Source organism: Streptomyces ovatisporus (genome assembly GCF_042653885.1).
Lineage (GTDB): Bacteria > Actinomycetota > Actinomycetes > Streptomycetales > Streptomycetaceae > Streptomyces > Streptomyces ovatisporus.
Genome location: NZ_JBHSFH010000002.1, coordinates 111,124 through 336,059, shown reverse-complemented (window position 1 = coordinate 336,059; position 224,936 = coordinate 111,124). Strand labels below are relative to the sequence as shown.

The following is a 224,936-nucleotide window of genomic DNA, read 5'->3' as shown; positions in this document are numbered from 1 at the left end:
CAGCGGAGGTCTTCGCCATGATCAAGACCCATGAGTGTCAACAACGCTCGTGATCAATACATCTAGGTCTAAAACTGCCGGACGCCGGGCTCGCGGGCGGCCGGATTTGCTGAGCGGCCCGCTCGCCGTGCAGGCTTCCCGGAGAACCGACAGAAGGAGGCAAGCCATGCTGATGGCCCACTCCGCCGTACTGGACAAGACGCTCCAGCAGTACGAGATTCTCCGCGAGCTCCACGCGGAGGAGGGCACGCCCGAAGCCCGCCGTCGCCTCGACGACGTGGCGTACAGCCTGTGCATCGCCACCGGCACCAACGACATCGACGCGGCCCTCGTCGCCGCACGGCACCGTCTGCCCGGAGCGCGTCCGCACGACGACTCCCTCCTCGCCGCCCGGAACGCGCGCTGAGCACCGTCGATCCGCCCATCCGTCAGTCCGCCCGTCCGTAACCCTGGCCGGGGTTCAGACCTGCAGGTGCCCGTCCCACGGGGCGTCGCGATCGGACCAGGCGGCCCCGGACCACTCCAGGCACAGCACCGTCGCGTCGTCACGCGGGTCGTGGCCGGTGGCGTGGAGGACGGACCTGGTGAAGGCGCGTACCGCGTCCCGGGGATGCTGCGTGGCGGTCTCTTCGATCAGGCGGCTCAGGGAACGCGGGTCGCCACCGGGCTCCAGCATCCCGTCGGTGATCAGCACCAGCCGGTCGCCCTTGCGCAGGTCGAGCGTCTGGAGCCGGTACTCGTGCTTGGGGTCGACGCCGAAGGGCAGGTCGACGAGCGGGGTGATCTCCCGGACGCGGCCCCCGCGCAGCAGCAGAGGCCACACGTGTCCGGCGTTGACGTACGTGGCCGCGCCCGTCTCGAAGGACACCCACATCAGTTGTCCCGTGGCCATGGCCTGCGCGCCGTGCCGGGCGAGAGCGTTCTGCACCTTCGCGGACTCCGTGACGACGGCACGGTGTTCCTGGACGGCGTGCTCGGCGACGGCGACGTTGGCGGCGGACGCCTGCGCCACGAGGTCGAGCCCCGCCCTGCGTGCGTTGCGCAGGGCGCTCACCACCACCGTGGCCAGCTGCGCGGCCCGTACGTCGTGGCCCATGGCGTCGGTGAGGGACAAGTGGAGACCTGAACGGTTGAGGGCGTAGTCGAAGGTGTCTCCCCCGATCTCGGCGGCCGGTTCCAGCGATCCGGCGACGATGAACGGGCCCGCGTCGCAGGTGAAGGACTCGGGCAGCAGACGGTGCTGGATCTCGGAGGCGAGGGACATCCGGGTGCTCCGCCTCCCCCACTCGAAGAGGTCGGTGAAACGCCTGTTGACGATCACGACGTAGGCGAGCGCGTGAGCCGCTTCCGCGATGCGCTGGAGCATCTCGCGGCCGGGAGCGCCGGGGAGCGTCAGTTCGAGGAGGCCGATCGCGTCGCCCCGGTCGGAGACGGGTGCGACGACGTGGGAGGTGCGTTGCATCGCGGAGCCGGAGTCCCCGCCGCGCTCCTCCGGTCCTCGGTCGCCGTCACCGGCGCGGCGGTCCTCGTCGTCACCGGCGAGACGGTCCTCGCCGTCACCGGCGAGACGGTCCTCGTGGGCGTCGGCGCGGCTGCCGTCGTCGACCCAGAGCTGCTGGGAGCGGATCACGCGCTCGTAGAGCGTTCCCGCGAGGGCGAACCGCTCGGGCTCGCCCTCGCCGATCTCGTCCTGGAAGCCCGTCAGACGCACCACGGCGTTGCCGCCGAGGTCGGTGATCATGAAGGAGACGTCCAGGGCGGAGAACTTCTCCTTGAGGATCCGCTCCATCACCTCGACCGACTTCACCGGTGGCGCCGCCTGAACCGACGCCAGCAGGTCGCTCATCCACCCTCGGCCGTGGGTCACGGTCCGCGCCCTTCCGTTGCCGCCGGAACCGCCTGCCCGTACGGCCGGACGCCGCGCGCCGCGTGACGGCCGGCGACGCATGTCCGAGAACGAGCAGGGCGGTTCTCCTCCCCGCAGTATCGGCAGCGGCGGGACGCAGCCGCCACGCGCGGTGGCCTGATCGGATGACGGTGAGGCAGGGCGGGGAGAGAGGTCCGGCCCGCAGGTGCGCCATGCTGCCGTCCGGCTCACATCCGGTGAGCGGTCCCGGGCGACGGGCAGGGTGCGCCGGCCCCGGCGCGCGACCCCGGGATGCCCGGGCGGCTCGCACATGTCCGTCCCGGGCAGCTAGTCCTCGCGGCGCGGACGGCCCCGCGGAGGATGGGGGCGGGCGTGCCCCGGCAGTCGCCGAGCGTCGGCGAGTGCCTTGCGCAGCAGGTAGTCGATCTGGGCGTTGGTGGAACGCAGCTCCTCGGCCGCCCAGCGCGCGATCGCGTCGTAGATGGCCGGGTCGAGCCGCAACAGCACTTGCTTGCGCTGCCGTTGGGGCCGACGGGCGGGTCTCTGGCGCGGTGCGTCCGCGGCGCCGGAGCCGTCAGCCGTGCCGGCGGAGTCCGCCTCGGGCGCCTCTCCGCGGGAGGAGCCCTCCGGCGAGGGCCCCTCCTGCGACGGCACAGCCGGCTCCGGTTCCGCGGCTTCCGCACGTTCCGGAGGGTCGGTCACTGGTAGAGCGTTCCCGTGTTCATCACCGGCTGGGGCGAGCGGTCACCGCAGAGCACGACCAGCAGGTTGCTGACCATCGAGGCCCTGCGTTCCTCGTCCAGCTCGACGAAGTCCTGGGCGGCGATGCGCGTGATGGCGTCCTCGACCATGCCGCACGCCCCTTCCACGATCGTCTTGCGGGCGGCGACCACGGCACCCGCCTGCTGCCGCTGGAGCATGGCGGAGGCGATCTCCGGCGCGTAGGCGAGGTGCGTGAAGCGGGACTCGATGATCTTCACGCCCGCGGCGCTGACGCGTGCCGTCAGTTCGACGGCGAGCTTCTCGGTGATCTCCTCGGCGTTGCCGCGCAGCGACAGCCCGTCCTCGTCGTGCGAGTCGTAGGGGTACTCGATCGCGATGTGACGTACGGCTGCCTCGGTCTGGGTGGACACGAACTCGACGTAGTCGTCCACGGAGAACGTCGCCTGTGCCGTGTCCGCGACCTGCCACACGACCACTGCGGCGAGCTCGATCGGGTTTCCGTAGGCGTCGTTGACCTTGAGGACGGCCGTCTCGTGGTTCCGCACCCGCGTGGAGATCTTCGCCCGGCTCGTGAGCGGATTGACCCAGCGCAGGCCGTCCGTACGGATCGTCCCCGTGTAGCGCCCGAAGAGCTGGACGACGCGGGCCTCTCCCGGCGCGACCATGTTCAGGCCGCACATCGCGAAGATCGAGCCGATCAGGACGACGACGCCCACGACGATCAGCACCGCGCCGAGTCCGGTGTCGCCGTCGGCGGCGAACCCGCCGCCGAGGACTATGCCGCCCACGCCGAGCAGGAAGCCGATGAGGCCGAGGAGCAGCGCCAGTCCGCCGGGGATGCTGTGCGCGGTGACCTCGCGGACCTCGGGGTCGGGCATGTCGGGCAGGTCCTGCGGGTCGGCCGCCTTCGCGGGGTCGGGTGTGGCGGGTGTGGGTTCTTGAGCGGACATCAGGGTTCCCCCGTTTCGCTTGTGTGTCGCGGACGCGGATGTGACACGGGCTCCGCATCCGGCGCTCTGCTTCTTCCTCGGCCGGACTGCGTGGACCGTACCCGACCGTCTAGCAAAGTGATATCACTTTAACGCAGAAGCGCGGTTCCGGCCAGCATGGGGGCCTGGCCGGAACCGCCGACTGGACGACCTGTGCACGGTCACGGCGGTGGTGGCCGCGTATCCGTCCAGGTCACTCGGTACGCAGCCCGTCCGGGCGCATCATCCGCCACAGGAACGGCAGGCTCACGAGCGTCACCAGTCCGATCACTCCCGCACCCGCACCGGCCACCGGCAGGAAGACCAGCCAGTCCGTGGTGGGCGCGTCCAGCAGGCGCAGCAGCCCCCAGCCGAGCCCCAGCCCGAAGACCACGGCCAGACCGATTCCCAGCACGACCGGCAGCGCCGTCTGCCACAGCACGGACGCGCCGAGCGTGGCCCGCCTGGTGCCGAACGCCACCAGGACCGACAACTGACGCTTGCGCTCCCGCAGTTGCTCCAGCATCGAGACGACCATGCTGGCCCCGATCAGCAGCAGCACCGCCACGGCCGCCGCGAGCACCGCGCGCCGGATGGTGGTGAACTCCGCCGTCACCGCCTCGTCGGAGGTCTCGAAGACGGAGTAGGAAGGGTCCGCCTGGAAGACGGCCGTGCGCAGGTTCTCCAGCGCCGCTCCGGTCGGGTCGGCGACGACCCACCCGCGGTACGACGGCTCGTTCAGCAGCTCGGCGGGCAGTGCCGACGGAGTGGCCAACAGGCCCTCCACGGTCCCGCCTTCGGGCCCCTCGATGCCCCGGACCGTACGGGCACGGGGAACCCGCCAGGTCGTCCTGGCGTCGCCCTTCCCGAGCACGAAGGCCGTACCGGTCGGCGGGGCACCGGTCTCGTCCCTCTCCGGAGGGACCTTGTAGACCTCGCCCTCCTTGCAGTCGTCGATGTGGGCCAGCTTGCGCAACGTCGCGCAGCGGCCGACGGCGATGCCGGCCATCTCCTCCCGCTTGACGGGCTCGTAAGCCTGCAGGAAGCCCGTCACTTCGCGTACGCCGCCGGCCCGTTCGAGCTTCGCTGTCAGGGCTTCCGCGCGACCGGGTGTGGTGTGGGGTCCGTAGATGTTGGCCAGGGTCCTCTTCTCCGGACCGTCGTCGCCCTTCAGCGTCTGATCGGTCTCCACCGCGGCGAAGAGCATCTGCAGTGCGATGGCTCCGGCCACCGCGATCGTGATGCCGCTGACGGCGCGTGAGGCGTTGCCGCTGCTGAACTGGAGCCGCCGGGTGGCGAGCTGCCAGGACACCGGCCCGCCGCGCAGCCGCCCTACGATCCGCTCGACCAGCCACGGGAGCAGCAGCGCCACCCCGCCGAGCAGGAGTACGACAGCCGCAGTGACCTGCACCCCGCTCACGGAGGCGTCGTCGCCCGTCACCGATCCCGCGAGCGGCAGCAGCAGCGCGGCACCCGCCACGGGCGGAAGCAGCCGCCACCACACGCGTCTGGCCCGCTGCTCCGACTTGCGTACGAGGCCGAGGGGTTCGATGGCGACACCGCGCAGGGCGACGATGGTGACGGCGACAGCCGTCACGGGCACACCGAGAACGATCAGAATCCCGAGTCCGGTGGCGGGAGCGACGTCAGCGGGGTGGACGCTGAAGCCGAAGAGTTCGATCTTGCCGATGAAGACACGCCCCAGCAGGAAGAACCAGCCTCCCAGCAGCACACCCAGCACCGCGCCGACCAGCGATTCCCCTGCAGCCATCCGCCGGGTCGTGGCCGCGTCGGCACCCACGAGACGGAGGGCCGCGAGTCTGGTGTCGCGCTGTTCGCCGCCGAAACGCACCGCTGTGGCGATGAAGACGGCGACCGGCATCACCAGCACCGCGCACGCCACCACGATCAGCAGAACCAGCACCGGATCGAGGGGAGCCTCGTCGGGCTGCGCAGCGCTGAAGTCGTCGACGCGGCTGGCGCCTTGGGCGACCGAGAGGTCGTCCGCCCCTTTGTAGAAGGCGAGTTCACCGGGGCCCAGCAGTCCGTCCTCACCGATGACGCCGGTGACACGGCCGTCGAGCCGCTCTGCGAGGTGTTCGCCTTCCGGGGATGCCAGCAGTCTCTTCAGCGCGGGCGAGACCACCAGTTCGCCGGCTGCGGGAATGTCACGGAGGCCGGGCGGCTTCGCGGGACTCCCCCCGTCCGCCTGCATGAGCCGCCCGTAGAGATCGTCGCCGCGGTAGTGGGTGTTGGCGTCCTTCGTGAGAACGGTGTATTCGGTCGGCTCGGCGTCCTCACGGGCTGCGAGGAACGCGCCGGAGCGGGCCTGCTCACGGGCGTCGAAGCCGGCGGCGATCTCCGGAACCGCCGCGGCGAGCAGCAGTACGGCCACACCGAGCGCGACGCCGACGGCCGTCAGCAGCGTCCGCAACCACCCCTGCCGGCCGCCGCTCGTGGCGAAGCGTGCGCCCATGGCCAGGTCGCGGGCCCAGTCCGCCGGGCGCGCCCGGCCTTCGGGCGGGGCGCCGGGACCGCCGCCCTCGTCCCCGGCCCGCGCATCTGCGCCCTCCCGGGTCGCCGTACCGGCGCTCACAGGGCACCGGCCATGCTTCGGGCGCGTCCGTCCCGTACGACGACCTCGCGGTCCGAGTAGGCGGCGACCCGCGATTCGTGGGTGACGAGGACGACCGCCGCGTTGGTCTCGCGGGCCGCCTCGGTCAGGAGCTGCATCACGCGCTCGCCGTTGAGCGAGTCGAGCGCGCCGGTCGGCTCGTCCGCGAAGAGCACGCTCGGGCCGACGGCCAACGCGCGGGCGACAGCGACGCGTTGGCCCTGACCGCCGGACACCTGACCGGGACGCTGGCTGCGTACGTCGTCCACTTCGAGCCGCTCCAGCCACGAGGAGGCACGCGACTCGGCCTCCCTGCGGCTGAGACCGGCGAGCCGCAGCGGCAGCGCCGCGTTCTCCAGGCAGCTCAACTCGGGGACGAGCTGGCCGAACTGGAAGACGAAACCGAAGTCGCGCCTGCGCAGCGCGCTGCGCCGGGCGTCGGACATCTGCGAGAGCACCCGGCCGCGGTACGTCACCGTGCCCGAGTCGGGCGGGACGATCCCGGCGAGGCAGTGGAGCAGCGTCGACTTGCCGGAGCCGGAGGGCCCCATGACGGCGACGATCTCACCGGCGTGGATCTCGAAGTCGGCGCCGTCGAGCGCGGCCGTCGAGCCGTAGGCCTTGTGCAACTGCGCTGCCGAGAGCAGGATTCCGGCCCCTTCGGAGGCGCCGGCGTCGTCCCCGGGGAGCGAGGCAGTCGGTGCGGGGGGTGTCATGGCCGTACCTCCGAGGCGAGCTTGTCGAGTCGCGCCGCCGTCAGTTCCAGCCACCGCAGGTCGGCTTCGAGGTGGAACAGGGCGTGGTCGCAGATGAGCTGGTCCGCCAGGTCCCCGCCCTGTTTGCGCCTGGTCAGCTCCCGCATGAGGCGGAGGTGTTCGGCACGCTGACTGTCGAGCAGCTCGCCTGCGTCGCGTCCGGTCAGCAGGGCGAGCACCACCTTCGTGTACAGGGTGCTCTGCAGGTACGGCTCCGGCTTCTCGGGGCGGGAGAGCCACTCGGCGACGTCGGTGACGCCGGCGTCGGTGATGGCGTACCGCTTCCGGTCGGGCCCGCCGCCCGCCTCGATGCCGTCGACCTCCACGAGGCCGTTCTTCAGCAGGCGCGACATCGTGGAGTAGACCTGCCCGTAGTGCAGCGGGCGGTCGTGGCCGAAGCGTTCGTCGAAGGCCCGCTTGAGGTCGTAACCGTGGCGGGGGCCGGACTCCAGGAGACCGAGCAGGGTGTGACTGATGGACATGGCGGAGACTATACACAGCATGTATACGCCTGGTGTATAGAACTCGGGAAGACTGCCCCGACCTGCGCGGCAGCCTGCAATCCCGTTGCCCGGCGGCGAATTCGGCCGCGGTGTCCGCCGCGGCGCCCCCGGGCCCCGCCCCGACGACCCGGCCTGCGTCGCCCCCGCTCCTCGCCGCCCACGCGGGCAACCCGCGCCCCCGGTCCTGCGTCAGCGATACCGGCACCCGTTCGCGGTGCCGCGCCGTGGTCGAGGACCGGGGGGTGCGATCAATGGCACGCACTGCGGAAGAGTGCGCTCCCGTCTCCGGGACGTACCCGTACGAACAGCCCGGTGCGCCCGGCCTCCCCGGAGCGCCCCTGAACTACCGCCCCGGCGCGGAGCCGTCGGCACCCGCAGACGGCCGCTCCCCCGGCCCCGCACTCCCGAGCCGCCTCGGCACGGCAGTCGCCCGGCACACCCGCCGCCTGCTCGGCGTCGCCCGGCGCCCGTACTGGCAGCGCCCCCACCCCTCCTGGCTGGTGCGCCGCTGGCCGGACCTGACCGCGGCGTGCGCCGCCACCGTCTTCTTCTGGCTCTCCCTCACCCCCTCCCTGGTGCCGCGGCCCTGGCTCCTCCAGGGCGTCATCGGCGGCATCACAGCCGCGATCGGCTATGCCGTGGGTTCGCTGCTGGGCTGGCTGGTGCGCGGATCACTCGCGCGGGCACGCGGCCGGCTGCCCTTCCCCCTCCGGCTGCCGGGCGAACGGGCGCGGGCGCACGCCTGGCAGGCGTACTGCGTGCTCGCACCGGGGCTCACCGTGCTGGCCCTCTCCGAGAGCGCCCGCATGCAGCGCGAGTTGCGCGTACTGCAGGAGCTGCCGGAGACCCTGACCTGGCACTCGATGATGATCGCGCTGTTGGCGCTGGGCCTGTGCGGCGTGCTGCTGCTCCTCGCCCGTACGGTCCGGCTGTGCACCCGGGAGCTGATCCGCGGGCTGTGCCGGTTCGTGCCGCGGCCCGTGGCCGTGGTGGCGGGTGTGCTGATCAGCGCGTCGGTGGTGGTCGTCGGCACCCGCGACGTCGTCTTCGACCGCGGCGTCATCGACATCGTGTCCCGGATCGCGGCGGCCACCAACGACGGCACCAGGGCCGGCATGGTCCAGTCGGGCTCCCCGTACGTCTCCGGCAGCCCCGGCTCCCTGGTCAAGTGGGACGAACTGGGTTACGAGGGCCGCAACTTCACCGCCTCGACACTCACTGCCCGGGAGATCCGCAAGATCACGCGGCGTCCCGCGAAAGAACCCGTACGCGTCTACGTCGGCAAACAGAGCATCGAGTCCCAGACGGCCGACGGCGACGAGGCCGCGACGTACGAGGCCGGCGCCGAGATCGCCGTAGCCGAACTGGAACGCACGGGCGCCTTCAGCCGCGAGGTGCTGGCCGTCGCCGGCACGACCGGCATGGGCTGGGTCAACTCCACCGACGCCGAGCCTCTCGAGTACATGCACGGCGGCGACACGGCGATCGTGGCGATGCAGTACTCGTACCTGCCCAGCTGGGTCTCCTTCGTCGTCGACAAGGAGCAGGCGGGCCGGGCCAACCGCGCGCTGGTCAAGGCGGTGCGGGCACGCTGGCTGCAGGAGCCGCCGCAGAACCGTCCGCGGCTGGTCGTCTTCGGCGAGAGCCTCGGCGCGTACGGCATCGAGGCGGCCTTCGACGGGCCGCGCGACCTGCTGTCGAAGGTGGACGGGGCGGTGCTCGCCGGTTCGCCGAACTTCTCCCCCATCCGACGGGAACTCACCGCCCACCGCGACGCCGGCAGCCCCGTGTGGCGTCCGCAGTACGACGAAGGCCGCCACTTCCGGTTCGCGCAGTGGCCGCAGAAGGACCTCGCCCGTCCTCCGGGCCCCTGGCACGGTCCGCGGGTGGTCTATCTGCAGAACGCCTCGGACGCGATCGTGTGGTGGTCGTGGGACCTGGCGCTGGAACGGCCGCGGTGGCTGAGCGAACCGCTGGGCCCGGACATCACGGAGGAGGTCGGCTGGTTCCCGTTCGTGACCTTCTGGCAGACCACGGTCGACCTCGCCGTCTCCTACGAGGTGGACGCGCCGCACGGTCACCGCTACGGCACGGGCTCGGTGGAGGCGTGGGGCGCCGTGGCGCCCCCCGACGGCTGGAGCGCCACCGATCAGCGGCGGCTGAAGCAGCACATGGACGCCCGCAAGGCCCCGTACTGATCCCGTACGGTCCGTTGCCGCCCGTTGCCGCCCCGTACCGGAGGAACTCCTACCGGCGTTCGCCCCCCGGCTTCCCGGAGGACGGCCCGTCCCCGGGACGGGCCGGCGGGGCTCCGTCCGCCGACTCCGTCGGAGACGCGCCCGGCTCCGCCTGAACAGCTCCGCCCCTCGGCACTCCGGGGCTCTTCGCGATTCCGGCGCCCTTGCCCGTCGCCCCCTCCGCCGCAGTCACCTGCGTGGCTCCCGCGACAGCGAGCACACCCGGGCCGCCCGGCTGACTGCCCTCCGAGAACGCGCGCAGATAGCCGACGGCCGTGTTGAGCACGGCCACCAGCGGCACCGCGACGACAGCGCCCGGGATGCCCGCGATGAGGCTTCCGCCGGTGACGGCGAGCACCACCGCCAGCGGATGCACCCGCACGAGACGTCCGAGGATGAACGGCTGGAGGACGTGGCTCTCGATCTGCTGGACGAGCAGCACGACACCGAGCGCCAGCAGCCCCGTGACGGGCCCGTTGGTGACGAAGGCGACGACCACGGCCAGCGCCCCCGAGACGACGGCACCGACGATCGGCACGAACGCGAAGATGAAGATCAGCACGGCGAGCGGCACCGCCAGCGGGACGTCCAGGACGTAGATGCCGACACCGATGAAGATCGCGTCGATCATGGCCACTATCACGGTCCCGCGCACGTATCCCGTGAGCGTGATCCAGGCACGCGGCCCGGCCCCGGCGACGCCCTCACGCGCCGCGGCGGGGACCAGCTTCAGCACCCAGTTCCAGATGCGGTCGCCGTCGTAGAGCAGGAAGAGGGTGATGAACATCGCCAGCAACGCCCCGGAGAGGAACTCCAGCAGCACGGTGACGCCTTCGAGTCCGGCGGAGGTGACCTCCTTGCTGTTGTCGCCCAGCCACTGGCTCAGGTTCTTGGCGACGTCGTTGACCTGCTCCTCGGAGACGTGGAACGGGCCCTGCACCGCCCAGCGCTGACCCTCGTCGATGGCTTCCTGCACCCGTTCGGTGAGGGTGGGCAGGTTCTCGGTCACCTGCCAGACCACGAACCAGCCGACCAGGCCCATCACCACGAAGCCGGTGATGAAGGTGATGGCGGTGGCCAGCCCGCGGCTCACGCGGTGCCGCTTGAGCCGGGCGACGGTGGGCTGCAGCAGCGCCGTCACCAACAGGCCCGCGGAGAACGCGAGTACGAGCAGGCTGATCGAGCTGATCACCTGTATCAGCACCCACACGAGTCCCGCGAGCACCAGCAGCCGCCACGCGGACTCGGCAGCGACCCGTACGCCCCACGGCACCACCGAGGCGGGCGCCGGCCGGCCGCCTCCCGTGGCCGGCGAGTGGTGCGGCGCCGAAGAGGGCGGAGCACCGGGCGCCCGCGGCGCGTCGGCCTGCTCGTCCGCCCCGGGGTACGGCCCGGCACCGACTCCGGTGATCGCCTCCTGCTTGGCGAGCTGCTCGGCACGCCTGGCCGCGATACGGGCCCCCAGTCGCGCCACGCCGTCGCGCAGCCTGTCCACCCTGCTCGTCATCCCGCGTCCTCCGCCCCCTGCTGTGCTGTTCCGGGCCGCCTGCGGGCCGGGGAGGCACCTCCCAAGCCCGGCCGTCTCCGCTGCCGTTGGATGACGACGTTACCGGCGCGAGGGTTGCTTCCGTCATGGACGCGCGATGACGTTCACCACCCGGGCACGGCGCACGCTCACCCCCGGCCCGTGAACCCGGGCCGGGGGTGAGTCGCTGAAGCTTGTGAAGATGTGCGGCTCAGCGCGGGGCGCTGTCGCTCAGTACCAGTTGTTGGCCTGCCAGAAGTCCCAGGCACCGCAGGGGCTGCCGTACCGGTCGTTCATGTAGTTCAGGCCCCACTTGATCTGGGTGGCCGGGTTCGTTCGCCAGTCCGCGCCCGCAGAAGCCATCTTGGAGCCGGGCAGAGCCTGCATGAGGCCGTACGCGCCGGAGGACGGGTTGCTGGCCTGGTAGTTCCAGCCCGACTCCCGCTCGACGATCTGCGAGAAGCACTGGAACTGGCCGCCGCCGACGATCTGCTTGGCCATCGACTGGACTTCGGAAGTCGAGTAGGAGGCCTTCTGCGCGAAATCCCCCGCGTCTGCACGCGCGGAACGGCTCGCCGCCTCTTTCGCCTCACGCGCCTCAGCCGCCTTCTCCGCCGCAGCCTTCTTGGCTGCTGCGTCCTCGGCTGCCTGCTTACGCGCGGCTTCCTCGGCCGACTTCTTCGCCTCCGCGTGGGCAGCGGAGGACGCGGAGTCCGCCTGCTGCGTCAGGGAAGCGGTCTGCACCTGGGCCTGCTGACCCGCCGGTATGTCTGCGAGGAGCGTCGCGTCAGCAGCGGTGGCCTCGACATCGTTCGTCGTCTGACCCTGCTGGCTACCGGAGGCCACACCGACGACGGCGCCGACGGTGGTGACCGCGGTGGCGGACGCCACGGCGAATCCCCGGACGGAGATCCGAGTCACACGTTTTCCTTCCAACGTGCCCGCTTGAGTGACCGCGCGGGCGCAATCGTGCCCCTGGCACTGACCCCCTCGGAACTTGGTCACCGGAGGTACGGGCCCGGTTGGGCCTCCCCATGGGCAGGGAGAACCCGCGTGGTGCTCGGGCGGCATACGGCGTGACTGCTGTTCAGTTCTGTACTGCCTTGCAATGCCACACCATTGGGGGTGTTGCTGTGCCGTATGCGGGGCCTGACAGGACCCACACCCTGCCGGACGCGAGCAGTCCGAGGCAATTCCACACCGAGTGGGATAGGTCACAGGGAGTTTGGCTGTCACATTCCCCGGAAACACGGGCGCGCCACCGGCGACCGGGCTAGGCTGCTGGACCCACTCGCCACGGCTCCACCACTGGTACGACCACCCGCCAACTCCCTTACTGAAGCCGCAGGTCGGAGCCCCGCAGAGCATGGCCGGGCAGGTACCGCGCACGGACCGCGGACATCACCCGCACGAGGTATGAGGTCTTCCCTCGCCCCCACGGCGTCCCCGGCACAGCGAAGACGCCGGCCGCCCCGCGGGGACGACCGGCGCCAATCGCCTCAACTGCCCTCAGGCATTCACTTCTTCGAGCATTTCGGTCACAAGCGCCGCGATCGGCGACCTTTCGGACCGGCTGAGCGTGATGTGCGCGAAGAGCGGATGCCCCTTCAGCTTCTCCACGACGGCGACCACTCCGTCGTAGCGTCCGACGCGCAGATTGTCCCGTTGCGCGACGTCATGGGTGAGAACGACCCGTGAACCGGAACCGATTCGGGAGAGGACCGTCAGCAGGACGTTCCGCTCGAGCGACTGTGCCTCGTCCACGATCACGAAGGCGTCGTGCAGCGAACGCCCCCGGATGTGCGTCAGCGGCAGCACCTCCAGCATTCCGCGCTCCACGACCTCCTCGATCACTTCACGGCTGGTGACCGCGGAGAGCGTGTCGAAGACCGCCTGCGCCCACGGGTTCATCTTCTCGGCCTCGGTGCCCGGCAGATAACCCAGATCCTGGCCGCCGACCGCGTAGAGCGGCCGGAAGACCATGACCTTCTGGTGCTGACGACGCTCCAGCACCGCCTCCAGGCCGGCGCACAGAGCGAGCGCGCTCTTGCCCGTACCGGCACGCCCGCCCATGGACAGGATGCCGACCTCCGGGTCGAGCAGCAGATCGAGAGCGATGCGCTGCTCCGCGCTGCGCCCCTTGATGCCGAACGCTTCGCGGTCGCCGCGTACGAGTTTCACTCTCCCCTGCGGTGTGACCCGCCCGAGGGCCTTGCCCTTCTCCGACTGGAGGACCAGACCGGTGTGGACGGGCATCTCGGCCGCTTCGGGTACGAAGACGCTGTCCGCCGCGAAGAGTTCGTCGATGTCCTCACCGGCGAGGGTCAGCTCGGACATGCCGGTCCAGCCCGATTCGGTGATGGCGAGCTCCGCGCGGTACTCCTCGGCGAGGAGTCCGACAGACGACGCCTTGATCCGCAGCGGCAGGTCCTTGGAGACGACCGTGACGTCGTACCCCTCGGCCTGCAGATTGCGGGCGACGGCGAGAATCCGCGAGTCGTTGTCCTCCAGCCGGAAACCGGCCGGCAGGACGCCGGTGTCGGAGTGGTTCAGCTCCACACGGAGCGAGCCGCCCACCTCCCCGATCGGAATGGGAGCGTCGAGCCGGCCGTACCGGACGCGGTACTCGTCCAGCCTCCGCAGCGCCTGACGTGCGAAGTAGCCGAGCTCCGGGTGATGCCGCTTTGCCTCCAACTCGGTCACGACGACAACGGGGAGCACCACTTCGTGCTCCTCGAAACGGTCCATCGCCGTCGGGTCTGCGAGCAGCACGCTTGTGTCGATCACATACGTGCGCCGGTCGGAATCGTTGCGCTTCTTGCTTGTCACCACGGGTGGACGAACCCCCTCGGAAGAGGTCGGGGTGCGACGGCGTCGCAAGGGAAGAGACCGGTCCGGACCCGCGCGGAGCGGGCCGTGCACCGGCCCTCCGCGACATCCGCGTCGCCGCAATGCCTCTGCGGTCGTCCGTGGTCTGCAATCGGGCCTCCCGGCGCCGGGGCCTGTGGAGGGCACCCAGCCATGAGGTGATATTCCCCCGGGCGGCGACAAGCATGCAATGGCATATGCGGAGGTCCACGGGCGGGTGACTACGAGGACCCGATACGGGGATTTCCGTGCAGCTCCCGGCCCTGACCACTTTCCTCGGGCTCCGGACGCCCTTACGCGCTCGTCCTGAGCGCCGTGCGCGCCCGGCGGGTGTCAGTTCCCGTAGCGCCGGTGCCGCGCCGCGTAATCGCGGAGGGCACGGAGAAAATCGACCTTGCGGAAGGCCGGCCAGAACACTTCGCAGAAGTAGTACTCCGAGTGGGCGCTCTGCCAGAGCATGAAGCCCGACAGGCGCTGCTCCCCGCTGGTGCGGATGACCAGGTCCGGGTCGGGCTGCCCGCGCGTGTACAGGTGCTCCGAGATGTCCTCGACGGTCAGGCTCTCCGCCAGCGCGTCCAGGCTCATGCCGCGCGCGGCACGGTCCGCCAGCAGCGAGCGGACGGCGTCGGTGATCTCCTGCCGGCCGCCGTAACCGACGGCCACGTTCACCAGTATTCCGTCGATCTCCCCGGCCTTCTGCTCCGCCTTCTTGAGCACCTGCTGCGTACGGTCCGGGAGGAGGTCCAGCTGGCCGACGTGGTGGACGCGCCAGCGGCCGTCCGCCGCCAGGTCGCGCACCGTGTCCTCGATGATGCCCAGCAGCGGGAGCAGCTCCTCCTCGGGCCGGTGGAGGTTGTCCGTCGAGAGCAGCCACAGCGTGACGACCTCGACGTCCGTCTCGGCGCACCAGGTCAGCAGTTCCTGGATCTTCTCCGCGCCCGCCTGGTGACCCTGCTCCGTGGTACCGCCCGAGGCCCGCGCCCAGCGCCTGTTGCCGTCCAGGATGACGCCGATGTGCTTGGGCACCTGGTCGGTGTCGAGTCGGTCCTCCACCCGGCGCGCATACAGCCTGTACACCAGGTCACGAAGCTTCATGGGAATGGCCAGCCCCTCCTTGGCGAGTCCGGGATCCTTGAACCTTACTGCCGGTGAAGACCCCGTACGAAGCCGGGCGGCTCGCGGGGCCCGGCCGTAGGAAACTGATAGTAAAGGCCCATGACGCACGACTCCTCCCTCCCCTCACACTCCTCTCTTTTTCCCTACAGCGCCCACGAAGGGCGCTACGACTCCATGGCGTACCGCCGCACCGGACGCTCCGGGCTGAAGCTGCCCGCCGTCTCGCTGGGGCTGTGGCACAACTTCGGCGACGACCGTCCGCTGGAGACACAACGGGCCATCCTGCGCCGGGCGTTCGACCTGGGCGTCACGCACTTCGACCTGGCCAACAACTACGGACCGCCGCCCGGGTCCGCCGAGCTGAACTTCGGCAAGCTGATGGCGCAGGATTTCCGGCCGTACCGCGACGAGATGGTCATATCGACCAAGGCGGGGTACCTCATGCACCCCGGCCCGTACGGCGAGTGGGGCTCCCGCAAGTACCTGCTGTCGTCACTGGACGCCTCGCTGCGGCGCATGGGGCTCGACTACGTCGACATCTTCTACTCCCACCGCTTCGACCCGCAGACCCCGCTGGAGGAGACGATGGGGGCGCTCGCCTCCGCCGTGCAGCAGGGCAAGGCCCTGTACGCGGGCGTCTCCTCCTACAACGCCCGGCGCACGCGCGAGGCTGCGCGCCTGCTGCGGGAGATGGGCGTACCGGCGCTCATCCACCAGCCGTCCTACTCGATGCTGAACCGCTGGACCGAGGAGGACGGGCTGCTGGACACCCTGGAGCGGGAGGGCATGGGCTGCATCTCCTTCGCCCCGCTCGCGCAGGGCCTGCTCACGGACAAGTACCTGCAGGGCGTCCCGGAGGGTTCGCGGGCAGCGCAGGGCAAGTCGCTGGACCCGGGACTGCTGACCGAGGACGTCGTGGGCCGGCTGCGCGGGCTCGACGGCATCGCCCGGCGGCGCGGCCAGACGCTCGCCCAGCTCGCGCTGCGCTGGGTGCTGCGGGACGCGCGGATGACCTCGGCGCTCATCGGCGCCAGCAGCGTGCGCCAGCTGGAGACGAACGTCGCGGCGCTGGAAGGGCCGGAGCTGACCGAGGAGGAACTGCGGGAGATCGACTCCTACGCCGTCTCCGAACCGGGGACCAACATCTGGTCGCAGAGCAGCGAGAGTTGAGCCGGAGCTGAGGGACTCTCGAGTGGGCCGGAAGCAGGACCGGGCCCCGGAGAGTTCACGAGGGACGCTCGGCCCGTCAGCGCGGCACAGGAACGGAAAACGGGCCGGTCCGTGGGGGGATACGGACCGGCCCGAGGGGGGGTTTCCACCTTAGCCCCTCGCGCAAGGCCGTCCGGACAGCAACTACCCCTTCGCCGTGTCGCCGCAAGGGACGGGCACGGACGGACACGGCCGCATCCGGTGCCCCGCTGGAGCGTCCCGTGCTCCCTCCGGACGTGGCCGCTCAGGCTCCGGGACCGGCAGCGAACATCCCCAGCAGGGCGCCCATCAGCAGGAAGGGCCCGAAGGGCAGAGCTGTCTTACGGCCCGCGCGCCCGGCCACGATCAGCGCGACGCCGAACGAGGCATGCAGGAGGAACGCGAGGAAGGCGCCCGCAAGCAGGGCCTCCCAGCCGTACCACCCAAGAGCGACGCCCGGAGTGAGCGCCAACTTGACGTCGCCGAAGCCCAGTCCGCGCGGATGCACCAGGAACAGCACGAAGAAGCCGCCTGCCAGCACCGCGCCGCCGAGCAGCGCCCGCACCCAACTTCCCTGCGCGCCAGGCGAGATGGAGGCCAGGCCGAGAAGGACGACGGTGAGCGCGGCCAGCGGCAGGGTGAGCACGTCGGGCAGGCGCCTCACCCGTACGTCCACCGCCGCGAGCAGCAGGCCGAACGGCGCCGCGAGCAGCCAGACCGCCAACTCGGGGCGTGGGCCCGCGATCAGGACGAGTGCGGCGCAGACGAGAGCCCCCACGAGGACGAGCGAGCCGGAGCGCGGCCCGTACGCCGGATCGGGGGTTCCGGGGCGGGGGCGGCGCTCCGCGGAGTCGGGTTCGGAGTCGGGTTCGGAGGCCGGGTCCGGGGCGGGAGCCGGGTCCGGGGAGGGGGCCGAGTCCGGGGCGGGAGCCGGGTCCGGGGCGGTCACCGCGGTGCTCTCCGGTGCGCTCTCCGGTGCGCTTTCCGGGGTGCGGTTCGGGGCAGGGGGCGCCCCCGCCGCTGCCGCGTCCCGCTTCTCGGCGGTTGCTCCTTGCGTGTCCTCCGTGGCGGGTCCGTCCGGAACGCAGTCAGGACATCGCGCCGGGCCCACCCAGCCGCGCCACGAGCCCGGCAGCGAGTGGCCTCCCGGGCAGTCCCGGGGCAGGGGCCGCTCACGGGGGACCGCGAACCGGTAGACGGCGCGCGGCAGAAGCGCTCCGGCCGCAGCTCCGTAGCCGGCCGCGGAGAGGACGAGCGTCGACGTCAGCAGCACACTGCGAGCCTAATTGCGAAAAGGCGCTGGTGAGGGGCCGAGTGAACATCACGAAAGCGTTCCGGCGGCCGGGTTTACAGAAGTTGAGCCGACGTCACGTGACCTAAATCGCCCATTATTTGGACGTGGATGTCAGTGGGAGGCTTTAATCTTGAGTCATGTCCTCGTCTTCGACTTCCCAGCCCTCTGATCGCGGCGAACGAGCCGCCGCGGAGGCGAACGAAGCGATCCGTCGCTACGTCGCGGGTCGTACGATCTGGTCGCAAGCGGACCTCGCCGAACTGGACAGGTTGCGCACCGACTGGCGGCGTGCCCTTCAGGCCGACGTCACCTCTGCGGCCTGACCCCGTTGCCCACCTCCGGTGGCCGAAAGCGGCAATACCGCAGAGGCGAGCAACAGCCTCATCGATGAACGAATGACGGTCCCCGCAGATCAACTGATCGCGGGGACCGTCTCGTTATGCGTCCGGCCTGCGTTTCAGGCGCTCAGGCGCCCGTTCTTCACAGCGGACACGAATGACGACCAGCCGCCCGAGGGGAATGCGAGCACCGGGCCGCGCGGGTTCTTGCTGTCACGTACGGGAACGACGGTGGCGAAGTCGTCGGAGATCTCGACGCACTCACCGCCGTCCGGATTGCTGTAGCTGCTCTTACGCCAGGTCGCGGCGCTCAATTCGAGGGATCGCACGGCACTTCCTCCAGGAGGCGTAGGACGAACTTCCGCGACTCGGACGGGGAGAGGGCAAGGTCGCGCACCACATCGTAGTTCCGCTGCAAACGCTCGATGTGGGCGTGTTCTTCGATGAGTTCGCCCCAGTACGTGTTCTCGGTGTACGCCACAGGACGACCGTCCGGGAGTCGGAGGAACATCACCGCGCTACCCACCAAGCCGTGCAGTCCCGCGCTCTGCGGCAGGACGTGGACCGTCACGCCCGGCCTCTCCGCGACCTCGCTCACGTACTCCAGCTGGGCACGCCACTCGTCCGTGTCCCGCAGAGGTGTCCGCAGTACGGCCTCCGACAGGATCGTCCTGAAGGGCGGCGCGTCCTCACCGTCGAGCAGGACGCGCCGACCCATGCGGGCCTCGACCTGCTGCGCCAGTTCCTCCCCCTTGAGGCCGCCCGCGGCGAGAACTTCTCGCGCGTACCCCGGAGTCTGAAGCAGGCCCGGCAGCACGCTCACCGCGAAGTGCCACAGGCTGGTGGCCTCCGCCTCCAGCGCCATGTAGCGCCGGTACCGCTCCTTGAACTGGGTCTGGTCGCTCACCGCCAGCTCCCACAGCGCCAGCAGCAGCCCGGGCGTCCCGTAGTGCTGGTCCAGCGCCTCGACGACCTCCGGGCCGCCCAACGTCTCCCCGTTCTCCATCTTCCCGAACAACGACCAGTCCCAGCCCAGCCGTTCGCCCAGTTGCCGCAAGCTGTGACCGTGTCCGGCACGCAGCGCCCGCAGCTCCTCCGCGAACCGCGCCCGTGGTTCACGACTGCGGCCGGTGACCGTTCGCCTCGTCGGCATGAGCCCTCCGTGGAAGGTGTGGAACTTGGACTGCTCCGCGGGGAACCAGGCCAGGTCCGCGGCGTGGCCGTGCCGTTCCGGCCGCATGCTCGTAATTCCCTCATCACGCACGGTAGTTCAGCACGCGTGACGAATGCATGGAAACCGGATGAAGAACGGCCGACGGAGCATCTCCATGAGCACTCAGCGACACATCAGCCACGACGACGGCCCGGCCGGGACGACCGTCCCGCCGCGCGCACACGAGCGCGGCGCTCATGCCGGGACGGCGAAGATCAAGGAGGCGGTCCAGGCCCGTGACGCGCTCGCCGACGCGCTCCTGCGCGCCGGAGTCCAGCTCCCCGCCATGGACGTACGGACGCCCTGGCAGGACGTGGTCGACGGCGACAGCGCCGAAGACGTGGACTGCGGGCGGGCCGCTCGTTACGCGCTCGTCCACCTCGGCGTCTGTTCCGCGCCCGTCGCCTTCGCGCTGGCCGCCGTGATCAACAAGGGAGCCGGCCGGTGACCACCGGCGCGCAGCCGTGCCCCCTGCCCCCGCCGCCGGAACCTGCTGTCGGGACCGCTGTCCGCGACACCCGGCGCGGGCGCGTCGGCATCGTCATGGCGTACGACGGCCCCTACGTCCAGCTCCGCCCGCTCAACGGCGGACGCGAATGGGACGCCGATCCAGGCCTCGTCCAACTGCTCAGCGCTGCCGAGCTGTTGAGCGCCCGCCTCGCCGAGGTGAACGAGCGCAGCAGGAGGCGGGACCGGTGACGGGCGGCTCACTCCTGGCGGGGGAAGGAGACCTCGACGCGACGGTTCTTCTTGCGGCCCTCTTCGGTCCTGTTGTCCGCGATCGGGTAGTCCTCGCTGTAGCCGCGCACGTTGAAGGTCACCGTCGAGCCGAGCTTCTCCGCGAGCGCCTTCTGCACGGCGTTCGCGCGCTCCTTCGAGAGCTTCTTTCCGTGGCCGTACGAGCCGAGGTCGTCGGTGAAGCCGAACACGTTGATCTCGTTCGCCTTCTGCTTCTCGATCTCCGCGGAGAGCTCGTCGATGCGCGACTGTGCCCCGCTGTCGAGCTTCGGGCTGTCCTTGGGGAAGAGCACCTCGGCCTGGAGCGTGAACTTCGTCTTCAGCGTGCTGTCTTCGCGTCGCTCCTCACCGCCGAGGTCCTCGGTGACGAACTTGATGTCGAGCACCTTGGACGGGGCGAGCGCCGCCCCGTCCGCGAGTCTGAGCCCCGCCGCCTGAGGGTCGAGGTCGACCGGCGGCTTGGAGCCGCCCGCGATGTTGTCCGGCGGCTCGCTGTACTTGGGCGCGGGAGCGCCGCCCTCTCCGGGGAGGGAGGGGGCCTCGGTGGGGATGGTTGTCGGGTCGTCGGCTCCGGGGAGGGACGTGGGGCCGCTCGGAACGGTGATCGACGGCTTCGGCGCGGGATCGTCCGCGCGCGCCCCGGTCGCGGTGAAGGACGTGAGCAGTACGGCGGAGGCGGAGGTGCACACGACGGTACGGAGCGCGTGAGCGCGGATGGCATTCACCTTGTCATTCCCCCGACAGTTCGACAGTCGCGCTGGGCATGTCCGCCACCTGGAAGTCGACCGAGGTGGTCGAGGCGGGCGGCGCGGGGAACTGGGCGAACCATTCCGTCGTCTCGCCCTGCTGGAAGCCTCCGGAGAACCTCGTGCACAGGCAGCGTCCGTTGGTGTCCCGCAAGATGAAGTAGCGCTTCTTGTCCTTCTTGTCGACCATGGTCGCGCCCGCCATGGAAAGGCCGTTGTCCTTCAGCTCTTTCTCTTCACTCGCCCACCCGGGCAACACCACCACGGTGGGGCCGTCGTTCTTCAACGTCCCTTTGATCGTGGTGAATCCGGAGGAGTCGCGCTCCGCCGAGGTGACGGTGAGGGTGAGATCGCCGCCCTTTCCGCCCTTCACCTGCGCCAGCACCTTCTCCTCGCCGCCGGAACCACCACCGGCTCCACCCTTCTCACCCTGCTGGGATGAGCCGTCGGGCTTGTCACCGCCGCCGTCATCGCTGCTGCAACCGGTCACCACGAGCACCAGGCCGGTCAAGAGCGCGGCCGCGGCCATTCGCGTGCGTGTCTTCCTGGTGCGCTTCAGGGTCATCGATCGCTCGTCCTTAATTCGTCGTACGTTCATCAACCGACAAGCACCACCGAGAAGAGATCCGACGGTTTCAGATCGAGGTCGATGTCGTCCGGGTCGATGGTGAAGTCCTCACCGTCACAGGTGATTTCGATCAGTTCGGCGTCGTCCTCGAACTCGCAGCGCGGTTTGATGACGGCGGTGGCGCTCGCCTGGGCCTTCTTGTTGTCCGCGCCGGGGACGATGGAATCGCCCGTGTCGAAACGGGTCCGGACCTTCACCGTGTAGCCGTCGTCGCCGTCCTTCGTCACGGCGTCGCAGGCGAGCACGTCGGAGCGGTTCCGGCCGGCGAAGTACTCCGCCTCGCCGCATCCGTCGCCGGTGAGCGAGGCGAGCCCGTCGAGCCAGTCCTGCCAGTCGTCCCCGTTGCCGAGATCGTCCAGGAATCCCTCGTAGAGTTCGTCCCTGTCGTCCTGCGCGGCGGCGAGCGCGGCAGCGTCCGCAGCCGACTGCCCCCCGTTGCGCACCGAGCCCGCCTGGGCCACCGCGAAGAACGCGAAGGCGAGGAACAGCAGGCCCGCAATGACGGCGCCGTAAAGGATCAAGGTTTGACCCTCGTCACCGCAGGGGTGCCGCTGCTTTATCCACCGCCGCCGAGGATGTTGTTCACGGCGGTCGCGATTCCCGCGGAGATGGCGGTGTCCAGCCCCAGGCCGCGAATCGCCAGAATGATCCCCGCGACGATGATCACGATGCCCGCGTATTCGATGGCTCCGGCGCCGCTCTCCGACTCGCGGCCCTGCATCCTTTCCGCGACGCGCTGGCGCCAGCGGCGCATGGCCTTCGACATCACGATCTCCTTCATTGATGGCCGAGTTGTGCCCCGTGGGCGGATGTCCCCCCGCGCCCCCGGCCCGGTTGGTGTAGTTCTTGACACTCTCGCCGTCCGTGAAACAGGCGGCTGTTCCCCGGCAGTTGAGCAGGCGGGTCGGGAAGAGACGACCTGTCATTCCGGTCTCCCTCTCCTTCCGTGGCCCACCGTCGTTGTCCGAATGCAGACTGTGCCACATCGGTCGGCGCCGACGAAGGGGGCGACTGGCCGCCCCTCGAGTTTGGCGGAAACGGCCGCCGCGCGCCGGGTGTTGGTCTCGTACGTCATGCCCTCATCCGTTCAGGACGGAACCGAAGTCCGTGTCGGAGCCGAGAACGAAAGTGGCCACGATCAACAGCAGCGTTCCCGGCAGCAGAAAGGCGATCGTCGTCATCGTCGCCTTGGGCACGGTCTTCGCCGCCTGGCGGCGGGCGTTCTGCGCGTCGGTGCGGCGCATGTCCGTGGCGATCTGGATGAGGGTGTCCGCGATGGGCGCGCCCAGTTCCTCGCCCTGCTGGAGGGCGGTGACGAACTGGTCCACCTGGTCGCTGGAGTTGCGCTTGCGCAATTCGTCGAAGGCCTGGCGGCGGCCGACTCCGAGGTCCATCTGACGCAGGGTGATGCGCAGTTCGTCGGCCCAGGGGCCTTCGTAGTGCTCGGCGACGCGTTCGAGCGCCTGACGGAAACTCAGGCCGGCCGAGACGACGACGGCGAGGACGTCGAGGAAGTCGGGCAGGGTGCGTTCGATGACGCGCTTCCGGTCCCGGATGGCCTGGAGGATCGCCAGATCGGCGGCGGTGAACCCGAAGACCAGCACCAGCACCGCGAACAGCACGCTGTCCGCCGAGAGCCCGATGAGGGCCATGAGGACGCCGAAGAGGCCGTAGGCAGCCCGGCGGGCGGCGTAACGCTGGACGGTGAGACCGCCGGGGTTCCCGGCCTGGTCGATCTTCCGGCGCTTCCTGTCGACGCGTTGCCGGCCCATCAGGCGCAGCACGAGCGGCGCGAGCGGCATTCCCAGCCTGTCGACCGCCGCCTCCCGCGCGGTGGTCCGCGTGGCGCCGACCTCCAGAGCGACGGCGAGGTCGCTGGGCAGCCGGGTCTCGGCCCGGTACATCCGTATGCCCGCGACGGCTCCGTACACGGCGAGTCCGACTGCGGCGGCGAGGAGAAGGGGCAGCATGAGGTTCGGATCTCCCTTCTCAGATCTCGATCTTGCCGAGACGGCGGATGACGAAGAAGCCGGTGGCGAAGAGCGCCACGGCTGCGAGGATCGCGATCTGGCCCAGCGGGGAGCCGGTGACCCGTGCGAGGGCGCCGGGCATCATCGAGTTCATCATCAGCATCGCGCCGAGGCCCAGTACGGGAACGGTGAAGGCCGTCGCGTTGACCTCGGCGAGCATGGTGCGCACTTCACGACGGGTCTCCTTGCGCTCCTCCAGCGTGTTGGTCAGGTTGCGCAGGGACGCGACGAGCGTGCCGCCTGCGCGGTTGGCGAGGACCAACGTCGTGACGAGGACGACGAGTTCGCGGGACGGCAGCCGTTCGGCGAGTTCACCTAGGGCGTCGTCGATGGACCGGCCCACGGCCAACTGGTTCGTCACGAGCGTGAGTTCGTCGCCCGCGGGGGCATCGAGCTCTTCGGCGGCCATGCCGAGCGCCGTACGCAGCGCCAGCCCCGCAGAGGTGGCGTTGGCGAGGATGCGCGACAGCTCGGGCAGCTGGTTGATGAACTGCTCTGTGCGACGCCTGCGTTGGTGGCTCAGGAAGGCGTTCGCGGAGATCGCTCCGAGAATCCCCGCGATCGGCCCGAAGAAGGGAGCGAGGAGGGAAGCGGCCGCCGTCCAGAGCCCTGCGACCACGGCGATGACGTAGACGGCGAACTCACCGGGTGTGATGTCCAGGCCGGTCGCCGCCAGTTTGAGCTGCACCCGGCGTCCCAGCCGGGTCCTCCTCAGCTGACGGTCCACCCCGGTGAACCGGCGACGGCGGCCCGAGGGCAGCTCGCGGACGGCTCCGTCGCCGGAGAGGCGTTCGATCACCGTCTGCCGCTGTGCCCGTCCGGCCGCGTAGGTGAGGACCCCCACGACGGCGAGGGTGCTCGCCAGCAAGAAGGCGCCTAGCGCGAGTTGTGCGGTGGTGTCCATGGCTGGGTCCTGGGGGTCCTGTGGGTCCTGTGTCCTGCGTGTCCTGCGTCCTGTGTCCTGCGTGTCCTGCGTCCTGCGTGTCCTGCGTGTCCTCGGCTGCGGGCCCCGGGGGCCCGGGTTCCCGGGTTCCTGGTCCGAAGGCCGCGATCCGCGTCCGCGGTGCCTGCGTGCCGCTGGGTTCAGCTGGGTGCCGTTCCGTGCCGTACCGGGCGGCGGTCACACCGCCTCTCTCGTCGTCAGCCGTTCGGCGTCGTCGGCCACGCCGAACACGGGCGGCACCGTCTCGCCCGCCATCTGGAGCCTGACGGCCGCACGACGCGGTACGGGCAGGTGCTCGAAGTTCCCGTGCACCTTGCCGTCCGCGGACATGGGACGGGAGTCGAACCGGGAGACGGAGGCGATCCGGAAGGTCTCCCTGCCGTGTGAGGCGAGCAGGACGATCTCCACGATCTTCCTCGATCCGTCCGCGAGACGCGCGAGCTGGATGATGACGTCCACGGCCGAATTGATCTGGTCCTGAAGTGCCGCATAGGGGATCTCGACCTCCGACATGGAGGCGAGGGTCTGCAGCCGCATCAGCGCGTCCTCCGCGCTGTTGGCGTGCACCGTGGCCAGCGATCCGTCGTGTCCGGTCGACATCGCCTGGAGCATGTCCAGCGTCTCGCCGCCGCGCACCTCGCCGACGATGATGCGGTCGGGCCGCATGCGCAGCGAGTTGCGTACGAGGTCGCGGACCGTGATCTGGCCCTTGCCCTCCACGTTGGGCGGGCGGGTCTCCAGCCGGATGACGTGCTGCTGCTGGAGCTGGAGTTCGGCGGCGTCCTCGACGGTGATGATGCGTTCGTGCTCGGGGATGAGTCCGGAGAGCGCGTTGAGGAGCGTGGTCTTGCCGCTGCCCGTGCCGCCGGAGACGATCACGTTGAACCGGGCCCGGATGAAGGCCGAGAGCAGCGAGAGGATGTGCTCGTCGAGCGTGCCGAGCGCTATCAGTTCGTGGAGGGCGTACGCCCGGGGGAAGCGCCGGATGGTGAGCGTGGGGCCCGTCAGGGACAGCGGCGGGACGATGACGTTCACGCGCTCTCCGGAGGGGAGCCGGGCGTCGACCATCGGATTGGACTCGTCCACACGGCGGTTGACCGTGGAGACGATGCGCTCGATGGTCTGCATCAGCTGTTCCTCGGAGGCGAAGCGGACCGGCACCTGCTCGACGCGGCCCGCACGCTCGACGAAGACCTGCTCGGGCCCGTTGACCATGATCTCGGTGACGGTGGCGTCCTCCAGCAGCGGTTCGAGGACTCCGAGCCCGAGCGCCTCGTCGACGACGCGCCGGATGAGCAACTCCCGGTCGTCCGTGGCCAGTACGGGCCCCTCACGGCTGATGAGGTGCCCGAGTACGCGCTCCAGGCGGGCCCTGCGCTCCTGCGGCGCGAGTGCGGACATCTCGGCCAGGTCGATCTCTTCGAGGAGTTTCGCCCGGTAGACCGGCACGAGGTGGCTGGTCCCGTCGGCCGCTGCGGCCCCGTTCCGTGCCCGGGACTCTGGGGTGGTGATGCGGGCCCGCAGGCTCATCTCCGGCCTCCTCTCTGTGCGTTCGGCTCTGCGGTTGCGGTCTGTGTGCTCGGACGCCTGTCAGTCGCGGGGCATGGTGGCCGAGCGCGAGGCGTCGCCGAAGTCGTCGACTCCGGGTATGACGGAGGGAATCGTGACGGTGGCCGTGACCTCGACCTCGTCCTCGCCGCCGCCGAGGTCGAAGCTGCTCCGGGAGGCCGTCCACCCCGACATGGCCGCCTTCCCGGTGGCGGCGTAGTCGTCGGCGAGATCCTCCTGGCCGGCCGTACGGGCGGCGGCGCGGGCACCGGTACCGGCCTGCTGGACGGCGTAGCCCGCGATGCCGAGCTGGATCGCGGCCACCGCGACGAGCAGAAGCAGCGGCATCATGCCCGCCAACTCCAGGCTCGACGCGCCCCGTTGCAGATCTTCGCCGCGTACGGCACGCGGCAGCAGAGCACGTGCGCCGCGCTCGGCCCGTGGACGTCCCATCCCCCTCACCCCTCCTCCGCGGCACCGGCCGTGCCGCTGACGCTGAAGGGAAGCTTGCCCGCGCCGGGGAAGAGGACCGGCGCGCTCAGGTCGACCTCGGCCTTCCAGAGGTGCCCGGAGAGGCTGCAGTTCACCGTCGAGGTCTCGCGCCACTTCGCGGGGAGATGCTCGGTGGCCGCGTCCTGGCAGGCACCCTGCGCGTCCCCGCCCGAGGCGGCCGCGGTGGCGGCCCGTGCCGCTTCGTCGGCCGCGTTGCCCGCGAGCGAGAAGGTGTATCCGATGAGCACGCACTGCCACAGCACCGCCAGGACGACCAGCACGATGGGGGCGATGCCCGCGAACTCCACGGTCAGGGCGCCGCGGTCTCCCCACACGCTGGGTTCGCCGTCGTCGTCGTCCTCGGCCCCGTGCGCGCCGCCGGAGTGGCTCCCGGCGTGGCCGCCGGCCGCGCCTCCGCGGACCCCGCCGGGTGGTGGCCCGAAGACGGAGTCCGTCCCGTCGGGTCCGATCCGGGGCGTGCGGTCGGGCCGGGGCGCGGCGCCGGCAGCCGTATCGGTGCGGCCGTAACCCGCCTTTCCGAACGTGTCGTTGAAGGAGGTGCCCAGCGTCCGGCTCGACGCTCCGGCGGGAGACGGCCCGGGTGGCAGCGCCTGCCGGTCGCCGCCCGCACCGACCTGGGCGCCACCGTACGCACCGCCCTGCGTGCCGCCGCCGAACGTACCGCCCTGTCCGGTGCCGGGAGCGGTCCCTCCCGTGCCACCGGCCATGCCCGTGCCCGGCATGCCCTGTCCCCCGGCGGCGCTGCTCGCGCCGCCTCCTGCGGGCAGCGCCCGGCTGCCCGGGGCCGGAGCCCCGCCGCCCTGCGCGGAGCCCGGGCCCTGTACCTGCTTCTGCTGCCTGCCGAGCGCCTTGGCGCTCCGGGCGCTCTTGCTCTGTCTGCCGCCCGGTCTGCCGCCTGCCGACGCCTCCGCGCCGGTCACGAGGCCCAGTTCACCGGCGAACCCCCAGAGCGCCTGCCGCACCGACCCCTTGGGGTCCAGGTCCTGCATGCGCCCGGCGTCGACGGCGCTCTGCAGCTCCTTGAAGTTGGCGGGAACGGCCGAACGGGCCACAGGCGTGCCGACGATGCGGGACACCAGCGAGGGCTGGATCTCGCTCATCCGCGAGGTCCGGTTGACGAGGGTGACGGTCTCCTCGGCCTTGCGGATCTGGAGCCGGTCCCACATCCGGACCATGCGCTTGGCCGCCCGTACGGCCACGACGTCCGGCGTGGTCAGCAGCACCGCGAGGTCGGCCGTCTCGATCGCTGCGGCGTTGGCGGCGTTGAGCTGGGTGCCGCAGTCGACGACGACGACGTCGTAACGCGCCCTGAGTGCCGCGACGATCTGCCGGGACGCCCTGTCGTCGACGTCCTCGCCGCGCTCGCCCTCACCCGGCGCGAGCAGCAGCCCGAGCCCCGACTCGTGGGTGTAGACGGCGTCCTGGAGTACGCGCGCGGAGATGTCGTCGATGCCCGCCAGGTCGGCGGCCGAACGGCGGAACTGGACGTCGAGGTACGAGGCGACGTCGCCCGACTGCAGGTCCATGTCGACGAGTGCGCTGCCACGGCCCGACGTCTGTGCCGCGAGGGCCAGTTGTACGGCGGTCAGGGTCGTGCCGACGCCGCCCTTGGCGCCCGTGACCGCCACGACCGTGCCGCCCGGCCCCGCGGGTTCCTCTCCTCCCCCGCCCAGGTGACGCCGTACACCCGTCGCCCACGACGCCGCCGCGCCGACCCGCGCCGCCAACTCGTCGTAGCTCAGCGGCAGTCCGAGGACGCCGCGGGCGCCCGCGTCCATGGCCGCCGAGTACAGCGGCGGGCTCGTGTCGCGGGTGATGAGGACGACGCCCACCGCGGGGAAGCGCAGGGCGACCTCACGAATCAGCTCCAACGCGGGCTGCGGGCCGATGAGTTCGTGCACGAGCACGACCTCCGGCAGATCGGCCCCGGTTCCCCCTCCCGCGTGTCCGAGCGAGTCGAGGAGCTGGGTGGAGTCGACCGCGGGCGGCAGTGGTTCGCTGTCCGGAAGCTGGCGGAGCAGGCCGACGAGGGACCTGGCTGCGTCCGGGTCGCTGACTGCTGGCTGAATGCGGGTGACCATCGGCTGATTCCTGCCTCACTTGTCCCCGGTGAGCGTGTACGTACGGTCGCTGTCGGGTATCTCGGTCGCGTCGCCGGGGGCCACCAGGGCGAGCCGGACGTGCTCCGCGAACGACTCCGCGTAGGCGACGCGTTGGGCGTCCGCCGCGGACAGCGCGAAGGTGATCGGCACACCGTCCTGCTCGCGCTGCCGGGTGCGTTCGTCGTCGTCGCCCTCCTTGAAGGGGGTGAGCTTCCCGACGTCGATGACCTTGGCGTCGCTCACGATGACCTTCGACTGGTTGGGCCCGCGGCCCTTGCCGCCGCTCTGCTGCTCGCCTTCGAAGGTGGCGAAGATGTTGACCCTGCTGCCCGGATCGATCTTGCCCGCGACACCCGTCTCCGCGTCGATCATGATGGCGATCTCCTGCTCGCCCGGCCGGAGTTCGGGGCGCTCGGACATCATGTCCGTCTGCAGCAGCGACCCCTTGCGCAGCTTGCCGGTGGCGACCTTGCCGCGTACGTCGTCGAGGTCGGTGACCGCCGTCTTGGGCAGCCACCGCTCGGGCATGGCGACCTTGTCGAACTCGGCGCTGCTCAGGGAGGTGTACGCGGGGACGTCCGACTTGAGCTTGTAGGCGGTCGTCTCGGGACCGACCTTCGATTCCACGTCACGTATGAACGCCAGCACGCCGGCGAACGCCGCAAGCGCGCACAGGACGGAGACGATCAGCAGGATGACGCCACGGCGCTGGCGTGAATTCATGGACTAGAGACCTCGGGGATCGGCGACGACGGCGTGACGGGGGTGCGGGGAGGAGGGACGGGCGGCGGGTGCGCGACGGTAACCGCCGAGACCGGTGCCTCCACGGCCCGCGGTGGTGGTGCGGGTGGCGGCCTCCGTGCGGGGAGCCACCAGGGGTCCCGGCGCCCGGCGCAGTGCGGGAGCGGGCCCGTACGAGGCGGGTGCGGCGCAGAACGCGCAGCGGTCCCCGATGAGTTCGAGACCGCACCAGTGGCATTCGTCGCGCCGCACGGAGGAGACCAGCTGGTAGAGGACGGAGACGTCCGGGATGGCGGCGGCGAACTCGATGAGCTTTCCGGTGCCCCACCAACGGGCCGACTCCTCGGGCAGATGCGCCTCCTGCACTCCGCGGACGTTCCACTGGCCGGCCAGCGTGCCGCTCACCCACTCGGAGCTGAGGTTGCCGCGGGCGACCGTGAGATGCGTGGGGAACTGCGGGCCTGCCAGGCTCGCTTCACTTCCGCCGCCGGTGCCGGACCCCGTCCCGCCGTTCGCGTCGAGCCGCACCAGTTGCGCTGTGGGGGCGGCGAGAACGGCGAACTGGGCCTTGGACATCCAGGACTTGGCGTGGGCCGTGAGCGGAACGGGTACGTGGTCGAGCTTGGCGACGGAGTTGAGCAGTGCACCCGCGTAGACATAGTGAGCGAGCAGCCGCGCGGCCGCACCCAGCACGCCCGGGCTGAACTCGCACAGCGACAGCTGCCTCAACTGCCGTACGAGCACGCCCGTTCCGAGCGGCGGCAGCCGCGTCGGAAGCAGGGCGATCCGGTCGGACTCCAGTACCGAGCGGATGGTGTGCAACCGGTGCAGGAACGGCCTGTCCAGCGTCGCCGGATGCACCACGACGATGTGGCCGTGCTGCTCGATCAGGCTCTGCGTCTCGGCGAGCGCCTGCTCCAGCGGCTGGTCTCCCGGCGGGCGGAAGACGTGCGCCCGGGGTGTGTGCCGGTCGGGCGGAGGCAGCATGTGATCGTGGCTGGTGACTGCCAGCGCAGTTGGCATCCCGCCCTCCCGCCCCCGGATTCCGTGCCGGGCCGACGACACCCGGGTAATCGACCGTCATGCTGATCTGACGACATCACACCTTACGGCGGAGCTCCGGCGGCCGACACCTCGTCACGGCATCCCGGCCGGTCCCGCTCCCCCTGCCATACCCCGGCCCGGGAGCGCGTCAATCAGGATCGGACGTCCCGCCTCCCGCGACGGCCGCGGCAGAACGCACCGGCCCCGGACGCCAGGACGCCCCCGCCCCGGTGGGGCGAGGGCGTCGCCGGAGGGTCCGCCCGGCTGGTGAGCGGGGTGAGTTGCGGCTCACCAGGGAAGCTCACGCACCTGCTGCACGCACAGCACGATGAAGAGCATCCCCGAGAGGAAGAGCATCACGTTGCTCAGGATGCCGTTCCGCCATTCCTGAGGCGTACGGCTGGAGTTGAGCAGCCAGATGAGCGTCAGCGCGAGGAACGGCATGAAGAACGCGCCGAGCACCCCGTAGGCGACGACCAGCCCGAAGGGCTGCTCCAGCCACAGCAGCGTCATCGGCGGGAACGTCAGCCAGAGCAGGTAGGCGCGGAAGGGCACGGAGCGCTCCCGGCTGCCGCGGGCCACGGCCACCACCGCCTCGTCGTCGCCCCCGCTGCCCTTCCGGGCCGCCCGGAGACGTTCGACGAAGTCGGCGAACATCAGGCTCACGCCGTGCCACACGCCGATCAGCGAGGTGAAGGAGGTGGCGAAGAAGCCGATGAGGAAGAGCTTCGCGGTGAAGCCGCCGAACCGGTCCTCCAGGACCTTGCCCAGGTCGGCGAGGCCCTTGTCGCCCTCGGCGATGGCCACCTGCGAGGCGTGCAGCAGCTCGGCTCCGACGATCAGCATCGCGACGACGAAGATGCCCGTGGTGACGTACGCGACCCGGTTGTCGAGCCGCATCATCTTCATCCAGCTGCTGTCGCTCCACCCCTTCGCGTTCACCCAGTACCCGTACGCGGCCATGGTGATCGTGCCGCCGACGCCGCCGATCAGGCCGAGGGTGTAGAGCAGGGACCCGTCGGGGAGCACGGGGAGCAGTCCGGCGAAACTGGCGCCGACGTCCGGCGATACGCGGACGGCGACGTACACGACGACCACGAACATGACGCCGATGAGCACCGTCATGACCTTCTCGAAGACGGCGTACCGGTTGAACCAGACGAAGACGAGCCCGACGAGCCCGGTGATGATCGCCCATGCCTTGAGGTCGAGCACGCCGGGGAAGAGGGCGTCCAGCGGGAGTCCGGAGGAGGACATGGCCGTGCCGCCGTACACGAACCCCCAGACGACGACGTAGATCGCGAAGTAGACCGTGGTCCAGGAGCCGAGCGAGCGCCACCCGTCGAAGATCGTCCGGCCGGTCGCCAGGTGCCATCGGCCCGTCGCCTCCGCCAGAGCGATCTTGACGACGCAGCCGATGACGGCGGCCCACATCAGCGTGTAGCCGAACTTGCTTCCGGCGATGAGCGTGGCGACCAGGTCGCCCGCGCCGACACCGGTCGCCGCGACGACGATGCCCGGCCCCACCAGCTTCCAGCTGGCCTTCCGTACGGGAGGTGCGGCCGGGGTGGCCGCCCCGCTGTGCGTGCTGTCTTCCGTTGCCATCCCCTACCGCCTCTGCACTCGTCCCCTGTCAGGTGCTGCCCGGCGAATCCAATCCCCCGATGGACGATCAGCACAAGGGCTCGTACGGCTGCCGGAAGCCTTGACAACCGCATTGGTCTGGACCATGTTGTCTGCGACGCGACGGGCCCGGCGCGCCATGCTCCGCACCGCTTCTCCCATCTCCCCCCACCACGGAGGCAGTTGTGGCACGCGCAAAGACCCGATCCCCCTTCCGCAGCAGCTCGCGCACGCTCGGCACCGTCACAGCAACGGCACTGACAATCTGCGGACTGCTCACAGGCACCGCGGCCGCCGCCGAGGCACCCGCCGCGGCCGGCACCGCGACAACCGCTTCGGCGGAGCCGGCGGTAGGCGCCTCGGCCGTACCGGCACACGCGGTGACCGGCTACTGGCAGAACTTCGACAACGGGGCGGCGAAACAGAAGCTCTCGGACGTACCGGACGACTACGACATCATCGCCGTCTCCTTCGCGGACGCCACCGGCACTCCCGGCCAGGTCGACTTCACCCTCGATCCGGCCACCGGCTACGGCTCCGAGGACGAGTTCAAGGCGGACATCGAGGCGAAGCACGCCGCGGGCAAGTCCGTGATCGTCTCGGTCGGGGGCGAGAAGGGCGCCGTCAGCGTCGCGGACGACGCCTCGGCCACCGCCTTCGCGGACAGCGTCGTCGGCCTCATGGACGAGTACGGCTTCGACGGTGTCGACATCGACCTGGAGAACGGCCTCAACTCCACGTACATGACGAAGGCGCTGGACAGTATCCACAGCCGGAAGAACGACGTCGTGGTGACGATGGCGCCGCAGACCATCGACATGCAGTCCACGTCGACCGAGTACTTCAAGACGGCGCTCAACATCAAGGACTACCTGACCGTCGTCAACATGCAGTACTACAACAGCGGTTCGATGAACGGCTGCGACGGAAAGGTCTACTCCCAGGGCTCCGTCGACTTCCTCACCGCACTCGCGTGCATCCAACTGGAGGGCGGACTCGACGCCTCCCAGGTCGGCCTCGGCACCCCGGCGTCCCCCAGCGCGGCGGGGTCCGGCTACGTGGAGCCCGGCGTCGTGACGGCGGCCGTCGACTGCCTGACCAAGGGCAGCAACTGCGGCAGCTTCAAGCCCGCCGAGACCTACCCCGGACTGCGGGGCGCGATGACCTGGTCCACCAACTGGGACGCGTCCAACGGCAACAGCTGGTCGGGCACGGTGGGCCCGCACGTCGACGCCCTGGGGTGAGGACGGCACCACGCCACCCGCTGCGGGGCGCCCCCACCGTCCCGTACGCACACGAAGCCCCCGGACAGCGCGTCCGGGGGCTTCGTACGTCACGGCGCCGCCGCGGGCCGGCCATCCGGCTCCGCGGAGCCGAACCCGGTGTCGTGGCACCGCCGCGCCACGACACCGGCCCGCCCAAGCAGGGAGCTCTGCTTACGGCTTGGGCAGCTTGCAGTCGGGCAGGCTCAGGTCGACCTTGTTGCCCGCGGCGATGCAGCTGGTCAGGGTGTGGGTCTGCTGACCGTACGCAGTGCCCTCGTTGACGGTCACCTTGCCGTTCTCGTCAACCTCGCAGGGGTTGTTGAGCGTGCACTCCTGACCGTTCTCGTTACGGGTGTTGTTCACACCGACGATCTTCCCGGAGGCGTCGTCGACGACCGGCGACCCGGACGTACCGCCCTTGGTGTCGCACTCGTCCGTGTAGCGGAGGGAGTCCTTCATCGTCCAGCCGTCCTCGCGCAGCTCGTGCACGAAGCCGTCGAGGGAGCAGCTGTAGGTCTCCTTCCAGTAACCGGAGACGACCGTGATGGCGGTGCCGGCCTCGGGGTGCTCGGCCTGGACCTCCAGCGCGTCGATGCCGGTCTCGTTCTTGATCTCCTCGTACGTGGCGTCGAGTTCGTAGAGCGAGACGTCGGTGTCGGTCATCGTCGCGTAGCTGATCTTGGTGGCGGTCAGCTGGCCCGCTTCGCCGCCGGAGGCGTCGAGGAGGGAGAAGCCGCGCTGCGACGGCTGGTCGACGACGACCTTGCCCGGCTCCGGCATGCCCTCTTCGAGGCAGTGCCCGTTGGAGAGCACGAGGCCGGGGTCCGTGGCCTTGGACTCGGGCATCTTCACGAGCGAGCCCGAGCAGTTGCTGAGCGCGACGGTCCCCGCGAAGTCGGGGGCCGCGGCGGCGGATCCGGAGGACCGGGGGGACTGCTGCTCGGCGGCGGCTGCCGGCGTCGCAGCCGCTCCGGTGACTGCGACGGCCGCGAAGAGCGCCGCGGCCAACGAGCCGACGAGAGGTCGTTTCATGGTGGGGGGTTCCTCTCCTTCACCGAATATCGAAGCGAATATTCGTTGGGGGATGACGCCGTGCATTCTTGGCGCAGGAGAGGTGCCTCCACAAGACCCCACAGGGACCCCAACGGCGCCCCCAGAACCGGAAGATGGGGTTCCGTCCGCTAGACGACCAGACTCACCAGGGCCGCGACCGCGAAGCCCGCAACCGACAGGACGGACTCCAGAACCGTCCAGGACTTCAGGGTGTCCCGTTCCGAGATCCCGAAGTACTGGGAGACGATCCAGAAACCGCCGTCGTTGACGTGCGACGCGAAGATCGAACCCGCCGAGATCGCCATGATGACGAGCGCGGCGTGCGGCTGGGAGAAGTCCCCGGCCGCCAGCAGCGGGGCGACGATGCCCGCGGTGGTGACGATGGCCACCGTCGCCGAGCCCTGCGCGACCCGCAGCACGAGCGAGAGCAGATAGGCCAGCACGATGACCGGCAGCCCCGCGTCGCTGAAGGTGTCGGCCAACGCCTGTGCGACGCCGCTGCCTTCGAGCACCGCGCCGAAGACCCCGCCCGCGCCGACCACCAGCAGGATGTTGCCGATGGGCTTCAGGGAAGCGGTGGAGACGGTCTCCAGGGACTGACGGGACCACCCGTGCTTGAGCCCCAGCTGCCAGTACGCCAGCAGCAGCGCGAGCGTCAGCGCCACGAAGGGGTGGCCGAAGAACTCCAGGACGGAGCGGAGCGTCGAGGGGTCGAGCGCGATGGAGGAGAACGTCGCCATCAGGATGAGCAGCAGGGGCGTACCGATGATGGCGAGTACCACGCTGAGCGAGACGGGCTTCTCCGCTGTCACCCCTGCGGCCTTCTTCTCCGCCTCGACGGCCGCCTTGGACTCCTCGGCGGCCTCGACCATGTCCTGCGGGACCTCGACGAAGAGCCGGTTGCCGATCCACGTCGAGTACGCCCAGGCGGCGACGACGGCCGGGATGCCGGTGACGACGCCCATCATGATGACCCAGCCCAGATCGACCTCGAGCAGCCCGGCGGCCGCCACCGGGCCCGGGTGCGGCGGCAGGAAGGCGTGCGTCATGGACAGGCCGGCCAGCAGCGGCATGGCGTACAGGATGATCGACTTCCCGGACCGCTTCGCCGCCGCGTACACGATCGGGGCGAGGACGAAGATGCCGACGTCGAAGAAGACGGGGATGCCGAAGACGAGGCCCGTCAGGCCCATGGCCAGCGGCGCGCGCTTCTCTCCGAAGAGGGACAGGAGCCGCCGTGAGAGCGCCTCGGCGCCGCCGCTGACCTCGAGTATCGCGCCGAGCATGGTGCCGAGGCCGATGATGATGGCGACGTGGCCGAGGATTCCGCCCATCCCCTCCTCGATGAGGGAGACGGCGTCCGACTTCTGCACGGTGCCGAAGAGTTCGGTGACCGAGAGGCCCGATGCGAGGCCCACGGCGATGGAGACGCCCAGCAGCGCCACGAAGGGCTGCAGCCGGACCTTGATGATGAGGAAGAGCAGCAGCAGGATGCCCAGCGCGGCGACGGTCAGCAGACCGCCCGTGCCGCCTATCAGTGCAAGCAGACCGCCTGTGTGCGGGGGCGCCTCATCCGGCGCGGGAGCGGCGAGCAGCATGGTGGACCTCGTGGTTCTCGTGTCGAGTGCGGTAGCCCGCAAGGGCGTTCGGGCATGCGGGGGGTGTGCGCGGCGCCCTGCGGAACGCCGCGGCACGGGGAAAGCGGGAGGCGTAAGGGGGACGGCGGCGCGTCAGCCCAGGACGGCAAGGGCGTCGGCCTCGACGAGCAGTCCCGCGGGCAGGCCCACGTAGACGGTGGTGCGCGCGGCGGGGACCTCGGTGAGGTCCGCGAAGTACTCGTCGTAGACCGCGTTGAACTCGGCGAAGTGCGCGGTGTCGGTGAGATAGACGCGGATCATCACCACGTCCTCCCAGCTCGCGCCGCCCTCCCTGAGGACGGACTCGACGTTGGCGAAGGTCTGCAGGGTCTGCTCGCGCAGTCCCGGACCGACGGGTGCGGGCGCCTGCCCGGGCTCGGCGGGACCGAACCCGACCTGTCCTGCGACCTGCAGGAGGGCGCCCTTGCGCACGCCGTGCGAGAACTTCGCGGGCGGGGTGGTGTGAGTGGCCGGGGTGAGAGCCGTCTTGGCCTGCTTCTCGCTCATGAGTGGGATTCCTTGGGAGGGGTCTTTCCGGAGTACTCGGCGCTGATGGCGTCGGCGGTGCGGCGCACCAGCGGGAGCAGTTCGAGGAGTTCGTCGGCGCTGACGACCACGTTCGGCGCGGAGACCGACATGGCCGCCACAGCACGGCCGTCGGGGCCTCGAACGGGCGCCCCGACGCAGTTGATGGACTCCTCGTGGCCACCGAGGTCGGTGGCCCAGCCCTGTTCCCGCACCCTGGCCAGCTCGTCGAGGAAGGCGGAGGCGTTGGTGAGGGAACGGGCCGTGTAGCGGGGGTAGTCGAGTCTCTCGGCGAGCAGGCGCCGCTCGGGCTCGGGCAGATCGGCGAGGAGCAGCTTGGCGACCGCGGCCACGGTGATCGCCACGGGCTTCCCGATGCGTGAGTACATCCGTACCGGGTAGCGGCTCTCGACCTTGTCGATGTAGAGGACCTCGTCCTCCTCGTGCACCGCGAGGTGGACGGTGTGTCCCGTCCGCGCGTTGAGCTCCACGAGGTGGGGGTGGGCGATCTCCCGTACGTCCAGGTTCTCCACGGCCTGCTGCGCGAGGGCGAAGAGGCGCGCGCCCAGCCGGTAGCGCTGGTCGGGCTGGCGGTGGACCATGCCGTGCTCGTGGAGCGTGCGGAGGAGTCGCAGAGCCGTGGACTTGTGGACGCCGAGCCGCGTCGCGACCTGCTCCAGGTTCGCCGGGCCTTCGGCCAGGAGGGGCAGGATCGTCAGTGCGCGGTCAACGGTCTGGCTCATGATTCGTTCGCCTTCTGTGCGTTCGCGGTGTTCCACCCGGGGCCGAGGCGCAGTCTTCCCCACTCCTCGTCGTCCAGGGCGGCCAGCCGGTCCGCGAGCGGGCGGGCCGGCGGCTCGGCGAGATCGCCCGGCACCGTGAGCGCGGCTGCCGCAGTGAGGTGCCCGTGCCTGAGGCGCTCCCGGACCGGCAGCCCACGCAGCGTCGCGGAGATCACACCGGCGGCGAAGCCGTCCCCCGCGCCGACGGCACCGACGACGTCGACGCGCAGAGCGGGCACGGAGACGACGACGTCCGTCCCCTCCCCGTCCCGTCGCACGAACGCGGTCGCGCCCTTCTCCCCCTGCTTGACGATCAGCACGCCGGGCTCGGGCGACGCCGCCCTGACCGCCGCGGGACCGCCCGTGACGCCCCATGCCGCCGCCGCCTCGTCCTCGCCGACGAAGACGAGGTCGCAGCCGCGGGCGAGGCCGAGCAGCAGGGCGGGGTCGCGTCCCGCCCGCTCCCACAGGCCGACGCGGTAGTTGACGTCGAACGAGACGAGAGGACGTCCCGCGCGGGGCGCCGTCAGCACGCGCATCAGTTCCAGACAGTCCCCGGAGAGCGCGGCCGTGATGCCGCTGAGGTGCAGCACGCGGGTGTCGTCGAGCGCCCCGACGTCCACGGTGCGGGGCGACATGGCGGAGGCCGCGGAGCCGGAGCGGTAGTACACGACCTCGGCGACGCCGCCCTGCGGAGCGTCCATGGTCGTGGGCCGCTCGCCTTCCGTGCGGAAGTAGATACCGGTGGGACGCACTTGGTCCCGTCCGACGAGTCCGACATCGACACCATGGGCCGCGATCGTCTCCACCAGGTGGTCGCCGAAGCCGTCCGCGCCGACCCGGCTCACCCACCTCACCGTGCACCCCGAACCGGCCAGCGCACAGGCCACGTTGGACTCCGCGCCGCCGATGGCACGGTCGAAGGACGGCACGTCGGCCAGCCTTCCGGGCTGCGACGGCAGGAACGTGACCATGGATTCGCCGAGGCACACGGCATCGGTGCTCGCCACTGTGGGCACCACTTCTCATCGATTGACGGGCATTCGCCGGGATGCTAGACAGCCTTCAGCGAAATACGCAATGCGTATTGCATTCCTTGCAATGAATCGGAGTCGCCATGTCCAGCGCGGACCCGCACGCCGCTCTCGCCGCCCTCGACGAAGAACGCGTCGACCACCGCTTCAAGGGACTGCCGCCCGACGCGTCCGGCACCACCGTCGGAGCTCTCGCCGCGGAAGGCCGCAACCTGTTCACGGGCGGCTTCACCACTCCGGTACTGGCACTCTCCGCGGAGCGTCTGGAACACAACCTCACGCTGATGAAGAGCTACACCGAGCGCCACGGCCTCGCGTTCGCCCCGCACGGCAAGACCTCCATGGCCCCGCAGCTCTTCGCGCGCCAAGTCGCCCACGGCGCCTGGGGGATCACCCTGGCCGTGCCCCATCAGGTCCGTGTGGCGCGGGCGTTCGGTATCCGGCGCATCTTCCTCGGCAACGAAGTCGTCGACCCGGCGGCCCTCGGCTGGCTGTCCCGGGAGCTCGACGCCGACCCGGACTTCCGCTTCATCTGCTACGTCGACTCCACCGAGGGCGTCGCCCAGATGGACAGGGCGCTGCGCGGCGCGGACCGTCCTCTCGACGTCGTCGTCGAACTCGCGGCGGGAGCGGAAGCGCGCACCGGCGTCCGTACGGAGGCCGAGTGCGAGGCGGTCGCCGACGCCGTCGCCGCGACGTCCGCCCTCCGCCTCGTCGGAGTGGCGGGCTACGAGGGCGAAGTACCCGGCGCGAACCCGGCGGCCGTCACCGCGTGGCTCCGCCGGCTCACCGCCCTCGCCGCGGACTTCGACGCCGCGGGCCGCTTCGGGGAGCTGTCCGAGATCGTCGTCAGTGCGGGCGGCAGCGCCTGGTTCGACGCGGTCGCCGAGGTCTTCGAGGACATCCCGCCCCTCTCGAAGCCCGTGCTGAAGCTCCTGCGCTCGGGGGCGTACGTCTCCCACGACGACGGCCAGTACCGCGACAGGACGCCCTTCAACCGGGTCCCCGAAGAGGGCGCCCTGCAGGCGGCGTTCACGCTCTGGACGCAGGTCGTCTCCCGTCCGACCCCCCACCAGGCGTTCCTCAACGCCGGCAAACGCGACGCGGCCTTCGACCTGCACCTTCCCCAGCCCCACACGGTCCGCGGCCCGGACGGAACGACGCGCCCGGCCACCGGCATCACCGTCACGTCTCTCTCCGACCAGCACGCCTGGGTGAGCACGGAGACCGCCACCGGCCTCGCCGTCGGCGACTGGGTGGGCCTGGGGCTCTCCCACCCCTGCACGATCTTCGACAAGTGGCAGCTCATCCCGCAGACGACTGCCGACGGCACGGTCACGGAGTACATCCGCACGTTCTTCTGACCTGACGCCGGAAGGGAAGCCATGAACAGCCTGCTCATCCGCGACGCCACCGTCGTCGACGGCTCCGGCGGACCCGCCCGCCGCGCGGACGTCGCCGTCGAGGAGGGGCGCATCACGTCCGTCGTCCCCGAGGGAAGCGGCCCCCGCCCGGGCGGCGCAGGCCGGACGCTCGACGCCGCGGGCCTCACCCTCGCCCCCGGCTTCATCGACATGCACGCCCACTCCGACCTCGCCCTCCTCCGCGACCCCGACCACTCCGCCAAGGCCGCGCAGGGCGTCACACTCGAAGTCGTCGGCCAGGACGGGCTCTCCTACGCCCCCGTCGACGACCGCACCCTCGCCGAGGTCCGAAGCGCGATCGCCGGGTGGAACGGCCCCGGGGACGACATCGACTTCGACTGGCGCACCGTCGGCGGGTACCTGGACCGGATCGACCGCCAGGGCACAGCCGTCAACGCGGCGTACCTCGTACCGCAGGGCAGCGTCCGCATGCTCGCCGTCGGCTGGGACGACCGTCCGGCGTCCCCGGAGGAGACCGCCACGATGCGGCGCCTCGTCGCCGAGGGCCTCGAACAGGGCGCTGTCGGCATGTCCTCGGGCCTGACCTACACGCCAGGCATGTACGCCTCCGACGCCGAACTGACCGAACTGTGCCGCACAGTGGCGTCGTACGGTGGCTACTACTGCCCGCACCACCGCTCCTACGGCAGGAACGCCCTCCAGGCGTACGGGGAGATGGTCGCTCTCTCCCGGGAGGCGGGCTGCGCTCTCCATCTCGCCCACGCCACGATGAACTTCGGCGTCAACGCGGGCAGGGGACCCGAGCTGACGGCCCTCCTCGACCGGGCACTCGAAGCGGGCGCGGACATCACCCTCGACAGCTATCCGTACACCCCGGGGTGCACGACTCTCGTGGCGATGCTGCCCAGTTGGGCGAGCGTGGGCGGCCCCGAGGCGGTCCTGACGCGCCTGTCCGACGACGGGACCTGCGCACGCATCCGTCACGTCATGGAGGTCGAGGGCGCCGACGGATGCCACGGCGTCCCGATGGACTGGTCGACGATCGAGATCTCCGGCGTCTCCGACCCCGCCCTCTCCGGCTACGTGGGGAGGACCGTGGCCGAGTCGGCGGAGCGGCGCGGCGAGGACGCCTTCACCACCGCGCGCCGCCTGCTGGTCGAGGACCGCCTCGGCACCACGATCCTCCAGCACGTCGGCCACGAGGAGAACGTCCGGCACATCATGCAGCACCGCGTGCACACGGCAGGCAGCGACGGCATCCTGCAGGGCGGCAAACCGCATCCACGGGCGTACGGCACCTTCCCGCAGTATCTCGGGCGGTACGTACGGGAGTTGGGCGTCCTCTCACTGGAGGAGTGCGTCGCCCACCTCACCTCGCGGCCCGCCGCCCGGCTGCGCCTGCCGGACCGCGGCCTCGTCCGCGAGGGCTACCGCGCGGATCTCGTCCTCTTCGACCGGGAGACGGTCGCGCCGGGCTCGACGTACGACAACCCCCGTGTCCTGCCGACCGGGATCCCGTACGTCCTGATCGACGGCCGCTTCGTGATCGAGGACGGCCGGCGCACGGACGTCCTCGCGGGACGGTCCGTCCGGCGGGCACCCTGACCCGGGCCGCCGGCCTTCCGTGCGTCGCTGCTGTTCGGGCAGCGGCCGAAGCGCGGGTGCCGTGCGGGTCCGCGGACGGGAACCGCACGGCCGCGGCCGCCGCCCGCCGGGGGCTACGCGTGCTGGTACGCGACCAGCGAGATCCCCACGTAGTGCACGACGAACGCCGCCAGCGTGAACGAGTGGAAGACCTCGTGGAACCCGAACCAACGCGGTGACGGATTCGGCCGCTTGATGCCGTACACGACTCCCCCGGCGCTGTAGAGCAGCCCGCCGACGACGACGCAGACGAGCACGGCGATGCCCCCTTCCCGCAGGAAGTCGGGCAGGTAGAAGACGGCTGCCCAGCCCATCGCGATGTAGCAGGGCGTGTAGAGCCACCGGGGGGCGCCGACCCAGAAGACGCGGAAGGCGATGCCGAGGACGGCCGCGACCCACACGCCCCACAGCAGCGGAGCACCGCGGCTGCCGGGCAGCAGCAGGATCGTCAGCGGCGTGTAGGTGCCGGCGATGATCAGGAAGATGTTGGCGTGGTCGAGACGCCGCAGCACGGCGTAGGCGCGCGGGCCCCAATTGCCCCGGTGGTAGAGGGCACTTACACCGAAGAGCAGGCAGGCCGTGAGCGTGTAGACCGCGCACGCGACGCGGCCGCGAGTGCTGTCGGCCAGCGCGGTCAGGAAGACGCCCGCTGCGAGCACGGCGGGGAACATGCCGGCGTGGAGCCAGCCGCGCAGCCGCGGCTTGATGTATGCGGGAAGCGCCGCGGCCGCCGAAGTGACGGACGACGCAGCCGATTCGAGAGTGGCAGCGGCGGAACCGCCGGAGTGGTCCGGCTGGTCGCTTCCGTCCGCGCCTGCCGCGAGATCTGCGGAGCTCACAGGTTTCTTCGGCCGGGACGCGTCAGTCATACGGCCCATCGTAGCTACGGGGGCGTAACCGCCAAGACGTCGGCCGAGCGCTTATGCCGGTGGATCGAGTGGCGATGGACACATCCTTTCCATCTGGACATGCAGCCGATACGCTCGCATGCTCAGAGGAGCAAGGGTGACACCGGATGAGCGAGCCGCACGCACGCACCAGCACAGCAGCACCCGCCACGAACGCATCCGGGTCGCGGCCCCCAAGGGGCAGAAGAGACGAGTCAGACCACAAGCGGATCCATGTGCACGGTCCGCACGAACCCTCAAAGTCTGGAGAGATCGTGGCGCGCAGTTCTGCGGCTCCCGTCATCAACACCGTTCCGACCCGGCACCAGGAGCTGGTCTCCTGGGTCGAGGAGATCGCCGCCCTGACCGAACCCGACCGGATCGTCTGGTGCAACGGCTCCGAATCCGAGTACGAGCGTCTGTGCGAAGAGCTCGTGGAGAAGGGCACGTTCACCAAGCTCGATCCGGTGAAACGGCCGCACTCGTACCACGCCGCCTCCGACCCGAGCGACGTCGCCCGCGTGGAGGACCGCACGTTCATCTGCTCCGAGAAGGAGGAGGACGCCGGGCCGACCAACCACTGGAAGGCCCCCGCCGAGATGCGGACCGTCTTCCAGGGCGAGAACGGGGAGGGGGGACTCTTCCGGGGCTGCATGCGCGGCCGCACGATGTACGTCGTCCCCTTCTGCATGGGCCCGCTCGGTTCCCCGCTCTCCGCGCTGGGCGTCGAGATCACCGACTCCGCATACGTCGCCGTCGCCATGCGCACCATGACCCGCATGGGACAGCCCGTCCTCGACGAACTCGGCGAGGACGGCTTCTTCGTCAAGGCCGTGCACAGCGTCGGCGCCCCGCTGGCGCCCGGCGAGCAGGACGTGCCCTGGCCCTGCAACACCACCAAGTACATCTCCCACTTCCCCGAGACCCGCGAGATCTGGTCCTACGGCTCGGGCTACGGCGGCAACGCCCTGCTGGGCAAGAAGTGCTACGCCCTGCGCATCGCCTCCGTCATGGCACGCGACGAGGGCTGGCTCGCCGAGCACATGCTCGTACTGAAGCTGACGCCGCCGCGCGGTGAGGCCAAGTACGTCGCCGCCGCCTTCCCTTCGGCCTGCGGCAAGACGAACCTCGCCATGCTGGAGCCGACCATCAAGGGCTGGACGGTCGAGACGATCGGCGACGACATCGCCTGGATGCGCTTCGGCGAGGACGGGCGCCTCTACGCCATCAACCCCGAGGCGGGCTTCTTCGGCGTCGCCCCCGGCACCGGCGAACACACCAACGCCAACGCGATGAAGACCCTCTGGGGCAACTCGGTCTTCACGAACGTCGCCCTCACCGACGACGGCGACGTGTGGTGGGAGGGCATGACCGAGGAGACGCCCGCCCACCTGACGGACTGGAAGGGCAACGACTGGACGCCCGAGTCCGGGACCCCGGCGGCACACCCCAACGCCCGCTTCACCGTCCCCGCCGGCCAGTGCCCGATCATCGCGCCGGAGTGGGAGGACCCGCGGGGTGTGCCCATCTCGGCGATCCTCTTCGGCGGACGGCGCGCGTCGGCCGTCCCGCTCGTGACGGAGTCCTTCAGCTGGCAGCACGGCGTCTTCCTGGGCGCGAACGTGGCCAGCGAGAAGACGGCCGCCGCCGAGGGCAAGGTCGGCGAGCTCCGCCGCGACCCCTTCGCGATGCTGCCCTTCTGCGGCTACAACATGGGCGACTACTTCGCCCACTGGGTGAAGGTCGGGGAGAACGCCGACCAGGCCAAGCTGCCGAAGATCTACTACGTCAACTGGTTCAAGAAGGACGAGGACGGCAAGTTCGTCTGGCCGGGCTTCGGCGAGAACAGCCGCGTCCTGAAGTGGATCGTGCAGCGGCTCAACGGCGAGGCGGAGGGCGTCGAGACGCCCATCGGCGTGCTGCCGACGAAGGAGTCCCTGGACAGGGAGGGTCTCGAACTCTCCGACGAGGAACTGGACTTCGTCCTGAAGGTGGACAGGGACGTGTGGCGCGAGGAGGCGGCGCTCGTCCCCGAGCACCTCAACACCTTCGGTGACCACACCCCGAAGGAGCTGTGGGACGAGTACCGCGCTCTGGTCGAACGTCTCGGCTGACGCCCGGACTTGTCGCCCTCACCGGGCCCGCGTCGCACGCGGGCCCGGTGAGGGCTTTCCGCTGCGCGGGGTACGGGATCGGGTCGCGGCCGGCCGGGCGCGACCGGCCCGGATTCACGGACCCGGCGGGTCAGGCAGCCGTGAGCCCGAGCGCCGAGGCGTGCCTGTCCCGGCACTCGGTGGCCAGCCGGACGGCCTCGTCGTCGTCCCGGTACGTGGCGATGACGACCGCGTGGCCCGCCAGCGTGTGAGCGCGGTGGTGGAGCGAGTCGATGTGTTCGGGGTCGGCCACGCGCACGGACGGGGCCGCGCGGAGCGGGGCGGCGCCGTCACGGAGGCGGGTGACCTGTTCGGCCAGCTCGGCCCCCGCCTCGTCCAGTTCCGGGCTCGGAGTGAGGGCGCGCAGCTCGTCCGTCACCGTGAGCAGGGCCGTGAGGTGACCGGCCAGCCGGATCTGCAATTCCTCGGCCCGCGTGCGGTGCGGGAAATCCGCGTCGGCAGTCATGGAGTGCACCGACTTGGCGCGGATCGGTTCGTACATGATCGGCCTCCTGGGTGACGTGGCCAGAAAGCTATCCTAACTTGGACCAGGTCTAAAGTTGAGCCATGTACATAAATGCCTGCCGCCCTCCCGGTGGGAAGCCCTCCGTCCAGGGGGAAGCAGCAGGCGGCAGGCGTCGGCGCCGCTGCGAGGAATTCTGCGGGTCGCCGCCGGCCACGGCTCGCCGGGTGACCGCTCGCGAAGACGTCCGCGCCCGGTCCGATCGGTCGCGGTCGCCGGAATCGCCCGTTCACCTGGACGGTTCGCCCGCCGAGATGGCCGAAGGTCCCCTTGTCGAAAGTCCGCTCCGTGGGCCGCGGCCGGCCGTCAGCCGCAGACACGGTTGCACGCCGCGCGGGCGTGACGGCCGACGTGACGGCCGGAGAGTTCCCGGAGGTTACGGCTGGCCGTAACCGTCCAGGAACGCGCCGATGCGGGTGACCGCGTGCGCCAGCTCATCGACGGGGGGCAGGTTGACGATGCGGAAGTGGTCCGGTTCCGGCCAGTTGAAGCCCGTACCGTGGACGATCATGATCTGTTCGGCCCGCAGCAGGTCGAGCACCATCTCCCGGTCGTCCTTGATCTTGTAGACCTTCGGGTCGAGCCGCGGGAAGGCGTAGATCGCACCCTTCGGCTTCACGCACGTCACGCCGGGGATCTGCGTCAGCAGTTCATGGACGGTGTCGCGCTGTTCCAGAAGCCGCCCGCCCGGCAGGACGAGGTCCTGGATGGACTGGCGTCCGCCGAGCGCGGCAGCCACGGCGTGCTGCGCGGGCATGTTCGCGCACAGCCGCATGTTGGCGAGGATCGTGAGGCCTTCGATGTAGCTCTGGGCGTGGTGCTTCGGGCCGCACACGGCCATCCAGCCGCTGCGGTAACCGGCCACGCGGTACGCCTTCGACAGACCGTTGAAGGTGACGGTGAGCAGGTCGGGGGCGACGACCGTGGTCGGCGTGTGCGTCGCACCGTCGTAGAGGATCTTGTCGTAGATCTCGTCGGAGTAGACGATCAGGTCGTGCCGGCGCGCGATGTCCGTGAGACCGCGCAGCATCTCCTCGTCGTAGACGGCACCCGTGGGGTTGTTCGGGTTGATGACGACGAGCGCCTTCGTACGGTCGGTGACCTTCCGCTCGACGTCGGCGAGGTCCGGCATCCAGTCGGACTGTTCGTCGCAGCGGTAGTGCACGGCCGTGCCGCCGGACAGTGAGACGGATGCCGTCCACAGCGGATAGTCCGGGGCGGGCACGAGCACCTCGTCACCGTCGTCGAGCAGGGCCTGCATCGACATCTGGATCAGCTCGGAGACGCCGTTGCCGAGGTAGATGTCCTCGACGGAGAGTTCGACCCCCTGCGTCTGGTAGTGCTGCATCACCGCGCGCCGTGCGGAGAGGAGCCCCTTCGCGTCGCCGTAGCCGTGGGCCTCCCCGACGTTGCGGAGCATGTCCTCGAGGATCTCGGGCGGGCACTCGAAGCCGAAGGCCGCGGGGTTGCCGGTGTTGAGCTTGAGGATGCGGTGACCTGCCGCCTCCAGCCGCGTCGCCTCCTCAAGAACCGGACCGCGGATCTCGTAACAGACGTTGGCGAGCTTCGTCGACTGGATCACCTGCATATCGCCACCTTACGGGCGGGTCCCGCGCGACGCCTCGTGTTATTGCTCACCTTGCGCACAGGGACGGGCCGCGCGGGCGGGACGAAGCGGGCAGTGGACCGGTGCGGCCGGAGCCCGGCCGCACCGGGAGCACCGCCTGCGGACCCCGCCTGCGGACCCCGCCTGCGGACCCCGCCTGCACCGGGCCGCGGCGAAGCCGTGGTGACCGCTCCCGTCCGGACCCGCGCAGACCACGGAACCGACGCCTCCTGTCCGCACCGCATCGAGGCCGGGCGTCGCCCCCGTCGCGCGCTTCCGCGGCTTCTCCGCCGGGGAGCGTGCCCACGCGCCCGGCCGCCGGGAACGGGGGCTCAGCTCCGCAGTGCCCGCTCCAGCACCGCGTGGTCGGAAGTCGGGGCGTCACAGGTGAAGTTGCGGCAGACGTACGCCGTCGGCCTGCCCTCCAGCAGCGGACGGTCCCGTAGCAGCGGAACGTCCAGCGCCGCGGACGAGTCGGGCTCGCCGAGCGCGACGACCGCGCCGGGGGCCGTCGCCAGCAGGGCGGTTCGGTGCAGCGTCCCGGTGACGGCGTCCGTACTCGGCCCGACGACCGCCACCTCGCGGGGACCGTCGAGGGCGGCCTCCGCCGCGGCGAGACCCCAGCCGATGAAGCGGGGCGCGCGGTGCGCCAGCGCCCGGACGATGCCCAACGCCCGCTCCGCGGCCTCCCGGTGGCGGCTGCTGCCCGTGAAGGCGGCGTAGGAGAGCAGGGCCTGAGCGGCGGCCGTCCAGCCCGAAGGGGTCGCGCTGTCGGTGGGGTCCTGGGGGCGGCGGATGAGGGCCTCGGCGTCGTCGGCGGTGTCGTAGAGCGTGCCGTCGGGCGCGGTGAAGTGGAGGAGCACGGTCTCCAGCAGAACGCCCGCACGCTCCAGCCAGCCCGCCTCGCCCGTCACGGAGTAGAGGCTCATCAGGCCCTCGGCGACGTCGGCGTAGTCCTCCAGGACTCCTGCGCTGGGGCCGGCGGTGCCGTCGCGCGAGGTGCGGACGAGGCGGCCGCCCCCGTTCATGTGCAGGTCCGTGAGCAGGCGGGCCGCGGTGGTGGCGGCCTCGACGAGGTCGGGGCGGTCGAAGTAGGCGCCGGTCTCCGCGAGGGCGGCGACGGCCAGACCGTTCCAGGCGGCCACGACCTTGTCGTCGCGCTCGGGGCGGGGCCGCTGTTCCCGGGCGCTCAGCAGCCGCTCCCGTACGGAGGCGGCGCGCCCGGCGTCGGCGTCCGTACGGGCTTCGGCGCGGCTGCCGGAATCGCTGCCGGAGTGGCCGTCACCGGCGGGGAGCCGGAGCACCGACGCGCCTTCCTCGAAGGTGCCCTCCTGCGTGACCCCGTACCGTTCCGCGGCCCACTGTGCGTCCTGTTCCCCGAGCACCTCGGTCAACTGGGCGGGCGTCCACACGTAGTAGGCGCCCTCGCGGTGACTGCCGTTCCCGTCGTCGCTGTCGGCGTCCAGGGCGGAGGCGAAACCGCCCTGGGCGGTGCCCAGTTCGCGCACCATGAAATCGGCGGTCCCCAGGGCGACGCGGCGGGTCAGGTCCGAGCCGGTGGCGCGCCAGGCATGGGCGTAGACGCGGCACAGCAGCGCGTTGTCGTAGAGCATCTTCTCGAAGTGCGGCACGACCCAGCCGGCGTCGACGGAGTAGCGGGCGAAACCGCCGGCGAGCTGGTCGTAGATACCGCCGCGCGCCATCGCCTCGCAGGTGGCCTCGACCATCTCCAGCGCGCCGTCCGCGCCGGTACGTGCGTGGTGCCGGAGCAGGAACTCGAGGGCCATGGACGGCGGGAACTTCGGCGCTCCGCCGAAGCCGCCGCGCGAGGAGTCGAAGTCGCGGGCCAACTCCAGCAGGGCGCTCGCCAGTTCCTCCGGCCCGGGAGGCTGCGGCTGGTCGTAGCGGATACCGCGGGCAGCGAGATCCCGCGCGATCCGCCCGGCCACGTCGGCGACTTCCTCACGCCGGTCGGCCCAAGCCGTGGCGACGCCCTCCAGCACCTGGCGGAACGAGGGCATCCCGTGCCGGGGCGCGGGCGGGAAGTAGGTGCCGAAGTAGAAGGGTTCGCCCTCGGGGTTGAGGAAGACGGTCATGGGCCAGCCGCCCTGGCCGGTGGCTGCCTGCACGGCCTCCATGTAGACCGAGTCGACGTCGGGGCGTTCCTCCCTGTCGACCTTGACGGAGACGAAGTGCTCGTTGAGGTACTCGGCGGTCGTCTCGTCCTCGAAGCTCTCGTGCGCCATGACGTGGCACCAGTGACAGCTGGCGTACCCGACGCTCAGCAGCACCGGCACCCCGCGCCTCCGCGCCTCCGCGAACGCCGCCTCGGACCAGGGCCACCAGTCGACGGGGTTGTCGGCGTGCTGGAGCAGGTAGGGGCTGGTCTCGTCCGCGAGTCGGTTCGCCATCCCTCCATCGTGCACGACGCACCTCCGCGGGGGCGCCCCCGCTGGGCCGCGTCCCCCTCTCCCCTCCGGACCCGCACCCGGTCAGAGCTGCGCGTGCGCGCCGCCCGACGCCTCCCAGCCCGCCACGGCCAGCGCGCGGTACGCCGCGTAGTGCTGGGCCGGGTCGCCGGAGTCGGCCCAGGGCATGGCCCCCACATAGCCGTCCACCACGCGCAGCGCCTCCATCGCCTCGCCGTACCGTTCGGCGCGTACGAGAAAGCAGACCAGCATGTGCAGGACGTGCGGCCGTACCGGATGAGCGGCCTCCACCTGGTCGACGGCGTACTCCGCCGCCTCCACGGCCTTCTCGATCTCCTCGCTCTGGTACAGCCCCCGCACCACGTTGACCTCCGGCAGGTGCTCGTACACGGCGAAGAGCGGCAGCGCCGGCAGGAGAGTGCCCTCGGGGGCCTGGGCGGCGGCCGTCTGCGCGAAGGCGTCGGCGTCGGCCCGCGACCCGCACCCCTTCTCCGACCAGTACGGCAGGGCGGCGAGGTGGGCGCCCATGTGGTGCGGCGCCTTCCGCCGCAACGTCGCCCACAGCTCCTCGAAGTCGGCCCGCCGGTAGGAGAGATGGCGGGCGACGAACAGCTCGGTGATGTGCGGCGTGGGGTCGGCGGGAGCGAGCCCGACGGCCTCTCCGCAGACCGTGCGCGCCTCCTCCAGGATGATGCGGTGGTCCGCGGACGAGGGATCGGTCAGCGCCTGCCAGACGAGGAACTGCGCGTACACCTCCGCGCCGCCCGCGTCGTCCGGCTGCTGCGTCCGCCACTCACGGAGCCAGCGCGCGTCCCTCGCTCCGGCCTCCTTGCGGAAGGAGACACCGCCGGTCGCGTCGCCCGCAGGGGCGTCGGGCACGCCCAGTTCCCGGGCCTGGGCCAGCTCCATCGCCGCGGCGCCGGCCATGGACTGCACCCGCTGCCAGCGCAGCTCCCACTCGTCGCCGGTGAGGGCGAGCAGGCGCGCGACCGGCTGCCAGTCCTGGGTGCGCTGGGTCTCCTCCAGCGCCTCGACGAGTTCGTGGTCGGGACCGGGCAGCCGTACGTCGAGGTGCTCCGCGGGCACGAATCCGTAGCCGGCGCCGGGGTCCAGAGCACGGGCGTACCCCTGGGCCCCTTCCATCCGCTGCCGCCGCCGGCGCATCGCCGGAGCGACCAGCACGCCGAAGATGGCGGTCAGTGCAACGAGTACGAGCAGGGCTTCCATGGGTGCGTTTCTCCCCGTGAGTACGCGTGTGCCGCGTTCCCGCGGCATTCGACGGACGCGGTTCGTCGGAGCCGCTCCGCCTCCACCGTACGGCGCATTACTCTCGCCCCATGACCGACCAGCGCCACGACGGGCCGACTCCCCAGAACTTCGAGACCATCGCGATCCACGCGGGGCAGACCGCCGACCCCGCCACCGGGGCGGTGGTACCGCCCATCTACCAGGTGTCCACGTACAAGCAGGACGGTGTCGGAGGGCTCCGCGGCGGCTACGAGTACAGCCGTTCCGCGAACCCCACACGTACCGCCCTCGAGCAGAATCTGGCCGCGCTGGAGGGCGGGCGCAACGGCTTCGCCTTCGCCTCCGGCATGGCCGCCGAGGACTGCCTGCTGCGGACGCTTCTCGTGCCGGGTGATCACGTCGTCATCCCCAACGACGCCTACGGGGGCACCTTCCGCCTCTTCGCGCGGGTCGCCGAGCGGTGGGGCGTGGAGTGGTCGGTCGCCGACTCCTCCGACCCCGCCGCGGTACGCGCCGCGCTGCGCGACCGTACGAAGGCCGTGTGGACCGAGACGCCCTCCAACCCGCTCCTCGGCATCAGCGACATCACGGCCCTCGCCGAGGTCGCGCACGGCGCGGGGGCCCGGCTGGTCGTCGACAACACGTTCGCCAGCCCGTACCTCCAGCAGCCGCTCGCCCTGGGCGCGGACATCGTCGTGCACTCGACGACGAAGTACATGGGCGGCCACTCCGACGTGGTCGGCGGCGCGCTCGTGGTGAACGAAGCGGAACTGGCCGCCGAGATCGCCTTCCACCAGAACGCGATGGGCGCCGTGGCCGGGCCCTTCGACTCCTGGCTGGTGATGCGGGGGACGAAGACACTGGCCGTACGGATGGACCGCCACAGCGCCAACGCGACCCGCGTCGCCGAGATGCTGACCGCGCACCCGAAGGTGACGCAGGTGTACTACCCGGGGCTTCCTTCCCACCCGGGGCACGAGACCGCGGCGAAGCAGATGCGGGCCTTCGGCGGGATGGTCTCCTTCCGGGTGACGGGCGGCGAGGAGGCGGCAGTGCGGGTGTGCGACAGCACCCAGCTGTTCACGCTGGGCGAATCGCTCGGCGGAGTCGAGTCGCTGATCGAGCACCCGGCACGCATGACGCACGCGTCGGCGGCGGGTTCGGCGCTGGAGGTTCCCTCGGACCTGATCCGGCTCTCGGTCGGGATCGAGTCGGCGGAGGACCTGCTGGCGGACCTGCGGCACGCGCTGCAGAAGGCGCTGGACTGAGGCGGTCAGGGGGCCGCCGGCACCTGCGGCCCCCGTCCGTCACCGCGGACCGCCCCCGTCCGTCACCGCGGACCGCCTCCGGCGGGCCCCCCGCGGACGGCGGACGCCGCTACCAGCCGAGCGGCGGTGTCGTCTGCTGCGGCCGCCCCATCCACGGCTCGGCCACCGCGGCCCACACCGCGAAGGCGACGGCAGCCGCGAAGAAGATCCACATGAGCCATTGCACGGTGCGCCGGCGCTGTGCCGTGCGGTGCCCGAGCAGCACGGCGCGCTCGGCCAGGTCGGTCGGTACGGGACCGGGCGTCCCGCTCTCCAGCATGGCCCGTACCTCGGTCTCCTTGCGGTCGGGAAGTCTCATGCGACCCCCTCCGGGTCCCGTCCGGCACGCTCGCGGCCGTCAGCGCCGCCCCGGGGCCACGCCTCCCGGAACACCGTGCCCGCGACGAGGCGCCGGATGCCCTGCTGACCGGCGGCGCCTGCCTCCTCGCTGCTGAGCATCGCCGCCATCCCCCTCGTGCACAGCTCCCGTACCCGTTCGACGGGAAGCCCGAGAGTGGCGGCGACCTGTTCCTCCGCCACGCCCTCGTAGAGCCGCAGCACCAGTATCAGCCGCTCCTGCGGCGGCAGCCGGCCCAGCAGTCCGCCGCGTGGACGGCGGTAGCGCCAGGCGTGGTGTGCGAAGCGCACCATCAGGTCGTGCCGCGTGCGTTCGTACGGATCCTCGCCCCGCAGCCGGTCCCAGTCGGCGTACGTACGGGACAGAGCGCCCACGAGCAGCTGCTGCGCGGCCGGGGCCGCTCCGCCCGGTTCCGCCGTGAGCAGCGTGGCGGCATGCAGCAGCCTGCCTGCCGCGCCCGCGACGAACGCCTCGAACTCCCGGGCCCGGCGGCGTTCCTGTCGTTCCCGCCGCTCTCCCACCTTGTGCGCCTCCCACCCGCCCTGTGGCGCCTATGGCCATAGGACGGCAGGCAGACTGATCAAATCAAGAGGCGGGCGGGCCCGGAACGGTGGACGGCTGTATGCCCTCTATCGCCGCGTTGAAGCGGGTGAGCAGCAGACAGAACGACTCCCGCTCCTCCTCGCTCCACTCCTCGGTCAGCAGCGCCATCAGTTCCCGCCGCGACGAACGCACCTGCTCCAGGCGCGCCGAGCCGTGCGGCGAGAGCTTGAGGACGACGGCCCGGCCGTCCTCCGGGTGCGTGGTACGGGTGACCAGCCCGGCATCGACGAGAGGCGCGACCTGCCGGGTGACCGTCGAGGAGTCGATGCCCATGCCGGAGGCGAGGGCCTTGACCCCCATGGGACCGACCTGGTCGAGCCTGTTGAGCAGCAGGTACGCGGCGCGGTCCATCGAGTTGCGTGCCTGACCGAGGCCGCCGAGCCGGGTCTGTTCCGCGCGGCGTGCGAAGACGGCGACCTGGTGCTGCATGGCGTCGAGGACGGGGCCTGCGGTCTCGTGATCCCCGGAGGCACCGCCAGGGCTGTTGTGTGTCATCGTGTCCGGTTGCGTGGGCATGGCCGAGGTGCTCGCTTCTTCGGAAGGTGCAAAGGCACGTAACGAACTGGGCTGACGAGTTCCTGACCGACTTCGCTGGCGTACTCGGTCTGTGCCGACCAGCCTACGCGGCGGCGACCCGAGTCGTGCCTCCGCTGCGTGAACCCGTGCGGGCAGGTATCCTGCGGGGCTCTTCCGGCCGTGAGCTGCGAGACTGGCCGCATGGTCTCCCTTCCCGATGCACCTGCGCTGTCCGTCGACGACGTACGGGCCGCGCAGAAGACACTCTCCGGCGTCGCCCGGACGACCTCGATGGAAGGCAGCCGCCACCTGACGTCCCTGGTCGGCTCCCCGGTCCATTTCAAGTGCGAGAACCTCCAGCGCACCGGCTCCTTCAAGCTGCGCGGCGCCTACGTGCGCATCGCGGGCCTCACCCATGAGGAGCGGGCCCGCGGCGTCGTCGCCGCCAGCGCCGGCAACCACGCGCAGGGTGTGGCCCTGGCGGCCTCCCTGCTCGGCGTCGCCTCCACCGTGTTCATGCCGGAGGGCGCACCGCTGCCGAAGGTCGCGGCGACCCGCGACTACGGGGCGGAGGTCCGTCTGCACGGCCAGGTCGTGGACGAGACGCTGCACGCGGCACGCGAGTACGCGCAGCAGACGGGCGCGGTCTTCATCCACCCCTTCGACCACCCCGACGTGGTGGCGGGGCAGGGCACGCTCGGTCTCGAGATCCTCGAACAGTGCCCGGAGGTCCGCACGATCGTGGTCGGCGTGGGCGGCGGCGGACTGCTCGCGGGCATCGCGGTGGCAGTCAAGGAGCTCCGCCCGGACGTACGGCTGATCGGTGTGCAGGCGGAGGGCGCCGCCGCCTACCCGCCCTCGCTCTCCGCGGGCCACCCGGTGACCCTGGAGTCGGTCTCGACCATGGCCGACGGGATCAAGGTGGGCCGGCCCGGAAACGTGCCCTTCAAAATCATTGGCGACCTCGTCGACGAGGTCCGTACGGTGTCCGAGGACGCCCTCTCCAGCGGCCTTCTGCTCTGCCTGGAGCGCGCCAAACTCGTCGTGGAGCCTGCCGGCGCGAGTCCGGTGGCGGCGCTGCTCTCCCAGCCGGACGCCTTCGAAGGACCTGTGGTGGCCGTGCTCTCGGGGGGCAACGTCGACCCGCTCCTGATGCAGCGGACCCTGCGGCACGGCATGGCGGCCGCCGGCCGCTACCTGTCGCTGCGGCTGAGGCTGAGGGACCGTCCGGGGGCGCTGGCAGCTCTGCTCCAGGAGTTGTCAGTGGCGGACGCTAACGTCCTGGACGTCAGCCATGTACGGACCGACCCACGGCTCGGGCTCGACGAAGTGGAGGTGGAGCTGCACCTGGAGACGCAGGGTCCGGAGCACTGCACCGACGTCGCAGCCACCCTGCGCGCGGCGGGTTACACGGTGGTCCCGACCCGCTGAAGGCACCCGCCCCCGGTTCCGGAGGAGCGCGCCGGACGGAGGCAGACGCGTCACACTCGCGACTGTCGCGAGCAGTTGACGCGATGTATCGCGTTCGCGGATACTGCTGTCACCACTGCCCTGCGAAGCCCGCAGAAAAGGCAGTTGATCCCGCATGCCGGATATTTCCGGTGTGCACAACCTTCACCACTCACCTCTCCACACCCTGGGAGCCCACCTATGCCAGGCGCCATTTACGCCGAGGGTCTGGTCAAGACCTTCGGCGAGGTAAGGGCACTGGACGGCGTCGATCTCGACGTCCCCGAGGGCACCGTGCTGGGTCTGCTCGGGCCGAACGGCGCCGGGAAGACCACTGCCGTACGGGTGCTCACCACCCTCCTCACACCCGACAGCGGCAGAGCCGTCGTCGCCGGACTCGACGTCCTCAAACAGCCTCACGAGGTACGGCGGTCGATCGGCCTGTCCGGCCAGTTCGCCGCCATCGACGAATACCTGACCGGCAGGGAGAACCTGCAGATGGTCGGCCAGCTCTACCAGCTCTCCGCACGCGACGCGAAGGCACGGGCCGCCGAGCTGCTGGAGCGCTTCAACCTCGCGGACGCCGCCGACCGTACGGCCAAGACGTACTCCGGAGGGATGCGCCGCCGCCTGGACCTCGCCGCCGCCCTGGTCGTCCGTCCTCCGGTGATGTTCATGGACGAGCCCACCACGGGCCTCGATCCCCGCAACCGCCTTCAGCTGTGGGAGGTCATCGAGGAGCTGGTCGCCGGCGGCACGACCCTGCTGCTCACCACCCAGTACCTCGAAGAGGCCGACCGCCTCGCGCACGACATCGCCGTCGTCGACCGCGGCCAGGTCATCGCCCGCGGCACCTCCGACCAGCTCAAGGCCCAGACGGGCGGCGAGCGGATCGAGGTCGTCGTGCACGAGAGGAGCCAGATCGCCACTGCCGAGACGCTGCTGGCCGGGCACAGCCTGCAGGGCGCCGCCCAGAGCGGCGTCACGGTCGAACAGCACACCCGCAGGCTGACCGTCCCCGTCGCCGGCGGGGCCAAGCTGCTGGCCGAGGTGATCCGGGAGCTCGACTCGCGCGGCATCGAGATCGACGACATCGGACTGCGCCGGCCCACCCTCGACGACGTGTTCATCACGCTCACCGGACACAGCGCCGAGGACGACGGGCCCGCCGCGTCCGGGGACGACGGCGACGCGGCCGGCGGCAGGCAGAAGCGGAAGTCCAAGAAGCAGAGGAAGAAGGAGGCCGTCCAGTGACTGCCACCAGCACGGCGCCGACGGCTCCCCGTCCGGCCGCCCCGGCCGGCGGCGGTCTCCGCCAGTCCGTCACCGACTCGCTGACCATGGCGAAGCGCAACCTCATCCGCATGGTGCGCATCCCCGAAGTCGTCGTCTTCGGGCTCTTCCAGCCCATCATGTTCGTGGTGCTCTTCAGCTACGTCTTCGGGGGCTCCATCAACCTCCCCGGTGCCGGCCTCGACCCGGGCCTCTACCGCGAGTTCCTGATGGCCGGCATCTTCGCCCAGACCGTCACCTTCGCCACCGCCGGCGCGGGCGCGGGCATCGCCGAGGACATGCACAAGGGCCTCATCGACCGCTTCCGCTCGCTGCCCATGGCCCGCGGGGCGGTGCTCACCGGCCGTACGATCGCCGACCTCGTCCAGACGGCTCTGACGCTGATAGTGCTGGCGGTCGTCGCGGTCCTCGTCGGCTGGCGCACCCACGAGAACGGGCTGAAGGTGCTCGCCGGATTCGGCCTGCTGCTCCTCCTCGGGTACGCCTTCACCTGGATCGGGGCGCTGATCGGGCTGTCGGTCCGCACCCCGGAGGCGGCGACCTCGGGCGGGCTGATCTGGCTCTTCCCGCTGACGTTCATCTCGAACGCGTTCGTCCCGTCGCAGAACATGCCGACCGTCCTGCGGCACTTCGCCGAGTGGAACCCCTTCAGCGCCACCGTGCAGGCCTGCCGCGAGCTGTTCGGCAACCTCCCGCCGAACTACCCCGTGCCCGACGCCTGGCCGATGCAGCACCCGGTCTGGGCGTCGCTGATCTGGTCGATCCTGATCGTCGCGCTCTTCCGCACCCTCGCGGTGCGCAAGTACAAGTCGGCGACTGCCTGACCTCGCTCCCCGGGCTTCCGGGGCGGCGGAACCGAGCGAGCCCCCGCCGCACACAGAGCAGCGGTGGGCCCCGGCCATCCGGCCGGGGCCCACCGCTGTCCGGCGCTCAGCCCTGGTAGGGCTTGGCCTCCAGGATCTTCACCGAGGCCATCTTGCCGTTCGGGAGTTCGTACTCGGCCTCCGTACCGACCTTCTTGCCGTTCACGCCGCTGCCCAGCGGGGACTGCGGTGAGTACGTCTCGATCTCCGTGCTCGCGTACTCGCGTGAGGCGAGCAGGAAGGTCACCGTGTCGTCCTCGTCACCGTCGAAGGCGATCGTCACGACCATGCCGGGCGCCACCACGCCGGTGTCCTCGGGAGCCTCGCCGACCTTGGCGTTCTCCAGCAGCTGTTCCAGCTGCCGCACGCGCAGCTCCTGCTTGCCCTGCTCCTCCTTGGCCGCGTGGTACCCGCCGTTCTCGCGGAGGTCACCCTCCTCGCGAGCCGCCTCGATCTTCTTGGAGATCTCGATGCGTGCAGGACCCGACAGGTACTCCAGCTCGGCCTTGAGCTGGTCGTACGCCTCCTGGGTGAGCCAGGTGACGTTGTCGCTGGTCTGGGTCACAGGTGCTCCTCGTCGGTACTGGGAATAAAAACATCGCCCTGCCCATGAGGCTGCGCCTTCAGGGTGGGGCGGAAACTACGAGCCTAACAATTCAGGCTCAAAAGGGAAGAAGGACGGACGCTGCGTGCAGCGTCAATGACCTTCGGTTTCCCGGGGTTCGCAGCCCATCAGTTCGGCGCTCGTCGCGCGCGTCGTGGTGCGTACCGAAGCCACGGTGTCCACCCGGTCCTCACCCGCGGCGACGGGGACGTCCTTCCGTCCCACCTCGGCGCCGTCGGCCGACAGCGCACGCAGCGTGCAGACGCCTTCCGCCTCCACGTCCTTGCGGACCTCGACGTGCACTTCCACCGTACGGTCGGAGACCACCTTGAACTTGATCATCTCGCCGCTGACCTTCTGCGAGGAGATGTATCCGGCGCCGATCCAGGCGAGGCCGGCCAGCCCCAGCACGCCCAGCACCGCGCCGAGCACCTTCAGCCTGCGGTCGGTGCGTGCGTCCCGCTGCGCGGCGGTTCCCGTACCGCCGTACCGGCCCGCGGGCGGCACCGTCGATCCGGGGGCGCGCTCTCCGCCCGCCTCCGCTCGCAGGTCAACCATGGCCGGGCCCACTTCCGTCGGTCGGGGGTGGTCAGCAATCGGGAATACATCGGGGTGCCGATTCGGTCACTATAGGAGTCGCCTGCCCTGACGAGTTAACGAGGACCGAGTCTTGACTGACCAGCTGCGACTGATGGCCGTGCACGCGCACCCCGACGACGAGTCGAGCAAGGGCGCCGCCACGATGGCCAAGTACGTGTCCGAGGGGGTGGACGTGCTGGTCGCGACCTGCACAGGGGGCGAGCGGGGCTCCATCCTCAACCCCAAGCTCCAGGGGGACCCGTACATCGAGGAACACATCCACGAGGTGCGCAAGAAGGAGATGGACGAGGCCCGGGAGATCCTGGGCGTGAAGCAGGCCTGGCTCGGCTTCGTCGACTCCGGTCTCCCGGAGGGCGATCCCCTGCCGCCACTGCCGGAGGGCTGCTTCGCCCTCCAGGACGTCGACGTCGCGGCGGGTGCCCTGGTGCGTCTCATCCGCGAGTTCAAGCCGCACGTGGTGACCACGTACGACGAGAACGGCGGCTACCCGCACCCCGACCACATCATGACCCACAAGATCTCGATGGCGGCCTTCGAGGCCGCGGGCGACCCGGACAAGTACCCGGAGGCGGGTCCCGCCTGGCAGCCGCAGAAGATCTACTACAACCAGGGCTTCAACCGTCCCCGCACCCAGGCACTGCACGAGGCGCTGCTCGACCGCGGGCTGGACTCGCCGTACGGGGAGTGGCTGGAGCGCTGGAAGTCGATGGGCCGCGAGCGCGAGATCACCACCTATGTGCCCTGCGGGGACTACTTCGAGATCCGCGACAAGGCCCTGATCGCACACGCCACGCAGATCGACCCCGACGGCGGCTGGTTCCGGGTCCCCATGGACGTGCAGCGGGAGGTCTGGCCGACGGAGGAGTACGAGCTGGCGAAGTCTCTCGTGGAGACCTCGCTACCCGAGGACGACCTCTTCGCGGGCATCCGGGAGAATTGAAGGCATGACCCTGACGAGTCCGACGCACACCGCCGTGACCCAGCTCCTCCCGCTCGCGAAGGACCTGGACGAGAACAAGGTGACCCCGGGCGTCCTCGGCTTCGTCGTCTTCGCCGCGATGGGCCTCGCGGTGTGGATGCTGATGAAGTCGATGCACCGGCACATGAACAAGGTCGACTTCGAGGAGCAGCCCGTGCGGGCGGATGAGGACGGGCGGTCCTCCGCCCCCTCCTCGCCCTCCGCCTCGTCCTCCGCCCGGTCGGCGTCGGCTCCGGCCGCTTCGTCCAGGAGCGGGAAGGACTCGGACCCGGGCCTCTGACCGGCACGAATCGCGTACGTACGACGGGAGTTCCGCCATGTTGTTCGGCAGCCACAAGAATCACCTCCCGACAGCCGAGGAAGCCCTGCCGGGCCGCCCGGAGCGGGAGTTCGCCGTACCCGACCGCCACACGGTCCTCGGCAACCCCCTGCTGGGCCCGTACCCGGAGGGCCTGGAGGTGGCGGACTTCGCCATGGGCTGTTTCTGGGGGGCGGAACGGATCTTCTGGCGGGCGGACGGCGTATGGACGACGCTGGTCGGCTACCAGGGCGGCCACACCCCGAACCCCACGTACGAAGAGGTCTGCTCGGGCATGACGGGGCACACCGAGGGGGTACGTGTGGTCTTCGATCCCGCACGCGTCTCCTACGACAGCCTGCTGAAGCTCTTCTGGGAGGCCCACGACCCGACGCAGGGCTTCCGCCAGGGCAACGACACCGGCACCCAGTACCGCTCCGCGATACACACGCACGGCCCCGCGCAGCAGGCAGCGGCGGAATCCTCGCGTGACGCCTACCAGAAGGTCCTCACCGCCTCCGGGCACAAGGCGATCACCACGGAGATCCTCCCCGCCCTCGACCGGCCCTTCTACCCGGCGGAGGGCTACCACCAGCAGTACCTCGACAAGAACCCGGCGGGCTACTGCGGGATCGGCGGCACGGGGGTCTCCTGCCCGGTGGGGGTCGGACCGGCGCCGGAGAAGTAACCGGACCGGCCTGAGTCGCGCCCAGCCGGCCGTGGCCGCGTCAGGTGATCGACAGGGGTGCCCGACAGACGTGCCGGGCCCGGAAATTCGATTGCCCCTTACGGGTTGATGCACGCTAATACGGCGTATGGCCGATATTCAGGGCTCGTACGACGACCTGTTCACTGCCGTGCCCAGTGCGCTGGCCGGATTGCTGGACGACGGAGACGCGGGCGCTTCGGTTGCTGTCTTCGTGGACGGCGAGCCGGTCGTGGACGTCTGGGGTGGGTTCGCCGACGGGGCCCGCACGATCCCGTGGCAGCGGGACACCATCACCAACGTCTGGTCCGTCACGAAGACGATGACCGCAGTGTGCGCGCTGGTCCTTGCCGACCGTGGCGACCTCGATCCGGCCGCACCGGTCGGCCGGTACTGGCCTGAGTTCGCCTCGGCAGGCAAGGAAAACGTGCTGGTGCGGCACCTGCTCGCGCACACTGCGGGCCTGCCCGACTGGGACGGGCCGATCGAGGATCTCTACGACTGGCCGACCGCCACGGCACATCTGGCCGCTCGGGCTGCGCAATGGGAACCGGGGAGCGCCGCCGGATACCACTCGCTCACCCAGGGGTTTCTCGTGGGTGAGGTCGTACGCCGGATCACCGGCCAGAGCCTGGGAGAGTTCTTCGCAGCCGAGGTGGCCGGGCCGCTGGGTGCCGACTTCCACATCGGACTGCCCGCCGAGCACGATCACCGGGTGGCGCTCACCGTCCCGCCCTCGTCCCGGGACGAGGACTATGCGGCGAGCGCGCCCGGCGGCAGCGCAGCCACCGCCGCAGGCACCGCCGTACGCATCCGTGACGGGAACAGCGTCGCCTGGCGTCGCGCGCAGATCCCCGCAGCGAGCGGCTTCGGCAACGCCCGCTCCGTTGCCCTCGTGCAGTCGGTGATGGCCTGCGGAGGGGCAGTGCGCGGGGTGCGACTGCTGTCGCAGGCGGGCTGTGACCGTGCGCGGGAGGAGCAGTTCAGCGGTGAGGACCGCGTCCTGGGCATGCCGGTCCGTTACGGGCTGGGCTACGGGCTGTTCGGCGACACCTTCGGGTGGGGCGGCTGGGGCGGTTCGATCGTCATGATCGAGCCCGAGGGCCGGATGGTGGTGGCGTACGTGACCAGTCAGATGCGCGAACCCGCAGCCGACAACCGGGGACTGGAGCTCGTGATGGCCGCCTACGACGGGCTCATGGGTCTGCGCGCTTGATCCGACGGGTCCGTGGCAACGGCATCGGTGGCACGGGGGGTCTTCTGCCGACGGGATCACGCCGCGTGAATTCCGGGGCCGCGAGAACCTGCCCTCACCGCGGTGTCTCCTCCCACAGCCGAGGAGGCCCGACAAGTCGCGTCCGCAGAGGACGACGGGCACCCGGGGACTTCGCGGGGTAGTTACTACGGCGGACCCGGCGTCGGGCCACCACGACGCCCGCCCCATGCGACCACGACGGAGATGCCATGCTGAGCGACTTCACCCTCCGCCTCCCCGCCCCCGAGGAGGCTCTGCCCGGGCGCAGCGAGCCGATGTTCTCCGTCCCGGAGAGCCACGCGGTGCTCGGGACCCCCCTGTCCGGCCCCTATCCGGCACACCTCGAGATCGCCGAATTCGCCCTCGGCTGCTTCTGGGGCGCCGAACGCCGCTTCTGGCGGACCCCCGGGGTGTGGACCACGCTGGTCGGCTTCCAGGGCGGCAGCACCCCGCATCCCATCTCCGAAGAGGTCGCCGACGGCCGTACCGGTCACGCCGAGACGGTACGCGCGGTCTTCGACCCGTCGAAGGTCTCCTACGGCACGCTGCTCAAGCTCTTCTGGGAGGCGCACGACCCCACGCAGGGCTTCCGCCAGGGCAACGACGTCGGCACCCACTGCCGGTCGATGATCTTCTGCCACTCCCCGGCCCAGCGGGCGGCGGCGGAGCAGACCCGTGAGGCGTATCAGAAGGCCCTCCGGCGAGCCGGCTACGGCGACATCACCACCGAGATCGTGGCTGCCGAGTCCTTCCCCTTCTACCCCGCCGAGGCCCGGCACCAGCAGTACCTGGAGCGGAACCCGCGCGGCTACTGCGGTCTGGGCGGGACGGGCGTCGAGCTGAGGTGACGAGGGCGGGCGGACACAGGGCGGAACCCTGCCGAACCTGCCCGGGCGGCCGGGGCGGCCCGGCTCGCTGCCGGCCGGGGAGGGGTCAGGCGGCCCGGTCGCACGTCGCGGTGACCGCGACCGTCGTGTAGCGCATCGTGAAGCTGCCGCCCACCACGTCGACGGCCGCCCCGGCACCCTCCAGCACCTCGGCCACCTTGTCCTGCGGGAGCCGGGTGAGGAGGCCGAAGGTCGGCAGCTGGTCGAGGAACGCGTCCCGGGTGCAGAACCACTCCCAGTCGAACCGCCACTGTTCGGGTTCGCTGAACGCGCCTGTCTCCCGGAGTCCGTCGGCCGCCATGGCGAACATGGACCGATACGCGCCCATGGCCTGCTCGGTCGTCGTCGGGAGGTTGAACGGCGAGTGGGGCACGGCGCGCCGGTAGGCCGCGGCGAAGCCCTCCGCGACCTCGGGCGGAAGCTGGAACACGTGCCAGAACGCGGCCACCCGGCCGCCCGGGCGCAGCACGTCCGCCGCCTTGGCCGACCCCGCGACGGGGTCCACCCAGTGCCAGGACTGGCCGGCGACGACCGCGTCGAATCGCCGGCCTCCCGGGTCCCAGCCTTCGAACGTCGCCACCTCGGTCTCGAGTCCGCGCTGCCGCGCCGTCTGGGCCATGCGCGCGTCCGGCTCGACCCCGAGAACCCGGCAGCCTGCTGCCTGGAACTGCCGCGCCGCGATGCCGGTTCCGCAGCCGACGTCGAGGACGTCGGTGCCGGGGCTCTCGGCGACGATGCGGCGCACCATGGCTTCGGGATAGCGGGGGCGGGCACGGTCATAGCGTTCGGTGTCGGTGCCGAACGACTCCGCGACCTGGCGGTGGCGGTGAGGTTCGTTCCCGGGGAGCGAGGGAGTGGGCACGCGCCCACTATGGTGGGCAGGTGCCCACTCGTCAACAGGCGGGCGGCGCTACTGCCCGGCGAAGGAAGAAGGGTGTGCGGTATGCCGACCGGCGTGGCCATGCGCGACGTGCGTCAGCAGCTCTTCGACGCGACCGAGCGCGTCCTCCTCCGGGACGGGCCGAACGCGCTGACCAGCCGGGCGGTCACCACTGAGGCACGGTGCGCCAAGGGCGTCCTGCACCGTCATTTCGCCGACTTCGACGCCTTCCTCGCCGAGCTCGTACAGGACCGCATCGCACGGATGGACCGCCAGGCCGCCGCACTGCACGGCTCCGTGGGGTCCGGCACCGTCGCCGGAAACCTCACGGAAGCGCTGACGACACTGTTCGAGTCGGTCGGCGTCGCGATCGTCGCCCTCATCACTTCCCGGGACGGCCTGCGCGCCAGGCTGCGGGAGACCACACCGACCGGCGTCCCCGTCCTGACGGAGGCCACGGCCATGCTCGCCGCCTACCTCGACGCCGAGCGCGCTCTCGGCCGCGTCGCGGCGGACGCGGACGTCGGCACACTCGCTCCCACGCTGATCGGGGCGGTGCATCTGCTCTTCGCCGACCGGGAAGGCCCCCGGCCGGAGGCCGGAGCCGTGCACAAGGTGGTGACCACAGTCGTCGCGGGTGCCGCGAGAGACCCGCTGCGTTGAGCGTTGCCGGGCGCCGGCCCGGCACCCGCCCGGACCACCGCCCGGAGAGCCCCCGCCCGCGGGCCATCGTTCGCCGCTCTGCTCGGCGGACGCAGCAGCCGTGATCGCCCCGCACCGCGCCGTGTTGACCTTCTCGTTACGTCAAGGTCTTCAATCGAGGCATGCGAATCGCCCAGGGCACGTCGCCCTGTTCGGGATTTTCCGCCTGGTCGTCGCGCGAATGAAGGAGTCCACGTGTTGCTGAGGCTCTCCCGTGCGGTCCTGCTCGCCGTGTTCCCCGCCGAGTTGCTTCTCGCCGTGCTGCTCGTCTCCGGAGTCCGGATGCCGGGCCCGGTGGCCGTACTGGCCGAATCCGCTGTCGCAGCAGTGCTCCTGCTCGAACTGGCCACCGCCTGGCGCCTGTTCACGGCCTCCCGCCGGCTGGGCGCAGACCGCCGCGCGGCGCTGCGGACCTGCGTCCGGCAGCTGGTGCCCGTTCAGGTACGGAGGATCACGTCCTTCGAACTCCGGGGGCTGGGCGCTCTCCTGCTGTGGCCGACCGGGCGCCGCAACGGCGTGCCCCCCGGCGCCACCGACGTGCCGTACGCGAAGGAGCAGTTCTCCACCCTGCTCGCCCTGGCGTCCGTGATGGCGGTGGAGGCGGTCGCCGTCGAGGTCCTGCTCCAGAAACTGGACGCTCCGGCCGGGCTGCGCGCCGTCTTCCTGGTCCTCGACGGATATTCGCTGCTCGCGGTGCTGGCCGTCCTCGCCGCGCGGGTGACCCGGCCGCACGTCGTCTCCGCCGGTGAACTGCGCGTCCGTTCGGGCGCGTTCTTCGACCTGCGCATACCGCGCAGACTGATCGCGTCCGTGCGGACCTCGCGCCACTACGACGAACGCGGCCTGGTCACCGTCGAGGACGGGTGGTGTGCCGTGCCGGTCTCCTCACAGACCAATGTGACGGTGGAACTGACGGAGCCCGTCACAGTCGTACGTCCCCTCGGCAGCCGGACGAAGGCCACCGCTGTCCGTTTCTTCGCCGACGACCCCGGCAGCGCCGTCGAGGCTCTCCGCCGGTCTCCGGACCGCCCGGGCACGTCCGCGCGCAGTGCGTGAGCCCGACGCCGTGTGTTCGAGCCGTGAGTCCGGCGCCGTGTGTTCGAGCCGTGAGTCCGGGGCGGGAAGGCCGGGTACACGCCCGCCCACACCCTCCGGCACGGACAGGACGAGATGACGATGGCACTTCAGCATCCCGCCGAGCGCGGCGGCGACCGGCGGGGCCGCTTCGAGCGCATGGCCGAGTCGGCTTCGAACGTCACCGGCTCGCCGGCGTTCTACTGCTTCTGCGTGCTCCTGATCATCGCTTTCGTCATCGTGCACTTCGTGGAAGTGCCGGTGGCCTGGATGATCTTCGTGGGCGACATGATGGCTGCCGTGAGCCTGCTGCTGCTCGCTCTGCTGAAGAACACCGAGCGGCGGGCCGAGCACGCCCTGCAGCGCAAACTCGACGCGATCGCCGCCGTGCTGCTCGAACAGAACGGGGAAGGGCCGGGGTCGCGGAGGGCCCACGAGAATCTGAGAGCTGCCATCCGCATGGACGAGAACGTCTGAGGGTCCCGGACCGTCGGACGGCACCGGCGAGGTGACACCGGTGCCGTCCGACGGGAAGAGGCGGCGGCCGTCGCACGGCCCGCGCCGAGGACGCCGACAGGACGGCCGGCCCGCCGCACTCCGCGAGGGAGGGGAGCTCGGCCGCCCCGCTCCCGGAGGCTCTCACGCCTCCCCGGCACGGCCGGTCGTCACCGTCCTGCCGGGGGCCCGGCCGGTGAGCGGTCTCCGGCCGGGCCTGAAGTGGTTCCGGGCGTCAGCTGCCCGCGGCCACGGCGATCATCTCGCGGGCCTTGCCCTCGCTCTGGTCGTAGCGCTCGGGGAAGGCGGACCGCTGGACGCTCTGCGCGAGCTCACCGGCGGTGAAGCCGGGGTTGTTGGCGTCGTTCGGGATGGCCTGGTCGAGGAACGCGTTCGTGGCGTACACCGGGTCCAGAATCTGCTCGGGCGTGCCCCAGCCGGCGCTGGGACGCTGCTGGAAGACGCCGAGGGAGTCGCGGTCGCCACAGTTGAGGTTGTGCATGTGGGACTCGACCCAGCCCGCTTCGAAGGCGGCGAGCATGACCTTCTCGGTCACTCCGCGCTGCGTCGCGACGTCGTGCACGGTGTTGATGATCGCCGGGTCGAAGTCCGGCGGAACGGCGCACTTCTCGTCGAGGATCTGCGCGTTGGAGCGGTGCTCCTTCACCGGGGTCTCACCGGCGGAGGCGTTCACTGCCAGTCCGCCTGCGACGAGCACGCCCACTGCCAGAGCGGTGGCGCTCCTGACCATCGTCTTGCGTCTGATCTTCGTGGTGATCGTCATGGGGTTTCTTCCTTCCAGGTGGGGACAGGCACGCGCGTAGATACGCGTCCCTGCTGGCGCGGAACCCTGTAACCCTCGCCACTCCGATGGCCTTGGGGTGACCGGCGAAGCGCGAGCAATCGATTTCGTGCGGGACCGTACAAGCCATGACGCTGACACGTCAATGAACGCTGGTTTTCCTACTCCCGGCACAAAGGCTCAGGTCCGAGAATCCCGCCACTGAAGGGGACAATTACAGCTTTACGCACCGCCCGTCGGAACCGCTCTGGACCACTGAAAACTCAACAACGTGCGCAGTTCTTCACGAAATCGATTTCAGAAACGGCCGTACTTCGCGCACCCTCGACGCCGTCTCACGCCGCCCCTCCGGGGGCGCGCGGACCGTACGGCATCAGGCCGTACGCACGCTCGTCCCGCAGCCGGGCGCAGGAGGGCGACCCCGCCCGGGAGGCCCCACCCCGGTAAGCCAGCGCAGCTCTGCATGAGCCCCGGTGCGGTGGGGACCCGGCACAGGACAGTGAAAGGACCTGTCGCGCCGACACACGTGGAGGGAAGTGGCGAGAGATGCGCATCGCCTTTCTGGTGGCCCCCGAAGGGGTCGAGCAGGTCGAACTGACGGACCCGTGGAAGTACCTCGAGCACGCCGGGCACACCCCTCGGCTGGTCTCCACGACCGCAGGCCGTATCCAGGCCTTCAACCACCTCGACAGCGCGGACACCTTCCAGGTGGACCAGACCGTCGACGAGACGTCGGCCGAGGAGTACGACGCTCTGCTGCTGCCCGGCGGTGTCGCGAACCCGGACGCGCTCCGGATGGACGACGACGCCGTGCGGCTGGTGAAGACGTTCTGCGAATCCGGCAAGCTCGTCGCCGCGATCTGTCACGCCCCGTGGACGCTCATCGAGGCCGACGTGGCGCGCGACCGTACGCTCACGTCGTGGCCCAGCCTGCAGACCGACCTGCGCAACGCCGGCGCACACTGGGTGGACGAGGAGGCCGTCGTCGACGACGCCGGACCGTTCCCGCTGGTCACCAGCCGCAAGCCGGACGACCTCAAGGCGTTCGACGAGACCGTGCTGAGCCAGCTCGGCGGCTGAGCACCGGCGCCGCCCCCGGCTGCGTACCGCCGCGGACCTGCGGTCCTCCCGGCAGCGGGCCCGCGGCCGGCAGATACGGGCGGAGCGGCGTTGAGGTAGAACTGGGCGTCATGGCAGAACAGTTCAGCGTCACAGTCACTGTGCGCGGGTACGAGACCGACGCCCAGGGCCACGTCAACCAGAGCGTGTATCTGCAGTACGCGGAACACTCCCGGTGGATGATCCTCGACGCCGCCGGAATCCGGCAGGCGGACCTCCTGGCCGAGGGCGTGGGCCCGGTCGTCCTGGAGACGACAGTGAAGTACCGGCGGGAGTTGCGCGCGGGCGACGAGGTGCGCATCTCCTGCGAGTTCGACTGGGACGAGGGCAAGACGTTCCGGGTCCGGCACGAGATCCTCGGCCCGGACGGCGAGTGTGCTGCCCGGGTCGACTCCGTGGGCGGGGTGATGGACCTCGAACGGCGCCGCCTCGTGGCGGATCCTCGCCGGCCCTTCCTGAAGCTCGCCGCACGGCCGGAGCTGATGGGGCTGTGACTGCGCTGGGGCTGTGACTGCGGGCTCTGCACGCGCAGTCACAGCCGTGGGCGCCCGGCCCGGCCTGTGACTGACCAAGAAGGCGGGGTACGGGCCGTCGCGCCCGTACCCCGCCCTGTTCGTCTCGTCGGCTGCCGCGCCCACCGGGGCACGGCCCGCTCCGGGCCTCAGACCGCGGAGCCCGCCTTCCACTCGGCCCAGCTCATGTTCCAGCCGTTGAGCCCGTTGTCGGGCTGGACGGTCTTGTCGGGCGAACCCTTGACCTCGACGACGTCGCCGATCATCGAGTTGTCGTAGAACCAGGCGCCGTCGGTGGCCGCGTCGTCCGCGCCGCGCTTGTCCTTCAGGCCGACGCAGCCGTGGCTGGTGTTGCCCGAACCGAAGGGCGCGCCCCAGTAGTTGCCGTGGATGAAGGTGCCGGACGTCGACAGTCGCATGGCGTGCGGGACGTCCTTGATGTCGTACCCCTCGGCGCCCTTGCGGCCGAAGCCGACCGTGTCGCCGTCCATGCGGGTCTCCTTGTGCTTCTCGGAGATCACCATCTTGCCGTTGTACGTGGGGTTCTTCGCGCTGCCCGCGGAGATCGGGATGCTCTTGACCTCCTTGCCGTCCCGCACGACCGACATCTTGTAATTCTCGACGTCGACGGTGCTGACCTGCGAGCGGCCGATGTTGAACGTGACCTTCTTGTCCTGCACGCCGGTGATGTTCTGGGCGCCCTTCACGCCGTCCAGCTTGAGGTCCAGGGTGACCTTGGAGCCGGGCTTCCAGTACTCCTGCGGGCGGAAGTCGAGGCGGGTGTCGTCGAACCAGTGCCCGACGACCTCCTGGCCGCTTGTCGAGCTGACCTTGATGGCGGTCTGGACGGCCTTCTTGTTGCTGATGGCCTTGTCGAAGTTGATCGACACCGGCATGCCGACGCCCACGGTGGCGCCGTCCTCACCGGTGTAGGTGCCTATGAAGCTGTTGTCGGGGGAGACCGTCGTGAAGGTCGAGTTCTCGACGGACTTACGGCCCTCGCCGTCCTTCGCCTTCGCGGTGATCTTGTACTGCGTCGCCCGCTCAAGCTGGTCGTTCGGCTTCCACGACGTGCGGTCGCCGGACATCGTGCCCTCGACGGCCGTGCCCGACTGAACGGCGGTCAACTTCACGTCCGTGAGCTTGCCTTGGCTGACGACCACCCTGCCGCCGGTGTTGATGCTGGCGCCCTCGGAGCCGTCCTTGCCGGCGATCTTTATTCGGGCCACCGAACTCTTCTTGCCGCGCGCCTCGGACTTGGCCTTCTCGGCCCCGTCACCGCTGTCCGACATCCCGCAGCCGCCCAGCGCCATCACCCCGCCGAGCACCGCAGCCGTCACGGATATCGCTTTGCGGTGCGTACCCAGCGTCGTCACAGACTTCTCCATTTGCGTCAGAATCCAAGCTCCCCGAATGACCGCGCACTCCCCCGTGCCGGACCAAGGAGACATGTGCGGACCCAGCTCTACGGAACAGAACGCACTGAGGCTGGTGACCGGTTCCACACGTGATGAAACTGTGGCCCAGCACACGTGGCCTTCTGGAAGAAGCCTGCCACCACTGGGGGCTCAACGACGAAACACCTGGTCAGAGTGGGTCCGGCAGTCGCTCACGGGGCGGGCCGGGCCCCGGTGCGGTCCCTTCAGCCCCGGTATCCACCCGAGGCGTACTCGGCCACGTCCGCGGCTCCCCGGACCTCGTCCGTCTCGTCGTCCAGATCGTCGAACGGGGGAAGCGCGCCGAGACCGCCCTGTCCGACCTCCTCACTCCCCCAACTGGCGTGCGCCAGTTCCACTCCCGGCAGCTCGCGCACAAGGTCGAACGGGTCGACGAGGTAGGCGATGGCCTCGCCCGCATCCCCGGCGACGGTCTCCCTCGCGTGCTCCCGCTCCTCGTCCGGCATCAGCTCGTCGCCCTCCACACGTGCGAGGGCCGACCTGGTCAGCGCCTGTGCGTCGGCGATCTCCACGACCAGGTCCACGCGGAGCCGGATGTGCGGGCCGGAGCCCGAGGGTTCGGTGCGCGGTGTCTCGTCAGCAGCCATGAACGGAGCGTAAGCGCAGTGGAGGCGCGGGTTCCGTACGACCCGCGGCGGTCTATAACATCGGCCTCCGTGCCGCCAGTTCATGGACGGCACACTGCTCGTCGCTCATCGCACCACAGCTTTCGGAAGGGGCTATTCCGTGCCCGCAGCCGGACTCTCCACCGTGTCCGTACACCGCCGGTCCCTGGTGACTGCCACTGCGGCAGGCGCGGTGCTCTGCGCCCTCTGGTTCGTCCCCACGGCCAAGGCCGTCCCGGACGGTACGGGCACAGACGTACGGCACGCCGCACAGTCCGCCGGTACGCAGGACACCACCCGGAACGGCACCCCGCACTCCGGCGCAGCCACCGCGCAGAGCGCCGTCGGCCGTCCGGGGGGCGTCAACTCGTCGGACCCCGGCGCGTTCGGTTCCCCCTACGTGCTGGGCGGTCTCGGACTCGCGGGCGCCGGCGGCGCCTTGATCATCCGCTCACGCCGCCGTACGGCTGCCGTCCGGCCGGCTCAGACGAGTTCGCCCGTCACCGACTGAGCCGCTCCCACCAGGGCGCCCGTCCGCACGAACTCCTCGCACACCGCCAGGTCGGGCGAGAGGTAACGGTCGGGGCCCGGGCCCTCGACGCCCGCCTCGCGCAGCGCCCGCACGATCGCGACCGCTGCGTCGCCCGGAGTCAACCGGCCGCCCTCGGCACGCAGTTCGACCGCACGCGTCGCTGCGTACAGCTCCACGGCGACGACGCGCGTGAGGTTGTCCACAGCTGTGCGCAGCTTGCGCGCCGCGGACCAGCCCATCGAGACGTGGTCCTCCTGCATGGCCGAGGAGGGGATCGAGTCGGCCGACGCCGGAACGGCCAGCCGCTTCATCTCGCTCACCAGCGCCGCCTGCGTGTACTGGGCGATCATCAGCCCCGAGTCGACGCCCGCGTCGTGAGCGAGGAAGGGCGGCAGGCCGTGCGAGCGGTTCTTGTCCAGCAGCCGGTCGGTGCGGCGCTCGGCGATGGAGGCGAGGTCGGCTGCGGCGACGGCGAGGAAGTCCAGCACGTACGCCACGGGAGCGCCGTGGAAGTTGCCGTTGGACTCCACACGCCCGTCGGGCAGCACGACGGGGTTGTCGACGGCGGCGGCCAGCTCGCGCTGCGCGACGGTGAGGGCGTGCGCGAGGGTGTCCCGGCCGGCCCCCGTGACCTGGGGCGCGCACCGCACCGAGTACGCGTCCTGCACACGGGGCGCGTCGTCCTGGTGATGCCCGGTGAGGCCCGAACCTGCGAGCACCTTCAGCATGTTGGCCGCCGAGGCCGCCTGCCCGGGGTGCGGACGTATGGCGTGCAGCTCGGGCGCCAGCACCTTGTCGGTGCCGAGCAGGGCCTCCATGGTGAGGGCCGCGGTGATGTCGGCGGAGGTGAAGAGGCGGGCGAGATCGGCGCCCGCCAGGAGGAGCATGCCCAGCATGCCGTCGGTGCCGTTGAGGAGGGCCAGCCCCTCCTTCTCGCGGAGCTCGACGGGAGCGATGCCGTGCGCTTCGAGAAGTGCGGCGGCCGAGGCCGTCGTGCCGTCGGGCCCCTCGGCGTCGCCCTCACCCATCAGGGCCAGGGCGCAGTGCGAGAGGGGCGCGAGGTCTCCGGAACAGCCGAGGGAGCCGTACTCGTGCACGACGGGGGTGATCCCGGCGTTCAGCAGGTCCGCGATGGCCTGCGCGACCTGGGGCCGGACGCCGGTCCGTCCCGACGCGAGGGTCTTCAGACGCAGGAACATCAGCGCCCGTACGACCTCGCGCTCGACGTGCGGCCCCATGCCGGCCGCGTGCGAGCGGACGATGTTGCGCTGGAGCTGTGCGCGCAGCCCGGGGCTGATGTGGCGGACGGCGAGGGCGCCGAAGCCGGTGGAGACGCCGTAGACGGGCTCGGGTTTCGCGGCGAGGTCCTCGATGTGACGCCGTGCCGCCTCCAGGGCCGCCAGCGCCTGCGGCGACAGCTCCACGCGGGCGCCGTCCCGGGCGACGGCGACGACGTCCTCGGGGGTCGTGCCGGACTCGCCCAGCACCACGGTGTGCATACTCATATTCAGGCACCCTAGAGAGTGAATCGATTCCTGTCACGACCGGGGCCTCGAACTGCTCCTCGGGCCCGTTCCCGGACCGTCCCGCCGGCTGCTGCGGACTGCGCCCCGTTCCGCCCGGTTCAGGGGCGCCTGCCGGCCCGTCCGGGTACGTCCCGCCCGGCGGGGGCGCCGGGCTCGTCATCTGCCCGCGGCCCGTCAGCGGTCTCCGGCGGGTCAGTTGCAGGCGGCTCGCCCGTCTCGTGTCCCCGGAAGTGCCGGCGGTCGCCGGGTGGCGATGCCGCCACCGTCCCGCCCGTCGCCGCCCTCTCCGGCGCCTCGTCCGCCTCGGACGCGTCGGCGAGCCGTACGACCGGGTCCGCGGCGCCGCCGTCCCGTCCGGCGACCACCGGCCGGCGGGCGCGGGCCGCCTTCGCCCGGTACTGCGCGGCGTCGGCGAGCCGGAAGAGACGCGCCGCGGACCGGACCGGCCCGATCGGGTCCCCCGTCGACGCCACTCCGCAAGCCACCCCGTCCCCCGCCTGCAGCCCCACCGCCATGCGGCAGACCTCCTCCGCCGCCCGTACCACCCGGTCCGCGCCGGGCCCCACCGTCAGCAGACAGAACTCGTCCCCGCCCAGCCGTGCCGCGAGAGCACCCGGCAGGGTCGCGCCGCACAGCGACAGCACTATCCCGAAGCGCTCCAGCAGCCGGTCGCCGGCGGCGTGCCCGAGCTCGTCGTTGACGCGTTTGAGGCCGTTCACGTCGCACACGACGAGGCTGACGACCGTTCCGTCCTCACGGTGCCGCTGAAGCCCGTCCTCCAGCTTCCCCTCGACGGCACGGCGGTTGGCCAGTCCGGTCAGCTGATCCGTGAAGGCGAGCCGCCGCACCTCTTCCAGCTGCTCGTTCTGCGCGATCCCGGCGGCGATGATCTCGGCCAGTATCGTCGCGAAGTGGGCGTCCGACTGGTCGAAGACCGGTTCTCCCGCATCGCGGGCCACGTACAGCTCCCCCCAGGCCCTGCCGTGCAGCACGATCGGCGCCACGACGCAGCAGCCACGGCCCCGGCGGCGCAGGGCCGCCACGCGTGGATGGACGGGTATCCCGCGGTCTTCGTGCGGCTGACCGGCCGTCTCCATCCAGGCGTGCGGCTCGTCCTCGCCGTCCACACGCCAGCGTTCGCGCAGCGACTCGGTGATCTCGGGGAAGTCGTGCACGGGATAGGACTCGTCGTACGGGAACTCGCTCTCGCCCGCGGCCAGTTTCCCCACGTTGACCAGGACGTCCAGCCGTCCGCGCGCCCGGTCCCAGGCGGATATCGCGGCGAAGGTACCGTCCATCGCCGCACACGCCCGTACCGCGGCGGCGTGCGCGACCTCTCGGTGCGCGGAGTCGCGGGGATGCGCGTCGCAGAAGCGCTGCGCTGTCGTCATGGCCTGAGCCAGCTCGACGACCGCCCGCAACCGTGGGTCCTCTCCCATGAGAGCCAGGCTAGAAGCGTTCCGCCGACCCCGCCGTCCGGCTTACTCCTGCTCCGCGTCCCGTACGGAGCCGCTCCGCGGCATCCTCCCCAGGGTGCTCACGGGCCGGGGCGGCCGTGCGGCCGCAGAAGTACGGTGAGGGTCTTTCACTCCCCTGGCCACCGCGGCTTCCGCTTCTCGTTGAAGGCCGCCACGCCCTCCGTCCGGTCTCCGGAGAAGGCGACGGTGCGCCAGGCGGCGTCCTCGATCTCCAGGCCGGCCCGCAGGTCCAGGCCCCAGCCCGTACGGAGCGCACGCTTGGCGGCGCGCAGTCCGACCGGGGAGTTCCGGGCGATGCGGGCGCCCAGCGCGAGCGCCTCCTCGCGGTCGCGGCCCTCCTCCACCAGCTCGTCGACGAGGCCGAGACGGTACGCCTCGCCGCCCTCGACCCGGCGCGCGGAGAAGATCAGTTCGGCGGCGCGGGCGACACCGACCCGGCGGGGCAGCAGCTGCGTACCGCCACCACCCGGGATGACGCCGACCGAGACCTCGGGCAGTCCGACGACGGCGGTGGGGTCGGCCACGATCATGTCGCAGGACAGCGCCAGTTCGAAGCCGCCTCCGAGCGCGTAGCCGTGCACTGCCGCGACGGTCGGCATCGGAAGCTCCAGCACACCGGTGTAGGCGGCACGCGCCGTCGGGCGGTGACGTCCGAGCTCGGCGTCGCTGAGGGAGTTGCGCTCCTTGAGGTCGGCGCCGACGCAGAAGGCCCGCTCATGGGTGGAGGTGAGCACGGTGGCGCGTACGTCGCGGTCGGCCGCCAGGTCCGCGCACGCCTCGGCGAGCCGTGCCGCCAGCTCGCTGGAGACGGCGTTCATGGCCGCGGGCCGGTCCAGGACGAGTTCGGCGACGTGTGTCCCGGCGTCCTTGCGGACGGCGATCCACTCCCCGTAACGCTCTTCGCTCACGCTGCTCATCGACCCTCCGGTCAACACTCGCTCACCAGTGTCCGCCGGTCACTGTACGGTCCCCTCGCGGGCCGGAAGCGCCCGCCCTGTCAGACCTGTCTGTGATGCTTCGGGCATGAAACCGACGTTGCAGCTGACGGTCGACTGCGGTGACCCGCGGCGGCTGGTCGACTTCTGGACCGTTGCTCTGGGCTACGTACCCGAGCCTCCCCCGCTGGGCCATGCCACATGGCGTGAGCACTGGGCGGCGATGGGCGTGCCGGAGGAGGAGCTTCCGGAGGGAGTGGGAGAGACGCCGGAGTCCATCGTCGACCCCACCGGGCAGGGGCCGCGGCTGTGGTTCCAGCAGGTCCCGGAGCCCAAGACGGTCAAGAACCGGGTGCATCTCGACGTGAAGGTGGGCGGCGGCCGCGAGACCCCGCTGGCCGTCCGCACCCGGCGGGTCACGGACAAGGTCGAGGAGCTGACAGCGGCGGGCGCCGCGGTCGTGCGGATCATGGACGAGCCGGGCATGGACTACTACTGCGTCGTGCTGCAGGACCCGGAGGGGAACGAGTTCTGCGTCGCATGAGGCGCTCGCGCCACGCGGACGCGCCGCCGGCGGGACTCAGCGGCGCGCGAGCATCCAGGGTTCGACGACGCCCAGACCACGGACGGGCCGCTGATACAGCGGCTGGAGCGCGAAGCGGTAGCCCGAGAGGTCCTCGGTCTCCTTCTCCGACTCGGGGGCGTCGCCCGCAGTGACGAGCTCCGCCCGGAAGTCGCCGTCCACGAGCACCCTGTCCTTGGGAGCTATCGACGTCAGCCTGCTGGCGAGGTTGACCGTGTTGCCGAAGACGTCGCCCATGCGCGTCGTCATCGTGCCGAAGGCGATGCCGACCCGCAGTTCGGGCATCGTCGGGTCGTTGGCCATGGTCTCGATCAGGCGCAGGCCGATCTCCGCCGCTGTGCCCGCGTCCTCCGCGACGTAGAGGATCTCGTCGCCGAGCGCCTTGATCAGACGTCCGCCGTTGGCGGCGACGAGATCGGCCGCCGTGGTCTCGAAGGCCTCGACGAGCTCACCGAGTTCGTCGTCCTCGAGGCGGCGCGTCAGCCGTGTGAAACCGACGAGGTCGGCGAAGGCGATGGCCTGCCGCCGGTCGACGGTCTCCTCGTCGTCGAGAGCCTGGACGACGCGCCCCGTGGCCGCGGCCAGCTGCCGCCGCCACACGTACACCAGGAACTCCTCCAGCTCCGGCAGGAGCAGCTGCACCAGCGGGTAGGTGACCTCGTTGCGGGTCATTCCGGGCTCGGGAGGCTCCGTCAGCCCCATCAGGAACGAGTCGATCTGCCAGTCGGCCAGGCGCGACGTGGTCTGCCCCGTGGAGCGGGCGACCTGCACCGCGGTCGCTTCGCTCAGCAGGCCCGCCTCGACGAGGCCCGCGAGGCGGCGCAGCGCCAGGACGTCGGCCTCCGTCAGCGCACGTGCCTGGCCCACGTCCGCGAAGCCCATGGCCCGCCAGAAACGCGATGCGAGTTCCATGGAGACGCCGGCTGCCCGTGCCGCCTGGAACGGGGTGTACTGGCGCGACGAGCCGAGGATCAGCTCCTCGATGCGCAGGGCGCTGGGGTCGTCGTCGCTCTCGGCGGTGCCGCTCTGGCCTCGGGGCGCGGGCTGCCCGGAAGGCTGCGGAGGTCCGGCGGGGCCGTCGTCGTGTCCCGGCGCGGGTGCCTCGGCCGGCCGGCCGTTCCGAGCAGACGGTGCCGCGTGTGGAACCGGCCGCTCCGGTGCTTGCGCTTCGTCTCCCGGCTCCGCTTCCGAGGCCGACTGTGACTCGGACGTACGTGCGGGGATGTCCGGCTCATCGTCGGCCACTGTCCGCCCCTCGCCAGGCCCGGTCGTCCCTGCGCACTGCCCTTCCGTTCTCTTGCTGAGATCTTCGGGGATCACCGGGACGCGCCGCATCCGCATCCCCTCCGCCGCGTGCCCACAATACGGCAGCAGTGCGCTGAACAGGCCCCTCTACGAACGCACCGACGGACTCGTGCCACCGACTCGGCACGTCGTCCGCCCGCTCGTCACCGACCGCGATCCGGCGCGCACTCCCCGCCGCACCGCGGTATGCCGAACCACCACTCCTGCCGAAATCCACCGGCCGCGATTCCCCCGGCGGCGAATCTCCCGGCGGCTGCCCGGGTCACGGCCCGCCCGCGGTCCCGCCCCCGTGCCCCCGCAGATGCACGATGTCGCCCGCGGCGACGGGACGCTGCACGCCTTCCTCCGTTCCGATGACGAGCCGCCCGTCGCTGTCGACGGCCACCGCCTCGCCGACCAGTTCCTCGCCGCCGGGCAGCTCGGCCCGCACGGTACGGCCGAGCGTCGAGCAGCCCGCGGCGTACGCCTCCAGGAGACCGCTGTCCAGCGCATCGCCGTCGGCGGCGCTCCAGCGCCCGTACCAGTCCTCGACGGAGCGGAGCACGGCGCGCAGCAGAGGGTCGCGGTCGGTGCACTGCGCAGCCGCGAGGACGAGTGATCCCGCAGCGGGGACGGGGAGTTCGGAGCTGCTGAGGGAGACGTTGAGGCCCATGCCGAGGACGACCGCACCGCTGCTGTCCGGCCGCGCACCCTCCGGGCCGCCCTTCTCTCCCCGCGGGGGGAGCGACGTGCTCTCGGCGAGGATGCCGCCGATCTTCCGCTCCACCCCCTCGATCTCGACGAGGAGGTCGTTCGGCCACTTCAGGCCGGTGTCCACTCCGGCGGTCCGGGCGAGGGCGGTGGCGGCGGCCACCCCCGCGAGCAGCGGCAGCCACCCCCAGCGCTCCTGCGGTACGGAAGGTCGCAGCAGCACCGAGACGAACACCCCGGAGCGCGGCGGTGCACTCCAGGTGCGGTCCAGCCGGCCGCGGCCGGCCGTCTGCTCCTCGGCGACGAGTACGGCGCCTTCCTCCGCTCGCCCGCCGCGGGCGCGGTCCACGAGGTCGGAGTTGGTCGAGCCGGTGCTGTCGACCACGTCGAGCGACGTCCACAGGCTGTCGGTCCTGACCAGCGCGCGGCGCAGCGAGGAGGCGTCGAGCGGCGGGCGGTTCAGGTCCGACCAGCGGCTGCCGGAGCTCTCGGGCGAGTTGGGCGTCATGACGTCAGCGTAGATCCGCGGGCGGGGCGCCGCCCGCGGCGCGGGCGCGGTGGACCGGTGGTGTTCCGCGGTGCCGGCGCGGCCTCGTCCCGCCGCGTTCCCTCCGCAGTCCGCACGCCGCCCACGAGCTGCGAGTGTGGCCAACGCCGCACCGACGAACGGCTGCTTCGCGGATAGCCTACGAACCGGTAGCCGCACGCTGACGAGTAGGAGCCGCACGCCGATGTCCGAGCAGCAGGGCCCAGACATCCACACGACCGCGGGCAAGATCGCGGATTTCGAGCGTCGAGCCGCCGAGGCGACGCACGCGGGCTCGCAGCGCGCGGTGGAGAAGCAGCACGCGAAGGGGAAGCTGACCGCCCGGGAGCGGATCGATCTGCTGCTGGACGAGGGGAGCTTCACCGAGCTGGACGAGTTCGCCCGGCACAGGTCGACCAACTTCGGCCTGGAGAAGAACCGTCCGTACGGAGACGGCGTGGTCACCGGCTACGGCACCGTCGACGGCCGCCCCGTGTGCGTGTACTCCCAGGACTTCACCATCTTCGGCGGTTCGCTCGGCGAGGTCTATGGCGAGAAGATCGTCAAGGTCATGGACTTCGCGCTGAAGAACGGCTGTCCGGTGATCGGCATCAACGACGGCGGCGGTGCGCGTATCCAGGAAGGCGTCGTCGCGCTGGGCCTGTTCGCGGAGATCTTCCGCAGGAACGTGCACGCCTCCGGCGTCGTCCCGCAGATCAGCCTCATCGTCGGCCCCTGCGCCGGGGGCGCCGTCTACTCCCCCGCGATCACCGACTTCACGGTGATGGTGGACCAGACCTCGCACATGTTCATCACCGGCCCCGACGTCATCAAGACGGTGACGGGCGAGGACGTCGGCTTCGAGGAGCTGGGGGGTGCCCGCACGCACAACACGACCTCCGGTGTGGCGCACCACATGTCGGGCGACGAGAAGGACGCCGTCGAGTACGTCAAGGCGCTGCTGTCCTACCTGCCCTCCAACAACCTGTCCGAGCCGCCCGTCTTCCCGGAGGAGGCGGACCTGGAGACCTCGGACGACGACCGTGAGCTGGACACGCTGATCCCCGACTCGGCGAACCAGCCCTACGACATGCACTCCGCCATCGAGCACGTACTGGACGACGGTGAATTCCTCGAGACCCAGGCGCTGTTCGCCCCGAACATCATCACCGGCTTCGGCCGGATCGAGGGCCGGTCCGTGGGCGTGGTGGCCAACCAGCCGCTGCAGTTCGCGGGTTGCCTCAACATCGACGCCAGCGAGAAGGCCGCACGTTTCGTGCGCACCTGCGACGCCTACAACGTGCCGGTGATCACCTTCGTCGACGTGCCGGGCTTCCTGCCGGGCACGGACCAGGAGTACGACGGCATCATCCGCCGCGGCGCCAAGCTCATCTACGCGTACGCGGAGGCGACGGTGCCACTCATCACCGTCATCACCCGCAAGGCGTTCGGCGGCGCGTACGACGTCATGGGCTCCAAGCACCTGGGCGCCGACCTCAACTTCGCCTGGCCCACCGCCCAGATCGCCGTCATGGGTGCTCAGGGAGCGGTCAACATCCTGCACCGCCGCCGGCTCGCGGCCGTCGAGTCGGACGACGAACGTGAGGCGCTGCGGGCCGAGTTGACTCAGGAGTACGAGGACGCGCTGCTGAATCCGTATGCCGCGGCCGAACGCGGGTATGTGGATGCTGTGATCATGCCGTCCGAGACGCGCCGGCACATCACTCGTGGTCTGCGTACGCTCCGCTCCAAGCGCGAGCAGCTGCCCCCGAAGAAGCACGGCAACATCCCGCTGTAAGGAGGTCGTTGGCCATGCTCGACTCGACGACGGGGGAGCACCCGCCGTTCCCGCCCATCAAGGTCGTACGGGGCAACCCGACTCCGGAGGAGCTGGCCGCGGCCCTGGCGGTGGTCAGGGCGCGGGCCGCCGCGATGGTGGAGGCGGAGCCCGTCTCCGTACCCGCCGACGAGTGGTCCGACCCCGCGCGTACGGTGCCGCGCAGGCTCCCGCACCCGGGGCCGAAGGCGTGGCGCACGGCGTACTGGCCCGCCTGACCGCCCGCGCCGGACTGCCTGACCACCCGCGCCGGACCGCCGCCGCCGGGCCGCCGCCGTTTCGGAACGCTCTGCGGAAGCGGCTCACCCGCCCTGCCCGAACAGCCATGCCGGGCAGGGCGGTTCTGCGTCCGGGGCTCCGCGTGGCGGGGTCCGCGTGGCGGCGTCCGCGGCCCGATTGAGTACGCGTACTCAGGCATCTCCGGCAGCTCCGCCGCACCATGGAAGTCATGCTGTGGTCCGATCCCCGCGACGAGCCTCCCCAGGAGATGCGCGCAACTCTGGCGATGCTGGGACGCCTGAGCTGGCTTCTGCCGATCGTGGTCGTGATCCTGCTGCTTCTCGTCAGCGTCCGGTGACGGCGGCGGGCGTCCGGGCCGGACGCCTCCGCACCAGGGGGACGGTCTCCCGGGCGGCCCGGACCGGGTCCCTACGATGGCGGCATGACCTCTGAGCCCTCCACTTCCCCACTGCCCCCGGCGTCCCCCGCCTCCGACGGGTCCCCCGGGTCCGGCGCCGGACGGCCCGCGCGCCGGCTCGTGCTCGCCTCCGCCTCGCCCGCGCGGCTGGGGCTGCTGCGACAGGCCGGGCTCGCGCCCGAGGTCATCGTGAGCGGCGTCGACGAGGACCGGCTGGACGCGCCCACCCCCGCGGAACTGGCAAAGGTGCTGGCCGAGGCCAAGGCCTCGGCGGTGGCAGGGCTTTCACAGGCGGCGGACGCGCTCGTCGTGGGCTGCGACTCGGTGCTGGAACTGGACGGCAGGCCGCTGGGCAAGCCCGCGGACGCCGAGGAGGCGACAGCCCGCTGGAAGGCGATGCGGGGACGCTCCGGTGTGCTGCAGACCGGGCACTGCGTCGTCGACAACCGTGCCGGTACGCGTACTTCGGCGACGGCCTCCACGACTGTCCACTTCGGGGAGCCGAGCGACGCGGAGATCGCCGCGTACGTGGAGTCGGGCGAACCGCTCCATGTGGCGGGCGCGTTCACGCTCGACGGCCGCTCCGCGCCGTTCGTCGAGGGCATCGAGGGGGATCACGGGAACGTCATCGGCCTGTCGCTGCCGCTGCTGCGCGGGCTCCTGGCGCGACTGGACGTACAGATCACCGACCTGTGGACGTGAGCCGGTGACGCCGGGACGAGTGAAGTCCGGTACGGGGAAGCCGGGTTACGGGGCGGACGGCTCCGGGCCCGTCCGGCCGGACGGCGACGCGGCCGCTCCTGGCGGCGGGCCCGCCGTCCCGGCCGGCGAGCTCTCCTGCTCGGCGGCCTCCTCGACGCTGTAGGAGACGAGCGACCAGACGATCAGCCCCAGCACGACCATCATGAAGAGGAACGCCGCCCAGCCCACCAGCCCGACCGTCGCCGCGCCGAGCAGGCCGTGCACCACGGCCGCGCTGATGAGGACGATGCGCAGCAGGCCGACAGGGCCCCGGTCACGGACGGCCGTACGCACCAACACCCCGGCGCACAGCAGGAGATAGCCCCCGAAGAGCGCTCCGGCGACCACGGCTGAGAGTGACATCGAGCGGGGTTCGAGTCCGCCCATGGACATCTGCTGATCGTCCACGACCATGCTCAGGAAGATGTTCAGGAGAACGATGCCGACCGCCTCGACAGCCAGTATCAGCGCCGCGGCCCCGGCCACCCATCGTCTGAGTCCCACCCCGCACACCCTCTTCCGGTCCTCGGATGCCCACCGGCACGGCCGATGCTTTTGGTTACCAGGAGTACATCGCCATGGCACCGTGAACGCTACTTACGGGTATCACCGCGGGCAAGAGGGGCGACGCGAAGCAAAGTTTCCCCCCGCCTTTCATAGGAATCCCACAAAGACGCACCGTTCCACCTCGGTTTGCCGAACGGAGACCTTGACCACATCGGCGGATCGCCGAGCTCCGCCGTGAACCCGGCGTACCTTGGGGTGACAAGGCACACCGTGGCCCGTGACGACCGCGCGTAACACTCCGTGTGGGCAAGCTCACGCCCGAGGGCGGCTCGGCCTGCGGTGTCGTCAGTACCTAAACTTTCATCACTCAGCACATCGAATCTTGTTGCGGAGCAGCGCCAAGTAGGGAGACATCGTGCGCAAGGTGCTCATCGCCAACCGCGGCGAAATCGCTGTTCGCGTCGCCCGCGCCTGCAGGGACGCGGGAATCGCCAGCGTCGCCGTCTATGCCGAGCCGGACCGGGACGCGTTGCACGTCCGGGTTGCCGACGAGGCATTCGCCCTGGGCGGTGACACTCCGGCGGCCAGCTACCTGGACATGGACAAGGTGCTGAAGGCCGCGGCCGATTCGGGTGCGGACGCCCTCCACCCCGGCTACGGATTCCTCTCCGAGAACGCCGAGTTCGCGCAGGCCGTCATGGACGCGGGCCTGACCTGGATCGGCCCGCCTCCGGACGCGATCCGCGGCCTGGGCGACAAGGTCGCCGCCCGGCACATCGCGCAGCGCGCCGGTGCACCGCTCGTCGCAGGCACCAAGGACCCCGTCTCCGGTGCCGACGAGGTCGTCGCGTTCGCCGAGGAGCACGGCCTCCCCATCGCCATCAAGGCGGCGTTCGGCGGCGGCGGACGCGGCCTGAAGGTGGCCCGCTCGCTGGACGAGGTCGCGGAGCTGTACGACTCGGCCGTACGCGAGGCCGTCGCGGCGTTCGGCCGCGGCGAGTGTTTCGTGGAGCGCTACCTGGACCGCCCGCGCCACGTGGAGACCCAGTGCCTGGCCGACAAGCACGGCAACGTCGTCGTGGTCTCCACCCGTGACTGCTCGCTGCAGCGCCGTCACCAGAAGCTCGTCGAGGAGGCCCCCGCGCCGTTCCTGTCCGACGAGCAGAACGCGGAGCTGTACCGCGCCTCGAAGGCCATCCTCCGCGAGGCGGGCTATGTGGGCGCCGGCACCTGTGAGTTCCTCGTCGGACAGGACGGCACGATCTCCTTCCTGGAGGTCAACACCCGTCTGCAGGTGGAACATCCCGTGACCGAGGAGGTCACCGGGATCGACCTGGTGCGGGAGATGTTCCGCATCGCCGACGGCGAGGCCCTGGAGTACGAGGACCCGCAACTGCGCGGCCACTCCTTCGAGTTCCGCATCAACGGCGAGGACCCGGGCCGCAACTTCCTGCCCGCGCCCGGCACCGTCACCACTTTCGCGCCGCCCTCCGGTCCGGGCGTACGGCTCGACGCGGGCGTGGAGTCCGGCTCGGTCATCGGCCCCGCCTGGGACTCGCTGCTGGCCAAGCTCATCGTCACCGGCGCGACCCGGCAGCAGGCGCTGCAGCGTGCGGCACGCGCGCTGGACGAGTTCACCGTCGAGGGCATGGCCACCGCGCTGCCCTTCCACCGCGTGGTCGTACGGGACGAGAAGTTCGCTCCCGAGGTCAACGGCCGTCCGGACGCGCCGTTCGACGTCCACACCCGGTGGATCGAGACGGAGTTCGTCAACGAGATCGAGCCCTTCGCGGGCTCGGGCGCCGACACCGACGAGGACGAGACGGCCCGCGAGACCGTCGTCGTCGAGGTGGGCGGCAAGCGCCTGGAGGTCTCCCTCCCCTCCTCGCTGGGCGTGACGGCGGCACCGGCCGCCGGCGGCAGCAAGAAGCCGAAGCGCAAGGCGTCCAAGAAGTCCGGCAGTGCCGCCTCGGGCGACGCCCTCGCCTCTCCGATGCAGGGCACCATCGTCAAGGTGGCGGTCGAGGAGGGCCAGCATGTCGAGGAGGGTGAACTCGTCGTCGTGCTGGAGGCGATGAAGATGGAGCAGCCGCTGAACGCGCACCGCTCCGGCACCGTCAAGGACCTGCACGCGGAGGTCGGCGGCTCGCTCTCGGCGGGCACCGTCATCTGCGAGATCAAGGACTGAGCGGCGGGCGCCGGTACGTACGTGCCCGGCGGCCCGGCGAGCAAGGAGAACGACAACTGCTCGCCGTCCGGTGTCCGTCGAAGCGGACCCGGGCGGCGAGCAGTCTCGCGTGCGCGCGTTCCCGCGCCGGAGCGGCCCTGCGAAGTGGGCGGGAGAGCGTTGCTTCAGCGGCGCCGCGGCGCCAGATCGGCCACACGCCCGCCGCCCTGGGGCTGATCGGGCAGCGACGGGGCACTGCGCAGCTGCGGCGGACCCGGGGCGCCCGAACCGCCGCCGCCCTGTGGATGGTTGCGCCGCTGCCCCGGCATCGGCATCTCCCGGCGGCCCTTGTCACCGCTGCGCCCGGCGGGACCACCCCCACCGCCGCCGTGCCCAGGCGCGGTGCCCTCGGCGGGACCCGCCTGCGCCAGTCCGGTCACGGTGATCTGCACGCCCTGGTCTGCCAGCGCCTGCAGCTCCGTTCCCGCGCGGTCGTTCTGAGGCGGGGGCTTGTCCGTCACGAGTCTCGTCATGACGTCGGTGGGGACGGTCTGGAACATCGTGTCCGTACCCAGCTTCGTGTGGTCGGCCAGCACGACGACCTCGGCGGCAGCCTGCACCAGAGCCCGGTCGACGCTCGCCGAGAGCATGTTGGACGTCGAGAGACCGCGCTCGGCGGTGAGGCCGCTGCCGGAGAGGAACGCGCGGGAGACCCGCAGACCTTGGAGCGACTGCTCCGCACCGCTGCCGACCAGCGCGTAGTTCGAACCGCGCAGGGTGCCGCCGGTCATCACCACTTCGACGCGGTTCGCGTGTGCCAACGCCTGTGCCACGAGAAGGGAGTTGGTCACCACCGTCAGCCCCGGTACCCGCGCGAGTCTCCGCGCCAGCTCCTGCGTCGTCGTGCCCGCACCGACGACGACGGCCTCGCCCTCCGCGACGAGCCCGGCGGCCACGTCGGCGATGGCCGTCTTCTCCGCACTCGCCAGATGGGACTTCTGCGGGAATCCGGACTCCCGGGTGAATCCGCCCGGCAGGACGGCACCGCCGTGCCGGCGGTCGAGCAGCCCTTCTGCCTCCAGCGCCCGTACGTCACGACGCACGGTCACTTCGGAGGTCTGGACGACGCGTGCGAGCTCACGGAGCGAGACCGCCCCGTTCGCGCGCACCATTTCCAGGATCAATTGGCGACGTTCTGCAGCGAACACGAAACTGACAGTAACCCCAACGACCGTCTGGTTTCAGCAGTTTTCGTCGATTTTTGGAAGTTGTCCATAGCTGCACGGGCCGCATGGTATACACACGAAGCGGACGAACCGCCCGGCCGGTTTAGCCGTCCTCGGCGGTCTTCCGGGTGTGCAACTGCCGCGCGACCTCACCGATCGAGCCGGTCAGCGACGGATAGACGGTGAAGGTGTTCGCGATCTGCCCGACCGTCAGGTTGTTGTCGACCGCGACGGAGATCGGGTGGATCAACTCGCTGGCCCGCGGCGCGACGACCACCCCGCCCACCACGATCCCGGTGCCCGGGCGGCAGAACAGCTTCACGAAGCCGTCCCGGATGCCCTGCATCTTCGCCCGCGGATTACGCAGCAGCGGCAGCTTCACGCACCAGGCGTCCATGCGACCGCTCTCCACGTCTGCCTGGCTGTAGCCGACAGTGGCGATCTCCGGGTCGGTGAAGACGTTCGCCGAGACCGCCTTGAGGTTCAGCGGTGTGACCGTCTCCCCCAGCACGTGGTACATCGCGATGCGTCCCTGCATGGCCGCGACCGAGGCGAGCGCGAAGACGCCCGTGCAGTCACCGGCCGCGTAGATGCCGGGAGCAGAGGTGCGCGAGACCTTGTCGGTCCAGATGTGGCCGGACTCCTTCAGCCGGACCCCGGCCTCCTCGAGGCCCATGTCCGCCGTGTTGGGCACCGCGCCGACCGCGACGAGGCAGTGGCTCCCGGTGATCGTGCGGCCGTCCTGCAGCGTCACCTCCACGTGGTCGCCGACGCGCTTGGCCGAAGCCGCACGGGAACGCGACATGACGTTCATGCCGCGGCGCCGGAAGACGTCCTCCAGCACCGCCGCCGCGTCCGGGTCCTCACCCGGCAGCACCCGGTCGCGCGACGAGACGAGCGTGACGTTCGAACCCAACGCCCGGTAGGCGCCCGCGAATTCGGCGCCGGTCACACCGGAACCGACGACGATGAGCTCCTCCGGCAGCTCCTCCAGGTCGTACAGCTGCTTCCAGTTGAGGATGCGCTCGCCGTCCGGCTGGGCGTCCGGGATCTCCCGCGGATGCCCTCCCGTCGCGATCAGCACGGCGTCGGCGGTCAGCCGCTCCTCCGCGGCCGCGGGCTGCGCGGACGTACCACCGGCACTGGAGGAGGAGCCGTCGCCCGTAGGGGTGACGACGACCTCACGGGAGCCTCCCGGGCCCTGCCCGGGCTCTACCCGGCCGCGGCCCCGCAGCACGCGCACGCCCGCCCGCGTCACGGCCGCGGCGATGTCGTGCGACTGTGCCAGCGCGAGACGCTTCACCCGGCGGTTCACCTTGCCGAGGTCCACACCGACGACGCGGGCGGGATCGTCCGGGTCGTGGGTGCTGTCCTCGACGCGGATGCCCAGCTCCTCGTAAGAGGAGTCGAAGTTCGTCATCACTTCGGCAGTGGCGATGAGGGTCTTCGAGGGGACGCAGTCGGTGAGCACCGACGCGCCTCCCAGACCGTCGCAGTCCACGACGGTCACCTCCGCGCCGAGCTGCGCCGCCACGAGGGCGGCTTCGTAGCCGCCCGGTCCGCCACCGATGATCACGATCCGAGTCACATACCCCATTGTCCCGCACGTGCATGCGACCGGTCCCCCGCCCCCCTCCCGGGCCGTCCCCTGCGGGGCCTCCGGCTGCCGTGCGCCGTGGACGGGCCGCCCGTACACCGGGCGTCTCAGCCGCCGCCGGCAACCCTCCACGCCCCCTGCGCCACCACCGGCGCGGCGGTGGACTCCCGTACCCTCGTCGTCATGTCGCTCTACGCCGCTTACGCCGCGAACCTCGACGCGCGGCTGATGTCGCGCCGCGCCCCGCACTCCCCGCTGCGCGGCACGGGATGGGTGACCGACTGGCGGCTGACCTTCGGCGGCGAGCAGATGGGCTGGGAAGGCGCGCTGGCGACAGTCGTGGAGGCGCCTGCTTCGCAGGTCTTCGTCGCGCTGTACGACGTCGCGCCGATGGACGAGGATTCCATGGACCGCTGGGAGGGCGTGGGTCTCGGCATCTACCGCCGTACGCGGCTGCGCGTCCACACGCTGGACGGCGAGGCGACAGCCTGGTGCTACGTACTCAACGGCTACGAAGGCGGGCTGCCCTCCGCCCGCTACCTCGGCGACATCGCGGACGCGGCCGAGTCCGCGGGCGCACCGCACGACTACGTGATGGAGATCCGTAAGCGGCCCTGCTGATGCCTCCGGGTCTCCGCCCCTTCCCCCGAAGCTCCGGTCCGCACGGTCACGCGTGAGTGTCCGCACGCCCACCCCTGCCCGTCCCGCCCCCTCATCCCGCCGCGACCAGTCCAGCCGTCCGGGCACCGGTGCCGGGGGTTCCGGTTCCGGGCGGCGACTGTCCTGTCCCGGCGCGGTGGCACCCCTGTGTGGATCCCGGGTAATTCCCGGGGCCGTCTACGCGCGTAGGGCCATAACCGCTACGCTCAACGCGTGAACGCATCAGCCTCGAACACCGCCGACGATCCGTACCGTTCCGCCGACACCGCCGCCGAGCGGCTACGCGAGTTGACCGGTGCGGACAGCCACGACGTTGTCCTCGTGATGGGCTCCGGCTGGGTGCCCGCCGCCGACGCGCTCGGAGAGCCCGAGCACGAGTTCCCGGTGACGGAGCTGCCCGGTTTCCCGCCGCCCGCAGTGGAAGGGCACGCGGGCACGGTGCGTTCCCACGAGCTGGGTGACAAGCGGGTCCTGGTCTTCCTCGGACGCACCCATTACTACGAGGGCCGCGGCGTCGCCGCCGTCACCCACGGCGTCCGTACGGCCGTGGCAGCCGGGTGCAAGACAGTCGTGCTCACCAACGGCTGCGGCGGTCTGCGCGGCGGCATGGTCCCGGGCCAGCCCGTGCTGATCAAGGACCACATCAATCTGACGGCCACCTCTCCCATCGTCGGCGCCAACTTCGTCGACCTCACCGACCTCTACTCCCCCCGTCTGCGCACCCTCTGCCAGGAGGTCGACTCCTCCCTGCAGGAGGGCGTCTACGTGCAGCTCCCCGGCCCGCACTACGAGACCCCGGCCGAGATCGGAATGGTCCGTGCCATCGGCGGAGACCTCGTCGGCATGTCCACGGTGCTGGAGGCGATCGCCGCCCGCGAGGCCGGCGCCGAGGTGCTGGGCATCTCCCTGGTGACGAATCTCGCCGCCGGCATGACGGGTGAGCCTCTCAACCACGAGGAAGTCCTCCAGGCAGGCCGTGATTCCGCCGCCCGGATGGGCTCGTTGCTGGCGCAGGTGCTGAACCGGATCTGAGGGCGCAGGGTGGGCGGAGACCCGCCCGTCCGCAGGCCGCGGGCCGCAGTAGAAGGAGAGAGGCTGGAGCTGTGCAGGACGTAGTGAGTGAGCTGACCGCCCGCGCCCGGGCCTGGCTGGACGAGGATCCCGACCCGGAGACCCGCGAGGAGCTCGCCAAGCTCATCGAGGCCCAGGACCACGAGGAACTCTCCGCCCGCTTCTCCGGCACGCTCCAGTTCGGTACGGCCGGGCTGCGCGGCGAGCTCGGAGCGGGCCCCATGCGGATGAACCTCGCCGTCGTGATCCGCGCCGCCGCCGGACTCGCGGCGTACCTGCGGGACCAGGAGCGGGGTGACGCGGGTTCCGGACCGGGCCTCGTCGTCGTCGGCTACGACGCCCGCCACAAGAGCCACGACTTCGCCCGCGAGACGGCGTCCGTCATGACGGGGGCGGGCCTGCGCGCGGTGCTGCTGCCCGGGCCGCTGCCCACGCCCGTACTCGCCTTCGCGATCCGCCGGCTGGGCGCCGTCGCGGGGGTGATGGTCACCGCGAGCCACAATCCGCCCCGGGACAACGGCTACAAGGTCTATCTGGGCGGGGGCTCGCAGATCGTTCCGCCCGCCGACGCGGAGATCGCCGCACGGATCGACGCCGTCGGCCCGCTCGCGGACGTGCCGCGCCCCCCTTCCGGCCGGGACGTGCTGGACGAGGAGATCCTCGACCGCTATCTGGCCCGTACGGGAGCGGTGCTGACCGAGGGGTCACCACGCGACGTGCGCATCGTCCACACCGCCTTGCACGGCGTCGGCGCCCGCACGCTGGACGAGGCGTTCCGCCGCGCGGGCTTCCCGGCCCCCGTCCAGGTGCCTCAACAGGCCGAGCCCGACCCGGACTTCCCGACCGTGGCGTTCCCCAACCCGGAGGAGCCCGGCGCGATGGACCTCGCTTTCACCACCGCCCGGGAGGCGGCCGGAGCCGGGCCCGTTGACCTCGTCATCGCCAACGACCCGGACGCGGACCGCTGCGCCGTCGCCGTTCCCGACCAAGAGGCCCGGGACGGCTGGCGGATGCTGCGCGGTGACGACGTGGGCGCGCTGCTCGCCACGCACCTCGTGCACAAGCGGGCGCGCGGCACGTTCGCCTCGACGATCGTGTCCTCGTCGCTGGTGTCGCGGATCGCACAGGCGGCGGACCTCCCGTACGAGGAGACCCTGACGGGCTTCAAGTGGCTGGCTCGCGTGGAGAACCTGCGGTACGGCTTCGAAGAGGCCCTGGGCTACTGCGTCGACCCGGACGGCGTGCGCGACAAGGACGGCATCACGGCGGCGCTGCTCGTCGCCGAACTCGCGGCCGAACTCAAGCAGGCGGACCGGTCGTTGACCGACCTCCTGGACGACCTCGCGGTGGAGCACGGACTGCACGCGACCGACCAGCTGTCGGTACGCGTCGAGGACCTGTCCCTGATCGCCACGGCGATGCGGCGTCTGCGGTCGAACCCGCCGAAGGTGCTCGCGGGGCTGTCCGTCCTCGCCACGGAGGACCTCGCCGAGGGGACCGAGGGCCTGCCGCCCACGGACGGGCTGCGGTACCGGCTCGCGGGCGACCCGGAGGCGGGCGTGGAGAAGGCCCGCGTCGTGGTACGTCCGAGCGGGACGGAGCCGAAGCTCAAGTGCTACCTGGAGGTCGTGCTGCCGGTGCGCGACCAGGCGGCGCTCGCCGTCGTCCGCAGCCGGGCGGCGACCGTGCTCGCCGCGCTGAAGGCGGACCTGGGGGCGGCGGCGGGGGTGTGACGGCTGTCCGGCCGGCCGGACAGCCGGACGGCCGGACACAGCAGGGTGACGCGTCCGGCCGACGGAGCCTCCGGCAGGCGGTGCCCAGGACGAATCAGGTGCCGCTGCGCCGCAGGTCGGCCCGGAGTGCCCCGCCCAGCCAGGCCAGGTCCTCGTGCCGTGGGGGACGCGGGCCGTGTCCCCTGACTTCGGCCATGAGCAGCCGGAACCGCTCGGCTCCCGCGTCGAGACCCGCTTCCAGGCACTCCAGCAGTTCGGCCCGGTCCGCCTCCCCGAACAAGCCGGCCAGCACGGCGGACGCCTCCGGTGACCCGGGGTCGATCCCCTTCTCGCGCGCCTCGGCGACGGTGCCGGCCACCTGACCCGCCCACCAGATGGAGCCGCCCGGCCGTCCCGGCACGGTGAGCTCCAGCATGCGCCGCATCCGGGAGCGGAAGCCGGGGTCCTGGATCAGTTCAGCCAACTGCAGCCAGGCGTCGACCTGTTCGGCTGTGGGGTTCTCGGGCAGCCGCACCGGGGAGCGCCGCAGCCTCTCGTGGATGTCGGGGGCGTCGTCGATGCCGCCGGCCACCTCCTTCATGAAGTCCTCGATGATTGCTGCGCGTTCGTCGACCGAGAGCCGGGCGAGCTTGTTCATGAGTGCTGTCTCCTCTGCGGTGGAACCGCGTTCCGCGACGGTGGACAGGACGGCCCGGTTGAGCTTCAGGGCCCGGATGCGGGCGTCGATCGCGGCCACGTGCGTGGCGGCGGTCTCCGCGAGCGTCGCCTCGCTGCTCAGGACCCGCCCCACCTCTTCGAGACCGAGGCCCAACTCTCGCAGGGTGCACAAGAGTTCGAGGCGTGCGACGGCTTCGGCACCGTACAGCCGGTAGCCGCCCCCGCTCCGTCCTCCGGGCGGGAGCAGACCGATGTCCGACCAGTAGCGGATGGTGCGTACGGCCACGCCCGTACGGCCGGCGAGCTGTCCGATGGTGAGAAGCTCCGGTTCGTCCTTCATGCGGGGAGTCTCGGCCTTCCAGTCACTGGAGACTCAAGCCCCTTTCCGGCGCGGTCAGTTCTTCTTCCGTCCGCTCCCGGACAACCGGCCGCCGACCGCGTCTGCCGCACCTGCCGCACCTGCCGCACCTGCCGACCGTGACGACGAACTCCCCGCCGCTCGTGAGCTGGAGGAACAGCGCTTCACCGGACCGCAGCGAGACCGGCGTGCGCCGGGGCAGCCGGCGGCAGCCCCAGCCCCCGAGCTCCATCGGGCGGGCTCTCCTCCGCCATCACATCCGACGGCTCCCCCGGCGCGCAACAGCGCGGACCGCACGCACGACGCGGCCGGACCCGGGGAGTCCCGGACCCGGCCGCGCAGCAGTCTCCTTTGTTTCCTTCGGCAGAAGTCCCGCCGGGGGTCCGGGAATTCAGCTCCCGAACCCACCACGGTTCAACTGCTCACCGGCTCAGTAGCCGTAGGCGCCGCCGTCCATGGCCTGGCTGCCGGCCGGGCACGTGATGCGGACCCGCTTCGCGCCGGACAGCGGACCGACGATGTACCGGCGGTCGTTCGTGCAGTCGGTGTAGACGTAGTAGCGGGAACCCGAGCACGAGACGGCGAACGAACGGCCCGAGAGAGCAGGGTTCCAGCAGCGCAGGGACGCGGCAGCCGCGGGCGGCATCATCTCCGCGCCGCCGAAGGATCTCCGCGGAATCCCCTGCTCGACGGTGCCGGTGTGGAGGTTGGTCTGCGAGTAGGCGGCGTTGCCGCCCCACCTCGGAACCTCCGCCTGCGCGGCGGGCGCCACCGCCCCGCCGAACCCGAGCGCCAGCGTGGCGCTCGCCCCCAGAACTGCCAGAGACTTTCGAATCTTCACTCTGAGTTCTCGCTTTCTCTGTTCTCGGCCGGCTGGCCGATCACCCGATGACGGACAACGTCAGCAAGATTCGCCAGCTGACGCCACAGGGACAAGAAGATTCGACTCTCATGAAGATATGGATTCCGCTCGGAAAACCGGACGTCGGCAGTGTGGCCCGAAAGAGAATCGATTCGCCAATGATTCCGTTCCGTCCGGAGAATTCACCCGTGTGAGGCAGCGCGCAATCCGGCTCGTTTCTTCCCGCAAGAGCCGCGCGGTCCACGAGCGGGCGGGAATCCGAATTCCAGCCGCCCGCCACCCGCCGCCCGGGAACCGTCCGGATACGCGCGCAGGTATCAGAGCAGGCCGAGCAGGACGGCGAGCGCGACGCCACCTGCCAGCGCCGGGGCTGCGATCTCGTACGCCCAGCGCACGGTCACCTCACCCTGCGCTGTGCTGCTTTCGCCGTTCTCCAGGGCGAGGGCGCGGAGTTCGTCGATCGCCTGGTCGGACGGCGCCCGTTTCCCAGTGGCGTCGTCCTCTCCGCCCGGCACCCCGCCGAGCCCGAGGAATCCGGTGGGCCGGGCCGGGCCCGAGCTTCTGGACGCCGCACGCTCCGCGCGCTCGGTCTGCCGCGCGGCGCGCTTACGGGCGCGCAACGACACGGGAATCGACCACAGTTGGTACTTGGTGCCGTCGGCGACGACCTCGCTCGAGTAACCGGACTGCAAGGACTCCACCGTCCCCCACGGGACGGTGATGGTGCGGAACGGATTGCGTACCCGCATCCGCTGCGGATTCGCGTACACGGCCGGCCGCAGGGTGAAGGCGACGACCAGGGGGACGACGAGGAGCAGCCCGGCGAGGGCGATGAGCCGCGTGCGCGTCACGCCGTGGAGCAGCGCGTCCGTACCGAGCCAGCCGGCCAGGAGGAGCAGCATGACGCCGCCTGCGAGGGCAGCCGGCGAGCGGTAGCAGCGGTCGGCGTACGCGGGCGTCCCGGGCTCGGCCGCAGCGGCGCTTCCGGGCGTGGCCGCGGCGTCCGGTGCCGCTTCGCCGCCGGGTTCCGCTTCGGACGCCGGCGCGGGGCCGGACGCGGACGCGGCGTCCGGCTCGCGCCCCTGCTCGGGTTCGCGTTCAGGTCGGGACTCGCTACTCATGGGGCTCGATTCTGCCGGAGGGTCCGGATGGCGGACATTGCGGCTCGGCATCGATCTGCGGCCGCCGCCGGGACGTACCGCGGGGCGGCGGCCGGCGTACGCACGGCATCACCGTCGCATCCCGGCCGCTCTCTCCCCTACCGACGAAGCTACGCGTGTAGATATGCTCCTCTGGTGACCATGTCTTCTGCCTCCACCGCACCCGCACTTGCGGACGTCACCGCGTCCGACGCCGCGTTGCGCCGCTATCTGCACGGCCTGCCCGGAGTCGACGCGGTCGGACTCGAAGCCCGCGCCGCCACTCTCGGCACACGCTCGATCAAGACCACGGCCAAGGCGTACGCCCTCGACCTGGCCATCTCGATGATCGACCTGACCACCCTCGAAGGGGCCGACACCCCCGGCAAGGTGCGGTCGCTGTGTGCCAAGGGCAGCAACCCCGACCCGACCGACCGCACCGCGCCCCAGGTCGCCGCGATCTGCGTCTATTCCGACATGGCGGCGACGGCGAAGGAGGCGCTGGCCGCGAGCGGCGGCGCCGGGATCAAGGTCGCCTCCGTCGCGACCGCCTTCCCGTCGGGGCGTGCGGCCCTCTCCGTCAAGCTGGCCGACACCCGGGAGGCCGTCGCCGCCGGCGCCGACGAGATCGACATGGTGATCGACCGCGGCGCGTTCCTCGCGGGGCGGTACGGGAAGGTCTTCGAGGAGATCCAGGCGGTGAAGGAGGCGTGCCGACGCCCCGCCGGGAGCACCGCCCCGTCCGGAGGCTCCGGGGGCGGGGAGCCCGCCCATCTGAAGGTGATCTTCGAGAACGGCGAGCTGTCGACGTACGACAACATCCGGCGCGCGTCCTGGCTGGCCATGCTCGCCGGGGCGGACTTCATCAAGACCTCGACGGGCAAGGTGGCCGTGAACGCCACGCTCCCCAACACGCTGCTGATGCTCGAAGCCGTGCGCGACTTCCGGGCCGCCACCGGCACGCAGATCGGCGTGAAGCCCGCGGGCGGCATCCGCAGCGCCAAGGACGCCCTGCGCTACCTGGTGGTCGTCAACGAGACCGCGGGCCCGGACTGGCTGAGCCCCGACTGGTTCCGCTTCGGTGCTTCCAGCCTCCTGAACGACCTGCTCATGCAGCGCCAGAAGCTGAACACCGGCCGCTACTCCGGTCCCGACTACGTGACGGTGGACTGAGGCAGAGATGACAGACCAGATTTTCGTGTACGCGTCCGCTCCCGAGTCCCGCGCGATCGTCGACATCGCCCCGTCCTACGGCCTGTTCGTCGACGGCGAATTCCGCGAGGCGGCGGACGGCAAGGTCTTCAAGACGGTCTCCCCCTCGACCGAGGAGGTCCTCTCCGAGGTCGCACAGGCGGGCACCGCGGACGTCGAGGACGCGGTGCGCGCAGCGCGTGCCGCGTTCACCGGCTGGTCCGCGCTGCCGGGTGCCGAACGTGCGAAGTACATCTTCCGCATCGCCCGCATCCTCCAGGAACGCGCCCGTGAGCTGGCCGTCCTGGAGACGCTGGACAACGGCAAGCCGATCCGCGAGACGCGCGACGCCGACCTGCCGCTGGTCGCGGCGCACTTCTTCTACTACGCGGGCTGGGCGGACAAGCTGGAGCACGCGGGATTCGGCCCCGCCCCGAGGCCGCTGGGCGTCGCAGGGCAGGTCATCCCGTGGAACTTCCCGCTGCTGATGCTGGCGTGGAAGATCGCCCCGGCCCTCGCCACGGGCAACACCGTGGTGCTCAAGCCCGCCGAGACGACACCGCTGTCCGCCCTGTTCTTCGCGGACGTGTGCCGGCAGGCGGGCCTGCCCAGGGGCGTCGTCAACATCCTGACGGGGGACGGTGCGACGGGGGCCGAACTCGTCGCGCACCCCGGCATCGACAAGGTCGCCTTCACCGGCTCCACGGCCGTCGGCAAGGAGATCGCCCGCACGGTCGCCGGTACGCGCAAGAAGGTCACGCTCGAACTGGGCGGCAAGGGCGCCAACATCGTCTTCGACGACGCCCCGATCGACCAGGCCGTCGAGGGCATCGTCAACGGCATCTACTTCAACCAGGGGCAGGTCTGCTGCGCGGGCTCGCGGCTGCTGGTGCAGGAGTCGGTGCAGGACGAGCTGCTGGACGCCCTGAAGCGGCGGCTGAGCACTCTCCGCGTCGGCGACCCGATGGACAAGAACACCGACGTCGGCGCCATCAACTCGGCCGAACAGCTGGCCCGTATCACGGCGCTGGCCGACTCGGGCGAGGCCGAAGGTGCCGAAAGGTGGTCCGCCCCCTGCCGGTTGCCCGAGAACGGCTACTGGTTCGCTCCGACGCTCTTCACCGGCGTCAGCCAGGCACACCGGATCGCGCGTGAGGAGATCTTCGGGCCGGTGCTGTCCGTGCTGACCTTCCGTACGCCCGACGAGGCGGTGGCGAAGGCCAACAACACGCCGTACGGCCTCTCCGCGGGAATCTGGACGGAGAAGGGCTCCCGCATCCTGGCCATGGCCGGCAGGCTCCGGGCGGGCGTCGTCTGGGCCAACACGTTCAACAAGTTCGATCCGACCTCGCCGTTCGGCGGTTACCAGGAGTCGGGTTACGGCCGTGAGGGCGGCCGTCACGGTCTGGAGGCGTACCTCGATGTCTGACGAGTCCGGCAAGACCGCGAAGAAGACCGCGACGGCGCAGAAGGCGGCCGGGTCCGCGAAGGCGGCCGAGCCGGCGAAGAAGCCGGGGGCCCCGCGTGCGCGCAAGCCGTCGGCGCAGGCAGCAGGCGCGTCCCGTGCGCGGGTGCGCGTCGACGTCCTGAAGACCTACAAGCTCTTCATCGGCGGCAAGTTCCCGCGCAGCGAGAGCGGACGGGTGTACGAGGTGACCGACTCCCAGGGCGACTGGCTGGCCAACGCACCGCGGTCCTCCCGAAAGGACGCCCGCGACGCGGTCGTCGCCGCACGCAAGGCGTTCGGCGGATGGTCGGCGGCGACCGCCTACAACCGCGGTCAGATCCTCTACCGGATCGCAGAGATGCTGGAGGGGCGCCGCGCACAGTTCACGGCCGAAGTCGCCGCAGCGGAAGGGCTGTCGGAGGCGGCGGCTGCCGCGCAGGTCGACGCCACCGTGGACCGCTGGGTCTGGTACGCGGGATGGTCCGACAAGGTGGCGCAGGTCGCCGGGGGCGCGAACCCCGTCGCCGGGCCGTTCTTCAACCTCTCCACGCCCGAACCCACCGGTGTCGTGGCGGTGCTGGCACCGCAGGAGTCGTCCTTCCTGGGGCTGGTCTCGGTCCTCGCCCCCGTGATCGTCACGGGCAACACGGCGGTCCTGGTGCCCTCCGAGAGGGCCCCGCTGCCCGCGCTGTCCCTCGGGGAGGTCCTGGCCACGTCCGACCTGCCGGGCGGCGTCGTCAACGTCCTCTCCGGACGTACGGGCGAGGTGGCCGCGACACTCGCCTCGCACCAGGACGTCAACGCGATCGACCTGGCGGGCGCGGCGGGGGACCCGGAGCTGGCGAAGGAGCTGGAGACCTCGGCGGCGGACAACCTGAAGCGGGTGCGGCGCCCCGGTGAGCCCGACGCGGACTGGGCCGCCGACCCGGGGACCTCCCGGCTGCTGTCCTTCCTGGAGACGAAGACCGTCTGGCACCCGATGGGCGTGTGACCGGACGCCGGCTGCCCCGCCGTCGGCGGGGCAGCTCCGGCAGGTCTTCGAGGCCGTCGGCCGCGCCGATCCACATCGGCGGCTACCGCGTCGGCCAGGAGATCTCCGGAGCGACCGTCACCGTCGTGGTCGTCCACCCGGTACGCGCGGGCCGGGCCACCGCCGCCCGCATCACACGCCCCGAGCGGTTACGCAGCCCGCGGGATGACCGACAATGGTGTCTCGTGACCGACCCCCACGACATATCCCGCCCGCCTCGCGTCATCCTGCTCACAGGACCGTCCGGCGCGGGCAAGTCCCGTCTCTCCGCGCGCAGCGGACTGCCCGTGATGCGTCTCGACGACTTCTACAAGGAGGCCGGGGACCCGACCCTCCCCATGCTGCCGCACGGCATCGGCGTGGACTGGGACTCGGCCGGCTCCTGGGACGCCGAGGCAGCCGTCTCCGCGGTGCACGAGCTGTGCGTGAAGGGACGTACGACCGTGCCGCTGTACGACATCTCGCAGAGCGCCCGCGTGGGCACGGAGACGCTCACCCTCGACGGCGCGCGGTTGTTCATCGCCGAGGGGATCTTCGCCGCGGACATAGTGCCCCGCTGCCGCGAGCTCGGCCTGCTCGCCGACGCGATCTGCCTGCGCGGACGTCCCACGACGACGTTCCGGAGGAGGCTGGTGCGGGACCTGCGTGAGGGCCGGAAGTCCGCGCTGTTCCTGCTGCGCCGGGGCTTGCGGCTGCTGCGGGCCGAGGGAGCCATCGTGGCGCGGCACCGCGAGCTCGGCGCGCACCCGTGCGCGCGGGACGAGGCGGCCGAGCGGATCAGGCGGCTGCGTACCGCGGACGACACGCGTACGGCCAGGTGACCCTGGCTCTCGACGGTTCTCGACGGTCTCGACGGCCTCGACGGGTTCCCCCGGGCCCGGGAGAGCGTGGGGACCCGGACGCGGGAGAGCGGGTTCAGGCAGACCCCCCGGTTGCCCGAACCCGCTCTCCCGATCCCGTCCCCCCGGACGGGTCCCCGTTTCCCCGTGATCCCCCGTTTTCCCGTATCCCCCGTACTTCCCCCGTGTTCCCCCGCACCCCGGGACCTGCGTCCCGTTCCTGCGGTCCCCCGTCGAGGGCCCCCAGCCCTCTCCTCAGGCTTGTGAAATCCTCGTCAGGCGACCAACTCGCCGAAGGACTCCTCCTGGTCCCTGCCGAAGCTGAGGACCTCGTCGTCACGCAGCCGTCGCAGCGAGCGCCAGATGCTGCTCTTGACGGTGCCGACGCTGATGTCGAGGATCTCCGCGATCTCAGGGTCGGTACGGCCCTCGTAGTAGCGCAACACCAGCATCGTGCGCTGCAGTTCGGGAAGCCGGGCGAGTGCCTGCCAGAGCACTGTGCGCAGTTCCGTGCCGCGCATCGCGTCCTGGTCGCCGGCGGTCTCCGGCAGCTCCTCCGTCGGGTACTCGTTCAGCTTGCGGCGGCGCCACGCGCTGATGTGAAGGTTCGTCATCGTGCGGCGCAGGTAGCCGCCGACCGCCGCCTTGTCGCTGATCCGGTGCCAGGCGCGGTACGTGGAGAACAGCGCGCTCTGCAGCAGATCCTCGGCTTCGAAGCGGTCGCCTGTGAGGTGGTAGGCGGTGGCGTACAGGGAGGCGCGGCGCTCACGTACGTAGGCGGTGAACTCCGCCTCGGACGTGCCCTCTTGCCGCGCTCCCGGCTCCTCCCTGTACTCACCGTCCCCCGTGCGGGCCTCCCCTCGAAGGCCCTCAACCGCAGCGATGTGCTGCGGACGCACACGCCCGGCGCTTCCCCCTCGGCCTGCGGCGTGGGAAGTGCCCCCTACGCACCCCCGCCCGCCGGCGGCACTTCCCTTGCCTTGGCCCTTGGCGAAGGCACCGGACTTCTCAGCGTGACCGGACGGAACCGCCGGGGTGTGCAGACGCGTGTGAATGACTGCGCTGACGTTGCTGCTGTGCAGTGTGTTCATCTCGCGCCCCCCTCGGGCCGACCTGGTCGCCTGCTGATGACGTACACATTGCACGGCCAGTTTCATCGCCGCGTCCCCCGTCTGTCACAGCGGTGTCACAAGGGTCCTCCAGGGCGTGTCCTCCGCTGTGAGCTGCGGTCGAGCACCTCCGGGAGCACCTCGCGCGGCCCGCCCGCGACACCCCTCCGCAGCCGGCGGTACGCGGCAGGAGCGCAGGGCAGCCGGGCACCGTGACGCACCGCACGGTCGAAGTAGGAGGGGGGCATGGGACAGAATGGCCGGTGTGGCTTTCCTGTTGCTGATCGAGGACGACGACGCAGTACGTACAGCCCTGGAGATGGGTCTCACCCGCCAGGGGCACCGCGTGGTGACCGCTGCGTCCGGCGAGGACGGTCTCAAACTGCTGCGCGAGCAACGGCCGGACCTGATCGTGCTGGACGTGATGCTGCCGGGCATCGACGGCTTCGAGGTGTGCCGCCGCATCCGGCGCACGGACCAGTTGCCGATCATCCTGCTCACCGCGCGCAGCGACGACATCGACGTCGTCGTGGGACTGGAGTCCGGCGCCGACGACTACGTGGTGAAGCCGGTGCAGGGGCGGGTCCTGGACGCCCGGATCCGCGCGGTGATGCGGCGCGGCGAGCGCGAGTCCAACGACGCGGCGACATTCGGCTCTCTCGTCATCGACCGCTCGGCGATGACCGTCACGAAGAACGGTGAGGACCTCCAACTGACGCCCACGGAGCTGCGGTTGCTGCTGGAACTGAGCAGGCGGCCCGGACAGGCCCTCTCCCGGCAGCAGTTGCTGCGGCTCGTGTGGGAACACGACTACCTGGGCGACTCCCGGCTCGTGGACGCCTGCGTCCAGCGCCTGCGCGCGAAGGTCGAGGACGTGCCGTCCTCGCCGACGCTGATCCGCACGGTCCGCGGCGTCGGATACAGGCTGGACGCTCCGCAGTGAACGACCCGGCACAGCCGGGGTCGCGGGAGGGCGGGGGCAGCCGGGAACGCGGAGCGCGGTGGGAGGACCGGCGGCAGCCACGTCAGGCCCGGGACGGCGGCGCCGGGAGCAGGCGCCCCAACCGCGAGGACCGAGTCCGCAGCTGGCTCGCCGGGGTGCTGCCGACGCTCAGGCTGCGCCTGGTGGTCGTCTTCGCGCTGGTGGCGCTGACAGCGGCGGTCTCGGCATCCGGCATCGCGTACTGGCTCAACAGGGACGCCGTGCTCACCCGCACGCAGAACGCCGCGCTGAACGACTTCCGCAAGTCGATGGAGGACAACGCCGGAAGCCTCCCCCGTCGCTACGACTGCCGCCAACTGCGCGACGCGGCCGAGAAGATGGCCAGCACGTCGCAGAACTACGAAGTGATCCTCACCGGTGAGGACGCGCGAGGACTGACCTGCACGGCCGCCTCCGACCAGGACGCCTTCACGACGGCGGACGTGCCGGTCCAGTTGCGCAGGGCCGTCGCCAAGCGGCGTCCCGTGGACACCGGCAACAGCCACCCGTACCACCTGTACTGGCAGCGGACGTCCGAGGAGGGCGGCAGCGAGCCCTTCCTGGTGGGCGGGGCGAAGATGATCGGCGAAGGGCCCACTCCGTCCGGTTTCATGCGCAAGTCCCTGGGGCCGGAGCGGGACGATCTGAACTCCCTGGCCTGGTCGTTGGGCATCGCCACCGGCCTGGCCCTCGTCGGCGCGATGCTCCTGGCACAGGCTGCGGCGACCACGGTGCTGCGCCCCGTCAGGCGGCTCGGGGACGCGGCCCGGCGGCTGGGCGAAGGGAAGCTGAACACCCGGCTGAAGGTGTCTGGCACGGACGAACTGGCCGAACTCTCCCGCACGTTCAACCGGACAGCGGAGTCCCTGGAGAACCGGGTCGCCGACCTGAGCGCCCGGGAGGAATCCTCGCGCCGGTTCGTCGCCGACATGTCGCACGAGCTGCGGACCCCGATGACTGCGATCTCCGCCGTCACCGAAGTGCTGGAGGAGGAGCAGGACAACCTCGATCCGATGATCGCCCCGGCGGTGCAGCTGGTGGTGAGCGAGACCCGCCGGCTGAACGACCTGGTGGAGAACCTGATGGAGGTCACCCGCTTCGACGCCGGTACGGCGAAACTCGTCCTCGACGACGTCGACGTCGCCGACCAGGTCACCGCCTGCATCGACGCGCGGGCCTGGCTGGACGCCGTCGAACTCGACGCGGACCGGGGCCTGATGGTCCGGCTCGACCCCCGCCGGCTCGACGTCATCCTGGCCAACCTGATCGGGAACGCGCTCAAGCACGGGGGCTCGCCCGTCCGCGTCTCGGTGCGTATGGAGGAACCGGCGGACGGCGAGGGCGAGTTGGTCATCGAGGTCTCCGACCGCGGCCCCGGCATCCCGGAGGAGAAGCTGCCGCACGTCTTCGAGCGGTTCTTCAAGGCCAGTGCCTCCCGGCCCAGATCGGAAGGGAGCGGACTGGGGCTGTCCATCGCCCAGGAGAACGCCCACATCCACGGCGGCTCCATCTCGGCCCGTAACGACCCCTCACCGGAGGGCGGCGCCGTCTTCACCCTCCGCCTGCCGCGCGACACCGACGCGCGGCGTCCCGGGGACGAGGACGGGACGGCCGACGGCGCTCCCGGCGGAGAGGGCGACGCCAGAGGCAGGAGAGCCACGGGCAGCGGTAACGGCAAGGCCGGCGGTAACGGCAAAGGCAGCGGAGACGACGGCAGGAAGGACGGGCGGTGAACAGCGCACAGTTCCTCACGGCACGCCGGCGGCTGCGGCTGCGCGCCGCCTCCGGGGCCTTCCTGGGGCTGGCGGTCCTCGGCACCCTCGCCTCCGGCTGCGGAATCCGCTCCACCTCCGTACCCGTGGACGCCGGAGCTGCTCCCTCCCGGGTCGGCTGCGTCCTGCCCGGTGACGGCGAGACGACCGGCCCGGGAGGCAAGGGGAATCTGCCCGTGCGGGTCTATCTCGCGTGCGGTACGCGGGTGTCCCCCGTGGAACGCCATGTGGCGCTGCCCGACGGTGACGACTCGGAGAAGCTGCCCGTCGCCCGCGGGCTGCTCGACGCGCTCCAGGCGGAACCCGACGCCGAAGAGGAATCGGCCGGGTTCAGGACCGCCGTCCCCCGCGACCTGAAGGTCGAAGGCCCGGACGAGGGCGATCCGCCCGGCGCCCTGCGGCTGAGTTCGCCCCTGAAGGATCTGCCGGCGTTCGCACTGGCGCAGATCGTCTGCACGTACGCCGACACCACCGCATCCGGAAGCGACCGCTCAGTGATCCTCGGGGGTCCCGCACGGGGTGCCGGAGCCGAGGAGCCGCTGCGGCGCTACGAGTGCGGGACGGCGCTGCGCACCCGTCCGGAAGCCGCCGCAACGGCGGGAACACCGGCCTGACCGGTGCGCGGCCTGCTATCCGGAACCGCCGCACGGTGCGGTCGCGTCCCAGCTGATGTGCAGCACCATGGCCGTGGCGGCGGAACCGCCGCTCCCGCACCCCGCATCCGCGTCGCAGGAATCGTCCTGCTGACCGCGTATCTGGCGTACGCCGGGTGGGTGGCGCTGCGCCCGCTGTCGGTGCCGTGGGTCGCACCGGCCAATCTGGAGCCCTTCGCGACGATCCGCCCCGCGCTCCACGACGGTTCACAGGACGCCCTCACCGGGCTCGCCGGGGATCTGCTGCTGCTGGCGCCGCTCGGGGTGCTGATGCCGCTGGCGACGGGGCGGCTGCACCGGTCCCTGCCGGGGACCCTCGCCCGCACGGTCCCGGGGGGTGCGCTCATCTCGTCCCTGCTGGCGCTGCTTCAGTCGGGCGCACCGGGTCACATGGTGAATGTCGATTCGGTGCTGCTGAACACCGCCGGGGTCGCGATCACGTCGCTGCTGGTCTTCCCGCCCGTACGTGCCGTACTGCGCAGGCGTTGCGACAGGGCGTTCGCGTCCCGTCCCGGGGAGGTGGCTGCAGGGGGGAGACCGTACGACCCTCTCCCCCGCCGGGAGGACGCGGGTCAGGGTCCGACCCCGAGAGCGGCGGGGGTCGGAATCGCCCCGTAGCCCGATGCCGGGGGTGTGACGGGCCCATACCGTGGAAACCCGACACGGCGTAACGATCCGGAGTGAAGGAGTCGCGTCATGGCTGCACTTGCCCGCCCGCGCCAGGAACGGATGATCGGCGGTGTGTGTGCCGGGCTGGCACGCCGCTTCGGCATGAAGCCCAACACCATGCGGCTGATCTTCGTGCTCTCCTGCCTGCTGCCCGGACCGCAGTTCCTGCTCTACATCGCGTTGTGGATCCTGCTTCCCAACGAGGGTGAGAGGACCGCCTGGTAACGGGGAGTCCTTGGGGGAGACCCGGGAGAGACGACGGCGGGCCGCGCATCGTGTCGATGCGCGGCCCGCCGGTCTTGCGTGCGCGTGTCAGAGACGCAGGCCGGAGGTGAGGGGGGAAGTGACCGGAAGACCCAGCGGGCCCTTCTGGTTCTGCGGGCTCTGCGGGTTCTGCAGGTTCTGCGGGTTCGGCAGGTTCTGCGGGACCAGCTTCGCCCAGTCCTGGCCCTGCGGCTGGGCCGCGCGGCCCTGCGGCTGCGCTGCCCGGCCCTGCGGCTGGGCCGCCTGGCCTTGCGGCTGCGAGCCCTGAACCTGCGGCTGCGGCTGCGCTGCCTGGGCTTGCGGCTGCGAGCCCTGGGCCGGGCTGGTCGAGGGGCTGCCGGAGGTGTCGGCGGAAGCGACGCCCATACCGGCGACGACAGCGGCGGCGCTGATCACAGCGACGCTGAGGAGCTTCCTGGTTACCTGCTGCATGAGATTCCGTCCTCATCGTTGGGGCTTGTTCAGCTCGGCGAACGTAGCGATCAGCACGAAACGTCACAAACACCTGAGGATGTGCGGAAGTCGGGCAGGTGATCCGATGAACTTCTGCCACCGGCGCCTTGCCCCGACCCCCGCAATCAGCGGCCCCCACGGAAGACTTCGCAGGTCATACCCCCTGCTACGTCAGTCCCTGAAGAGCCACTCGGACTTCAGCTCCGCATAGCCGGGCTTGATCACCTCATTGATCATGGGCAGACGTTCATCAAAAGGAATGAACGCAGACTTCATCGCATTGACGGTGAACCACTGCATGTCGTCGAGCGTGTAGCGGAACGTCTCCACGAGGTGCTCGAACTCCTGGCTCATGCTGGTGCCGCTCATGAGCCGGTTGTCGGTGTTGACCGTCGCCCGGAAGTGCAGCCGGCGCAGCAGCCCGATGGGGTGCTCGGCGTACGAAGCGGCCGCGCCCGTCTGAAGGTTGGACGACGGGCACAGTTCGAGCGGGATCCGCTTGTCCCGGACGTACGAGGCGAGACGGCCCAGCTTCACCGACCCGTCGTCCTCGGCCTGGATGTCGTCGATGATGCGCACCCCGTGGCCGAGCCGGTCCGCGCCGCACCACTGGAGGGCCTGCCAGATCGACGGCAGCCCGAAGGCCTCGCCCGCGTGGATCGTGAAGTGGTTGTTCTCCCGCTTGAGGTACTCGAAGGCGTCGAGGTGCCGCGTGGGAGGGTAGCCCGCCTCGGCGCCCGCGATGTCGAAGCCGACGACGCCCACATCGCGGTACCTGTTGGCGAGTTCGGCGATCTCGAGGGCGCGTGCCGCGTGCCGCATCGCGGTGAGCAGCGCGCCGACGCGGATGCGGTGGCCGGCGGCTCGGGCACGCCGCTCGCCCTCGCGGAAGCCCTCGCCGACGGCCTCGACGACCTCTTCGAGCGAGAGGCCCTTCTCCAGGTGCTGTTCGGGTGCGAAGCGGACCTCCGCGTAGACGACTCCGTCCGCTGCCAGGTCCTCGGCGCACTCGGCGGCGACGCGGAAGAGCGCGTCGCGGGTCTGCATGACGCCGACCGTGTGCGAGAACGTCTCCAGGTACCGCTCGAGGGAACCGGAGTCGGCGGAGGCGCGGAACCAGCTCTCCAGCTTGGCCGCGTCGGTCTCGGGAAGGGCTTCGTACCCCGTCTCCCGGGCCAGTTCGACGATGGTCGCGGGCCGCAGACCACCGTCGAGGTGATCGTGCAGCAGCACCTTCGGGGCCCGGCGGATCTGCTCGGGGGTGGGAACGGTGTTGAGGGTCTGGCTCGTCATCTGCGTACTGTAGCTCCTACGCGCGTAGATGGCATCTGTGCCACAACTCCCTTTTCGCCGTTCTGTGTTGCGGACGCAGGAGGTGTTCGATACCCAATGGTGATCCAGTAGCACCGGACGTGCACTCCGGCTTCTGCCATCGTCTTCCTCATGGCTCAGCAAGCTTTGCCCGAGCGGGAGGCCCGACTGGGGCGGGCGATGGGCGCGGACGCGGACGGGACGGCACCGCACGCGGTGGTGCTGCTGCTGCCGGGGGGCGGGCTGCCCCGCAGCACCCGGCGGCCCTCGGCAGTCGCGGCAGCGGCGTTACGGCCTTTCGCGCGGCGGCTGGTGCGGGCCGCGCAGCAAGGCGAACCGGACGTCTCCCTGGTGGCACACACCCTGCACTACCGCTACCGCGGCTGGAACGGGCGAGCGGCACACCCTGCGCAGGACGCGGAATGGGCGGTCGCCGAAGTGGTGCGCCGCTACGGGGACGTTCCCGTGTGCCTGGCAGGCGTGGACGTCGGGGCGCGTGCGGCGCTGCGGGCCGCGGGACACCCGATGGTCGACTCCGTACTGGCGGTCTCTCCCTGGCTGCCCGGAACGGAGGACGACGCGGGGGACGACGCTGGAGACGACGCGAGGGACGACGCTGGAGACGGCGCCCGCCCGGACGCGCACGGCGGCGCGGGGGCAGCTGACGACGGCAGGGGCGGGAAGGCGGAGGGCGCAGGCCGGATGAGCGGAGACGGGACCGGCGGTGCGGCTCCGACAGGGCCGGGGGCGGAGCCGTCCGGTTCCCGGCAGGGCGCCGGACGGAGGGCGAAGCAGGCCGCGTGCGAATCCGAGCCGGTCAGGCAACTGATCGGCAGGCACGTGCTGTTGGTGCACGGTTCGGACGACGAGCACACGGCGCCGGAGCTGTCGTACCGGCTGGCGGAGCGGGCGAAGAAGTCCAACGCGAACGTCTGCCGCTTCGAAGTCCACACGGACGGGCACAGGTTGCGCCATCACCAGGCCGAAGTCGCCGCCCTGGCCGAGAACTTCATTCTCGGAACGCTGTGCGGCCGGGAGCTGGCCCGGCCGCTCACCGATGCTCTGGCCGCACCGCCGCCACTCGGCCTCAGGATGCCGCTCGCGACGGGCTTCGGCCGCAGCCTCCGCCGCTGACGGCCCGGACGGACGAGCCGGACCCGCGGCTCGACCGCCCGCCCGGACGGTTCGCCGTCCACCCGGGCCTCGCGCGTCCGGACCGCGCCCGTCCGGCAGACCGGCGCGACGCGCGGATCAGGACGCGCGGCCCGTGTGGACGGTGGTGGCCGCCAAGTAGAAGACGTCCGGGCGGTGCATGATCCCGGTCGGGGCGTCCTCGTCGAGCAGGGCCTCCAGGGTGCGCTTGTCCTCCGCGTCCAACTGCTCGTCGAACGCCTCGCGTTCGCGGGACAGGTGGGTGCGCAGCTGGCTGCGGACGGCGTGCTCGAGCGGCGCGGGCACGTCGGTGAGGAAGCTGCGGCTGCCGGCCGGCGAGAGGCCCGCGCGGGCCAGCATCGCCGGCCAGTCCTCGACGGTTCGTGTGTGGCCGGGAAGGGCGGCGCGCATGCCACTGAACCAGTCCTGGGTCAGCGCCTCCAGCCGTGCCAGCAGTCCCGGCCGCCCCAGACCGATGTCGCGGGGCAGGTAACGGGGGGACAGTCCGCGCTCGACGACGGCGAGCAGCCCGCCGGGGCGGACGGATGCGGCGAGCGCGTCCAGGGCGGCCTGCTGGTCACCGATGTGGTGCACGACATGGCTGGTCCAGATGACGTCGGCGCTCCCCAAGTGGCCGAATCCCTCCGGGAGCTGCGCTTCGAGCGTCTTCACGCGGCTGCCCACGCCCTCGCGTTCGGCACGGCTGCGCGCCCGCTCCAGCAGCGCGGGCTCGCCGTCCACGGCTACCACCTCGGCCTGCGGGAACTCGCGGGCGAGCAGCGCCGTGTGGACACCGGGACCGCTGCCCACGTCGAGCAGCCGCGCGGCGATCTCCGGGCCGCAGCCGCCCTCCAGCAGCAGGCCCCGCAGCCAGGCCGCCGCCTCCTCCGCGAAGCCGATGCGCAACTCGGCCTCCTGTTCCAGGAATTCGGCCATCGCCTCCCAGTCGACGTCGTCCTCCCCGTGCGCATGCCCGTGCCCGTGTCCGTGCCCGTGTCCGGTGTGTGTGCCAGCTCCCACGTCGTCCTCCTCGTTCCTGCGGCTCCGCTCGACCGCACTGTTGCGGAGCGTGCGGCCAGGCACCCGTTTCCGGCAACTTGTGTTGCTGTTTCCGGGAAATAGAGCGATGAGATGACGGCCGGCCGGGTCGCCGCGCAGGGGCAGGCGCAGTGAGTACAGCGCGCCCCGCCGCCCGTCACCCCGAAAGCAGCCGGCCCCGCCGGTTCAGCAGGAAACTCTTGAACGCCGCGACCGGTGGTGTGTCCGGCCGTCCCGCGGACCAGGCGAGTCCGATCTCCCGGACGGCGCGCGGCGCCGAGACGTTCAGCTCGCGCACTCCGGGACGCGGAACCGCCGGCGGGGGAAGCAGGGCGACTCCCAGGCCCGCCGCGACGAGCCCGCGGATCGTCTCCGCCTCCTCCCCCTCGAAGGCGATCCGGGGCGTGAACCCGGCCTCGGCGCACAGGGCTTCGAGAATGCGCCGCATCCCGTACCCCTTCTCCAGCGTGACGAAGTGCTCGTCGGCTGCCTCGGCGAGGCGGACCCGGCGCCGCGCGGCAAGCGGATGGTCGTCCGGTACGACCAGACGCAGCCGCTGCTCGTCCAGGCGGCGGGCGACGAGGTCGGGGGCGTCCGGCACGGGCGAGGTGAGGCACAGGTCGAGATCGCCGGCGCGCAGCCGGTCCAGCATGGCCTCGCCGTAGTTCTGGACGAGGACGAACCGCACCCGCGGATGGTCGGCCCGGAAGGCGCGGATCAGACCGGGGACGGTCTCCCAGCCGAGGGTGTGCAGGAACCCGAAGGCCACCTTGCCCTTCGACGGGTCGGCGTCGGCCTGCACGGACTCGGCCGCCTGCTCCACCGCTTGGAGCGCCCGTTCCGCGGACGCCAGGAAGGTCCGTCCTGCCGGCGTGAGGGCGAGGGCGCGGCCGCGGCGGGCGAAGAGCGCGACGCCGAGGTCGCTCTCCAGACGGGCGACGGCGCGGCTCAACGTCGACTGCGGGACGCCGAGTTCGGCTGCCGCGCGGGTGACGTGCTCGTGCCGGGCCACGGCCGCGAACTGAGCGAGGCGGGGAGTGAGATGTGCTGCCCAGTCGGATGTGACCGGGATGTCTTTCTCGTTACGTGGTGGTGACATGACCCGCCTCAACTGCTGTGATGCACATGTGGATCGATTATGGTCTCTCTGTGCATTGGACGCATCAACGGGTCCGTACGTAGCGTCGAAGCATGCCCACTGCCGATACCGAGGCGCTCACCGCGGTGGGCGCCTCCGCCGAGACCGCGGCCGGCACCCCTTCCGCGGCCGCCCATGACGCCGAAGCGACCAAGCTGAGCCCCGGCGACCCCGGGCACAGCCGGATGCGCCTCGCGCTCTTCGCCGCCGGACTGGCGACCTTCGCCCTGCTCTACTCCACGCAGGCGCTGCTCCCCGAGATCTCCCGCGATCTGCACGCCGACCCCGGCCTCGCGAGCTGGACCGTCTCCGGCGCGACCATCGGCCTCGCCCTGGCGGTGCTCCCACTGGCCGCGCTCTCCGAGCGCTTCGGACGCCGCCGCCTGCTGACGGTCTCGATGGGCGTGGCCGTCACGCTCGCGCTGGCGGTCCCCTTCGCGCCGGACCTGGGCACGCTGATCGCGCTCCGCACGCTTCAGGGCGCGGCCGTCGCGGGCGTTCCGGCGTCCGCGATGGCCTTCCTCGCGGACGAGGTGCGCGGCAAGTACCTCGTGGGCGCCACCGGGCTCTTCGTGGCGGGCAACAGCGTGGGCGGCATGAGCGGACGCGTCCTCACCGGCTGGGTCACGGAGGCGTGGGGCTGGCGCGTGGGCCTGGCATCGGTGGCACTCGCGTCGTTGCTGTGCGCGGTGGCCTTCCTGCTGCTGGTGCCCCGGGCCCGCCACTTCCGCCCCGCTCCGCTGAACGCGCGTGCTCTCGCCCGTACGGTCTCGGCACATCTGCGCAATCCGCTGCTCGTGCGGCTCTACGCCATCGGCATGCTGTTCATGATCGTCTTCGGCGCGGTCTACACCGTGATCGGCTACCGGCTGGTGGCCGAACCCTTCGGGCTCTCCCAGGGCCTCGTCGGCTCGGTCTTCGTCATCTACCTGGTGGGAACGGCCACTTCGGCCACGGCCGGCAAGCTGAACGCCCGGCTGGGACGGCGCGGCATGCTGTACGTCGGCATCGGCACCGCCTCGACGGGCCTGCTGCTGAGCCTGGCGGACAGCCTGGCGGCGGTCGTCGCCGGGCTCGTGCTGATCACCGCGGGATTCTTCGCCGGGCACGCCGTCGCGTCGGGCTCGGTCAGTCGCACCGCGACCGAGGGGCGTGCCCAGGCTTCGGCGCTGTACCAGATGGCGTACTACACGGGCAGTTCGCTGGGCGGCGCCCTCGGCGCGGTCGCGTTCGCCGCGGGCGGCTGGGCTGCCACCGTCGTACTGACACTGACCGCGATGGTGCTCGCGGGAGCGGTGACGGTCTACGGCAGCCGGGCGGCGGCGGTGCAGCGGCGGCGGCCGATCGAGGCGCGGGCCTGATCGGAGTGCGCGCCTGACGGCCTGCTCCGCCGCCGCGGGACCCTCAGTCCAGGGGGAAGTCCGCTGTCTCCAGGGTGAGTTCGAAGGGTTCCGGCAGCCGGATGTCCTCCCCCGCCTTCACCGCGGTGTGGACCCGGTAGACGTCTCCGGTCGGCTCGCCGTAAAGGGTGACGGTCGGCCCGCCCGGCGCATGGCCGTCCACCAGCAGATAAAGCGGGACGCCCGCCTGGGCGTAGCCCGCGGGCTTGCTGATGCGGTCGTGCCCGGCGTCGGACGGCGAGGTGATCTCGACGATCAGCTCGGCCGCGGCGGCGGGGATGTAGTTGCCGGGCTCGTGCAGAACTGCTCTCGGAGCCACCACCAGGTCCGGGATGTAGAGACCACTGCGCGAGGGGACGGCTGCACCCAGCGTCTGGTAGATCCCCCACTCCTCCGGAATGACTGTGTAGAGGCGGCGCTGGGTCAGGTCGGCGATGCTGTTGTGGTTGTTGGCAGGCGGCGGCGACACGGTGACGATCCCCTCGATGATCTCCACCTTGCTGCCCTCGGGTCCGTCGGTCTGCTCCCAGATGCGGACCAGGTCGTCCCACTCCTGGCCGTCGGCCGGGCCGTGTTCGACGGTGAGTGCGCTCATGGCGGTCTCCTTCATGGGTACGTCACCGGCTCCAGCATGCCGAAAGGCAACGCCGCGGCGCTACGGACGACCGTCACCCGAAAGGGATTCCGAGGTCACACCACGCGTTCCAGCACGATCGGCGTGACCGCGAACTCCGTGCCCTGCGGGGCGATGTCGTACGCCCCTTCCAGCGCCTCCTGGGCGTAGGCGAACTTCTCGGGGGTGTCCGTGTGGAGCGTCATCAGCGGCCGGCCCGCCGTGACCGGGTCGCCCGGCTTGGCGTGCATCTCGATGCCCGCTCCCGCCTGCACCGGGTCCTCCTTGCGTGCCCGGCCGGCGCCGAGCCGCCAGGCGGCCAGGCCCACGGCGTAGGCGTCGAGCCTGGTGAGGATGCCGGAGGCGGGGACCATGATGGTGTGCTGTTCACGGGCGGAAGGCAGCTCCGCGTACGGGTCCCCGCCCTGGGCGATGATCATTCGCCGCCAGTGGTCCATGGCGCGGCCGTCGGCGAGTGCCTTCGAGGGGTCCGCGTCGGGGAAGCCCGCGGCGGTGAGCATCTCCTGGGCCAGGGAGAGCGTGAGTTCGACGACGTCGGCCGGACCTCCGCCCGCCAGCACCTCGACGGACTCGCGCACTTCGAGGGCGTTGCCTGCGGTGCCGCCCAGCGGTGTGGCCATGTCGGTGATCAGGGCCCGGGTCCGCACGCCGTGGTCGTTGCCCAGCCCGACCATGGTGGTGGCCAGCTCGCGGGCGTCGTCCCGCGACTTCATGAAGGCGCCCGAGCCGACCTTCACGTCGAGGACCAGCGAGCCCGTCCCCTCGGCGATCTTCTTGCTCATGATGGAGCTGGCGATGAGCGGGATCGACTCGACCGTTCCGGTGACGTCGCGCAGCGCGTACAGCTTCTTGTCGGCAGGTGCCAGCCCGTCGCCCGCCGCGCAGATGACGGCTCCGGTGTCGCGGAGGACACCGAGCATCTCCTCGTTGCTGAGTGCCGCCCGCCATCCCGGGATCGACTCCAGCTTGTCGAGGGTGCCGCCCGTGTGGCCGAGACCCCGGCCGGAGAGCTGCGGCACGGCCGCGCCGCAGGCGGCGACGAGCGGGGCGAGCGGCAGCGTGATCTTGTCGCCGACGCCGCCCGTCGAGTGCTTGTCGGCCGTGTGCCTCGCGAGCGAGGCGAAGTCCATCCGCTCGCCCGAGGCGATCATGGCCCCGGTCCAGTGTGCGATCTCGTCCCGTGACATGCCGTTGAGCAGGATCGCCATCGCGAGCGCCGACATCTGTTCGTCGGCGACCTCGCCACGCGTATAGGCGTCGATCACCCAGTCGATCTGCTCACGGGTGAGCGTGCCGCGGTCACGCTTCGTACGGATGACAGAGATGACGTCCATGGACATATAGCGGGAGTCTCCTTCACACGGGGGCGGGAAACCGATCGGTGTCGAAAGTCACGGACTGGAGCGGGACGGACATCCTCGTCGAAGGTCCGGTGACGAGCGGGCCGGCCGCCGTGGTGTCGGCGGCCGGCCGTTCCGTGAGCGTCCCGTCAGCGTTTCAGGTCGGACGGGCCGAAGGCGTCGGGCAGCAGATCCGCCAGTGTGCGGATGCCGCCCTCCGTCTCCACGAGGAGCTCGGGGCCGCCGTGCTCCCACAGCAGCTGACGGCAGCGCCCGCACGGCATCAGCACGTCCCCGTGCCGGTCGACGCAGGTGAACGCGGTCAGTCGTCCGCCACCCGAGGCGATCAGCGACGAGATCAGCCCGCACTCCGCGCACAAGGCCACCCCGAAGGCGGCGTTCTCCACGTTGCAGCCGGTGACCGTACGGCCGTCGTCGGCCAGTGCCGCCGCGCCGACCGGGAAGCCGGAGTAGGGGGCGTAGGCCCGGGACATCATCTCCCGGGCCGAGGCGCGCAGGGCGGCCCAGTCGACGTCCGTGCCGTCGGCCGGGTCGCTCGTCATGTGCCCTGTCCCCTGCGGTAGGACCGTCCGATGGCCTTGGGCGGCCTGAGTCGCTGCGCGGCGAGCGAGAGCACCAGCAGCGTGGTGATGTACGGGCTCATCTCGACGAACTCCAAGGGGACGGTGTCCGTCACCAGATACCACACCAGCAGCCCCACGGCCGCCACCCCGGAGAGCGCCGCCTGTATCACTCCGCCCTTGCGCAGCTTCCACAGCGCGAGGGCCGCGAGCAGCACGGCGACGAGCAGCAGCAGCGCGTGTACGGTCGGGCCGCCGCCACGGAGCTGCAGTGCGTCCATGAAGCCGAAGAGGCCCGCACCCATGGCGACACCGCCCGGCCGCCAGTTGCCGAAGATCATGGTGGCCAGGCCGATGTAGCCGCGTCCGCCGGTCTGCTGGTCCTGGTAGATGTGCACGCCGATCGCCAGGAAGGCACCGCCGAGACCGGCGAGGGCGCCGGAGACGACGACGGCGGCGTACTTGTAGCGCAGCACGTTGACACCGAGGGTCTCCGCGGCGATCGGGCTCTCGCCGCAGGAGCGCAGCCGGAGCCCGAAAGAGGAACGCCACAGCGCGAAGAAGCTGCCCACGAAGAGCAGGACGGCCAGCAGCGCGAGCCAGGAGACGTTGCTCACCAGGGCCCCGAGGATGCCCGCCAGGTCGGAGACGAGGAACCAGTGGTGCTTCTCCACGGCCTGCAGTCCGTCGGCCAGCCCCGGCACGCTGAACGTCGGCATGTCCGCCATGGGCGGCGACTGCTTGTCGTTGCCGCCGGCCTGCGCGGCATCGCTGCCCTCCGCGCCGAACCACAGCTTGGCGAGGAACTGCACGACGCCGAGCGCCAGGATGTTCACGGCGACACCGGAGACGATGTGGTCGACGCCGAACGTGACGGTGGCGACGGCGTGGATGAGACCGCCGAGCGCGCCGCCGACGATTCCGGCGAGGGCCGCGACCCACGGGCCGTGCTGCCAGCCCATCCATCCCGCCGCGAACGCGCCGAGCATCATCATGCCTTCGAGGCCGATGTTGATGACGCCCGCGCGTTCCGACCACAGCCCGCCGAGGCCGGCCAGCCCGATGGGGATGGCTGCGCCCAGCGCGGCCGAGTACTGGCCGCTGGAGGTGACCTCGTTCGAGCCCGTGACGATGCGCAGCAGGGAGAGCGTGATCAGGCCGACCGCGATGATCAGCAGCACCACCGGGTACGAGAGCCGGCGCCCTCCCCCGGCGGGCGTGCCCTTGCCGGACCGCGCTCCTTTGCCGCCGCCGTTGCCGGCCTTCGCCGTGCCGCCGGTCTTTTCGTGTGTGCCGGTGCCGTTCCCGCCGGCCGTGGCAGTGATGTTCGTGCTCACGCGGACACCTCCGCCTTCTGGTCGTTCTTGCGGGCCTGCGCGGCCAGCTCCTCGCCGACTTGACGTTGTTGCCTGCGGAGCCCGTAGCGCCGGACGACCTCGTACGCGATGACGACGCAGAGGACGATGACGCCCTGCATCACACCGACGATCTCCTGCGCGTACTCCTCGAACTCCAGCTGTGTGCCCGTACGTTCGAGGAAGCCCCACAGCAGCGCACCGAGCGCCATGCCGACCGGGTGGTTGCGTCCCAGCAGTGCGATGGCGATGCCGGTGAAGCCGATGCCCGCCGGGAAGTCGGTGCCGTAGTTGAACGACTTGTTGAGCAGCGTGGGCATGCCCACCAGGCCCGCGACCAGGCCGGACAGCACCATCGAGGTGACGACCATCCGCTTCACGCTGACGCCGCTCGCGGAGGCCGCGGACTCGGAGCGTCCCACTGCCCGCAGGTCGAAGCCGAAGCGCGTCCGGCCCAGGACGAACCAGTACGCGGCGCCGGTCACGACGGCCAGGATCAGCGTGCCGTCGATCGGGTCCGGCGTGGTCGGGATCGTGAAGAAGTGGCTGGACGCCGGGATGTCCGGGGTGTGGAAGAGGTTGCCGTCCTTGACTGCGAGCCTGCCGTCCTGCAGGAAGTAGCCGATGGTCGAGGCGGCGATGAAGTTCAGCATGATCGTCGTGACGACCTCGCTGACCCCCCGGGTCGTCTTGAGCAGGCCCGCGATTCCCGACCAGACCGCGCCCACCAGCATCGCGACGACGAGGATGAGCGGGATCTGGACGAAGCCCGGCAGCGTCAGGGCACCGCCGACGACGGCGGCGCAGAAGGCGGCGATGCGGTACTGGCCGTCGACGCCGATGTTGAAGAGGTTCATGCGGAAGCCGATGGCCACCGCGACCGCAGCGAGGTAGTAGGGGATCGCCTTGTTGATGATCCATACCTGGCTGTCGCTCTTCGAGCCGAAGTCGATCATCACGTAGAAGGCGTGGAACGGGTCCTTGCCGGTCACGCCGATGACGCCGGAGGTGATGACGAGCGCGGCGACGAGCGCGAGCAGAGGCGCGCCGAGTGCCAGGACCAGCCGGTCCTTGTCGAACTTCTTCACCGTGCGTCGCCCCCTTCCGGTGCGTCCGTGCCCCGGCGGCCTTCGTCCGGGACCGCGTCGCGGGGTCCGTCGGGTATCGCGTCCTGCGGTACGTCCGCCGGCGGGCTCCCGCCGGAGTCCCCGGTGTGTTCGAGATGGCCGCTGGCGGCACCCGTCATGGCGGAACCCAGCTCCTCGGGGGTGACGGTCGCCGGGTCGGCGTCGGCGACGAGGCACCCGCGGTACATCACACGCAGGCTGTCGGAGAGACCGATCAGTTCGTCCAGGTCCGCCGAGATCAGCAGCACCGCCAGGCCCTCACGCCGCGCTTCGCGTATCTGGTCCCAGATCTGCGCCTGCGCGCCGACGTCGACGCCACGGGTGGGGTGTGCGGCGATCAGCAGTTTCGGACGGTGGCTCATCTCACGTCCGACGATCAGCTTCTGCTGGTTGCCGCCGGAGAGCGAGGCGGCGGTCACCTCGATGCCGGGCGTACGGACGTCGTACTCGGCGACGATGCGGCCGGTGTCCGACCGCGCACCGGCGATGTCGAGCAACTGGCCCTTGCTGTTGGGCCGTTCCGTGACGTGGCCGAGGATGCGGTTCTCCCAGAGCGTGCCTTCCAGCAGCAGCCCGTGCCGGTGCCGGTCCTCGGGTATGTAGCCGATCCCGCCTTCGCGGCGGGCACGCGTCGAGTGCGCGGTGATGTCCGCACCGTCGAGCGTGACGGTGCCGGACTCCAGCTCCCGCATCCCCATGACGGCTTCGACGAGTTCGGCCTGTCCGTTGCCCTCGACGCCCGCGACGCCGAGGACCTCGCCCTTGTGGATGGTGAACGTGATGCCGTCGAGTACGGCGCGCACCGCTCCGTCCGTGTCGGTCGCCGAGAGCCGCAGGCCCTCCACGCACAGCATCGGCGTCGTCGTGACGGTGGATTCCCGTGTCTCGGGCGACGGCAGTTCGCTGCCGACCATCAGCTCGGCGAGCTGCTTCGGGGTCGTCTCCTCGGGCTTCACCGAGGCGACGGTCGTACCGCGCCGTACGACTGTGATGTCGTCGGCGACGGAGAGCACCTCGCCCAGCTTGTGCGAGATGAACAGGACCGTCAGGCCCTCGGCCTTCAGCTCCCGCAGGTTCTCGAAGAGCGCGTCGACCTCCTGCGGTACGAGGACCGCGGTGGGCTCGTCCAGGATCAGCGTCCGCGCGCCCCGGTAGAGGACCTTGAGGATCTCCACCCGCTGCCGGTCGGCGACACCCAGCTCCTCGACGAGTACGTCCGGACGGATCCCGAGCCGGTACGCGTCCGAGAGCTCCTTGATCTTCTTGCGGGCACCGCCGCCGATGCCGTGCAGCCCCTCGGCGCCCAGCACCGTGTTCTCCAGCACCGTGAGGTTGTCCGCGAGCATGAAGTGCTGGTGGACCATGCCGATTCCGCGTGCGATGGCGTCACCGGGAGTGGCGAACGAGACCTGCTCGCCGTCGACGGTGATGGTGCCCTCGTCCGGCTTCTGCATGCCGTACAGGATCTTCATCAGGGTCGACTTGCCTGCGCCGTTCTCACCGACGAGGGCGTGCACGGTGCCGCGCCGGACGGCGAAGTCGATGTCGTGGTTCGCCACGACGCCGGGGAACCGCTTGGTGATGCCGTGCAGTTCGACCGCAGGCCCGGAGGCCGTGCTCTTCTCCGGGCCCGCCGCCGCGCCGGCCGCCGGTGGGCTGCTGCTGGACGTTGAAATGACGCACTCTCCTGAAACGCCGCTGCTCGGTGGGGGGTTCGGCTGGTCCTGGGCACCCGGGGCCGGCCTCGGAGTCCGTCCCCTCGTGCCCGGGGCTCAACACCGCAGCCGGGCCGTGGGACGGTATCGGGCGCATCCGCAGGCTGTCGCCTGTGAACGCGCCCGATCACGAACTCCCGGCCGGCCCGCCCGCGGACGGGGGCCGCAGCCGACGGTCGGTCCCCGTCCGTGGACGGGGACCGCCGACGGCCCCGGTCACTTCTTCGGGGAGTCCTCGACCTTGATCTTGCCCTCGACGATTCCCTTCTTGGCCTCGTCGATGTCCTTCTGGATGTCGTCGATGAAGCCGCCGGAGGTCGCGAGCGAGACGCCGTCCTCCTTCAGGTCGAAGGCGGTGGTGCCGTCCATCGGCTTGCCGTCCTTGACGCTCTTCACGAGGTCGTACACGGCGACGTCGACGTTCTTGACGGCCGAAGTGAGGATCGCGTCCTTGTACTTGGCGAGACCGGGCTGCTGGTACTGGTCGGAGTCGACGCCGATCGCCCAGGTGCCCTTCTTCTTGCTGATGACCTCGATGGAGCCCACGCCCGACTGGCCCGCGGCGGAGTAGATCACGTCGTTGTCCGCGTCGAGCATGCCCTTGGCCTTGGCCTTGGCGGCGGCAGGGTCGTTGAAGCCCTTGGTGTTGGTCGGGTACAGGTACTGCGAAGTGACCTTGACCTTCGGGTCGGTGTCCTTCACGCCCTGTGCGAAGCCGGCCTCGAACTTCTGGATGAGGGCGTTGTTGACGCCGCCTATGAAGCCGACCTTCTTGGTCTTCGTCTTCTTCGCCGCCGCGACACCCGCCAGGTAGGACGCCTCGTGCTCGGCGAATACCAGGCCGGCGACGTTCTTCTGCTTCGACGGAGAGTCGACGACACCGAAGGTGGTCTTCGGGAACTTCGCGGCGACCTTGTTGATGGACTTGCCGTAGTCGAACCCGACGCCGATGACGGGGTTGTAGCCCGCCTCGGCCAGCGAGGTCAGCCGCTGCTCGCGGTCCGCCTCGGTCTCGTCGTTCCCGGCGGTCATCTCCTTGGACTTCACACCGAGATCCTTCTCGGCCTTGTCCACACCACGGGCCGCCGCCTCGTTGAAGGAATGGTCGTCACGGCCGCCGACGTCGAACGCCAGGCCGACTCCCTTGTCCTTCTTGCCGGCGGACTCAGTGGAACTCTCACCGCACGCGGTGGCGGTCAGGGCGAGGGCCGCGGTGGTGGTGACCGCGGCAGCAAGCTTGGTTACCCGACGCAAGAGGACGTCCCCTTCGGCTCTTGGAAGCGCCTCTTCCGGCGCTGGTTTCCGGCACAGATTAACGCGCGTAGATTTCACGTAAAGACTTGCCGGAATGCTGTTATCGGATCGGTGCCAAGGGGGCTTCACACTCGCGTCCGGGCGGGCTCCGCGCACCTCACCGTGTGCGTGTGCGCGCCCCGGGTGACTGCCGCGGGGACTCGATGACGTGCTGCGACGCACGAGGCATCGCGGGCGCCGGCGCGCGTGCGGCGTGCGGCGAGGTGTGGGCGCCCGGCTGGGGGACCGGGCGCCGGGTGGGCGGGGGACGGCCGGTCAGCGGCCGGCGCGGTGGGGTTCGGGAGCGTCCAGCAGGGCTGCCGCCGTGAAGAGTTCGACGCCGACCTTGATCGCGCCCTCGTCCGCGTCGAAGTCGCCCTGGTGCAGGTCGCGTGAGTGACGCTCGCCCGGCTTACGTACGCCGAGCCGGGCCATCGCGCCGGGGACGTGCTCCAGGTACCAGCTGAAGTCCTCGCCGCCCAGGCTCTGTTCGGTGTCCTCGACGGTCGGGGTGCCGCAGCGGGCCGTCATGGCCGTACGCAACAGCTCGGTGGAACCCTGCTCGTTGACGACCGGCGGCACGCCCCGCACGTAGGTGATCTCGGACTTCGCCCGGTGGAGCGTCGCCGTCTCGTCGATGGCGGCGTGCACCAGGTCGGGCGCCTCCCGCCAGGCCTCGAGCTCCAGGCAGCGCAGGGTGCCGGAGAGTTCCGCCCGCTGCGGGATGACGTTGCAGGCGTGGCCGGATTCGATGCGTCCCCAGGTCAGGGCGAGCCCGGCGCGGGCGTCGACCCGGCGGGCGAGCAGCGCGGGCACCTCGGTGACGAGTTTCGCCGCAGCGGTGACCAGGTCCGTGGTCAGGTGCGGGCGAGCGGTGTGGCCACCGGAGCCGTTGAGGGTGACCTCGACGCGGTCGCAGGCCGAGGTGATCGGACCGGGTCGCAGTCCGATTCGGCCCGCGTCGACGCGGGGGTCGCAGTGCACGGCCAGGATGCGGCCGACACCGTCGAGGGCGCCGCCGTCGATGGCGTCGGTGGCGCCTCCGGGCAGCACCTCCTCGGCGGGCTGGAACAGGAGTCGCACGGAGCGCGTCAGATGTCCGTCACGTGCGAGGCCGGCGAGCACGAGCCCCGCACCGAGCACGACCGTGGTGTGCACGTCGTGTCCGCAGGCGTGGGCGCGGTCGGGGACGGTCGAGCGGTACGGCACCGTCTTGGTGTCCGGGATGGGCAGGGCGTCGATGTCTGCACGCAGGGCCAGCATGGGACGTACGCCGTCCCAGCGGTCCGCGAGCCCGGGGTGGACGTCGCAGACGAGACCGGTGCCCATGGGCAGGATGCGGGGTTGAAGTCCAGCCTTCTCCAAACGTGACTTGATCGCGGCTGTCGTACGGAATTCCTGGTTGCCCAGTTCCGGGTGCATGTGCAGGTCGCGTCTGAAGGCGACCAGTTCTTCGCGAAGCGCGTCGGGCAGTCTGCCGGGCAGCTCAGGTACCACACCCAGCAGGGCGGCCTCGACTGCTGCTTCGCCGGTCGGGTCCACCTCCGGCTCGGGGGACAGGACTCTGTTCATATGCGCAGGGTAGGCGCATTCAGGCCACCGCAGACACCGGATCCCGCAAAGTTCAGCCCCTCAGGCGACCAGAAATCGTGTGAGGCGGAGATTATGTCCGTTTGCCGGTGGGTATAACTACGCGCTCGCTCGTCCGGCACGCCCGGCACGGGGAGAGACCGGCGGGCGGGAGGAGGTCCCGGGGGCGGTCTCCTCGGACGCGCCCGCTCCGGGGGAAGCGGCTCGCGGCGCGTCCGCGGCAGGCGCTCCGGCAGCGGCCGGGTCCGCCCCAGTGGCGTCCGCAGGGACGACGTCCGCGCCGGCGCCGTCCCTGCCGGCGCCGTCCGTGCCCTGGTCGTCCTGGTGCCCGGCTGCCGAGGCGGCTGCTCCCAGCCGCCGTACGTTCCGCGCGCTGCCCGTCACCCCGGAGAGGAAGCCCTCGGCGCGGGGGGAGGCGCCGGCCGTCAGCCAGCTCCGGTCCACGTCGCACACCGCGACCGTGACCGGCGTGCCCGCCAGCGCGAGCGGCAGCGTGTGCACGACGGTCGAGGGAAAGCTCAGGATCGTACGGCCGATGGGGCCACGGCGGGCGACCAGCTCCAGCGGAAGGTCGGGCCGGACGATCTCCAGGCCCGTCACGCTCGTGACCCGCTGAAGCTTGTCGCTGCTTTCGCGGCGGTGCGCGAAGTAGCGCGTCGCTCCGTGGCGGCGTGCCAGTTCGGCGACGCCTTCGAGGTACCGCTCCAGGTCCACGACGCCGGTCTCCACGAGGGAGGTCCCCACGAGGTCGGTGCCGCGGGTCAGCCGTGGCGGGCCGAAGCGGGCCCGGGTCCAGGCGAAGTCGTTGGCCTGGACGGTCACGCCCAGTTCCCGCAGCCGCTGGGCGGAGGCGTCGACCGGCATCGAGCTGAAGATCTCGACGCGGCGCTGCGCGTCCTGGGTGCGCGCGGAGCTGCGGCCACCGGGCGGCCCGGGCGTGAGACGGGAGCGGGCACGCCGCGCGAAGGGTGCGAAGAGAACGTCCTGTGCCCCGCCCGTCCCCTTGCGGTGCCAGCGCACCAGCCGTTCCCCCTGGGCGAGTTGGGAGACGAACTCCATGGTGGCCGTGCCGTCGTCGACCACCACGACGCTGCGGGCGGCCGTGAGCGTGAGCATCAGCTGTACGTAGCGGGAGAAGGGGTCGCCTATGACGACGCGGCGCGCACGGCGCAGCTCGCCCGCGAGCGAACCGATGGTCTTCAGCGGCGCGGTCGCGCCGCCGCGTGCCTCCTCCCAGCGCACGGCGATGCCCTCGTCGCGGGCCAGTTCCGCCACGCGCCGCAGCTGGCCGCGCGTCATCGGGTCGTGGGGCGAGAGGACGACGATGGTCAGATGCGGCGCGTCCGGGGCGGGGGCGGCCCCCGCCGGGGCCGCCCCCGCAGCCGAAGCCGTGACCGTCGGGGAGCCCGTGTCCTGGTGCGCCCACTCCAGGACGTTGAGCAGCTGGACGGGGCTCTCCACGAAGGCGAGCGTGCCGCCCGGACCTCTCCGGGACAGGCCACGGAGACGGCGGGGCGCAGCGTTCGCCGTCGCAGTCGCCGCCGCCTTCTCCGGGGCCGGTGTGCCGACCACCGGCGGTACGTCCGGGTGCGCGTCCAGGTGCACGTCGTGGTGCGCGTCTTGGTGCACGGACTCGGGCGCCTGCCCGTCGGGTCGGCTCACGGCACAGCTCCGTACTCCTCGGTCAGACCGAGACCGGCTCGCGGTCGGCTGCCCGGTCCTCTGCCTCGGCGACGACGCCCTTGACGCGGCGGAGCTTCTGCATCGGCTTCAGCTCGCTCTCGTACACCTTCTTCACGCCGTCGCCCAGCGACTCCTCGATGGTGCGGATGTCACGCACGAGCCGCTGAAGGCCGCCCGGCTCGACGGACGCGGCCTGGTCGGAGCCCCACATGGCACGGTCGAGGGTGATGTGCCGCTCGACGAAGCAGGCGCCGAGCGCGACTGCGGCGAGGCTGGTCTGCAGGCCGGTCTCGTGGCCGCTGTAGCCGATCGGGACGTTGGGGAACTCGTTCTGCAGCGTGTGGATCATCCGCAGGTTGAGCTCGGCCGCCTTCGCCGGATAGGTCGAAGTGGCGTGGCAGAGAACGATGTTCTCGCTGCCGAGCACCTCGACGGCGTGCCGGATCTGCTTCGGCGTCGACATACCGGTGGAGAGGATCACCGCCCGGCCCGTGGCGCGCATCGCACGCAGCAGTTCGTCGTCGGTGAGCGAGGCGGAGGCCACCTTGTAGCAGGGGACGCCGAACTTCTCGAGGAACGCGACGGACTCCACGTCCCACGGCGAGGCGAACCAGTCGATGCCGCGCTTCCTGCAGTGCTCGTCGATGGCGCGGTAGCCGTCCTCGTCGAACTCGACGCGGTGGCGGTAGTCGATGTAGGTCATCCGCCCCCAGGGGGTGTCCCGTTCGACGTCCCACTGGTCGCGCGGGGTGCAGACCTCGGGGGTGCGCTTCTGGAACTTCACGGCGTCACAGCCGGCCTCGGCCGCCGCGTCGATCAGCGCGAAGGCGTTCTCCAGCTCGCCGTTGTGGTTGATGCCGATCTCGCCGGTGACGTACACGGGGTTGCCGGGACCCACGGTCTTCGTGCCGAGGGTGCGCAGACGGTCGGTGCTCATCTGGTCTGTTCTCTTTCTCGAGGGGTCGCTTGGGGACCGGTTGCAGGGGTCGTCGGATCGCCGTGCGCGGCTCGTGCCGGGCGGCGGAGTGGGTCAGAGGGAAGGCCCGAGCAGCCAGGAGGCGATCTCGCGGACCGCGCCCGCTCCCCCGGGCGTCGAGGTGACGGCGCGCGCCGCCTCGCGTACGACGTCGTGGGCGCCCGCGACCGCGACGGGCCAGCCGACGAGGTTGAAGCAGGGCAGGTCGTTGACGTCGTTGCCGACGTAGAGCACGCGCTCGGGGGCGATGCCCTTCTCCTCGCACCACTGCTTGAGGGCGAGGTCCTTCCGGTCGATGCCGTGCAGCACGGGGATCCTGAGCTTCTGGGCCCGCGCGGCCACGACCGGGTTCACCTCCGTGGAGAGGATCAGCAGTTCCAGCTCGTCGCGGCGGAGCGCGGCGATGCCGAGACCGTCGCCGCGGTGCACGGCGACCAGCTCCCGTCCTTCGGAGTCGATCAGCACCCTGTCGTCGGTCTGGGTGCCGTCGAAGTCGAGTACGACTGCGTCCACGTCCTCGCGGGACGGCAGCGCGTGCGGCTGCGCCACGTCGAGGAGCGGCGCCAGGGCCCGTGCGCGGGCCAGGTCGTGCGGGTCGTCGACCTCCAGGACGCGGGCGGGGTCGGTACGGACGAGTTCCGTACGCCCGAAGAAGCGGTGCCCGCACCTGCGGAAACCCGCGGCGTCCATGGCGTAGGCGGCCCCCGTCTCCAGCAGGTCCTGCGGGCGGTCCTGGCGGCGCGGCCGGAAGGCCTTGTCGTGGTTGACGCCGACTCCGCCCGCGGCGCTGCCGCTCTCCGCGGACCCGGCTGTGTCGTCGGCGGCTCCGGCGGCTGCGGCGGCTCCGGCGGCTCCGGCGGCTGCGGGATCAGCGGCGCCAGTTGCGTCAGCGGCGTCGCGCCAGACGAAGCCGTGGAAGGGGGCGACCGTCAGGGCGCTGTCGGCGCCTCCCTCGACGATCGCGCCCGCCACGCCGTCGACGTCTTCACGCGTGAGGAAGGGACTGGTGCACTGCACGAGCAGGATCACCTCGGCGGGGCGTCCCGAGCGCGCTTCGCAGGTGTCCACGGCGTGCAGTACGGCTGCTTCGCTGGTCGCGGTGTCGCCGGCGATCTCCGCGGGACGCTCGACGACCTGGGCCCCCGCCGCGCGTGCGGCGGCGGCGATGCCGAAATCGTCGGTGGAGACGACGACGTCCGTGACGAGCCGAGCGGCAAGGCACTCGCGTACCGCCCTGGTCACCAGCGGTGCGCCGCCCACGGTGGCGAGGTTCTTCGCGGGGACGCCCTTGGACCCTCCGCGGGCCGGGATGACGGCCACCACGCGGCGGGCCGTTCCGGACCCGCTGCCGGCGCCCGTACCGGTCCCCTGCTCGAACAACTCGGTCATATCTGCTCCTCGGCGGTGATGGGGGAAGCGCCTGCGGCCTCGCGGGCGGCGGCGTGAGGGCGGGTGCTCACAGCTCCCCCATGCGGCGGATCACCGGCGCCACTCGCTGCACGCCGTGCCGGTAGGCGCCCCGCGCCACGTCCCGGACGGCGCCGCGGACGACCGCGCGCAGGCCGGATGCGCCTTCGTCGGCCGCCGCAGCCGCGCCGGGCAGCGGGGTGCCGTCCACGTCGAGGCCGTGGCGGGCGAGGACCCCCGGCAGGTATCCGGGTGCTGTCGTGGGGGTGTAGTACGGGGCGATCCCGGGGAGGCGGTCGCGTGCGGCCAGCTCCGCGACCCGTGCGCGGGCGGTGTCGAAGGCGTGCTCGTACGACCCGTCAGGCAGTACGCCCTGCCGCGCGGTCCACTCCGGAGCCGCCTCCGGCAGGAACCCGGCGTCGAGCTGGTCCCAGGACGCGAGGCATCCCGAGCCCAGGAAGTGGTGGTTGCCCAGCGCCTCCCGCACGCCCAGGTCGGTCAGTACGGCGGTCGGTACGCCCCGGTGCAGGGACTCGAGCGCGGCCGTGGAGCTGACCGTCACCAGCAGGTCCGTACGGTCGAGCACCTCGCCCATGTGCCCGTACACGAGGCGGCAGTTGGCGGGCAGACCGCCGGGGAGCCGCCCGGCGAGCTTCTGATAGGGCTGCTCCTCGATGTGCGTGGTGTGCTCGCCCGGCCGGCTGCGCAGCTTGATGAGGACTTCGCGCCCGGGGTGGGCGCGGGCGTGCTCCACGGCGCGCCGCAGCAGGTACGCGCGGTCCGTGCGGCTCGCCGGTACGGAGGGCTGCGCCGCGAAGACGACGGTGAACGGCCGTCCCGCGTGCGGGCCTTGATCCGGGTGCCCCGGGCCCTTGTACGGTGCGCCGCCCAGGAACGGCAGAGCACCCTCGGTGACGGAGGAGCCGTCGGCCCCGACCCCGGCGTAGACGGCGCGGAAACGCTCGGCGTCGTAGCGGGAGTTGGCGAGGACGACGTCTGCGCCGTGCCTCAACAGCAGCCCGTCGGCGAGCTTTTCGTAGACGACGCCCACGTAGCCGGTGACGATCACGGGGCGGCGTACGAGACGTCCCGCCTCCTTGCCGCCCGGGCCCTCAGCGGCGCCCTCCGGCCGGGCCGCGCGGGCCATGCCGTGCAGCATCGCCTGCACCGCGCCGCCCACACAGGCCAGGACGACCACGTCGTACGCGTCCCTGCCGGAGGCCTCCCGCACGAAGCGCACACCGGTGGTCTCGCGCAGCGAGTCGACGGTGACGCCGACCTCGTCGAGCTGCCGCGGCGTCGGCGTCGCCCGGCCGCGCAGCAGCAGGCCGTCGATACGGGCACCGGGTGTGAGACGGCGGGCCGTGAGCGCGCCCCATTTCCAGCGGGTGTCGGAATCGGCGAGCACGGCTGTCCGCAGGACGGGCGCGGAGCCGGCGGTATCCGGCAGGCCGGTGGAATCCGGGGATTCCCGCGGAAGTGCGGAACGGTTGGGTGATGGCACGTCCAAGACGCTAGAAAGCAATTCCTGAGTACGGCCCAACGCGAATACAACAGACGGTTAACAGCGCACCGCGGAATGGCCAACCCGGCCGCCCGCCAAGCCCGTTCACCACCTCGCCATGCGCCGTTCACCAGGGCGTACACCGCAGGCCACAACGCGGGAGGCGGGCGCATTTAAGGTCGGCCGGGTGGTCAAGCTCTCCGTCATCGCGCCGTTCTACAACGTGCAGTCATACGCCCCGGAAACCCTTCGGAGTCTACGTGCGAATGCACGCGAGGACATCGAATTCATTCTCGTCGACGACTGCTCGACGGACAGCACTCCCGAGATTCTGGCGGGTGCAGAGAAGGATCTCCGCGGCGCCGTCCTCGTCCGGCACGAACGCAACGGCGGCCTCGCCACTGCCCGCAACACCGGGCTCGACGCGGCCCGCGGCGAATACCTGACGTTCCTCGACGGCGACGACTGGCTCGCACCGGGCTACTACGCCGAGTTGCTCGCCGCCGCCGAACGGCTGGGCTGCGACTTCCTGCGCACCGATCACGTCCAGTGCACTGCCCGCGCCCGTACGGTCTCGCGCGTCCCGCACGGCCGCCGCGGCACGGTCATGGATCCGCGGAAGGCGATCCTGCCCGCCGACCGCACGACGTCCGTCGACTACGCGTACGCCTGGGCCGGCATCTACCACCGCCGGCTGCTGGACCAGGGCCTGCTGCACTTCACCCCCGGGCTGCGCACCGCCGAGGACAGGCCGTGGATCTGGCGCCTGCACAGGGAGGCGAAGTCCTTCGCCACCGTGGGTCTGCTGGGCGTCTTCTACCGCCGCGGGGTCGCCTCCTCGCTGACGCAGATCGGGGACGTACGCCAGCTGGACTTCATCCGCGCCTTCGACCAGGTCGTCGAGGAGACCGCCCGCGACCCCGAAGCGGAGAAGCTGCTGCCGAAGGCCGTCCGTACCTACTGCGCGATCATCTCCCACCATCTGACCAGCGGCAGATTCGAACCCCACGTGGCACGCAGGCTGCGCGCGCTGAGCGCCGACGCCCTCAGGCGGCTGCCCTCCGGCGTACTCGCCGACGCCCTGGACTCCATGGACACCGAGCGCGCCTCCCGGCTTCGCCGGCTGCGCCGCCGCCCCGCCGCCATGCGGGCCCGTACCGGTGAGGCCGCGTGAACACGGAACGGCGCACCCCGGAACCGACCACCCTGCAATTCCCGACGACGGGACGAACGACGAACTCGATGCGTACGCAGATCTTCTTCGCCTCGACCCTGTACGGGGCCGCGACACTCGCCGCCGCGCTGGACGCGGGCCGCTTCTCCTCCCCCGGCCGCCCCGGCGGCGAGCCGCACCGCAGGCTGCTGCTCGTCAGCAACAACGCGGCGAATCCCGAGACGACCCCGCCGCTCGACGCCATGCCCGGCTTCGAGCGGCTGCGCGGGCGCTTCGACCGCGTCCTGTCCTGGAACGAGGCCATCCGGCCGTTCCATCCCGGCGGCTGGTCGCCGCGTACGGACGATGTGCCGATGTGGGAGCGGTACCTGCGCCTCCTGTGGGGCCTGGGGGACGACGACGTCGAACTCGTCCTGGAGTCGATCCAGGTCGAACCGGCCCTGGCCGTCGCCCGGTTGTTCCCCGACGCACCGATCGAGGTCTACGCGGACGGGCTGATGAGCTACGGCCCGACCCGCAACAAGCTCGATCCCCTCGTGGGTGCCCGCGTGCGCCGGCTCCACCACCTCGACCTGCTGGCCGGTCTGGAGCCGCTGCTGCTCACCGAGTTCGACGTCGAGGGCCGGGTGGTGCCGACCGCCGCCTTCACCGCCGTACTGGCCGAACTCGCCCGGGACGTACCGCCGTCGGTGACCACCGTGCCCACCGGCTCCGCCCTGCTGCTGGGGCAGTACATGTCGGCCCTGGAGATCCTCACCCCCGGGGAGGAGGAGGATCTGCACGTGAGCATGCTGCGCGGTGCCGCCCGGCTCGGCCACCGCAGCGTCGTGTTCAAACCGCATCCCGTGGCGCCTGCGCGGTTCTCTCACGCGCTGGAGAAGGAGGCGGGTGAACTGGGCGTCGAACTGCACGTGCTGAACACGCCGGTGCTCGCCGAGGTGCTGTACGAGCGGATGCGGCCGGCCCTCGTCGTCGGATGCTTCTCCACGGCGCTGCTGACGGCGGCCTCCCTCTACGGGCTCCGGGTCGCGCGTACCGGGACGGACCTGCTGCTGGAGCGGCTCGCCCCGTACCAGAACAGCAACCGCGTGCCCGTCACGCTCGTCGACGCGGTGCTGCCCCACCTCGACGACCCCGCGGCGGTCGGTGCGTGGCGTGCCCCCGGTGCGGCAGAGGTGGACCGCGAACTGACCGGCCTCGTACGGGCGGTGGGGTTCTGCATGCAGCCGGAGATCTACCCGGGCATGCGCGCCGACGCGGAGCACTACCTCGCGCGCCACTACGGCTCCCGCACGCGGCGCTACTTCAAGCGCCGCCGCCTCACATCACTCGCACTGCCGGGTGCGGTACCGCGCCGGCTCGCGTTCGTCCCGCGCAACCGCACGGTGCGCCGCGTCGCCCGGCGCGTACGGGCCCTGAAGCGGGCCGCACTCGGCTGACGCGCGGGGCGTACCGGGCGTACTTTCCGGGCTCCGCCCGCGGATGACGGCGAGGGCGCGTTCGGTGACCGTGCGGGGGTCCAGCCGTACGGGGACCGCCGCCCCCCTCTCGTCCGCCTGGAGCGGCTCCAGCGTGGCGAACTGCGACTCCAGCAGGCTCGGCGGCATGAAGTGGCCCGGGCGCTGTTCCATGCGCCGTGCGATGAGCGACCGGTCCCCCGTGAGGTGGAGGAAGAACACGTCAGGAGCGGCGGTGCGGAGTCTGTCCCGGTACGCGCGCTTGAGCGCGGAGCAGCTGACCACTCCGCCGAGCCCCCGTCTGGCGGCGGCCCAGCCCCCGATGGCGTCCAGCCAGGGTGCGCGGTCGCCGTCGTCGAGGGGGGTTCCGGCGGTCATCTTGGCGACGTTCGCAGCGGGGTGGAAGGCGTCGGCCTCCGCGTAGGGCACCTCCAGCGCCTCGGCGAGGAGTGCGCCGACTGTGGTCTTGCCGGTGCCTGCGACGCCCATCACGACCACGACGCCGGTTGACGGCGCCCCGGGGGGCGAAGCGTCGCGGATTCCTTCAGCCGTCGCCCTGCCCTCGGCACTCATCGCACACCTCGCTGTCCGTCCTCGTCGACCGGGCGCGGCACACTCAACCTCATTACGTCATACGTATTCAAGTGAGCGGCATCAAAAAGTCATACTTAATTGAGCTGACGGTGCACGTACGCTGAACCCCGGGGCGGCGACGACGTACGGAGACCCATGACCAGCCAGGCGGAGAGCCGGGGACGCCGGGAACAGGGCCTGCACGCGCACCTGCTCGCCGCACTCGGTCCCGCGATCACCGCGGGCGAATTCCCGCCGGGCACCGTCCTGCGCACCGACGAACTCGCCGACCGCTACGAGGTCTCCCGCACAGTCGTACGCGAGGCGGTCCGGGTCCTGGAGTCGATGCATCTGGTCGAGTCACGGCGCCGGGTCGGGGTCACCGTGCTCCCCTCCGAGGAGTGGAACGTCTACGACCCGCAAGTGATCACCTGGCGCCTCGCGGGGGCGGACCGGCCACGGCAGCTGCGCTCGCTGACGATGCTGCGCTCGGCAGTGGAACCCGTGGCCGCCCGCCTCGCCGCCGAGCTGGCCACACCCGAGGAGTGCGCCGAACTGACCGGGCACGCCCTGGGCCTCGTACGCACCTCGCGCGGCGAGCAGCTGCCCGGCTACCTCGTGCACGACATGGCGTTCCACCGGGTGATACTGCGGGCCTCGCGCAACGAGATGTTCGCCAGGCTCGGCGACGTCGTGGCCGCGGTCCTCACCGGACGCACCGAGCACGAGGTGATGTTCCGCGACCCGCGCCGGGCGGCGGTCACGATGCACGTACAGGTCGCCGAGGCAGTGCGCGAGGGCGACGCGGCGACCGCCGAGCGCGTGATGCGGACCATCACGGAGGACGCGATGGCGGAACTGGACGTCCTCGCGCCCTGATCGTCCCGATCACCCTGACACCCGAGCACCGGCCCGCGCCCCGTTCCCGGCTCCCGGCTCCCGGCTCCGGGTTCCCCGGCTCGCTCAGGCCCCGGCCACGCGCCGCACCACCCGCAGCAGGTACTCCTTCCGGTTGAGCGGATCGTGGTCCGTGCGCGACCGCGAGGGGACCAGCGCCCCGGCGACCGGCCGGTAGTGCGAGAAGGCGCACTCGAGGACGCCCTCGCCGCTGGTCAGCGGCGGCAACTGCTGCTCCAGGGCATGGATGTTCGCGGCCGGCATCTCCCCCTCCAGCAGGTACGACGCGCCCTCCGTCGCCGGCGCCCGCGGTACGGCCCGCAGCTGCGACAGGACGGGCAGTACGGTCCCGAACGTCTCGGCGGGGATCTCCAGCCGGAAGTGGTGCACCGGCTCGTGGACGGTCGTACCGGCCCGCTTCAGCGCCTCCATCAGGACCAGCGGGGTCAGCTGCCGGAAGTCCGCGCCGGTGCTCGACATGCTCTTGTCGAAGACGGCGTGGGCGTGGCTCTGCCGCGGCGCGTAACCGGAGTGGGTCATGGTCACCTTGCAGTCGGTGACCTGCCAGCCGTGCAGCCCCTCCCGCAGCGTCTCCCGTACGGTCTCCTCCACCGCCCGCATGAACGCGTAGGGCATGGAGCCCAGTTCGACCTCCAGCCCGTATCCGACGCCACTGCCCGGCGGGGCGGGATCGATGCGCAGGCCGACTGTCGCCAGGAAGGGGTTGGGCTCCTTGTGCATCGTCTCGACGGCCGCTCCGGTGCCTGCGGGACGTTCGATGCAGATCGTCGTGGACTCCCGGAAGGTGACGTCCACTCCGTACTCGTCCGCCAGCGTCGCCTGTACGACCTCCTTCTGCACCTCGCCGTAGAGGGACAGGGAGATCTCCCCGCGGAGTTCGTCCTGGCGCAGGCCGATCAGCGGGTCCGCCTCGGCCACTTCGGTCAGGGCGGCGTGGAGCGTCCCCTTGTCGCCCGGCAGGCAGGGGCTGACGACCGTCTCGAGCGTCGGCGGAGCGAAGTGGTGAACTCCCCTGCTGCTCCCCCGCGCCGGCCCGACGGTGTCGCCGATCCGCACTCCGTCCAGGCCCCTGAACCTGCCGATCTGCCCTGCGGTGGCCGAGGTCCGCCGCACCGCGGAACCCTGCTCGAAGAATTCGATCCCCGTGATCTTCCCCTCGTCGTCCTCGCCGAAGGGAAGCCTGTCGCGGACCCGTACCGTCCCCGAGTACATGCGGACGTACGCGATCTGCCTGCCGCCCGCGGCGCGTTCGACCTTGAAGACCCTGCCGGAGACCGGCCCGTCACCGTCCCCCTCGGTGGACGGCAGCAGCTCCCTGATCCCGGCGGTCAGCGCCCCCACCCCCGCCCCCGTGATCGCGGAACCGAAGAAGAGCGGATGGACCAGCCCCTGCCGGGACTGCACGGCGAGCTGTTCGCGGAGCCGCTCGTGGGAGAGCCCGGCCTCGTCCTCGACGTACGCCGCCAGAAGCTCTTCGTCGTTCTCCGCGAGCAGCTCCGCCAGTCCCCTGCCCGAGCCTGCACCGGCCCCTTCCCGGAGTGCCTCGCCGTACGGGACGAAGCCGGCCTTCCGGGTGCCGAGCGCGCGTGCCGCGCCCATGGGCAGGGCGGCAGGGGTCAGCTTCTCCCGGATGTTCCGCAGCACCCGCCCGTCGTGGGCACCGCGGCGGTCGATCTTGTTGACGAAGATGAGGACCGGGATGCGGAGTCGCTGCAGCGTCCGCATCAGGATGCGTGTCTGGGGCTGCACCCCTTCGACGGCGGAGACGACCAGCACGGCACCGTCGAGTACGTCGAGGACCCGCTCCACCTCGGCGATGAAGTCCGGATGCCCCGGGGTGTCGATCAGGTTGACCGCGACGTCGCCGCCGACCACGAACGACACGACCGCGGACTTGATCGTGATGCCGCGCCGCCGCTCCAGCGACAGGGTGTCGGTCCTGGTACTGCCGTCGTCGACACTGCCGAGCTCGTCGATGACACCCGCGGAATGGAGCAGCCGCTCCGTCAGGCTGGTCTTACCGGCGTCTACATGGGCGAGAATTCCGAGGTTGAGCATTTTCACCGAGCGTCATGTCCTCTGCGTAGCCGAAAGTTCCTTCCTTCTGGGTGGACATGAACGCTCGCCGCATCTTCTTCTCCTCGCTGTCCCGGCCGGTGCTGTGGCCGGGAAGGTTTGCCGGGAAGCTCGCGGCGTCCGGTGCGGTGCATCGCAAGGCGGAGGATCGTCCTCGTACTGGGCGTACTCGGGCGACTCCGACAACACAGCGAGGTGCCGTACCGGGCGACGCGAGCCGGTGAACCTTCCCGGTCGCAGCGCCGGTGCTGTGGCCGGGAGCTCAGCAGAACGCAGCCGCTGACGGCAACCGGATTTCGGTCCCCTCAGCGGCCTGACGTGTCGGTGACGTGCCCGTCGGCGGTTGCCCTACGGGCCTGCCGCGGGCACCGGCGTCTCGGGCGGCCGGTGCTCGAACCACCTCTGGTCCGCCTCCAGTTGGGCGGCGAGCTGGACGAGCAGCGGCTCGCTGTCCGCCGGTCCGAGCAGCTGGGCCCCCAGCGGGAGGCCCGTTCCGGTGAAACCCGCGGGGACGTTGACGCCCGGCCAGCCCAGTACGTTCCAGGGCCACGCGTAAGGGCAGTGCGCGATCATCGTGCGGTCCGTCTGCCACCCCGAGAGCCCGGCGAGGTCGCCGATGCGCGGGGGCGGCGTCGCCGTCGTGGGTGCCAGGACCACGTCGAAACGGCGGAAGATCCTGCCGACCCTGCGCCGCAGCGGGGCCTCCGCGGCGCGCGCGGCGCGCAGCACCTGCCCGCCCAGCAGCCGGCCGGAGCGTGCGGCGCCCCGCGTACGGGCGTCCAGCAGCGCCGCGTCGGGGGCACGGAGGCTCCACTCGCGGATGCCTGCCGTGGCGCGCGGCACGAAGGTCAGCCCGATCGGCCCGTACCCGGGGTCCGCTTCCTCGACCTCGTGCCCGAGGGCCGCCAGGCGCTCCGCGATCCCGGTGACCGCCGTCCGTACGGCCGGATCGAGCGACTTCCGGGTCGCCGTCCACGGCGGACGGAGCGACAGCGCGATGCGCAGCCGCCCCGGGTCCCGGCCGACCGCGGAGCGCACCTCGACCGGCGCCGGCCGGTGGAGGTCGCCGTCGACGTTGCCCGACACGACGTCCAGCAGCAGCGCCGCGTCCTCGACCATGCGTGCGAGCGGCCCGAAGACCGTGATCCCCTTGAACGCCTCCGGTTCCGGCCACGTCGAGATCCGGCCGCGCTGCGGTTTGATGCCGACGAGATGGCTCCAGGCGGCAGGGATACGGATGGAGCCGGCCCCGTCCGAACCCAGCGCCGCCGCGACGAGTCCCGCGGCGACAGCGGCGGCCGAGCCGCCGGACGAACCGCCCGGCGTGTGCTCCAGGCTCCACGGGTTGCGGGTCTCACCGAAGGCGGGCCCCTCCGTGAAGGGCCACTGGCCCAGCTCGGGCGAGTTCGTCTTGCCGACGACGACGGCACCGGCCGCGCGCAGCCGCCGCACGCACTCGCTGTCCGCCTCCTTGGGCGGGAAGTCCCCGGGGCAGCCGAACGCGGTGGGCTCGCCGGTGACGTCCACGTCGTCCTTCACCGCCACCGGCACACCGAGCAGCGGCAGCCGCTCACCACGCGCCAACTGCCGGTCGGCGGCGTCCGCTTCCGCCAGCGCCGCCTCCTCGCGCACCCGCCGGAAGGCGTTCAGCGTCGGCTGGGTCGCGGCGATCCGGGCCAGAGCACGCTCGGTCAGCTCCCGCGCACTCACCTCACCGGCGGCCAGGGCGGCCGCCTGCCCTGCGAGGCCGCGCGACTCCCGGGGCTCCGCCTTCGGAAGGGCGTCCGTGCTCACAGCACTCCATGTCCGGGGCCTCCCGCCGGGAAGCAGCCCCTTACTCGCCGGTAATGTGCCCTCTCATCCTGCGCCCTCCCGGCGCGTAGGGCAACGGCTGGGGTGCGATAGGAAACACGCATGACCACACACGTCGTCTGCGGGCCGGAAGGCCCCCTGCGCGCCCGCCTCTCGCCGCCTCCCGCGCCCGTTCGGGCCGTGCTCTTCGACTTCTCCGGGACGCTCTTCCAGATCGGCAGCTACGCGGACCGGATCCGGGCCGCGCTGCCGCAGCCCCTCGACGACCGGGAGATGGAGACCGTCCTCACGGACCTGGAGGAGGGCCTCGCGGACCCCGCCGTCGTCGCGGCCCAGCGCGGACGTGACGTCTCCTCCGAAGCGCACCGGCACGCCTTCACCACGTGGTACGCCTCGGCCCCCGCCCTGGCCCCGTTCGCGGACGCGTTGTACGAGCAGATGCAGGCGCCCGCGCACTGGCTCCCGTACGCCGACACCGAGGCCACCCTGGCGCGCCTCGCCGAGGGCGGAACAGCGCTCGGCGTGGTCAGCGACGTCGGCTGGGATCTGCGGCCCACGTTCGGCCATCACGGGCTCGCCCACCACTTCTCGGCCTGGGTGCACTCCTACGAGCACGACTCGGAGAAGCCGGACCCGCGCCTCTTCCGGCACGCCTGCGAGGCGCTGGGCGCGGCGCCCGAGGAGACCCTGATGGTCGGCGACCACCCGGCCAAGGACGGCGGCGCCGCCGCGGCCGGTCTGCGCGCGTACGTCCTCCCGGCAGGTGCGTCCCCGGGCTCCGTGCGCGGCCTGGACGCGGTGCTGCGCCTGCTGGACGTGGGCCGGCAGGTCTGACAGCGGGGGGCGCGCACGCCCCGTCGCCCGTCCTGGGAACGGGGAAGCGCGTCGCCGTCCGGCAGTCCGCACATGCCGGCGACGGCCGTCTCAGAGCGTCTCCACGGGCTCGTACGCGCCCCAGATCTCACGCAGCGCGCCGCACACCTCGCCGACCGTCGCGCGAGCGCGCAGCGCCTCCTTCATCGGGGGGAGGACGTTGTCCGTGCCCTCCGCCGCCTTGCGCAGCCGGCCCAACGCGCCTTCCACGGCCCGCCGGTCGCGCTCGTCGCGCAGACGGGCGAGGCGTTCGCGCTGCTGCTGCTCGACGGCGGGATCGACGCGCAACGGCTCGTAGTGCTCGCCGTGCGGCTCGTCCTCGCCGGTCCGGTAGCGGTTGACGCCGACGACGACCCGGTCGCCGCTCTCCGTCTCGCGGGCGACGGCGTATGCGCTGCGCTCGATCTCGCTCTTCTGGAACCCCTGCTCGATCGCGCCGACCGCTCCGCCGCGCTCTTCGACCCGCTCCATCAACGCGACGGCTGCGGCTTCGACTTCGTCCGTCAACGACTCGACCGCGTAGGAGCCCGCGAAGGGGTCGACGGTCGCGGTGACGTCGGACTCGTGGACGAGGATCTGCTGGGTCCGCAGTGCCAGCCGCGCCGCGTGGGCACTCGGCAGTGCGATGGCTTCGTCGTAGGAGTTGGTGTGCAGCGACTGGGTCCCGCCGAGGACCGCGCCCAGCGCCTGGACCGTGACCCGTGCGAGGTTCATCTCGGGCTGCTGGGCCGTCAGCTGGACACCGGCCGTCTGGGCGTGGAAGCGCAGCATCAGCGACCTCGGGTTCCGCGCGCCGAACTCCTCACGCATCACGCGGGCCCAGATCCGCCGCGCCGCACGGAACTTGGCGACCTCCTCCAGCAGCGTCGTACGTGCCACGAAGAAGAACGACAGCCGGGGCGCGAACTCGTCGACGTCCATTCCCGCCGCGCGGGCCGTCCGTACGTACTCGATGCCGTCGGCGAGAGTGAACGCGACCTCCTGGACGGGCGTGGCTCCCGCTTCGGCCATGTGGTAGCCGGAGATCGAGATGGTGTTCCATCCGGGCAGCTCGGCGCGGCAGTAGCGGAAGATGTCGGCGGTCAGCCGCAGGGAGGGCTTGGGCGGGAAGATGTAGGTGCTGCGGGCGATGTACTCCTTGAGCACGTCGTTCTGGACGGTGCCCGTGAGCCGCGCCGCGTCCCCGCCCTGCTCCTCCGCGACCAGCTGGTACAGCAACAGCAGCAGCGCGGCGGGTGCGTTGATCGTCATCGAGGTCGAGACCTCCTGCAGCGGGATGCCGTCGAAGAGCACGCGCATGTCGTCCAGCGAGTCGACGGCGACGCCGGCCTTTCCCACCTCGCCGTGTGCGAGGGGTGCGTCCGAGTCGTGTCCCATCTGCGTCGGCAGGTCGAAGGCGACCGACAGTCCGGTCGTTCCGTGCCGGATCAGCTCCCGGTACCGGGCGTTCGACTCGCTCGCCGTGCCGAAACCGGCGTACTGCCGCACCGTCCACGGCCGGCCCCGGTACATGGACGGGTGGACGCCGCGCGTGAACGGATACGCGCCGGGCTCCCCCAGCTTCCCGCCGGCGTCCCAGCCGCGCAGCGCCTCCGGACCGTAGACGGTTTCGACGGGAAAGCCGCTCTCGGTGAACCGTGTGTTCTCTGAACGGCTTGCCATGCTCGGTGCCTCCGTACGGTCCGGTCCGCTGCGGACGGGCGGCCACGGTCCGTGGCCTCAACTCACAGCATGCCGCGCCACGCGAGGTTCGTTCCCGGGCCACGCTGGGAATGCAAGGGGCGGTCGGTGTCGAGTGTTTCGGGCTGGTGCAGTCCGGAATGTCCGCGAGTGTTCCGGGGGTTCGGATGGCGGGGGTACAGGTCAAGCAGCGCGGCAGCCTGGCGGTCACGGCGGCCGTCCTGGCGGGGACGGGTCTCGTCGTGGGCGTGACGGCGGGCTGCAAGGCGCAGGCGACGGACGGTGCGCCCATCCGTGTGACGAAGACTTCGGTGCCGCCGCAGCCGCCGGCGGAGACCGAACTGCCCGCGCAGAACAACAAGCCCCCGGAGAAGAACGAGGCACCCGCGACCAGGAAGGCACAGCCGGCGGAACGCGCCGCCGTCGCCGACCCGGTGCTGATGAGCACCGGGTCGCAGGGCGACAGGGTCCGTGAACTGCAGGCGCGGCTGCGGAAGTTGGGGCTCTTCGACCGCAACCCGACCGGCTACTACGGGCCGGTGACCACCGCGTCGGTCAGATCCTTCCAGGCACAGCAGGGCATGAGCGCCACAGGCACGTTGACCTCGCGCGCCTGGAGCGCACTGAGGGCCCGCACCTCACCGCCCGTACGCGACGAGCTGTACCCGCCCACCACCCGCCCGCTCGACGACCCGGACCCGCGCTGCCTCACGGGACGCGCCCTGTGCGTCAGCAAGAAGAGCCGCACACTGGCCTGGTACGTGGACGGCAGGCTGCGCTCGGCGATGGACGTGCGCTTCGGCTCGGCCTACACCCCCACGCGGGAGGGGAAGTTCCGCGTCGACTTCAAGAGCCGGGACCACGTCTCGACGATCTACGACACTCCCATGCCGTACGCGCTCTTCTTCAGCGGCGGCCAGGCGATCCACTACTCCTCGGACTTCGCGGCCCGCGGCTACCGGGGCGCGTCGCACGGCTGCGTCAACGTACGGGACAAGAAGAAGATCGCAGCGCTCTTCGCGCAGGTGAAGAAGGGCGACAAGGTCATCGTCTACAAGTGACGGGCAGGCCCGGAGGAGGGGGCGGGGCGATGCGGGGCCGCTCGGCGTGAAGCCGGATGGGGCGCGGGCGGGACCGGGGGAACGTGTCCCGCCCGCGCCATGCGCGCGAGCCCGAAGGTACGGGGGGAACCTCGGACATGTCGCGCAGCCGATGACCAGTCGGCTCACTTCTCACTGCGTCGTGCAGCTTGAAAATGTCACACCGGTTTTCAACTAAATCGCGTGACGTGCGTCACATCCAAGAAATGGCCTGGAAGCAGCACTTACCGACGGTACGGACCGCGCCGGGAACAGCCTCCGGAAGCCTCCCGGCGAAGCCGTTACGGAGGCAGGGAAACGCAGCCGCGCGGAACTCACTTCAGAGCGCGGGGAGTTGGCGCACCCCGCGAAGAACACCCGGGAAGAGCGGTGCCACTCGTCACTGACAGAGGCGCGCCGGCCCCGGCGCAGGAGAGGCCCCGCACCCGGAACGCCGGAACGTCACGAAAGATGTGTCACACCCGGCGGCGGATCAAGCCTGCGAGGAGCCGTCGAGCCGGCTGCCGCTGTCGCTGGGGGCGGACTCGCCGGACTCGCCGGAGTCGCCGGAGTCGCCGGAGTCGCCGGAGTCGAGCGTCGAGTCTCCGCCACCGTCGGCGCCGCCGTTGCTGGGAGTGCCCACGCCGCCCGAACTGTCGCCGCCGGAGTCCCCGCCGTCGGAACCTCCCGCGTCGCCGCCCGCGTCACCGCCGGAATCGCCGCCCGCGTCACCGCCGGAGTCCCCTCCGCCGCCGACGTCACCGTCTCCACCGGAGTCCCCCGGAGTGCCGATGCCCCCCGAGTTCCCGGTCCCCCCGGACTGCGCGTTGCTGCCACCGCCGTGCTTGTCGCAGAACTTGTCCACGCCCGCCGGGCCGCCCGCGACGGCCTCCAGCTTCAGCCGGTCGTCCATGGACAGTTCGTGGTCCTCGTAGGCCGCGCAGAGCGCTCGCGCGATCGCCTTCTTCTCGGCCTCCGACAGCCCCTTGCCGCCGTCCGGCCATTCCTGGCCGTCCGGGCCCTCGGAGCCCTTGCCGTCCTTGCCATGGCCCTTACCCGCGAGGTCCCCGCCGCTGGGCGAGTCCGACGGCCCTGATTTGCCACCCTCGCGGGTGCCGCGTCTTGGACCGTTGTCGTCGTAGGGACTCCCGTCCCCGCCGCCCAGGGCGGCGTCGCGGTCACCCCCGCTCGGACTCGCCAGCGGTGACACGCTCGCCGCGGGCGTACCGCCACCGCCGAACGGCGTCGGCAGGACGCCGGTGGTGGCGGCGACGGCCACTCCGCCGAGTGCGCATCCGGCCATGGCCATCGCGAAGCCCGCACGCAGCGGGCGTCCGCCCAGAGTCACGCGTCCCGTCGCTCCCGGCCTGCGGTCACGGGCGCGGCCACGGCGCTCACGTGCGGCTGCCCGGCGCCCGACCACCGTTCCCGGCTCCGTGGGGCCGGAGCCGATCTCCAGGGTGCCTGCGTGCACGGCTTCGGCATGGACCGCACGGAAAGCTTCGAGCGCCGCCGCCTCGCCGGGCAGCTCGGCGTATCCACCCGTGACGTGTACGCCCTGCTCCGCGGCGGCCCGGTGCCGCGCCGCGGCCGTGTGCGGCATCGCGGTCTGCTCGGCCACAAGATCGCCGAGCATCGACGCGAGCCGATCGGCGGGATGCCGGACCGGCCCGCCCGCCGGCTCCGTCACGCCCGCTCCGCTGAGGGCACGGCCGTCGACAGCCCAGGACGGTGTCGCGGGGCCGGGCCGTCCAGAAGTGCTGGTGGGGGACGCTGCACCGTTGCCGTTGGCCTCGCCGTGGCGCCCGCCGTCCTGCGCGCTACGCGCATTGACCGACGCGCCACGGAGCAAGCGCTCCGCAACTTCGTCGTCCAGCCACCTGTACCGGTCGTCGTCCGCCATCACGTTTCCCTCAGCGTTCGCGAGGCCTTATGCGTCACACCGCGGCCCGTGTCCCACTGGGACGCTCCCCGGCCGTCTGCCGGTTCTGCGGAATCTTCACCAGTTTCGTCGAGCAGTTCCGCAAGCTTGCGGAGACCGCGGTGGGCGGCCGTACGGACGGCTCCCGAACGCTTGCCGAGAACCTGCGCGGCGCTCTTCGCGTCCAGCCCCACGACCACCCGAAGCACCACCGCTTCCGCCTGGTCCTGAGGGAGCCGGGAGATCAGCGCCATCGCGCGTCCGGTACCGAGCGCCTCGATGGCCTCGTCGGCGGTGTCCACGCCGGCCGGCAGCACGGCCAGGTCGCTCTCGTCCCCGCCGATGGCGGGGCGGCGGCCCCGCGTGCGCAGGTGGTCCAGTGCACGGTTGCGGGCTATGCGGGCGGCCCAGCCGCGGAACCGGTCGGCGTCGCCGCTGAACCGCGCGATGTCACGGGCGATCTGCAGCCATGCCTCCGAGGCGACGTCCTCGGCGTCCGGGTCGCTGACGAGGGTGCGGACATAGCCGAGCAGCCGCGGGTGCACAGCCCGGTACACAGTGCGGAAGGCGACTTCGTCCCCGCCCTGTGCCGCGCGTACCGCGGCGGTCAACTCCGCGTCGTCCCCCTGCACGCCCGTCTCTCGCCCCACTCCGCGATGTCCCAACGGATCTGGTCACGCCCCTGGTCGGGCGCCTGTCTGCCGTGTCGCTGATGCCTGCATTCTCTGTACGCACCGACCAGCATCGATGCGAGAGCACGCTAAGGCCAAGTGTGCGTCATCGTCCACGTAAGTTGACCACGTAACAGAATGAGGGCTTCGAACGCTGATAGGAGTACGGGCCTGCCCCTGGCGTGGTGCGCCCGTTCTCGAGGGCGATCGGGGTCTCTCCTGTGGGGGGTGGCGACCCCGGTCGCCTTCGCATTCTCCTAGCTCGCGCGCTCCCCGAGCTTCTTGAAGTCTTCCCAGCTCAGAGCCGGTTCGGCGGGGTCCCACAGCTTCTGCGCCGTGGCGCGCAGGGGCATCCGGACACCTTCGGCCACCTGCTGCGGCGTCTGCGCCTGAGCCCGGTCGCACCAGACCGCGAACCGGCCGCCCGGGATGTGATCCGGGCCGGACAACGATTCAGGCACCGGCCTGGTGCCGCGGAGGACCGCCGGCGTCCATTGTTCGTAGATGCGGCGACCTGTCGGATATGTGAATTCGTTCGGCTGCCCCAGTACGTAGTAGAGGTACTCGTCGTTGAAGTTGATCAACTTCCAGCCCTCCTTCAGGTACTCCACGGGGTCGCGCTCACCCGCCTCCTTGCCGGTCCAGTACGCGATCTCCCGGTCCCGGCGCACCTTCACCTCACCGCCCGCGCGGACGCCGTCGTTCCACACCTGCGGCTTCTTGCCCTCCTCGCGTACGGTCTTCGCCCGGTCGTTGAGCCACTCCGCGGCGAGGTCCTCGACCCCGGCCTTCCGGCCGTGCTTCTCGCGGGCCTTCTCCGCCAGCCGCGGATAGGAAGCCTCCGGGTCCTCCTCGGCCAGGGCCAGGTACTCGTCGCCGCCCAGATGCCAGTACCTGCCGGGAAAGAGACCGGCGTACTCCCGCAGCAGATCGTCGACGATCTTCGCCGCCGCCGGGTCGGAGATGTCGATCGCGCCCTCGGTCGGCTGCCCCGACTCGTCCTTCAGCTGCAGCTCCGGGTGGGCCTCCAGCACGGCACCGAGATGGCCCGGGGAGTCGATCTCCGGGATGACGGTGATGTGCCGCGACTCGGCGAGCTTCACGATCCGCCGCATCTCCGCCTTGGTCAGGCGGGGCGACGAGACGACCTCCGGGTGGGAGGTGCTCTCCACCCGGAACGCCTGGTCGTCGGAGATGTGCAGCTGGAGCTGGTTGAGCTTGAGGTCGCCCAGCTCCCGGATCCGGTCCTCGATCCACTCCGCGCTGAAGTGCTTGCGCGCGATGTCGAGCATGAAGCCGCGCTGAGGACGGTCCGGCTTGTCCCGCACGACACCGTCGGCGACACCGCCCTGGGCACGCACCGACTGCACGAGCGTGCGCGTGCCGTAGAAGACGCCCGCGTGGTCGGATCCTGAGATCTTCACCTGCCCCTTGCGGCTGGTCAGTTCGTAGCCCTCCCGCCCGCCGGGCACGTCGCCGTCCAGGGCCAGCTCGACGTCCGCGGTGCGGGCGGGGCCCTTGGTGAAGGGGACGTTCAACTCCCTTGCCAGCAGCTTCGCCTCGTCGGCCAGGGGGCCCTCGAGGTCGGCGACGACACGGGTGTGGCGTGAGGGGTTCCAGCCCGGCCCACGCACCGGCTCCCAGTCCCGGACGGACGGAACAGCCGCCGGAGCGGGCCCTTTCCGGGACGGGCCCGTGGGAGTGGGCACCGCCGGCGAACTGCTCTCCCCGCCGTCACCGCCTTCGCCGCCCGAGTCGCCGCCGGAACAGGCATCGAGAGTGAGAACCATCACGGCACTCGTCACAAGTGCCGCTGCGGAGATCACTCGATTCTTTGGCCGCTTATGTCCCATGTAGATAGGCTATGACCCCTTTTCAGTCGGCACTTATTCGGTATCCGATGCAGAACATTCCCGTCCGAGTGAATTTCACATGCTCGTCGTATCGCTCACCCTCCCCGTCGTTACGGTGTCCCGCGGGACCGCCTGCACCGCCGGGCCGGGCGTCGCACGGCGATCGCCGGGGGTGCATCCGGCCGCGCCCCGCGGCCACGGCGGACGTCTCGTGGAGTCCGCCGTTCGTCCGTATCACCTACTCCGAGCACTCCGACTCCGTACGTTCATTCGCGCGTCGACCGTCCGAGGAGCCCATGCCCCTGCCCATCCCGCGCAGCGACGAGAAGGCCGCGGCCGCGTCTGCCGAAGGCGTGGGCGCGGTCCCCCTGTTGGCGACGGGCTCGCTGCCCGTCCAGCCCACGACACCGCTGCCGGCGCCGCTGCCACTGCCCCTCGGCCGGTTCAACGCCACGCCTCGCGACGAGACCACCGCTCTGCTGCTGCGCTGCTGCCACAACCGCCGCTGGGCCGCCCGCATCGCGGACTGCCGCCCGTACCCGGACATGGACGCGCTGCTGGCCGCGGTCGACGAGGCCAGCTACGACATGACTCCCGGCGACCTCTCCGAAGCACTGGCCGCGGAGACGCCGCAGCTTCCCGCGCCCGTCCCCTCGCCGGCCGCCTCCGCCGCACGCGGTGCGCCGCTGCGCGAGAGCTCCGCCGATCGGCGCAGCACCCTCGCCGCGCACACCGCTCTGCGTGCCGCGCACTCCGCGTACGAGGCCCGGTTCGGGCAGCCCTTCCTCATCTTCCTGGACGGGCACAGCCCCGGGGAGCGGCTCGGCCAGGCACTCGAAGGTGTGCGCTCCCGGCTCGGCAGCGACCCCGAGGAGGAGCGTGTGGTGGCCGCCGAGGAGTTGCGGCGGCTCGCACGCGGCAGGCTCGTACAGCTGGTCGCGGCACCGCGCCCGGCCTCCGGGGCGGGGCGCGCCGGCGCCGCCGTCCCCGGTGCCTGATTGATCACACCCGCCCCACCCGGGACGGATGTACCGGGAAAGCGTCGCTACGATGGCCCAGGCCGGTGGACCGTACCCGGCCGAGCCCGACCGACACCGCTCCACTTCCGAGTCGAAGATGGCGGCAGGCTCTTACATCCGCTCCCGGAGGGTTTAGTTCCGTGCCGGCTGGAACGCTGTATCGCGGCCGGGAAGGAATGTGGTCCTGGGTGGCTCACCGAGTCACCGGCGTCCTCATCTTCTTCTTCCTGTTCGTCCATGTGCTCGACACCGCGCTCGTCCGCGTCTCCCCCGAGACGTACGACGAGACGGTGGCGATCTACAAGACACCGCTCGTCAACCTCATGGAGTACGGCCTCGTCGCCGCTGTGCTCTTCCACGCGCTGAACGGCCTGCGGGTCGTGGCCGTGGACTTCTGGTCGAAGGGCGCGAGGTACCAGAAGCAGATGCTGTGGACCGTGCTGGCCATCTGGGGCGTGCTGATGGCGGGCGCCTTCTACCCCGTCCTGCAGCACACTCTGCACACGCTGTTCGGGAGCTGATGACGATGTCGACCGAGACCGCCAACGCCGGGACGGGCGCCGCCGCGGACGGTGAGCGCACCTACAGCGTGGACAACCCGGCACCGGTGATCACGCCGCCGCGGGCCCGTACCAGCAGGACGCCGAAGGCGTCGCGCGGCAACTTCGAGATGCACACCTGGCTGTTCATGCGGCTGTCGGGGATCGTGCTCGTCGTGCTCGTCCTCGGGCACCTGCTGATCCAGCTCGTGCTGGACGGCGGCGTGACCAAGATCGGCTTCGCCTTCGTCGCCGGGCGCTGGGCGTCCCCGTTCTGGCAGATCTGGGACCTGCTGATGCTGTGGCTGGCGATGCTGCACGGCGCGAACGGCCTGCGCACGGTCATCAACGACTACGCGGAGCGGGACAACACCCGCTTCTGGCTGAAGATGCTGCTGTACACCGCCACGGTGTTCACGGTCCTGCTGGGCACGCTGGTGATCTTCACCTTCGACCCGAACATTCGCTGACGTACGTACGGGGCTGAGGTAACCCAATGAAGATCCACAAGTACGACACGGTCATCGTCGGCGCCGGCGGCGCCGGCATGCGCGCGGCCATCGAGTCGACCAAGCGCAGCCGCACCGCCGTGCTGACGAAGCTGTATCCGACGCGTTCCCACACCGGCGCCGCCCAGGGCGGCATGGCCGCGGCCCTCGCCAACGTCGAGGAGGACAACTGGGAGTGGCACACCTTCGACACGATCAAGGGCGGCGACTACCTGGTCGACCAGGACGCCGCCGAGATCCTGGCGAAGGAGGCCATCGACTCCGTCCTCGACCTGGAGAAGATGGGCCTGCCGTTCAACCGCACCCCGGACGGCACCATCGACCAGCGCCGCTTCGGCGGGCACAGCCGCAACCACGGCGAGGCGCCGGTGCGCCGTTCCTGCTACGCCGCGGACCGTACCGGCCACATGATCCTTCAGACGCTGTACCAGAACTGCGTGAAGGAGGGCGTGGAGTTCTACAACGAGTTCTACGTCCTGGACCTGCTGCTGAACGAGGTCGACGGCATCCGCAAGACCGCGGGCGTCGTCGCGTACGAACTGGCCACCGGCGAGATCCACGTCTTCCAGGCCAAGTCCGTCGTGTTCGCCTCGGGAGGCAACGGCAAGTTCTACAAGGTCTCCTCCAACGCCCACACGCTCACCGGCGACGGCCAGGCAGCCGCCTTCCGGCGCGGGCTGCCGCTGGAGGACATGGAGTTCTTCCAGTTCCACCCGACCGGCATCTGGAAGATGGGCATCCTGCTGACGGAGGGCGCCCGCGGTGAGGGCGGCATCCTCCGCAACAAGGACGGCGAGCGCTTCATGGAGAAGTACGCGCCGGTGATGAAGGACCTCGCCTCCCGCGACGTCGTCTCGCGCGCCATCTACACCGAGATCCGCGAGGGGCGCGGCTGCGGCGCCGACAAGGACCACGTCTTCCTGGACCTGACGCACCTGCCGCCCGAGCAGCTGGACGCGAAGCTGCCGGACATCACCGAGTTCGCCCGTACGTACCTGGGCATCGAGCCCTACACCGACCCGGTGCCGATCCAGCCGACGGCGCACTACGCGATGGGCGGCATGCCGACCAACGTGCGCGGCCAGGTCCTCGCCGACAACAACACGCCGGTCCCCGGCCTGTACGCGGCGGGCGAGGTCGCCTGCGTCTCCGTGCACGGCGCGAACCGGCTGGGCACCAACTCGCTGCTGGACATCAACGTCTTCGGACGACGGGCCGGCATCGCGGCGGCGGAGTACGCCTCCACGGCCGACTTCGTCGAACTGCCCGAGAATCCGGCCGCGTTCGTCGAGGGCGAGGTCGAGAACCTGCGGGACGCCACGGGCAACGAGCGTGTCGTGGAGATCCGCAGGGCACTCCAGGAGTGCATGGACAAGAACGTCATGGTCTTCCGCACGGAGCAGACGCTGAAGGAAGCCGTCGAGGAGATCGGCGAACTCCGCAAGCGGTACCGGGACATCAGCGTCCAGGACAAGGGCAGGCGCTTCAACACCGACCTGCTGGAGGCCCTGGAGCTGGGGAACCTGCTGGATCTGGCGGAGGTCACCGCGGTCTCTGCGCTGGCCCGCAAGGAGTCGCGCGGCGGTCACTACCGCGAGGACTACCCGAACCGCGACGACGTCAACTTCATGCGTCACACCATGGCGTACCGCGACGTCGGCGACGACGGCACCGAGTCGATCCGGCTGGACTACAAGCCGGTCGTGCAGACCCGCTACCAGCCGATGGAGCGTAAGTACTGATGAGCACCGCAGTCATGGAACAGCCCGGCCAGTCCGGCGCGGCCGAGCCCACCGCTTCCGGCATGATCACCGTGACCTTCCGGATCCGCCGTTTCAACCCGGAGGTCTCGGCGGACGCCTCCTGGGAGGACTTCACCCTCGACATCGACTCCAAGGACCGGGTCCTGGACGCTCTCCACCGCATCAAGTGGGAGCAGGACGGCACGCTGACCTTCCGCCGTTCCTGTGCGCACGGCATCTGCGGCTCGGACGCGATGCGCATCAACGGGCGCAACCGGCTGGCGTGCAAGACGCTGATCAAGGACATAAGCCCGGAGAAGCCGATCACGGTCGAGGCGATAAAGGGCCTCACGGTCCTCAAGGACCTGGTCGTCGACATGGAGCCGTTCTTCCAGGCGTACCGGGACGTCATGCCGTTCCTGGTCACCACCGGAAACGAGCCGACGCGGGAGCGTCTGCAGTCCGACGTGGACCGTCAGCGCTTCGACGACACCACGAAGTGCATCCTGTGCGCGGCCTGCACCAGCTCGTGCCCGATCTACTGGAACGACGGGCAGTACTTCGGCCCGGCCGCGATCGTCAACGCGCACCGCTTCATCTTCGACAGCCGTGACGAGGCGGGCGAGCAGCGTCTGGAGATCCTCAACGACAGGGACGGCGTGTGGCGTTGCCGCACCACGTTCAACTGCACGGACGCCTGTCCTCGTGGCATCGAGGTCACCAAGGCGATCCAGGAGGTCAAGCGCGCGCTGATCACCCGCCGCTTCTGAACTCGGGGCGCGCACGCGCCCTTTCGTGGACGGACACGACTGCGCCCGGAGCTCCCGCTCCGGGCGCTTTCGCGTCTGCGGGCCCGTCTCCCGTTCAGCGAGGGCGATTTCGGGGCACGCTATCGACGCACAACAGCAACAGGCACGTCTACCCGCACCACTCGTCTGCACCACCCCACACAGCAGAAGGAGTACGCGTGAGACGCACAAGACGTATGCGCCGCGGCGCAAGCGCCCTCGCCGCGATAGGCGCACTGCTCGCCCTCACCCTCCAGGCCACGCCGGCGAGCGCCGACTCCGGCGGCAGCGCCCCCAGTCGGGACGTTCCCAGGGCCGCACAGGCGAACGCCGCGGACCACTGGAGCGCCGAACGGATGCGCGCGGCCACACCGGTCGAGGAGCTGCTCGACCTCGGCGCCCGCGCGACGGACCGCGCGGCCCAGGAAGTGCGGCGCGGCGCCGAGTTGAAGGTTCCGCCGCAAGCGCCGGAGAACGGCGCCATGGCCCTGCCCGAGCCGGGCGGTCCCTGGTCCGGCGGCGGTGACGTCGTACAGACCTCGGGACGGGTCTTCTTCAAGTTCAACGGCAAGGACTCGTCCTGCTCCGGCAACTCCGTCACCAGTGACAACGGCAGCACCGTCATCACGGCCGGGCACTGCGTGAAGTACCAGGGCAGCTGGCACACCGACTGGGTCTTCGTCCCCGGCTACCACGACGGCGAAGCGCCGCACGGCAAGTGGACCGCCGCGAAGACGCTGACCACCCCCCAGTGGGAGGCCAGTGAGGACATGAACTTCGACGTCGGCGCCGCGGTGGTGAACCCCCTGGACGGCAAGAAGCTCGCCGACGTCGTCGGAAGCCAGGGCCTGTCCTTCAACGCCGACTACAACACCACCATGTACTCGTTCGGTTTCCCGGCCGCCGACCCCTACGACGGCGAGAAGCTGATCTACTGCAGCGGTACGAGCTTCCAGGACGTGCTGCTCACCAAGGACCACGGCCTCTCGTGCAACATGACGGGCGGCTCCAGCGGCGGCCCGTGGTTCACGGAGTTCGACGAGGCGACGGGCACGGGCCTCCAGTCGTCCGTGAACAGCTTCGGGTACGTCTTCCTGCCCGACACGATGTTCGGCCCGTACTTCGGCGCGGAGGCGCAGGCCCTGTACGAGTCGGCCCAGGCCGGCTGACACCGCCCCGCCACACCGGCGGACGCCGACGCCCGTAGCGCCGGGAGCGCCGGGAGCCCCTATTGCCCGAGGGCTCCCGGCGCTCTGCGTTCCTCGTACTCGCCGCCCGTCCGGCCGTGGTCGGCTCCGGCCACGCGGGCGGGCGGGCCGCGGAAGGTGCGCCGGTAGGCGTTGGGCGTGGTGCCCAGGCGGCGGAGGAAGTGGTGGCGCAGGGCCGCGTCGTTGCCGAACCCGGCTCGCGCCGCGATGGCGTCGACGGTCAGGTCCGTCTCCTCCAGGAGGTGCTGGGCGCGGAGAATACGCTGGCCCAGCACCCACTGGTGCGGCGTCGTGCCCGTCTCCTGCTGGAAACGGCGTGCGTACGTGCGGGGCGCCATGTGGGCCATGCCGGCCAGTTGCTCCACCGTGATCTGTTCGGTCAGGTGCTCTTCCAGCCAGTGCAGCGAGACGCCGATCGCGTCGTCGCCGCGCTCCGGCGGCACCGGATGCTCGATGTACTGGGCCTGCCCCCCTTCGCGATGCGGCGGTACGACCATCCGCCGGGCGATCGCGTTCGCCACGTGGCTGCCCTGCTCCCGGCGGACCAGGTGCAGGCAGGCGTCGATACCGGCGGCGGTGCCCGCCGACGTGATCACGGAGGCGTCCTCCACGTACAGCACGCCGGGCTCGACCCGTGCCCGGGGGAAGCGCCGGGACAGCTGCTCGGTGTCGCGCCAATGGGCCGTACAGCGCCGCCCGTCCAGCAGGCCGGCCGCACCCAGCAGGAACGCGCCGGAGCACACGCTGAGCACCCATGCGCCGCGGTCCACCGCAGCGCGCAGGGCCGCCAGCAGCTCCTCGGGGAAGTCCCGCTCCTGATAGCCCTGCCCCGCCGGCACCACGATCAGGTCGGCGTCGGCAAGCCGGTCGATGCCGTGCAGAGCGTCGATGGTGAACGGGGGATTGGCGCGGATGGGTGGGGGCTCGGCGGCGACCAGGGCGAAGTCGTGGACCGGCAGTCCTTGATCGCTGCGGTCCATTCCGAAGACCTCTGCCGCGACACCGAGTTCGAACGCGTTGACTCCGTGCGTGAGCGCGACCGCGACGTTCTTCAGCACCCCACGAGTATGGCAGTAATTCGATGTCCAGTGACAGCCCTGCCACTGACGTTCTGGGCGTCCGGCGGCCACCGTAGAGACATGGACAACGCACTCCACACCCTCATCGGGATCGCCCTACTAGTCTTCGTCGTCCTGCCCCCGGTCGTCGGAGGTCTCCGCGAACGGGGCATCGACCGCCGGCTCCGCGAAGCCGAGCGGGGCCGGGCGCGGCCCGGCACCGTGAGACGCCGCGCCGTGCCCGGCCCCGCTGCCGTGAAGGACGCCCGGACGGCTCCCGTCTGCCCGCAGTCCACACCGAGGTGCACTGCCGAGGCGTGAGAGCACGCGGCCCGCCGAGCCGTGCCCGAGGGGCGGCCGGCCTCCGTCAGGAACCGGGCCGGTCGTCGCGCAGGCGCACCTCGCACTCCCCGTCGTACGACTGGTACGAGGTGATCGTCTCCGGCACCCGCAGGCCGGGGGTGTCCAGGAACAGGGAGCGGACGCGCTCGAAGTCCGCCTCGACGGTGGCCTCCGCCACCTCGTCCAGCAGGGCCAGTTCGACGTCACCGGGCTCGTCGTCGCCGCGCCGGCCGCCGTCGCCGACACCCCAGGCGTCCCACGGCAGCACCTCGGCCTTGTTGAGCGCGGCGAGGTCCCGTACGACGTTGCCCCGCACCATCCACAGGCCCATGAGGCCGAGCACGCTGACGCCGAACGTCTTGGGGTCCGCCTCCCCGGTCCGGCAGCGGCGCCAGCCCTCCCCCGCGACGAGGAAGCGGTCGCGGGGGACGTCGAGGGGGTCGAAGTCGAGTTCGTAGCCGGACTCGATGCGTGCGTCCGGCACGAACTGCGGGTCGCTGAGGACCCAGCCGCGCTCCGGGTGCAGGTACTCGGTCACCCAGTGGTCGTCGTGGAAGCCGGGCGCGAAGTAGGTGGCGTAGCCGCAGCGGACGCGGGCCGGGGTGCCTGTGTGACGGAGCAGGGCACAGTGCAGGAGCGCGAAGTCGCGGCAGGTGCCCGCGAATCGGTCGAGCGGGCGGCGCGGGGCGGTCAGCGGCGCCTTGTCGAGCTGGGTGACGATGTCGAGGATGTCGTCTATGTAACGGGTTTCGGCCTCGGACCGGTAACGCGATTCGGGCAGTGCGCACCCGAAGCGGCCGGCCTCCTCGCGGTGGATGAGCAAGTGTCGTACGAGCAGGGCGAGTTCGTCGGGGCCGCCGGGCAGCTCGGCGAGCCTGTCCGCCATACCCGGATCGCTGTGGACGCTCTGCGTCGAATAGAAGTCACGCTCTGCTGGCAGCATGCGCGACAGCGTGGCGGATTTCTCATCGGATTTCCAGCTGGGAGGAACGTCCGATTCCGCCGCCGCGGCGCATGGTGCGTATGGTGCCCGGCGTGGCACCTACAGGGAAAGCACGCGCAGTCCTCGGAGTCCTTCTGCTGGCCTTCGCCGCGGCCTGTTCGGACGGAGCGGGCTCCGACGACGCGCGCAAGCCGGACACCGGCCACGCGGCGATCCACGTCGACCGCCCCGAGGCACTGGCCGACGAGCGCATACGGGTCCGGGTCAGCGGCCTCGGCAGGCACGACCGGGTCACCGTCACCGCCGTCGCGAGGGACCAGCGCGGGCAACCCTGGGGCGCGCAGGGCGACTTCAGGGCGGACGGGAGCGGCGAACTGGACCTCGCCGAAGCGGCACCGGCCGGCGGGCGGCCGTACGCGAAACCGGACAGCATGGGCCTGCTGAAGGCGATGCTGCCGCAGCGCGGACCGGGCGTGAAGATGATCGGCAGCGGCGACGCCTTCTCCTACCACCCGCCTTCCCCGGCCGAGCAGCGCTCGTACGACGTACGGCTGACCGTCACGGAGAACGGCAAGCAGCTCGCGGGCCGCACCGTCGAGCGCCGGTGGCTGACGGAGAAGGTCCGGCACCGCAAGCTCACGGTCGCCGAGGACAGGATCGACGGCGAGATGTACACCCCGCCCGCCGGCGAGCGGCGGCGCCCGCCCGTGCTGGTCTTCGGGGGCAGCGAGGGCGGCAACTCCGGCGAGTACGCCGCGGCGCTGCTCGCCGCACACGGCTACCCGGCACTGTCGCTGTGCTACTTCCGCTGCGGGAAGGGGTCGGGACGGCCCGATGCGATCAACATGATCGAACTCGGCTACTTCACTCACGCCGCACGCGTGCTGGGCCGCGAGCCCGGCGCGGACCCCGGGCGGCTCGCCGTGATGGGCAACTCCCGCGGCAGCGAGATCGCCCAGCTCCTCGCCCAGCGCCGTCCGTCCGTCTTCCGCGACGTCATCGCCTACGCCCCGTCCGCCAAGGTCAACGGCCCCTATCTGGCCGGGCCCTCGGGCCGTGCCGCGTGGGCCGACGACGGACGTCCCGTGCCGGCCGGGCCGATCCCGCTGGACCGGGTACGCGGAACGGTGCTGGCCGTCGCAGGCGGCAACGACAAGATGTGGGGCGCCGCGGACGCGGCCCGGAGCATCGCCGCCCGGCGCAACGCCGACGGACGGCGGCACCAGCAGGCCACGTACCCCGACGCCGGGCACCACGTGAACTGGTTCCCCTACGGACAGCCCGGCCAGGAGGGTGGCGCGAACGGCAGTGTCGTGGCCACCTCGGCCGCGGATCAGGTGGCACGGCAGGACAGTTGGGCACAGGTCCTGAAGCTGCTCGGGCACTGAACCGCCCCGCACTCCGCCCGCACTCCGCCCGGACACCTGCACGGACGGCAGCCGAAGGGCCCGGGGTGCGGCACTCGCACCCCGGGCCCCCGGAGTAATCAACAGAGCGGCAAGGCACCTGAGTTCACCTCTGCCGGGCGAACGGCCTTACCCCGCACGGCAGTCGGGCGGCCCGTCCCCGGACGGCCGGGCCGCTCCCGTCGGTTCAGCTGCCGAGCACGGCCCTGAACTGCTCCAGACCCCAGTCGAGGTCCTGCTCCGACACCACGAGGGGCGGCGCGATGCGGATCGTCGAACCGTGGGTGTCCTTCACCAGGACTCCGCGCTGCATCAGCTTCTCGGACAGCTCCCTGCCGGTGCCGTGCGCAGGGTCGACGTCCACACCCGCCCAGAGGCCGCGCCCCCGCACCTCGCGGACCGCGCCGCCTCCCACGAGCGCACCGAGCTCGCGGTGCAGGTGCTCGCCGAGCTCCTTCGCCCGCTGCTGGTACTCGCCTGTGCGCAGCATCGCGACGACCTCCAGCGCCACCGCGCACGCCAGCGGGTTGCCGCCGAAGGTGGAGCCGTGCTCGCCGGGCCGGTAGACGCCCAGCACCTCCCGCGAGGAGACCACCGCGGAGACGGGGACGACGCCGCCGCCCAGCGCCTTGCCCAGCACGTACATGTCGGGCAGCACGCCTTCGTGCTCGCAGGCGAAGGTCGCGCCGGTACGTCCCAGGCCCGACTGGATCTCGTCGGCGATGAACAGCACGTTCCGCTGCCGTGTGAGCTCGCGTACGCCCGCGAGGTAGCCGGACGGCGGCACGAGCACGCCCGCCTCCCCCTGGATGGGCTCCAGCAGCACCGCGACCGTGTTGTCGCCGTGCTCGTCGATCGCGGCCTCCAGCGCGGCGAGATCGCCGTAGGGGACGATCTCGAAACCCGGGGTGTACGGGCCGAAGTCGGCGCGTGCCTCGGCGTCGGTGGAGAAGGAGACGATCGTCGTCGTACGGCCGTGGAAGTTGTTGTCCGCGACGATGATCTTCGCCTGCCCGTCGGGCACGCCCTTGCTGCGGTAACCCCACTTGCGGGCCGTCTTCACGGCCGTCTCGACGGCCTCGGCCCCGGTGTTCATGGGCAACACCATCTCCATGCCGCAGAGTTCGGCGAGCTGCTCGCAGAAGTCGCCGAAGCGGTCGTGGTAGAACGCGCGGGACGTGAGGGTGACGCGGTCGAGCTGCGCCTTGGCTGCGTTGACGAGCCGCTCGTTGCCGTGCCCGAAGTTGAGCGCCGAGTAGCCGGCGAGCATGTCGAGGTAGCGCCGCCCGTCGGCGTCCGTCATCCAGGCGCCTTCGGCTGAGGCGATCACGACAGGCAGAGGGTGGTAGTTGTGGGCGCTGCGCGCTTCGGCGGCGGCGATCAGCCCTTCCGAGGTGGACATCCGGGGTCTCCGTTCGTCTCGTATGGTCCCGCGGCCGCCCGCCGGTGCTCACGTTTTTCGTGCCGGCGGCGGGTGGGCCTCTTTCTATCGTCCACCCGGCGGCTCACGGAGAAACTTCGCACTCTGAGCAGCCGTTCCGCAGGACGGCCGTACGGGCCCGACGACCGTACGGGAAGGCCCCGGGAGCGGGCGACACGGTGCCGGAGGTCACTGCACAACCGTGCACTCCGGGGCCCGGGGACCTGAGACAATGGGCACATGGCCAATGACCGTCCGCGTGTGCTCTCGGGTATCCAGCCCACATCCGGTTCGTTCCACCTCGGCAACTATCTCGGTGCCGTACGCCAGTGGATCGCACTCCAGGAGAGCCACGACGCGTTCTACATGGTCGTCGACCTTCACGCGCTGACCCTCCCGCAGGACCCCCGGGAGCTGAGGGAGAACACCCGCCTCGCGGCCGCGCAGCTGCTGGCTGCCGGCCTCGACCCGGAGCGCTGCACCCTCTTCGTGCAGAGTCACGTCCCCGAGCACACTCAGCTGAGCTGGCTGATGGAGTGCCTGACGGGCTTCGGCGAGGCGTCCCGCATGACGCAGTTCAAGGACAAGTCGGCGAAGCAGGGTACTGACCGCACATCGGTCGGCCTCTTCACGTATCCGATCCTCCAGGTCGCCGACATCCTCATCTACCAGGCCAACCAGGTGCCGGTGGGCGAGGACCAGCGGCAGCACATCGAGCTGACCCGCAACCTCGCCGAGCGGTTCAACGGCCGCTACGGCGCCACCTTCACCGTCCCCGAGCCGTACATCCTGCGTGAGACGGGCAAGATCTACGACCTCCAGGACCCGGCGGTCAAGATGAGCAAGTCGGCGTCGTCCCCGAAGGGCATCGTCAACCTGCTCGACGAGCCGAAGGCCTCGGCGAAGAAGATCAAGAGCGCCGTGACGGACACCGGCACGGAGATCCGCTACGACCAGGAGGAGAAGCCGGGCATCAGCAACCTGCTGACGATACTGGCCACGCTCACCGACACCGGAATCGCAGAACTGGAGCAAAGGTACGCGGGCAAGGGTTACGGTGCGCTGAAGACGGACCTCGCCGAGATCGTCAGCGACTGGGCCGCTCCCTTCCGGACTCGTACACGGGAGTACCTGGACGACCCGGAGACGCTCGACTCGCTGCTGGCGAAAGGTGCGGAGAAGGCACGGGCCGTGGCTGTGGAGACACTCGCCCAGGCCTACGACAAGGTGGGGCTGCTCCCCTCGAAACACTGACGGCGATCACGGCCTCCGCCCCGGCGGAAGCGCCGGCGCACAGCACCGCAAGTCCGGCCCGGACGGACCGGCAGACCGGCCCGCCGGACCGGCACCGAACGGCAGAGAAGCGCAGAAGGGAGCACAAGGTGGGGACCGTCACGCTCGGCGTATCGATCGCCGTCCCCGAACCGCACGGCAGCCTGCTCCAGCAGCGGCGTGCGAGCTTCGGCGACCCGGCGGCCCACGGCATCCCCACCCACATCACCCTGCTGCCGCCCACGGAGGCCGACCCGGCCCACCGGCCGGAGATCGAGGCGCACCTCGCCCGCGTCGCCGCCGCCGGGCGTCCGTTCGAGCTGCGGCTCTCGGGCACGGACACCTTCCGCCCGCTCTCCCCCGTCGTCTTCGTACAGCTGGTGGAGGGCGCGTCGGCATGCTCCTGGCTCCAGGAGCGGGTGCGGGCGCCCGAAGGGCCGGTCGCGCGGGAGCTGGCGTTCCCCTACCACCCGCACGTCACCGTCGCGCACGGCATCTCCGAGGAATCGATGGACCGGGCCCAGGACGAGCTCGCGGAGTTCGAGGCGTCGTGGACCGCCACCGGGTTCGCGCTCTACGAACAGGGTGCCGACCTGGTCTGGCGGCTCCAGCGGAAGTTCACCTTCGGCGACAGTGACGACTCCTCCGCGGCGTTCTCCGCGGTGCCGCGGCAGGTCGCGCAGCCGCTTCCCGCGTGCGACGACGAAGCGGACTCGTTCGCCCCGCTCTCCTGACGGCCTCCCTGTCCCCCGGACTCCTCCGGGGTTTCCCTTGGCTCTCCGGGGCTTTCCCTGGACACAGGCGGTTTCCACGTCCGCCCGTCTCCGGATGAGAGTGCGCGCAGGGGGTAACCGCTGAGCGTGGATTGGCTCAAGAAGCTGCCGCTCATCGGGCCCGTGGCGACGTGGTTCCTCGGGACCCGGCTGTGGCGCGTCTACCGGCACCTCGACGAGCGCAAGTGGGACCGGCTCGCCGCGTCCGTCACCTTCACGAGCTTCATCTCGCTGTTCCCGATGCTCGCCGTGTTCGCCGCCGTCGGAGCCTCGCTGCTGTCGCCGGAGCGTATGCGTGACGTGCAGCACACCATCAGCCGTCAGGTGCCGGGCATCTCCAGGCAGCTGGACCTCCAGTCCCTCGCCGACAACGCGGGCACGATCGGGCTCATCGCGGGTCTGCTGCTGCTCGTCACCGGCGTCAACTGGGTCGGGACGCTGCGCGAGAGCCTGCGCGCGGTGTGGGACCTGGAGGAGGACCCGGGGAACCCCGTCCTGCTGAAGCTGAAGGACCTCGGCGCGCTGCTCGGACTGGGGGTGGTCGGTCTCGTCTCGCTGGGCGGATCCGCGTTCGCCGTGAGCGCGGTCAGCTGGGTCGCCGGTCAGCTCGGCCTCCGCGAGGGCGGCGTCGGCACCGTACTGCTCAGCGCGGCCGGATACGGGGCGGCCGTCGCCGCCGACTTCGCGCTGCTGTGGTACGTGCTGACGGTGCTGCCGGGCGTCCGTCCGCCGCGTCGCGCGACGGTGCTCGCCTGCGCGATGGGCGCCGTGGGCTTCGAACTGCTGAAGCTGCTGCTGGGCGGCTACCTGCAGTCGGTCGCCACCAAGAGCGTCTACGGGGCGTTCGGTACGCCCATCGCGCTGCTGTTGTGGATCAGCTTCATGACCAAGCTCATGCTCTTCTGCGCCTCCTGGACGGCGACGGAACGCACCCTGAAGCCGATCGAGCAGATCGACGCGCTCGGCGACGGAGCCCCCGAACCGGTGGAATCGGAACGTGCCGCTCCCGGACCCGGGAGCGGCACGGACGACGAGGCCGAGGGGCCGGTCAGTCGGACTTCCGAGCGGTCAGACGGTCCTCCTCCGGGTCCTCCCCGCGAGCGGGCTCCGGGTCCCCGGACCCGTCCGCTCCGGGACCGGAGGGGGAAGCGGAAGCGGCGGACGCCTCGGACTCCGTCCCCTGCCCGAACGGAAGACGGCGCAGGCGCGTCAGATCCGGCATCGGCCAACGGCGGTGAACCGCGTAGGCCAGACCCGCCACCAGGACGAGACACGCGCCGGTGACGCCGACGGCGATGCCGACGCCGCCCGAGTCCTCCCCGCCGTTGCTGCCGTCCGAGAGGCCACCGGACTGTGCACCGGACTTGTTCTTGTCCGCGTCGTCGCCCGACTTGCCGGAGGCGCCCGCCGTGGCCGGAGCGACGAGTTCGCCGACGGGCTCCACCTTGTCCGCGGCCTCGAAGCCCCAGTCCAGGAGCTTGGCCGTCTCCTTGTAGACCTCCAGGCCGCCCTGCTCGTCGTCCGGATGCATGCAGGTCACGAGCAGCACGCGGTCGCCGCGCTGGGCGACCCCCGTGAAGGTCGCCCCCGCCTTCGACGTCGAGCCGTTCTTCACACCGGCGATGCCCGGGTACGGGTCGAGCCCGAAGTCACCGGTCAGCAGCCGGTTGGTGTTCTGGATCTCGTACGTCTCACGCTTCTTCCCCTTCTTCTTCTCACCGGGGAACTGGGCGCGGGCCGTGGCCGCGTACTCGCGGAAGTCGGACTTCTGCATGCCGGACCTGGCGAACAGCGTCAGGTCGTACGCCGAGGAGACCTGGCCCTTCTTGTCGTAGCCGTCGGGACTGACGACGTTCGTGTCGCCGGCCCGCAGCTTCTCCGCCTGCCGGTTCATCTCCCGGACGGTCTTGTCCTTGCCGCCGTTCATCGCGGAGAGCACGTGCACCGCGTCGTTCCCGGAGCGCAGGAAGACGCCCCGCCACAGGTCCTCGACGGCGTACGTCTGACCCTCCTTCACACCGACCAGGCTGCTGCCCTCGCCCATGCCCTCCAGGTCGGAGCGTTCGACCTTGTGCTCGGCGCTCTTGGGGAACTTGGGGAGCAGCGTGTCCGCGAAGAGCATCTTCAGAGTGCTGGCCGGAGGGAGCTTCCAGTGCGGATTGCGGGCGGCGAGCACCTTGCCGGACTCGGCGTCGGAGACGATCCAGGACCGCGCGGTGATGCCCCCGGGGAGCTTCGCCGGCTTCTCGCCCCGCTTGGCCCGCATGTGCGTCCCCGGAGATCCGAGCCGTTCGCCGCCCACCTCGGACATCTTTGCGGGCGGCTTGGGGTCCTTGTCCTCGTCCGTGTCCGTACGGGCGCCGAACGGCCCCGCGGCGGGTGATGCGGCATGAGCGGTGCCGGCGAGCAGAGCGGGCACCACAAGCGCGATGGACAAGGCAACGGCGGCGGGCATACGGAAGGCCCGTGGCGAGGAAGTCGGCACAGAGCGAAAGTACATGGCCGTCGCACCCGCGTGGACGCGAGTCCCCGCGAGAGCCGCCGTATGGCCCCTCTCCACCATCTCTTCAGCCCGATAGCCATACTTGACCCCATGCCTCAGTCCTCCGGGACGCGGTCCTCGCGCCCGCTCACCCTCAGCCGTTCCGTGTCCTGGTTCCTGCTCGCCTTCGGAGTCTGGTCCTGGTTCATCTGGATCACCTTCGTGAAGAACCTGTGGAAGGACGGCAGCGGACTCGCGTTCGACGGCGCCGGCGAGCCGACAGGTTACTTCTGGGTTCATCTGCTGCTCGCCGTCGTGTCCTTCGTGCTGGGAACGGCGATCGGCGTCATCGGTCTCCGGGGGCTGCGCGCTCTCCGGCGCTCATCCGGAGAGTAGGGGTTGGTGACCGTGCCTGTTGTCTTCGTACTGGTCCTGCTGACGGTGTTCTGCCTGCTGGGGGTGGCCCACTGGTATCTGTGGCGACGCCTCGTGCGGGACGTCTCGGCGCCCGGCAGCCGCTGGCGGCGCGCGGGCACGGCGCTCGCCTTCGCACTGCCGGCGCTGACCGTCCTCAACTTCACCCTCGGACGGAGCGATGTGCCCTTCGTCCTGCAGCAGGTGCTCGCGTGGCCCGGCTTCATGTGGGTGGCACTGCTGCTGTACCTGCTGCTGGCGCTCCTGGCGGGTGAGTTCGTACGTCCGCTGCTGCGCCGGTTCCTGGAGCGCCGGGCCGACGGGGCGGGCGCGCAGGACGACGCGGTGGCGGCGTCGCAGCCGGCTGCGGAGCGGACGGCTTCCGGCCCCGGGACGGACCCTGACGCCGGGACCGGCGCCCGGACCGGGACCGCGACCGTGGTGGACACGGGCGGCGGCGTCGCCTGTGCCACCGCCACCGGGAAGAAGGCCGCCGGGAGCGGGGACGGGCAGGGCCCCGAGGGCCCCCGGGGAGACAGCCCGCCCGTCGGCGTCGACCGTACGGACCGTGGGGACCCCGCGGCCCTTTCCAGACGCCTCTTCGTCGCCCGTACCGTCGCCGCGGGTGCCACGGTCGCCGCGGCGGGGACCGTCGGAGCGGGCGCGTACAGCCTGTTCAACGGTCCCACCCTCAAGCGGATCACCGTGCCGCTCGCCAAGTTGCCGCGCGCCGCCCACGGTTACCGGATCGCGGTCGTGAGCGACATCCACATCGGTGCGGTGCTGGGGCGCGCCCACACGCAGCGCATCGTGGACACGATCAACAGCGCGCAGCCCGACATGATCGCGATCGTCGGCGACCTGGTGGACGGCGACGTCGAGGACCTCGCGCCCGCCGCGGAGCCGCTGCGACGGCTCCGCGCACGCGACGGCTCGTTCTTCGTCACCGGCAACCACGAGTACTTCGGCGACGCCGGGGAGTGGATCGACCACGTCCGCGAACTGGGCGTCCACCCGCTGGAGAACGCCCGTCGCGAGATGCCCGGCTTCGACCTCGCGGGCGTCAACGACGTACGGGGCGAAGAGTCGGGTGAGGGCCCGGACTTCGACAAGGCGCTCGGCGACCGCGACACCTCCCGCGCCTCGGTGCTCCTCGCCCACCAGCCCGTCCAGGTCCACGACGCCGTCGACCACGGAGTGGACCTCCAGCTGTCCGGGCATTCGCACGGCGGGCAGATGTGGCCGGGGCAGTATCTCGCGGCGCTCGCCAACCCCACCGTCGCCGGACTGGAACGCTACGGCGACACGCAGCTGTACGTCACTCGCGGTGCGGGTGCCTGGGGTCCGCCTGTCCGCGTCGGCGCCGACTCGGACGTGACGATCGTGCAGTTGGCCTCCAGGAAAGCCTGACGCCGGTTCCGTCCGCGCGGCCGCCCCGGCTCCCAGGCGCCCCGGCTCCGCGGCACTGCGTCCACCGGCTGCGTCCGCCGGGGCTGCGCGTCACCGGTCACGGTCGCCGCGGCTGCGGTGCGGACGCTGCACCCGCCGTGCGCCCGTCGTCTCCTCCAGAACCCGGCAGAGGGCGTCCAGGGCCCCGGTATAGGCGTGTTCGGAGGGAGCACCGTAGCCGACGATCACGGCGGGGCGGGCCGGACGCCCCTCCGAACACGCCCCGGGGTGCCGGAAGCGGGAGAGCAGGTCCAGCCCGACCCCGCGACGGGCGGCAGCGGCAAGCACCGTGGACTCCTCCACTCCGTCCGGGAGCCGGAGGACCGCGTGCAGACCCGCCGCGATGCCGGTGAGCCGCACGCCGGGGGCCCGTGCCCCGACCGCGGCCACGAGGCGGTCGCGTCTCAGCCGGTAGCGCTGGCGCATCGCCCGTACGTGCTTGTCGTACGCGCCGCGCTCCAGGAAGTCGGCGAGGGTGAGCTGGTCCGTGATGCCGACGGTCCACTCGGCCGCGGTCGTGGCCGCTGTCACCGCTTCGAGGAGATGACGCGGCAGCACCATCCAGGCGATCCGCAGCGCCGGTGACAGCGACTTGCTGGACGTGCCGAGATACACCACGCGTTCGGGATCGAGGCTCTGCAGCGCGCCGACAGGCCTCCGGTCGTAGCGGAACTCGCCGTCGTAGTCGTCCTCCAGCACGAGCCCGCCCGTGCCCCGCGCCCAGTCGACGACCGCGGCACGGCGGTCCGGATGCAGCGGCACGCCCGTCGGGTACTGGTGGGCGGGAGTGAGCAGCACCGCGCGTACGGACGGAAGCCGGGTCAGCCCGGGTGTGCACGCGCCGTCGGCGTCCACGGGGAGCGGCCGGGTACGCACTCCGCCCGCGGTGAGCAGATCGCGGTGGAGCCAGAGCCCGTACTCCTCGACAGCCGTCTCCCGGGGCAGCACCCGGGCGAGCAGGGCGAGGCCCTGGGCGACACCCCCGCAGACGACGATCCGTTCCGGGTCGGCGCGTACGCCGCGGACGCGGGCCAGGTAACCGGCCAGCGCCCGGCGCAGCTCCGGCCTGCCGCGCGGGTCGCCGAAGCCGAATGCCTCGGCGGGAGCCCCGGCCAGGGCACGACGGGCGGAGGTGAGCCAGGCCTGGCGGGGGAAGGAGGACGCGTCGGGCTTCCCCGTGCCCAGGTCGTGGTCCACGCGGTCCACGGCGCGCGGGCCCCCGGCGCCGCCCGGGGGCGGGACGGTGATCCGCGGACCCGCCCGGACCGGCTCCGAGCGCTGTGCCACGTGAGTGCCGGAGCCCTGGCGGGCGGTGAGCCAGCCCTCGGCCACGAGTTCGGCGTAGCCGGACGCGACGGTGTTGCGTGCGAGGCCGAGGTCGGCGGCGAGAGTACGGGAGGGAGGCAGCCGGGTTCCCGGGGCGAGCCGGCCCGAGCAGATCGCGTCCCGGAGGGCACGGGTGAGGGCGGCACGGCGTGTGCCCGTTCCGGACAGATCGAGGTGGAGGTCGGCACCTGTGCCGGACGTGCCTGCGTCACGGCCGGCTTCGCCGGCGTGCTCCCGTTCCGGATTGGCCCACGGATCTGCCATGGAAATGGACCCTATACCTGGACCAATGGCGTCATAGGCTCGGCGCCATGACGACGACACACACGCATGCGGACGTGGCAGGGCCCCAGCCGCGGATGGAACTCTTCCGGGTCGCGCCCGACGTCTACCAGGGCATGGCCGCGTTCCAGGCAGCGGCGGCGGACGGCCTGGACCCGGTCGTGGCGGAGCTGGTCAAGATCCGCGCCTCGCAGCTCAACAGGTGTGCGTTCTGCCTGGACATGCACCTGACCGAGGCCCGCGGGAAGGGCGAGAAGCAGCTGCGGCTGGATCTCCTCGCCGCCTGGGAGGAGACCCCCGGGCTCTACTCGGAGCGGGAACGGGCCGCGCTCGCGCTGACCGAGGCGATGACCGAGCTGACGGACGGGTTCGTACCCGACGAGGTGTACGCACGCGCAGCACAGCACTTCGGGGAGGCCGAACTGGCCCGTCTCGTCGCACAGATCGTGGCGATCAACGCCTGGAACCGCTTCCAGGTCACCACTCGTGCCGTCCCCGCGGGGCTGGCCGCGGCCGGCGCGGGTGCGCGATGAGCACGGCGGCGGATCCGGGCGACGGCGTGTCGAGACTGCGCGCGCTGCACCGGGGACGCGACGCCGGCGACCCGCTCGTGCTGCCCGGACCGTGGGACGCGGCCAGCGCGCAGATCTTCGCCGAAGCCGGTTTCGAGGCGCTGGCCACACCGAGCCACGGCGTCGCGGCATCCCTCGGCCATGCCGACGGGGAGACACCGGCCGACGAGATGTTCGCCGCGGTGGCCAGGATCGTACGGGCCGTCGAGGTACCGGTGACGGCGGACATCGAGCGCGGCTACGGGCTGCCGCCCGGCCGTATCGTCGAACGGCTCCTGGAGGCCGGGGCCGCCGGCTGCAATCTGGAGGACTCCGAGGGCGGCGAGATGGCCGCCCCGGAGAGGCAGGCGGAATTTCTCTCCGCGGTGGTCACCGCTGCTCGCGGCCGGCTGCTCGTGAACGCCCGCATCGACAGTTACCTGCGGGATGTGCCGGACCCGCTGGCCGATGCGCTCGCGCGGGCCCGGCTGTACGCGGAGGCGGGTGCGGAGTGCGTGTATCCGATCGGCGCGCCCCTGGCCGACATCCGCGTGCTGGCGCGGGAGCTGGAGACGCCCGTCAACGCCCTGGCCACCGTGGACGGGCCCGCGCCCCGCGAACTGGGCGCCGCGGGAGCCCGGCGGATCACCTTCGGCGGCGGGCTCATGGTGCGCGCGAGTGCGGCCGTACGGGACATGGCACGCGAGCTGCGCGGCACCTGAACGCCTGATTCCGCGCGCGGTGCGACTCTCCGCCACGGCTGTGCCGGGGGGCGTTTACGGAGGGGCCCCGGCGGACAAGCGTCCTTGTGGTACTGCGAGTACAGACCCGGCGGGGCCGGGACACCGGATGAGGTGTCCCGGCCCCGTCGGTTCGAAGCGTGGGTTCCGGCAGCACGCCGTGGTTACTTCTTCGGCAGCCACTTCTCCCAGGTGGACTTGTTGGCCTTGATCCACTTCTCGGCCGCGTCCTCCGGCTTCATCTTCTTGCCGGCGATGTCACCCGCGACCTGGTTCTGGTCCTTGGTGGTCCACTTGAAGTTCTTGATGAACTTCGCGGCGTCGCTGTTGCTGTCGGCGAAGTCCTTGTTCAGGAACTTCTCGAGCTGGTTGGTCTCGTAGCCGCACTTCGCCTCGGACTCGGGCGTCTCACAGCCCGGAGTGTGCTTGGGCAGCTTGACCTCGACCATGTCGATCTGGTTGTTCATCCACTGCGGCTCCCACCAGTAGGTGAGGAAGGGCTTCTTCGCCTTGTAGAGCCGCTGGATCTCCTTCAGCTGCGCCGCCTCGGCACCGCTCGGGATGTGCTTGAAGTCGAGGTCGAAGTTCTTGATGAGGCCCTTGTCGTGCTGCGAGTACGACGGTGCCGCACCGATGAAGTGACCCTTGTCGCCGCTCTCGGAGGTCCGGAAGTCCTTGGCGTACTTGTTGAGCTTCTTGTAGTCGGTGACGTCCGGGTGCTTGTCGGCGTAGTACTTCGGCACGAACCAGCCGATGTGGCCGACGACACCGAGGTCGCCGCCGGAGACGACCGTCTTCTTCTCCTCGACGTACTTCTTCTGCTTCTTCGGGACGCCGTGCCAGTCCTCGAGGATGGCGTCGGCCTTGCCGCTGTCGAGCGCGTCGAAGGCGACGGGCTCGTCCATCTGCTTGGCCTCGACCTTGACGTCGAGCTCGTCCTCCATGAGCTTCTTGACGACTGCGGCGTTGGCCTGGGCGCCGACCCACGAAGGTTCAGCCAGGACGACCTTGTCGTCCTTGCCGCCTCCGCTGCTGGTCTCGGCCGCCCCGCACGCGGAGAGGGAGAGTACGCCGAGGACGCCGATACCGGCGATGACGGAGTTGCGTATCTGTTTGCTGTTCATTTCCGGGTCCTGTCTTCTCTTCTCGGGAGGGGAACTCGCTTGGGGGGTGACTGGGGGGGGGTTCTACTCACGGGGACGTGCGCCCGCGGGCTGGGTGAGCCGGTCGAGCATGATGCCGAGGCAGACGATGGCGATGCCGGCGGGCAGCCCCTGGGAGAGGTCGCCCTTGGACAGGCCCTGCACGACGTCGTAGCCCAGCGCGCCGCCGCCGATGAGACCGGCGATGACGACCATCGAGAGCACCAGCACGACGCCCTGGTTGACGCCGACCAGCAGCGACTTGCGCGCCAGCGGCAGCTGGACCTGGAGCAGTTGCTGCTTGCCCGTGGCGCCCAGGGAGAGTGACGCCTCCATCGCCGAGGGGTCGACGTAGCGCAGCCCCTGGGCGGTGATGCGGATGACGGCGGGAGCCGCGTAGATCACGGCGGCGATGATGCCCGCGCTGCGGCTCAGGCCGACGAGCGCGATCACCGGGATCAGGTACACGAACTGCGGCATCGTCTGCATGGTGTCGAGCACGGGACGCAGCATCCGGTCGACGCGTTCGACACGGGCCGCGAGGATGCCGAAGACGAGGCCGACCGTCACGGTGAGCAGCAGGCCGCCGAGCACCTGCGACAGCGTGTCCATCGACACCTCCCACAGACCCATCACACCGACGAGGACGAGGCACACGACCCCCGTCAGCGCTGCCCGCCAGGTACCGACCACCCAGCCGACGACGGCCACCAGCAGCGCCAGCGCCCACCAGGGAGTGGCCAGCAGCCCGGAGCGCAGCGGGTTGAGCATGTACTCCGTGAAGCCCTGCGCCCACGTCACCGTGCCGCCCAGCAGCGGGACGCCGGAACCCAGGTGGTCGGTGAACCAGCCGACGCCGCTGTCCAGTTGCCGCGTGATGTCGACGGTCCACGCCTCCGGCCACTCGCTCTCGCTGATCGCGGAGCCGACGGCCGCGAAGAGGCCGAGCAGGACGAGGACGAGCCCCCACACGGCCGCGCGCACCCGCTTCATCAGCCGGGTGGTGCCCGCTGTGGCGACGGCGTCGAGCCGCTCCCCGGCGGCGGAGGTCGTGCGGTCCAGCAGGACCGCGATCAGTACGACGGCGGTGCCCGCCGTCAGGGCGGTGCCGATGTCGAGGCTGCCGAGCGCCTGGTAGATCTCGTCGCCCAGGCCCTCCGAGCCGATGAGGGAGGCGAGGACCACCATCGACAGACACATCATGATCGCCTGGTTGAGGCCCAGCATCATCTGCCTGCGTGCCAGCGGCACCCGTGCGGTCCGCAGCCGCTGCCAGGGGGTCGACCCCAGCGAGGTGGACGCCTCCAGCGCGGCCGGGTCGGCGCTCCGCAGGCCCAGCGAGGTGAGCCTGGCCATCGGCGGGGCGGCGTAGATGACGGTCGCGATCAGCGCGGACGGCACGCCGATGCCGAACATCAGCAGCAGCGGCAGCAGATAGGCGAACGCCGGCATGACCTGCATGGTGTCGAAGACCGGGCGGAGGATCTTCTCGAAGCGGTCGGAGAGGCCCGCCGCGAGTCCGAGCAGCAGCCCGAGCACCGCCGAGGCGAAGACGGCCGCCGTCATCAGGGCGAGCGTCTCCATGGTGGCTTCCCACATCTCCAGCACACCGCAGACGATGAAGACGCCCAGCGCGGTACCGCCCGTACGCAGCGCGCGCCGGGAGAGGTCGGCGCCGCCGGCGGCCCAGGCGATCAGTGTGCCGATGAGGGTGACGCCGACCCAGCCCATCGATTCGAGCAGGCCGGTGATGGCGTCCACCGAGGACTCGGCGGAGTTGCTGATGTGCAGCAGGAAGTAGAGGAAGACCGGCGACGTCTCGCGGTTGTCGACGAGCCAGTTGTCCAGGTCGTTCAGCGGTGTCCTGACGTCGACCGTCCAGCCGTCCGGCCAGGCGCCGGAACCGGTGACCGCCGCACTGACGACGACGACCAGAACGGTGAACAGCAGCAGCAGCGCCTTGGGGCTGCCGGCCAGACGCTGCAGGAGACCCGGCCCGTCGTGCTGGGCGGCGTCCGGGGCCGTCCGCTGCGGGGCGGCGGCGTCGGGAGCGCGCTGCTCGCCCTTGTCGGGAATCGTGGGCGTGCTCATATCAGCCTCCCCGTCCCGTGGCCGGAGGAGCGGCGCTGCCCGTGGAGGGCGGGCGGCGCGACGAGGTGCGTGTTCATACGGCCGCGACCTCCTTGTCCTTGTCTGCCTCGCCCTCGCCCTCCTGGTCGATACCGGCGACGACCTTGAGCAGGCGGGCGTGGTCGACGACGCCGATGGTGCGTCCGCCCTCCACGACCCGGCAGCTCTCGCCGCTGCGGGCGACGGCCTCGATCGCGTCGGAGACCAGCGTGTCCGGGGCGAGGGCGGGGCCGCTGCCCGCGGCCTCGGCCTTGTCGGCGGGACGCATGGCGCGGCGGACGGAGATGACCTGGTCGCGCGGGACGTCGCGGACGAAGTCGCGGACGTAGTCGTCGGCGGGTTTGGCGACGATCTCCTCGGGGGTGCCGAGCTGCACGATCTCACCGGCCCGCATCAGTGCGATGCGGTCGCCGAGGCGCAGCGCCTCGGACAGGTCGTGCGTGATGAAGATCATCGTCCGGCCCTCGGCGCGGTGCAGGCGGATGACCTCTTCCTGCATGTCGCGCCGGATCAGGGGGTCGAGGGCGCTGAACGGCTCGTCGAAGAGGAGCACTTCGGGGTCGACGGCCAGGGCGCGGGCGAGTCCGACGCGCTGCTGCTGGCCGCCGGAGAGCTGTCCGGGGCGCCGGTCGCCGAGGCCCTGCAACCCGACCTTCTCGACCATCTCGGCGGCCCTGGCGCGGCGTTCACGCTTGCCGATGCCCTGGATCTCCAGGCCGTAGGCGACGTTGTCGGTGACCGAACGGTGCGGCAGCAGGCCGAAGTTCTGGAAGACCATGGCGGCGCGGTGGCGGCGCAGTGCGCGCAGCCGTGTCTTGTCCATGCCGAGGACGTCCTCACCGTCGATCTCCAGTTGCCCGGAGGTCGGTTCGATGAGGCGGGTCAGACACCGTACGAGGGTGGACTTGCCGGAGCCCGACAGGCCCATCACGACGAAGACCTCGCCCTTGCGCACGTCGAAGGAGACGTCGCGGACGGCTGCGGTGCAGCCGGTCCGCTCGGTCAGTTCGGCACCGGAGAGGCCGGTGAGCTCCTTGTTCTCGGGGACGCGGTTCGCCTTGCCCTTGGGGCCGAAGACCTTCCACAGATTGCGTACGGAGAACACCGGGTTGACCGGGGCGGACTCGCGGGTCTCGGACATCACGCAACACCTCCCGGTGCCGTAGTCGTAGGGGACCGATCGTCGGATCGGATGAGGTCGGCCGCCTTCTCACCGGTCATCAGCACGCCGATCATGGGGTTGACGGCGGGCATCGTCGGGAAGACGGAGGCGTCCGCGATCCGGATGCCGTCCAGGCCGCGGATCTTCAACTGGGGGTCGACGACGGCGAGTTCGTCGTCGGGGGCTCCCATCCGGCAGGTGCCCGCCGGGTGGTAGACGGTGTGCGCCACCTTGCGCGCGTACTCGCTGATCTCCTCGTCGGAGGTGACCCCGGGGCCGGGGCAGACCTCCCGCTTGAGCCACTTCGCGAACGGCTCGGCCCGGGCGACCTCACGGGCGGCCTTGATGCCGTCGACGAGTGTGCGGCCGTCGTAGTCGTCCTCGTCGGTGAAGTAGCGGAAGTCCAGGGCCGGTTTGACGTCCGGGTCGGCGGACGTCAGGTAAAGACGGCCGCGGCTGCGGGGCTTGGGGATGTTCGGCGTCAACGACACGCCGTGCGGGGGCCGTTCGTAGCCGAGCCGCTCGGGGTTGTCCGTGAAGGGGATCTGGTAGAAGTGGAACATCAGGTCCGGCCCGCCGGCCTGCGCCTCCCGGCGCAGGAAGAGACCGGCGTCCGAGTCCATGGCGGAGTTGTCGGGGATGGGACCGTCGGTCTCCCACACGATGACCGACTCGGGATGGTCGAGCAGGTTCTCCCCCACACCCGGCAGATCGTGCGTCACCTCGATGCCCAGCGCCTCCAGGTCCGCCCTCGGGCCTATGCCCGAGTGCATGAGCAGCCGCGGCGTGTCGACGGCGCCCGCGCAGAGCAGCACTTCGCGTTCGGCGGATATCAGCCGTTCCGCGCCGTCCTTGCCCCGGACGTGCACGCCGGTGGCCCTGCCGCCCGCCAGCTCCAGCCGGTACGCCCAGGTCTCCAGGAGGATGTGGAGGCCGGGCCGGTCACCGGCCTCCATGTGCGGGTGGAGGTAGGCGACGGAGGCTGACGAGCGCTTGTTCGTCTCCGGATGGTAGGAGAGATCGAAGAAGCCGACGCCCTCGTGGAAGGGCTCCTTGTTGAAACCGTCGATCTCGGGGACGCCCAGAGCGTCCTTCGCCGCGGCGATGAAGTCCCGCGCGATGGCGTTACGGTCCTGCTCGCCGACCGGCACGACGTTGTTCCGGAGCTTCGCGAAGTAGGGGTCCATGGCGGACGCGCCCCACCCCTCGGCTCCGGCCGTCTCCCACTCGTCCCAGTCGGAGGGCAGCGGCTTGAAGGAGATCAGCGTGTTGTGCGACGAGCAGCCGCCGAGCACCTTCGCGCGGCTGTGGCGGATGTGGGAGTTGCCGCGGGGCTGCTCGGTGGTGGGGTAGTCGTAGTCGAGTTCACCGCCGAGCAGTCCCAGCCAGCGGCGCAGGGTGAGCACTTCGGGCCGGTCGATGTCGGACGGTCCGCCCTCGACGAGGGCGACGGTGACGTCCGGGTCCTCGGTGAGCCGTGAGGCGATCACCGACCCGGCCGTACCGCCACCGACGATGACGTAGTCGTAGCTGGTCCTCTCGTGCCTGGACATTGCCGTCTTGTGCTCCTTGGGGTCACGCGTTCGTACGGGGCGGGATGCGGGGTGCTCCGTCAGCCGGAGAACCAGCGGACAGGTGTGGGACGCAGGTTCTCGTACACGTGCTTCGTCTCGCGGTACTCGGCCAGTCCGTGCGGGCCCAGCTCCCGGCCCACGCCGGACTTGCCGAATCCACCCCACTCGGCCTGCGGCAGATAGGGGTGGAAGTCGTTGATCCACACGGTGCCGTGCCTGAGGCGTCCCGCCACGCGGCGGGCCCGTGCGGTGTCCGAGGAGAAGACTCCGCCCGCGAGACCGTATTCGGTGTCGTTGGCCAGAGCCACGGCTTCGTCCTCGGTGCGGAAGGTCTCCACGGTCAGCAGCGGCCCGAAGGTCTCCTCCCGGACCACCTTCATGCCGCGGTGGCAGCCGTCGAGCACCGTCGGGGAGTAGAACCAGCCCCCGGCGGGGCGCACGTCGGACGGTTCGGGGCGCCGGCCGCCGCAGCGCAGCTCGGCCCCCTCCTCCAGGGCGGACGCGACGTACGCCTCGGTCTTCGCGAGCTGCTGCGCGGACACCAGCGGCCCGCACTCGACGCCCTTCTCGGTGCCGCGCCCCAGCCGGATCCGCTCGGCGCGGGCGGCGAGTTCCACGACGAAACGTTCGCGCACCGACTCCTCGATGATGAGCCGGGCACCCGCGGAGCAGACCTGGCCGCTGTGGATGAAGGCGGCGTTCAGGGCCTGGTCGACGGCGGTGTCGAAGCCCTCCTCGGCGGCACAGGCGTCGGCGAAGACGACGTTGGGGTTCTTGCCGCCGAGCTCGAGAGCCACCTTCTTCACGCCGGGCGCCGCGGCCTGTGCGACCTTCGTCCCGGAGGCGAGACCGCCGGTGAAGGAGATCAGATCCACGTCGGGGTGCTCGGCGAGGCGGGCCCCGACGGGATCGCCGGCGCCCGTCACGAGATTCGCCGCACCCGCGGGCAGCCCCGCCTCGACGAGCAGTCTCACCAGATGGACGGTGGTGAGCGGGGTGATCTCACTGGGTTTGATCACGAACGTGTTGCCCGCGGCAAGCGCCGGGGCGATCTTCCAGCTGGCCTGCAGCAGCGGATAGTTCCAGGGCGTGATCATCGCGCAGACCCCGACGGGCTCGTGCACGACGACGCTGTGCACGTCGGGGTCGCCCGCATCCACGACCCGGCCGCCGGACTCGCCCGCGACGAGGTCGGCGAAGTAGCGGAAGGCCGCGGTGACGTCGTCGACGTCGATCCGGCCCTCTTCGAGCGTCTTACCCGCGTCCTGGGACTCGGTCAGGCCGATCTCCTCCCGGTCCCGCTGCAGCAGGTCCGCGACGCGACGCAGCAGGGCCGCCCGCTCGGCGACGGGTGTACGGGGCCACTCACCCTCGTCGAAGGCGGCACGGGCGGCGGCGACCGCCGCGTCGGTGTCCTCCGCTCCGCCCTCGGCCACAACGGCGAGCGTGGTGGCGTCGGCGGGATCCAGGACCTCTCGCGTCCCGCCGCCGGCGGCGGCCCGCCACTCACCGTCGATATGAATGCTCTCGATTTCGGACACCCTCTGAACTGCCTTCCGAGCTTTGACAACGCTGTGTGCCACGAGGAGCGCACCTCGTGATCCCCACGGAACCGCGGCCATGCGCTGGGCACATGGCAAGAGCGAACCCTGCCCCGTCTCCGCGCTTACATGTCCGTGAAGGGATAACAAGTGGGCTTCCTCACTGGCCGAAGTGCGCCGGACACTGATGAAGCGCCTGATCAGATCCCCTTATGGGGGTTTGTACGTATTTTCAGGTCCCGGATTGACCAGTTCTGTTGGCATTACGGCACGGGTGTATCCGGTGACTCTCCGTGAAAGCCCGGACTCGGTCCGGCGAACTGCCGCAAAGCGGATCATCGGCGGCACCGCGGTGCCGTCCCCGGTGCCGGAAGTTGCGGTTGCAGACGCCGTTCCGCCCGGCAGCGGGGAGGAGCGACGGTGACGGCCGTCACGCCGGCCCGCAGGATCGCGCCGGCCGGCCGGGGTCCGAGCCCGGCCGACCCGTCCGGGCACCCGCGGCAGCGGACGCCGCCCTTCCCGGGAGCACCGGCGCGGGCCGGGCCCCGGAGAACGGGGACCTCACCCGGGAGGACTGCGCCCGTGCGGGCCGCCCGCGTCACTCGGTCACGGCGCGTCGGTTTCTCCGTCCCCGCACTGGGCGCCGGAGGGGCAGAAGAAGTCCAGCGCGGTCTCCAGCATCTCCTTCTCGTCGTCCTCGTCGCCGTCCTCTTCCGGACCGTAGGCGACGATCGCGTACAGCTCGCCGTCCTCGGCCTCGAAGCGGTGGTCGATGACGTGCCGGGTGCCGCCGTGCTCTTCCGAGTCGTAGGTGTACTCGAGCCGGGCGGCGGCACCTGCCTCCCCGCCGTCGAGGTGGTCGAGGCCCTTGCGGTCGTAGCCCTCGTTCTTCTCGGCGTTCTTCTCCGCAAGTTCCAGCGAGGCGTCCGGGTCGGCGTCCTCGACCCCGAAGATCTGAAGCTGGCGGGCGCCTCCGAGCGCCTCGTAGAAGACGGTCTCCGAGCCGTCCTCCCTGCTCTCCGTCCGGCGTTCCCAGCCCTCGGGGACGGCGATGGTGAACCCCTCGGAGTCCTCGGTCACCTCGTACCCGGAGGGCGGGGTCGACGACGCGGAAGGGGACGGCTCGTCCTCCGCCTCCGTCGGCACCTGCGCCGGCGGGGACGAGGCAGGCGGCTCCGAGATCACGGGCCCGGGCTGCGCGCCGTCGTAGACCGGGGTCCGCGGCTCGTCCTTCCAGCCCAGCGCCCACGTGCCGAACGCGAGCCCGCAGACGGCCAGCACCGCGAACACACCCTTCAGGGCCTGCCGTTGCTTACGCGCGGACTCGGTCTGCCGCTGCGAGCGCAGCGCGTCCGCCTCATCGTCCACCCACCGCTGGTGCTCCGCGTCGAAGCGGATCATCCCGGCTCACCCCTCACGTTTCTCACCCCAGCACTCCCGCGGCCGCCTGCACGACCGTCACCGCCGAAGCCAGCGCGCCGACCGCGGTCGAGCCGGACTCCAGCCGCTCCCGCAGGCGCGCCAGGCGTCCGCGGTCGGCCCGGCCCGTACGGGTGATCTCCCCCTCGATCTCGTCCAGTTCACCGTCGACTTCACGGGTCTCGTCGGTCGCGGCGAGCACCTCCATGTGCGTACGGAGGGTGCGTACGGCATCCAGCAGGACACGCGTCGCCTCGTCCGTCTGCGGAGGAGGGGCGCTGTAGGTGTACGAAGTCGCCCGGCCGTACCGGCCCGTGGCGATCGCCCCTCCCGACATGCTCCCGATGTGGACGGCCCCGCCGCCGGCTTCCGCGGCCCCGTCCCCGTCGTCCCCGTTCTGCGCGCCGGCGCCGGGTTCCTCCGGACTGCCGGGCTGCGCGCTGCCGGACGTCATGTGAAGCTCCCCTCCACGTGCTCGGCATGGCCGTGCTCGCCGGTGGCGACCGCTCCGCCGCTCATCCCCTGGATGAAGACGCCACCGTCGCGCACGTTCACGATCTGCTGCTCGAAGCGGTCCGTGCGGTAGCCGTGCTGCTCCAGCGCGTCCCGCACCCCGCTGGCGATGCGGTCCTGGACCGTCTTGATGTAGCGGCTCACGTCCATCTCCTGGAAGAGCGACAGCTCGGACGTGCTCGCCAGCTCCCGGATGGAGACGAGCGGCGCGTCGGGAGCGGCGTGCTCCGGCGAGGAGAGCCAGACACGGCAGACCGAGAACAGCGCCCGCAGCGCGGAGATGCCGGCGGCGGCGGTCAAAGCGGGCGCCGTGAGGATCGCGAGGACACCTTCGCGCAGCAGCCCCTCCGCCTGACGCTCGACCACGGCGTCCACCTCACGGAAGCTCTCGGCGACCGGCCCGAGCACGTGCGGAACGACCTCCAGTACGAGCATCCCGCCCTGGGTGTGCACCCGGACGAGCAGCGAGACGACCACCTGCTCCTCCCAGGCACCCACGCGGACGCGGATGAAGTGGCGGCGTGCCTCGCCGCCTTCCTCGACGGCCTCGCCCAGATGCCCTTGCACGCTCTCCGGGCTGTAGACGCCGCTGTCGCGGCGCACGCCGGAGGGCATGTAGACGAACTCCTCGATCTCCAGATCGCGCAGCCGGTCCCTGCTGGTGCGGGCGGCCGCCTCACGGAGCGCGACCAGCCGCGGCATGATCATGCCGAGCACGTGACGGTTGGAGAGGTGCGTCTCGCCCTGGGCCGGCACGCCGTGCTCGAACTCCTTCTTGCGGCGCAGCTCCAGCGCGAACGACCACGGCTTGTACGGCACGCCCGCCCCGACGAAGGGACGGTTCGCGTCGTACAGCGCGGCCTGGGCGTGCTGTTCGCGGTCGATGGCCTCGCCGACCAGGTGATAGCGCTGCGTCAGGGGGAGGTCGGGCTGCACGGCCGTGGGGAACTTCTCGCGGCTGAGCTGCTCACGCAGGACTGTCGTCACTCTGACCCGGTGCCACCACACCACAGCCGCCAGCAGCAGCGGGAAGATCACCGGGTACGGGTTCTCCGCGACGCCCGTCGCGGCGGTGATCCAGTACACGGCGACGAGCAGCCGGGCGGCGAGCGTGACGACGCCGCCCAGCTTCCGCCGCACCCCGGAGCGTGTCCACCAGCGCGGCGCCCGGGACTGCATGTACACCAGCGTCTCGCGCCCGGAGACGGCCCGCCCCGCCCAGAGGGCGAGAACGACCGCGGCGTAGAACAGCACCCATGCCGTGGGCTGTTCGGAGAGGGACGCGCCCGGACCGAGGTCGGTGAACAGCATCAGCGAGAGCAGCTCGCCGAAGGGGAGGTCGGCGTTGCCGCCGAACCTGTCGTCGATGGCGTCCCACGTCATGAGGACGGAGACGAGGAAGTAGGCGAGCCACACTCCCGCCATGGCCAGTGCCGTGCGCACTTCCTGCTGACGGGCTCTCAGGGCATGGGCGAGGACGGGGCGCAGATTCACACCGAGTGACGGCGGCACCGGACGCTCCGCATGACCGACCAGCTCGTCGATGACGCGCTGCCGGAACGCGGAGTTCAACCGCGCGCCCGCACACAGCAGTCGTGTCGCCTCACTGTGAGCGGGTGTGTGCGCTGGGTAACTCAAGACAGTCCCCCGATTTCCCCTAAGGTCTGGTCCAGGGAGGCCACGAAGATACCCGAGGAAGCAGGCCGCGGGCCACGCCGAAAGGTCCTCCTGGGGATAACTCTTAGGGAACGACGGGGACTTGACGGGCGATCAGCGCGGTGGAGCGCACTGCCGCACCCGCGGAGCGGCCCGCACGCGGACTACCCGGAAGAGCGACGGGCCCGCGGGACGGGAGAAGTGTGCTCCCGCCCCACGGGCCCGTGGATCCGCCTGTCCGCGCCGGCGGCGTCAGAGAAGACCGAGACCGCGGACGGCTTCGCGCTCCTCGGAGAGCTCCTGGACAGAGGCGTCGATGCGGGTGCGGGAGAACTCGTTGATCTCCAGGCCCTGGACGATCTCGTACGATCCGCCCGAGCAGGTCACGGGGAAGGACGAGATCAGACCCTCGGGGACACCGTAGGAGCCGTCGGAGGGGATGCCCATCGACGTCCAGTCGCCGGACGGGGTGCCGTTGACCCAGGTGTGCACGTGGTCGACGGCGGCGTTCGCGGCCGAGGCGGCCGAAGAGGCGCCGCGGGCCTCGATGATGGCGGCGCCGCGCTTCGCGACGGTCGGGATGAACTCCTCCGCCAGCCACTTCTCGTCGTTGACGGTCTCGGCCGCGTTCTTGCCGGCGATCTCGGCGTGGAAGATGTCCGGGTACTGCGTCGCCGAGTGGTTGCCCCAGATCGTCAGCTTCTTGATGTCCGTGACCTGGGTGCCGGTCGTCTTCGCGAGCTGGGTGAGCGCGCGGTTGTGGTCGAGGCGCGTCATGGCGGTGAAGCGCTCCGCGGGCACGTCGGGGGCCGCCGCCTGCGCGATGAGGGCGTTCGTGTTGGCGGGGTTGCCGACGACGAGGACCTTCACGTCGTCCGCTGCGTGGTCGTTGATGGCCTTGCCCTGCGGCTTGAAGATGCCGCCGTTGGCCTCCAGCAGGTCGCCGCGCTCCATGCCCTTCGTGCGGGGCCGGGCGCCGACGAGCAGGCCCACGTTGGTGCCGTCGAAGGCGACGTTCGGGTCGTCCGTGATGTCGATGCCGTGCAGGAGCGGGAAAGCGCAGTCGTCGAGCTCCATGGCCGTGCCTTCGGCGGCCTTGAGCGCCGGCGTGATCTCCAGCAGCCGCAGCCTGACGGGCACGTCGGCGCCGAGCAGCTGGCCGGAGGCGATACGGAAGAGCAGCGCGTAGCCGATCTGGCCGGCCGCTCCGGTGACGGTGACATTGACGGGGGTGCGGGTCATGGCGGTCTCCGTAGTACCTGGCGGTGGCAGTTCCGGGGCGGGGTCCTTCCCTGGGGGCACCTCCCTGGGGCCCTCCCAGGGAAGCGTGGGGAGAAGCCGGGGGGAGAAGCCACAGGGAACGCGCCCTGCCCTTTTCGGGAAGTCTCTCTACGTCAAGAGACCCTGCGCCAGGCTATCCGACGTCCGATACGCGCCGGCAGCCGCCCGCGCCAGGAGGGGTATGCGCGGACGGCTGCCGGTCTCCGCCAGCCCGTGGGGGGAGCTGACCGGGCGCCTTCCCGGAATCGCACAAGCCATGCATGCGCATTCATTCGAACTCGGACGGGCTCAGGAGCAGGCGGGCGGCGCCGAGTTGAGAGCCCTGGTCCAGGGTGCGCGAGCGTCGGACGGGCGCCGCGCCGTCCTCCGGGGCAGAGCACCTGGAAGAGCACCTGTGAGGCGCACCGGACACGCGCCCCCTTCATGAGGCATCCGCATGAGGCATCTGCACGGATCACGTGTCATACGCGCTGCGTTCACACCTCACGCCGCGGGCGGCGCCCCTGGGCGCCGCCGTGCCGCCGCTCAGGGACCGGACGGCTCCGCCGCCGGCGCGGAGGGCTCCGCCGCCGGTGCGGACGACTCGGTTCCGCCGGGGTCGGTGCACCCGGTGGTGCCCGCCGCGAGGGTGGCGCAGGCACGCGCCTCGGTCGCGGAGGTGACGGCCACCATCTCGGTGTAGGCGTCGTTCGTCGCGCCGACCTCGTCGCTCTCGGCGTGTCCACCCGCGCTGATCTTCAGTCCGTCCCCCTGTGCGGCACCGGTGATCCGGCCCCAGGCGGCCTTGCAGATCTCGCTGTAGCGCACCTCGACCATGCTCGGACCCACGAAGGCGGAGCTGCTGCTCTTGACGTTCTGCCCGCCGCAGCCCATCTCCTCCGGGTCCTTGCCGATGCAGTCCTTCCCCTGGCACTTCACGCCCGCGGGCAGGTTCGGTGCCGAGGTGGACGGTGAAGGCTTCGGCGAGGCGTTGCTGTTGTCCGTCACACCGGGAAGGCCGAACATCAGGACCCCGACCGCTATGACGGCGAACGCACCGGCGGCACCGGCGAAGAGAGCCGCGTACCTCACCTTGCGCGAAGCACGCTCGGGGTCCTCCGGCGTCCCCTGCGGCTCCGGTCCCCCGGGGCCGCCCGGGTAACCGGGAGGTCCGGGGACCGCTCCGGACGCCGCCGCACCGGGGGTGTCCGCGCCTTCGGCCGCCTTGCCCTTCCGCAGGGAGGCGACGCCGCCCAGCGCGTACGTCCCGGCTGGATCGTCCTGCCCGGCGGGGGAACGCTCCTGCGGAGCGGACCAGGCACCCAGATCGACCCGCTGCCTGTCACCCGCCGCTCCCCTGCGGGGCAGCGGCCGCAGCATCGCCGTCTGATCGTCCGCGGGCGGCTTCAGCAGGTCCGCCTGCCGGGCCCGGTCGGAGCCGTCGGCGGCGGTGCCGCCGGACAGCTGGGAGGCGGAGGGCGGGGCCGCCGAGAACGCGGTGGACGCGGAGGTGTTCAGAGGCTCGCCGTCGTCGCCCGTCCCGGCCGCCTCGCCGTTACGGGAATCGCCCTTGCCCCGTTTGCCGGCCTGGTCCTTCTCGCGTCCCTCGCCCTTGGCCTTCGCCTTGTTGCGGGGACGCTTCTTGCCCTTGGCGGGCTCGTCCCAGAACTCCCCCAGCGCTTCCCGCGCCTGGGCGACGCGGATGGCCTCCATCGTCACGTCGTGCCGCATCTCCGCGCGGCTCCACGCCCGTTCGGCCAGTTCCCACATCGTCTCCAGGTGACGGATGTCGGTGTCGGTGACCTCCGCCAGAGCGTGCGCCGCGCCTCGCGGCGGCAGCAGCCGGCCGCCCAGGTACTTCTCCCAGGACGACTTGCTGTAGCCGGTGCGGTCGGCGACCGTCGCGACGCTCATCCCGCTGCGGTCCACCAGCCGCCTCAACTGGCTTGTGAACTCCCGTATCTGCGGGTCCAGTTCCTCCGGTAGAGGCCTCCACCGAGGCATGTGCCTCCCCCTCGTCCCCCGACTTCGTCGACATTCCCCACGCTTGGTCGTCACCAGTCTGCCACCACGGCCCGCCGGTGCGGCCATGGCGGGGGCCCGCACTTCACAGCGGAAGTACGGGCCGCCCCCTCGCGTCACCCGGCGTGTCGGGCCACATGCCCTGCGCCGTCAACGACGCTCCGGAACGCCGGAGTTGTGAAGCCCTGAGCGGAATGCACCGATACGCCGCCCCTCACCCGCCTCTGATCGTGAAGTGGAGGATGTCCTCCAGGATCGGGATGCTCAGCCACGGACTGGGCTGCGCCATCAGTGCCAGCAGGCAGATGGCGAGACCGAGCAGTCCGTACGTCAGCATGTCCGTGAAGGCGGAACGGACCGCCAGCATCCCCACCGACGGCATGAACCGGCGCAGCACGGCACCGCCGATCAGCGACACCCCGATGATGAGGGTCCCCGCGCGGAACTCCCCGATCGTCACCAGGAGTCCGATCAGCACTCCGCAGCAGACGGCGAGCAGCGGCCACTGCCGGTAGGGCGCCGCATGGCCGGCGCCCATCGCCCGCCGGCCTCCCTCGGGCCGGGCCGTGTCCCGCGTCACCGTGGGGAAGCGTCGTGTGCCGCGTGCGTTGACCTTCATACCCTCACCACTCAAGACCTCGACTCACTGCCACGACCTGACCCGTGCCTCACTGCCGGCCCGCTGCGGGCTCCAGGCCCCGCTCGGCCGCCTCCACGACGTTGACGAGCAGCTGCGCACGGGTCATCGGACCGACGCCGCCGGGATTCGGCGAGATCCATGCCGCGACCTCGGCCACTCCGGGGTGCACGTCGCCGACGATCTTGCCGTGCTCGTCGCGGCTGACGCCCACGTCCAGGACGGCGGCGCCCGGACGCACGTCCTCCGGCTTGATCAGATGGGGCACCCCGGCCGCGGCCACGACCACGTCGGCCTGCCGCAGCAGCCCCGGCAGGTCGCGCGTCCCGGTGTGGCACTGCGTCACCGTGGCGTTCACGCCGCGCCGGGTCAGCAGCAGCGGGATCGAACGTCCGACGGTGATGCCGCGCCCGACGACGACCACGTGCGCACCGTTCAGTTCGACCTCGTGCCGGCGCAGCAGCTGGATGATGCCCTGCGGCGTGCAGGGCAGCGGCCCCGGCTCGTTCAGCACGAGACGGCCGAGGCTCGTGGGGTGCAGTCCGTCGGCGTCCTTCGCCGGGTCCATCAGCTGGAGCACCCGGTTCGTGTCGATGCCCTCGGGGAGCGGCAACTGGACGATGTAGCCGGTGCACTCGGGGTCGTCGTTGAATTCCCCGACGACCGCCTCGATCTCCTCCTGGGTGGCCGTGGCGGGCAGCTCACGCTGGATCGAGTTGACACCGATCTGCCCGCTGTCGCGATGCTTGCCGGCGACGTACTTCTGACTGCCGACGTCGTCACCGACCAGCAGGGTGCCGAGACCGGGCGTGATGCCCCGCGCCCTGAGCGCTGCGACACGCTCCTTCATGTCGGACTTGATCGCTGCCGCCGTGGCCTTGCCATCGAGAATCTGGGCCGTCATGGCTCCCATACTCCCGGATACGGGGCGCCGGGCAGAAATCCGTATCGCTCTTCAGGACGCCGGATGCCGAAAGCGGCAGCCGGGCGGGGTGCGACGGATAACGGGGATCTCGGCATCACATTGCGGATTCGCCACATTCCCGGATCCAGCTGGACAGCGTCGCGTTCCGCCGACCAACATGAAGCGGCGGCGCCACGCCCGGACTTGCAGGGCAGACGGTATGGCGTCGCAGCATCGGGGGAGGCACATCGTGCATACAGCACACCTCACGCAGTCCACGTCCACGTCGGCGTCTGCGGGGGCGGAACTGTCGTTCCCCCGAGATTCTTCGGCCCATTCCGCTCCCAGACGAACGCACGTAGGAAGGCACCCGTGAGCTACCCACCGCCTCCCGGCCAGGACCCGAACAACCCGTACGCGCAGCAGCCGCCCCAGCAGCCCTACGGCTACCCGCAGCAGCCCCAGCAGGGCGGCCAGCCCGCATACGGCTACCCGCAGCAGCAGCCTCAGTACGGCCAGCCCCCGTACGGCCAGCAGCCCCAGGGCGGAATTCCGGGCCAGCCCGGCTACGGCTACCCGCAGCAGCCCGGAACGGTGCAGGCCAACAACGGCTACATAAACATCAACAACCTCGGCCCGGCCCAGCTGGCCACGATGGGGCAGCGGTTCCTCGCCCGTCTCATCGACGGCCTGATCATCAGCACCGTCCTCACCATCGTGATGATCGCCGGCCTGGGCAGCGCCATCGGCGTCGGCTCCTCCATAGACGACTGCGGCACCTACACGACCCCGGGCTACAGCGAATGCGTGCAGGACGCTCAGGAAGCCAGCATGGGCGCACTGGGCGTCATGATGGTCATGATGCTGTGCCTCGCCGTCTTCCTGGCGCTCTACGAGTGGCTGATGATCGCCTTCAAGGGTGCGACGGTCGGCAAGATGGCCCTGGGCCTGCGCGTCGTGAGGGAGGCGGACGGCCAACTGCCGGGCGCCGGCGGCGGCTTCGTCCGCTACATCATCCCGATCGCGGGCGCGCTCGCCTGCTACATCGGCGCGCTGCTCGTCTTCCTCTCGCCGTTCTTCGACAACAGCGGGAAGCTGCAGGGCTGGCACGACCGCGCCGCGGGCACCGTCGTCATCAAGAAGTAGCGGACGGCTGCGCGGGCATCCGCGCGGCACCTCCGTCCGGATCACGGCACCACCACGAAGGCCGCGCCGCATCTCACGAGGGCGCGGCCCTTCGTGCGTCACGGGCGCGAGCCCGCACCTCGCACTCACCTCCCGACCGAAAGGCCACGACCATGAGTTATCCGCCGCCCGGGCCCGGCAACGACCCGTACGCGCAGAACCCGTACGCCCAGCAGCCCGCCCAGCCGCCCACGGCGCCCTACGGCTACCCGCAGCAGCCCCAGCCGGGCGGCCAGCCGGCATACGGCTACCCGCAGGCGCCCCCGCCCGGCCCGGGCATGGTCCCCGGGCCTCCGCCCGGCATGATGCCGAGCAAGGTCAACGGCGTCCGCGTCATGGCTTACATCGCGGGCGGTCTGCAGGCTCTGGTCTCCATCGCCGCGATGATCGGTCTCGGGGTGGCGGCGGAGAACCTGCACGGCATGCCGGGGTACTCGAGTGCGCACACCCCCATCGGCGTCCTGTACATCCTCTTCGGGGTGTGCCTCGTGCACGCCGTCCTCGGACTCGTGCTGGCCTTCTCCCTGCCCAAGGGCGGAAGCGGAACCCGCACCGGAGGCATCGTATGGGCCTCGTTCCTCACCCTCTTCGGGCTTCCGTTCCTTCCCCTCGGACTTGTGTGGATGGCGCTCGGGATCACCTGCATCGTGCTCCTCGCGCAAGAGGGCGCGTGGTTCAACAGGCCGCGCTACTGAGGCGGTCGGCCCCGCCGGCACAGGGCGTCCGAAACTCCGGCGGTACGCACCGGAGCTGCCGGACCACCGGGACTCGCAGCAGCTCACCGGCACGCACCCCGGGCGCTCGATCAGGCGCCCGGGGTGCCGCGTCTCCGCTGCCGCCCGTCAGGCCGGGCCGGATCAGTGGAAGAAGTGCCGGGTTCCGGTGAGGTACATCGTGACGCCCGCGGCCTTCGCCGCCTCGGTCACCGCCTCGTCGCGCACCGAACCGCCGGGCTGCACGACGGCCTCGACCCCGGCACGGGCCAGCACCTCGAGCCCGTCGGGGAAGGGGAAGAACGCGTCGGAGGCGGCGTAGGAGCCGCGTGCCCGCTCCTCCCCCGCGCGCTGAACGGCGAGCTTCGCGGAGTCGACGCGGTTGACCTGGCCCATGCCCACGCCGACCGTCGCACCGTCCTTGGCGAGCAGGATCGCGTTGGACTTCACCGCACGGCAGGACCGCCAGGCGAAGGCCAGATCCTCCAGTTCCGCCCCGGACAGCGGTTCGCCCGTGGCCAGCCGCCAGCCGGCCGGGTCGTCGCCCGCCGCCTGCAGCCGGTCCCGGACCTGGAGCAGCGTGCCGCCCTCGACGGGCCTGAACTCGACGGCGCCGGAGGGCTTTCCGGGGCAGCGCAGCACCCGGATGTTCTTCTTGCGGGACAGCACCTCCACAGCGCCCTCCTCGTACTCCGGCGCCACGACGACCTCCGTGAAGATCTCCGCGACCTGCTCCGCCATGGCGACGGATACCGCACGGTTCACGGCGATCACACCGCCGAACGCGGAGAGCGGGTCACACGCGTGTGCCTTCCGGTGCGCCTCCGCGACGTCCGAACCGACAGCGATACCGCAGGGGTTGGCGTGCTTGATGATCGCCACGCAGGGCCGTGCGTGTTCGTGGGCGGCGCGGCGCGCGGCTTCGGTGTCGACATAGTTGTTGTACGACATCTCCTTGCCGTGCAACTGCTCCGCGTGGGGCAGGCCGGTGCCGCTGCCGTCCGTGTAGAGGGCGGCGGGCTGGTGGGGGTTCTCGCCGTAGCGCAGCACGCTGCGGCGGGTGAAGGCAGCGCCGACGAACTCCGGGAAGACGGTCACCTGTTCGCCCTGCTCCGCCCCGGTCTCCCGCGGCAGCGTCGACACCGTCCCGTCCCCGTCCGCATAGCCGCTCGCGAACCAGTCGGCCACAGCCACGTCGTACGCAGCCGTGTGCTGGAACGCCTCGGCGGCCAGCCGCTTGCGCTCGGCGAAGCCGAAACCACCGCCTTCCGCGGCCTTCAGCACGTCCGCGTAACGCCCGGGGTTCACGACGACGGCGACGGAGTGGTGGTTCTTGGCGGCGGCCCGCACCATCGAGGGACCGCCGATGTCGATCTTCTCCACGCACTCGTCGGGACCGGCGCCCGAGGCGACGGTCTCCCGGAAGGGGTAGAGGTTGACGATCACCAAGTCGAAGGGTTCCACGCCCAGTTCGGTCAGCTGCTCGCGGTGGGAGGCCAGCCGCCGGTCCGCGAGGATTCCGGCGTGCACACGCGGATGCAGCGTCTTGACGCGTCCGTCCAGACACTCCGGGAAGCCCGTCAGCTCCTCGACGGCGGTCACCGGCACGCCCGCCGCCGCGATCTGCTGCGCGGTGGAGCCCGTCGAGACGAGCTGGACACCCGCCGAGTGCAGACCGCGCGCCAGCTCGTCCAGGCCGGTCTTGTCGTAGACGCTGACCAGGGCCCTGCGGACGGGCTGCTTGCCGCCCCCGGCGCTCGTGCCGGCCTCGCTCATGCCGCCTTCACCCATGTTGCAGCCGTACCTTTCGTCCTTCGATGCGGTAGCCGTCGCGGGAGAGACGTCCCACGACATCGACGAGCAGCCGTCGCTCGACTTCCTTGATCCGCTCGTGGAGAGCGGCGCCCCCGTCGGCGTCGTCCTCGTCCAGAACCTCCACCACGCCCTGCGCGATGATCGGCCCCGTGTCGACACCGTCGTCGACGAAGTGGACGGTGCACCCGGTCACCTTCGCCCCGTAGGCGAGGGCGTCGCGCACGCCGTGCGTACCGGGAAAGCTGGGGAGCAGCGCGGGATGCGTGTTGACCACCCGCCCTGCGAAACGGGCGAGGAACTCCTTGCCCACGATCTTCATGAAGCCCGCCGAGACCACGAGGTCCGGCTCGTACGCCGCTGTCGACCGGGTCAGGGCCTGATCCCACTCCTCCCGCGTGGCGTGGTCCCTCAGCCGGCACACGTAGGTGGGGATGCCGGCGCGCCTCGCACGCTCCAGGCCCTCGATCCCGTCCCTGTCCGCGCCGACGGCCACGATCCGTGCGCCGTACGCCTCCTCCCCCTGTTCCGCGACGGCGTCGAGGAGTGCCTGCAGGTTCGTACCGGATCCGGATACGAGAACCACGAGACGGCGGACGGGACGGGAACCGGTGCAGGGGCGGCCCGGGCTCTGGTGCGCAGCCACGACGAGGCTCTCTCTCGGGGGAATCCCCGGCACCGCGGGGCGGTTCGGGGAAGCAGCGGTTTGTGTGGTCGTACGAACTCGTCGGGTACCGGATTCCGGGGAACTCTACGAAGCGTCCGACCGTCGGCAACGATACCGGCACCTGACACGGCCCCCACGGGACGGGGGCGGACACGGCAGGTAGCGTCAGGAGGGACAGACCCGAGCCTGCGCCGACGTACGCACCGGCACACGAGGCCCGACCGGAACCGGCACGACAGGACGCAAGGGGAAGACACACAGCACATGACCGACCGAAGTCGCCGCCGCGCGGCAGCCCCATCCGACAGCACCTCGCGCGAGGACAACCCCTTCGCGGCACCGCCGGAGGGGCAGCCGGACCGGCCATGGCAGCCGCGCCGCGGGACGGACTCCCGGCGCGGAACGGGTGCGGGCGAGTCCGGCGGTTCGGGAGGACATGACGGCTCGGAGCCGGAATCCGACCCGGGTCCGGGACCGGACGGCAGGCCCTCGTCCTGGGGCAGCCAGTGGAGCAGCCGCCAGCCGGGCAGACAGAGCGGCGGCTTCGGGGATTCGGGCGGTCCGGGCGACAACGGTGGGGACGGCGGTGGCTCCGGCCCGGGCGGCGGCGGTTCCGGTCCGGGCGGTGCCAGGGGCGGGATGCGCTGGGACCCGACCGACCCGATGCAGCGCCACGCGCGCTACTCCCTGCACAGCGGCATCTGGGCGCTCTTCTTCGCCCTCTTCAGCCTCCCCGAAGTGGCGCTGCTCCTGGGGGCGCTGTCCCTGTACTGGGGCATCGACGCACTGCGCAACGGGAAGTCCCGGTCGCGCGGCGCGGGTTCGGGCAGGCGCGGCGGCAAGCCGGGTACTGCGGCCCGGGCGGAGGACGTCGCGGGCAGCGACCGCTCGGCGACGGACGAGAGGCCGAAGGCCGCACCCCCGGTCCCGGTGAGCGTCACACCGCAGCAGGCTGCCAAGTCCCGTACGACGGCGGCGATCAGCGGCCTGATCACCGCGTCGCTCGCGCTGGCCGTGGTGGCGGCGACGTTCGCCTTCCAGTCCGTCTACCGCGACTACTACACGTGCACGCAGGACGCGCTCACGCAGTCCTCCCGTGAGGACTGCAAGGACCTCCTGCCGAGCAACCTGCGCCCCCTGCTCGAAGACCGCTGACCCCGGCCGGCCGGGCCGGCCGGCGGGACGCCGGCGGAAGCTCGGATACCGCTCCGGACCGTCCGCGGACCCGCCGGCTCAGTGCCTGCGCGGTTCGAAGTCGGGCATGAGGCCGCCCGACGCGCTCTTCAGTGCCGCCCAGCGTGCCTGCCGTGCAGCCGTCGCGTGCCAGTCGTCGTCAGGTCCGGGGTCCCGCAGGCGCCACGCGCGTACGAGCAGCGCCACCGGCACTCCCACGGCCGTTCCCCACACAGCAGCCGACGACCCCGTCAGCCACCAGCTCGGCCCGAAGAACGCGAGCGCCTGCGTGCCGATCGCCCCTCCCGAGGAGGCGGCGAGCACAGCGAAGCCGCCACCGCAGCAGCACGCGACGAATACGACGACGCAGACCGTGCTCCGCCACCCCGCCGAATCCGCTCGCCGGCCCTGCCCGGGCACCGCCGCACGTCCCACATACCAGCCGGCGGTGGCACCGGCGGCCGCGGGCACGGCACCGGAGAGAAGACAGGCGAGGAGCCCGCCCGTGCCGCCCGCGGGAACCGCGGCGAGCAGGGGGAACGGCGGCAGTCCGGGGTCGCCACCCGCGGCGAAAGGGCCCACCAGGGTCCCCGTCCCCAGTGCGAACCCGGGGCCCAGGCCGTACGACGCCGCCCAGACGGCGGCGTTCGGCAGCAGCGCGACGACGAGAAGGAGCACGGCGAACCGGCCCGGCCAGGCGTTCGCGAGCGCGGGGAAGGACTCCTGCACGGCGTCCAGGTGCCACAGCAGAGCACCGACGGTCAGTACCAGTCCGCCGCCGCACAGAACTGCCGTGGCGATCAGCGCGGTACGCAGCGGGCGGAGGCGTCGCGCGAGAGCGAAGGTCTCCCGCATGTACAGGGGAAGCGGCCGCTCGGCGGTGCCCGCCGCACCACCCTGGCCCGCATCCGCGCCGGACGGTCCGTCCTGATCGGCCCCGTCCCCGGGGACCGCCTCCTCGCACGCCTGCCCCTCGCTCTTCGAGGCACTGCGCACGCCCCCGGCCCACGTGGCCGCTGCCGCCACGCACACCACGAAGAGCGGCAGACGCACGACGGCACTGAGTACGTCGGCGCGGACCGGCGCGGCCGACGTGAACAGCACGGCGAGGGCGGCCGTCAGCAGATATCCGCCCGCCACCCACCCGACGGGTGCCAGGACTCCCGGCTCCTCACGGTCCTGGCCGCTCCGGCCCGCGTCGCGCTCCTCACCCGCCAACAGGGCGCGCACGCAGGCCCGGTGGAGCAGCCAGACGGGAAGCACCACAAGAAGCAGCGGAGTCAGAGCGACGGGCGCGGGCACCCCGGAGAGGGTCTCGGTCCGTACGAGGCCGCTGCCGTGTCCGAGCAGCCAGAGGTCGGCTGCGACCTGCAGTGCGGCATCGGCACCGGTGTCGGGATAGGGAGTGATGATCCACAGGAGCAGAACGAGGACGGTCAGCGAACCGAGGCCCAGCCCGGCGGCGATCACTCCCTCGAAGAGCCACGCGGCCTGTGACGGCTGCTGCCGCGGGGTGCTTCGGCTGTACGGGGACAACGTCGGGCTGCGATGCGTCACTTGGCTCACATCGACATGCTGTCAACAACACCCGTTCTGATCTGGTAACACGCTTTTTGTCGCTGTGTCGCCCATTATGTCCACATGCACCTTGTCACACAAACCGCACGCCGGTGGCGGAGCGTATGAGCCGGGAACGCGAGGGCGCGCCCTGCTCCGGCGGCGACGGGCAAGCACGGAGCGGGCGTTCGGCGACAGCGGAGACCACGGAACCCACGTCCGCACGGCCTGCTCCGGAGACCGCGGCCGAGGCATTCGACCGGCTTCACGAGCAGCACGCCCCGTCGCTCACACGCCAGGTCTTCCTCCTGTGCGGCCGCCCGTCCCTCGCCCGCCGCTCCGTCCGGCACGCCTTCCGGCTCGCCTGGCAGCGCTGGCCCGATGTGGCCGTCGACCCCGACCCGGCAGGCTGGATCCGGGCCGCCGCGTACCGGTACGCCCTCGCCCCTTGGCGCCACTTCCGGCTGCTGAGCCTCCTGCGTCACGCACGGGCGATGCGGAACGTTCCTCCGGGCGACCGCGAGCTGCTGGACGCGTTGCTGCGCCTGCCCTCTGCCTACCGCGCGGCCGTTCTGCTCTGCGACGGGCTCGGGTTGAGCCCGGCGGACACCGCAGCCGAGGTGGAGGCGAGCAGCGCGGCGACCGCGGGCCGGCTCCGCCGCGGACGAGCCGCACTCGCCGAACGCGTCCCCGTACTCCGCGACGCGGCGCCCCGGGAGCTTCCGGCGCTGACCGCGGCGCTGCTGGGGCAGTTGGCCGCACCTCAACCGGTGTCGCTGCCGCCCGCACGGCATGTACGCCGTCTCGGCACTCTCCGTTCGTGGGGCGCGACGGCCGCGGCTCTCGGTCTGACCGCGTCGGTGGCGGTCGCCGGCTTCACGCTCGTCGCGTCCGACGACGAGCGGAACGTCCCGCGGCTTCCCGTTCCCAAGAAGCCGTCGGCGACGCTCGCTCCGGACCGGCAGCCGGGGCGCCTGCTGCCGATGGTCTGAGGGAGCCCTTGGGCATGCGTACGGGCCCGGTCCTCCAGGCTGGAGGACCGGGCCCGTACACAGGTGGAGCGTGTGCCGCCCCGGGTTGCCGACTCCCGTCAGCTGCCGAGCAGTTCGCGCGCCAGACGTGCGGTCTCGGACGGCGTCTTGCCGACCTTCACGCCCGCGGCCTCGAGCGCCTCCTTCTTCGCCTGGGCCGTGCCCGACGAACCGGAGACGATGGCACCCGCGTGACCCATGGTCTTGCCCTCGGGTGCGGTGAATCCGGCGACGTAACCGACGACGGGCTTGGTGACGTTCTCCTTGATGAAGTCCGCCGCCCGCTCCTCCGCGTCACCGCCGATCTCACCGATCATGACGACCAGATCGGTGTCGGGGTCGGCTTCGAACGCCTTGAGCGCGTCGATGTGGGTGGTGCCGATGACAGGGTCACCGCCGATGCCGACCGCGGACGAGAAGCCGATGTCGCGCAGCTCGTACATCATCTGGTAGGTCAGCGTGCCGGACTTCGACACGAGGCCGATGCGTCCGGCCTGCGTGATGTCGCCCGGGATGATGCCGGCGTTGGACTGGCCCGGCGTGATCAGACCGGGGCAGTTCGGGCCCACGATGCGGGTCTTGTTGCCCTTCTGGCAGGCGTAGTCCCAGAAGTACGCGGTGTCGTGGACCGCGATGCCCTCGGTGATGACGACGGCGAGCCCGATCTCCGCGTCCACCGCCTCGATGACGGCGTCCTTCGCGAACTTGGGCGGCACGAAGATGACGGTCGCGTCGGCTCCGGTGGCCTCGATGGCCTCCTTGACGCCGCCGAAGACCGGCACGTCGGTGCCGTCGAAGTCGACGCTCGTGCCCGCCTTGCGCGGGTTGACACCGCCGACGATGTCGGTGCCGGAAGCAAGCATCCGCTTGGTGTGCTTCTGGCCCTCGGAGCCGGTCATCCCCTGGACGATGACCTTGCTCTCCTTGTTGAGGAAGATAGCCATGGTGTGTCGATGTCCTCGTCAGATCTCGGTCTCGTCCGGCTTACTTGGCGGCCAGTTCGGCAGCACGGTCCGCCGCACCGTCCATGGTGTCCACCTGCTGCACCAGCGGGTGGTTCGCGTCGTTGAGGATCTTCCGGCCGAGCTCCGCGTTGTTGCCGTCGAGGCGCACGACCAGTGGCTTGTTCACTTCCTCGCCCTTGCTCTTGAGCAGTTCGAGGGCCTGGACGATGCCGTTCGCGACGGCGTCGCAGGCGGTGATCCCGCCGAAGACGTTCACGAACACCGACTTGACGTCGGGGTCGCCGAGGATGATCTCGAGGCCGTTGGCCATCACCTCGGCGGAGGCACCGCCGCCGATGTCGAGGAAGTTGGCGGGCTTGACGTTCTTGTGCGCCTCACCCGCGTACGCGACGACGTCGAGGGTGGACATGACCAGCCCCGCGCCGTTGCCGATGATGCCGACCTGGCCGTCGAGCTTGACGTAGTTGAGGCCCTTCGCCTTCGCCGCCGCCTCCAGCGGATCGGCTGCGGCCTTGTCCTCCAGGGCGGCGTGGTCGGGCTGCCTGAACTCGGCGTTCTCGTCGAGTGTGACCTTGCCGTCCAGCGCGATGACCTTGCCGTCGCCGGTCTTGACCAGCGGGTTGACCTCGACGAGCGTCGCGTCCTCGCGGACGAAGACGTCCCACAGCTTCTGGAGGACGTTCACCACCTGGTCGGTGAGCTCGGCCGGGAACTTGGCGGCCTCGGCGATCTCGCGCGCCTTGGCGTCGGTCACGCCCTCGATGGCGTCGACGGGGATCTTCGCGAGCGCTTCGGGCTTCGTCGCGGCGACCTCCTCGATCTCGACGCCGCCCTCGACGGAGGCCATCGCCAGGAAGGTGCGGTTGGTGCGGTCCAGCAGGAAGGAGACGTAGTACTCCTCCGCGATGTCCGCGGTCTGGGCCAGCATGACCTTCTGGACCGTGTGGCCCTTGATGTCCATGCCCAGGATGGCCCCGGCCTTCTCGACGGCGTCCGCCGGGTCGGAAGCCAGCTTCACACCGCCGGCTTTGCCCCGACCGCCGGTCTTCACCTGCGCCTTGACGACCGCGCGACCGCCGAGTCGCTCGGTCACCTCGCGCGCCGCCTCGGGCGTGTCGATGACTTCACCGGCCAGCACCGGTACGTCATGCTTGGCGAAGATGTCCCTCGCCTGGTACTCGAACAGGTCCACGCGCGTACGTCCCCTTAATCAGTGGTTCGCGGTTGTCAGCGTGAGTGTGGGCGTGCCGCGTGGCCGCGGCGTGACGGATGGCGCGGCATGTCCGCCTTGCAGGTTAGCTCTGCGGGTGAGTGCTGCATAAATCCGGGCTCACACCAGCGCGGTGACAACGGTCACAGAACCAAGGTCCCGGTGGCGCGCGAGGCGTTTCACGCCCACCGCCCGCTCTGCGCGCCGCATGGAGGCGCTGCTGAGCGGGCGGAGGATCTCCAAGAGGCTTCCGGATGCGTACGGGTGGGTCTCACGACGGACGGCCCGTGGAGCAACGCTGTTGCCGCGGTGCCGAGTTGAGGGCCGGGACCACGACGCACGGCCGCGTCGTCCCGCGTCCGCACCGGTTCCGGATCACGGCGCCCGTTCCGGAGGGTACGGGCGGCGCCTCGTAGTGTCCGCCGGGCGGGACGCCCTCAGAGAGCCGGAATCGTGGGCGTGACGGGAAGTGCGGGAAGCGACATGGGCAGGATGCCGATGCTCGGGACTCCCGGCACCAGTTCCGGAATCTCGATCACCAGGTCCTCCGGCAGCCCCGCCGCGGACGGCGCGGTCGCCGCAGCCGCGATGCCGGGCACAGCGCCCAGGTCCTCACGCGCGGCAGCCGAAGACGCCGTGGACACGGCCTGACCGGCCTCTTCCGTGACATGTGCGGCCGCCTTCCCTGCGCCTTCCGTCATGTCCTCGGTCTGCTCGCCGACCCGGTCGACGTCACCGGTGAGAGTGCCGGTACCGACCGCGCCTCCGGTGGCGTCCTTCCCCAGTGAGCGCTCCACGACCTGTGTCAGCTCCGTGATGTCTCCGGAAGTCCCTCTGCCCGAAGGCGGTTCGTCCGCCTGCACGCCGCCGGTGCCGAGCACCCACAGGCCTGCGGCTGCCGCTACGAGGAGGAACCCACGGGAAGCGTTGTTGCTCCTGTGCATTGCTGTCTCGATTCAGTAGTTCCGAAGTGATGAGCGGTGAACGGTGATGAGTGAGCGGTGCGTGCCGCACCCCGGAGAGCCGGACGACGGTCAGGTCGCGGGGTGGCTCAACCCCCTTGCTGAGCCACCCCGTTCCCTGCTCATCCGCCGTCCGGCAACCGGACGCGCGGAGGGATCAGACCGCGGGGACCGCCGGGACGGTCACCGGCAGCTGGGAGGCGGAGGGCAGGCCCGGGATGTTCGCCGCGTCCGTCAGGTCACGGGTGCTGGGGACCACGTAGATCTGGACGGCGGAGGCGGCGTCGGCCACCGTGGTGTCGACGTTGCGGTGCAGACCGGCCGCCGTCGCGTGCGCGTACGGCACGGCGTCTGCGGCGACACCGTGGCCGAAGTCGTCGGCGGCACCGTGGACTTCGTGGACCAGCGTGTGCGTGCGGCCGACGGTGCTCTCGGCGAAGGGGGCACTGGTCGCGGCGGCGTCGTCGACGGTCACGGCGACGTCGGTGGCGACCTGGTCCACGGCCGGCTGGACGTGCACGATGACGCTGCCGACGTGGGGAGGCAGCACGGACACGACACCGGAGCCGTCCACCACGGGCTGAGCGGTGGAGGCGGCCGTACGGACGGTGCCGAGCGCCTGCTGCGCGTGGTCGCCCTTGAGTACGCCGGTCACCGGCTCGGGACGGAAGTTGGCAGCAGCCAGACCGTTGACGAGGTCACCCGTGGCCGGTGCGGACGGCAGAGCGGGAACACCGGGGACGCCCGGGACCGCCGGAAGCGGCGCGGCGGGGAGGGTGTGGGCGGGCAGCTGCGCCACGACGGCGCCCGGCAGGTTGCCGACGGGTCCGGGGAGCGGGGCGGTCACGGGACGGACGCCCTTCTGGGCCTCCTTGATCGCCTTGGTGGCGCGGCCCGACTCGTCGACGGCCTTGTCGGCGGCACCGCGTGCGCTCTCGACCGCGTCGGAGGCGGCGCCGGCCTGCGGCAGCTTGCCCGTCACGCCGTCCACCCGGCCGCCCGTCACGCTGCCGAGGGTGTCGCTCACGGCCTCGGAGACGCCCGCGGTGGGCAGGGTGTTGCCGGGCAGGCCGTTCTCGGGGATGCCGTGGCTCGGCAGCTTGCCGGTGATGCCGTCGGTGGTCTTCTTCACGGTGTCGGTCGCGCCGTCGAGGGTGCTCGTCAGGCCGCCCTTGCCGGCCTCGTCGACGGCGCCGGTGACGGTGTCGGCGGAGACGGGCAGCTCCGCCGCGTTGGCGCCGGTGGTGCCGAGGGCCCAGATGCCCGAGGCGGCGGCAGCGACCATGAGGGAACGCCGGATGTTCTTGTGCATGAGAGAGGTCCTTCGAATTCAGGAGATCTTGCGGCTTGGGCAGACCTGTCCACCCCCGCGTGGCAGGTCGCGGGTACTGCAGACGGGGTGGAGGTCTGCCCTAGCCGGGGAATTCGAGGACTTCGGAAGCGCGGTCGCGGGTCGGTGCGTCCGCCGCCGCACGTACGGCTCCGGGCTGCGGCAGCCCGAAGAGTTCGACGTCGGTCAGGTAACCGGCGAGCTGCTGCGGACCGCCGCGCGAGCCGTTGCCGTCGCTCGCGAACTGCGAGGCGCCGGCGGAGGGAGCGGCCGGGACGTGCTGGAAGGGGATGTGGCCCGGCAGGCCGTCGCCCTCGCGCGAAGTGCCGTCGTCCGCCTCGGCGTGCCGGACGGCACTGTGCGAGGAGGCCGCGGCGGGCCCGTCCGAACCGCGCTGAACGAGATACCGGCCGGCCGCGGGCGACGCACTGTCGGCGCCGTCGGCGGACGGACCGTCGTCACCCCGGCCCGGCTCGTCTCCGCTGTCGCTCTCCGGGGCGCTGCCGCCCCGGCCGTCGCCGAGCTGGAGACCGAGCCGCTCGGTGATGCCGCTCAGACCCGCTGCGTCACTGACACCCTCGACGGTCTCACCGACGGGACGGGTGATCTCTTCCGCGCCTCCGGCCCCCTCGGCCACCGGGCCGATGACCCGGGACGCCGCCTCGCCGGCGGCCTGTTCCGCCGCCTGGTGCTGCTCGGCCAGCTCGTCCTGGGAGGAGGAGCCGGCCCCGGGGGACTTCTCGGGCTTCAGCAGACCGGCGGCGCTGCCGTCGGTCTTGCCCTTCGGGCCGTCCAGTCCGGTGGCGGCTTGAGCGCTGCCACCGAAGAGGAAGGCGAGGGCCAGGAAACCGCCGAGGAAGAGCAACGTCAGCACGGCCCGCCGGGCGGCGGCCGAGCGCGGCGGGCGCACGGCAGCAGACACGGCGGAGACAGCTGACAAGGCAGAGACCTTCCCGGAGAAGCACGGAGAACGCCGGACGCGAGCGGCTCAGGAGGCCTGACGGCGTCCTGGCCCGGTGGTCCGGACAACGGAGATCTTTGCACGGCGCCGGGCCCCCACCGCAACTGCCGTCACAAAGTGTTCACTTCTCCTTCCGCTCTCTCGCGGGAACGCCCCGGGCCTCACGTTCTTCATCCCCTACGGTGCGTCAACTCCTGGGAAAGGGAACGGAGTTGGCGCGACGCACCCGTCGGGTGGTGCCGTGGCCTGTCGGCCGCGGGCCGTCCGGTCCGCTCGGCGCCGCCCGGACTTCCAGTGCAGGAGGCCCACGTCGTCGTGAGCGCCCGTCCGCCCCACGCCGTGCCGCCCGAGCGCCGTGCCGGTGCCGCCCGTCACGTCGGGGGCGGCACCGGCAGGGGCCGCTTCTCGATCGCCGCAGCCATCACGTCCGGGAAGTGGTCGGGCGTACAGGCGAAGGCCGGAGCTCCCAGCTCTGCCAGCGCGGTCGCGTGGCCGCGGTCGTAGGCGGGTGCGCCCTCGTCGGAGAGCGCGAGCAGGCTGACGAACTGCACGCCGGCGCCCTTCATCTGGGCCACCCGCTTCAGCATCTCGTCGCGTATCCCGCCTTCGTACAGGTCGCTGATGAGCACGACGATCGTCTCGGCCGGGCGTGTGATCTGCGTCTGGCAGTACGCCAGGGCCCGGTTGATGTCGGTACCGCCGCCCAGTTGGGTACCGAACAGGACGTCGACCGGGTCGTCCAGATCGTCCGTGAGGTCGACGACGTTGGTGTCGAAGACCACCAGCCGCGTCCGCAGCGACCGCATCGAGGCGAGCACCGCGCCGAAGACGGAGGCGTAGACGACGGACGCCGCCATCGAGCCCGACTGGTCGATGCAGAGAATGACGTCCTTCTTCACCGCCTGCGAGGCACGGCCGAACCCGATGAGACGCTCGGGGACGACCGTCCGGTACTCCGGCAGGTAGTTCTTGAGGTTGGCGCGGACGGTGCGGTTCCAGTCGATGTCCCGATGGCGCGGCCGTGTGACCTTCGCCGAACGGTCGAGCGCACCGGTGAGGGTGGACCGGGTGCGTGCGGCGAGTCTCTTCTCCAGCTCTGCGACCACCTTGCGGACCACGGCGCGTGCCGTCTCCTTGCTCGTCTCCGGCATGGCCCGGTTCAGGGAGAGCAGCGTGCCGACGAGATGGACGTCCGCCTCGACCGCCTCCAGCATCTCCGGTTCGAGCAGCATGGCCGAGAGGCCGAGCCGTTCGATGGCGTCACGCTGCATGACCTGGACGACGGAGGTGGGGAAGTACGTCCTGATGTCCCCCAGCCAGCGCGCCACTTGCGGCGCCGAACCGCCGAGCCCGCCGGAACGCTCCCCGCGACGCCGGCCACGGCTGCCCGAGGCGCCGTACAGCGCCTGGAGCGTACGGTCCATGGCCGAGTCCGTGCCGTCGAGGGTGCAGCCGGTTCCGTCGGACCCGCCCGCGTCGCCCAGGACGAGGCGCCAGCGGCGCAGCCTCTCCTCCGCGGTGGAATCACGCCCGTCGTGCCCGTCGTGCCCGTCACGCTGGTCGCGCTGGTCGCGCTGGCCGGTCTCGTCGTGCTCTCCGCGTTCTCCGTCCGGGGAGAGTCCGGCTCTGTCTCCGGCTCTGTCTCTTTCTGGGGGTCCGGCTGTGCCGGTCTGCTCCCGGTGCTCTCGGGTACGGCTCATACGGCCGCCTCCTCACGGTCGATGTGCGGCTCGCGGTCCGCCGGTGCGTCATCGGTCCCGGGTGCCCCCGTACCGCCCGTCCCCTGCCGGGAGAGGGCGTCCGGCAGCAGCAGCCGCAGCGTCGGCAGCACGGCGTCCGCGCGGGCCGCGTCCAGGCCCGGCCCGAAACCGGGCGATGCCGCGGCGGCTCCGGGACCGGATTCCTCACCCGTGCCTGTTCCCGGACCGGCCGCGTCCGGCAGGGTGTTGCGGCGGACGAGTTCGCCGACCGTCCGCCGTACGCCCGGCTCGTAGTCGGCGAACGTCCTGCGCAGCAGCGGCAGTACGTCCGTGAACGCTTCACCCGGCACCTGGGACAGCCAGCGGTCGACGAGCGCGAGCAGCCGCTCGTCGTGCACGAGCAGCATGCCCCCGCCCGCGAGGAACCCCTCGATCCAGGCGGCCGCTTCGGCCGGCGCGGTGCCCGGCGAGAGCACCAGGCCCATCAGCCTTGCCGCCTCCTCCTCCGTCAGCCGGCCGTCGTCCAGCAGCAACCGGGCGCAGCGGCCGCGGATCAGACCCGGTATCCGGTCGCGGACGGCGAGCCGGTGAAGTACGGCGCGCCAGCGAGAATGCACCCCCGTCGCACTCTCGCCGCGCGCCTGCCCGAGGAGAGCCATCGACTGGTGCACACCGTCGATATGGCTCCGCATCTGCGACGCGCCGTCCGCGTCCAGCCCTGCGCATGCGGGCGGAAGTCCCACGCATACGCGTTCCGCCAGTCCTTCGGCGACCTCGGCGAGCGCCGCCGAGTCGGTGCCGCGGACGTCGCCGTACCGCACTGAACGCACCAACGCCGGGAGCGCCTGCGCGAGATGGCCCACGTCGGCGTCCAGCGCGGCGCGGTCGGCGAGGACGCGCATGACCACCGGCAGCGCGTCCGGCAGTTCCGCGAGGAGACAGCGCTCGGCGAGCGCGGTGACGTCGGCGAGAGCGGCGGCCTCGGCGGCCTGGGAGACGGCCTTCGCCGTCGCCGCACCCACGACTGTCGTACCCCACACGCCGGCTTCGGCGATCTGCACCGACAACTCCGGTTCCCAGCGCAGCCGCCAGCTTTCGCGGAACGTGCCGGTACTGCCCGTACGGGACGCGGCGGGCACGCCCCAGTCGATGCCGAGGAGACGCAGTCCGTGCAGCAGGCGACTGCGCGCCGCGTCGGTCTCCTTGCGCAGGTCGAGCTCCAACTCCCGCTCTGCGGCCTCCGGTTTGAGCCGCAAGGTGCGCTGCAGGCGTGCGAGGTCCCGCTGGAGCGGCACGGCGGGCGCACCTTCCGGCACCTCTCCCAGGACGTCGCCGATGACCAGGCGGTCCTGGACGAGGGCGAGCGGCACCTCCGATCCCTCGCACATCACCGCCCGTACGGCGTCGAGAGTCTCGCCCAGTCCTGCCAGGGGCCTGCCGCGCATGGCGGCCAGCGACTCCGCGAGGCGGACGGCCTCGATGACGTGGGCCGAGGAGACGCCGTAGTCCTCCTCGCGCAGCAGCCACGCCACCTTCGTCATCCACCGCGCGACGGGACGGTCCGGGGCGGAGAAGAGATGGCCGTACCAGCCCGGGGAGGCGATGCCCGCGCCGTATCCGCTGCGGCGGGCCAGGCGGCGGTGCGTCCAGGGCACCCAGGTGATCTCGGTCTTCACCTTGGGCAGCCCCTTCAGCAGCTGCCTGTCGGCGGCGACCTTCGTCTTCGCGGCGAGCGCGGGGACGTGCCAGGCCCCGCAGACGACGGCGACCGCGCCGGCTCCGAACTCCCGGCATGCCTCCCTCAGTCGCAGCCGCATATGCGCCTCGCGCAGCCGGTCCCGCCAGGTCTCCCCGCTCGCGCCGTCGCCCCCCTCGTCGCTGCCTCCGCCACCGCTGACGCGGGGCTCGCGCAGGGCGGCCATGGCTTCACCGAGGACCGCGAACGGCACTTCCGGACCGTCCGCGGAGGCACCGCCCTCGCGGTGCTCCACGACGTCCTCCCACCAGCGCTCCGCGTCGTCGTACCCCGCTGTCTCGGCGAGCACCGCGAGCGGATCGACACGCAGCGCTTCCCCGGATTCGGGCCCACGCTTCTCGTGCGGCGCAGCATCCGGTGCCGCTTCCGCCGGGACGTCGGTGCCGCTGTCCGGGCCGTTGCCCGGACGGGGGTCGCTGTCCGTGTGGCCGTGCCCGCCGCCGTCCGCGTCCTCGCCGAGCGCCAGCGAATGAGCTGCCGGGAGATCCATGAAGCGCACCGGCACTCCGCGGCCCAGCGCCCAGCGGATCGCCACCCACTCGGGCGAGAACTCGGCCAGCGGCCAGAACCCGGCCCGCCCCGGGTCGTCCAGCACATGCGCGAGGAGGGCGACCGGGGGCCGCATCGCCTCGTCCGCCGCGAGCGCGACGATGCCGTCCGCCTCCGGCGGCCCCTCGACGAGCAGCACCGCGGGCTGCCGCGCCTCCAGCGCCGCCCGCACCGCACGCGCCGATCCCGGCCCGTGGTGCCGGACGCCCAGCAGCAGCGGCCCGGCGCCGCCCTGCCCTGGAACTCCCGTTCCCGCGGCCGTACTTGTACGTCCGTCGGCTGCCGTCACGCGGAGACCTCTCGGCACGCCCGGTAGAAGTCCTTCCAGCCGTCGCGCTCGCGCACCACCGCTTCGAGGTACTCCTGCCAGACGACTCCGTCGGCGGCCGGGTCGCGCACGACCGCGCCCAGCACGCCCGCCGCCACGTCGCCCGCGCGGAGGACCCCGTCCCCGAAGTGGGCGGCGAGCGCCATCCCGCCCGTGACGACGGAGATGGCCTCCGCCGTGGAGAGCGTCCCGGAAGGGGACTTGAGCTTCGTACGGCCGTCCGCGGTCACCCCGTCGCGCAGTTCCCGGAAGACCGTCACCACCCGGCGTATCTCCGCTGCGCCTTCGGGGGCCGGAGGGAGATCGAGGGAGCGGCCGATCTGGTCGACGCGGCGCGCGACGATGTCGACCTCTGCCTCGGCGGTCTCCGGCAGCGGCAGCACCACCGTGTTGAAGCGGCGGCGGAGCGCGCTGGACAGCTCGTTGACGCCGCGGTCGCGGTCGTTGGCCGTCGCGATCAGGTTGAAGCCGCGGACCGCCTGGACCTCCTCGCCCAGCTCCGGTATCGGCAGCGTCTTCTCGGAGAGGATCGTGATGAGACTGTCCTGCACGTCGGCCGGGATGCGGGTCAGCTCCTCGACCCGCGCCGTCATGCCCTCCGACATCGCCCGCATCAGCGGGCTGGGGACCAGCGCCTCGCGGCTGGGGCCGTTGGCCAGCAGTTGGGCGTAGTTCCAGCCGTAGCGCACCGCCTCCTCCGCGGTTCCCGCGGTGCCCTGCACCAGCAGGGTGGAGTCGCCGCTGACGGCTGCCGCGAGATGTTCCGACACCCATGTCTTCGCCGTGCCCGGGACGCCCAGGAGCAGCAGCGCACGGTCCGTCGCCAGCGTGCTGACGGCGACCTCGACGATGCGGCGCGGCCCCACGTACTTCGGCGTGACGACCGTGCCCCCGGGCAGTTCACCGCCGAGGAGATACAGCGAGACCGCCCAGGGCGAGAGCCGCCAGCGCTCGGGGCGCGGCCGGTCGTCCGCCGCCGCAAGGGCCCGGAGCTCTTCCGCGAACGCCTCCTCGGCATGCGGTCGCAGTGCCTGCTTTCCGGCACGGGTCTCGGTCACAAGTCCCCCTTCGCACATGGCGGGTCGATGTGCGTCACAGCCTGCACCCGACCACTGACAATCCCGCCCGCCACCCTCTTGACCTGCGCAGACAGCAAGGATGTGAGGCGCCGCCACGGGATTGTCAGTGGCAGCTCCTACGGTTTCCGCCATGACTGAGGTGGGGGCCCGCTGGACGGCGGAACAGGTGATGACGCTGGCTCCCGACGCGGCGTCGGGCAGGGCAGGCAGCAAGCTCGCCGGACCTGACAGATGGCCGGAGTCGGGCTCGGGGGAAGGCGCCGTATGGGGCCTGTGCAGGGGCAGCGGCAGCAAGCCGTACCAGACGGTCGTGGATCTCGGCGGCGACGGCGAACCGGGCTTCAAGTGCAGTTGCCCGAGCCGGAAGTTCCCCTGCAAGCACGCGCTGGGGCTGCTGCTCCTGTGGACGGGGAACCAGGCCGGAGCGGACGGGCAGGCCCCGCCCGAGTGGGCGGGCAAGTGGCTCGAAGGGCGGCGTGAACGAGCCGCGCGCAAGGCCGCGGGCAGCCATGGCAGGTCGCGGAACGGCGACGGCGCTGCCGCGGACGGAAGCGCGGGTGCCGACACGGCCGGAGTGGGACGCCCGGCCGATCCGGAGGCGGCCCGGCGCCGTGCCGAGCGCCGCATCGGCCGGATCGCCGCCGGCGCCGCGGAGTTGGAGGAGCGCCTCGCGGATCTGCTGCGCGGCGGTCTCGCGGAGGCGGACCGGCACGGCCGCACGGCGTGGGAGGAGACGGCGGCCCGGATGGTGGACGCCCAGGCGCCCGGCCTGGCCGCACGCATACGGGACTTGGGCGCACTCCCCGCGTCCGCCGCGGGTGGCCGCACCGAGGGTCCCGGCGGGGGCTGGCCCGGACGGCTGCTCTCCGAGTGCGCGCTGCTCCACCTTCTGAACAGGGGCTTCCTCGCGCTGGAGAGCCTTCCGGAACCACTCGCGGCGACGGTGCGGACGCGGGTGGGCCTCACCGTCGACTCCTCCGAACTGCTGGCCGACGAGACGGCTCGTGCCCGGGACGAGTGGCTGGTGCTCGCGCAGCGGGACACGGACGAAGGACGGCTGACGGCCCGCCGTACATGGCTGTACGGCCGTGCGACGGAGCGTCCGGCTCTGCTGCTCTCCTTCGCCCCTTCGGGCCGGCGCCACGAAGTCTCGCTGCCCGTCGGCTCGTCGGTCGACGCGGAGCTGGCCTACCACCCGGGCGCCCGCCCGCTGCGCGCGGCTCTCGGCGAGCGGTACGGCAGCGCGTCCCCGGGATGCGCGCCCCCGGGCGGCACGGTGACGGACGCCCTGGCCGGCTACGGCGCGGCGTTGTGCGACGACCCGTGGCTGGAGGCGTGGCCGTCGGTGCTGACGGACGTGGTCCCGATAGCGGAGAAGGACGGCTCGATCGTCCAACTGGCCGACGCCGCAGGGGATTTCGCACTCCCTGTGGCTCCCGGCACCTCCCCGGGGGCGCTGTGGAGGCTGATGGCGGTCTCGGGCGGTCACCCGGTCACGGTCTTCGGGGAGTGCGGTCACCGGGGCTTCGCTCCGTACACCGTCTGGAACAGCGAGGACGGCGGAACCGCCGTCGAGGCGGTGCAACTGTGACGCGCCCCCGGCACAGGAGAGCTTCCGCACGGCCGCGCCCGGCTCCGACGAACACCCCGGCGAAGGGGAGAGCATGACCACCACGACGCAGACCACGCAGCGCGCAGCACGAGCAGTGCGGACGGCACAGGCCCCGCAGACACCGGAGACGGCTGAGACGGCTGAGACGCCGCAGCCCGGAGCCCCTCCGCCCACCCCGGCGGGCCGACGGTCCGGGGCGCTGCCAGGCACGTCCGCGGCAGCTCCGAAGTGCCCCTCCGAGCAGGGCCCTGCCTGGGGTGAACTCGTCACCGCCGCGCTCCTCGGCACGGAACGCCGCACTCCGCCCGGGGGCGGAGGGGCCACGGCCCTGCTGGACGCCGCCGCCGTCGAGACCGTCCGGCGGCGGGCCGGCCTTCAGCCCGCACGCGCAGGTGCCCGCCGCCCGCCCGCGCCACTCGACGCACGGCCGCCTCTCCCCGCCGCCGCGGCGCGACGGCTCGCCACGCTGCTCGCCGCCCGCCCCGAGGGCAACGGTTCCGGCGGCGCCCGTCGCCGTGGGCCGGCTCCCGACCTGGCCGAACTCCTCCCCCAATGGCTGGCCGCCGCCTGCGGTACGGGGTGCCGCGCCCCGGCCGCGCAGCTCCCGGCCCTGCTCGACGCGGCACGCTCCCGCACGGATCTGCGTGCCAGGACGCTGGAGTTCGCCGGGCCCCGCGCCCTCTGGCTGGCCGAGAGCAACCCGGACTGGAAGTTCGCGCTGCGCCACGCCGTGCGGGCCGGTACGGAGGGGGCCGAGGCGGGCGGGGAGGCGGTGGCCGGCCGGGAGGCCGAGGCCGAGGCCGCGCAACAGCTCTGGGAGGAGGGGCTGTTCGCCGAACGCGTCGCGCTGCTCGCCTCGCTGCGCCGCCGTGACCCGGCGTCCGGGCTGGCCCTGCTGACGTCCACGTGGTCGCAGGAGCGCGCCGAGGACAGGTTGATGTTCCTCGACTCCCTGCGCGAGAGCCTGTGCCCGTCGGACGAGGCGTTCCTGGAGCAGGCACTCGGCGATCGCAGCCGCACAGTGCGGGCCACAGCGGCGGAGCTGCTCAGCGGCCTGCCCGACTCGGCCCTGGCTGCCCGCATGGCGGCACGCGCACGTACGTGCGTGACGCTCGACCCGCTGTCCGGCTCGCCCCGCACCGTGGTGGAGGCACCGCACGAGTGCGACGCGGACATGCAGCGGGACGGAGTCGTGCCGAAGCCGCCTTCCGGGCGGGGGGAGCGTGCCTGGTGGCTCGGCCAGCTCGTCGAGTCCGCACCGCTGTCGACGTGGCACGCGCAGTTCGGCGGACGTTCCGCGGCTGAGATCGTCGCGCTGCCCGTCGCCGACGGCTGGAAGCAGGACCTGCACTCCGCCTGGTGCCGCGCGGCTGTGCGTCAGCGGAACGTGGAGTGGGCCAGGGCCCTCACCGGCTCACCGGGCGCCCGGCTCGCGGAGGGCCGCAGCGATCCGGCCGGGCTCCTCCTGGTCCTCCCCGAGGCCGAACGGGCGGAGTGGGCGGCCCGTTTCATCGAGGCCCACGGGCTCGCGGAGGCGTTCCGTGTGCTGGAGGTCTGTGCGGTGCCGTGGACGGAGCCGCTGGGACGTGCAGTCGTCGACGCGCTGGAGATCGCCCGCGACCAGGGCACCTACCCGTGGCGGTTCAGCGGCGCGATGGGGCTGGCGGAGCGCTGTCTTCCCCCGGCCGACGCGGTACGGCTGGAGCCGCTGGCGGCGGTTCCGGACGAGCCGGAAGGCGGTTCACCGGGGGCGGGCGCCTACTGGGCGGAGGCGTTCATGCGGCTGGTCGCGACGCTGCGGTTGCGTGCGGAGATGCTGGCGGAGCTCCGGGGAGAGGTTGCGGCCGGGCAGGGTGAGTGACGTGTCGTCCGGTGGGCGCGGGAAGCGCCCGCCGCGGCGCGTCAGGCAGCGAGACGTCCGACGTTCCCCTCGATCCATTCGACGACCTCACGCGTCGTGGCGCCGGGGGTGAAGATCTCCGCGACGCCGTTCTCCTTCAGCGGCGCGATGTCGTCCTCGGGGATGATGCCGCCGCCGAAGACCTTGATGTCCTCGGCTTCCCGGTCGCGCAGCAGCTCCAGCACCTTGGCGAAGAGGGTGTTGTGCGCTCCGGAGAGGATCGAGAGGCCGATCGCGTCCGCGTCCTCCTGGATCGCGGTGTCCACGATCTGTTCGGGAGTCTGGTGCAGCCCCGTGTAGACGACCTCCATGCCCGCGTCGCGCAGCGCACGCGCGATGACCTTGGCCCCGCGGTCGTGCCCGTCGAGACCAGGCTTGGCGATCACGACACGGATCGGACCTGATACACCCATCACTGCCTCCATCTCGACGGCCTTCCGGCCCTCCGGCACTTCCGCCGCTGCTTCCGCCGACGCTCCTCCGCTTGTGCGAGTGCACCCGCGGCATCGCCGAAGGGCGAGCGTCCCGGTCTGCCGGAGTGAACGAACGTTATCTCCAGCATCTCTCACGGGACTGCTTCCGGAGGGCAAGCGAGGGAGAAATCACACAAGGGCACCGCACCGCCTCAGCGAGTGCACGCCGGGCCGCCCCCGGCCGCGACCCCACGAGGGACACCCCCCACATTCGGCCACCTTGCTTTCGCATCGGGATTCGCGCGGGCTCGCCCTACGGGGGCGAGCCGCTCCAACCGGGCCCCCCTTCCGGCGGTTTGGGATACAGAACTCCCGTTGCTCCCCGCATCACAGGCTCTTGACGCATCCGCCCGCATACGGCCCCAGTTGGAGCCCGCCACGAGCACCCCGATCCGGTGCGGCGAGGACGCCCGGCCGTCTTACCGACGGTACGGAGCTACTCGAACACGCCTCGAACGCAAAACCAAATACCCGTCCGTAGAACGGCGAAAGGCGGCCGAATGCCCGTTTCTCCCGGCCCCGAAACCTGTTGAAGATTGTCGAGCTCGCATACCGCCGGGTACAGTCACCGAGCTGTTCCGCCCTTGTTGTCGAGGCGAAAGTGAAGTTGGTGGTGAACGACCGTCACCCGTCGGGAAGCTCCCTCCCGGCTGATATCTCCTCCGACTTCTCGTACGGGGCCCACGACGGCCTCTACGGGCAGGCGGCCTTCGACATCCACGCGCAGCACGGCACTTCGCAGGGCCACCCCGGCGCGTACGACGGTTACAGCACGGGCGCCTACGACAACTCGGCAGCCTCCTACGGCGACGGCGACCCGCTCTTCGGCGCCATGCCGGGCGCCGACACGGGCGCAGACAACGGCAGTTACGCGACAGGCTCCTACGACGCCTACGCGGGCCAGGACACCGGCGCAGGCGCCTACGACGGCGGCACGTACGACAACGGCACCACATGGGCCGAGTACGGATACACCTCCGGCCAGTGGGACGCCACGCAGTGGAACGCCGGCACCGGTCAGTGGGACGCGAACCAGTGGGATGGCCAGTGGAACCCCCCTGCCGAGGGCGGCAGTTGGGAGGCGGGCCAGCCGGAGGCGCAGGTCGGCGACCAAGGCGGCCAGTTCGCCGGCGCGACCTACGACGGCTACTCGTACGGGTACGACGGCACGGTCCAGGGCCTCGAGCACCAGGACCACCACGATGCCTACGACGGTCTCGATCCCGAGGCCGCCGCGGCCTTCGGCACCTACGAACAGCACCCGTCCCAGGGCGAGTTCTTCGCAGCCGACGGAGAGCCGGACGCCACGGCGGCCTTCCCCGCCTTCGACAGCTTCCACGGCGTCGACGCGGAGCCGGACACTCCCGGCGGCCAGTCGTACGACGACGGCCTCGACACCGGATACGGCCACAACGGTCACGGTCACTACGGCCACGAACCCGACGGTCACGAACACGGTCACGGACACCCCGGCGCGGGCGAGGACTTCGCACCCGAGACGCCCGCCGGGCCCGACGCCGTCACGATCGGCGCCCCACCCCACCTCCGGAGCCGGCGTCGCGCTCCGAGACCCCGGCGTTCCGCGATGCTCACCGTCGCAGTGCCCTCCGTCGCCGTGATGGGCGTGGCCGGGATCGCCGCGGCCTCCGTCGCGGGCAACAGCCCGGACGACACGACGACCACGCAGGCCTCGGCACCCGACTCCGCCGTCCAGCCCGCCAACAGCAAGCTCGACACCCAGCTGGCCGGACTCTCCGCCGACGCCGACGACTTCGCAGACCGCGCCAGCCGCACCCAGGAGCGCATCGACCTCAAGGAGCGGCAGGAGGCCGAGCGGGAGCGCAAGGCCAGGGAGGCCGCGCGCAAGGAGGCGCTGCGCCCGAAGTTCGCCCTTCCCGTCAAGGAACACGGCCTGAGCGCGCAGTACGGGCAGGCGGGCCTCAACTGGATGTCCGTCCACACGGGCATCGACTTCCCCGTCAGCGAAGGCACCCCGGTGATGGCCGCGACCGACGGCACCGTCACCACCAAGTACGACGTGTCCTTCGGCAACATGGCCGTCGTGACCGCCCCCGACGGCACCGAGACGTGGTACTGCCACCTCAGCAGCACCAAGATCCGCTCCGGCGAGGTGAAGGCCGGCGACACCATCGGGTATTCGGGCAGCTCCGGCAACTCCACAGGACCGCACCTGCACTTCGAGGTGCACCCGGGCGGCGGCGAAGCGATAGACCCGCTTCCCTGGCTGCGGTCCAAGGGCCTCGACCCGAGCTGATCCGGACCGAACCCACCGAACGGGCCTCCGCATGACGCGGAACCCACCGAACGGGCCTCCGCATGACGCGGAACCCACCGAACGGGCCTCCGCATGACGCGGAACCCACCGAGCCTGTCCTCCGCATGGCGCGGGCCGATCGGCCGGTGCACCGACTGCACCGGCACGCCTGAGGCGCGTACGTCCCTCCGCTCGCGCTGCCCTCCGCCGCCCCGGCCGTCCCCCGCCCGCTACAGCTTCTGCACCGGCGCGTACCGCAGCAGCAGCCGCTTCGGCTTCTCACCGCCGAAGTCGATCGTCGCCTCGGAGTTGTCGCCGCTGCCCTTGACCGCCACGACCCTGCCCAGCCCGAAGCTGTCGTGCGTCACACGGTCCCCGACCGACAGGCTGACGACCGGACGGTCCGACGTACGCCGCGTGGCGAAGCCGCTCGGCCCGCCTCGTCGCGCCGCCCCCGCGGCCGTCGACGACAGCGACGAGCCGGCCCCGAACCCGGAACCGATCCCGCCGCCACGGCTCGCACCCGATCCGGCGGAGGCACCCGTGCGCTTCCAGTCCAGGTACTGGTCGGGGATCTCCTCGAGGAAGCGGGAGGGCGGGTTGTACGACGGCTGGCCCCACGCGCTGCGCAGCACAGAACGCGTCAGGTAGAGGCGCCGGCGGGCACGCGTGATGCCCACGTACGCGAGTCGCCGCTCCTCCTCCAGCTCCTTCGTCTGTCCCAGCGCCCGCATGTGCGGGAAGACGCCGTCCTCCATGCCCGTGAGGAAGACCACGGGGAACTCGAGCCCCTTGGCGGTGTGCAGCGTCATCAGCGTGATGACGCCGTTCTCCTCTCCGTCCTCCTCGTCCGGGATCTGGTCGGAGTCGGCCACGAGGGCGACCTGCTCCAGGAAGTCGGCGAGCGTGCCGGGCTCGTCCTCACCGCGCTCCTGCTCGAACTCGAGGGCGACGGCGGCCAGTTCCTGGAGGTTCTCGATGCGGGTCTCGTCCTGCGGGTCGTTGGACGCCTGGAGTTCGGCCAGGTAACCGGTCTGTTCCAGCACCGCCTCGAGGACGGTCGCGGGCCCCGCCCCCGACTCGACGATCGTGCGCAGCTCCTCCATCAGCACGTTGAACCTGCGCACGGCGTTCGCGGAGCGCGCGGCCATTCCGTACGCCTCGTCGACGCGTACCAGCGCCTGGGGGAAGGTGATCTTCTCGCGCAGGGCGAGTGCCTCGATCATCGCTTCGGCACGGTCGCCGATGCCGCGCTTGGGCACGTTGAGGATCCGGCGCAGCGGCACCGCGTCCTCGGGGTTGGCCAGCACCCGCAGATACGCCAGTACGTCGCGGACCTCGCGGCGTTCGTAGAAGCGCACCCCGCCGACGACCTTGTAGGGGAGGCCGACGCGGATGAAGACCTCCTCGAAGACACGGGACTGTGCGTTGGTGCGGTAGAAGACCGCGACGTCCCCCGCTTTCGCCTCGCCGGCGTCGGTGAGGCGGTCGATCTCGTCGGCGACGAACTGCGCCTCGTCGTGCTCCGTGTCGGAGACGTAGCCGGTGATGCGGTCGCCGGCACCGGAATCGGTCCACAGGTTCTTCGGGCGGCGGTTCTCGTTCCGTTCGATGACGGCGTTGGCGGCGCTGAGGATCGTCTGCGTGGACCGGTAGTTCTGCTCCAGCAGGATCGTCGTCGCGTCCGGGTAGTCCTCCTCGAACTGGAGGATGTTGCGGATCGTCGCCCCGCGGAAGGCGTAGATGGACTGGTCCGCATCGCCGACGACGCACAGTTCGGCGCGCTCGGGGGCCGGGCCTTCGGCCTCCTGCCCGTCCTCCCCGCCACTCGGGACGCCCTCGGGCCCGCCCGGGCCGACGAGTTCGCGCACCAGCGTGTACTGCGCGTGGTTCGTGTCCTGGTACTCGTCCACCAGCACATGGCGGAAGCGGCGCCGGTAGTGGTCGGCGACGTCGGGGAACGCCTGGAGCAGGTGGACCGTGGTCATGATGATGTCGTCGAAGTCCAGGGCGTTGGCCTCACGCAGCCGCGCCTGGTACATGGTGTACGCCTCGGCGAGCGTCTTCTCGTACGCTCCCTCGGCCTGTGCCGCGAAGTCCTCCTCGTCGATGAGCTCGTTCTTGAGGTTGGAGATCTTGGCGCTGAAGGCCTTCGGCGGATACCGCTTCGGATCGAGGTCCAGGTCCCGGCAGACGAGCGCCATCAGCCGCTTCGAGTCGGCCGCGTCGTAGATCGAGAACGACGAGGTGAAGCCGAGCTTCTTGCTCTCCCGGCGCAGGATGCGTACGCACGCGCTGTGGAAGGTCGAGACCCACATCGACTGGGCCCTGGGACCGACGAGCTCCTCGACGCGCTCCTTCATCTCGCCCGCGGCCTTGTTGGTGAAGGTGATGGCGAGGATCTGCCCGGGGTGGACGCCGCGGGCGGCAAGGAGATACGCGATGCGATGAGTCAGCACGCGGGTCTTGCCCGAGCCCGCTCCGGCGACGATCAGCAGCGGCGAGCCGGTGTGCACCACGGCATCACGCTGCGACGCGTTCATCTCCTCCAGCAGCGCCGCGGCGTCCACGACCGTACGCCGGGAGCCGCCCCGGTGATACGGTCCGCCGCCCGCCCCGTGGCCGCCGCGGCCCTCGAAGGTGCCGGCGAAGAGATGGTGCGGGACCTCGCCCCCGTCGTGGTGCTCGCCCCCGTCGTGGTGCTCCCCGCCGTCGTCGGGGGGTGGCGGCAGGGGCTCCTCGCCCTGCCCGGGAGGGGGCCCGTCCTGTGCGCGCACCGGGGCGAGGCTGTTCAGGAAGCTGTCGTCGAAGAGGCTGCTCATCGTCGGACGAGTCTAGGCCGTCCCACCGACAGGGCAGCCGGGGTCCGCACGGTCCGCGGCACGGTGTCAGCTGCGCGGCGGACGACCGCGCTGCGAACCCGTCCCGACACCCCGTCGGATAACGAACCGATATCGGACGTATCACCTTCGGCCTTCACAGCGGACCCACAACTCCGCTACCGTGCCGTGCCGGACGGCTCGCACCACTCGTCGGCGAAAGCGTCGGCACGGGCCGTTCCCGCCGAGTCCGGCCGGTATGTCCGCCGGAGCCGGGGACCCACCGCGTACGCGCAGGGCCGTGTACGCACCCGGGGTGAATCGGGACGTACGCGCCGCAGGAACAAGGGCGCACGTCCCGTAGGGCAGCCTTCCGAACGCCCGAACCCGTCAGCTAACCCGGTAGGCGGCACACGGAAGGAGTTGCCGGCCTTGGCGTCCCATCGCAAGCCGCGCACCCGGATAATCCAGTCCGCCGCGACGAAACGCGGAGCGCTCGGCGTCACCACCGCCGCGCTCGCCGCCGTCTCGCTCCTCACACAGAGCGCGCAGGCGGCCCCGGACGACGGCAAGCCGTCGCTCTCGGAGGTCAAGAAGAAGGTCGACGAGCTCTACCAGCAGGCGGAGAGCTCGACGCAGAAGTACAACGCCGCCAAGGAGAAGACGGACGCACAGCGGGCCGAGGCGGACAAGTCGCTCGACGAGGCCGCCGAGCGCACCGCGGAACTGAACGAGGCGCGGCGCACGCTCGGCAACTACGCCACCGCGCAGTATCGTTCCGGCGGCATGTCCGAGACCGCGACGCTGCTCCTCACCGAGGACCCGCAGCAGTTCTTCCAGCAGTCGCACGTGCTGGACCGGATGTCGGGCCGTCAGAAGGAAGCCGTCTCCGACTTCGAGAAGCAGCAGAAGGCCGCCGACCGTGAACGCAGGGCGGCCACGAAGGAACTCACCGCGCTCACTTCCGCCCAGAAGGAGCTGAAGAAGAACAAGCAGGAAGTCCAGGGCAAGCTCGCGGAGGCCCGGAAGCTCCTTTCCGAGCTGACCGCCGAGCAGAAGGCGCGTCTCGCGGCGGCGGAGAAGAGGAAGCAGGAGGCGGCCCGCAAGGCGGCCGAACGGGCCGAGGCGGAACGCGAGAAGGACTCAGGCGGCGGCAGCCCGGGTTCGAACGCCTCCCAGGCCGAGAAGGTCATCGGCTTCGCGAAGGAGCAGCTGGGCAAGCCGTATGTCTGGGGCGCCACAGGGCCGAGCTCGTTCGACTGCTCGGGGCTGACCATGGGGGCCTGGAAGGAAGCCGGGGTCTCGCTGCCCCGTACGACCTGGGACCAGGTCGAAGTCGGCACCAAGGTCTCCAAGTCGCAGATGCAGCCCGGGGACCTGATCTTCTTCTACGACGACATCAGCCACGTCGGCATCTATGTGGGCAACGGCCAGATGATCCACGCCCCGAAGCCGGGTGCCGAGGTGCGGTACGAGTCGATCGACACGATGCCGTTCCACTCGGCCAACCGTCCCGGCTGAGCCGGAGGCCGAGCGCGGGCCCTCCTTCGGGCCGGACGTCTCTCATCGCCCTGTCCCCAGCTCGTCCGGACGGGCGGGGCGATGAGCATCCACCTGTCCTGCCGGCTCTGGCCGTGGCGATCGCGAGGGCGCCGCGCGCCCCGGCGATCCGCACCGCCGAACGGCGACCGCTGGCACATCGGGTCCACCGGGTCCACCGGGAACACCGGGGAACACTGCACGGCCGCAGGACCGCCCCGGATCAGGCGAACCTCAGGTCCAGAGCACCGCGATGAAGATGTTCGCCGTCGTCAGAGCACCCACCGTGCCGAACAGTGGAGCCGCGACCTTCTCCTCGTCCCGCTTGACGTAGACCAGCCCGAGGATCACCACGAGCAGCGCGAGCTTCACGCCGATCTTGAAGTTGTCGACCGGCTCGTCGGCGGCCTGGTTGAGCCCGACAAGCACCATGCCCGTCACCAGCATGGTGAACGCGCCGTGCAGCATGCCGGGGACGAAGCGCGCCTCGCCCGTACGCATCGCTTTCATCTGGAAGAAGAAGCCGCCCAGCAGTGCGGCGATGCCGATGATGTGCAGGCCGACGAAGACGTTGATGAGTATGCCCATGCCGGGAGCGTAGCCAAGTGCCCCGGCGGGCCCGGGGAGTGGCCCGGGCTCCCCGTGACACCGGTCGCCGGCCGTGGCGGGCGCCGGAGGCTCACCAGCGCACCGGCAACTCCCGTACACCCCTGATCAGCATGCCCGGCAGCCAGGACAGGCCGGCTTCCTCCGCGTCGGGAGTCAGGCCGGGGAAGCGTTCCAGCAGCGACCGGACCGCGATGCGTCCTTCCAGCCGTGCCAGCGGCGCGCCCAGGCAGTGGTGCAGGCCGTGTCCGAACGCGATGTGCCCGCGTGCGTCACGGCGGATGTCGAACCTGTCCGGTTCCGCGAAGCGCACCGGGTCCCGGTCGGCGTCGGCCATGGCTATCAGGACGGGAGACCCCTCCGGGATGGTCGCACCTCCGATCTCCACGTCCTCGGCGGCGAGGCGTTCCGTGCAGGTCTCCACGGGTCCGTCGTAGCGCAGCATCTCCTCGACCGCTCCGTCGAGGAGTCCGAAGTCGGCGCGCAGCTCGGCCAGTTGGTCGGGATGGGCGAGGAGAGCCCGCACACCGTTGCCGATCAGGTTGACCGTCGTCTCATGGCCGGCGACGAGCAACAGGACGGACATGCCGACGAGTTCCACGGGCGAGAGCCGGTCCCCGCCTTCGTCGACGGTGTGGATCAGGCCGCTGAGCAGATCCGCACCGGGGTTCGCACGCTTCGCCTCGATCAGTCCGGAGAGATAGACCGGCACCTCTTCGTAGGCGCGGGCCTTGGCCTGTGGACTCGTCGGCGCCACCATCTCGTTGGACCAGCCGCGGAAGGTCTCCCGGTCCAGTTCCGGCACGCCGAGGAGTTCGCAGATCACGGTCATCGGCAGCGGGAACGCGAACGAATCGATCAGGTCGGCGCGCCGCTCCTGCTTCGCGAGCATCGCGTCCAGCAGTCCGTCGGTGATCTGCTGGACGCGCGGGGCGAGCGCCTCGATGCGTCGCGGCGTGAACTCGCGCGCCACGAGCCGTCGCAGGCGGGTGTGGTCGGGCGGGTCCGACATCAGCATGTGGGAGAGCGCGGTCCGGTCCGCCCCGTTGTCGATGAGCTGCCCGACGTGCGGCGAGTTGAGCCAGTCCCGGCTCAGCCGCGGGTCGGTGAACGCGGCACGGCACGCCTCGTGGCCGACGACGAGCCACAGCTCCCGGCCGGCCGGGTCGCGGACGTGGTGGACCGGTCCCTCGGCCCGTAGTCTCGCGTAGGCCGGGTAGGGATCGCGTACGAAGTCAGGGCTGAGCTGCGCGAGTTCGATGACGGGTCGACCGGCCATTCCCGTACCCCCTAGGTCAGTGTTCCCCCGCAGCAAGCTAGTTGCGCCGTCGCCGCAGATGCAGGCCGCTTTCGGACAACTCGCCGCACTTGCAGCGAAGTTCTGGAAACGGATACCGAATGGGCGTCCTGTGCCGGGCTCGGGGAGATCACGTGAGGGCTCTTCGGCCGTCGGCGTCCACACCTGCGGTGACCTCACACGGACGGGCGACGAAGCCGCCCCTGCGGCGTCGACAGGGCCTGTCGTAGGGCACAATGCGCCTTTCACGAACGGTGTTTGAGAGGCGGGGTGCACAGTGGCCGTGGACACGGCACGGGACGGCACGACAGGCAGCGGCAGCACGAGCGGCGAGACCGTCTCCATGCGCAAGTCCGCGCCCGCCGAGACCCCCTCCGGTACGCACTCGACGCGCTGCACGTGCGGCGACTGCCCGCACGGTGCGCGTGAGGGCCACCGGAACGCACTCTCGTCCTTCCGGCAGCGGCGCGACGAACTCGCCGCGGGCGAGGGCCTCCCCGCCGCCCTCGCGCACTCCCCCGGCGCCTCACGCCAGTGGGTGTCGGACGAGTTGACGCGTGCCGCACGTACGGTCGCCGAACGCAGCCGCGAGGAGGGTGCGGTACGGCTGGCCGCGCTGTGGCGTCACACCGTCGTCGCCGTGTGGGCGGCCGTGCTGGCGCTGCTGCTGGGGCAGTTGCTCACCGCGGTCTCGGTCGGCTGGTCCGCCGCCCGTACGGCCTCGCTCGTCGCCGCGTGCGTCTGCGCCGTGCTGCTCTCCGGCGCCGCCTACCTGCACCGGGCACGCGGCGGCGCGCTCGCTCCCCTCATCGGCGAGGACAACCGGCTCTCCACCTCTCGGACCGTCGCGGCGACCTGGATCGTCTTCGCCGTGTACGACGTTCTCGTACTCGCGCTCGAACTGGCCGGGCGCTCCGGCCGGGCCGAGCGCCGCGAACTGCTGGAGGGGCTCGAACTCTCGTACGGCGCCGGGCTGTTGACCGTACTCGCGCTCAGCTGTGCCATAGCGGTCTTCGTCCGCAGAACCGTTGCGGTGCGCGTACAGCACCAGCGGCTGCAGAAGGTGCGCGCCGACCGGCCGCGCGCTGCCGACCTGCTCACCGACGACGCCGGCCGCGGCTCCTTCTGCGACGTGCAGTTCGTGCTGGTGAGCACCGTCGCCGTCGTCTTCGCGGCGGTGCGGCTGGCCCGGCAGCCCGACCAGCTGCCCGACCTGCCGTGGAGTCTGGCCGTCCTGGTCCTCGTCTCCGCCGCCACCTACCTCGCGGGCAAGTACGCGGAAGGCGGCCGCCCCGTGGTGCTGTCGGTCGTGCGGGCCCGCGAGATCGGTGACCTGCACGCGCCCATCCGCACCGGCGACGACATCGAGATCCGCGGGGCCGGGTTCGTGCCCCCCGGTTCGGACGAACCCGACCGGCTGGCCCGGATGGTGGTCCGCGTGGGCTCCGTCCACGTTCCCGTGCCGCTCATCCCCGTCGGCGGGGGCTTCGCCAACCCCACCGATTCGACCCTGACCGTTCCCGTCCCGGTGGAGGTCGAGCCGGGGCGGGTCGAGGTCCAGGTCGTCACCGCGGCCGGCGTCGAGACCAACCGCTACCCCATCGACGTCGCCGACTGACGGCACCGTCCCCGGGCCGGGGCGCGCCGGGCCGGGGAGCGGCGGGCCGGTTGGTCCGCTCTGTCGCGAATCACCTGTCCCAGAGCGGCGTGCGGCGCTCAGGTTGTGCTCCTGACCGTGCATAACGGGTGTACAAGCGACCTCGGCCGCGTACCGTGTCCACTCCTGCCCGGCCGAACAGGCATGCGGCAGTGGCAGTGGAGTAGCTGCGACAGCGGCAGCACCTGACGGAGGCGGGGACGCGAGATGGCTCTGACGGACAGCACACCCGGCAGCCACGACGTTGCGGTCAGCGGACCGCCCGGGAGCCTACGGGCCAGAGCGTCCAAGTACGCCCTCCTCCCCCTCCGCCTCTTCCTCGCCGGCACGTTCATCTACGCCGGACTGGACAAGATCCTCGACCCCGCGTTCCTCGCCGCCAGTGGTGCCGGCTCGATGGCGGAGACGCTGGAGTCCTCACGCGGCTCCGCCGCGATCCCCGCGCTGATCGACCTCGCGCAGAACGACCCCCGCGCCTTCGGCATCGCCATGGCCGCCGGGGAACTGGCCGTGGGCCTGGGCACGCTGGTCGGGCTGTGGACCCGGCTCGCCGCCTTCGGCGGGATGCTGATCTCCCTGAGCCTGTGGCTGACGGTCAGCTGGGCGAGCGACCCGTACTACTTCGGCAACGACCTGCCGTACATGATGGCCTGGACCCCGCTCATCTTCGCCGGGGCGCCGCAGTTCTCGCTCGACATGGCGATCTCCCGCAAGCGACGGCGCAGGGGCAGGCACATCTTCGGGTGAGACCGCACGCGGCGGAGCCGGGCCGTCCCACGGAGGCCCGGCGGTCCGGCGGCCCCGGCGGTCCGGGTTCCGCCCGGTTCAGCCGCCTGCCGGCCGGGCCCGCTCAGCCGTTGTCCGGGCCTCCGGCCCCGCCGTCGCTCTCGCCGTCCGCGGACCGCGCGTACCCGGTTCGCAGGTCGTCCACCGGCATCGCTCCCAGCGCCTGCGGTGGCCGTCCGCGCTTCCTCCGCAGGTGACGCCGTACGGCGAACGTCGTCCACGCAGTGAACGCCGCGAGAGTCAACGCGACCGGCATCGCCGCCAGTTGTGCCCATACGGGCACCTTCCACTCGCCGAGCGCGTCCAGCACGTACATCACGGCGCCGCCGATCAGCAGCAGTCCGAGCAGCAGCCGGGCCGGTTCGAAGCGGTGCCGGTTCACGGGACCGGCTCCGGGGCGCGCTCCGGGACCGGCTCCGGGGCCGGCACCGGGGCTCTCCGGCCGGGGCCGGTGAAGGCTTCGCCGTCGGGGCGTTCCCCGGACGGCAGCGCCCGCACGATCTCCAACTGGCCGGCCTCCGTCTCCACCGACAGCTCCACCGTTCCCGCAGGTGCGCCGCCCCCGACCGGCGCGAGCGTCGCCCGCTGCTGCCTGTCGAAGCCGCTGAGCCTGCCGACGACACTCCCGCCGCCGGGGTCGCTCTCGCTGTACTCCCGGACCTCCCCGACGCCGACACGGGCGTCCAGCACGACGGTCACGTCGGACGGCACGATCACCCTCAGCGTACCGACGCCGAGCTCGGCGCTCGTCCGTACGGCCTTCTCCCCCTTGCTGAACTGCACGTTGCGCAGGTCGAGTTCACCCATTCCCGCGTCCAGCCGGTACGTGCTCCGGACGTCGGCTGCGGAGGCCGGCGTCCACACGACGCTGCGCCAGTCCGTACCGATGCTCTTCGGGATCAGCGACGCTCCCGTCAGCATCACGGCGGTGACGACCACCATGAAGACGGTGCCGAACCCGACCCGTCCCGCGAAGGCGCTCACGACGAGCCCCAGCCCGTACACCGCGAGCGCGCAGGCCAGTCCGATCGTCAGGCTGGTGCCGAGCGGACGCGACTCCCATTCCGAGAAGGTTCCGACCACGGCGGCGGCGGAGGCCAGCATCGAGATCAGACCGCCGAGCGGACGCCCACGCCGCTCGCCCCGCCACCGCACCGCTGCTCCCGCGAACCCCCGGGCGGGACTGGACGCTCCCTGGTCGGCCGGCCCCCACAGGTAACCGGAGTCGCCGGAACCGTCCTTCGTCAACGGCTCCCGCCACCACGACGGCATGCCCGGCACGGGCGGAGCCTGCGCCTCCGGCGGAGCGTCGGCGACGGCGTGCGCCGTGGTCGGGTCGACCGGCGCCCCGACCGCCTCGGCGGCCTCCGCCTCGCGGCGGTGCCGGGACCAGTACGCGGCCCCGAAGACCGCACCGGCGATGAGGAGGGAGAAGGGCGTGCTGCTGTTGCCGAGGGAGGCGAGGAAGAGCCCGCAGCCGACGAGCGCGACGAGGATCGCGGAGAGCGTCGTGCCCTCCACGCGCCCCGACAGCAGCCACCGGGCCTCGTTCTGCTGCTCGCCCTCGGCGGGGATGAGCAGCCAGGCGAAGCCGTAGAAGATCAGCCCCAGTCCGCCGACGACGGACAGGACGACGAGCGGGACGCGGAAGACCACCGGATCCAGGTCGAAGTAGCGGCCCAGACCCGCGCACACGCCGCCGGCCACCCTGGGACGCCGGCTCCGGGTGAGCCTGGGCGCGTGCGGGCCCGCCGGATCGGGCCGCTCCGGCTGAGGTCCCGCTCCGGCTGCGGCTTCCGCTCCGGAACCGGACCCGGCCTCGGCGGCGGACCCGGAGCCCGGCCCCCGTCCATGGGCTCGGCCTTCGCCCCCTCGCGGCTCGTCGTGTGCCGCTGCCGCCGCACCACCGTCCCCCGCCCCCTGCGGAGGCGGCGGCTGGGGCGACGCGTGCTCGTCCTCGGTCATGCGCCCCATGGTGACCTCTCCCTCCACCCGGCACATCGGGGCCCGTCCCCCACCGGTCCCTGATTTCGGGCTGTCCCGGGAACGGGGCCGGGGCGAGGGGCGACGACCCCGCCGCGGCCGCAGGAGGCACCACCACCACAGGGACGGATCAGGGAACAACCCTGATGACCCCTGCCTCACACCCGTGTGACGATCGGAGCATGACCCCCGCCTCGTCGACTGCGAGCGCACCCCACGCGCCCGGCGGCAGACCCCCGCCCGCCGACGATCCCCACTCGCCGCCCCCGCTGCGCAAGCTGTACCGCAGCGCCGAGGGCCGCATGCTCGGCGGCGTGGCGCGGGGCCTCGCAGGGCATCTGGGGCTTCCGGTCTCGTGGGTGCGCGTCGTCTTCCTCGCCCTGGCCGTGACGCACGGCCTGGGTGTGCTCCTCTACGCGGGCTTCTGGTTCGTCGTGCCGCTCGGTACGGGCGGGGTCGACGCGGACCGCCGGGCCGCCGCCGACGCCGCCGCCAAGGCGGAACGCGTGCAGAGCCGGCCCCGCCTGCGCGTGCGCAAGCCCGACAAGGGACAGCTCGTGGCCGTGGCGGCGCTGCTGGTGTGCGCGGCGGTGCTGGCGGACAACCTGCAGTTCGGCCGGATCAACACCTACGTGTGGCCGATCCTCCTGATCGGACTCGGCGTCGTCCTCGTCTGGCGTCAGGCGGACGACGCACGCCGCGCCCACTGGGCCGAAGTCAGCCGCCGCCGGGGACTCCTGCCGCTCGCCCGCAGCGCGGCGGGCGTCGTACTGGTGGCCGCGGGGGTCAGCGGCATCGTGCTCGTCCAGGGTTCGGCCCGCCACCTCGGCCCCGTCCTGCAGGCCGCTCTCGCCGTCCTCGTCGGGGTGGCACTGCTCGCCGGGCCCTATCTCGTACGGATGATGCAGGATCTGTCCGAGGAGCGGCTCATGCGCATCCGTGCGCAGGAACGGGCCGAAGTCGCCGCGCACGTCCACGACTCGGTGCTGCACACCCTCACCCTGATCCAGCGCAACGCCGACGACGCCCGCGAAGTCGCCCGCCTCGCCCGCGCCCAGGAGCGCGAACTGCGCAACTGGCTGTACAGACCGCAGGGCGACGGCAAGGACGAGGACGACAGGCCGACGACCCTGGCCGAAGCCGTCAAGGCGGCGGCCGCCGAGGTCGAGGACGACCACGGTGTCCCCATCGAGGTCGTCTGCGTCGGCGACTGCCCCCTCGACGAGAAGCTGGACGCCCAACTGCAGGCCGCACGCGAAGCGATGGTCAACGCCGCCAAGTACGGTGGCGGTGGAGGCACCACCCATGCCCCGGCCCATGGGGGAGGCGCCGTCCAGGTCTTCGCGGAGGTCGAGGGACGTACGGTCTTCGTGTCCGTACGGGATCGCGGCCCCGGCTTCGACCTGGAATCGGTGCCCGCGGACCGCATGGGGGTACGCGAGTCCGTCATCGGCCGCATGCAGCGGCACGGCGGTACGGCCCGGGTCCGCTCGTCGCCGGGCGAGGGGACAGAGGTGGAGCTCGAGATGGAGAGGGCGGCGGAATCGTGACCGACGAGACAGCAGGCACCCAGGACGGCCGGGGCCCCCAGGGTGCACCGGGCGGCGGCCCGGGCCGTGAGGTCCAGGTCGTCCTGGTCGACGACCACCGCATGTTCCGCGCGGGCGTACAGGCCGAGATCGGCCGGACGGAGACCACCGGTGTCGACGTCGTCGGCGAGGCCGGTGACGTGGAGCAGGCCGTCGCCGTCATCACCGCCACCCGTCCCGACGTCGTGCTGCTGGACGTCCACCTTCCGGGCGGGGGCGGCGTGGAGGTGCTGCGGCGCTGTTCCTCGCTGATGACGGGGGGCGAGTCCGCCGTGCGCTTCCTCGCCCTGTCCGTCTCCGACGCCGCGGAGGACGTCATCGGCGTCATCCGCGGCGGCGCCCGGGGCTACGTGACGAAGACGATCACCGGCTCGGACCTGGTCGACGCCGTCTTCCGCGTCTCCGAGGGCGACGCGGTCTTCTCGCCCCGCCTCGCCGGCTTCGTACTGGACGCCTTCGCCTCCACCGACGCCCCGCCCGTCGACGAGGACCTGGACCGGCTCACCCAGCGCGAACGCGAGGTGCTGCGCCTGATCGCCCGCGGCTACGCCTACAAGGAAGTCGCCAAGCAGCTCTACATCTCGGTGAAGACCGTCGAGTCGCACGTCTCCGCGGTCCTGCGGAAGCTCCAGCTCTCCAACCGCCACGAACTCACCCGCTGGGCGGCGGCCCGTCGCCTCGTCTGAGGTCCCCGGCCCCGGCAGGGGACCTCCGAACGCCCGGCCGGAGATCTTTCGTTTCTGTGACGCCCTCGGCCGGCACCCCGCCGCAGCCACTCCGGCACCCCTACCATCACGGGCATGTCCCGACCGCAGTGGAAGCGCCTCACCCGTGACATCGCCCTCGTCGTCGTCGCACCGCTGGTGCTGGCCGCCTTCGGGCTGGGGCATCCGGGCGGGCTGCGACCGCACAACGCCGCGCTCTGGGCCGAGCTGCACATCTGGCTGCTGCCGGTGTGGCCGCTCCTGGCGCTGGGCCTGGTCGTACCGCTGTGGGGGCGGCCGTCACGTGACGCCGCCGGAGTGGCCACGGTGGTCGCGTGGATCGCCGGCTTCGGGTACGCGGTCTTCTACACCGGGCTCGACGCCGTCGCGGGCATCGCGGCGGGCATCGCCGAGGAGCACGGGGGCGCGCATCCGCGCAAGGTCGTCAACCCGCTCTTCCACACCGGTGACGCCCTCGGCCAGGCGGGCGTGTGGTGCCTGGCGGTGGGCGTGATCGCCGCGTCCGCCGCGCTGTTCATGCGGTACGGGCCGCGCGTACTGCCCGGGACGGCGGTGCTGCTCGTGTGCTGCTGGTCGTTCTTCGACAGCCACATCTTCCACCCGCGCGGTGTCGTGACGATGCTGGGCTTCGCGCTGGGCTTCGTCCTCTGGGTCTGGACGGCGACGGCTCGTCCGGCGAGGGACGGCCGTGCGCCGGGGGCCGCTCCCCCGGTGTGAGGACGTGGTGTGAGGACGTGGCGTGAGGACGTGATGAGAGGGCCGGGGTACGGGCAGCGGCAGGGCCGCCGCCCCGATACGCCGGGACGGCGGCCCTCCTCCGGATCAGCAGTCCTCGTCCGGATCAGCAGTCCTCGACGGAGCTCACCTGGCCGGCGATGCCGGCGTCGAGGTCCATCGCGGCACCGTCCGGGATGAGCAGGAGCCGGTTCTCGTACCCGGCGTCCTTGTAGAGGCACCAGTTGTCACCGGAGATGTTCTTCACCGAGAACACGTGGTCGTTCAGGCCGCCTGCCACACCGCCCAGGTCGTAGACGCCGTCGGCGAGAGACAGGTGGCTGCCGCCTCCCTGCACGTCGTGGTAGATGCAGAACTCCGACGGGTCGCACGGCCACGTGGCCGGGTCCGAGGTGGTGCTCGCGCTTGCGGAAGCCGGCACGGCGAAGACCGCGGCGCCGAGAGCCGCCGCAGCGGTCAGGGCGAGGCGGCGCATACGAATGGTCATTCGTGTATTCCCTTCCTGCGAGGGAGATTCCCCGTTTTCGTGTCGGCGCGACGGTTCTCTTCCTCCACCGCGCCGCCTTGAACACTACGACCGTAGCACCGATTCGACGTCTTTCCGCAATTGAATTCCGGAAGCCACCCGGATCGAATTCGGATTCGCACAGCCGCGTCCAGGGTCGTACACGAGGCCCGGCGGGGAGTCCGGCTACTGCACCATCCGCGAGCCCCCGCTCCGCCGCCCGCATGAAGCGACTTCCCTGGCCGGAGCGGCCCACCCGGTACGAGGAGGTTCCGTCCTTGGCGATCGGGGCCCACACCACGTGCTGTTTCGACGGGCGATTTGGATTCCGTTTCGAGGCGTTCCGCATCGAACGTGAGCCCGGTTCACGTCGTCACCGAGCGGGAGTCCGGGAATTCCGCTTCCGGCCACCCGCGAAGGAAATGGAATCGCCGTCCGAATTTCTTCTCACTCGGCACAGCGAGGCAAATTCACCGACGCCGGTACGTATGACATCCAATTGTGGAGGCCCCGTAGAGACTCCGCTGAACCCTTTTCCGTAAATGCACCGGCCCTCGCCCGTCGGCAGACACCGGAAGCCGTCCCCTGGGGGCGGTTCCCACCCCACCCGCGCACCCCGCTGCGTCACCGCATGTGACGGGATTCCTACGCCGTGAACCGATACGGCCGGGCCTCCGAGACAGAGCTACCGTTAAGTGAGGTTCATACCTGTTTGCCCGGACTTTCATGCGGCAGAGCAGTTCAGGGAGGCCGTGATGATCGTGGACGTAGTGGTCGGCGTGATCGTGGCTGTGGTGGTGGTGGGCGCGTTGCTCCTCATGTCCGCGGCCCGCGTGGTCCGCCAGTACGAGCGGGGGCTGGTCTTCCGGCTGGGGCGGTTGCGGCCAGGCATCAAGGAGCCCGGTTTCACTCTGATCGTGCCCGCCGTCGACCGGATGCAGAAGGTCAACTTGCAGGTCGTCACCCTGCCCGTGCCCGCTCAGGAAGGCATCACGAGGGACAACGTGACCGTGCGGGTCGACGCGGTGGTCTACTTCAAGGTCGTGCACCCCGCGGACGCGATCATCCGGGTCGAGGACTACAGGTTCGCCGTCTCGCAGATGGCGCAGACGTCCCTCCGCTCGATCATCGGCAAGAGCGAGCTGGACGATCTCCTCTCCAACCGCGAAAAGCTCAACCAGGGCCTCGAGTTGATGATCGACAGCCCGGCGGTGGAGTGGGGCGTCACGGTGGACCGCGTCGAGATCAAGGACGTGTCGCTGCCCGAGACGATGAAGCGCTCGATGGCGCGCCAGGCGGAGGCGCAGCGCGACCGCCGGGCGCGGGTCATCAACGCGGACGCCGAACTGGAGGCGTCCAAGAAGCTCGCGCAGGCCGCCGAGCAGATGTCGGAGACCCCCTCGGCGTTGCAGCTGCGTCTGCTTCAGACTGTCGCTTCCGTCGCGACGGAGAAGAACTCCACCCTCGTGCTGCCCTTCCCCGTCGAGCTGCTGCGCTTCCTCGAGACCCCTCACGACGGGGCGTCGGCGCACAACAGCGGCAACGGCGGCAACGGCGGCCGTACCAGCACCGCGCAGGACACCCGTGGACGCCCCGCTCCGGAGGTGACCCTGCCGCCGGAAGCCGCCGTACCGGAAGGCCCCGCGCCCGGAGCCATCCTGCCGGAGGACTCCGAAGCGGCCGAGGCCGCGGCGGACGACCTCGCGGCTCCCGCTCCGGAGGAGGAGGCGCCGCCGAGGCACCGTGCCAGGCCGTAGCCCGGATGCGGACGACCTGAACAGGACGGCGGCAGGGATTTCAGGACAGGACGGGGGAAGCCGCCCGTCTCGCCACGGCTCCGTGCGACGCTGACCGCATGACGACGACACCGGACGGCCGTGCCATCCCTCCCGTGCACGCCGGCGAACGCGCCATGCTGGAGAGCTGGCTGGACTTCCACCGCGCCACGCTCGCCCTCAAGTGCGAGGGCCTGGACGACGTCCAGCTCCGTACGGTCTCCGCCGAACCGTCGCCCATGACCCTGCTCGGTCTCGTCCAGCACATGGCGGAGGTCGAACGCAGCTGGTTCCAGCGGGTGTTCGCCGGACTGGACGTTCCGAAGGTCCACGAGGCGTGCGGTGACGACGGGTTCGCACTCTCCCCCGACCGGGGCATCGGCGAAGCGCTCGCCGCCTGGCGTCAGGAGATCGCACGCGGACGGGAGTTCACGGCGCACGCCTCCCTCGACGACGCGGGAGACCTCCCGGACGAGGACGCGGCGTACATGGGCGACAAGAGCGTCTCCCTGCGCTGGATCCTGATCCACCTCATCGAGGAGTACGCCCGCCACAACGGCCACGCGGACCTGCTCCGCGAACGCATCGACGGAGTCACCGGCGCCTGAGGGCGGTACCCGGGGCTCGGCGAGGCGGGCCGTCCATGCGAGACCGCCTACATGTGGTCGATCTCGGTGAGGTCGATGTCCACGTCGAAGGGCACGGACAGCTTCAGGTGATCGTGGTGGATGCCCGTGACCGCGTAGACCATGGTCGTCGGGTCCAGTTCGTAGACGTAGACCACCGGGCGCTCGCCGTCGCCCGACATCTCCACGCGCCAGAAGTGCGGGATACCCGCCCGCGCGTACTTGTGCGGCTTGGTGTCGCGGTCCCGTTCCTCTGAGTCCGGGGAGACGACTTCGACAGCGAGCACGACATCCGCCACGTCGTACCGCGTCTGACGGCGGCTGGTCACGGCCTCGGCCCGCACCACTGAGATGTCGGGCTCGGGCGCTGTCCGCGGGCTCAGCACCACCGTCATCTCACGCTTCACGCGCAACTCATCGGGAACGGTGCGGCGCAGCCCCATTTCCAGCAAGTACATGGTCAGCGAATGAAAATCCCGCTGCGGGCTCACGAAGACCAGACTCCCGTCGATCAACTCGGTGTGCGGCGGGAGGCCGGGCAGAGTGAACAGGTCGTCCACGGTGTAGCCCTGCCGAGGTGGCACAGGCCACGAGGCGGCTGACGCTTGCTCCTCGGAGGCGGGCACGGGCTCGGCGGTCATGATTCCTCCCATGGACGGGATTCTTGAACCAGAACCCACAGTAGCGGGTGGGAACAGCAATGCCGTCGCTCAAACGGATGAGCGACGGCACCGTGGTTGACGCGAGGGTCGACGCGGTCCTACCGCGTCACTCCCACTCGATCGTGCCCGGCGGCTTGCTCGTGATGTCGAGGGCGACGCGGTTGACGCCCGGCACCTCGTTCGTGATCCGGGTCGAGATACGGGCCAGCACGTCGTAGGGCAGCCGGGACCAGTCGGCCGTCATCGCGTCCTCGGAGGACACCGGGCGGAGCACCACCGGATGCCCGTACGTACGTCCGTCCCCCTGGACGCCCACCGAGCGCACGTCGCCGAGCAGCACGACCGGGCACTGCCAGATCTCGCGGTCCAGCCCGGCCGCCGTCAGCTCCTCGCGGGCGATGACGTCGGCCTCCCGCAGCAGGTCGAGGCGCTCGCGCGTGACCTCGCCGATGATGCGGATGCCCAGCCCCGGCCCCGGGAAGGGCTGGCGCTGGACGATCTCCTCCGGCAGGCCCAGCTCCTGGCCCACCATGCGGACCTCGTCCTTGAAGAGCTGCCGCAGCGGCTCGACAAGCTGGAACTCCAGGTCCTCGGGGAGCCCGCCGACGTTGTGGTGCGACTTGATGTTGGCCGCGCCCGTGCCGCCGCCGGACTCGACGACGTCGGGGTAGAGCGTGCCCTGCACGAGGAAGGCCACGTCCTCGCCGGCCGCCCCGGCCTCCGCCACGAGTTCCGCCTGCGCCTGCTCGAAGACCCGGATGAACTCACGCCCGATGATCTTCCGCTTCTGTTCCGGGTCGCTGGCTCCTGCCAGCGCGGACAGGAAGCGCTCGGAGGCGTCGACGACCTTCAGCTGTACGCCTGTCGCCGCCACGAAGTCCTTCTCGACCTGCTCCGTCTCGCCCTTGCGCATCAGCCCGTGGTCCACGTACACGCAGGTCAGCTGGGTGCCGATGGCCTTGTGGACGAGCGCAGCGGCGACAGCGGAGTCCACGCCGCCCGACAGCCCGCAGATGGCGCGCTTGCTGCCGACCTGCCGGCGGACGGCCGCCACCTGCTCGTCGACGATGCTCTCCGTCGTCCAGGTCGGCGACAGCCCCGCACCCCGGTAGAGGAAGTGCTCCAGCACCTGCTGCCCGTGAGTGGTGTGCATGACCTCGGGGTGGTACTGGACGCCGTACAGCCGGCGCTCGTCGTTCTCGAACGCGGCGACCGGCACCATGTCCGTCGACGCGGTGACCGTGAAGCCCTCCGGCGCCTCGGAGCAGGCGTCGCCGTGCGACATCCACACCTGCTGACGGGAGGGCGTGCCCTCGAAGAGGGTGGAACCCGGCCTGGAGACGATCAGGTCCGTACGCCCGTACTCGCGGCTCCCGGTGTTCGCGACGGAACCGCCGAGGCTCTGCGCCATGAGCTGGAATCCGTAGCACAGGCCGAGAACGGCGACGCCCGCCTCGAAGAGCGAACGGTCGAGGGACGGAGCGTCCTCCGCGTACACGGAGGAGGGGCCGCCCGAGAGGATGACCGCCTTCGGCTTCTTCGCGAGGATCTCCGCCACCGGCATCGTGCTGGGCACGACCTCGCTGTAGATACGGGCCTCGCGCACGCGGCGCGCGATCAGCTGCGCGTACTGCGCGCCGAAGTCGACCACGAGAACGGTCTCGGTGGTCCCGGCCCCCACAGCTGTGTCGGGAGCGGTGACGCCTTCCGGGGAGTCGCCTTCCGGCGGGACGGGCGCTGAAGCCACGGAGCAGCTGCCTTTCGGCCTTACGGCGGTGGAGCGGTGCGGTGCGTCGGACGTACGCGATCAGAGCTCGCGTCGCAGGTCGCACTCGGGGTCGTACGACCGATTCTAACGGGACCGGGGGCTGCTCCCGATTGGCCTCCACGGGGCCGCCGGGGCATACTGCCCGCATGTTCGAGCAGACCACGCGCGACCGGATCCGCTTCTGGTTCACCTATGGCATCGGCCCTTCCGGCTGCCGTGGTGAAGCTGCTTGAGCGAACCGACAAGCGACTTACCGGGCGCCCCGGGCCGATCAAGGCCCGGGGCGCCGGTCGTTTCCGCTTCCCGGTCCACGAGCCCCGGACTCCCGGAAGGTACGGCCCGAGAACGGAGAGAGCCATGAGCAGCGGAACGAAGACCGGTCCTGCCGGGGGAACCGGCCCGGCCACGGACACCGGCGGGGACGCGGTCCCGGCGACCGGCGACCGGACCGGTACGGACGTCCCCGGTGGCGTGCGTGAACGCATCGACGAGCTGGACCGGCGGATCATCGCCCTCGTGCAGGAGCGGAGAGCGGCCTCGGCCGACGCTCGGCGGACGCGTGCCGACGCGGGCGCCGGGCACGCAGAGGCCGCTCCCCAGCCCGAGGGCGAGGGCGGACTCGCACGTGAGATGGAGATCCTCAAGCGCTACCGCCGCGAACTCGGCCGCCCCGGCACGCAGCTCGCGATGACGCTGCTGAGCCTCTCGCGCGGCTGACGGGAAGGGATTCAGACGCAGGGCGAAGTCCAGGCCCGTGCACGGGCCTTGAGGGCCCTCCGAGATGAGCCGTCCCGCCGCCGGAGGGCACCGTGCCGGGGCCGGCGCCCTGGCAAGGCGGTGGCGCGGCGGTCACCCGTACGGTGCGTTACCCGGTCTGTGAAGGCTTCGTTGGTCCCGGTGTCCCCGATGTCAGCCGGGCGCCAGGCGGATCGGGGCGGCGCCATCGCAGCGATGAGACGCCCGTTTCTCCCGTGAGGCGGAGGCGGCAGTGTCGTGGGACCTCGTTGCGGCGCGAGTGACCGGTCAGCAGGGGACAGCAGCCCGGTCACGCCCCCTCTCCGCGCAGGCGGGGAGAGAGCGGCCGGTTCGGGGGACGCCCGGAACCGGCCGCTCCGCGGACCTTCGCCCCCGTTCACGCCGAGGTCGGCGCACGGAGGAATTCGGAAGATTTCCCCCCGCCGGTAAAAGTTCCGGCCGGCCGGTACGGATCAAGTGACGGAGTGGCGCGAACTGCTTGCGTACCGCGCGGCACATCGACCACGATGCACGAGCGAACTCCCTTTGACCACATAACTGTTGACGGGCGCGGGCCGCGATCTGCCCTGCTCCGGACAGCAGCCAGGCGGCACTACCCCCCGGTGCCGCTCCTCCAGCGCGGGCGCTGCCCTGACGTCCGAGCTGGCCGAAGGGCCCCGCGGTCGCCGCCCACCACCCACCCGGCCGGCACCACGGGGCCCTTTCGCAGTCCGCTGCACGGAGCCGTACGTGTACGTCGTACGTCGTGCGGAATCGCTCTCGCTACGACGGCGGCACCGTCACTGCTCCGCGGGCCCGGCCGCCCCCTTTGCCGGAGCGTTCACGGACGCTTCAGCAGAATCCGGCACGGCTGCCGTCCCTCCGCCGTCCGCCTTCGCCGCGCTCTTCGGCACCCGCGGCACCGGCAGCATCGTCAGACGGAGCGCCGCGAACGCACTCTCGGGCACGACAGGTTGACGCGGCGGCACCGGTTCCAGACGCACGTACTCGGCTCCCTGTGCCGGACGCCCGTCCTCCTCGCCCTTGTTGGGCCACAGCGACATCGCCCGTTCCGCCTGCGCGGTGATCGTGAGTGCGGGGTTCACGCCCAGGTTCGCCGAGACGGCCGAGCCGTCGACGACGGAGATGCCCGGGTGCCCGTACAGCCGGTGGTAGGGGTCGATGACTCCGCTGCCGGCGTCGGCGCCGATCGGACAGCCGCCGAGGAAGTGGGCCGTGAGCGGAGTGCCCATCACCTCACCGATGTTGGCTCCGGCGAAGCCGTTGATCTCCTCGGCGAGGAGCCGCGCCGCCTCGGAACCCTCGGGGATGTGGGCCGGGTTGGGCGCGCCGTGCCCTTGACGGGCCGTCAACAGGCCCTTCCCCAGGCCCTTCTGCTTGCGGTACGTCGTCAGCGAGTTGTCGTGGGTCTGCATCACCAGGCCGATGATGATCCGCTCGGACCATTTCCGTCCGGACAGGGAGCGTACGAAGAGGTTCGGGTGCCGCAGGCAAGTGAGGATGTGGCCGAGGATCTTGGGCAGCTTGGTGTCGTGGTTGACCTGGAGGGTCGTCAGCGCGCTCATCGCGTTCGAGCCCCTGCCGTAGCGGACGGGCTCGATGTGGGTGTGTTCGTTCGGGTGGATGGAGGAGGTGATGGCGACGCCCCGCGTGAAGTCGAGCGGGCGGCCGTCCTTCCACTTCTTCTTGTAGCGGCGCTCGATGGTCTGCGCCCCCACCAGCGCCTCGGAGTTGGTCCGTGTCAGCTCGCCGAGCCTGGCCGACAGGCGCGGCAGCGTGCCGGCGTCGCGCATGCGGTGCAGCAGGGTCTGCGTCCCGTACGTACCGGCCGCGACCACCACCTTCCCCGCGCGCAGCACCTTCGCGGGGCCCTTGCGCTTGTCGGTGGCGACGCACGTGACGGCGAACCCCGCACCGTCCGGCAGCTCCTCGACCTCGCGGACGGTGGTCATCGGATGCACGACGGCGCCCGCCTTCTCCGCGAGGTAGAGATAGTTCTCGTTGAGCGTGTTCTTCGCGCCGCGGCGGCAGCCCGTCATGCACTCGCCGCACTCCGCGCAGGCCTTGCGCGACGGTCCGGCGCCGCCGAAATAGGGGTCGGGCACCTCGCCTCCGGGCTCCGCGGTGGCCGTGCCGTCGGCGTCCTGGCCGTCCCCGAAGAAGACACCGACGGGCGCCATGTGGAAGGTGTCTCCGACGCCCATCCGCTCGGCGGTCCGCTTCAGGTGCTCGTCGGACGGCGTCATCGTCGGGTTCAGCCGGACACCGAGCATCCGCTGCGCCTGGTCGTAGAAGGGGCGCAACTCCTCCTGCCAGTCGGTGATGTGGCACCACTGGCGGTCCTCGAAGAAGGCGGGCGGCGGGACGTACAGCGTGTTGGCGTAGTTGAGCGAACCACCGCCGACGCCCGCTCCCGCGAGGATCATGACGTTGCTCAGCAGGTGGATGCGCTGGATCCCGTAGAGGCCGAGCGCCGGGGCCCAGAGGTAGTTCTTGGTGTCCCAGGAGTTCTTCGGCAGCGTCTCCCGGGTGAAGCGGCGGCCCGCCTCCAGCACGCCGACGCGGTAACCCTTCTCCGTGAGGCGCAGAGCTGACACGGAACCGCCGAAGCCGGAACCGATGACAATCACGTCGTAGTCGTGCGAATCGCCCTCGTTCTGGGCGGAGTTCTCCTCGGACACGGTGTGCCTCCGGTGCGAGTGGTGCGGCTCGGTCGTCTGTCGTTTCTGGGCGGGCTGCCGAGTGCGCCGCCGGGACGTGCACCGGTCTGCCGGCGCCGCCCCGGGCGGCTCCCGTCAGCGGAAGCGGAGCGCCTTGAGGGCCTTGAGCGAGACGCTCATGAAGGCGGCGTACTTCTCGTCGTTCATGCCGAACGAGGGGGCCATGGGCAGCACTCGCTGGTGGGCCACGGTCTGCGGCTCCGTGTACTTGAGGATGCCCTCCGAGCCGTGCCGCCTCCCGATGCCGGACTCGCCCATGCCGCCCATCGGTGCCTGCACGCTGCCGTACGCGGCGGCGTAGCCCTCGTTGACGTTGACCGTCCCTGCGCGGAGCCGCGCCGCGACCTCGCGGGCAGTACGCCCGTTGCCGCCCCAGACACTCGCGTTCAGGCCGTACGGCGTGGAGTTGGCCAGCTCCACGGCCTCGTCCACGTCCGCGTAGCGGTACACGGAGACGACGGGACCGAAGGTCTCCTCGGAGCACACGGCCATCGGCGACTCGACGCCGTCGAGGATGGTCGGCTCGTGGAAGAGAGGGCCGACGTCCGGGCGGGCACGGCCGCCTGCGAGTACCTTCGCCCCCTTCGCGACGGCCTCTTCCACGTGCCGGGTGACGTTCGCCAGCTGCTTGTCCGAGACCAGGGAGCCCATGTCCGCACCGAAGGCGAGCGACGAGCCGAGTGTCATCTGCTGCGTACGGGCGACGAAGCGCTCCAGGAAGGCGTCCGCCACCGACTCGTGCACGTACAGGCGCTCGATCGATATGCACAGCTGACCGGCGGAGGAGAAGCAGCCGCGCACCGCGCCGGCCGCCGCCTTGTCCAGGTCCGCGTCGGGCAGCACGATCATGGCGTTCTTGCCGCCCAGCTCCAGCGAGCAGCCCACCAGGCGGGCGGCGGCGAGCTGCGCGACGCCGCGGCCCGTCTGCGTGGAACCGGTGAAGGAGACGTAGTCGCCGCGTTCGACGACGGCGGGACCCACCACGGGGCCGTCCCCGATGACGATCTGCCACACCTCCTC

General features: G+C 71.1%; 196 protein-coding genes, 3 pseudogenes and 1 riboswitch (1 of these 200 running past the window's edge). Of the genes and pseudogenes, 81 read left to right on the top strand and 118 right to left on the bottom strand.

Going from position 1 to position 224,936, the window contains the following annotated elements; all coding sequences use genetic code 11:
- Nucleotides 1-166: 166 nt before the first annotated feature.
- The gene (locus ACFPA8_RS01775; protein ID WP_386441137.1) at nucleotides 167-406 is read left to right on the top strand and encodes a DUF5133 domain-containing protein; all 240 of its coding nucleotides are present in this window, start codon (nucleotides 167-169) and stop codon (nucleotides 404-406) included.
- Nucleotides 407-460: 54 nt separating this feature from the next.
- Here the strand turns inward: ACFPA8_RS01775 and ACFPA8_RS01770 are convergent, their stop codons facing one another.
- From ACFPA8_RS01770 to ACFPA8_RS01745, 6 genes are all read right to left on the bottom strand, one after another.
- Nucleotides 461-1,867 (bottom strand): PP2C family protein-serine/threonine phosphatase, encoded by a 1,407-nt coding sequence (locus ACFPA8_RS01770; protein WP_386441134.1) that lies wholly within the window; start codon nucleotides 1,865-1,867, stop codon nucleotides 461-463.
- 327 nt (nucleotides 1,868-2,194) lie between these two features.
- The gene (locus tag ACFPA8_RS01765) at nucleotides 2,195-2,521 is read right to left on the bottom strand and encodes a type II toxin-antitoxin system antitoxin (protein ID WP_386441190.1); all 327 of its coding nucleotides are present in this window, start codon (nucleotides 2,519-2,521) and stop codon (nucleotides 2,195-2,197) included.
- A 44-nt stretch (nucleotides 2,522-2,565) separates the two neighbouring features.
- The gene (locus ACFPA8_RS01760; protein ID WP_386441132.1) at nucleotides 2,566-3,540 is read right to left on the bottom strand and encodes an SPFH domain-containing protein; all 975 of its coding nucleotides are present in this window, start codon (nucleotides 3,538-3,540) and stop codon (nucleotides 2,566-2,568) included.
- A gap of 232 nt (nucleotides 3,541-3,772) precedes the next feature.
- Nucleotides 3,773-6,154, bottom strand: a complete 2,382-nt coding sequence (locus ACFPA8_RS01755) for an ABC transporter permease (protein WP_386441129.1) — start codon at nucleotides 6,152-6,154, stop codon at nucleotides 3,773-3,775.
- Entirely contained in the window at nucleotides 6,151-6,888 is a 738-nt protein-coding gene (locus ACFPA8_RS01750) for an ABC transporter ATP-binding protein (RefSeq protein ID WP_386441126.1), read from the bottom strand. Before ACFPA8_RS01750 ends, ACFPA8_RS01755 begins: the two co-directional genes overlap by 4 nt.
- Nucleotides 6,885-7,409 carry a PadR family transcriptional regulator gene (locus ACFPA8_RS01745; protein WP_386441124.1) on the bottom strand — a complete coding sequence of 175 codons (525 nt, stop codon included), beginning with the start codon at nucleotides 7,407-7,409 and terminating at the stop codon, nucleotides 6,885-6,887. The genes ACFPA8_RS01750 and ACFPA8_RS01745 overlap by 4 nt, the downstream gene beginning before the upstream one ends.
- Before the next feature lie 272 nt (nucleotides 7,410-7,681).
- Between ACFPA8_RS01745 and ACFPA8_RS01740 the strand changes: the two genes are divergently transcribed.
- Nucleotides 7,682-9,628, top strand: a complete 1,947-nt coding sequence (locus ACFPA8_RS01740; RefSeq protein WP_386441121.1) for an alpha/beta hydrolase — start codon at nucleotides 7,682-7,684, stop codon at nucleotides 9,626-9,628.
- 49 nt (nucleotides 9,629-9,677) lie between these two features.
- Here the strand turns inward: ACFPA8_RS01740 and ACFPA8_RS01735 are convergent, their stop codons facing one another.
- The 4 genes from ACFPA8_RS01735 to ACFPA8_RS01720 all read right to left on the bottom strand — a co-directional run bounded on the left by ACFPA8_RS01735 (nucleotide 9,678) and on the right by ACFPA8_RS01720 (nucleotide 15,155).
- The gene (locus tag ACFPA8_RS01735) at nucleotides 9,678-11,174 is read right to left on the bottom strand and encodes an AI-2E family transporter (protein ID WP_386441119.1); all 1,497 of its coding nucleotides are present in this window, start codon (nucleotides 11,172-11,174) and stop codon (nucleotides 9,678-9,680) included.
- A gap of 249 nt (nucleotides 11,175-11,423) precedes the next feature.
- Nucleotides 11,424-12,113 carry an aggregation-promoting factor C-terminal-like domain-containing protein gene (locus ACFPA8_RS01730; RefSeq protein WP_386441116.1) on the bottom strand — a complete coding sequence of 230 codons (690 nt, stop codon included), beginning with the start codon at nucleotides 12,111-12,113 and terminating at the stop codon, nucleotides 11,424-11,426.
- 588 nt (nucleotides 12,114-12,701) lie between these two features.
- Nucleotides 12,702-14,024, bottom strand: a complete 1,323-nt coding sequence (locus tag ACFPA8_RS01725) for a PhoH family protein (RefSeq protein WP_386441113.1) — start codon at nucleotides 14,022-14,024, stop codon at nucleotides 12,702-12,704.
- A gap of 369 nt (nucleotides 14,025-14,393) precedes the next feature.
- Entirely contained in the window at nucleotides 14,394-15,155 is a 762-nt protein-coding gene (locus ACFPA8_RS01720) for an isoprenyl transferase (protein ID WP_386441110.1), read from the bottom strand.
- A gap of 120 nt (nucleotides 15,156-15,275) precedes the next feature.
- On the opposite strand from ACFPA8_RS01720, the gene mgrA reads away from it, so the two are divergent.
- On the top strand, nucleotides 15,276-16,346 hold the full coding sequence (gene mgrA, locus ACFPA8_RS01715; protein WP_386441107.1) for an L-glyceraldehyde 3-phosphate reductase: 1,071 nt from the start codon (nucleotides 15,276-15,278) through the stop codon (nucleotides 16,344-16,346).
- Between the two features lie 283 nt (nucleotides 16,347-16,629).
- Here mgrA and ACFPA8_RS01710 read toward each other — a convergent pair whose 3' ends face one another.
- A complete protein-coding gene (locus tag ACFPA8_RS01710; protein WP_386441104.1) occupies nucleotides 16,630-17,637 on the bottom strand; it encodes a prepilin peptidase in 1,008 nt (335 codons plus the stop codon).
- Between the two features lie 158 nt (nucleotides 17,638-17,795).
- On the opposite strand from ACFPA8_RS01710, the gene ACFPA8_RS01705 reads away from it, so the two are divergent.
- Nucleotides 17,796-17,981, top strand: a complete 186-nt coding sequence (locus ACFPA8_RS01705; RefSeq protein ID WP_386441101.1) for a hypothetical protein — start codon at nucleotides 17,796-17,798, stop codon at nucleotides 17,979-17,981.
- 134 nt (nucleotides 17,982-18,115) lie between these two features.
- Here ACFPA8_RS01705 and ACFPA8_RS01700 read toward each other — a convergent pair whose 3' ends face one another.
- Nucleotides 18,116-18,325 carry a DUF397 domain-containing protein gene (locus tag ACFPA8_RS01700; protein ID WP_386441098.1) on the bottom strand — a complete coding sequence of 70 codons (210 nt, stop codon included), beginning with the start codon at nucleotides 18,323-18,325 and terminating at the stop codon, nucleotides 18,116-18,118.
- Nucleotides 18,307-19,149: a helix-turn-helix domain-containing protein gene (locus tag ACFPA8_RS01695; protein WP_386441187.1), complete on the bottom strand. Its 843-nt coding sequence runs from the start codon at nucleotides 19,147-19,149 to the stop codon at nucleotides 18,307-18,309. The genes ACFPA8_RS01700 and ACFPA8_RS01695 overlap by 19 nt, the downstream gene beginning before the upstream one ends.
- Before the next feature lie 175 nt (nucleotides 19,150-19,324).
- On the opposite strand from ACFPA8_RS01695, the gene ACFPA8_RS01690 reads away from it, so the two are divergent.
- Nucleotides 19,325-19,657 (top strand): hypothetical protein, encoded by a 333-nt coding sequence (locus tag ACFPA8_RS01690; protein ID WP_386441095.1) that lies wholly within the window; start codon nucleotides 19,325-19,327, stop codon nucleotides 19,655-19,657.
- Nucleotides 19,654-19,908, top strand: coding sequence for a hypothetical protein (locus ACFPA8_RS01685; protein ID WP_386441092.1), 255 nt, complete (start codon nucleotides 19,654-19,656; stop codon nucleotides 19,906-19,908). The genes ACFPA8_RS01690 and ACFPA8_RS01685 overlap by 4 nt, the downstream gene beginning before the upstream one ends.
- Nucleotides 19,909-19,916: 8 nt before the next feature.
- On the opposite strand, the gene ACFPA8_RS01680 is transcribed toward ACFPA8_RS01685, so the two are convergent.
- The 12 genes from ACFPA8_RS01680 to ACFPA8_RS01620 all read right to left on the bottom strand — a co-directional run bounded on the left by ACFPA8_RS01680 (nucleotide 19,917) and on the right by ACFPA8_RS01620 (nucleotide 31,847).
- Entirely contained in the window at nucleotides 19,917-20,672 is a 756-nt protein-coding gene (locus ACFPA8_RS01680) for an OmpA family protein (RefSeq protein ID WP_386441089.1), read from the bottom strand.
- Nucleotides 20,673-20,676: 4 nt separating this feature from the next.
- Nucleotides 20,677-21,258, bottom strand: a complete 582-nt coding sequence (locus ACFPA8_RS01675; protein WP_386441086.1) for a hypothetical protein — start codon at nucleotides 21,256-21,258, stop codon at nucleotides 20,677-20,679.
- 32 nt (nucleotides 21,259-21,290) lie between these two features.
- Nucleotides 21,291-21,842, bottom strand: a complete 552-nt coding sequence (locus ACFPA8_RS01670) for a hypothetical protein (protein ID WP_386441083.1) — start codon at nucleotides 21,840-21,842, stop codon at nucleotides 21,291-21,293.
- 35 nt (nucleotides 21,843-21,877) lie between these two features.
- Nucleotides 21,878-22,087 carry a hypothetical protein gene (locus ACFPA8_RS01665; protein ID WP_386441080.1) on the bottom strand — a complete coding sequence of 70 codons (210 nt, stop codon included), beginning with the start codon at nucleotides 22,085-22,087 and terminating at the stop codon, nucleotides 21,878-21,880.
- Nucleotides 22,088-22,400: 313 nt separating this feature from the next.
- On the bottom strand, nucleotides 22,401-23,291 hold the full coding sequence (locus ACFPA8_RS01660; RefSeq protein WP_386441077.1) for a DUF5936 domain-containing protein: 891 nt from the start codon (nucleotides 23,289-23,291) through the stop codon (nucleotides 22,401-22,403).
- 19 nt (nucleotides 23,292-23,310) lie between these two features.
- Nucleotides 23,311-24,255, bottom strand: coding sequence for a type II secretion system F family protein (locus ACFPA8_RS01655; RefSeq protein ID WP_386441074.1), 945 nt, complete (start codon nucleotides 24,253-24,255; stop codon nucleotides 23,311-23,313).
- 216 nt (nucleotides 24,256-24,471) lie between these two features.
- A complete protein-coding gene (locus ACFPA8_RS01650) occupies nucleotides 24,472-25,824 on the bottom strand; it encodes a CpaF family protein (RefSeq protein WP_386441071.1) in 1,353 nt (450 codons plus the stop codon).
- 60 nt (nucleotides 25,825-25,884) lie between these two features.
- A complete protein-coding gene (locus ACFPA8_RS01645; RefSeq protein ID WP_386441068.1) occupies nucleotides 25,885-26,295 on the bottom strand; it encodes a TadE family protein in 411 nt (136 codons plus the stop codon).
- A gap of 5 nt (nucleotides 26,296-26,300) precedes the next feature.
- Nucleotides 26,301-28,436 carry a CpaE/TadZ family protein gene (locus ACFPA8_RS27665; RefSeq protein ID WP_417801315.1) on the bottom strand — a complete coding sequence of 712 codons (2,136 nt, stop codon included), beginning with the start codon at nucleotides 28,434-28,436 and terminating at the stop codon, nucleotides 26,301-26,303.
- Nucleotides 28,437-28,451: 15 nt separating this feature from the next.
- Nucleotides 28,452-29,180, bottom strand: a complete 729-nt coding sequence (cpaB, locus tag ACFPA8_RS01630; protein ID WP_386441066.1) for a Flp pilus assembly protein CpaB — start codon at nucleotides 29,178-29,180, stop codon at nucleotides 28,452-28,454.
- A 3-nt stretch (nucleotides 29,181-29,183) separates the two neighbouring features.
- Nucleotides 29,184-30,221, bottom strand: a complete 1,038-nt coding sequence (locus ACFPA8_RS01625; RefSeq protein ID WP_386441064.1) for a hypothetical protein — start codon at nucleotides 30,219-30,221, stop codon at nucleotides 29,184-29,186.
- Nucleotides 30,222-30,530: 309 nt separating this feature from the next.
- The gene (locus ACFPA8_RS01620) at nucleotides 30,531-31,847 is read right to left on the bottom strand and encodes an Nramp family divalent metal transporter (RefSeq protein WP_386441061.1); all 1,317 of its coding nucleotides are present in this window, start codon (nucleotides 31,845-31,847) and stop codon (nucleotides 30,531-30,533) included.
- 203 nt (nucleotides 31,848-32,050) lie between these two features.
- Between ACFPA8_RS01620 and ACFPA8_RS01615 the strand changes: the two genes are divergently transcribed.
- A complete protein-coding gene (locus ACFPA8_RS01615) occupies nucleotides 32,051-33,109 on the top strand; it encodes a chitinase (protein ID WP_386441058.1) in 1,059 nt (352 codons plus the stop codon).
- A gap of 192 nt (nucleotides 33,110-33,301) precedes the next feature.
- Here ACFPA8_RS01615 and ACFPA8_RS01610 read toward each other — a convergent pair whose 3' ends face one another.
- The 5 genes from ACFPA8_RS01610 to ACFPA8_RS01590 all read right to left on the bottom strand — a co-directional run bounded on the left by ACFPA8_RS01610 (nucleotide 33,302) and on the right by ACFPA8_RS01590 (nucleotide 38,146).
- Entirely contained in the window at nucleotides 33,302-34,162 is an 861-nt protein-coding gene (locus ACFPA8_RS01610) for a trypsin-like peptidase domain-containing protein (RefSeq protein ID WP_386441056.1), read from the bottom strand.
- 149 nt (nucleotides 34,163-34,311) lie between these two features.
- Entirely contained in the window at nucleotides 34,312-35,781 is a 1,470-nt protein-coding gene (locus ACFPA8_RS01605; RefSeq protein ID WP_386441053.1) for a GntP family permease, read from the bottom strand.
- A gap of 132 nt (nucleotides 35,782-35,913) precedes the next feature.
- Nucleotides 35,914-36,327, bottom strand: a complete 414-nt coding sequence (locus ACFPA8_RS01600; protein WP_386441052.1) for a RidA family protein — start codon at nucleotides 36,325-36,327, stop codon at nucleotides 35,914-35,916.
- The gene (locus tag ACFPA8_RS01595; protein WP_386441049.1) at nucleotides 36,324-37,088 is read right to left on the bottom strand and encodes an IclR family transcriptional regulator; all 765 of its coding nucleotides are present in this window, start codon (nucleotides 37,086-37,088) and stop codon (nucleotides 36,324-36,326) included. The genes ACFPA8_RS01600 and ACFPA8_RS01595 overlap by 4 nt, the downstream gene beginning before the upstream one ends.
- Nucleotides 37,085-38,146, bottom strand: coding sequence for a sugar kinase (locus tag ACFPA8_RS01590; RefSeq protein ID WP_386441046.1), 1,062 nt, complete (start codon nucleotides 38,144-38,146; stop codon nucleotides 37,085-37,087). The genes ACFPA8_RS01595 and ACFPA8_RS01590 overlap by 4 nt, the downstream gene beginning before the upstream one ends.
- Before the next feature lie 98 nt (nucleotides 38,147-38,244).
- Between ACFPA8_RS01590 and ACFPA8_RS01585 the strand changes: the two genes are divergently transcribed.
- Nucleotides 38,245-39,525, top strand: coding sequence for an amino acid deaminase (locus tag ACFPA8_RS01585; protein ID WP_386441043.1), 1,281 nt, complete (start codon nucleotides 38,245-38,247; stop codon nucleotides 39,523-39,525).
- A 21-nt stretch (nucleotides 39,526-39,546) separates the two neighbouring features.
- Nucleotides 39,547-41,151 carry an N-acyl-D-amino-acid deacylase family protein gene (locus tag ACFPA8_RS01580; RefSeq protein ID WP_386441041.1) on the top strand — a complete coding sequence of 535 codons (1,605 nt, stop codon included), beginning with the start codon at nucleotides 39,547-39,549 and terminating at the stop codon, nucleotides 41,149-41,151.
- A 113-nt stretch (nucleotides 41,152-41,264) separates the two neighbouring features.
- On the opposite strand, the gene trhA is transcribed toward ACFPA8_RS01580, so the two are convergent.
- Nucleotides 41,265-42,059, bottom strand: coding sequence for a PAQR family membrane homeostasis protein TrhA (gene trhA, locus ACFPA8_RS01575; RefSeq protein ID WP_386441038.1), 795 nt, complete (start codon nucleotides 42,057-42,059; stop codon nucleotides 41,265-41,267).
- Between the two features lie 293 nt (nucleotides 42,060-42,352).
- Here trhA and ACFPA8_RS01570 point away from each other — a divergent pair, with 293 nt between their 5' ends.
- Nucleotides 42,353-44,191, top strand: coding sequence for a phosphoenolpyruvate carboxykinase (GTP) (locus tag ACFPA8_RS01570; protein WP_386441035.1), 1,839 nt, complete (start codon nucleotides 42,353-42,355; stop codon nucleotides 44,189-44,191).
- A gap of 130 nt (nucleotides 44,192-44,321) precedes the next feature.
- Here ACFPA8_RS01570 and ACFPA8_RS01565 read toward each other — a convergent pair whose 3' ends face one another.
- From ACFPA8_RS01565 to ACFPA8_RS01550, 4 genes are all read right to left on the bottom strand, one after another.
- Nucleotides 44,322-44,732, bottom strand: a complete 411-nt coding sequence (locus tag ACFPA8_RS01565; protein WP_386441032.1) for an SCO4983 family protein — start codon at nucleotides 44,730-44,732, stop codon at nucleotides 44,322-44,324.
- A gap of 397 nt (nucleotides 44,733-45,129) precedes the next feature.
- Nucleotides 45,130-46,341: a pyridoxal phosphate-dependent aminotransferase gene (locus tag ACFPA8_RS01560; RefSeq protein ID WP_386441029.1), complete on the bottom strand. Its 1,212-nt coding sequence runs from the start codon at nucleotides 46,339-46,341 to the stop codon at nucleotides 45,130-45,132.
- A gap of 350 nt (nucleotides 46,342-46,691) precedes the next feature.
- Entirely contained in the window at nucleotides 46,692-48,770 is a 2,079-nt protein-coding gene (locus tag ACFPA8_RS01555) for a thioredoxin domain-containing protein (protein WP_386441026.1), read from the bottom strand.
- Nucleotides 48,771-48,851: 81 nt separating this feature from the next.
- The gene (locus ACFPA8_RS01550) at nucleotides 48,852-50,015 is read right to left on the bottom strand and encodes a hypothetical protein (RefSeq protein ID WP_386441023.1); all 1,164 of its coding nucleotides are present in this window, start codon (nucleotides 50,013-50,015) and stop codon (nucleotides 48,852-48,854) included.
- Nucleotides 50,016-50,125: 110 nt separating this feature from the next.
- Between ACFPA8_RS01550 and ACFPA8_RS01545 the strand changes: the two genes are divergently transcribed.
- Nucleotides 50,126-51,304 (top strand): cystathionine gamma-synthase, encoded by a 1,179-nt coding sequence (locus tag ACFPA8_RS01545; RefSeq protein ID WP_386441020.1) that lies wholly within the window; start codon nucleotides 50,126-50,128, stop codon nucleotides 51,302-51,304.
- A gap of 109 nt (nucleotides 51,305-51,413) precedes the next feature.
- On the opposite strand, the gene ACFPA8_RS01540 is transcribed toward ACFPA8_RS01545, so the two are convergent.
- The 3 genes from ACFPA8_RS01540 to ACFPA8_RS01530 all read right to left on the bottom strand — a co-directional run bounded on the left by ACFPA8_RS01540 (nucleotide 51,414) and on the right by ACFPA8_RS01530 (nucleotide 52,820).
- Nucleotides 51,414-51,662, bottom strand: coding sequence for a hypothetical protein (locus ACFPA8_RS01540; RefSeq protein ID WP_386441017.1), 249 nt, complete (start codon nucleotides 51,660-51,662; stop codon nucleotides 51,414-51,416).
- Nucleotides 51,659-52,222, bottom strand: coding sequence for a sigma factor-like helix-turn-helix DNA-binding protein (locus tag ACFPA8_RS01535; RefSeq protein ID WP_386441014.1), 564 nt, complete (start codon nucleotides 52,220-52,222; stop codon nucleotides 51,659-51,661). Before ACFPA8_RS01535 ends, ACFPA8_RS01540 begins: the two co-directional genes overlap by 4 nt.
- A 64-nt stretch (nucleotides 52,223-52,286) precedes the next feature.
- Nucleotides 52,287-52,820: a MarR family winged helix-turn-helix transcriptional regulator gene (locus ACFPA8_RS01530; protein WP_386441011.1), complete on the bottom strand. Its 534-nt coding sequence runs from the start codon at nucleotides 52,818-52,820 to the stop codon at nucleotides 52,287-52,289.
- 201 nt (nucleotides 52,821-53,021) lie between these two features.
- On the opposite strand from ACFPA8_RS01530, the gene ilvA reads away from it, so the two are divergent.
- The 3 genes from ilvA (at nucleotide 53,022) to ACFPA8_RS01515 (ending at nucleotide 56,386) form a co-directional block, all read left to right on the top strand.
- Complete coding sequence (gene ilvA / locus ACFPA8_RS01525) at nucleotides 53,022-54,251, top strand: threonine ammonia-lyase (protein ID WP_386441008.1); 1,230 nt, start codon at nucleotides 53,022-53,024, stop codon at nucleotides 54,249-54,251.
- Between the two features lie 219 nt (nucleotides 54,252-54,470).
- A complete protein-coding gene (locus ACFPA8_RS01520; protein WP_386441005.1) occupies nucleotides 54,471-55,523 on the top strand; it encodes an ATP-binding cassette domain-containing protein in 1,053 nt (350 codons plus the stop codon).
- The gene (locus ACFPA8_RS01515) at nucleotides 55,520-56,386 is read left to right on the top strand and encodes an ABC transporter permease (RefSeq protein WP_465270223.1); all 867 of its coding nucleotides are present in this window, start codon (nucleotides 55,520-55,522) and stop codon (nucleotides 56,384-56,386) included. Before ACFPA8_RS01520 ends, ACFPA8_RS01515 begins: the two co-directional genes overlap by 4 nt.
- Before the next feature lie 106 nt (nucleotides 56,387-56,492).
- Here the strand turns inward: ACFPA8_RS01515 and greA are convergent, their stop codons facing one another.
- Nucleotides 56,493-56,990: a transcription elongation factor GreA gene (gene greA, locus ACFPA8_RS01510; protein ID WP_386441002.1), complete on the bottom strand. Its 498-nt coding sequence runs from the start codon at nucleotides 56,988-56,990 to the stop codon at nucleotides 56,493-56,495.
- 132 nt (nucleotides 56,991-57,122) lie between these two features.
- Nucleotides 57,123-57,587, bottom strand: a complete 465-nt coding sequence (locus ACFPA8_RS01505) for a DUF4307 domain-containing protein (protein ID WP_386440999.1) — start codon at nucleotides 57,585-57,587, stop codon at nucleotides 57,123-57,125.
- Nucleotides 57,588-57,699: 112 nt separating this feature from the next.
- On the opposite strand from ACFPA8_RS01505, the gene mca reads away from it, so the two are divergent.
- The 5 genes from mca to msrA (ACFPA8_RS01480) all read left to right on the top strand — a co-directional run bounded on the left by mca (nucleotide 57,700) and on the right by msrA (ACFPA8_RS01480) (nucleotide 61,715).
- A complete protein-coding gene (gene mca / locus ACFPA8_RS01500; protein WP_386440996.1) occupies nucleotides 57,700-58,569 on the top strand; it encodes a mycothiol conjugate amidase Mca in 870 nt (289 codons plus the stop codon).
- Between the two features lie 4 nt (nucleotides 58,570-58,573).
- Nucleotides 58,574-58,888 (top strand): hypothetical protein, encoded by a 315-nt coding sequence (locus tag ACFPA8_RS01495; protein WP_386440993.1) that lies wholly within the window; start codon nucleotides 58,574-58,576, stop codon nucleotides 58,886-58,888.
- Between the two features lie 37 nt (nucleotides 58,889-58,925).
- The gene (gene msrA, locus ACFPA8_RS01490) at nucleotides 58,926-59,594 is read left to right on the top strand and encodes a peptide-methionine (S)-S-oxide reductase MsrA (RefSeq protein WP_386440990.1); all 669 of its coding nucleotides are present in this window, start codon (nucleotides 58,926-58,928) and stop codon (nucleotides 59,592-59,594) included.
- Between the two features lie 127 nt (nucleotides 59,595-59,721).
- Nucleotides 59,722-60,828 carry a serine hydrolase domain-containing protein gene (locus ACFPA8_RS01485; protein ID WP_386440987.1) on the top strand — a complete coding sequence of 369 codons (1,107 nt, stop codon included), beginning with the start codon at nucleotides 59,722-59,724 and terminating at the stop codon, nucleotides 60,826-60,828.
- Between the two features lie 248 nt (nucleotides 60,829-61,076).
- The gene (msrA, locus tag ACFPA8_RS01480; protein WP_386440984.1) at nucleotides 61,077-61,715 is read left to right on the top strand and encodes a peptide-methionine (S)-S-oxide reductase MsrA; all 639 of its coding nucleotides are present in this window, start codon (nucleotides 61,077-61,079) and stop codon (nucleotides 61,713-61,715) included.
- Nucleotides 61,716-61,800: 85 nt separating this feature from the next.
- On the opposite strand, the gene ACFPA8_RS01475 is transcribed toward msrA (ACFPA8_RS01480), so the two are convergent.
- Complete coding sequence (locus ACFPA8_RS01475; RefSeq protein ID WP_386440981.1) at nucleotides 61,801-62,616, bottom strand: class I SAM-dependent methyltransferase; 816 nt, start codon at nucleotides 62,614-62,616, stop codon at nucleotides 61,801-61,803.
- An 81-nt stretch (nucleotides 62,617-62,697) separates the two neighbouring features.
- Here ACFPA8_RS01475 and ACFPA8_RS01470 point away from each other — a divergent pair, with 81 nt between their 5' ends.
- From ACFPA8_RS01470 to ACFPA8_RS01460, 3 genes are all read left to right on the top strand, one after another.
- The gene (locus ACFPA8_RS01470; protein ID WP_386440978.1) at nucleotides 62,698-63,297 is read left to right on the top strand and encodes a TetR/AcrR family transcriptional regulator; all 600 of its coding nucleotides are present in this window, start codon (nucleotides 62,698-62,700) and stop codon (nucleotides 63,295-63,297) included.
- Between the two features lie 234 nt (nucleotides 63,298-63,531).
- Nucleotides 63,532-64,392, top strand: coding sequence for a hypothetical protein (locus ACFPA8_RS01465; RefSeq protein WP_386440975.1), 861 nt, complete (start codon nucleotides 63,532-63,534; stop codon nucleotides 64,390-64,392).
- 114 nt (nucleotides 64,393-64,506) lie between these two features.
- Entirely contained in the window at nucleotides 64,507-64,887 is a 381-nt protein-coding gene (locus tag ACFPA8_RS01460; protein WP_386440973.1) for a hypothetical protein, read from the top strand.
- Between the two features lie 253 nt (nucleotides 64,888-65,140).
- On the opposite strand, the gene ACFPA8_RS01455 is transcribed toward ACFPA8_RS01460, so the two are convergent.
- Complete coding sequence (locus ACFPA8_RS01455; RefSeq protein WP_386440971.1) at nucleotides 65,141-65,689, bottom strand: hypothetical protein; 549 nt, start codon at nucleotides 65,687-65,689, stop codon at nucleotides 65,141-65,143.
- Nucleotides 65,690-66,253: 564 nt separating this feature from the next.
- Between ACFPA8_RS01455 and ACFPA8_RS01450 the strand changes: the two genes are divergently transcribed.
- On the top strand, nucleotides 66,254-66,787 hold the full coding sequence (locus ACFPA8_RS01450) for a type 1 glutamine amidotransferase domain-containing protein (RefSeq protein ID WP_386440968.1): 534 nt from the start codon (nucleotides 66,254-66,256) through the stop codon (nucleotides 66,785-66,787).
- Between the two features lie 110 nt (nucleotides 66,788-66,897).
- A complete protein-coding gene (locus ACFPA8_RS01445; protein ID WP_386440966.1) occupies nucleotides 66,898-67,320 on the top strand; it encodes an acyl-CoA thioesterase in 423 nt (140 codons plus the stop codon).
- Between the two features lie 167 nt (nucleotides 67,321-67,487).
- Here ACFPA8_RS01445 and ACFPA8_RS01440 read toward each other — a convergent pair whose 3' ends face one another.
- Nucleotides 67,488-68,726, bottom strand: a complete 1,239-nt coding sequence (locus ACFPA8_RS01440; protein WP_386440963.1) for a L,D-transpeptidase — start codon at nucleotides 68,724-68,726, stop codon at nucleotides 67,488-67,490.
- A 254-nt stretch (nucleotides 68,727-68,980) separates the two neighbouring features.
- Nucleotides 68,981-69,382 carry a hypothetical protein gene (locus tag ACFPA8_RS01435; protein ID WP_386440960.1) on the bottom strand — a complete coding sequence of 134 codons (402 nt, stop codon included), beginning with the start codon at nucleotides 69,380-69,382 and terminating at the stop codon, nucleotides 68,981-68,983.
- A gap of 139 nt (nucleotides 69,383-69,521) precedes the next feature.
- On the opposite strand from ACFPA8_RS01435, the gene ACFPA8_RS01430 reads away from it, so the two are divergent.
- The gene (locus tag ACFPA8_RS01430) at nucleotides 69,522-69,911 is read left to right on the top strand and encodes a hypothetical protein (protein ID WP_386440957.1); all 390 of its coding nucleotides are present in this window, start codon (nucleotides 69,522-69,524) and stop codon (nucleotides 69,909-69,911) included.
- On the opposite strand, the gene hutH is transcribed toward ACFPA8_RS01430, so the two are convergent.
- The 3 genes from hutH to ACFPA8_RS01415 form a co-directional block, all read right to left on the bottom strand.
- Nucleotides 69,884-71,437 (bottom strand): histidine ammonia-lyase, encoded by a 1,554-nt coding sequence (gene hutH, locus ACFPA8_RS01425; protein WP_386440954.1) that lies wholly within the window; start codon nucleotides 71,435-71,437, stop codon nucleotides 69,884-69,886. The genes ACFPA8_RS01430 and hutH overlap by 28 nt on opposite strands.
- A gap of 119 nt (nucleotides 71,438-71,556) precedes the next feature.
- Complete coding sequence (locus ACFPA8_RS01420) at nucleotides 71,557-72,897, bottom strand: GGDEF domain-containing protein (RefSeq protein ID WP_386440951.1); 1,341 nt, start codon at nucleotides 72,895-72,897, stop codon at nucleotides 71,557-71,559.
- A 146-nt stretch (nucleotides 72,898-73,043) separates the two neighbouring features.
- Nucleotides 73,044-73,853: an enoyl-CoA hydratase/isomerase family protein gene (locus ACFPA8_RS01415; RefSeq protein WP_386440948.1), complete on the bottom strand. Its 810-nt coding sequence runs from the start codon at nucleotides 73,851-73,853 to the stop codon at nucleotides 73,044-73,046.
- A gap of 106 nt (nucleotides 73,854-73,959) precedes the next feature.
- Here ACFPA8_RS01415 and ACFPA8_RS01410 point away from each other — a divergent pair, with 106 nt between their 5' ends.
- Complete coding sequence (locus ACFPA8_RS01410) at nucleotides 73,960-74,415, top strand: VOC family protein (RefSeq protein WP_386440945.1); 456 nt, start codon at nucleotides 73,960-73,962, stop codon at nucleotides 74,413-74,415.
- Between the two features lie 36 nt (nucleotides 74,416-74,451).
- Here ACFPA8_RS01410 and ACFPA8_RS01405 read toward each other — a convergent pair whose 3' ends face one another.
- Nucleotides 74,452-75,699, bottom strand: coding sequence for an adenylate/guanylate cyclase domain-containing protein (locus ACFPA8_RS01405; protein WP_386440942.1), 1,248 nt, complete (start codon nucleotides 75,697-75,699; stop codon nucleotides 74,452-74,454).
- 322 nt (nucleotides 75,700-76,021) lie between these two features.
- Nucleotides 76,022-76,957 (bottom strand): biotin--[acetyl-CoA-carboxylase] ligase, encoded by a 936-nt coding sequence (locus ACFPA8_RS01400; protein WP_386440939.1) that lies wholly within the window; start codon nucleotides 76,955-76,957, stop codon nucleotides 76,022-76,024.
- Between the two features lie 223 nt (nucleotides 76,958-77,180).
- Between ACFPA8_RS01400 and ACFPA8_RS01395 the strand changes: the two genes are divergently transcribed.
- The 4 genes from ACFPA8_RS01395 to ACFPA8_RS01380 all read left to right on the top strand — a co-directional run bounded on the left by ACFPA8_RS01395 (nucleotide 77,181) and on the right by ACFPA8_RS01380 (nucleotide 80,151).
- Nucleotides 77,181-78,773, top strand: coding sequence for an acyl-CoA carboxylase subunit beta (locus ACFPA8_RS01395; protein ID WP_386440936.1), 1,593 nt, complete (start codon nucleotides 77,181-77,183; stop codon nucleotides 78,771-78,773).
- A 14-nt stretch (nucleotides 78,774-78,787) separates the two neighbouring features.
- Entirely contained in the window at nucleotides 78,788-79,030 is a 243-nt protein-coding gene (locus tag ACFPA8_RS01390; protein WP_386440933.1) for an acyl-CoA carboxylase subunit epsilon, read from the top strand.
- Between the two features lie 230 nt (nucleotides 79,031-79,260).
- Nucleotides 79,261-79,389 carry a morphogenic membrane protein MmpB gene (gene mmpB / locus ACFPA8_RS01385; protein ID WP_386440930.1) on the top strand — a complete coding sequence of 43 codons (129 nt, stop codon included), beginning with the start codon at nucleotides 79,261-79,263 and terminating at the stop codon, nucleotides 79,387-79,389.
- Between the two features lie 84 nt (nucleotides 79,390-79,473).
- On the top strand, nucleotides 79,474-80,151 hold the full coding sequence (locus ACFPA8_RS01380; RefSeq protein WP_386440927.1) for a Maf family protein: 678 nt from the start codon (nucleotides 79,474-79,476) through the stop codon (nucleotides 80,149-80,151).
- A 45-nt stretch (nucleotides 80,152-80,196) separates the two neighbouring features.
- On the opposite strand, the gene ACFPA8_RS01375 is transcribed toward ACFPA8_RS01380, so the two are convergent.
- A complete protein-coding gene (locus tag ACFPA8_RS01375) occupies nucleotides 80,197-80,694 on the bottom strand; it encodes a flagellar basal body-associated FliL family protein (RefSeq protein ID WP_386440925.1) in 498 nt (165 codons plus the stop codon).
- 418 nt (nucleotides 80,695-81,112) lie between these two features.
- Here ACFPA8_RS01375 and ACFPA8_RS01370 point away from each other — a divergent pair, with 418 nt between their 5' ends.
- Nucleotides 81,113-82,885 carry an acetyl/propionyl/methylcrotonyl-CoA carboxylase subunit alpha gene (locus ACFPA8_RS01370; RefSeq protein ID WP_386440923.1) on the top strand — a complete coding sequence of 591 codons (1,773 nt, stop codon included), beginning with the start codon at nucleotides 81,113-81,115 and terminating at the stop codon, nucleotides 82,883-82,885.
- A 164-nt stretch (nucleotides 82,886-83,049) separates the two neighbouring features.
- On the opposite strand, the gene ACFPA8_RS01365 is transcribed toward ACFPA8_RS01370, so the two are convergent.
- Both ACFPA8_RS01365 and ACFPA8_RS01360 read right to left on the bottom strand, forming a co-directional pair.
- On the bottom strand, nucleotides 83,050-84,072 hold the full coding sequence (locus ACFPA8_RS01365) for a DeoR/GlpR family DNA-binding transcription regulator (protein WP_386440920.1): 1,023 nt from the start codon (nucleotides 84,070-84,072) through the stop codon (nucleotides 83,050-83,052).
- Between the two features lie 121 nt (nucleotides 84,073-84,193).
- Nucleotides 84,194-85,687, bottom strand: coding sequence for an NAD(P)H-quinone dehydrogenase (locus ACFPA8_RS01360; protein ID WP_386440914.1), 1,494 nt, complete (start codon nucleotides 85,685-85,687; stop codon nucleotides 84,194-84,196).
- Between the two features lie 183 nt (nucleotides 85,688-85,870).
- Here ACFPA8_RS01360 and ACFPA8_RS01355 point away from each other — a divergent pair, with 183 nt between their 5' ends.
- The 3 genes from ACFPA8_RS01355 to ACFPA8_RS01345 all read left to right on the top strand — a co-directional run bounded on the left by ACFPA8_RS01355 (nucleotide 85,871) and on the right by ACFPA8_RS01345 (nucleotide 89,151).
- Nucleotides 85,871-86,308, top strand: coding sequence for a gamma-glutamylcyclotransferase family protein (locus ACFPA8_RS01355; RefSeq protein WP_386440912.1), 438 nt, complete (start codon nucleotides 85,871-85,873; stop codon nucleotides 86,306-86,308).
- Nucleotides 86,309-86,560: 252 nt separating this feature from the next.
- Nucleotides 86,561-87,379 (top strand): purine-nucleoside phosphorylase, encoded by an 819-nt coding sequence (locus ACFPA8_RS01350; RefSeq protein ID WP_386440910.1) that lies wholly within the window; start codon nucleotides 86,561-86,563, stop codon nucleotides 87,377-87,379.
- A 71-nt stretch (nucleotides 87,380-87,450) separates the two neighbouring features.
- A complete protein-coding gene (locus ACFPA8_RS01345; protein WP_386440907.1) occupies nucleotides 87,451-89,151 on the top strand; it encodes a phospho-sugar mutase in 1,701 nt (566 codons plus the stop codon).
- Between the two features lie 94 nt (nucleotides 89,152-89,245).
- On the opposite strand, the gene ACFPA8_RS01340 is transcribed toward ACFPA8_RS01345, so the two are convergent.
- The 3 genes from ACFPA8_RS01340 to ACFPA8_RS01330 form a co-directional block, all read right to left on the bottom strand.
- Complete coding sequence (locus ACFPA8_RS01340; protein ID WP_386440904.1) at nucleotides 89,246-90,148, bottom strand: helix-turn-helix domain-containing protein; 903 nt, start codon at nucleotides 90,146-90,148, stop codon at nucleotides 89,246-89,248.
- 448 nt (nucleotides 90,149-90,596) lie between these two features.
- Nucleotides 90,597-91,007 (bottom strand): hypothetical protein, encoded by a 411-nt coding sequence (locus ACFPA8_RS01335; RefSeq protein ID WP_386440902.1) that lies wholly within the window; start codon nucleotides 91,005-91,007, stop codon nucleotides 90,597-90,599.
- A 338-nt stretch (nucleotides 91,008-91,345) separates the two neighbouring features.
- Nucleotides 91,346-92,149, bottom strand: a complete 804-nt coding sequence (locus tag ACFPA8_RS01330) for a PH domain-containing protein (protein WP_386440899.1) — start codon at nucleotides 92,147-92,149, stop codon at nucleotides 91,346-91,348.
- 180 nt (nucleotides 92,150-92,329) lie between these two features.
- Between ACFPA8_RS01330 and deoC the strand changes: the two genes are divergently transcribed.
- From deoC to ACFPA8_RS01310, 4 genes are all read left to right on the top strand, one after another.
- The gene (gene deoC, locus ACFPA8_RS01325) at nucleotides 92,330-93,340 is read left to right on the top strand and encodes a deoxyribose-phosphate aldolase (protein ID WP_386441178.1); all 1,011 of its coding nucleotides are present in this window, start codon (nucleotides 92,330-92,332) and stop codon (nucleotides 93,338-93,340) included.
- 7 nt (nucleotides 93,341-93,347) lie between these two features.
- Entirely contained in the window at nucleotides 93,348-94,787 is a 1,440-nt protein-coding gene (locus tag ACFPA8_RS01320) for an aldehyde dehydrogenase family protein (protein ID WP_386440896.1), read from the top strand.
- Nucleotides 94,780-95,796 (top strand): aldehyde dehydrogenase family protein, encoded by a 1,017-nt coding sequence (locus ACFPA8_RS01315; protein WP_386440893.1) that lies wholly within the window; start codon nucleotides 94,780-94,782, stop codon nucleotides 95,794-95,796. Before ACFPA8_RS01320 ends, ACFPA8_RS01315 begins: the two co-directional genes overlap by 8 nt.
- A 224-nt stretch (nucleotides 95,797-96,020) precedes the next feature.
- The gene (locus tag ACFPA8_RS01310; protein WP_386441175.1) at nucleotides 96,021-96,656 is read left to right on the top strand and encodes an ATP-binding protein; all 636 of its coding nucleotides are present in this window, start codon (nucleotides 96,021-96,023) and stop codon (nucleotides 96,654-96,656) included.
- Between the two features lie 293 nt (nucleotides 96,657-96,949).
- On the opposite strand, the gene ACFPA8_RS01305 is transcribed toward ACFPA8_RS01310, so the two are convergent.
- The gene (locus tag ACFPA8_RS01305) at nucleotides 96,950-97,765 is read right to left on the bottom strand and encodes a SigE family RNA polymerase sigma factor (protein ID WP_386440890.1); all 816 of its coding nucleotides are present in this window, start codon (nucleotides 97,763-97,765) and stop codon (nucleotides 96,950-96,952) included.
- Nucleotides 97,766-98,048: 283 nt separating this feature from the next.
- On the opposite strand from ACFPA8_RS01305, the gene afsQ1 reads away from it, so the two are divergent.
- From afsQ1 to ACFPA8_RS01280, 5 genes are all read left to right on the top strand, one after another.
- Nucleotides 98,049-98,726 carry a two-component system response regulator AfsQ1 gene (gene afsQ1 / locus ACFPA8_RS01300; RefSeq protein ID WP_078873923.1) on the top strand — a complete coding sequence of 226 codons (678 nt, stop codon included), beginning with the start codon at nucleotides 98,049-98,051 and terminating at the stop codon, nucleotides 98,724-98,726.
- Entirely contained in the window at nucleotides 98,723-100,498 is a 1,776-nt protein-coding gene (locus tag ACFPA8_RS01295) for a sensor histidine kinase (protein ID WP_386440887.1), read from the top strand. Before afsQ1 ends, ACFPA8_RS01295 begins: the two co-directional genes overlap by 4 nt.
- Nucleotides 100,495-101,151: a hypothetical protein gene (locus tag ACFPA8_RS01290; protein WP_386440884.1), complete on the top strand. Its 657-nt coding sequence runs from the start codon at nucleotides 100,495-100,497 to the stop codon at nucleotides 101,149-101,151. Before ACFPA8_RS01295 ends, ACFPA8_RS01290 begins: the two co-directional genes overlap by 4 nt.
- 57 nt (nucleotides 101,152-101,208) lie before the next feature.
- Nucleotides 101,209-101,808 (top strand): VanZ family protein, encoded by a 600-nt coding sequence (locus ACFPA8_RS01285; RefSeq protein WP_386440882.1) that lies wholly within the window; start codon nucleotides 101,209-101,211, stop codon nucleotides 101,806-101,808.
- A 78-nt stretch (nucleotides 101,809-101,886) separates the two neighbouring features.
- Nucleotides 101,887-102,084: a PspC domain-containing protein gene (locus tag ACFPA8_RS01280; protein WP_386440880.1), complete on the top strand. Its 198-nt coding sequence runs from the start codon at nucleotides 101,887-101,889 to the stop codon at nucleotides 102,082-102,084.
- Between the two features lie 87 nt (nucleotides 102,085-102,171).
- On the opposite strand, the gene ACFPA8_RS01275 is transcribed toward ACFPA8_RS01280, so the two are convergent.
- Entirely contained in the window at nucleotides 102,172-102,555 is a 384-nt protein-coding gene (locus ACFPA8_RS01275) for a hypothetical protein (protein WP_386440877.1), read from the bottom strand.
- Nucleotides 102,556-102,747: 192 nt separating this feature from the next.
- Nucleotides 102,748-103,869, bottom strand: coding sequence for an adenosine deaminase (locus tag ACFPA8_RS01270; protein WP_386440874.1), 1,122 nt, complete (start codon nucleotides 103,867-103,869; stop codon nucleotides 102,748-102,750).
- 330 nt (nucleotides 103,870-104,199) lie between these two features.
- On the opposite strand from ACFPA8_RS01270, the gene ACFPA8_RS01265 reads away from it, so the two are divergent.
- Nucleotides 104,200-105,021: an alpha/beta hydrolase gene (locus tag ACFPA8_RS01265; RefSeq protein WP_386441173.1), complete on the top strand. Its 822-nt coding sequence runs from the start codon at nucleotides 104,200-104,202 to the stop codon at nucleotides 105,019-105,021.
- 117 nt (nucleotides 105,022-105,138) lie between these two features.
- On the opposite strand, the gene ACFPA8_RS01260 is transcribed toward ACFPA8_RS01265, so the two are convergent.
- Nucleotides 105,139-106,059 (bottom strand): class I SAM-dependent methyltransferase, encoded by a 921-nt coding sequence (locus ACFPA8_RS01260; protein ID WP_386440871.1) that lies wholly within the window; start codon nucleotides 106,057-106,059, stop codon nucleotides 105,139-105,141.
- A gap of 175 nt (nucleotides 106,060-106,234) precedes the next feature.
- A complete protein-coding gene (locus tag ACFPA8_RS01255; RefSeq protein WP_386440868.1) occupies nucleotides 106,235-107,176 on the bottom strand; it encodes a LysR family transcriptional regulator in 942 nt (313 codons plus the stop codon).
- Between the two features lie 92 nt (nucleotides 107,177-107,268).
- Here ACFPA8_RS01255 and ACFPA8_RS01250 point away from each other — a divergent pair, with 92 nt between their 5' ends.
- A complete protein-coding gene (locus ACFPA8_RS01250) occupies nucleotides 107,269-108,576 on the top strand; it encodes an MFS transporter (protein ID WP_386440865.1) in 1,308 nt (435 codons plus the stop codon).
- Between the two features lie 43 nt (nucleotides 108,577-108,619).
- Here ACFPA8_RS01250 and ACFPA8_RS01245 read toward each other — a convergent pair whose 3' ends face one another.
- From ACFPA8_RS01245 to ACFPA8_RS01190, 12 genes and pseudogenes are all read right to left on the bottom strand, one after another.
- Entirely contained in the window at nucleotides 108,620-109,210 is a 591-nt protein-coding gene (locus ACFPA8_RS01245) for a Uma2 family endonuclease (RefSeq protein WP_386440862.1), read from the bottom strand.
- 95 nt (nucleotides 109,211-109,305) lie between these two features.
- Entirely contained in the window at nucleotides 109,306-110,583 is a 1,278-nt protein-coding gene (locus ACFPA8_RS01240; protein ID WP_386441170.1) for a thymidine phosphorylase, read from the bottom strand.
- Between the two features lie 155 nt (nucleotides 110,584-110,738).
- The gene (locus ACFPA8_RS01235; RefSeq protein ID WP_386440859.1) at nucleotides 110,739-111,152 is read right to left on the bottom strand and encodes a cytidine deaminase; all 414 of its coding nucleotides are present in this window, start codon (nucleotides 111,150-111,152) and stop codon (nucleotides 110,739-110,741) included.
- Nucleotides 111,149-112,507 carry an ABC transporter permease gene (locus ACFPA8_RS01230; RefSeq protein ID WP_386440857.1) on the bottom strand — a complete coding sequence of 453 codons (1,359 nt, stop codon included), beginning with the start codon at nucleotides 112,505-112,507 and terminating at the stop codon, nucleotides 111,149-111,151. The genes ACFPA8_RS01235 and ACFPA8_RS01230 overlap by 4 nt, the downstream gene beginning before the upstream one ends.
- Nucleotides 112,504-113,613, bottom strand: a complete 1,110-nt coding sequence (locus ACFPA8_RS01225) for an ABC transporter permease (protein WP_386440854.1) — start codon at nucleotides 113,611-113,613, stop codon at nucleotides 112,504-112,506. The genes ACFPA8_RS01230 and ACFPA8_RS01225 overlap by 4 nt, the downstream gene beginning before the upstream one ends.
- Entirely contained in the window at nucleotides 113,610-115,328 is a 1,719-nt protein-coding gene (locus tag ACFPA8_RS01220) for an ABC transporter ATP-binding protein (protein WP_465270224.1), read from the bottom strand. The genes ACFPA8_RS01225 and ACFPA8_RS01220 overlap by 4 nt, the downstream gene beginning before the upstream one ends.
- Nucleotides 115,329-115,583: 255 nt before the next feature.
- Nucleotides 115,584-116,621: a BMP family lipoprotein gene (locus ACFPA8_RS01215; RefSeq protein ID WP_386440848.1), complete on the bottom strand. Its 1,038-nt coding sequence runs from the start codon at nucleotides 116,619-116,621 to the stop codon at nucleotides 115,584-115,586.
- Between the two features lie 315 nt (nucleotides 116,622-116,936).
- Complete coding sequence (locus ACFPA8_RS01210) at nucleotides 116,937-118,232, bottom strand: amidohydrolase (RefSeq protein WP_386440845.1); 1,296 nt, start codon at nucleotides 118,230-118,232, stop codon at nucleotides 116,937-116,939.
- A gap of 363 nt (nucleotides 118,233-118,595) precedes the next feature.
- Nucleotides 118,596-119,747: pseudogene (locus tag ACFPA8_RS01205) on the bottom strand (hypothetical protein); the annotation flags it as partial.
- Nucleotides 119,748-119,934: 187 nt separating this feature from the next.
- Entirely contained in the window at nucleotides 119,935-120,870 is a 936-nt protein-coding gene (locus ACFPA8_RS01200; protein ID WP_386440843.1) for an N-acetylneuraminate synthase family protein, read from the bottom strand.
- Nucleotides 120,871-120,963: 93 nt separating this feature from the next.
- Nucleotides 120,964-122,298, bottom strand: coding sequence for a cytidylyltransferase domain-containing protein (locus tag ACFPA8_RS01195; protein ID WP_386440840.1), 1,335 nt, complete (start codon nucleotides 122,296-122,298; stop codon nucleotides 120,964-120,966).
- 67 nt (nucleotides 122,299-122,365) lie between these two features.
- The gene (locus tag ACFPA8_RS01190; protein WP_386441167.1) at nucleotides 122,366-123,766 is read right to left on the bottom strand and encodes a DUF6716 putative glycosyltransferase; all 1,401 of its coding nucleotides are present in this window, start codon (nucleotides 123,764-123,766) and stop codon (nucleotides 122,366-122,368) included.
- A gap of 241 nt (nucleotides 123,767-124,007) precedes the next feature.
- Between ACFPA8_RS01190 and ACFPA8_RS01185 the strand changes: the two genes are divergently transcribed.
- Nucleotides 124,008-124,994: a glycosyltransferase family 2 protein gene (locus ACFPA8_RS01185; RefSeq protein ID WP_386440837.1), complete on the top strand. Its 987-nt coding sequence runs from the start codon at nucleotides 124,008-124,010 to the stop codon at nucleotides 124,992-124,994.
- A gap of 68 nt (nucleotides 124,995-125,062) precedes the next feature.
- Nucleotides 125,063-126,433: a polysialyltransferase family glycosyltransferase gene (locus ACFPA8_RS01180; protein ID WP_386440835.1), complete on the top strand. Its 1,371-nt coding sequence runs from the start codon at nucleotides 125,063-125,065 to the stop codon at nucleotides 126,431-126,433.
- A gap of 36 nt (nucleotides 126,434-126,469) precedes the next feature.
- Here the strand turns inward: ACFPA8_RS01180 and ACFPA8_RS01175 are convergent.
- Nucleotides 126,470-126,940 (bottom strand): annotated as a pseudogene (locus ACFPA8_RS01175) (gluconokinase); the annotation flags it as partial.
- 240 nt (nucleotides 126,941-127,180) lie between these two features.
- Here ACFPA8_RS01175 and ACFPA8_RS01170 point away from each other — a divergent pair.
- Nucleotides 127,181-127,903, top strand: a complete 723-nt coding sequence (locus tag ACFPA8_RS01170) for a FadR/GntR family transcriptional regulator (protein WP_386440832.1) — start codon at nucleotides 127,181-127,183, stop codon at nucleotides 127,901-127,903.
- An 84-nt stretch (nucleotides 127,904-127,987) separates the two neighbouring features.
- Here ACFPA8_RS01170 and ACFPA8_RS01165 read toward each other — a convergent pair whose 3' ends face one another.
- Nucleotides 127,988-130,006 carry a GTP-binding protein gene (locus ACFPA8_RS01165; protein WP_417801314.1) on the bottom strand — a complete coding sequence of 673 codons (2,019 nt, stop codon included), beginning with the start codon at nucleotides 130,004-130,006 and terminating at the stop codon, nucleotides 127,988-127,990.
- Between the two features lie 360 nt (nucleotides 130,007-130,366).
- Complete coding sequence (locus ACFPA8_RS01160) at nucleotides 130,367-131,812, bottom strand: amidase (protein ID WP_386440826.1); 1,446 nt, start codon at nucleotides 131,810-131,812, stop codon at nucleotides 130,367-130,369.
- Between the two features lie 120 nt (nucleotides 131,813-131,932).
- Here ACFPA8_RS01160 and ACFPA8_RS01155 point away from each other — a divergent pair, with 120 nt between their 5' ends.
- The gene (locus tag ACFPA8_RS01155) at nucleotides 131,933-132,664 is read left to right on the top strand and encodes an HAD family hydrolase (protein WP_386440824.1); all 732 of its coding nucleotides are present in this window, start codon (nucleotides 131,933-131,935) and stop codon (nucleotides 132,662-132,664) included.
- Between the two features lie 90 nt (nucleotides 132,665-132,754).
- On the opposite strand, the gene ACFPA8_RS01150 is transcribed toward ACFPA8_RS01155, so the two are convergent.
- Nucleotides 132,755-134,365 (bottom strand): acyl-CoA mutase large subunit family protein, encoded by a 1,611-nt coding sequence (locus tag ACFPA8_RS01150; RefSeq protein WP_386440821.1) that lies wholly within the window; start codon nucleotides 134,363-134,365, stop codon nucleotides 132,755-132,757.
- Between the two features lie 185 nt (nucleotides 134,366-134,550).
- On the opposite strand from ACFPA8_RS01150, the gene ACFPA8_RS01145 reads away from it, so the two are divergent.
- Entirely contained in the window at nucleotides 134,551-135,444 is an 894-nt protein-coding gene (locus ACFPA8_RS01145) for a L,D-transpeptidase family protein (RefSeq protein WP_386440818.1), read from the top strand.
- 511 nt (nucleotides 135,445-135,955) lie between these two features.
- On the opposite strand, the gene ACFPA8_RS01140 is transcribed toward ACFPA8_RS01145, so the two are convergent.
- From ACFPA8_RS01140 to ACFPA8_RS01130, 3 genes are all read right to left on the bottom strand, one after another.
- Nucleotides 135,956-137,365 (bottom strand): hypothetical protein, encoded by a 1,410-nt coding sequence (locus ACFPA8_RS01140; protein WP_386440815.1) that lies wholly within the window; start codon nucleotides 137,363-137,365, stop codon nucleotides 135,956-135,958.
- Entirely contained in the window at nucleotides 137,365-138,015 is a 651-nt protein-coding gene (locus tag ACFPA8_RS01135) for an RNA polymerase sigma factor (RefSeq protein WP_386441164.1), read from the bottom strand. Before ACFPA8_RS01135 ends, ACFPA8_RS01140 begins: the two co-directional genes overlap by 1 nt.
- A gap of 296 nt (nucleotides 138,016-138,311) precedes the next feature.
- Nucleotides 138,312-139,907: a beta-N-acetylhexosaminidase gene (locus tag ACFPA8_RS01130; protein ID WP_386440812.1), complete on the bottom strand. Its 1,596-nt coding sequence runs from the start codon at nucleotides 139,905-139,907 to the stop codon at nucleotides 138,312-138,314.
- Nucleotides 139,908-140,203: 296 nt separating this feature from the next.
- Between ACFPA8_RS01130 and ACFPA8_RS01125 the strand changes: the two genes are divergently transcribed.
- The 6 genes from ACFPA8_RS01125 to ACFPA8_RS01100 all read left to right on the top strand — a co-directional run bounded on the left by ACFPA8_RS01125 (nucleotide 140,204) and on the right by ACFPA8_RS01100 (nucleotide 145,673).
- Entirely contained in the window at nucleotides 140,204-140,905 is a 702-nt protein-coding gene (locus ACFPA8_RS01125) for a 2-oxo-4-hydroxy-4-carboxy-5-ureidoimidazoline decarboxylase (protein ID WP_386440809.1), read from the top strand.
- A 161-nt stretch (nucleotides 140,906-141,066) separates the two neighbouring features.
- The gene (gene sdhC / locus ACFPA8_RS01120) at nucleotides 141,067-141,447 is read left to right on the top strand and encodes a succinate dehydrogenase, cytochrome b556 subunit (protein ID WP_386440806.1); all 381 of its coding nucleotides are present in this window, start codon (nucleotides 141,067-141,069) and stop codon (nucleotides 141,445-141,447) included.
- Between the two features lie 5 nt (nucleotides 141,448-141,452).
- Complete coding sequence (locus ACFPA8_RS01115; protein WP_386441161.1) at nucleotides 141,453-141,935, top strand: succinate dehydrogenase hydrophobic membrane anchor subunit; 483 nt, start codon at nucleotides 141,453-141,455, stop codon at nucleotides 141,933-141,935.
- Between the two features lie 26 nt (nucleotides 141,936-141,961).
- Nucleotides 141,962-143,716, top strand: a complete 1,755-nt coding sequence (gene sdhA / locus ACFPA8_RS01110) for a succinate dehydrogenase flavoprotein subunit (protein WP_386440803.1) — start codon at nucleotides 141,962-141,964, stop codon at nucleotides 143,714-143,716.
- Complete coding sequence (locus tag ACFPA8_RS01105) at nucleotides 143,716-144,486, top strand: succinate dehydrogenase iron-sulfur subunit (RefSeq protein WP_386440800.1); 771 nt, start codon at nucleotides 143,716-143,718, stop codon at nucleotides 144,484-144,486. The genes sdhA and ACFPA8_RS01105 overlap by 1 nt, the downstream gene beginning before the upstream one ends.
- A gap of 215 nt (nucleotides 144,487-144,701) precedes the next feature.
- The gene (locus tag ACFPA8_RS01100; protein WP_386441158.1) at nucleotides 144,702-145,673 is read left to right on the top strand and encodes a trypsin-like serine peptidase; all 972 of its coding nucleotides are present in this window, start codon (nucleotides 144,702-144,704) and stop codon (nucleotides 145,671-145,673) included.
- A gap of 59 nt (nucleotides 145,674-145,732) precedes the next feature.
- Here the strand turns inward: ACFPA8_RS01100 and ACFPA8_RS01095 are convergent, their stop codons facing one another.
- Nucleotides 145,733-146,770: a GlxA family transcriptional regulator gene (locus ACFPA8_RS01095; RefSeq protein ID WP_386440797.1), complete on the bottom strand. Its 1,038-nt coding sequence runs from the start codon at nucleotides 146,768-146,770 to the stop codon at nucleotides 145,733-145,735.
- Nucleotides 146,771-146,851: 81 nt separating this feature from the next.
- On the opposite strand from ACFPA8_RS01095, the gene ACFPA8_RS01090 reads away from it, so the two are divergent.
- Nucleotides 146,852-147,091 (top strand): hypothetical protein, encoded by a 240-nt coding sequence (locus ACFPA8_RS01090; protein WP_386440794.1) that lies wholly within the window; start codon nucleotides 146,852-146,854, stop codon nucleotides 147,089-147,091.
- Between the two features lie 46 nt (nucleotides 147,092-147,137).
- Here the strand turns inward: ACFPA8_RS01090 and ACFPA8_RS01085 are convergent, their stop codons facing one another.
- Nucleotides 147,138-148,055, bottom strand: a complete 918-nt coding sequence (locus ACFPA8_RS01085; RefSeq protein WP_386440791.1) for a transglutaminase-like domain-containing protein — start codon at nucleotides 148,053-148,055, stop codon at nucleotides 147,138-147,140.
- Between the two features lie 92 nt (nucleotides 148,056-148,147).
- Here ACFPA8_RS01085 and ACFPA8_RS01080 point away from each other — a divergent pair, with 92 nt between their 5' ends.
- Entirely contained in the window at nucleotides 148,148-149,443 is a 1,296-nt protein-coding gene (locus tag ACFPA8_RS01080) for an acyl-CoA thioesterase/BAAT N-terminal domain-containing protein (RefSeq protein WP_386440788.1), read from the top strand.
- 205 nt (nucleotides 149,444-149,648) lie between these two features.
- Here ACFPA8_RS01080 and rocD read toward each other — a convergent pair whose 3' ends face one another.
- Nucleotides 149,649-150,863 (bottom strand): ornithine--oxo-acid transaminase, encoded by a 1,215-nt coding sequence (gene rocD / locus ACFPA8_RS01075; protein WP_386440785.1) that lies wholly within the window; start codon nucleotides 150,861-150,863, stop codon nucleotides 149,649-149,651.
- Nucleotides 150,864-151,121: 258 nt separating this feature from the next.
- On the opposite strand from rocD, the gene trpS reads away from it, so the two are divergent.
- From trpS to ACFPA8_RS01060, 3 genes and pseudogenes are all read left to right on the top strand, one after another.
- The gene (gene trpS, locus ACFPA8_RS01070) at nucleotides 151,122-152,135 is read left to right on the top strand and encodes a tryptophan--tRNA ligase (RefSeq protein ID WP_386440782.1); all 1,014 of its coding nucleotides are present in this window, start codon (nucleotides 151,122-151,124) and stop codon (nucleotides 152,133-152,135) included.
- A 128-nt stretch (nucleotides 152,136-152,263) separates the two neighbouring features.
- Complete coding sequence (locus ACFPA8_RS01065) at nucleotides 152,264-152,887, top strand: 2'-5' RNA ligase family protein (protein WP_386440780.1); 624 nt, start codon at nucleotides 152,264-152,266, stop codon at nucleotides 152,885-152,887.
- 126 nt (nucleotides 152,888-153,013) lie between these two features.
- Nucleotides 153,014-154,012 (top strand): annotated as a pseudogene (locus tag ACFPA8_RS01060) (YihY/virulence factor BrkB family protein); the annotation flags it as partial.
- Here ACFPA8_RS01060 and ACFPA8_RS01055 read toward each other — a convergent pair.
- The gene (locus ACFPA8_RS01055) at nucleotides 153,975-155,381 is read right to left on the bottom strand and encodes a D-alanyl-D-alanine carboxypeptidase family protein (protein WP_386441155.1); all 1,407 of its coding nucleotides are present in this window, start codon (nucleotides 155,379-155,381) and stop codon (nucleotides 153,975-153,977) included. The pseudogene ACFPA8_RS01060 and the gene ACFPA8_RS01055 sit on opposite strands and share 38 nt — an antisense overlap.
- 138 nt (nucleotides 155,382-155,519) lie before the next feature.
- Here ACFPA8_RS01055 and ACFPA8_RS01050 point away from each other — a divergent pair, with 138 nt between their 5' ends.
- Nucleotides 155,520-155,804 carry an SCO4848 family membrane protein gene (locus ACFPA8_RS01050; RefSeq protein ID WP_386440777.1) on the top strand — a complete coding sequence of 95 codons (285 nt, stop codon included), beginning with the start codon at nucleotides 155,520-155,522 and terminating at the stop codon, nucleotides 155,802-155,804.
- A 12-nt stretch (nucleotides 155,805-155,816) separates the two neighbouring features.
- Nucleotides 155,817-157,232 carry a metallophosphoesterase gene (locus tag ACFPA8_RS01045; RefSeq protein ID WP_386441152.1) on the top strand — a complete coding sequence of 472 codons (1,416 nt, stop codon included), beginning with the start codon at nucleotides 155,817-155,819 and terminating at the stop codon, nucleotides 157,230-157,232.
- A gap of 90 nt (nucleotides 157,233-157,322) precedes the next feature.
- Here the strand turns inward: ACFPA8_RS01045 and pdxR are convergent, their stop codons facing one another.
- Complete coding sequence (gene pdxR / locus ACFPA8_RS01040) at nucleotides 157,323-158,861, bottom strand: MocR-like pyridoxine biosynthesis transcription factor PdxR (RefSeq protein ID WP_386440775.1); 1,539 nt, start codon at nucleotides 158,859-158,861, stop codon at nucleotides 157,323-157,325.
- Between the two features lie 47 nt (nucleotides 158,862-158,908).
- Here pdxR and ACFPA8_RS01035 point away from each other — a divergent pair, with 47 nt between their 5' ends.
- Together ACFPA8_RS01035 and ACFPA8_RS01030 are read left to right on the top strand one after the other, a co-directional pair.
- Nucleotides 158,909-159,412, top strand: coding sequence for a carboxymuconolactone decarboxylase family protein (locus ACFPA8_RS01035; protein ID WP_386440772.1), 504 nt, complete (start codon nucleotides 158,909-158,911; stop codon nucleotides 159,410-159,412).
- Nucleotides 159,409-160,152 carry an isocitrate lyase/PEP mutase family protein gene (locus ACFPA8_RS01030; RefSeq protein ID WP_386440769.1) on the top strand — a complete coding sequence of 248 codons (744 nt, stop codon included), beginning with the start codon at nucleotides 159,409-159,411 and terminating at the stop codon, nucleotides 160,150-160,152. The genes ACFPA8_RS01035 and ACFPA8_RS01030 overlap by 4 nt, the downstream gene beginning before the upstream one ends.
- 182 nt (nucleotides 160,153-160,334) lie before the next feature.
- On the opposite strand, the gene ACFPA8_RS01025 is transcribed toward ACFPA8_RS01030, so the two are convergent.
- The 12 genes from ACFPA8_RS01025 to ACFPA8_RS00970 all read right to left on the bottom strand — a co-directional run bounded on the left by ACFPA8_RS01025 (nucleotide 160,335) and on the right by ACFPA8_RS00970 (nucleotide 176,130).
- The gene (locus ACFPA8_RS01025; RefSeq protein WP_386440766.1) at nucleotides 160,335-161,294 is read right to left on the bottom strand and encodes an ABC transporter substrate-binding protein; all 960 of its coding nucleotides are present in this window, start codon (nucleotides 161,292-161,294) and stop codon (nucleotides 160,335-160,337) included.
- A gap of 63 nt (nucleotides 161,295-161,357) precedes the next feature.
- Nucleotides 161,358-163,403, bottom strand: a complete 2,046-nt coding sequence (locus ACFPA8_RS01020; protein ID WP_386440763.1) for an ABC transporter permease — start codon at nucleotides 163,401-163,403, stop codon at nucleotides 161,358-161,360.
- A gap of 73 nt (nucleotides 163,404-163,476) precedes the next feature.
- Nucleotides 163,477-164,583, bottom strand: coding sequence for a quaternary amine ABC transporter ATP-binding protein (locus tag ACFPA8_RS01015; protein ID WP_386440760.1), 1,107 nt, complete (start codon nucleotides 164,581-164,583; stop codon nucleotides 163,477-163,479).
- The gene (locus ACFPA8_RS01010; RefSeq protein ID WP_386440757.1) at nucleotides 164,583-166,157 is read right to left on the bottom strand and encodes a GMC family oxidoreductase; all 1,575 of its coding nucleotides are present in this window, start codon (nucleotides 166,155-166,157) and stop codon (nucleotides 164,583-164,585) included. The genes ACFPA8_RS01015 and ACFPA8_RS01010 overlap by 1 nt, the downstream gene beginning before the upstream one ends.
- A 59-nt stretch (nucleotides 166,158-166,216) precedes the next feature.
- A complete protein-coding gene (locus tag ACFPA8_RS01005; RefSeq protein WP_386440754.1) occupies nucleotides 166,217-167,719 on the bottom strand; it encodes an aldehyde dehydrogenase family protein in 1,503 nt (500 codons plus the stop codon).
- A gap of 606 nt (nucleotides 167,720-168,325) precedes the next feature.
- On the bottom strand, nucleotides 168,326-169,120 hold the full coding sequence (locus tag ACFPA8_RS01000) for a hypothetical protein (protein WP_386440751.1): 795 nt from the start codon (nucleotides 169,118-169,120) through the stop codon (nucleotides 168,326-168,328).
- 22 nt (nucleotides 169,121-169,142) lie between these two features.
- Entirely contained in the window at nucleotides 169,143-169,592 is a 450-nt protein-coding gene (locus tag ACFPA8_RS00995; RefSeq protein ID WP_386440748.1) for a hypothetical protein, read from the bottom strand.
- Entirely contained in the window at nucleotides 169,589-171,223 is a 1,635-nt protein-coding gene (locus ACFPA8_RS00990; protein WP_386440745.1) for a hypothetical protein, read from the bottom strand. The genes ACFPA8_RS00995 and ACFPA8_RS00990 overlap by 4 nt, the downstream gene beginning before the upstream one ends.
- Before the next feature lie 336 nt (nucleotides 171,224-171,559).
- On the bottom strand, nucleotides 171,560-172,549 hold the full coding sequence (locus tag ACFPA8_RS00985) for a malate dehydrogenase (protein ID WP_386440743.1): 990 nt from the start codon (nucleotides 172,547-172,549) through the stop codon (nucleotides 171,560-171,562).
- A 564-nt stretch (nucleotides 172,550-173,113) separates the two neighbouring features.
- On the bottom strand, nucleotides 173,114-174,571 hold the full coding sequence (locus ACFPA8_RS00980) for a DUF2690 domain-containing protein (protein WP_386440740.1): 1,458 nt from the start codon (nucleotides 174,569-174,571) through the stop codon (nucleotides 173,114-173,116).
- A gap of 232 nt (nucleotides 174,572-174,803) precedes the next feature.
- The gene (locus tag ACFPA8_RS00975) at nucleotides 174,804-175,208 is read right to left on the bottom strand and encodes a DUF3017 domain-containing protein (RefSeq protein WP_386440738.1); all 405 of its coding nucleotides are present in this window, start codon (nucleotides 175,206-175,208) and stop codon (nucleotides 174,804-174,806) included.
- A 49-nt stretch (nucleotides 175,209-175,257) separates the two neighbouring features.
- Complete coding sequence (locus ACFPA8_RS00970) at nucleotides 175,258-176,130, bottom strand: bifunctional methylenetetrahydrofolate dehydrogenase/methenyltetrahydrofolate cyclohydrolase (RefSeq protein ID WP_386440736.1); 873 nt, start codon at nucleotides 176,128-176,130, stop codon at nucleotides 175,258-175,260.
- Nucleotides 176,131-176,502: 372 nt separating this feature from the next.
- Between ACFPA8_RS00970 and ACFPA8_RS00965 the strand changes: the two genes are divergently transcribed.
- Together ACFPA8_RS00965 and ACFPA8_RS00960 are read left to right on the top strand one after the other, a co-directional pair.
- Entirely contained in the window at nucleotides 176,503-177,276 is a 774-nt protein-coding gene (locus ACFPA8_RS00965; protein WP_386440734.1) for an RDD family protein, read from the top strand.
- Between the two features lie 152 nt (nucleotides 177,277-177,428).
- Nucleotides 177,429-178,010, top strand: coding sequence for a hypothetical protein (locus ACFPA8_RS00960; protein WP_386440731.1), 582 nt, complete (start codon nucleotides 177,429-177,431; stop codon nucleotides 178,008-178,010).
- Nucleotides 178,011-178,172: 162 nt separating this feature from the next.
- Here the strand turns inward: ACFPA8_RS00960 and purH are convergent, their stop codons facing one another.
- Entirely contained in the window at nucleotides 178,173-179,804 is a 1,632-nt protein-coding gene (gene purH / locus ACFPA8_RS00955; RefSeq protein WP_386440728.1) for a bifunctional phosphoribosylaminoimidazolecarboxamide formyltransferase/IMP cyclohydrolase, read from the bottom strand.
- Between the two features lie 7 nt (nucleotides 179,805-179,811).
- On the bottom strand, nucleotides 179,812-180,486 hold the full coding sequence (gene purN / locus ACFPA8_RS00950) for a phosphoribosylglycinamide formyltransferase (protein ID WP_386440725.1): 675 nt from the start codon (nucleotides 180,484-180,486) through the stop codon (nucleotides 179,812-179,814).
- Nucleotides 180,487-180,771: 285 nt separating this feature from the next.
- Here purN and ACFPA8_RS00945 point away from each other — a divergent pair, with 285 nt between their 5' ends.
- Nucleotides 180,772-181,662, top strand: a complete 891-nt coding sequence (locus tag ACFPA8_RS00945; RefSeq protein ID WP_386440722.1) for a hypothetical protein — start codon at nucleotides 180,772-180,774, stop codon at nucleotides 181,660-181,662.
- 78 nt (nucleotides 181,663-181,740) lie between these two features.
- Here ACFPA8_RS00945 and ACFPA8_RS00940 read toward each other — a convergent pair whose 3' ends face one another.
- Nucleotides 181,741-183,246, bottom strand: coding sequence for a cell division protein PerM (locus ACFPA8_RS00940; RefSeq protein WP_386440719.1), 1,506 nt, complete (start codon nucleotides 183,244-183,246; stop codon nucleotides 181,741-181,743).
- Between the two features lie 116 nt (nucleotides 183,247-183,362).
- Here ACFPA8_RS00940 and ACFPA8_RS00935 point away from each other — a divergent pair, with 116 nt between their 5' ends.
- Nucleotides 183,363-184,229, top strand: a complete 867-nt coding sequence (locus ACFPA8_RS00935) for a sigma factor-like helix-turn-helix DNA-binding protein (RefSeq protein ID WP_386440716.1) — start codon at nucleotides 183,363-183,365, stop codon at nucleotides 184,227-184,229.
- Between the two features lie 98 nt (nucleotides 184,230-184,327).
- On the opposite strand, the gene sucD is transcribed toward ACFPA8_RS00935, so the two are convergent.
- The 8 genes from sucD to ACFPA8_RS00895 all read right to left on the bottom strand — a co-directional run bounded on the left by sucD (nucleotide 184,328) and on the right by ACFPA8_RS00895 (nucleotide 195,105).
- Nucleotides 184,328-185,212: a succinate--CoA ligase subunit alpha gene (gene sucD, locus ACFPA8_RS00930; RefSeq protein ID WP_386440713.1), complete on the bottom strand. Its 885-nt coding sequence runs from the start codon at nucleotides 185,210-185,212 to the stop codon at nucleotides 184,328-184,330.
- A gap of 40 nt (nucleotides 185,213-185,252) precedes the next feature.
- Entirely contained in the window at nucleotides 185,253-186,425 is a 1,173-nt protein-coding gene (gene sucC, locus ACFPA8_RS00925; protein ID WP_386440710.1) for an ADP-forming succinate--CoA ligase subunit beta, read from the bottom strand.
- A 455-nt stretch (nucleotides 186,426-186,880) separates the two neighbouring features.
- Entirely contained in the window at nucleotides 186,881-187,387 is a 507-nt protein-coding gene (locus ACFPA8_RS00920) for a hypothetical protein (protein ID WP_386440707.1), read from the bottom strand.
- Between the two features lie 175 nt (nucleotides 187,388-187,562).
- Complete coding sequence (locus ACFPA8_RS00915) at nucleotides 187,563-188,717, bottom strand: hypothetical protein (RefSeq protein WP_386440704.1); 1,155 nt, start codon at nucleotides 188,715-188,717, stop codon at nucleotides 187,563-187,565.
- 100 nt (nucleotides 188,718-188,817) lie between these two features.
- On the bottom strand, nucleotides 188,818-189,675 hold the full coding sequence (locus ACFPA8_RS00910; protein WP_386440702.1) for a hypothetical protein: 858 nt from the start codon (nucleotides 189,673-189,675) through the stop codon (nucleotides 188,818-188,820).
- Between the two features lie 392 nt (nucleotides 189,676-190,067).
- Nucleotides 190,068-191,396, bottom strand: coding sequence for a VWA domain-containing protein (locus ACFPA8_RS00905; protein WP_386440700.1), 1,329 nt, complete (start codon nucleotides 191,394-191,396; stop codon nucleotides 190,068-190,070).
- Nucleotides 191,393-193,990, bottom strand: a complete 2,598-nt coding sequence (locus ACFPA8_RS00900) for a DUF5682 family protein (RefSeq protein ID WP_386440697.1) — start codon at nucleotides 193,988-193,990, stop codon at nucleotides 191,393-191,395. Before ACFPA8_RS00900 ends, ACFPA8_RS00905 begins: the two co-directional genes overlap by 4 nt.
- Complete coding sequence (locus ACFPA8_RS00895) at nucleotides 193,987-195,105, bottom strand: ATP-binding protein (protein ID WP_386440694.1); 1,119 nt, start codon at nucleotides 195,103-195,105, stop codon at nucleotides 193,987-193,989. Before ACFPA8_RS00895 ends, ACFPA8_RS00900 begins: the two co-directional genes overlap by 4 nt.
- Nucleotides 195,106-195,238: 133 nt before the next feature.
- On the opposite strand from ACFPA8_RS00895, the gene ACFPA8_RS00890 reads away from it, so the two are divergent.
- Complete coding sequence (locus ACFPA8_RS00890) at nucleotides 195,239-196,699, top strand: SWIM zinc finger family protein (protein ID WP_386440691.1); 1,461 nt, start codon at nucleotides 195,239-195,241, stop codon at nucleotides 196,697-196,699.
- Nucleotides 196,700-196,772: 73 nt separating this feature from the next.
- Nucleotides 196,773-198,581, top strand: a complete 1,809-nt coding sequence (locus tag ACFPA8_RS00885) for a DUF5691 domain-containing protein (protein ID WP_386440688.1) — start codon at nucleotides 196,773-196,775, stop codon at nucleotides 198,579-198,581.
- A 41-nt stretch (nucleotides 198,582-198,622) separates the two neighbouring features.
- Here the strand turns inward: ACFPA8_RS00885 and ACFPA8_RS00880 are convergent, their stop codons facing one another.
- Nucleotides 198,623-199,033, bottom strand: a complete 411-nt coding sequence (locus tag ACFPA8_RS00880) for a cobalamin B12-binding domain-containing protein (protein WP_386440685.1) — start codon at nucleotides 199,031-199,033, stop codon at nucleotides 198,623-198,625.
- A gap of 673 nt (nucleotides 199,034-199,706) precedes the next feature.
- On the opposite strand from ACFPA8_RS00880, the gene ACFPA8_RS00875 reads away from it, so the two are divergent.
- The gene (locus tag ACFPA8_RS00875; protein ID WP_417801316.1) at nucleotides 199,707-201,368 is read left to right on the top strand and encodes a M23 family metallopeptidase; all 1,662 of its coding nucleotides are present in this window, start codon (nucleotides 199,707-199,709) and stop codon (nucleotides 201,366-201,368) included.
- 230 nt (nucleotides 201,369-201,598) lie between these two features.
- Here ACFPA8_RS00875 and pcrA read toward each other — a convergent pair whose 3' ends face one another.
- Nucleotides 201,599-204,190: a DNA helicase PcrA gene (gene pcrA, locus ACFPA8_RS00870; protein WP_386440679.1), complete on the bottom strand. Its 2,592-nt coding sequence runs from the start codon at nucleotides 204,188-204,190 to the stop codon at nucleotides 201,599-201,601.
- Nucleotides 204,191-204,419: 229 nt separating this feature from the next.
- Nucleotides 204,420-204,612: riboswitch (cyclic di-AMP (ydaO/yuaA leader) on the top strand.
- 7 nt (nucleotides 204,613-204,619) lie between these two features.
- Here pcrA and ACFPA8_RS00865 point away from each other — a divergent pair.
- Nucleotides 204,620-205,708 (top strand): C40 family peptidase, encoded by a 1,089-nt coding sequence (locus ACFPA8_RS00865; RefSeq protein ID WP_386440676.1) that lies wholly within the window; start codon nucleotides 204,620-204,622, stop codon nucleotides 205,706-205,708.
- A gap of 252 nt (nucleotides 205,709-205,960) precedes the next feature.
- Here the strand turns inward: ACFPA8_RS00865 and ACFPA8_RS00860 are convergent, their stop codons facing one another.
- Complete coding sequence (locus ACFPA8_RS00860) at nucleotides 205,961-206,314, bottom strand: hypothetical protein (protein WP_386440673.1); 354 nt, start codon at nucleotides 206,312-206,314, stop codon at nucleotides 205,961-205,963.
- 91 nt (nucleotides 206,315-206,405) lie between these two features.
- Nucleotides 206,406-207,611 (bottom strand): cytochrome P450 family protein, encoded by a 1,206-nt coding sequence (locus tag ACFPA8_RS00855; protein ID WP_386440670.1) that lies wholly within the window; start codon nucleotides 207,609-207,611, stop codon nucleotides 206,406-206,408.
- A 361-nt stretch (nucleotides 207,612-207,972) separates the two neighbouring features.
- Here ACFPA8_RS00855 and ACFPA8_RS00850 point away from each other — a divergent pair, with 361 nt between their 5' ends.
- Both ACFPA8_RS00850 and ACFPA8_RS00845 read left to right on the top strand, forming a co-directional pair.
- On the top strand, nucleotides 207,973-209,247 hold the full coding sequence (locus ACFPA8_RS00850; protein WP_386441150.1) for a hypothetical protein: 1,275 nt from the start codon (nucleotides 207,973-207,975) through the stop codon (nucleotides 209,245-209,247).
- A 246-nt stretch (nucleotides 209,248-209,493) separates the two neighbouring features.
- Complete coding sequence (locus ACFPA8_RS00845) at nucleotides 209,494-210,033, top strand: DoxX family protein (protein ID WP_386440667.1); 540 nt, start codon at nucleotides 209,494-209,496, stop codon at nucleotides 210,031-210,033.
- Nucleotides 210,034-210,136: 103 nt separating this feature from the next.
- Here ACFPA8_RS00845 and ACFPA8_RS00840 read toward each other — a convergent pair whose 3' ends face one another.
- Together ACFPA8_RS00840 and ACFPA8_RS00835 are read right to left on the bottom strand one after the other, a co-directional pair.
- Complete coding sequence (locus tag ACFPA8_RS00840) at nucleotides 210,137-210,454, bottom strand: hypothetical protein (protein ID WP_386440665.1); 318 nt, start codon at nucleotides 210,452-210,454, stop codon at nucleotides 210,137-210,139.
- A complete protein-coding gene (locus ACFPA8_RS00835; protein WP_386440662.1) occupies nucleotides 210,451-212,037 on the bottom strand; it encodes a PspC domain-containing protein in 1,587 nt (528 codons plus the stop codon). The genes ACFPA8_RS00840 and ACFPA8_RS00835 overlap by 4 nt, the downstream gene beginning before the upstream one ends.
- 200 nt (nucleotides 212,038-212,237) lie before the next feature.
- On the opposite strand from ACFPA8_RS00835, the gene ACFPA8_RS00830 reads away from it, so the two are divergent.
- From ACFPA8_RS00830 to ACFPA8_RS00820, 3 genes are all read left to right on the top strand, one after another.
- Entirely contained in the window at nucleotides 212,238-213,605 is a 1,368-nt protein-coding gene (locus ACFPA8_RS00830) for a PspC domain-containing protein (protein ID WP_386440659.1), read from the top strand.
- Nucleotides 213,602-214,330, top strand: coding sequence for a LuxR C-terminal-related transcriptional regulator (locus tag ACFPA8_RS00825; RefSeq protein ID WP_386440656.1), 729 nt, complete (start codon nucleotides 213,602-213,604; stop codon nucleotides 214,328-214,330). Before ACFPA8_RS00830 ends, ACFPA8_RS00825 begins: the two co-directional genes overlap by 4 nt.
- 114 nt (nucleotides 214,331-214,444) lie before the next feature.
- Complete coding sequence (locus tag ACFPA8_RS00820) at nucleotides 214,445-215,086, top strand: hypothetical protein (protein WP_386440653.1); 642 nt, start codon at nucleotides 214,445-214,447, stop codon at nucleotides 215,084-215,086.
- Nucleotides 215,087-215,210: 124 nt separating this feature from the next.
- Here the strand turns inward: ACFPA8_RS00820 and ACFPA8_RS00815 are convergent, their stop codons facing one another.
- Nucleotides 215,211-215,591, bottom strand: coding sequence for a peptidase inhibitor family I36 protein (locus ACFPA8_RS00815; protein WP_386440651.1), 381 nt, complete (start codon nucleotides 215,589-215,591; stop codon nucleotides 215,211-215,213).
- Between the two features lie 773 nt (nucleotides 215,592-216,364).
- Between ACFPA8_RS00815 and ACFPA8_RS00810 the strand changes: the two genes are divergently transcribed.
- Together ACFPA8_RS00810 and ACFPA8_RS00805 are read left to right on the top strand one after the other, a co-directional pair.
- Nucleotides 216,365-217,366, top strand: a complete 1,002-nt coding sequence (locus ACFPA8_RS00810; RefSeq protein ID WP_386440648.1) for a slipin family protein — start codon at nucleotides 216,365-216,367, stop codon at nucleotides 217,364-217,366.
- A 98-nt stretch (nucleotides 217,367-217,464) separates the two neighbouring features.
- Nucleotides 217,465-217,992, top strand: coding sequence for a DinB family protein (locus ACFPA8_RS00805; protein WP_386440645.1), 528 nt, complete (start codon nucleotides 217,465-217,467; stop codon nucleotides 217,990-217,992).
- Between the two features lie 47 nt (nucleotides 217,993-218,039).
- On the opposite strand, the gene ACFPA8_RS00800 is transcribed toward ACFPA8_RS00805, so the two are convergent.
- Both ACFPA8_RS00800 and guaA read right to left on the bottom strand, forming a co-directional pair.
- Nucleotides 218,040-218,651 carry a Uma2 family endonuclease gene (locus ACFPA8_RS00800; RefSeq protein WP_386440642.1) on the bottom strand — a complete coding sequence of 204 codons (612 nt, stop codon included), beginning with the start codon at nucleotides 218,649-218,651 and terminating at the stop codon, nucleotides 218,040-218,042.
- 127 nt (nucleotides 218,652-218,778) lie between these two features.
- Complete coding sequence (gene guaA, locus ACFPA8_RS00795; RefSeq protein WP_386441147.1) at nucleotides 218,779-220,353, bottom strand: glutamine-hydrolyzing GMP synthase; 1,575 nt, start codon at nucleotides 220,351-220,353, stop codon at nucleotides 218,779-218,781.
- 444 nt (nucleotides 220,354-220,797) lie between these two features.
- On the opposite strand from guaA, the gene ACFPA8_RS00790 reads away from it, so the two are divergent.
- Entirely contained in the window at nucleotides 220,798-221,157 is a 360-nt protein-coding gene (locus tag ACFPA8_RS00790; protein ID WP_386440640.1) for a chorismate mutase family protein, read from the top strand.
- Nucleotides 221,158-221,975: 818 nt separating this feature from the next.
- Here ACFPA8_RS00790 and ACFPA8_RS00785 read toward each other — a convergent pair.
- Entirely contained in the window at nucleotides 221,976-223,877 is a 1,902-nt protein-coding gene (locus ACFPA8_RS00785) for a GMC oxidoreductase (RefSeq protein WP_386440637.1), read from the bottom strand.
- A 114-nt stretch (nucleotides 223,878-223,991) separates the two neighbouring features.
- Nucleotides 223,992-224,936, bottom strand: partial view of a succinic semialdehyde dehydrogenase gene (locus tag ACFPA8_RS00780; protein WP_386440634.1) — the 3' portion only. Its footprint extends 699 nt past the window's final position; 945 of the gene's 1,644 nt are visible here — the last part of the coding sequence; its start codon lies off the right edge, out of view; the stop codon is at nucleotides 223,992-223,994.

Bases quoted from the DNA above. Each gene is read 5' to 3' on its own strand.
- ACFPA8_RS01775 (WP_386441137.1), top strand. From the start codon at position 167: ATGCTGATGGCCCACTCCGCCGTACTGGACAAGACGCTCCAGCAGTAC.
- ACFPA8_RS01760 (WP_386441132.1), bottom strand. From the start codon at position 3,540: ATGTCCGCTCAAGAACCCACACCCGCCACACCCGACCCCGCGAAGGCG.
- ACFPA8_RS01750 (WP_386441126.1), bottom strand. From the start codon at position 6,888: ATGACACCCCCCGCACCGACTGCCTCGCTCCCCGGGGACGACGCCGGC.
- ACFPA8_RS01745 (WP_386441124.1), bottom strand. From the start codon at position 7,409: ATGTCCATCAGTCACACCCTGCTCGGTCTCCTGGAGTCCGGCCCCCGC.
- ACFPA8_RS01740 (WP_386441121.1), top strand. From the start codon at position 7,682: ATGGCACGCACTGCGGAAGAGTGCGCTCCCGTCTCCGGGACGTACCCG.
- ACFPA8_RS01735 (WP_386441119.1), bottom strand. From the start codon at position 11,174: ATGACGAGCAGGGTGGACAGGCTGCGCGACGGCGTGGCGCGACTGGGG.
- ACFPA8_RS01720 (WP_386441110.1), bottom strand. From the start codon at position 15,155: ATGAAGCTTCGTGACCTGGTGTACAGGCTGTATGCGCGCCGGGTGGAG.
- mgrA (WP_386441107.1), top strand. From the start codon at position 15,276: ATGACGCACGACTCCTCCCTCCCCTCACACTCCTCTCTTTTTCCCTAC.
- ACFPA8_RS01705 (WP_386441101.1), top strand. From the start codon at position 17,796: ATGTCCTCGTCTTCGACTTCCCAGCCCTCTGATCGCGGCGAACGAGCC.
- ACFPA8_RS01695 (WP_386441187.1), bottom strand. From the start codon at position 19,149: ATGCCGACGAGGCGAACGGTCACCGGCCGCAGTCGTGAACCACGGGCG.
- ACFPA8_RS01690 (WP_386441095.1), top strand. From the start codon at position 19,325: ATGAGCACTCAGCGACACATCAGCCACGACGACGGCCCGGCCGGGACG.
- ACFPA8_RS01675 (WP_386441086.1), bottom strand. From the start codon at position 21,258: ATGACCCTGAAGCGCACCAGGAAGACACGCACGCGAATGGCCGCGGCC.
- ACFPA8_RS01665 (WP_386441080.1), bottom strand. From the start codon at position 22,087: ATGTCGAAGGCCATGCGCCGCTGGCGCCAGCGCGTCGCGGAAAGGATG.
- ACFPA8_RS01660 (WP_386441077.1), bottom strand. From the start codon at position 23,291: ATGCTGCCCCTTCTCCTCGCCGCCGCAGTCGGACTCGCCGTGTACGGA.
- ACFPA8_RS01655 (WP_386441074.1), bottom strand. From the start codon at position 24,255: ATGGACACCACCGCACAACTCGCGCTAGGCGCCTTCTTGCTGGCGAGC.
- ACFPA8_RS01650 (WP_386441071.1), bottom strand. From the start codon at position 25,824: ATGAGCCTGCGGGCCCGCATCACCACCCCAGAGTCCCGGGCACGGAAC.
- ACFPA8_RS01645 (WP_386441068.1), bottom strand. From the start codon at position 26,295: ATGGGACGTCCACGGGCCGAGCGCGGCGCACGTGCTCTGCTGCCGCGT.
- ACFPA8_RS27665 (WP_417801315.1), bottom strand. From the start codon at position 28,436: ATGGTCACCCGCATTCAGCCAGCAGTCAGCGACCCGGACGCAGCCAGG.
- cpaB (WP_386441066.1), bottom strand. From the start codon at position 29,180: ATGAATTCACGCCAGCGCCGTGGCGTCATCCTGCTGATCGTCTCCGTC.
- ACFPA8_RS01625 (WP_386441064.1), bottom strand. From the start codon at position 30,221: ATGCCAACTGCGCTGGCAGTCACCAGCCACGATCACATGCTGCCTCCG.
- ACFPA8_RS01620 (WP_386441061.1), bottom strand. From the start codon at position 31,847: ATGGCAACGGAAGACAGCACGCACAGCGGGGCGGCCACCCCGGCCGCA.
- ACFPA8_RS01610 (WP_386441056.1), bottom strand. From the start codon at position 34,162: ATGAAACGACCTCTCGTCGGCTCGTTGGCCGCGGCGCTCTTCGCGGCC.
- ACFPA8_RS01605 (WP_386441053.1), bottom strand. From the start codon at position 35,781: ATGCTGCTCGCCGCTCCCGCGCCGGATGAGGCGCCCCCGCACACAGGC.
- ACFPA8_RS01600 (WP_386441052.1), bottom strand. From the start codon at position 36,327: ATGAGCGAGAAGCAGGCCAAGACGGCTCTCACCCCGGCCACTCACACC.
- ACFPA8_RS01595 (WP_386441049.1), bottom strand. From the start codon at position 37,088: ATGAGCCAGACCGTTGACCGCGCACTGACGATCCTGCCCCTCCTGGCC.
- ACFPA8_RS01585 (WP_386441043.1), top strand. From the start codon at position 38,245: ATGTCCAGCGCGGACCCGCACGCCGCTCTCGCCGCCCTCGACGAAGAA.
- ACFPA8_RS01580 (WP_386441041.1), top strand. From the start codon at position 39,547: ATGAACAGCCTGCTCATCCGCGACGCCACCGTCGTCGACGGCTCCGGC.
- trhA (WP_386441038.1), bottom strand. From the start codon at position 42,059: ATGACTGACGCGTCCCGGCCGAAGAAACCTGTGAGCTCCGCAGATCTC.
- ACFPA8_RS01565 (WP_386441032.1), bottom strand. From the start codon at position 44,732: ATGTACGAACCGATCCGCGCCAAGTCGGTGCACTCCATGACTGCCGAC.
- ACFPA8_RS01560 (WP_386441029.1), bottom strand. From the start codon at position 46,341: ATGCAGGTGATCCAGTCGACGAAGCTCGCCAACGTCTGTTACGAGATC.
- ACFPA8_RS01555 (WP_386441026.1), bottom strand. From the start codon at position 48,770: ATGGCGAACCGACTCGCGGACGAGACCAGCCCCTACCTGCTCCAGCAC.
- ACFPA8_RS01550 (WP_386441023.1), bottom strand. From the start codon at position 50,015: ATGGAAGCCCTGCTCGTACTCGTTGCACTGACCGCCATCTTCGGCGTG.
- ACFPA8_RS01545 (WP_386441020.1), top strand. From the start codon at position 50,126: ATGACCGACCAGCGCCACGACGGGCCGACTCCCCAGAACTTCGAGACC.
- ACFPA8_RS01540 (WP_386441017.1), bottom strand. From the start codon at position 51,662: ATGAGACTTCCCGACCGCAAGGAGACCGAGGTACGGGCCATGCTGGAG.
- ACFPA8_RS01530 (WP_386441011.1), bottom strand. From the start codon at position 52,820: ATGCCCACGCAACCGGACACGATGACACACAACAGCCCTGGCGGTGCC.
- ilvA (WP_386441008.1), top strand. From the start codon at position 53,022: ATGGTCTCCCTTCCCGATGCACCTGCGCTGTCCGTCGACGACGTACGG.
- ACFPA8_RS01520 (WP_386441005.1), top strand. From the start codon at position 54,471: ATGCCAGGCGCCATTTACGCCGAGGGTCTGGTCAAGACCTTCGGCGAG.
- ACFPA8_RS01505 (WP_386440999.1), bottom strand. From the start codon at position 57,587: ATGGTTGACCTGCGAGCGGAGGCGGGCGGAGAGCGCGCCCCCGGATCG.
- ACFPA8_RS01495 (WP_386440993.1), top strand. From the start codon at position 58,574: ATGACCCTGACGAGTCCGACGCACACCGCCGTGACCCAGCTCCTCCCG.
- msrA (WP_386440990.1), top strand. From the start codon at position 58,926: ATGTTGTTCGGCAGCCACAAGAATCACCTCCCGACAGCCGAGGAAGCC.
- ACFPA8_RS01485 (WP_386440987.1), top strand. From the start codon at position 59,722: ATGGCCGATATTCAGGGCTCGTACGACGACCTGTTCACTGCCGTGCCC.
- msrA (WP_386440984.1), top strand. From the start codon at position 61,077: ATGCTGAGCGACTTCACCCTCCGCCTCCCCGCCCCCGAGGAGGCTCTG.
- ACFPA8_RS01470 (WP_386440978.1), top strand. From the start codon at position 62,698: ATGCCGACCGGCGTGGCCATGCGCGACGTGCGTCAGCAGCTCTTCGAC.
- ACFPA8_RS01460 (WP_386440973.1), top strand. From the start codon at position 64,507: ATGACGATGGCACTTCAGCATCCCGCCGAGCGCGGCGGCGACCGGCGG.
- ACFPA8_RS01455 (WP_386440971.1), bottom strand. From the start codon at position 65,689: ATGACGATCACCACGAAGATCAGACGCAAGACGATGGTCAGGAGCGCC.
- ACFPA8_RS01450 (WP_386440968.1), top strand. From the start codon at position 66,254: ATGCGCATCGCCTTTCTGGTGGCCCCCGAAGGGGTCGAGCAGGTCGAA.
- ACFPA8_RS01445 (WP_386440966.1), top strand. From the start codon at position 66,898: ATGGCAGAACAGTTCAGCGTCACAGTCACTGTGCGCGGGTACGAGACC.
- ACFPA8_RS01440 (WP_386440963.1), bottom strand. From the start codon at position 68,726: ATGGAGAAGTCTGTGACGACGCTGGGTACGCACCGCAAAGCGATATCC.
- ACFPA8_RS01435 (WP_386440960.1), bottom strand. From the start codon at position 69,382: ATGGCTGCTGACGAGACACCGCGCACCGAACCCTCGGGCTCCGGCCCG.
- hutH (WP_386440954.1), bottom strand. From the start codon at position 71,437: ATGAGTATGCACACCGTGGTGCTGGGCGAGTCCGGCACGACCCCCGAG.
- ACFPA8_RS01420 (WP_386440951.1), bottom strand. From the start codon at position 72,897: ATGGGAGAGGACCCACGGTTGCGGGCGGTCGTCGAGCTGGCTCAGGCC.
- ACFPA8_RS01415 (WP_386440948.1), bottom strand. From the start codon at position 73,853: ATGAGCAGCGTGAGCGAAGAGCGTTACGGGGAGTGGATCGCCGTCCGC.
- ACFPA8_RS01410 (WP_386440945.1), top strand. From the start codon at position 73,960: ATGAAACCGACGTTGCAGCTGACGGTCGACTGCGGTGACCCGCGGCGG.
- ACFPA8_RS01400 (WP_386440939.1), bottom strand. From the start codon at position 76,957: ATGACGCCCAACTCGCCCGAGAGCTCCGGCAGCCGCTGGTCGGACCTG.
- ACFPA8_RS01395 (WP_386440936.1), top strand. From the start codon at position 77,181: ATGTCCGAGCAGCAGGGCCCAGACATCCACACGACCGCGGGCAAGATC.
- ACFPA8_RS01390 (WP_386440933.1), top strand. From the start codon at position 78,788: ATGCTCGACTCGACGACGGGGGAGCACCCGCCGTTCCCGCCCATCAAG.
- mmpB (WP_386440930.1), top strand. From the start codon at position 79,261: ATGCTGTGGTCCGATCCCCGCGACGAGCCTCCCCAGGAGATGCGCGCA.
- ACFPA8_RS01380 (WP_386440927.1), top strand. From the start codon at position 79,474: ATGACCTCTGAGCCCTCCACTTCCCCACTGCCCCCGGCGTCCCCCGCC.
- ACFPA8_RS01360 (WP_386440914.1), bottom strand. From the start codon at position 85,687: ATGGGGTATGTGACTCGGATCGTGATCATCGGTGGCGGACCGGGCGGC.
- ACFPA8_RS01355 (WP_386440912.1), top strand. From the start codon at position 85,871: ATGTCGCTCTACGCCGCTTACGCCGCGAACCTCGACGCGCGGCTGATG.
- ACFPA8_RS01340 (WP_386440904.1), bottom strand. From the start codon at position 90,148: ATGAAGGACGAACCGGAGCTTCTCACCATCGGACAGCTCGCCGGCCGT.
- ACFPA8_RS01330 (WP_386440899.1), bottom strand. From the start codon at position 92,149: ATGAGTAGCGAGTCCCGACCTGAACGCGAACCCGAGCAGGGGCGCGAG.
- deoC (WP_386441178.1), top strand. From the start codon at position 92,330: ATGTCTTCTGCCTCCACCGCACCCGCACTTGCGGACGTCACCGCGTCC.
- ACFPA8_RS01320 (WP_386440896.1), top strand. From the start codon at position 93,348: ATGACAGACCAGATTTTCGTGTACGCGTCCGCTCCCGAGTCCCGCGCG.
- ACFPA8_RS01315 (WP_386440893.1), top strand. From the start codon at position 94,780: ATGTCTGACGAGTCCGGCAAGACCGCGAAGAAGACCGCGACGGCGCAG.
- ACFPA8_RS01305 (WP_386440890.1), bottom strand. From the start codon at position 97,765: ATGAACACACTGCACAGCAGCAACGTCAGCGCAGTCATTCACACGCGT.
- ACFPA8_RS01280 (WP_386440880.1), top strand. From the start codon at position 101,887: ATGGCTGCACTTGCCCGCCCGCGCCAGGAACGGATGATCGGCGGTGTG.
- ACFPA8_RS01275 (WP_386440877.1), bottom strand. From the start codon at position 102,555: ATGCAGCAGGTAACCAGGAAGCTCCTCAGCGTCGCTGTGATCAGCGCC.
- ACFPA8_RS01270 (WP_386440874.1), bottom strand. From the start codon at position 103,869: ATGACGAGCCAGACCCTCAACACCGTTCCCACCCCCGAGCAGATCCGC.
- ACFPA8_RS01255 (WP_386440868.1), bottom strand. From the start codon at position 107,176: ATGTCACCACCACGTAACGAGAAAGACATCCCGGTCACATCCGACTGG.
- ACFPA8_RS01250 (WP_386440865.1), top strand. From the start codon at position 107,269: ATGCCCACTGCCGATACCGAGGCGCTCACCGCGGTGGGCGCCTCCGCC.
- ACFPA8_RS01245 (WP_386440862.1), bottom strand. From the start codon at position 109,210: ATGAGCGCACTCACCGTCGAACACGGCCCGGCCGACGGCCAGGAGTGG.
- ACFPA8_RS01240 (WP_386441170.1), bottom strand. From the start codon at position 110,583: ATGGACGTCATCTCTGTCATCCGTACGAAGCGTGACCGCGGCACGCTC.
- ACFPA8_RS01235 (WP_386440859.1), bottom strand. From the start codon at position 111,152: ATGACGAGCGACCCGGCCGACGGCACGGACGTCGACTGGGCCGCCCTG.
- ACFPA8_RS01210 (WP_386440845.1), bottom strand. From the start codon at position 118,232: ATGAACAGAGTCCTGTCCCCCGAGCCGGAGGTGGACCCGACCGGCGAA.
- ACFPA8_RS01200 (WP_386440843.1), bottom strand. From the start codon at position 120,870: ATGAGCACCGACCGTCTGCGCACCCTCGGCACGAAGACCGTGGGTCCC.
- ACFPA8_RS01195 (WP_386440840.1), bottom strand. From the start codon at position 122,298: ATGACCGAGTTGTTCGAGCAGGGGACCGGTACGGGCGCCGGCAGCGGG.
- ACFPA8_RS01180 (WP_386440835.1), top strand. From the start codon at position 125,063: ATGCGTACGCAGATCTTCTTCGCCTCGACCCTGTACGGGGCCGCGACA.
- ACFPA8_RS01170 (WP_386440832.1), top strand. From the start codon at position 127,181: ATGACCAGCCAGGCGGAGAGCCGGGGACGCCGGGAACAGGGCCTGCAC.
- ACFPA8_RS01155 (WP_386440824.1), top strand. From the start codon at position 131,933: ATGACCACACACGTCGTCTGCGGGCCGGAAGGCCCCCTGCGCGCCCGC.
- ACFPA8_RS01150 (WP_386440821.1), bottom strand. From the start codon at position 134,365: ATGGCAAGCCGTTCAGAGAACACACGGTTCACCGAGAGCGGCTTTCCC.
- ACFPA8_RS01145 (WP_386440818.1), top strand. From the start codon at position 134,551: ATGGCGGGGGTACAGGTCAAGCAGCGCGGCAGCCTGGCGGTCACGGCG.
- ACFPA8_RS01140 (WP_386440815.1), bottom strand. From the start codon at position 137,365: ATGGCGGACGACGACCGGTACAGGTGGCTGGACGACGAAGTTGCGGAG.
- ACFPA8_RS01130 (WP_386440812.1), bottom strand. From the start codon at position 139,907: ATGGGACATAAGCGGCCAAAGAATCGAGTGATCTCCGCAGCGGCACTT.
- ACFPA8_RS01125 (WP_386440809.1), top strand. From the start codon at position 140,204: ATGCCCCTGCCCATCCCGCGCAGCGACGAGAAGGCCGCGGCCGCGTCT.
- ACFPA8_RS01115 (WP_386441161.1), top strand. From the start codon at position 141,453: ATGTCGACCGAGACCGCCAACGCCGGGACGGGCGCCGCCGCGGACGGT.
- sdhA (WP_386440803.1), top strand. From the start codon at position 141,962: ATGAAGATCCACAAGTACGACACGGTCATCGTCGGCGCCGGCGGCGCC.
- ACFPA8_RS01105 (WP_386440800.1), top strand. From the start codon at position 143,716: ATGAGCACCGCAGTCATGGAACAGCCCGGCCAGTCCGGCGCGGCCGAG.
- ACFPA8_RS01100 (WP_386441158.1), top strand. From the start codon at position 144,702: ATGCGCCGCGGCGCAAGCGCCCTCGCCGCGATAGGCGCACTGCTCGCC.
- ACFPA8_RS01090 (WP_386440794.1), top strand. From the start codon at position 146,852: ATGGACAACGCACTCCACACCCTCATCGGGATCGCCCTACTAGTCTTC.
- ACFPA8_RS01085 (WP_386440791.1), bottom strand. From the start codon at position 148,055: ATGCTGCCAGCAGAGCGTGACTTCTATTCGACGCAGAGCGTCCACAGC.
- rocD (WP_386440785.1), bottom strand. From the start codon at position 150,863: ATGTCCACCTCGGAAGGGCTGATCGCCGCCGCCGAAGCGCGCAGCGCC.
- trpS (WP_386440782.1), top strand. From the start codon at position 151,122: ATGGCCAATGACCGTCCGCGTGTGCTCTCGGGTATCCAGCCCACATCC.
- ACFPA8_RS01055 (WP_386441155.1), bottom strand. From the start codon at position 155,381: ATGCCCGCCGCCGTTGCCTTGTCCATCGCGCTTGTGGTGCCCGCTCTG.
- ACFPA8_RS01050 (WP_386440777.1), top strand. From the start codon at position 155,520: ATGCCTCAGTCCTCCGGGACGCGGTCCTCGCGCCCGCTCACCCTCAGC.
- pdxR (WP_386440775.1), bottom strand. From the start codon at position 158,861: ATGGCAGATCCGTGGGCCAATCCGGAACGGGAGCACGCCGGCGAAGCC.
- ACFPA8_RS01035 (WP_386440772.1), top strand. From the start codon at position 158,909: ATGACGACGACACACACGCATGCGGACGTGGCAGGGCCCCAGCCGCGG.
- ACFPA8_RS01030 (WP_386440769.1), top strand. From the start codon at position 159,409: ATGAGCACGGCGGCGGATCCGGGCGACGGCGTGTCGAGACTGCGCGCG.
- ACFPA8_RS01025 (WP_386440766.1), bottom strand. From the start codon at position 161,294: ATGAACAGCAAACAGATACGCAACTCCGTCATCGCCGGTATCGGCGTC.
- ACFPA8_RS01020 (WP_386440763.1), bottom strand. From the start codon at position 163,403: ATGAGCACGCCCACGATTCCCGACAAGGGCGAGCAGCGCGCTCCCGAC.
- ACFPA8_RS01015 (WP_386440760.1), bottom strand. From the start codon at position 164,583: ATGTCCGAGACCCGCGAGTCCGCCCCGGTCAACCCGGTGTTCTCCGTA.
- ACFPA8_RS01010 (WP_386440757.1), bottom strand. From the start codon at position 166,157: ATGTCCAGGCACGAGAGGACCAGCTACGACTACGTCATCGTCGGTGGC.
- ACFPA8_RS01000 (WP_386440751.1), bottom strand. From the start codon at position 169,120: ATGATCCGCTTCGACGCGGAGCACCAGCGGTGGGTGGACGATGAGGCG.
- ACFPA8_RS00995 (WP_386440748.1), bottom strand. From the start codon at position 169,592: ATGACGTCCGGCAGCGCGCAGCCCGGCAGTCCGGAGGAACCCGGCGCC.
- ACFPA8_RS00985 (WP_386440743.1), bottom strand. From the start codon at position 172,549: ATGACCCGCACCCCCGTCAATGTCACCGTCACCGGAGCGGCCGGCCAG.
- ACFPA8_RS00980 (WP_386440740.1), bottom strand. From the start codon at position 174,571: ATGCCTCGGTGGAGGCCTCTACCGGAGGAACTGGACCCGCAGATACGG.
- ACFPA8_RS00975 (WP_386440738.1), bottom strand. From the start codon at position 175,208: ATGAAGGTCAACGCACGCGGCACACGACGCTTCCCCACGGTGACGCGG.
- ACFPA8_RS00970 (WP_386440736.1), bottom strand. From the start codon at position 176,130: ATGACGGCCCAGATTCTCGATGGCAAGGCCACGGCGGCAGCGATCAAG.
- ACFPA8_RS00960 (WP_386440731.1), top strand. From the start codon at position 177,429: ATGAGTTATCCGCCGCCCGGGCCCGGCAACGACCCGTACGCGCAGAAC.
- purH (WP_386440728.1), bottom strand. From the start codon at position 179,804: ATGAGCGAGGCCGGCACGAGCGCCGGGGGCGGCAAGCAGCCCGTCCGC.
- ACFPA8_RS00945 (WP_386440722.1), top strand. From the start codon at position 180,772: ATGACCGACCGAAGTCGCCGCCGCGCGGCAGCCCCATCCGACAGCACC.
- ACFPA8_RS00935 (WP_386440716.1), top strand. From the start codon at position 183,363: ATGAGCCGGGAACGCGAGGGCGCGCCCTGCTCCGGCGGCGACGGGCAA.
- sucD (WP_386440713.1), bottom strand. From the start codon at position 185,212: ATGGCTATCTTCCTCAACAAGGAGAGCAAGGTCATCGTCCAGGGGATG.
- ACFPA8_RS00920 (WP_386440707.1), bottom strand. From the start codon at position 187,387: ATGCACAGGAGCAACAACGCTTCCCGTGGGTTCCTCCTCGTAGCGGCA.
- ACFPA8_RS00915 (WP_386440704.1), bottom strand. From the start codon at position 188,717: ATGCACAAGAACATCCGGCGTTCCCTCATGGTCGCTGCCGCCGCCTCG.
- ACFPA8_RS00905 (WP_386440700.1), bottom strand. From the start codon at position 191,396: ATGAGCCGTACCCGAGAGCACCGGGAGCAGACCGGCACAGCCGGACCC.
- ACFPA8_RS00895 (WP_386440694.1), bottom strand. From the start codon at position 195,105: ATGTGCGAAGGGGGACTTGTGACCGAGACCCGTGCCGGAAAGCAGGCA.
- ACFPA8_RS00890 (WP_386440691.1), top strand. From the start codon at position 195,239: ATGACTGAGGTGGGGGCCCGCTGGACGGCGGAACAGGTGATGACGCTG.
- ACFPA8_RS00885 (WP_386440688.1), top strand. From the start codon at position 196,773: ATGACCACCACGACGCAGACCACGCAGCGCGCAGCACGAGCAGTGCGG.
- ACFPA8_RS00880 (WP_386440685.1), bottom strand. From the start codon at position 199,033: ATGGGTGTATCAGGTCCGATCCGTGTCGTGATCGCCAAGCCTGGTCTC.
- pcrA (WP_386440679.1), bottom strand. From the start codon at position 204,190: ATGAGCAGCCTCTTCGACGACAGCTTCCTGAACAGCCTCGCCCCGGTG.
- ACFPA8_RS00860 (WP_386440673.1), bottom strand. From the start codon at position 206,314: ATGGGCATACTCATCAACGTCTTCGTCGGCCTGCACATCATCGGCATC.
- ACFPA8_RS00855 (WP_386440670.1), bottom strand. From the start codon at position 207,611: ATGGCCGGTCGACCCGTCATCGAACTCGCGCAGCTCAGCCCTGACTTC.
- ACFPA8_RS00850 (WP_386441150.1), top strand. From the start codon at position 207,973: ATGCGCAAGTCCGCGCCCGCCGAGACCCCCTCCGGTACGCACTCGACG.
- ACFPA8_RS00845 (WP_386440667.1), top strand. From the start codon at position 209,494: ATGGCTCTGACGGACAGCACACCCGGCAGCCACGACGTTGCGGTCAGC.
- ACFPA8_RS00835 (WP_386440662.1), bottom strand. From the start codon at position 212,037: ATGACCGAGGACGAGCACGCGTCGCCCCAGCCGCCGCCTCCGCAGGGG.
- ACFPA8_RS00830 (WP_386440659.1), top strand. From the start codon at position 212,238: ATGACCCCCGCCTCGTCGACTGCGAGCGCACCCCACGCGCCCGGCGGC.
- ACFPA8_RS00820 (WP_386440653.1), top strand. From the start codon at position 214,445: ATGTCCCGACCGCAGTGGAAGCGCCTCACCCGTGACATCGCCCTCGTC.
- ACFPA8_RS00815 (WP_386440651.1), bottom strand. From the start codon at position 215,591: ATGACCATTCGTATGCGCCGCCTCGCCCTGACCGCTGCGGCGGCTCTC.
- ACFPA8_RS00810 (WP_386440648.1), top strand. From the start codon at position 216,365: ATGATCGTGGACGTAGTGGTCGGCGTGATCGTGGCTGTGGTGGTGGTG.
- ACFPA8_RS00805 (WP_386440645.1), top strand. From the start codon at position 217,465: ATGACGACGACACCGGACGGCCGTGCCATCCCTCCCGTGCACGCCGGC.
- ACFPA8_RS00800 (WP_386440642.1), bottom strand. From the start codon at position 218,651: ATGACCGCCGAGCCCGTGCCCGCCTCCGAGGAGCAAGCGTCAGCCGCC.
- ACFPA8_RS00790 (WP_386440640.1), top strand. From the start codon at position 220,798: ATGAGCAGCGGAACGAAGACCGGTCCTGCCGGGGGAACCGGCCCGGCC.